Source organism: Bacillus thuringiensis, from assembly GCF_001182785.1.
Classification (GTDB): domain Bacteria; phylum Bacillota; class Bacilli; order Bacillales; family Bacillaceae_G; genus Bacillus_A; species Bacillus_A thuringiensis_S.
The window spans coordinates 173014-403699 of record NZ_CP012100.1; the positions used below are offsets into that span (position 1 = coordinate 173014).

A 230686-nucleotide genomic window follows, 5' to 3' on the forward strand; every position below is an offset into this window, starting at 1 on the left:
AGAATTACAAACAACCGAGCTGAAGATATTTATTACAATGTTAGCCTTGAGAAAAAATATGGAGATAGCTGGGGAGAATTTGAAACTAGTTTCCATTGGCAAAATCAATGGGTTCCAGCTGGCTCAAATGATGAAATTTCAACTTTCACAGGATATGGCCAAAACATTTACGACACTGGAACATACCGCTACAAAGTTGAAGTTGTAAGTGCTGATGATTCTGTAGAGACGATTTATACAGCAGGAATGACGGTAACAGGGCGATAACTCATGACTGAGCTTTATTATTTATGATTGTATTTTCGATAATATCATTGATAATTGCGTTGATATTAATATTCTATTATTGAGTTTTATCCTCTGTTCATAAATTGGTTAAATATCTTTTACCAATTATATTATCAAGATACACCTCCCCTGGTTTAGCAATGGAAATATTTGGATACTTATATTAGTGAAGAGTATGTATGGATCTACAAAACTGAATAACCATTTCTACCATGTTATCATCTTCAACAAAAAAACTCCTGATTAACTAGGAGTTTTTTTTCTTGCTGCTTTATAAAGTACATCTTTAAAGCTGTTAGAAACGCTTCTTCAATTTTTATCGTACCATATATTTCATTGCCTAGTTTAAGTGGAGATGTTTTGGTAGCCATAATCCATCACCTCTTCTACAATATATGAATCACAAGTGATGGGACTACCCTCTTTATCAAGAATATTTACAAACCATTCCAGGACTAATTCATTCTTCTAAATATAATACTGAATCATTTCAATTGTATGATATAGGATCTTTATTACTTAAATTTCAATCCTGAATATTAAACCATCCTGAAGTATTTACAAGCTTATTCCAAAGTGCTTCTGGAATATCTAACTCCTCCTTTTTGCTAACATATAATGCATCAAAAATAGTTTTCTCTTCACTATTTTGAGTCTTTTCCATCCATTCTGGATCCATAATTAAAGCATGTCCTAATGAAACTAATGAAGTTATCGAAAGTGCTTTTTCGACTTGTTCAGGTGTTTGAAGTGCTCCTACACCGATAACAGGTACTTCATTACCAACTGTTTCTTGAATTAATTGTACACGAGAAACTGTATCTTCTGAGTTACGTAAAGATCCGCCGAAGAAATTCCCAACCGATGCATGGATATAATCTAATTCTTTCGTCGCTAATACTTTTACTAGTTTAATTGTATCATCCATTGTGATACCTGGTTGTTCACGCTCTTCTGGACTAAGACGATATCCTACAATAAATGGTTCTTTCGCATGATTTTTAACAGCTTCTTTCACTGACTCCACTACCGCTAAAGGAAATGCCATACGTTCTTCTACACTGCCACCCCATTTATCTGTTCGTCGGTTTGAATGTGGGGAGAAAAATTGTTGGATTAAAAATGTATTTGCACCATGAATTTCTACGCCATCAAATCCAGCTTCTATTGCACGGCGTGTTGCTTCTCCAAACGCTTTTATCGTCGTTTCAATTTCATCGTTACTCATCTCACGTGGTGTTTCAGCATTTTGTCGTAACGATGGAATTGCACTAGCTGATACAGGCTCCTCACCTTTTAATAATGTAGAGTTTGTCATTCGTCCTGCATGGAAAATTTGTAAAATAGCCTTTGCACCATTCTCTTTAATTGTATTCGCTAATTTTGTTAAGCTAGGAATACGGGCATCAGATTCTACTCCCATCGAATTTTCAAATCCTACTCCAAGTAGTTCTACATGTGCACAAGATGTAATTACCGCACCAATCCCGCCTTTCGCACGGCGAGCATAATATATTAATTCTTCTTCTTTCAGGTCACCATGTGGTGTAGATGCTGAAGTTGTCATTGGTGCCATGAGAATACGATTCTTTAATTCTATCCCCGATGGTAATTTGAAAGGTTTAAATATAGATGAATAATTATTATTCATGATGTTGTCTCCTTGTAATTGAAATTCTTTCCGAAGTTCAAAGTTGTTATTTCCGAATTGATAATACAAATATTCCATATCCCCGATAAGCGTTTCTCATTATAATACTTGAAAAAGAATGAATTTAAATAAGGTAAAATGAGTAAGGTTTTTAGTTTGTATTCTTTTCATATAGTTAGCTGCTTATTTAAGAAAATAGTGCCAACCTATTAAAAGTTGTACGTTAACTAAATTTTTAAAGCATATAATTAGTTTCATATTTCGAGTATCATGGAACAATATGAATCCTAACATAAATTATATTGCGTTGCAAATAAAACATTACAATATATGTTTCGAGATTCTCACATACTGCATCCTGCTCATTATAAGAAAATAGAGCAAGGATATATTTTGTAGTATAATACCAATAAGACATTTTCAAAAACAGGAGAATTAAAATGAGAAAATTATTTCATCCAGAAACAAACGATATTCGTTTAACAACCGTTCTAGATGCTCTTAGTGATCAAATCAGAATCCAAATCGTTCGGGAAATTGCAAAGATAGGAGAGCAATCATGCGGGAATGTTAATATTCCTATTCCAAAATCTACTCTTTCACATCATTATAAAGTATTGAGGGAATCAGGAATTACCTATACGAGAGTAGAGGGCACTCAGCGATTCAATTCCCTTCGTATAGATGACTTGAATAAACGTTTTCCAGGTTTATTAGACGCAATATTACAAGCAGCTGAACCGATTTAGTCCTCTATTTTGGCATATTCTCCTTTTTATTATTTTAAAGAAGACGGAGAATGTGCTTTTATTTTCAGATATATTCCTACGCTTTATTTTATACAGTAATCTCCAATGCCTCCAATGTTATCTATAAACTTATAATCAATCGAAAGATTGAAAACAAACTATTGAAATCGCTTCTCCTGTGATCCTGAAATAAAATTACAAATACAAATCCATCTATATGATAAAGAATTATTATCTATTGTTTTATGAGGGACTACAGAAAGGCATCGATGAATTATTAAAAATTTTATTGCGTTTGTTTTACCTGTTAGAAAAAAACGGACGAAAATCTCACCGTTACGAAAAGAAAACAGTCTTTGATATCTTAGGTGTTGTGTATGATTATACGTTGTCACAAAGTTTCCAAGTTGCATAATATTTTTAAAAACACCTATTTAATAGGTTTATTTGTTATGCACATCTTTAGTGTAGTCGTAGAAATTTCAAAAAACACATTCACATATACCCTCTTGTCCCCCTTAGCTTGATGGGGATGTGGCGATACCCCTTCTAGGGCTTTTTACGTTTAAATAAAGAGGTATACCATATTTCTCAATGTACAATATTACTTAACATAGTAAAATAATAATTGAATTGGCGTCTAATACATATCATTAAAATTAAAGTGGTTCAAGTCGGAGGAAGGCACCTTTGGGTGTCTTTTCTTTATTATAAAAACCCTCAAGCATTCTTACACTTGAGGGCTTATCAATTGAAAGGTAGGGCTGTTTGGAGTTCTTTATATTAAGAACAAAGCGGGATTACTCCTAAACCAATTAATAGAGCTGCAGCAAACGCTGGAATTGGTACAGGAATCTCGATACCCTCTACAACTAAGAAGTATTGTCCACTTACTACTTTAAAACAAACTAATTGCATGGTTATTCCTCCCTTCTGCTAGGATTAATACATTATATTACTTAATCTAATTATTGATATAATTCAATAGTTTATTTTTAAGAAAATGTGCAATTTATTTCTATTCAGGTGAAGCGCCCTAAATCATCTTTCCCTTATTTTTAAAAGGACCTGCTCAATTAATCCATAAAAACATAAAGTAATTTGAATCCATTAAAATACATGAGTGACTCCTTATTTTTCTCCTACTATTTAAAGGAGGAATTATTATGGGCTTTGGTGGTAGTTGCGGTGGCGGCTGTGGCTTTGCAGGAGGATTTGCTTTATTAGTTGTATTATTTATTTTATTAATTATTGTTGGAGCTTCTTGCTTCTGCTAAAAACTATGGGAAAAGACACTCTTGTTTGGGTGTCTTTTCTTTTTCTCAATATAAGAGCTATAAAAATATGCTATAGTTTTAATAGAAATTCCCTTTTGTGCAATGAGATAAAAATACCCAACAAAAAACCCACCTATTTCCGTAGGTGGGCCTTATCTTTATTACACAATACCAAATTATACTCTCATTTTTTCATAAACTTTATGCAATTATACAATTTCTCCTTTTTGTGTACTGATTTCATTTTACGGATTTTATTCATTAATACATTTTGCGGTTTTAAAATCTTTATTTATATAAGTAGCTCATACATGGGTTTAAATATTTGTACCAATATTATCTAATGTTTTGGGATTTACTTTTTCTCCATCTATTGTCATCTTTATTTTTTGCTTCGAATTGGCTATTACCACCCAAGCATTCGGTAAATAGCGATCTTCATGAGACAATGTAGAAGGTGAATTTATAACCCTTCCTCCTAAATATAGAGTAGCAGAGGATCCTCCATCCATTGCCATTGCATTTATTGCTCCTTTTTCATATAGAATATCTTGACACTCTTTTAACGTAGCCCCTATACTATGCGTCTGTCTTCCGTCAATAACTAGAAACATAATTGTACCATCTTCTTTTTGTGCCATAATACTTCGCGGTGCAGAGCCCCAACCACCGTCTCCTTCTGTAATCATTTTTTCTCCATTTACAATTAACTGTGGCATAAATCCTGCCGCTGAAACGACTTGTTTATCCAAAAGTTGTTGGGTAGAATAATTTCCTGTTATCATTTGCCCAAACTTTGTTAAACCCGTAATAATTGTAGGGGTATTTCTATCCATATTCGTATCAATAGCTTCCCCATTTTCTATTACTATTCCAGTTGCAACATTTCCTCCACCCCTTCCTGTTTCATCAGCAAATCCACTTGCATTCACAGCAACAAGTGCATGATTACGTTTTGCCATTACACTAATTTTTTCTCCCCTGTTAGCGCCCTGTGTTCCTTGATGGCTAACAAGTTTAACATTGAAGGGATTGCTAATGGTAACTAACCTTCCTTCGAAAAGAAAACGACTATCTTTATTGCTTTTAATTGTTTCTACATCAATTTCTAATGGCTGATTTTTTAATTCTTCTAATCTTTTTCCTGCTATTTTTTTATAAATATGCTCATCACTGTTTGACCATTTCGGATGATTAATTCTATCTTGCAGTTTATCTAGTTCCTTTTGGGTTAGGAATGTATATTTCGCATATTGTGGATGCTGAGAAGTTAGTATACTTCCAGCGATTGTTATACGAAGCTCTCGGCCATAGCTAGTACCAAATAGTATTCCTACGCCAATAAGCATGAAAATAGAAAATAGAAGCAAGATTCTTTTGAAGATTTTTCTTAGATGTTTCATAGTTTTATCCTCCAGCATTCATTACATTCAATAAATCCATTAAAATATTATTTATCTAAAGAAAAAAGTGTTTGGTTTCCTCATGCCTGAATTCCCCATTATATTTTAGCAATCAAGGCAAAATACTTATTCCGCATTTCGCTTTTACTTCAGTGTATATTTACAAATTTAATAACGTTTTTGCAACCATGAAATAAATTACTAATCCTGTTCCGTCAACAAATGTTGTAATAAATGGACCCGAAACAACTGCAGGATCTAGTTTTAATTTTCTTAGAATCAAAGGTAAAACTGCTGCTACAAGAGAGGCCCAAATAACAATAAATAATAAAGTAATTGCTACAACTTGTGCAACTTCTGTTCCAACTCCCAACATATAAGCACGAGTGAGCCCAGCTATTCCAAGTGCAAGTCCGAGAAACATACCTATTGCAAATTCCTTTTTCATTACACGGAAAATGTCTTTAAATTTGACCTCTCCAATACCGATTGCACGAGTAATTGTTGCTACAACCTGTGTTCCTGTATTTCCACCAGTACCTACTAATAACGGAACAAAGAAAGCAAGGGCAACTACAGTTTCAATTTCATCTTCAAAATACTTTAATACTGTACCTGTATATGCCTCAGCAACAAAAAGAAGTAATAACCATGGTAGACGTTTTAGGAAAATGCTCCAAATGCTAGCTTCAAAGTAAGATTGATTCAATGGCTCACTTCCGCCTAACTTTTGAATATCTTCTGTAGCTTCTGCTTCCATAACATTCATTACGTCATCAAAAGTTATAATACCAATCATTTTATTATTTGCTGTTGTCACAGGTATTGCTGCTAAATTATAATTCAGTAGCTTTTTTACAACTTCTTGCTGGTCAACTTCAGCTTGTACTGAAATTACCTCTTGAATCATAATAGTAGATAATATCTCTTCATCTGCTGCTAGTAATAACTCATGTATGGAAACGATTCCCTCAAGATAACCATGACTATCAAGAACATAACTATAAGATATTGATTCTACATTTTCAGAATGTTCCCTAATGTACTTCAATGTCATTTTTACTGACCAATTTCCTCTAACTGCAACAAAATCACTTGTGACAAGACTTCCTGCCGTTTCAGGTTTGAAATTCATCAATTTTTTCACGTTATGTTTTGTGATTTTATCTAGATACGCCATTAATTTAGCCTGTTTTTCCGGATGAACCGCTAGCAGTAAATCTACTAATTCATCAATCGGTTGTAAATTTAGTAACTTTTTAGCTTTGTTTTCAGATAAGTGAATTAAGATATTATATTTTTCTTCTGCACTCATATATTGAAGAATTTTAGAGCTTTTTAATACAGGAATCGTATTTAGCAATATGACTTGATCTTCAATTGAAAACTCTTTTACTTCTTGTGCAATATCATACGATGGATGACGTAAAACTTTCTCTGCATCCAAGTTATTTTTGGTTATAAGTAATTCCTTTAATAATTTCTTCATGTTAACTCCTCCTCATATTGCTAAGGGAGACTCTAGAGTTTCATGAGTGGTTTTGTTTTATTTTATCTGTCTTAAATTTTTTATTAGAGCAATAATAGTTACATTGCAATCAATTCATTAGTTAGAATTACCTCCTTTTTGAATATAGACAAGATAAAAATAAATAAAATTAAACAGAAAAACCTTTACTCAAAAAGGAGTAAAGGTTTTTTCACAATACAAATAAATGAATATTAAGACAGCTCTACCAAAATCACAGAGGTGCCTTTCTATCAAATCGTATACCACTCCCTCGTTGAGTTTTAGCACTGTATAGCATAGGTTTTTATAACCAGCTACATTAAGAAGGGCCTTAATCCGACCGTTCCTGTTGACCCATTGGCGTCTCTCGACATTTTTGGGCAGCAGCGTTTCTCTATACAGGAGCCTCACCTAACAAAGTTTATTGAATTACTTCAAAATTTAAACCAGAATTTAATATTTGTCAACTGACTTTCAATTCCATTCATAAAAAATCTTTTATAGAAAATGAAATTATATTTTATTATAAATTTAAAATTCCCCTTAAAAAACATAAAATTCAAATAGATTTAATTCGAAGAAACGTTATAAAACTTATGAAACTTATTGTTTTTAATCAAATTCCAACTTTATAACAAATGATAAATAATTAGTCATTCTGTATATCAAAAGAACATTCTAAAAAAATCTTCTTTTATAATTAAAATCTTCTTTACTGTTTATCAAATTTATGTGGTTAAACTACTTAATCAAACGATACACTACAAGTCAAAAATATGTACTTATACGGAATGATTACATACATTTTCTCTTATCATTTCTCAAAGGACTATAAAGCAATAAAATAAATAAAATTAGCAATAGGGTTGCTTGACAAGCAAAAAAAATATATTTATGCTTGCTACACGAAACAAACACATAAAATTTATATTGCTGGACCTGTTAGGTGAGGCTCCTATACAAACACAGGCTATTGCCCAAAAATGTCGAAAGACGCCAATGGGTAGAACAGGAATTGTCGGATTAAGGCTCTTCTTAAGATAGCTAAGTATTGAATTTTCATTACTTTACGTTGTATAGTGCCAAAGCTCTACTAGGGGGAGAAAAGCCTTATTTAGTCATGCCATTTTGAATCCTCCTAGTATGTAACTAGGGGGATTTTTGTATAAGAAAACAGTGTGTAAGCGATAAAATCCTCCTAAACAAAAGTCATATTTAGTAATTGACGAGAACAAGATTCTATTCATTAGCAAATGTAATATTATGTTTTGTTTTAAATCAGGAGGATATTAAAATGAAAAAAATATTAAAACTCGATTATCTATTGCTCCTCCCTCTATTCATAACATGTACTTTAGGTATTATCATGATGTATAGTGCGAGCTCCATTGTCGCTGTCCAACATTACGGTTATAACAGTAGACACTTTGTTGATTCTCAATTAACAAAGCTATTTTTAGGAACAATAGGGTTAATAGTTTGTGCTATTCTCCCATATGATATATGGAAAAAACGGATAGTCTCTATTTGTATTATGGTTGGGGGGATTTTTTTATTAATTATGGTTTTATGGAAAGGAAAAGTGGTAAATAATGCTCAATCATGGATTTTTGGAATACAGCCAGCTGAATTTCTAAAATTAGGAACAATACTTGTAACAGCCCGTTTTTTTGCATTACGACAAGAACAAGCTAAAAATAGCTGGAGTGGTATCGGAAAACTTGTATTATTTTTAGCTACAATTTTTTTTCTTATCTTTAAACAACCAAATTTAGGATCAGCACTTTTAATATTAGGTATAGGTTTTAGTATATTTCTTTGCTCAGGAATAAATATAAATCTACTAATCAAAAGAACTACCATCGGTTCTGTTTTATGGTTACCTATTTTATATTTTTTGATTCAATGTAGTTTATCAGAAGTTCAAAAGACACGTATTACTACGATTTTCAATCCCTTTGTTGATGCACAAGGAAATGGATACCAGCTTGTAAATTCTTTTATTGCCATTGGCTCTGGAGGAATCACTGGACGTGGGTTTGGAAATAGTATACAAAAAACAGGCTATCTTCCGGAACCACACACTGATTTTATAATGGCAATAGTTTCTGAAGAACTAGGGTTTATTGGTGTATTTATTCTATTGGCTGGAGTTTTGACTATAGTACTTCGCGCCTTAAAAATTGCACAATTATGTGTAAATCCATTCGGTAGTTTTATAGCAATTGGTATAGGATGTATGATAGGTATGCAATCTATTGTAAATTTAGGTGGTATCACAGGACTATTCCCTCTTACAGGTACTCCATTTCCATTTGTAAGTTTTGGTGGAAGCTCTTTAATGGTCAATTTAATAGCAATGGGAATGTTAATTAATATTTCAATTTTCAATAAAATAAAATAATTAGGATATGTTTTATGTAACTGAATTCAGAGAGGTTTTATCCATCTTGCCTTAAACAAAGGATAAAATGGAGCTTTCTGTTGCAGGTAAAACATCAGCCCTCTTGATTTACTATCGTTATGGAGCTCAATCCCTTCAACCATTTGGCTTTCGGCCCGCCACCTAACTGTCTACGCTTAAAGACTAACGTTACCTTTAGCCCTTCAAGACTCGCTACGAGCGAATCGCTAGTTCTTACTCGACGGGAATCCCACCCGTTATATGATACGACCTAGGCTCGGTCGCACACCTGCCTCGTGAGTTAATATGAAAATGAAACCCAATGTCTTTCAGGCGAAAGTATAATCTTGGTTTGGAAATATACAACTGTTTGGACATAAAAAAGACCATCGAAATGATGGTCTTGCAGACTGTAGACAAATGCATAAAATAACGGATGAACCTTTCTCTGAACACTTACTTTACTTCTTTCATAAATAGTCTAACGTTTTCAGCGATTTCTTTGAATTTGGTATGGTGTAAATAATGTGATCCATCCATGGTTACTACTTTTCCATGTACCGAGTCTTTGATCTGCCCTTCATGCAGAGATATCCACCCTGCTACACCTTCATTATTCGCTTGTACAAAGAGAAGAAGTGGAAGATATTTAGGGAAGGTTAAACCTTGAGCTCCTTTAAAATTAGACGAAATATGGTCCATCTCATTCAAAGTTGTGTCATTATACATGTTTTTATTCGAAATCATTTTCATTTGCTCTACGGTTTTTTCATCAAATGCCAGTCCAGCATAGGGGTCAGCATTGATTTTCATAATCAATCTTAAGAGACCTGATTTTTTGAGATATGCAAACGTTTTTAATGGGAAATTGATATCCATACCCGGTTGTGTTGCAACACTACTATCGATTCCGACAAATGCAGTCACCTCGTTTGGATATTTGTTCACATAATCAATTCCATAAATGCCTGTAATGGAGTGGCCCATGAGCATGTATCTGTTAATATTAAGCTGCTGTAGAGCTTCATGAACTTCACTTACCATATTCTCCGTGGTTCGCTCTTTTACAGTTTCATCACTTAATCCATAACCGAAAGGCTCTACCGCAACAACTTTGTAAAATGGAGACAATTCATCGATAAGAAGCTTAAAATCAAGCCCTGGAGTAGCTGTTCCATAACCAGGCAGGAGCACGATCGTTTCCTCGCCCTCGCCTTGAATTAACACATTCATGTTTTTCCCGTCTACAGATACGTGCTGTCCGTAGGGCACTATTCGTTTTTGCTCCGAATGACTACTCATCACATTTGCGATATAAACAATACCTAAAACAAGTAAGATGACTAGAACGATTGCTCCTATGATTTTAAGTAAGATGTTTCGCACTTTCTTTATTTTCATTCCATTCAGCGTTTTCTTTTCCTCTTGTTGTGTCACTGTCATCTTCTCCTGTCCTGATCCGTTTGTTTGCCTTCCTTCATGTGGCCTGTGATGAAACCTTAACCAATGAAGATGTACGCCACATGACGACAATATGAACTGAATATGAACTGTCAAAAAAAATGCTACGACTCATATGCAAGTAAGCTTGCATATGAGTCGTAGCATAGAGAATGAATCTAACTAATCTGTTGGTGTAGTGATTGGCAAGGTGACAATGAAGGTCGTTCCTTGACCAGGTTCACTTTTCACTCGGATGTCACCTTGATGAAGCGACACGATTTGTTTAACGATAGCGAGTCCCATACCACTTCCGTCATACTTACGACTGTGGGAACGATCGGCCTTAAAAAAACGATCGAATATACGCTTCTGGTCGTCAAGGTGAATACCAATACCAGTGTCGGATATTAGGATTGTCACGTTTTTGATATCTTGTTTGATGCTTACGTTAATCACGCCGTCATCCTCGGAAAATTTGATGCTATTTCTGAGGATATTCGTCCATACCTGATTTAACAGGTCATGATCAGCGGTTACTTTAACTGTCTGTAAATCAAGCTCGAAATGTATATCACGAGCAGACCATTGTGGCTGGAGCGCCACGATTATCCGTCGGATTTGTTCATCGAGGCTGAGCGTGACGAGCCGCAGTTGCTTTGACTGCGATTCAAGCAAACTCAGCTTTAGCAGGCTATCGCTCATTTTGGACATCCTTTTCGCTTCAGCGATGATAATATCAAAATAACGGCTTCGTTCGTATTCTGAAAGGTCAACTTGCTTAAGCGCTAGAGCATAACCGGATATCGAAGTGAGCGGAGACTGAACCTCGTGCGACACGTTCGTTACGAATTCCCTGCGCATCTGCTCAAGTTGCTGCAGATCGTGCATCATTTCTTCGAAGCTGCGAGCCAAAGTACCCAGCTCACTCGTTTGCTTAATATTCAACTTGACGTTGAAATCTCCAGATGCTATCCGCTTGGTCGCTTTTGTCAGCTTTTTAATCGGTCTTACCAGGAATACAGAGGCAACTAGAATCAATAAGCTTCCTGCAATCAACGAACATGTTGCAAAGACCAATGCCCACTTTGTGACAAAAGAGGCTGAAGGAGGGGCGAGCGCTTCCAAAAATATCGCTTTCGTTCCCATTTCCGTTTTCAACGGCAACCCTAAGAGGACCGTGGCAATACCATTAGGAGTGTCCCGAACAACACCTCCATCTAATACTTTCTTTAGTTGCTCCATCGTCACAGGCGCAGGTTTGTGTTCGTGAAGTTTACCGTAAGACTTGAACTGACCCGTTGCTTCGTAAATTCGAATATAATAAGAATCGAGCTGCTTCATTTCACTTACGAACAAGTCCGCTTCATGTAACGGAAGGGTCTTGTAAACCCGGACGATGTCTTGGCCAAAGTTACGTAAGTTGATTTGAGCGTTTTCGTTCAACTTATCTTCGAATATCCAAGTTGACACAAAAAAAGAAATGATCGTGCCCCCGATAATGGAGACTAAAAATGTCAGGACAACACGTATATATAGGGATCTGATCATTCATTAACCTCAAGCCGATACCCAAGCCCGCGCACCGTTTCGATCCGAAAATCAGGTGTTGTCGCGAACCGTTCACGCAGCCGTTTAATATGTACGTCTACCGTTCGATCATCTCCGGCGTAATCGATACCCCAAATCTGATCGATCAACTGCACGCGCGTATAGACTTGTCCGGGTGTTCCAGCGAGCTTATACAACAATTCGAACTCCTTTAGCGGCAACGTAAGCGACTCCGTCCCTTTCATCACCTTATAGGTCTGTCGATCAAGGATGACGTTCCCGAAATGGATCGTCTGCGTGGAGCCAATCTTGTATCGTTTGAGTAGTGCCCTAACACGAACCGTCAACTCTAACGGATCGAATGGTTTGGTTAAATAATCGTCCGCCCCAAGTTCGAAACCTTTCACTTTCTCCCATGTTTCTCCTCTCGCAGTCAGCATAAGTAAAGGTAGATCAGGATTGGCCCTTCGGAGCTCCTTGCTTAACGTCCAACCATCCATAATCGGCATCATAATGTCAAGTACGACAAGATCGACATCCGTTGAGCTGTAGACGGCCAGTGCTTCCTTGCCGTCCGCTGCTTCAGCTGTTGCGAATCCGTCGTTGCGTAGAAATAAACAGACGAGTTCGCGAATGTTCGCATCGTCGTCAGCAACTAGTATAGTAGGCATCGGTTCCCTCTTTTCCCTGTTTTCCACCGCATCATTTCAAGTAATCATTTTACTATAAATTAACACGTATGTTGATTAACCAAAGTAATACAGTTTCTTGATTTATCGACCCGTAGAATTCAAGTGTTTCTTTCAAACTAATTTGCCACTCAATTAACAAGGCTTCACAAAGAAACAGGCGTGTGAAACCTGCAAATGACAAGCCTTTGTTTTGTCTTTTGGACTTGTGCACTAAGAAATTTTAGCAAGGCATAGGCAATTATAGCTGTGAATAACTAATTGAACAACGCATTGGATGTTGTGCCAAACAATACGGGAACGTTCAAATTCAGCTAAATACAGCGAAAAAATGATTCGATTGCCCAGCGCGATTTGTACATGGCGGCGGTTCCTTCGGACAGATAGATTGGTAGAACGTACATTCCCCAAACTACTCCAGTAATTACACCATCTGAAATAACACATCCCATAGCCACTAATTATTTTTCATCAAATGCGTAAATGGCGTATCAACTTTGATTGCACATGCGTTCCAAATCATTAATTGTTAATTTAAGTGAATTCCATCATAAATATTCATATAGGTTTAGTAATTAGTCAAAGTTATTAGGGTGTTCTGTCGTATAATTTATGTATATTACCATATAATAACCTCCTGATTTTTGTATATTATAGTTCTACATTGACACATAATATATAACTTTTTCTCATTGCTTCTTGAACTAATCTGTTCCGATAACCAAATCAAAAAATTCCTTCCGCCCATCTTGGAAGGTGACCTCAACGTTATCACTATTTTGATGGAATAAATGAATTGTAGTATTAAAATTTACATCAATAGAATTTCTTATAGACTCGTAAAGAATCTGATGTAATATAAAACAGTGTATGCTTATTGAACCACTCTGTTGTATATGAAATTTTCTAAAATCAATATTGAGTATTTCTTGCCCCCTAGTATCAACAAATTGTCGCATTTCTACTGTGACGCCGTGTTTTTTCACCTGTTCTAATAATCCTCATTTATCTAAAACAAATATCGCATCTCCTCTTAAGCTAATTACAGATCCAATAGAACGAAATGAGCGAGCTTTTTCAATAATAATTGGGGAATAACCATTAGATAAAAGACAATTTGCTAAAGATAGACCGCAATTCCACCACCAGAAATTAGAACTTTCATAAAAACACCAATTTGATATTGATAATCATTATTATTTATAGATAGAATAATAGAAAAAATTATTTATCACAAGGGGAAACTGCATAATAATGTTGGAGTGAAATAAAATACGATAAAAAAGATGCTGAAAAAATTTAAAACATGATACTTTGGTTTTAGATCCTTCCATATCCCTGTTTAAGACGTTTTTGATAGAATGATGGCGATGTATAGTGACCCCTATAAGGAAATATCATAATTTTGAAGTGTACAAATAGGCAGAGTAACTTCAACTGTTGTTCCTTTATTCACTTCACTATCAATAAATACCTTTCCCTGATGCGTTTCGATAATTTTATAACAGACCATTAATCCTAAACCAATCCCCTCTTCCTTAATACTGTAAAAAGGTTCTCCTAAATATGGTATACGTTCTTTTGGAATACCACATCCTTGATCGATAAAGCGAATCCCTATTTGATTATTATCAAGTTTATCAAATTGAATCAAAATTTCTCCTCCTGTTGGCATGGATTCAATTGCATTTTTTATAATATTAACAAATACTTGTTTTAATTGATTTCCTTCACATGGAATTAGTGGAATACCAGGTGAAAAATCAATTCTAATTTGTATATTATTCATCATTGCTCGAGGTTGCAGTAGCATTAAGACTTGATCCATTAGCACACTAATATCATTAGGTTGTATCTTTACCACCTGTGGTTTGGCTACCGCCATAAATTCATTAGTAATACTTTCTATACGCTTAATCTCTGATGATACTATATTTATATAACCCTGATTATTCTCAGTTTCCATTGATTTTAGTAATTGCATAAACCCTTTCATTGCGGTTAATGGATTATTAATTTCATGAGCCATTGCAGTCGCTAATTGTCCTACAACAGCAAGTTTTTCAGATTTTCGTAGTAATTCTTCTGTTTTTAGCCGTTCAGTGATATCACGAGAAATACTCAGGAAAACTTTTTTACCATTTAAGTTAAAAACACGGACACTAAACTCAGTTGTTATTATTTTTCCTGTTGGAAAAGCATATTCATCTTGCAAAGTGAAGGAAGTTTGTCCCTCTCTAATTTTTTCTAACAACCTTACAATCATTTTAGAATCTTGTGTTACTACATTTGGAAATGGTAACGAGAGCAGTTCTTCTCTACTATATCCAAATCTTTTACAACCAACAGGGTTTACCTCAATGAATCGACTTGGAACATAATTTTCATTCAGCTCTACTACATATACTGCATCAGTTGCTTGTTCGATTAGTGCACGGTACTTCATTTCACTATCTTTTAATTGTTGGTGTAATCGTTGTCGTTCTCTTTCTGCTTGTTTTCTTTCAGAGATGTCTCTACATATTGCAGATAAAGCTATTACATTTCCTCTTACGTCTAGTATAGGAGAAACTGTCAGACTGACATCAAGAAGACTTCCATCGTTACGTCGTCTAACAGTTTCTAATCTAGTAACTACGGATTCTCCTTTTAGAATTTTACGAATATTTTCAAGTGATTCTTCCATTAAGTAATCTGGTACACACGGTAATCTCTTACCTATGATTTCTTGTAATGACCATCCAAATATCTTTTCATAAGCTTTATTTGCTTGTAAAATATGCCCTTCTCGATCAGAAATGGTAATAGCATCTACATTATGCTTTATAAATGATTCTAGTAATTCTTTGGTAGCTCTTAATTCTGATTCTACCTTTTTCCTTTCTGTTATATCGACTGTAGAACCAACAACTTCAATAACTTGTCCATTTCGTTTAATCGGCCTAAGTGCAATAAGAATAATCGTTTTATCATCTGGCCAGGGTAATTCGAATATAATTTCTTTCCCTTCCCATGCCTGAAGATAATACTTCATCAATTGTGAAACTAAATGTGGTGGAACAATAGAAGCATCAATAGTCCGTAAGCTTTTCCCTACCACTTGTTCAGAATAAAATCCTTTTTGATAATAAAACTGTCCATCACATAAAGTGTGTATAAAGTGCTTACCCACTTTTTTAAATTTAAAAATCCCTCCTTGAAGCTCGTGAACGGTATCTGTGAGTTCTTGCTTTGATTTTTTTAATTCCCGATTCATTTTAGATAAGTCCTGTGTTAAATAATATAATCTCTGGTAGGCTTCCATAAGAAATAGCCCAATTAAAAGTCCTAAAGCTATATATAATAATCCTCCAGTGTAAAGTAACGTAGTATTAAAGAATACACCAACTAACCACTTTATTCCGACAAAAACAAAAAAATATAAAGATGCACTTTTGAAAGGATGAAGGTTTTTAAAATATGTTTTAAATGTAAAAAATAGGATACCCAAGCCTAAATAAGCAATCACAGGAGGTTCCCAGTAGCCTCCAATGTAAAAGATACGCATTATAATAATGCTAATTAACGTAATCCAACCAGCAATGCGACCAAAGTAAATGAAAGATAGAATAAGAGGAACAACTCGAAGATCGTAGGAAAATCCCATGTATGGAAAAGAAAAGAGCATCAAAGTAACTGCAATAATTCCTCCATAGAATTTTTCGAAATATCGCCTGGTATGAATCAAAAACACTTGAATAAATATCGCTGCGCTAACTAATAAAGAAAAAATAGAAATATTGATGAAATAGTCTTTAATAATCATGTAATATCCCTCCTTGCATTAAAGATATATTCGACAAAAAGACAGAAAATCCTACAATTGGTATAAACAGTTTAGGTACAAGAAATTTAAATAGAAGTGCATGGAGGCAGATTAAAAAAGGACAAACTCTCCAAGGTGAGAAGTTTGTCCTTTTTTAGTTTAACAATATAAAATTCAATTCCGCTAGCAATCTTTCTTTTTTCATTTCCCACGCGTTTTGCATGCGAACCCAAAATAGTGAATTAGAATAATGACTTAATACTTGCTAAAACAGTAAGTATTCCTATAACAATTACAAATACATTACTCATTTTCCCTCTGTATTTTGCTAGTACTGGTACTTTACGAATCGCATACATCGGTAATAGACATAAGATAGCAGCGACTAACGGACCGCTAAGAGCATCAATGATTCCAAGAATACTTGGATTTGTATAAGCAACATACCAGCATGTTAATACGACAAAAGTAAGAATCATTGTCTTAACTGTTTTCTCTCCTATATCTTTCCCACGTTTTTTACCGGACTTGATAATCATGTCACGCATTACCTCATATGCTCCTATATAATGGCCAAGGAAAGACTTTGTAATAGCCACAAATGCAATGATCGGAGCCGCAATAGTGATTACTGGTGAATTAAGCTCATTAGCAAGATATGATAGGATTGACAAGTTCTGTTCTTTTGCCACCTTAAGATCATCTGGAGTCAAACTTAAAGTACTGCTCCAAACAAAGAACATAACAACAGCGAATGTTATGATATAACAAACTTTTTGTATTTGAGCACACTTGGCATCAGTAGCGTCTATTCCATAACTAGCTCTCTGCTTCACAACAAATGATGAAATCATAGGTGAATGATTAAACGAGAATACAATGATTGGTAGTATCATCCAAATAGCTCCAAAATACCCTGTTCCAGTTGAACCAGTAGAAACACTTGAAAAACTTAGCATTGAAGTATTCCATTGTGGAATTAAAGATATTGCAATAAAAAGTAGAGAAGCAATAAAAGGATATACTAGCATACTCATTATCTTTACAGTAATATCTTGACCAAAATTTAGTATAGTGATAAGACCGAGTACTAAGACAAGGGATAAAATGGCCCTTGGAGGCTCCGGCATGTGCAATTGATGCACGATAAAACTACTAGCGGTATTTGTAAGTGCGACCGAGTACATAAGCACGATCGTATAAATGGAGACGAAATATACAATGTTAAAAATGATACTTGCCTTATTTCCAAAATACTCTCTTATAGTACCTGTAATCCCCTCATCGGCAGAGTTCGAAGCGTAAATCATTTTAGCAAGCGCCCTATGTGAATAATACATAACAGGATAGGCAAGTATGGTAATTAACAGCAATGATAATAAACCACCTGAACCTGCATTAATCGGTAAAAAGAGTACCCCTGCTCCAATTGCTGTTCCAAAAAGGCTCAATGCCCAGGTAGTATCCTGTTTATGCCACTTTTTAGGGTCTAGATAATTCTCATTTTTTACTGCAGTATTATCAGCTTGAAATTCTATGTTTTTTGCAGTATTCCCATTCATATAATAATTCCTCCTTGTGTCCTATTCTCAATTCTCTATTTAAGGTATAGGAATATAGACCGTTCTTGAAAAATGAATTGCTTATATAGTGCACCACAACGAATATCCCTCTTCTAAATTAATCAAAATTAAAAAATTAGCGAAGCATCAACCTGAAGGGTTTTTTACCACTTACAAAATATTTTAATTATATAGTAATATATTTTATTGATAATTCCCCCACCATACAGACATCCTTAGGCGAACTATAGAGTACATATTGTTAAATATTTCACAATATACTCGATAGCTGTTTATTGATTTGATTGTTTCTCCCCAAAGATTTTATTTTTAATGGCAATCCCTGTAGGTGTAGCCGCAATTCCGCCTAAACCTGTCTCTCTTAACTCACGAGGCATCTGTCTTCCAACCCTATACATTGCTTCAATAACTTCGTCAGCATTGATGATATTGTTTACGCCGGCTAATGCGATGTCTGCTGCTGCTAAAGCATTTGTCGCTCCAATAGCGTTTCTCTTTACACAAGGAATTTCTACCAAACCAGCGACCGGATCACAAACTAAACCGAGTAAATTTTGTAATGCGGTCGAAAAAGCTTCAGAAGATTGCTGTGGCGTTCCACCCGCAGCTTCTACCGCAGCTGCAGCCGCCATCGCTGAGGCACTTCCTACTTCAGCTTGACATCCTCCGTACGCTCCTGAAATACAAGCATTGTTTGCGACTATCGTTCCATATAACGCTGAAGTGAATAGAAAATGAATCATATCTTCATGACTTAACTGCAACGTATCTTTAATACTAAATAGGACTCCCGGAATCGTCCCACTCGCACCTGCTGTTGGAGTTGCACAAATAGCTCCTAATGCAGCATTTACTTCATTAACACCGATAGCACTTTGAATCCCTAACACCATCAAATCTCCAGAAAGAGTTTTCCTATTTTCTCGATAGTTTTTAAGTTTTACGGCATCCCCTCCGGTTAACCCGGTTGGAGAAAATACACCGTCGCCTTCGATACTTTTATTTATTGCATGTTGCATAGTCGCTAAATTTCGTTCCATTTTACTCCAAACTTCTTCATAAGAAGTTTTAGTTTGTTTGATTTCCTGTTCGATTGCTAATTCATAAATTGGCTTGTGGCTTTTATTAGCTGCATCCACAATTTCTTTTATGGACATATACATATTTTTCACTCCTTAATATAACTAAAGAATAATAAGATTAGCTATATTGCCTAAATCTCCTAATTCCTTCTGAACATTACCAGGCAATATCGAATCCAAAGCGAATGCATATAAATATTTTGTTTTATCTTCCAAACTATGAAAGCTGTTAATTTCCACATCATATTGTTTAAAGATCCTGCGTAAAACAAATTCAAAGTCAGCTCTTTCCGAAATCGCAATAACAACTGGCAATGGCCCCTGCAGATCTAAGCTAAATCCATCGATTTCAACATGTTTGATTTCAATCAACCCACCACCAACCGAAATACCCATCGTTCTAATACTTCGACTTTCATCCTCTACATATACATCTGCCGTATTTGGATGACCAGCAGGACTATTACCCGATTTTTCAATAAAGGTAATGTCAATTCCCTTAGACTCTGCTATTTTAATAGCATCTGGCACTTTGCTGTCATCGGCAGCAAAGCCTAATATACCAGCAATAATTGCAAAATCAGTTCCGTGACCTTTATGGGTTTCAGCAAATGATTCATAATACTTTACCACAACTTTTTTGGGAAGACCTTTAAATAATCTATTAGCAACTGTTCCAATAGCCAAAGCACCTGCAGTATGTGAACTTGAAGGACCTATCATTATGGGCCCAATCACATCAAAACAACTTTTGTATTTAACAATCTTTTTTTCTTTAATAGATACTACATTCATGTTCATATAAACACCCCCATAATTTATTATTTTTAATTAAAGTTGAATCTAAGTTATTGGAATGACCAATTCAAAATAAAATTTGTTTGATAGCGCTTTCTTTATTAAGTTGAATAAACTTTCCTTCTGATTCACTACACTCCGTATAGTAATCATAGCAGTATGTCCAATTTTTAAAAATCACTGGCAAGTTCTTTAGAATTTTTAACCCAAACGAGGTTTGGTATTTTCTCTAGAGGTATTGATTTATGTCTCGACGCCCTCATTATAACTTGTATATTTATAAGTTTAATCTTTTTTTATTTTTAGAAAGATTGAATAGACAGAATTTTGAATAGGTAATAAATTACACTTAGTATGTAGCAATTGTGTCCTTTGTTTGAAGCTGTATTAGTTAGTAAAAAAGCAAAAATAACACAGAATTCCTTTCATAAACACATTGATTATATTGGAAAATGATTATAAAGATACTTCTAATGTCCTTAGTTAGGATATCTTATTTGGGACGGGAAACCTGTTGCAATAAATGATTAATGTAGATGGAAAGGAATACATGAATGAACCATAAAGTAATTTATGTATATTAATTAATGATTACTCATCAATATTTATTATCAGAAAAGAAGAACTTCTTTTGTAAATCTTTATATAAAGTAATACTATAAAAGATAAGTTCCAAATAACACTAGGGATCCCTAGTGGAATCTATTTTATACTGTTTTTATATGAAAAATCCTCTTCAAAATGCAAAAAAAAGGGCAATTTCAGCCCTTTTTTATTTATAAATCCTCTATATCATATTCAGTATATCCCTCATAATAGTAACTAATATCAATGCCTTTCATGAATACTTCACGGCTATTAATTTTATCTACTAGTGCATTTTTGAGTAAATACTTAATTTCAATATCTTTAATCGGGCTGCGTTCCATTGCCAGTAAATAGTCTTCTTTATCAATCCTATTCCAGTCAACCACCTGTTGAATTTCATTCTTAAAGATTAAATCTAACCATATTCTAGTCGCTCTACCGTTTCCTTCTCTAAAAGGATGGGCAATGTTCATTTCAACATACTTTTCAACGATTTCATCAAAGGTTGTTTGTGGCATAGTGTTTATATGTTCTAGTGAATGGCTTAGATACATAACAGGAGCAAATCGAAAGTTTCCCTTCGCTATGTTAACCTTTCGAATCTTTCCAGCAAAGAAATAAATATCTTCAAATAGATAATTATGAATGTCAGAAAGACCCTTAAATGTGCCAACTTCTATGTGGTTTATTTCTCCTGAATCATATAAATCTTTGGCTTTCATTTTTGATAGTCGTTCTTCCACTCGATTCAATTCCAACTGATTTTTGATACCTAATTTATTTTCTAGCACGGTCATTCTCCTCTTTTTCTGCCATTAATTCTTTTAGCATATCCAAATCTTCTTGTGTGGCTAAATTCTTGATGAAACTTCTAGCCATAGTTTTATAATTAAGGTACTTCGCTTGTACTGGATTACGTTTTTTATAGTTTTTTGTGGCTTCATTTTGCGCCTTGCTGTATGCCATTCTCTCCCTCACTTTCAAGTATATAAGCATATTATATATGACTTAGTAATATATTCAAGCGAAAGAAAAGCTAGTGCCGAAGCCCTAGTCTAACACTATACCAAATATATAATTTTAAATTTTATCATTTCATAATATTTATCTTTTTAGAATAATCTCTCATATTTAATCAAGATTTTTCACTCTCTGTAAAAAGTGATTTATGTTCTACTGGAGAAGAAAGCACTATTAAGGTTGTAGGCTTTCCATACTCTAAGCACAAATTAATATAGTCTTCAAGTGTATGTACTGATTCTGTCACTACCTTTGTTAGATAACTGTATAAACCGGCAATACGATGGCATTCGACTACATCTGGATGTTCCATTGCAAATTTTTTATATTTGTTGCAATCTCTTGGTTCCATTAAAACAAACGCGGTAATATGTTTTTTTAATTCTTTCGGATTAACAATCGTACGATAACTTATAATGACACCCTGTTCTTCTAGTCTTCTGACCCGCTCTGTAACAGAAGGGGAACTCAAACCTACCAGCTTTCCTATTTCAACCATACTTAAACGTGCATTTTCCTGAAGATGTGAAAGAATCTTTAAATCTGTTTGATCCATTAATGTATCTCTCCTTGATTAATTAAGAATACAATTAATAATTCTTAAATTTTTTAAGAAAATTATAATTAATACATAAATTATAGCATGTTATCTTTTTTTAAAACTTTATATAATTGATATCAATTAACGAAAGAGAGGCTGAATATCTTGACACAACAATCATTGAAACGTTCAATTACTTGGGTACAAGGGACTGCATTAACCATAGGAGCTGTGTTGGGTTGTGGAATTCTTATATTACCCTCAATTACTGCAAATAGCGCTGGACCAGCTTCGCTTTTATCTTGGGTTATCATGTCTATATTAGCTTTTCCCATTGTCGCAACTCTGGCGCGTCTTGCTAAAATGATTCCTAGCGCAGGAGGAATTACAGCTTATGTTCAAATGGCATTTAATGCAAATACGAGTGCCATCCTAGGGTGGATTATGTTAGGATCTATTCCTATTGGAGTACCTATTATCGCTTTAACAGGTGCCCAATATATTGGCTATGTTTTTCCAATAAGTAATGCAGGAGTTATTGGCATCTCGGCATTAATTTTAATTACTTCTTTACTCTTGCATATTAAAGGAATTGAGTTATCATCAAAAGTAAGTGTGTTTGTCATTTGTATAATTTCACTTCTAATAATTGTGGCTGTTGTCGTTTCTATCCCCTATGTAAAATTAAGTTCTTTTACACCTTTTGTACCAAACGGATGGTCTTCTGTTGGAGCTTCTTCTGTAATTATCTTTTTCTCATTTGTAGGATGGGAAATGATTACCCCATTAGCTGAAGAGTTTAAAAGACCTGCTAAAGATATTTCCATTAGTCTACTTTTAGGGGCAATTTGCATCTCAATTATGTACATTGCAATATCTTTTGTAACAATAGGGACTCACTCATATGGTGATAAGAACCAGATAGCTTCCCTTAGCATTCTAATATCAAAAGGATTAGGACCAATAGGTACATATATAACCACCATTTTAGCAATTTTCATTTCGTTTAGTGCTGTACATGCTAACATTGCAGGTTTTTCAAGAATGATTTACGCTCAGGCTAGAGAAGGACATTTCCCTTCCTTCTTTGCTAAATTACATTCTAAATTCCAAACTCCAACAAGGGTTTTACTAGTTTTAGTCGGAATTTTTAGTTGTATTTTAATTTTTTATGGTATAGCACGACCAAATTTAGAGATGCTTCTAAAAGGCCCTAGTGTAATTTTTATTACCTCGTATATTTTTACAATGCTAGCTGCTCTTAAGTTATTAAAAGTTCAAGATATAGGTTGGTGGATGGCCTTCCTATCGTTAGTTATATGTATTTTTGTATACTCATTTAGTGGTTGGGCGATTTTCTATCCAGTAATCTTATCATTCATAGGTGGGATCTATATACTTATGAATAAAAAGTCCAGCACTGTAATCAATCAACAATTAGATACACTTAATGAAAAATAGTTTCATAATCTCTATAAACTAATTCTACAAACTATATAATGTTATTAACACTATCAAGATTGGAATAGATATAAATTCTGCTAACTTATAATTAGTTCAAATTAACTTTATGAAATATGAATAATTATGTGTATTTAAGAAAAAATCAGGATAACTTTTTAAAATCATCCTGGTTTTTTCTGTATAAAATGAATTTCGTTATTTTTATTTATTTCCCTAATTTTATATATTTCTTCACAATAACTAAACAAACATATACATTGTTTAATTATGTAAAAAATACATAATTAAACACCCCTATATACTACATAAAATTCAAACCAGCATATCAGCAAAAGTAGATCCAACGTTGTTTTTACGCTTCATATGCTTTTCTAAATATATTTTAGTTGTTTGAATATTTTCATGGCCAAGTGTTTGCATTAAATGATATAAATCTGCATTACCTTGCTCTACTGCCATAATTGCAAAAGCATGACGGAATGTATGCGCCGTTACTGGATTTTCACGATACAGTAGAAACTCTAAGTTTGTCTTTTTTATCATATCTGTTACTTGATTCGATAATGTTTTAGAGTTATAAGTATTTCCTCTTTGATTTATAAATACCGGACTCTCATCCCCTTTATCCAATACCGTCTGGCATCCTCTTCTTAGCCTCATTTCACAAATACATTGATATAAATGTTCCGAAATAAAAAGTTCACGCACTTTATCCCCTTTTCCAGTGACTTTTAACCAGTACTTTCCGTCATAATGTAAATCTTTCACTCTCGCGGTGCACAATTCTTGAATTCTTGCACCAGTACTTGCTAGAGCCAGTAAAATTGTATAGTTTACTAAATGTCCTCTTTCTTTATAAAATCCTAAAATTTTCATAACCTCATCATAGGATAGGTCCCGATTTGGCCGATCCTGCTCATTCACATTTGCGCGCTGTAGTTCTTCATGAAGAGGCTTTTCAATATAAGAAAATACATGTAGATGTTTTAGAAAAGAACGAATGAGCACTGTTTTCTTTGCAAGTGTCGCGACTGCATACGTGTCACCATTCCTACCGTTCTCTACCCGTTTCAACCACGAATTGTATTTACGAATATGCCAAGGTTGCAATGTTTTCAATAAAGAGTCCTTTTGCTTTACCTCTTCCCCATCCAATTCAAATTCTTCTGCATGCTGCACCATGCACTGACAAAATGATAAGATTTCTGAGATATAGCTCTTTTTCGTATCCTCTTTTCTATTCTTCTTCTCATCCATATCTTTTTGTAAATGTACGAAATGATAAATGACTTCTATGTCACTTAAATACGTATATTTACCCTTTCCTTCTTTTTCTGCAACCTCCATCTTATCTTCCACCATATCTACATAACTGTTGTTATATAGATATGGAACGATATCTTTTATAATCTCTACATATGTATCCATATACTCACTTTGATTGTTTATAATAAATAAATTTTCTTTTACATTTTTTTTATTCATATTTCGAATTCACCTCTCCTATAGAAGATTATGAATATAATTCTCTTTATTACCTATAATTATTATTTTATTTTACTTCTATTAATTATACAAATGATAATTCATTTTCTTTCTGTAAGAACGCTATATTCTTCTCTATTTACCTATACTTATATTTTTTTATAATTTATTAGTAAATACATATTATTTACTAGTTAACTTCTTAACTTTCATAGTGATTTTATAATAAAAACAGCTATAAAAATTCATTAATATATAAAATGGATTAAAAATATTTTCAAACTATAAAAATGAATAAGATATTTAATAAAATCTATTTCTTATTTTAAATATAAATCAGATTCTGATATGATATATACATACCTAAAATATTAGTAAACGATAGTTATGGAGGTGTCCTTTCATGACACAAGATTTATTGTTCATTACAAAACCTACTGTAACGACAAAAGAAGCAGCCGACTTATTAGGAGTAACGGTACAAACAATTTTAAAAAAAGAAAAAGATGGATTAATAGAATGTGTATATAAAGATAACTGGAAGCAATTCGGTAGTAAGATTTTCTATTTAGAGGATATTGAACGTTTAAAAAATAAAAATGAGGTTAAAGGCCTTAGCACGAAAGAAGTAGCTGAAATCCTTAATGTTGCACCATCTACTATCTTTACGTACATTAAATCTGGAAAATTACCCGCAACAATGGTAGAAAAAAGAGGAAAACAAGTATATATTATTGATGAGGAAGATCTAGAGATTTTTATGCTTGATTATGAAAAAACTAAAACAAAAGAGCGAAAAACATTTATTACTAAGATTCAAGATGAAGATATATATTTATATCAATTATTAAAGCATCTGCATACCGGAAAAATCGCTAGGGTAATAGAGATTAATGGTGGAGACGGCAAGATTCTTACAGAGGACGAAGAAATTTTCCCTCTATCCACTTATAAGGAGCATGATTACTCCTTTGAACCTTTCCATAAAAAAGCGGTAATTACAAAACGAGGGTATTTATCTTTTTCATTTAAAAAACCTCAACTATTTAATTCTATCACTTATAATCTAATAAATTTATTTTATAAAGAGCTAGGTGTTAAAAATATGCGATTAAGTAATTCATCAGATACTATCAGATTAGAAATTAAACCTTTTGTACTACAAGTAGATCCATTGCAGTTTCAAGAGGAAATTAAATACTTACATTCTCATATGAAATCAGGTACGATCCTTCCACATGTAGAAGGAATTTACTTTAAAAGTAATGTAGAGCCATTAACTTTTCATGTGGATCATCAATTCAAACAAAAAGTAGTTCAGATGGCAGCCGGTGCTGGTATGGGACAAGAAGAATTCTTATTGCAAGCAGTAAAATCTTATATAAGAAATTTAGAAAAACATTAGATTTCTTATAAATCAGAAGAAGCGTAGAAAGTTTTAATTTCTACGCTTCTTAAATTATTCAATTTAATTATTCTATTCTGTGGGGTCGTCATGGTCCGCGACATTCTTGTTTCCTCATTTTGGCTCTTATTATCCAAATTGCCCACGCATTTTTATTCCCAATGGGTGCACCTGTTCTCTTTTCTGTGTATTATACTTCATACCTTACATTTTATCTTCTTGAGCTAATTGGATCTCTGTTTTAATTCATATCATCCAATATCTTCTATATAAATAGGAAGAAACTTGTTATAAATGCTGTTTATAGTACGTCCCTTTGAAAATCTTTTTATATAAATCCATAATAATACAAAAAATTATAACAATTTAGATTGAAGTGGAAAATTTAAGCGCAAAGTATATATTTATATTCCGTAAATAGATAATTCAAATAAAATAAAAACGAATTGATAATTAGCTGGATTCTTCTTTATTTATTTTTACTTGCTAGTCCATTTGGATATAATTGGATAATTAAACTCTCTTCCTTGCAATACATATATAATCCCCTTAAAAGGCCCAAAAACTAATAAAATAACTATGATTATATATAATGGTGCTGTCCACAATATCATTGACAAACTACTCTCATTCATATCGAAATTGAACATAGAAAACATTAAAATCCTTATTATAAAAGTATTCCAGATCAATACAATAATCCATGTGAATAGCTGATAAATACCTGTTTCAATAGCTACTATACGAAGTTCTTTAGATTTGAATATAAAATAAAAAATGAATGGTACAAAGAAAATTGTAATGCCTAAAAAAGTAAGAATCATGAAAGATACTAAAGTAATAGTATGCATCATTAATTTTAATTTTTTTTCTTGAGATAAGTTCAATTAAACGCCTCCTAGATATAGATTCGCTTTTCTTAAAGCTAAGGATATTATTTTTTACATAGCAATTGTGGATATAGCTTGTTTATAAATTAATTGTTGTTTTCCATTAACAATCATTAGAACAGTAAAACGGTCTAATCCAACAATTTGTCCTGGTATTCTAACTCCACTTTTTAAAACCAGAGTAATGTTATTTTTTTCTCTTTTTAATTGTTCATAGTTTTGTTCTTGTAAATCCCTCATTTTACCCATCCCCTTTTATTGTTAATATATATCTTACCACATTAGAATTGAAAAAATGCCTTGGTACATATTTCGCAAGAAGTCTATCCAAAACAAACAATGCATTATCCATTTAATGGATTAATTCAACATAAGATTTAAATGTATACTAATTTTTATTCTGTTGTGTTTTTTATTAATTAATGCGATACGTGAAATTTTAAATATTAGCTTAATTAGCATGGAGTCATCATATAAAAAAGAAAATTGTACATTTCGACAACATTGGGACGCAAATTAATTTGTTACTTGTACGTTAAGTTTCAAAATTAATTATTAAAACCAAGTTTTTAGTAGTGTATATACCCTATAATAAAAAAATCCCCTTCAATTAGCCCTTTTAAAGGAGATTTTTTTCTTTACTCGTTACTTATTTTCACCAATTTTTCTCCTTGTTCTAAAAGCGTGTCATAGTCATTGTTTTCTTTAATTTCTTTAATCTTATTTTCAATTGTAGACGTATTATTTATATTAAAGTACGCATTTAGTACTTGATAGGGTGTCTTCCCTTGTTTGGTTGCACTGTCTTCAATATCTTCTTTCCATGGAATATTGGCTCTGTCCATGCTTAATTCAAGAGCTGAGCCAGTCTCATATCTCATATTCCGCTCTAAAAACCTTGGAGATTCTGCCTGTCCATTAGCAATAAAGTTGAACGCCTCCATAAAAGTAACATGATATGGCTTCTCTTTCTTTGCAAGTACCATAAGATTTCCACCGGTTAAATTACTATAACGATACTCTAAGTATCGTGCTGAACCTTCTATTGCTTCAGTTTTTGTTTCTCCAATCAATTGTGGCCATTTTTTATAGCGATAGTTACGTACAATTGTCCAATCATATAATGCTTGATTAATATTTTCTGGGTTCGTATCAATCATTGCTTTATCTAATAACATAAATTCTAATCCCATTAGCGCGTAATTTTCTTTATTTATCGGATATTCGTGAATAGACTCTCCACCATTTGAATCATATGTCCAATCTTTTTGTTTATAAACATGAAAAGCTTCATGTAATAAAAAAGACGAAAAATCAAAATATAAATCTGGATTAGAAAACATTTTCGGATAATATTTAAAATAAAATACATCCATATCATTAATATTTATTGTCCCAAAGTTCCAAGGCATCCAGGTAGAAACCGTTCTAAAATCAAAACGAGTTAAGCGATAGACTTTAGGTAGATGCAAAGAATTTGGGATTTTTATTTCTTTTGCAAAAATACTATTTTCTAATCCTGTTACATTAACTGCATAAGCTTCTTGCCTAAAGGATCCCCCATCTTTATTACTATGTATTAGAACTAATGGCTTTTTTTCAAAATGATAATTTTCATTCCAAAGTTTATCATTCGATTCTTCGAAACTCTTATAAATAGTAGATAATTCTTTTAACATGTTTTGATCCGTTTCATTTAAAAACTTAAACTCTGTATGATATGTTTTATTTAAAATTATGCTTCCCAACATAATTCCTATAAATATCACCAATAAGATTAGTATTACTTTTAAAGATTTTTTCATTTTACACTCCTTTTCGATAATGATAATCCTTATTCTGAATAAGGTTTAAAAATTTCCGTTTTATTAATACTCTTTTGGTGCAGACCCAATTTTATTGCCATGGGATAGTGCCAGCGTTCCTATAAATAGGGATAAAGTAGTACCTATGTAGGAAAGATGCTACTTTATCTCTTCATATTCATTCATTATTTAATATAGTTTGTGGGTCATCCTCTCGCAAAGGCGGAATAAGAGATTTTGCCGAGGTACATGAGATTTATAGTCTGGAGGAAGTAATTTGGATACATATACATATCCCATTACAAAACATTATCATTTCAATGTTTCCAGTCATTTTCATAACCTTGACAATAAAGATTTTTCTATGGAATACGCTTCAAATGTGTGTATAATATAGGCTAATTTTCATTTTGGGTTACTTTTGAATTCTTAAATCGGTGGGTATGCAGCTATCTACCCTAAAAAAAGAACATTGGACATTTATTCACAAGCAACTTCCTAAACATTGTTCCTCATTGACTAACTTGTTTATGCTTTTTTTAATTTGCAACAGAACCAAAAATCCCCTCATATTACTTATTGTCTATTATTAGCCGGAGCATCTCCTGTATTCCCATCATGACTTGGTGGCGTTGTATTTCCTTGGTCACTACCATTGTTTGGTGGCGTTGTATTTCCTCGATCACTACCATTGTTTGGTGGCGTTGTATTTCCCTGGTCACTACCATTGTTTGGTGGCGTTGTATTTCCCTGGTCACTACCATTGTTTGGTGGCGTTGTATTTCCCTGGTCACTACCATTGTTTGGTGGCGTTGTATTTCCTCGATTACTACCATTGTTTGATGGCGTTGTATTTCCTCGATTACTACCATTGTTTGGTGGCGTTATATTTCCCTGGTCACTACCATTGTTTGATGGCGTTGTATTTCCTCGATCACTACCATTGTTTGGTGGCGTTGTATTTCCCTGGTCACCACCACTTTTTGGCTCACTTTGCTTTTTCTCTTCTGGTTTCTTTTGTTTTTCTTTTTGCTTATTTTCACTCGGCTGTTCAGTTGTATTTGCTGTTTTCGTATTTAGAGAAGAATCACGCTTCTCACCTTTAATACGTAATTCGCTACCTTCTTGAACCACACTGTTTGGCATTTTAAATTGCGACTTATCTGTAGCAAACTTACTCATCATTTCTTTAAAAATCAATTGAGCTATTTTCGCATTTTTACTACTAATATAATCATCTTTACTATCCTTTGTATATCCGGTCCATACTGCCATCGTATATTGTGATGTATAACCAGCAAACCAACTATCACGAGTTGCACTTTCTGGTAGATTATATTGTGCTATTTGTTCTAAAGAATAGTTTGTTGTACCTGTTTTACCCGCTATATCTAAAGAACCTATATTAGCTGTTGTACCTAATCCAGATGAAACAAAAGTACGAAGCATATCAGTAATCATATATGCTGTAGAATCCTTCATAACTCGTTTTGACTTTTGCTCAAAGCTTTTTGATTTACCATCTGAATAAATGACTTTTTTAACAAAATGTGGCCTCGTATACTTACCATCATTACCAAATGCCGCATAAGCACCTGCAATTTCAGTCGGTGACGCTTCATTTGTACCAATCGCTGTTGATTCGGTCGGTGCTACATTAAATGTAATACCTAGCTTTTCAGAGAAACCTTTTGATCTATTAATTCCTACTTCTTTTGCAGTTTTTATTGCCGGGATATTTCGGGAAGTCTTCAATGCATCACGCATTGTAATTAGTCCCAAATGCTTTCTATCAGCATTTCTAACTTCTTGTCCCGTTGAGTACTTATATGGAGAGTCATCAATTTGATGGTAAGTAGCCCATTTTAAATATTCAATTGCAGGAGCGTAATCAAAAATTGGTTTCATCGTTGAACCTGCTGAGCGATTTAATTCAATTGCAATATTATGTCCTTTAAAAACAGCTTTATTTTCACCACGCCCGCTACCAATTGCACGTACTTCTCCTGTTTTCGTATCCATAAATGTGAAAGCCCCTTGAAATTTCTCATTTGGATAATTAATAATGTCTTTATTTAAAAGTTTGTCCGCAAAACCCTGTGCCTTTGGATCTAATGTTGTATAAATTTCTAAACCGTCAGATCCGATATTAACATCTGGCAACTCTTTTTCAACTTCTTTCACAACCGCATCCATAAAAGCAGGATAGGGCATTTCTTTTTGTTCAGTTGCTTTCTTAAGTCCTTCTGTTACTGGAACTTTTGATGCTTCTTCCATTTCTTTTTTTGTAATATAACCATGTCGATTCATTAATTTAAGTACAACATTTCTTCTTTCTGTTGCTTTTTTGATATTTTGTTCTTTCGTTGGATCATAGTTATTAGGAGCTTTCATTAAACCAGCAAGCATTGCAACTTCTGGTAGTGTTAAATCTTTTAATTCCTTACCATAGTAATTTTGGACTGCTGTTGCGATTCCATATGAACGGTTACCTAAGTAAACTTTATTTAAATACATTTCTAAAATTTCATGTTTTGAATACTGTTGTTCTAGCTTATACGCTAAATATATTTCTTGCGCCTTTCTCTTTGACGTTTTTTCCATCGATAAGAAGTAATTCTTAATAACTTGCTGTGTAATCGTACTTCCACCTTGAGAGCCGTAATCCCCTTTTAGGCTGACTAAGGCTGCACGTGCAGTACCTTTATAGTCTACGCCACTGTGCTCGTAAAAACGTGCATCTTCTGTTGCTAAAAACGCATTTTCTACTAACTTAGGAATCTGATCATACATAATATTCGTTCGTTTTTCTTTTCCATATTCATATATCAATTTCCCATCTTTATCATAAATTTTTGAGGATAACGGATTAACAAGTTTTGCTTTCTCAAGTTTTGGAGCATCTTTAATCATAACGAAAAAGGTAGCAACCCCTGCGACTAACCCCACAATACCAAGTAATAAACAACTAACTAAAAACTTACGAAAAAATGATGTTTTACCTTTTGCTTTTTGTTTCTTAGCAGCAGGCTGTTTTTTCTTTTTAACTTGTCGTCGCTCCTCTCGAGAACGATAATTTTCTGACATGCTACTTTCTCCTGCCTTTCAATTCTCCTGTTGATTTGCTTAAAATTATTGAAGCCACTTTAAGAAATATATTCATATTTAAAAAGTGTACTAAATAGACAATTTAAGTAATAAATTTGTTCCACTTTAAGATGAGGAAGAAATTTGAGCTTATCTGATAACGAAACAGAAACGGTAATCGTGGCACAACTAAAAAAATGGATTTTCATAGAAAATCCATTTTTAGCTTGATGGGCATGTGGCGGGCCCCCATCGCTATCAAGCTAAGAAAAAGAAAAGCCCCCTAAAATGAAAAAATGCGTTATTCTTTCTGTAGAATCATAGGTGTATAATTAAAAGAATGTTTTAGACTGATTATCGCTAAATTATTGGGATTTCTCCATTCTTATTCTCCTGTTTTAATAAAATAAGGATTTAGACTGATGAATAGTTTTTATTTAGAGAAACGAGGTTTTATTAAAATAAAGTATTAGACTAGACAGCCAATTTATATAGAAAAAAGGATTCAGAAAGAATTAACTTTACAAATTGACGCTGTACACATTTTTGTATACATTCGTTAGAAGAATTAAGTTTCAATTGTTTCTAGATAATGGGTCTTTCGTCATTTTTGACTTTAGCTCAAAACCTGTTCTTTATTTACTTCCTAGTTAAACAGGTATTTCACTTTTCAAAAACGAATTATAATATTATTGAAATATAGATAAAAAATTAACATAATGAGGGTGAAAATATGAAAAAAGAATTATTGAAAAAAGCCTCCTATCTACATAAATCAGAACTAGAACAATTACATAAAGCTATATACGTCTCCGAGAATGCTCATGAAGGACAATTTCGAGTTTCAGGTGAGCCCTATATTACTCACACCCATTTGCAGTTACAGAGATTCTGCTAGATTGTAAAGCGGATATCATAACTTTAGTCGCAGCATTACTACATGATGTGGTAGAAGATACAGATTACACAATAGAGGATATACGTAGTACGTTTGGCGAAAAAGTGGCCGATATTGTCGAAGGATTAACTAAAGTTGATAAGAAACAAATTCCCAGTAAAGAAGAATATGAAGCAATAAATTTCAAGAAGTTATTGTTAGCTACACAAGCAGATATACGAGTAGCTATTATAAAAGTGATAGATCGTCTCCATAACATGAGAACTTTACAGGTGAAAGCTGTAAAAAAACAAGTTCCTTATGCTAATGAAACACTCAAAATTTTCTCTCCTATATGTAAAAGGTTAGGGTTATTAAACATTCAACACGAGTTAGAAGATTTAAGTTTTTTTCATCTCAATCATTCTAAATATGAGGGTATGAAAATACTCTTACAGAATTACGTTCGGCTATTAGAGGATATGTCTCAAACCATTATTCAAGACATAAATAACTTCCTAGAGCCATCTTTAATGTTTCAGGTGAGTTACGAAGTGAATCCTATTTATACAGCTTATTCTCGTCTTCAAGACATAGCAGCAATATCAAAAATAATTATTACGACCTCAAACAAATTAAATTGTTATAAAATGTTAGGAATTATACATCAACTATATAAACCAATTCCTCATCAATTTGAAGATAACATAGCAATTGAAAACGATGTATTAAACAAATACTTAAAGACCAAGGTGGAAGTCAATAACCATGAGGTAGTGATATGTATTCAAACAAAAATAAATCAAGAGATAAGAGATAAAGGTGTTTTCTATATTCTTACAAAAAGTATAACTGATACGGAGATGCAAGAAATCATTTATAAGTTGATGGACCAGTTTATTTTAACTAATGATTTAGTAACTCAAGACGCTCTCGAATTTTATGATTTAGTATCATTTGAATTATTTCAAGAAACCATAGTTGTATTTACACCTAAATTAGATCCCATTCATTTGCCACAAGGTGCTACGGTAATTGACTTTGCTTTTGCACTAAATCCTGAGATTGCTAAGCATATGTCGGGTGCTAAAATTAATGGGGTAAAGAAACCGATAACAACAAATGTTTCACATCTAGATATTGTGGAACTTTGGGTTACTGATAATAAGTGTAATGTGAGGCATGATTGGTTAAATTTTGCTAATAGCTCAAAAGCTCTACTTGAAATTAATAAAGAGTTACAAGGATAAACTTCTGATAACGGAATCTATGTTAGAAAAAGGTGTTTTCACGTATAGAAGACATCTTTTTTAACAGTCTAATACTTTTTTCTATAGTCTAAAACATTTTTTAAATAAGACAGTAGGAAAGGATGGCATTTTTTATGTCTGTTTCTGTGTCTGACGAATTACAACTATTTGCTCAAGAGATTCAAAGCTTTTTATCTCCAAATATCTTATGGAATCTTGCCAGAGATGTTGGTTTTGTACAACGAACCAGTAAGTACCAAGCAAAAAATTTAGTAGCTTTATGTGTATGGGTGAGCCAAAATGTAGCTATGACTTCTTTAACTCAGTTATCTAGCTGTTTAGAAGCATCAACAGAAGTACTCATCAGTCCTGAAGGACTGAATCAACGATTTAATAAGGCGGCCGTCCAACTTTTACAACACCTACTAGTCAAACTACTAAGCAAAAAATTGGCCGTATCTATGCCGATTTCTTCTCCATACACTTCTGTTTTCAAGCGTATTCGTATTTTAGATTCAACTGCATTTCAACTCCCGGATGTATTTTCATCGGTTTATCCAGGTGCAGGAGGCTGCAGCCATACAGCTGGGATAAAAATTCAACTTGAGTATGATTTGTTAAGTGGACAGTTCCTTCATATTCATACAGGTCCAGGTAAACAACATGATCGCACTTACGGCTCTTTGTGTGCCCCAACTGTGACAGCAAATGATTTATGTATCCGAGATTTAGGTTATTTTCATTTAAAAGACCTTCAATATATACAAGATAAAGAGGCCTACTATATCTCTCGTATCAAGTCGAACACACGTATGTATCAAAAAAATCCTAACCCTGATTTTTTTCAAGATGGAAGAATTAAGAAAGGTACAGAGTATATACAGATAGATATAGAGACGTTAATGAACTCCCTTCAACCAGGACAAACGTGTGAAATAGCTGATGCTTATGTAGGAATGAATGATAAAGTGCCAGCTCGTATAATTGTTCATCGATTAACAAAACAACAGCAACAAAAACGCTTACAAGATCAAGCTGTAAGAGAAACAAAGAAAGGAATGAAGTATTCTCCTCGTAGTAAACGACTCAGTGGTATCAATGTATATATGACAAACACCCCTACAGATATTGTCCCGATGGGACAGGTACATGACTGGTATTCTTTGCGTTGGCAAATCGAAATTTTATTTAAAACGTGGAAGTCATTCTTTCAAATTCATCATTGTAAAAAGATAAAACCAGAACGATTGGAATGCCATTTATATGGTCAATTGATTGCCATTCTACTCTTTTCTTCTATCATGTTTCAAATGCGCCATTTGCTCCTTATAAAGAAAAAACGAGAGCTTAGTGAGTATAAAGCCATATATATGATTAAAGACTATTTTCTTCTTCTATTCCAAACTATACAAAAAAACACCCAAGAGCTATCAAAGGTGTTACTTCGCCTATTCAATCTCCTACAGCAAAACGGGAGAAAATCTCATCGATATGAGAAGAAAACAGTCTTTGATATATTAGGTGTCGTTTACAATTGTACCATGTCTGATAATCAAGCCGCTTAATTCAAAAAAGTGAAACCCGTTAGGGTTTATTTCGTATGCAAATCTTTCAATCACCTACACTTGCCCTTTAGAAAAAGAAACAATCTCGCCTAAAATTGACTTTGCATAAGCTTAGCTTGATAGCGATGTGGCGCTACCCCTTATAACAAGAAACATAAAATGGACATTTTTTCCAACTTATGTTTCTTTTAGTTTACACTCACTTTATGCTTTCACTAAGTTAAGCTCTCTAATACTTTTCTAATGAGATTAAAATATTTCTTTTTACTGTTGCAGTTTCATCTAAAAAATCAATCATTAAATCTATCTAATACTCCTTTTTATAAATCCTTTACTTTTTCCAAAACTGTTCCAGTAGAATGACGATCATGGTACCCACGAGTAATCCATTACTTAAAACATATTGTAAGGAAGAAGGAATTCCGCTAAATGCGCTTTCCGGAAGAAACATTATTCCTAAACTGATTAATAATGTAATTCCTAATATAGTTAATCGGCGTTGATTTAATTCTTCACGTAAAATCGATTGAAATGAAATGCCTATTACTTGGACAAATGTTGCTAAAAGAGCAGCATTAGCAATAGAGCCTGGAAGCAAGGATATAAAGCTTACAATTGAGGGAATAAACGAAATTCCTGCTAATATAAGACTTGCTATACGGAATGAATTCACTTTTCTTTGTCCTGTTAGTTGAATAAATCCCGCTGATGCAGGTAATGGTACAATTCCAATTGTAGAGAATAACGATGAGATAATATGTGATATACCTCCGACCCATATACCACGGTTGAGTGTTTGCTTTTCATTTTCTTTAGATAAGGGAGCTACTTGTTTTACAGCTGAAATAGCCGCAATTGTATTTGCAACTAAAAGAAATGTAAATAAAGTTGCAGTTAGGGTCATTCCAATATCGAATCTAGGTGTCCCCCAAGCGAATATCTGTGGTAACTTAACTAGCTGTGTGTGTGAAGGCATATGAGATGATTTTCCTAAAACAGCATACAAAAGCCAACCAAATGAGATTCCAAGTAACACAGCGTAACTTTTCATCCATCCTTTCCCTTTAATTGATAAGTAAGTAATAAGGGCAAAAACAAAGAGTGCAATAGTTGCTGTTGGATAGTCAGGATGAGTTGCAGATCCTTGTAATCCCATCATTCCTTTTAGTAACACACCACTAAGCTGAAGTGCTAAGGTTAAAAGAAAAGTTCCTGTAACTAAAGGGGTAAATAAACGTAAGATTCGATGAACAAGCCCTGTTATACCAAGAACGAAGAGTAATATACCTGCAATAATTAATCCACCTTCTAAAAGTTGCAACACGTCTTTTGCACTTTGTCCCTGATGCATAGCGACTTGTCCTAGTATGACAAATATACTTATCCATGAACCCGCTGGACCATCCGCAATGGGATAGTTATGTCCAAACAAAGCTTGTATAAATGAACTTACTCCCACGACTAAAAAAGTGCGCTGCATTAATGTTGAAATATCTTCTATTGATAAATGGAATATACCGCCAATAATGATAGGTAATGCAATTGCATTTGCTAATAAAAAAACAAACCACTGTAGAATATTAAAGCTTGTATTAAAGTATTTTTTATTCATATTATTCTCCTTTACCGAAAAAGAATCTCATAGTAAAAATCCATCCTTTCTATACAGTTAAATTAAAAAGGATGGATTTTGTAACTCTATAAAATCATTTTAATTATATAGATAGATTTTTGATTAATTACCATGTACGGAACGGTAAGAATTTCCCGTTAAGTGTAATAACGATACGAGGATCGCCACCTTTTGGATCTTCTTGTGTATCTACACCTAGATTGAAGTTAATTGCACTCATTACACCTTCACCGGCTTTTTCTAAGATTAATTCTCTAAGAGTTGGTGCGTATTGTAACATCATTTCATATAATCGATATAAGATTGGGTCAGTAGGAGGCATTTGCATTACTTGACCTCTAAGTGGAACTACTGTTAATGCCTGAACTACTTCTTCATCTAATTCCAATAGCTTACCGATTTTTTCTGCTTCCGGACGTGTCATTGTAGCTTGTCCTAATAATGCTGTTACAACCCAAGTCTCAGAGTTTTCACTTACTTTTGAAATTTCTTCCCATGTTAAGCCTTTTGCGATTTTTGCTTCCATAATTTTTTGCGTGACTTCTTGTCTATTCATATCTAATAACTTCCCTTCATTTAAGTAATAATTAATTTTTCATACCACTTAATGTTTTATATCCATCAACTACTAAATCTAATTTACCTGTGTGAGGATCAATAACTAAACCATGTACAGGAACATCTTTTGGAATAAGTGGATGATTTCTTACTAAATCAACATTAGCTTGAGTTGAATCGCAGACATCATCGAATCCAAATAACCATTTTTCAAGGTCAACACCAGCATATTCAATAGCTGATAGAATTTCTGGTGAAGCTACTCCACGGTCTAATATCTTTTGAATTGTTCCTTTTGGATTAGTTTGACCCGCCCCACATCTATGGTGTCCGATAAGAAAGATTTCATCTGCATTTAGATCATATACTGATGCTACAACACTTTGCATAACACTATCGAAAGGAGAAGCAATCTTACCACCTGCATTTCTGATAACTTTTGCATCTCCATCGTGTATATCTAAAGCTTTTGGAAGTAGCTCAATTAAACGAGCATCCATGCAAGAAACAACAACCATACGTTTCTTAGGCATTTTTTTTGCTTCACTGGGGGCGTATTCCTTATTTTCTACAAATTTTTCATTGAACGATAAAATATCTTGTAATAACATATTTGTAACCTCCTTTAAATCTAGATGTATTTTTTTGTTGCGTCCTCTGTGTTATAAGTAAATATAACTGATAAACAATGCGATGTAAGAGGATAAACTTAGTATAGTGAATTGTATCGATAAGCTGAATAAGTTGGCGAAACACTTTCTGCTTTTCTACTTTCACGGTGAAAGGATTGGTTTATATTATTGATCAAACAGATTTTGAGATACTGAAATTATTAGGAGAAAACTCAAGAATACAATGGAAAGAATTAGGCCGAAAAATACATATGACGGGGCAGGCTGTAGGAAATCGAATCAGGAGATTAGAGGATTTAGGGATTATTGAACAATATACAATCGCAATAAACCGAATCAAACTAGGACAAACAGTGACTGCATTTGTTACTTTGTTTGTAACATCAGCTAATCATCAAGAGTTTATGAATTTCTTTCAAAAAGAAGAAGAAATTTCTGAGGTACATCGTATAAGTGGTGAAGGATGTTATTTATTAAAAACACATTTTGCTTCTAATGAAGAATTGGATAACTTTCTAGGGAGACTATTAAAGTATGGGAATTATCGTGTTAACCTATCAATAGGAACGTTAAAATAAAGTCTCTTTTCTTCGGAGGGGATACGTTATTTTCTAATCCCTATTCGTATAGAGATTAGAAAATCGTTTAATTTTTATCTTAAATAGTCAGAGCCTTACTACAATTTGTGTGTAGTAAGGCTTTTTAAAGTTGTTTAAAAAATGGGAGTCATTCTATTCAACAATCGTGCTGAATTGTTGGGGGGAAATATGTTACTTTGAAGTTAAGTCATCCTTTGTTTTCTCTAAAGTAAACACATTCGTTTTTCAAGAAACATCTTGTACAACTAAATTCTGTTTTTGTAGATAAACAGCTTTATCTGACTGTTTGGCTACGTCTTGTGAATGAGTTACTACAATAATACATTTATTTTCTTTATGTGCTAACTCTCTAAACAACTCAATAACTTCCATGGACGTTTCTTGATCTAAGTTTCCAGTCGGTTCATCTGCAATTAACAAATCTACATTACAAGATAATGCACGAGCGATTGCGACACGTTGTTGTTGCCCACCGCTAAGCTGTAACACATTTCTTTTTGCTTCTATTTCTGTCAATCCTACTTTTTTTAGTAGCTCCAATGCTCTTATCTTTTTGTCTTTTACATCGACTCCTGTTATTTCCATTGCTGTTATAACATTTTGAAGTGCGGTCATATACGTAATGAGATTATAAGATTGAAAGATAATTGATACATACTGATTTCGATAGTAGTCGAGACCAATTTTACGTATATCCGTTCCTTTATATAAGACATATCCACTTTTTGGAACGTCTAATCCACTGGCTAAACTAAGAGTTGTTGTTTTTCCTGAACCAGATGGCCCTAAGATAGTATAAAAACTTCCGGTTTGAAAAGAAAAATTTACATTTTGTAAGATTGTAGTTCTCTTATTATTACTTTCATAATGATAATTGATATTTTTAAACTGTAAAATTGTCTCCATATAAATTCTCCTTATTCGTCTTTTAATAAAATCTGTTTTGGATTTAAACGAAGAATGGATAATGCCGGAAGAATCGTTCCTAGCATAGCGATTCCTAATCCAATCCCCCCTACTTTTCCTAAATCTTCAGTTGAAATACTTACATCGATATTATCAACCGGGTCTACGTCTGCAACAGGGTTACCACTTAATTTTGCTATAGGATCTTCCGGTTTATCCTCATTCTTTGCTATTTCACTAGATAACAGATTATCACCCACCTTTTGAGAAACTTTCTCACCTGTTGCTAAAGATAAGCCAAAAGCTAATACAGCAATACATAATACCTCAACTAGTAATTGACCCATTAACTTCCACTTCTTCTCGCCTATAGATAACAAAATTCCCATTTCTTTTCTACGTTCCTTAATAGAGAGCATAATTATTAATCCTAAAATCGTTGCACCTGCAATAGACACTATAATTACAATCGTTTTGGAAAAAGATGCAACATTCTCGATTGGACCAATCATCTGTTTATAAACGTTATCTTGTGCATCTAATTCATAGTACGCTGGTAACCCCAATTTTTTTGCTTCTTCTTTAAATGCATCAATATCCTTAGGATCCTTTAATGAATAGATTGCATTTTCCAGTGAATTCATAACAGAATACGGTACATATATTTGATTAGCAGGCTCTAATAAAGCAAAAGATTGTCCTCCAAAAGATGGAGCCTCTTCTTCAGACTCATATATACCTATAATTTCCAAATCTTTCGTGGTAAGTTCCTGATCCATTACTTCACCTATCTGTAATTTATCACCCACTTTTAAATTGTTTTTTTCAGCTAGTTTTTTTTCAATCATAGCAACTTTTTTTCCTACTATTTTTGACGTAATTCCCTCTCCTTCAACAAGTTTTAATTTTTTGTCTTGAGCAGCTTCTAATAAAGAAAAGTCTCTAACACCCTGTAAAGTGAAATTTAAATTATTATTTGGACCAAATGATTGAGCTCCTCCAGATGGTTCGACATTATGAAGCCCTTTCAGCTCAGCAATAGCACTTTTTAGATAATTATAGTGATCTAAATACTTAGAGTTCTTTAATTTATTAGCTTCTTTTTTTTCGATACTTGGTACCTTTCTTGCTTCATTAGCATTTTGATTACTGTTTTGTTCTTCCAAATACTTATTTATATCAATTCTTAAGTTGATATTAGCTCCTAATTGTTGTCTAGCCAAATCTGTTGCTTTACTGGATGCACTTTGAATCGTAAAACCAGCGAATACCAAATTAGTAACAACTAGAAAAATAGCAAGTAATATAAGTGACTTTCCCTTTCTTGATTGTAAACTCAAAAATGATCGTTTGATAAAATTCATGTTTTCTAACCTCCTTGATGCCATAGTAAAGTATCCATCTGGAGTTTAAATGTAGATTGTCTAGAGATATGTGGAGTTTATATGAGGTTCTGGTGCAAAAACTTCTGGATAATTGCAAGTAATCTTTTTAATTTGGACATATAAACTGTGATTTAGACCATAACCTTGCCACTTTGGAAAATTTATGCTTACAACGATAAAATTTTAAATCCATCATAAAATCGCTTAAAATTATAAAGGCATTAAAAATAAAGTTTCACCAAAAACACTTAATATAACTTAATTATAGGAGTGTTATCACACAATATAACTTAAACTAGATTGCATAATAACTTATTTTAACTTAATATATTCTTATGGAGGTTACTTATGAATCAAGAAGAACGATTGATACGAGTCTTTAATTATTTAGAAACAAATAAAACTATGAATATAAAAAAAATGTGTGAAATGTTTCATATCTCAAGAGATACTGCAAGAAGAGATATAGTAAAACTTTCAAAAAACAAAGCAATAGTTAGAACTTATGGCGGAGTGGCTTTAGCTACTTTTCATAAGAAAATTGATACTTATCAAGTGCGGTCACAGACTGCATTAGAAACGAAAAAATTGATTGGAATGAAAGCTGCAAATATAATTGCAAACAATGACATGATTTATTTAGACGTTTCAACAACTGTCAACTTTGTAGCGCAACATTTACAATCAAAGAACGTAACTATAGTGACGAACTCTATTGATACTGCTTATATGTTAGCTCAATCTGAAGATACGACTATTCACCTTTTAGGAGGAACTTTAAATAAGGTTTCTCGACATACTACGGGGACTTCGACCACTGAAAAACTCAAAGATTATCACTTTGACAAGGTAGTCATTGGAACCGCAGGTATTACAGAAGACGGGATATACTATGGTTTTGAAGAAGATATTTATTTCAAGCGTGAATTAATAAAGCATACTGATCAAGTTATTTTAGTGGCAGATCACACTAAATGGAATCAGCGACGAAATTATAAGGGTTTAACGCTTGAATCTATAGACACATTCATTACAAATCAAGTTATGTCTAATGATTTATATAACACTTTGAAAGAAAACGGTATTGAAGTAGTTATTGCAAGTGAAGATTAAAAAATCGGGAGGATTTATTTTGATTACATCTCTTATTTTTGACGTAGACGGCACAATTTTAGACACAGAAAAAGCAATACTAAAATCCTTACAAAAAGTTTTAAAAGAAGAACTAAAGGAAGATTATGCGTTACAGGATTTAAGATTTGCATTAGGGATTCCTGGAAAAGAAACCTTAAAAAAATTAAATGTTAAAAATATAGACGTTGTTCATCCGAAATGGGCCAAATCTGTACTAGATTTTTCTCATGAAGTCTCCGTGTTTGAAGAGTTAGAAAAAATTATTAAAGAGTTATCTTTTAGTAAACTAAAGCTTGGTATTGTTACATCAAAAACTAAGCAAGAATTAATAGATGAGTTCGAGCCATTTAATCTAAGCGGTCATTTTGAACGTATAATTTGTGCGTGTGATACGGATAAACACAAACCACACCCTGAACCATTATTAGCTTGTTTGAAACAATTAGATGTTCCTAATAATGAGTCAGTATACATCGGAGACTCTATATACGATATGCAATGTGCGAAAAGTGCTGGTGTTAAATTCGCACTCGCTTTATGGGGTTCAAAGACAAAAGAAGGTTTTGAAAAGGCTGATTATGTATTAAATTCCCCAAAAGATATTTTGGATTTAATTTAATCAAGTTTCTTACTAATAAAGACATTAAGTTACTCACTAAAACGTCGATTTCTTAACGTACAGGAAATCGACTTTTTATTTATAGGATTAGCGAAAGAAATTCGGTTATTGTTGGTGCTATCTTTCAATGAAGGCTTTATTGATATTCTAGTTTTTTTAGCTAAGAACACGTTAACTCTAGTTGTCTTTATGGTTTATATTAAAATTCCGGCAAGTTTATGGGTTAATAATTAACTTACGGCTAATTAATAGATAAAATGATAATCAAAGTATTAGCTTGATAGGAATAGGGTAACATCACTTGCCTATCAACTTAATATTTTAAACACCCCCATAACAACAAAGTTTTTCTCTCTACAGTTATTTATGTAAACGCCATTGACTAATTTGTTTATAGACAATGCCATTTAACCAAAATAAAAAGGCCTAGATTGATCATATTTTAAGATTGATTTCCATAGTTGAAAGTAAACCTCATTTACAAATTCATTTGTTTCATAACCATTTTTAACTATAGCAAATACGGTGTCATATATTCACTGAATTGTTAAATCAAATATATATTCAAAATCTTCTTCGTCACCGGATAACAGACGGTCTATCCAGTTGCTTATGTTGTCATTACTAGCCAAACAGGCAACCTCCTTAAAATTGATTTCACTATATATATTGGACAGTAATCATGATAAAGTTCCAAGTTTGATAAAAAATATATATTTATCATCTCTTTAGAAATATATAGATTACGTTAAGCAATTAGGCTGGTGTAAATTCCACAAAATCCAATGTTTCCCATTTAAATATGATAGAATAGAAAGATATCTAAAGAGGAGGAAAAACTACTGAACTCAAACACAAAACAGTTTATTTATGATATCCAGAAAAGAAAGAACAATTATATGGAAGATGTATTAACTGCAATACAACACCCTAAAAAAGAGCAATCTGTACAGGTCATTCAAAATATAGTAGAGAAGATGGATATGATGATTAGTTTAGTTACTACCTACATGACTATTGAAACAGAATCTATGAAAGAATTAAAAGAACTTCAGGAAGAAATTATCCATGCTCAAGCTTATATTCAAAAACGAAAATTTGAAGAAACACAGAGATAAAACCCTGTGTTTTTATCCAGCAGTCTATGACGCCAATCTTTTATGAATCAAACTAGATGTAATTTGATTCTCAATTTAACTCGCGTTATGGAGTTTTGAGAATCCCTTAGCGTATAAAAACGTTAAAATGTGCGTGCTCCCCCTTTGTAACCTTAAAATTCATTCCAGCAATTCCTTACAACGTATATTTATATATGCAAACTCTAATTACAGACAAAGGGAGAAGAATGTTTATTATTCTCCTCCCTCGGTCTATTAACAATACTTGATTATAGCTCTGTAACCTTTTTTATTCATCACGTATTATTCTACGAATAGTTTAAGGTATAAGTACTCCTTATTTGATATTTAGTGCTGATTCACTGAAAACATATATTCTTTGTATGTTTTTCGTGTGGATAAAATAAGCCCCATCATTAACATGTTCGAAAATAAAGAGCTTCCTCCATATGATAAAAATGGAAGTGCAATACCTTTGACAGGCATTAATCCAACAATCATACCGATATTTTGAAAAAATTGTAACATTAGAACGCCTACAATTCCTGCACATAGTAAGGTGCCGAATAAATTATCTGCGGAATTACCAATTATAAGTATTCGGGAAAGCATTAAGAAGAATATACATATTATAAAAGTGGCAACTATAAAACCGCCTTCTTCGGCAATTGTGGCAAAAATGAAATCAGTATGTTTTTCTGGAATATAAACATTTCCAGAACCGAGGCCTTTTCCTTCTATCCCCCCACTACCAACAGCTAAAATTGATTGTTGAGTTTGATATCCCTGATCTGTATGCTGAAATGGATCTAACCAGCCTAAAATTCGCGATTGTTGATGGGGCTTTAATAAAGTAACTAACTTATTGAAGAAAATATCTGGATATTTTACGTATATAAATATTAAAGCAGACAATACAGTCATCGGAATTCCTGCACATAGTACGATTAACTTTTTTTGGATTCCTGACATAAATATAATACATGCAATGGCTGCTATATATAGGAACACCATTCCCGTATCGGGTTGACTATATACAAGTAACGCAGGTGGAATAGTTATCAAACATATTTTACCAATCAAAAGTAAATCAGTTTGAAATGTCCGTGCCATATACTGTGCATTATGTTTTACGACTAAACTTGCGGCCAGAAGAATTAAGGCAAGCTTAAAAAATTCAGCTGGTTGAATAGCACCAATAATTGGAAATCTAAACCATCTTTTTGCCCCTAATATTTCAGGTGTAAAACTTGACACTGGTAATACCTTTAAAATGATAATTGAGATGAACCCCACAATATAAATCGGCCAAGCTAATTTTTGTAATTGATCTAAATCGATATTGGCAACAATTAATAATAGAACAAAACCTATGGCGTAATTTACTATTTGTTTCATAGCAAAATTTTGGTTACCATATTGCCCGGTTTGCTGACTGCTGTATATTGCAACAATACTGGTGATACATAATATGAATAAAATGAATATTAGTTTCTTATCTAATTTTTTTAAAAAAACTATTTTCCCCACCATTTCAACCCCCTAGACATTGTGGTATTTACTTCTTATAGGAACTATCCTGTTTTTTATGTGTACATTAACATTTATTAATATAATTTTACAATAATAAGGAGATATTGAACATTCTCAAATTTATCCATACTGATGAGGCTACTTTAAAAGGTGACTGATTAGTGTGGATAAGGAAAGTTTATTTAAATGGAGACATTATGAGCCTAATATTATTTTGTTGAACGTGAAATGGTACCTACGGTAAAACCTAAATTCTCGTGACTTGGTGGAGTGCTTTTTAAGTCCTGTCTACTTTGCATGAGTCACTCCAAACTCATCTGAACCAGGCATGTAGTCAGACCATTTTTAGAATACGGGTATCACTATGACCTGGTTTAATAAATACCTCACACGAATCTTAAAATTCTTACATTATAATTTTTCTGAATTACTCTTTGAATTTTTTCGGAGAAGTTCTTCAATAAGCTTTGCTTTTTCATTCACCCTTGTTGCATATGTGAAATCACCATAACAATATGGATACCTAAAATTTTTTTTATTTCCACCACAAGTGTACATCTCTGGATTTTGATCAACTTTCATCTTAGAAAAATTTTTGGCCGAATCTTCCGAGTGTTGTTTAACTTCTTGACTAGCAATAAAATCAATATACCCTGGTCCCATATTATAGCTTTGAATAATTGTCTCCATGCTAACATCTTTTTCCGTTCCATATTTGTACATTTGAGCAAAGTGTTTGACCCCTTGTTCAATGCTCAAGCTTGTCTCTTGAATTTCATTTGGCTTTAATCCCAGTGATTCAGAAGACTGCATAGGGTCGTTTCCCCCACCTCTACTCTCTTGGTACATAATTCCTAATAAAACTGCTGTTTTACCTTCTAAATTATATTTTTCTAATTCTCTTTTCACGGTTAGCTCATATTGCAATAAACGTTGTTCGGTAGCAATCGCTTTATTTCTTTGAATATTGGTTTTATGCTTAACATAAAATATTACAGACATGGTTCCTAAACCTAAAATACTAATAAAGAATAATATAATAAATCGTTTTTTAATCGTATGCTTCATACATTACTCCTCCTCCTATAAAAAATCCGTACCTCTTTGGACTCAAAATTATTTTTTTAGGTGTAAAGTTTAATATAGGAATTTAAAGAAAAAACAACCGCCTGAATTGGAGGTTTTTTCAAAGCGGGTTATTCTTTGAATCGTTTCCGTACCCCTACAAATGTCACACTTTTTTTTGAACTTTGCTGTTCTTTGTTTTGCTCAATTGATACATTTCTTTTCAATTAAATGATACGATACTATAGAACAAAGTATTGTCATTGTAATACATAAGATAAGAAGGAAAAGGATAGGTATTTTTGTATACAAAAGTTTAAATAGTACCATCATGATTGGAAAATGACATAAATAGATACTATATGAAATTTCTCCTAAGTATACAAATACACTCTTATTTAAAATTTCTTTTACCTTTAGATTATTCATGGCCATTATAATCAGTATACTAACGCCAATTACGACACCCCAATCCTTTAATAGGAAAGCCGTATCACTACGAGAAATCAGCAAAATTCCAGTAGAGTATACATATAGAAAGATTCCTAGTGTGATAAGAAGATTTCTTTTTAAATTTTTCATATTTCTATATAAATGGGTAAGTTTTTCCTGATGCTTAAAAAGTAACATTCCGACCATAAACATAGATGTGAAATGCAGTGTATCGGCATAACCATTATAAAATCCCTCAGCTTTCCCAATATGCAACATATTAAGGAAAATACCAATTAAAGAAAAGCTCATAGCAAACAGTATCGTTTTCTTCCAACTCTGTTTATAAAACAGAAGGAATAACAAGGGAAACACGATAAAGATGCGCATTTCTTGAGCTAATAACAAAAATGTCCGATTACCACTGTAATAGCTGCTAATCCCCGTATAGAATCTAACTCTTTTATTCTCTTACTCATAAAGTCTTCTCCTTGTAAATTGTAGATTTTACTGTTAATAAAGGCCACTATACTAGTGTAGTGGGAGAATTGTACATATATACGTATAGGATAGAAGGAAGTATTAAAATAAAAAGTAGGGTAAACTTTAAATTTTTGAACTCTTTTTTTTAGGTAATCTAACTTTAAATATTGTTCTTATCACATTACTTTTAGCAGAAATCACTCCATTATTACTGTTCGACTATATTTTTAGGATTACAATTAATAGACAATCTAAGTAATAAATTTGTTCCACAGTTACCAAAAATTAAACCATTGTGCCCCAATTGAATATCAAAACACACTAATAACTTAGTCTTTTTCTTTTTGTCTACTAAAAAGGGGTAAGACCCCCTCACAATCAAGCCAAGAAAAGCAAATACACAAAACAAGAAAATTTGCATCTCCAAATTATGTTATCATTAAACAAAAATGTCCAAATATAACTGTTATAGCCGCTAGTCCTCATTTGATTCTAATTCGTTTATTCTCTTACTCATAAGGTGTTCTCCTTGTAAATTATAGCTTTTGTTATTAATATAGATGACTATACTAGTGTAGTGAGTGAAGTAAATATATTTTTGTTTACTTTTCTTTAAACTTCCGATATAAACACTACAGAAAATTGTGGATCTTTTAAAAGCATTTTTCATATTTATGCATAAATTATAGAATAAATATAGAAAGAAAAAAGAAATTTTATCTAAAAATTTTTTAAAGATTTTATTAAATTTATTGACTCATATAAACATATTTACGTATTTTAAAAGTTATTTTGCCGTTAATAAAAATCACCATACTAGCGCAGTTGGAGAATTGTACATATTGTGCTTATGTTTCGTTACATTCCTGATATAAACAGTACATAGTCAATCTGTGTATCTTTTGAAGAAAATTTTCGTATTTAATTAAGCATAAATTATAAAATAATAATCGTTAAAAATTTGTATTGTCTTTTAGAAAGCACTTTAAAACTGTTTTCTAAACCCTTGTTATAGTCTGTCTGACTCATATTAAACTTATAAATAGACTTGTTAGTAACTTTTCATGCTAATTATTCCTTTCTTCATGCTGTAATACTTAATAGAAAACCTAAGTAATAAGGTTGTTCCACATTTACAAAAAAAATAATTAACTATAAGATGAAATAGGCTACATAAGGGAGGGTTATATGTTACATACAAAAAGATGGAGATTTTTTGCGGTTCTTTCCATTGTAGGTTTGATTTTACTAATTTTATTAAAAATCAACTTCATTTCAATTACTATCGCAACTTCTTCAGCTGAAAGAGGAAAGATTTTTGATCAAAATGGTGTAATACTAGCTACAAATAAGAAAGTTAAGTCTCTATATTGCACTTCTAATGATGAAAAGCTATCGAAACAAGATACATCAAACACATTAGCTTTTTTCAATCAATTTTCAAAAGTATTTCAACATGACATTTCGGCAGAGGACATAAAATCACAATTACAGCAATCTTGTAAAAAGCAAACTATGAATGATATACCGTTATACTCTGATATAACTGAGAATGAACTTACATTCATAAACAAAAACAAACCCAATAATGTAATAATTAAAGATGAATGGATTCGATATTATCCTAAACACGAAATTGGTTCACAGGTAGTTGGGTATGTAGAAAATGACCTTAATTCAAAGCATATGCTTGTTGGAAAAAGTGGGATTGAGCTGCAATATGAAAATGATTTAAAAGGAAAATCAGGAAAAACTCTTATTTTTAAGATTGGTAATAAAAACTTCTTCTGGAACATTCAAAACGTACAAAAAGGAAAAGATGTCCGGCTAACCCTAGACTCTAAATTGCAGCAAAAAGCAGAAGAAGCATTAAGATCGCAAATTAAGAAAACACCTGATGCTAAAGCTGGTTATGTTGTAGTCACCGATGTAAAAACTGGCGCAATTTTAACTATGGCCAACTCGGCAGTATTTAATCCAAATACACATGTATCATCTAAAAATGAAAACTTTAAATCACTTTCGCAAAATAAAGCAATTCGAAAATTAAAGTATGGTGAATCTTATGTAAATATGGCTTCGACTATAAAACCACTCACTATTTTGATTGGATTAAACGAAAAGCTTTTTCAACCTGAAGATACTTATTTAGATAAAGGGACTTTTCAGTATGATAATCAAAATAACATTACGAATGCACCTGGAACGCCAACAGGTGAGATTACACCTAGACAAGCTATCATTAATTCATCTAACACATTTATGACAGCAAAAGTAGCTCTGCCCTTATTTAATCAAAATAATGGAAATATAGAAAAAGTGGCACATATATGGACAGATTATTTAATGCAATTTGGCCTGCGTTCTAAAACCGGGATTGATTTGCCCTTTGAAGAAGACGGACAATATGAATTGCATCCATCTAATAAATTTGAAAATGGGATTTCTGCTTTATTAAATGCCTCTTGGGGAGGAAATGAAGTGCATACTCCTCTTCAACTCGCTCAATATGCAGCAACTTTGGCAAGTAAAGGTGATAAATACAAACCTCAAATTGTAGGTGCTACTATTGGTCAAGACGGTAAGGAAACAAAAAAGTTTAAACCAATTTTAGAAAGTTCAAACCGTTATCCTATGGAATTTTGGCGTGTCGTACAAGGTGGAATGAGTCAAAATATAGAAGAGATTAAAAATTTACCTTTTCATGTCGCAGGTAAAACGGGTAGTACAGGTTCCCCCAATGAGCAAGAAAGAATGATAAATCATTCTCTTTTCATTGCTTATGCTCCTACTGAAGATCCACAAATTGCCGTTTCTGTCGTTATTCCTGGTAGTAATTCAGAAAAGAACATTGCCGCTCTCGTTACATCAGAAATTTTAGAGTACTGGAATACTCTTCAAAAAGAGAATAAAAACAAAGAGGAAGGTTCATAAAAGTGAACCTTCCTCTTTTACCATATAGAATCTATATTTATTATTTTCCATATACCTTCATTATTCTTTTCGAACATAAATGAATATTTAATATCAGTTAAAACGTACTTTTTTTGTACATATCCAGTAGTATCACCGTTAATAGTCGATATTTTTATATATCTATCATTTTGCACTTTTTCCGGGATCCAAGCTTTTACCATTTCATTAGATACTTCATATAAAACTTTTGATTCTCGTTTTGGTTCAGCTAAAATTTTCGTTTTGTTTCCAGTAACAGTTGCATGTATATAGTGTTCTTGCTTTGATTGATTACTTTCTGTCATTCCACTTGGCACTTTGTAAACTTTCTTCTTATCATTTACAAATTCTCCCCCCATTGCAAGGGCAACTTGCAACTCATGAAAAATATCTTCATCAAACTTCAATTCATCCTTCTTATAACTCTTCCCTTTAAATAGAACTTCATCATTTAACGCTTTATACAGGTCATTTTCATTTTTTGAATTTGTGCTTTGATATAAATCATTCATAAATTGTTTTAATGATGGATCTTGAGCAGATTCATCTTTTGTTTTAGGGTTAATTTGAGTACTACTTTCTACCGGTGATTTATTATCATCCGGCCAAGGTTGTTGAACAATAAAAAATAACATTGTACAAACCAACACAACTACAACAGGCAATACTTTTTTACGAAATGGTCTCTTATTTGCTACAGAATCCACTTCACTATTTTGATATACCGATTGCTTTATTTTATAAATAAATTCTTCTTCATCTTTCCGATGCTCCATTGGGCCTTTTTTCAATTTACTATACCAGTCAGGATTTTTTTTACTGTTCATCACTACTACCCTCCCCTATTAGTTTTGAAACTTTACTTCTTGCTCGGCTTAATCTAGATTTGACTGTTCCAATTGATACTCCTAATGTTTCAGCCATTTCTTCATATGATAATTCATATTTTGCGTCCAATATAATTATTTCACGGTGCTTTTTAGGTAGTTTTAATACAACCTTCCACACCTCATTCATCTCTTCTTGGTTAAAAAATTCTTGTTCTGCTGACAGGGATTGCTTATCGTCACTAAAAAATCCTATTAAAGATATCCTTTTAAAATAAGAGGATTTCAAATAGTTTATTGCCGTATTTCTTGTGATTTTTAATATCCACGTTTTAATAGATGACTCCTTTCGAAATGAATTCCAATTTTTAAACACCTTTATAAATACATCTTGCGTGATATCATCTGATAAATGTGGATCTTTCGTAATAATAAATGAATAATTCCATACATCTTGCCAATAGTCTTTTATAACATAGTCCAGCTCATCATGATTACACTTTTCAATAAACGTCTGTTCCATTTTCACACCTCAAACTTATTTGAATAAACATAAAAACTGCCCTCACTTTTATTATGGTTTCAATATATAGACAAGATACAAGTTTCATTTGTTCCCTTGTTTATTTTTTATATTACCATTGTAATTAACGCCAATGGACAGTATAAAGTACACACTATGAATAGATATAAAGACAAATTTAATTAAAGACAAGAATATCATTGACATAAGCTGACGCGTTATGATTTTCATTCGTTCTCTTCCCCACTCACTTTTTCGAGATAAATGGTTTATGATTGCATAGAAAGATAAGAAAAAAAACGCTATCATTTCTCATACCATGATTATGCGTTGGTTTCATCAGTATGGACCTAAATTGGACAAACAAATTCGTCATCACCTGCAGCAAAACAATGATCTTTGGAAAGTTGATGAAACATATATAAAAGTTAAAGGACAATGGCTGTACCTGTACCGTGCTGTTGATTCGAAAGGAAGCACAATCGATTTTTGTCTAAGCAAAACAAGAGACCAAAAGGCTGCAAAGCACTTTTTCAAGAAAGCTTTGCGGTCTTTTTATGTTTCAAAGCCACGTGTGATAACAATCGATAAGAATCCAGCTTATCCTATAGCAATTAAACAGTTAAAAAAAGAAAAAAGCATCCGCTACGAATGCTTTCTCTAAAATATAACATAAGGTCTTCTTAACTGTTTTTGTAAATAATTTCGCCTTATAGGCAGAATCTCTTCCGCACCCCTAATAGTCTAAAATGTTTTTTATCAAACAATAATTTCGCCATTTGTTTGAATTATATACTTATACCAATGAAACAAATCTTTTTTGTATCGTTTAATTGATCCATTACTTTCATTATCACGATTAACATAAATCATTCCAATCAATTTTTTCATTTCTAATTCAGTCTGTGAGCGTACTTGGTAAGTATTAAATTTTTTATTATGACTAAAAAATCAGGTCCACTTATTTGTGTCCTTAAAAATAATCATCTTTGAAAAATCAATAAATGATTTTTTCAAAGATGATTATTACGTTCTAAACTTTTTCTACTCTTTTATTTTTCTTTAATATTTACAAATTCAACGGCTCCCTTACCCTCAGTACCTAAAGCCGTATTCAATTTATTTATTTCCTTTATTAATTCTGGTTCTTTCCCCTGATTGACTAAATTAAGATTCCCAAAAGATTTATTAAAAGATAGAAATTGTCTTGTTTTTTCTTTCCCATTTATTTCTTTAAATAAAGTATCATCTACAATTAATAAAATCACATTGGATCCACCACGGTATGGCGCTAGCCATACATCACCTTCGTATTGAGTTCTCACTTTTTTATCATCATATATTATTTCTTTTAAGTCCTTATATTCTTTATTTCCAAATAAGATAGTTTCACCTTTTTTTGATTTTGGTAATGAATCCACAGGATCTGAAGATATGTCCCCCTGATTATTATCTCTTTCAAGTATAAGCCCCTTTTTGACCATTTTTTCAGCAGTTGTTCTACTAATAAATAGTAAATTACTAGTAGCAGTATCCATAGAATCCCCAAATTTAGTCGGTAGCTTTATGTCAAGCTTATTATTATCTATAGTCCCTTCTTTTAATTTATATAAGTCTTGTGAGGTTGTTATATCTTTGTATGAGTCAATTATAGAATTTCTTGTTTGTTCATTTAACTGCTCTACCTCTATTGAAAGACCATTTGCTGGAGAGTCTTTTGTACCAAATAATGAACATGCTCCTAACATGGTAATCGAAATACTAGCTACTATTAATAATCCAATTCTTTTTTTCAATCTATATTCTCCTTCTTTTAATTATATTTAAATTAAAAAATCGTTTTATACATTTTTTTCAAGTATTGAGATCGAACAAAGTAAAAGTATATAATTTGCAAAACTAAGAAACAAATTAATACCATAACTGAACTACCCAAGACTGAAAAATCGGCTAACTCTTGTAAGGCCATAAAAGCTACTGCACTATGTGTAATTGCTGTTACAATGGGTAAAAAGAATAGTAATGCAAGTTGACGTGACACAATTTTCTTTAATTCAGGTTTACTTAAACCAACTTTTGCTATCATTTTATATTGTTGCTGATTTCGTTCTAAGTCTGTGTATAATCGGAAATATAAAAAGCTTGCGGCAAACGTAAAGAAAACAATCCCTATTAATACACTCATAATGGATGCAAGTCCAAAACCTTGTTTCATCATTAACCATGTAGAGATTAAAGAAGAAAAATTATATTGTACGTTATATATTACAGGCTCATGTATACCCTCATTATCTTTCTGAAGAGTAGTCACAATTTTTTCAGCAACATTTTTTGTTTTCTCCCAATCTTTCACAATAAAACCATTAATAGTGGATTCACCACGGTCATTATCTGGATCCACTATCATTTGATCATATTTAGCATCTGGTACAATAATTAACGTTATGATTTTATCTTGTAATTCTTTCGGAGTGATTATTTTATTTATATGAATATTTTGATTTATATTTCTATACAACAATTGAAAGTTATTTTGATTCGATTTTGTATTTGCGAATTTTCTTGCAGGTATGACAAGACTATCATTTTCATCTTTTAAGCTTTCTTTTTCAAAACCAAATACATTAGCTAACTTATTATAATCACTTATTTTTATAACGCTTAATAATACATTACTGTTATAAAGAGTATCTGGAATTTGTTTTATTGAATAAGCTACTTGTTTGAATTTAAACCCACCATTATTCAGTTCGCTTTCAATTATTTTTAGATGTTCTTTTTCTAACTGGTTATTCTTATGAGACTGATAAGAAAATGCAAAAGGGCTATCCGATTCAGCCATGGAAGAATTACCCAACCCCATACAAGTCCCTACTGCCGTGAAAGAAACGGCAGATATAATAGTGACCATAAAAAACATTTTTGCATTATCTTTTAATTGATACACTAAATCTGAGATGGTTAGTATGTTTGTTTTCTTAAAGAAAATATTTTCCCTTTTCTTTAATACACGTAACACATACACACTGAGCTGTGTAAACAAGAAGTACGTCCCAAGTACAACAAAGCTCACCCCTGTCGCCATCATGAATAATACATATTTCATATCCTTGTATTGAATTGCATTAACACTATGGAATACAGCCGTATATCCTAATCCAATACAAATAAGTGCGAATAAAGACAGCCAAAAGGATGATTTGGGTTCAGGCTTTGGCTTTTCTTCTGCTTTTATTAATTCTACTAATTGCTCTACATTTACTAGTCGAGAAGTGAAAAGTGAAATAAATAAAAATAATAAGAAGAAAGCTCCAAATGTTATTCCAATTGCTTTAAAGGGCATGTAAAATGGGAGTCCTTTATCAATCATTAGCAGATTGTTGCTCATAATTAAGATAAACTTAGAGAACGCCATTCCAATTGTAATTCCTGTTAAAATTGAAGCGATACCAATTATTATATTTTCAATGAATACTAATTTGTTCAATTGTGAACGTGACATCCCATGTAGCATTAGAATTCCAAAATCTTTTTTTCTTGTTTTTAAAAATGCACTTACAGAATATAGGATAAAGAAGAATGAGAAGAAAAATATTAACCCCTGCGATATCTGTAATCCTGACTTTGCAAATGTATTGATTGTTACACTGGCAGCAAGATCGCCTTGTAAATTAGGATGAAGTGCAAGTAATGCATAAGTAAAGAAAATCATAATAGCAAACGTACTACTAAAAAAATGAGCCAAATATGTTCTTTTACTACGAATAACGTTATTAAATGCGAACTGTCGAAAAGTCATTTGCATTTCCTCCTAATAATGCTAAAACCTCTAGAATTTTTTGATAGAATACTTTGCGATTATCTCCACAATAAATCTCATTGTATAACTGTCCATCTTTGATAAACACAATTCGATCACAATAACTTGCAGCCATTGCATCATGTGTCACTAACATCATCGTTGTGTTATTTTCTTTATTAAGCTTTGTCAATAATTCCATCACATCACTAGCAGATTTTGAATCCAGATTTCCTGTAGGCTCATCTGCAAGTAATAATTTCGGATTATGAATAGTAGCACGTGCGATTGCAGTTCTTTGTGCCTGCCCACCAGAAATTTCATACGTACGTTTATCTAATATTTCAGTTATCCCTAGTTTTTTAGCAATAGCTTCTACTTTCCCTTCCATTTCTCTAGGACTGACACCATCAAGCGTAAGTGGAAGAACAATATTTTCTTTCACTGTCAATGTATTAAGGAGATTAAATGATTGAAAAACAAACCCTAATTCTCGTCTTCGAAATAAAGACAGCTGATTTGGAGATAACAGATATGGATTTTCTCCATGAATTAATACTTCTCCTGATGTTGGAGCATCTATAGTAGACACCATATTTAATAGCGTTGTTTTACCACTCCCAGATGGTCCCATAATTCCTACAAATTCACCTTTGTTTATTTTTAAATCAATATGGGATAATGCTGTATAAGAAATTTTCCCAGGATAAACCTTCCCTAAATCTGAAACATGTAGTATCTCCACAAGTATTTCACCTTCCATTTCTCTTTTCGATACATGAAGTGTAACCTATATATAGTATGTCTCATATCGATTTCCCTAACAGTTATCTAACAAGTTTGTAAGATTCAAAAGAAAAACCGATGAAAAGTATATCTTTCATCGGTTAACGAGATGCATACGGGAATATGATTCTAACTTTTGTTCCCTTACCTACCTCAGATTCTAGCTCAATCTTATGATTTAATTTTTCACATACTTCTTTAACAAGATATAATCCCATTCCCGTAGACTCTTTATATTTCCTACCATTTTCTCCAGTATAAAATGGATTGAAAACACGTGGTAAATCAGCAGTAGGAATACCAACCCCATAATCTTTTACTTCCAAAATAATTGCTCGTCCTTTTGAACACGCCGATACTATTACTTTTTCTTTCTTACTTGATGAATATTTAATTGCATTTGACAGTACTTGATTGAGTATAAATCGAAACCATTTCTTATCTGTTTCTACAATAAGATTCGGATCTACTTTTACCTCTGGATATACATAACTACGTATAAATAGACGTTTATTTTCATGAATAGCAGAATCAATCATTTCCAATAACTGCAATCTGTCCACATGAAAATCCTGTTCAAATGTTTCTAAACGAGCAACATATAAGACCATTTCTAATCCTTTTTTGATTCTTTCCGTTTCTTCATTAATACTGTCAAATCGAGAGTCATCTGCATCTTGTGTAATTAACTCAATAACAGAAAGAGGTGTTTTCATTTGATGAACCCATTGATTCATAAAAGTCATTTGTTCTTGTTGTTTTCGTTCCCATTTTTTTAATTGGTTTTGATAATATTGATATTGAGTTTGTAGGACTTTATCTAAGGCCATCGATAATGGCGTCAAATCACTATCTTTTATTGACTCATTTAAAGCTTCCATTGGTGTTGATAGACGCTTGTAGAATGAACGGTGACTATAATAACGATATATTAGATAACCCATTAATAAAAAAACACCCAAAAATACAGAATATAATGCTGTCAAAATATGTGGATAACCATCAAACCAATATATAAAAAGGATGATAAGCAATTGGGCAAATGTATAACAAATGAGTGGAATATGTTCTTTTAAAAATAATTTCATTATTCCTTCCCTTCCCTCTTCCAAGTAGCATGCAATCGATATCCTGCACCACGAACTGTCTCTAGTGCGTTTTCAATACCTAAATCTTGCAACTTCCTTCTAATTCTACCTATATTTACACTCAATGTATTCTCGTCTATATATGAACTATCCCATAGTTGTTCTAAAATCACTTCACGTTTTACAAGGAGCGGAGACTTTGTTATCAATATTTCCAATAAAGTTGTTTCCTTTCTAGTAAGTAAAATTTTCTTGTCATTTAGTTGAAGTTCCATTCTTTCTGGGAACAGGAATAATCCTGATTGCTCAACTATTCGTTCTTTTACTTTAGGAGCATATTCACCGTATGCTCTTCTGAGTTGACTACGGATTTTAGACATTACAACCTCATAATAAAAAGGTTTTGTAATGTAATCATCACCACCATTTTCTAAAGCCATAACTTGATCCATCTCTCCACTCCTTGCAGACAAAAATATAATTGGACAAGTAGAAATAGCTCGTATTTGGCGACACCAATAATAACCATCAAAATTAGGTAAATTTACATCTAATAGCACTACATCTGGTTTTACCTCTTGAAATATATCTAAGACATTTTCGAAATCCGCTATAATAACACTTTGGTATCCATATTTTTTAATATGAGTTCCCAATAATTCAGCAATTTTCATATCATCTTCTACAATCATGATTGTATTCATAACATACTCTCCTTTAATTTAAGCGCAGTTTCTAAAGTCCACTTGTTATTTAATATTTTACTTATGTAAAAAAGATGATATCTTACCTACCCTCTTAAATGCAATAAGTATCCAATAAAGCGTATATTTGTTGTTACTTAATTAATAATTTCAATAGGGATTGTTTCCATCTTTTTTCTTTGCTTAAGTAGATTCTTTTTAAAATACACAAAAAGACCATCACAGTATTGTGACGGATAAACAGGAAAATATTAATAACTAATTAATATTATTATTTATTTGTCACTTTTAAAGCTTCTAACACTATCTTTGTTACTTCTGCAATAAGCTTATCATCGTATTTAGCATCCACTTTATCATGTTTAGAAATTATCGCAATTATTTGGTGACCAAACAATTGTGATATCATTTCGGGTTCCATAAGATTCCGAACAAGTCTTATCAGCTACTTCCCACCCTCCTGGAACTCCAGCACGAATTAAGTTGTCTCCCGTAGTATTCCTTTTCATCCAATCTATTAATAAATCCCGTTTCTCAGATGAAAGTGCATCTCCTAGCGTAAAAACCTGAAAACTAGCAGCTAATGCCTTTTGGGTACTAGTATCATGGATGTCTCCTGAATACACTTCGTTTAACTCTGGTTCAAAACGTTCAGTATTTTTAACGGTATCTCCTATTTCTCTCATTGATTTTTGGAATTCAATAGGTCCACCTAATTGTTTAAAAATAAGACTTTGTGCAGTATTATCACTTTACGAAGGGTAGCATCTGCAAGATCTTTCAGAAGCATACCTGTATCAACATACTTCAAAAAAATAAACCCGTTAGGTTTATTTCGTATTCAAAACTTTAAATTCCCTACATGTAGCCTAAAAAAAGAAATAACCTCTACTATAATTGATGTTGTATTTTCTTACCTTGATATCGATGTGGTGTTACCCCATCGATATCAAGCTAACAAAGCAAAATACCCCAAAAACGAAAAAGAGATGAAGAAAATAATAAAAAGCTTATCATTATGTACTAAAAGATAAGCTTTTTTTCTATACTTATTGAATTTTATTGGATTTATTCCATGCTAATATAGTAATAAAATATTGAATACCAAACAAAATCGTAACAAGTAGAATGAACTTTATACATACTAAGATCCATCCAACAATATCTTGAGGTAATTGATTATGATATGTAGTGTAAGCTACACCAGAAAAAGATAAAATAAGGGTATAAGATAATTTATCTTTTAATTTTTGTTTTAGTATGTCCTTGTTATCAATTTCTGGTTCGTAAACACCAGCTAAAATGGATCTAATAAAGAAGAATACCATATAACAGATAATGATACCAAGAGCTGTAGCCCATTCTAAAAACGGTCTTTGTAAGTATACGCCCCTTATTATAAAATCTATGAAGGCTAGCAATAAAGCCACAATTCCAGATTGGGCCCAAATTTTCATTTCAATTTGCTGAATTCTTTCATCTAAATGTGTACTGAGTGAAAACAAATTTTTTAGTTTTTCCATTCTATTTTTCCTCCCAAAATAATTCATCTAAAGTTTTATCGAGTGATTTAACTATATCAATGCAAAGCTTTAAAGATGGATTATATTTATTAAGTTCAATAAGACCAATGGTTTGTCGAGTAACATTTACAAGCACAGCTAATTCTTGTTGAGTTAGCCCCTTTTCTGTTCTTGCAATTTTTATTTTGCTTACTGACATTAAATACACCCCGTTTGTAAAGGTAATCTTTACCTTTTATCTTATATTCTATATATTAAATTATGAACAAAATAAATGAAATATATATTTTACATTAGGGCGTATATAGATTACTTTTATCCTTTCTTTTTCCATTTCTATTATTTTTGTCTCTAAAACTATCTCACAAAGATAAAAAACAAATTATGCTTCTGGTACTGCGCATATTTATGGGAGCTTTGTAACACCTATTACATCAGTTGATAAGCCAGGATTATTTGTAGATGTTATGAAAATTGATAAACATAATTATTATGGTGGCAGCTTTAAAATTAAAAAATAATGAAAGTTAATTTCACTAATGATAATATTTTTGATATGATCAATGTATAATAAAAACATAACTCATGTAATAGTCTAAGCGGTATACTTGACCAACGGCCGCTTAGCTAATGAGTTATACCCCTTAGAAAAGGTACCTTGCAGCAGGGGTACCTTTTCTTTTATTTTTAGTGGTAAATTATTTTAAATTGAAGCTATATAGCTAAAAAGTATAATGATTAAATTGTAATTGAAGTGAAGTATGTATCCCATATGAATATTATTAAATATTAGAAAGAAAATCATTTGAGCGATAGCCGGTATTCCAATGATAGTTAAACATTGTACCCAATTATAGTTATACGTAGAGAGATGGAGTAATCCAAATGAGCTTCCAGACAATATTAAAGAGGCTGTGATAGAAGCTATGGGGCTTATTTTGAAGGAGCGTATGATCTTATGCCAAAAGAACAATATAGATACAAACATAATGTTTTCTCCGATTAATTGAATTGCAATCCCAGGGGTTTTGTGAAGCATATTAGTAATTCCTTCATTCCCAGTAGGATGAGATGTTCCTTTGAATGTTGTAAAAGATATTAGTACGGCTAAAAATAACAACATAATAGTATAAATAATGAAAGCAAAGAAAAAAGAAATTTTCAGCTGCTGGAAAGTGATTTTTTTAGAAAACAAGGATCGTTGATCTCGCATTATAAATAGGAAAAGAAAAATAAAAGGATTTAATTATGTATTGCATTAGTAGATCTAATTCATTTATATAATTAAGCGTAAATGAAGGGAAAGGTATGTAAACTGTAATAATGGAAAATATGACAAGTATTAGAAACTGCAGATACGTTTTAGTTTGCACTAAGCAATCTAAATATGTTTACAATCCCACTGTTTTAGAAATGCATCTTTGTAAATTGAGAGGTAAAGGGGCATACAAAATGACAGAAAATCGGGTTAGATTAAATGGAGGTTTTCATAACGATATTTTTCATAACAAAGAGCACAACAGCGTAGTCAGGATTTCCCCAAAAAGTAAAACGAAAGAGATGGTAATGCAAGAAATAGAGTGGATGGGTTTTCTACATGATAAAGGTGTACCTGTTCCAAAGGTTATACTCCCATTAGCGTATGAAGGAGAACGAGTTAAGACAAATTTTGAATATATTCCAGGCGATTCAATTGATGTTAAAAATAAATCACACTGGAATGAAGTAACTTTTAAACAATTTGGTAAAAGTTTAGGGAGAATGCATGCAATATCAAAAATTCACAAATTTGAAAGCATACACCGTCCTGCTTGGCGTAATGATAACCCTGATGTCTTTAATATTAGAGAAAACCTAATTCCGTGGATTGGAGAAAAATATGATAAGTTACTTAACAATCTCACATCCGATAACATAACGCCTGACAATTTCGGCCTTATCCATAATGACTATCATCAGGGAAACTTAATTATGGACAAGAAAGGATTTATAACCATTATTGATTTTGATGATTGTTCTTACAATTGGTTTGCACAGGATCTTGCAGTAGCTTTCTATCATGCTTATTGGCAGCACAACTCCTTCAATGGCAATACACATACTTTTTGTGATAGTTTTATGCGTAATTTCTTCAAGGGATATAAAACAGAAAATAGCCTACATAAGGATACAATTAAACAAATCCCAACCTTCTTGAAATTAAGAGAGATTTATTTGTATCAACTATTTAATCAATCATGGGATACGAATCATTTAGAAGTATGGCAAGAGTACACCCTGCAAAATCTAGAAACAAAAATTAAACATGAAACTCCCTATGCTGGCATTCATGATTTTTCTATTTATTTATAATGCCTTAACCATATTTCATTTTATCAAAACAAAACATGAAAACGAGTGATAAATCAAATAGATTTTACATTCGTTTTTTATTGATGTATCAGAGTTTATCATGCTTTTATTAAAAAAAGAAGCACGAATGCCTCTTGGTAGATCGTCAACTATTCTCTCTTCACCGTGAGATTATTCTGGTTGTGTATGAAGTAAGTTGCGTGGTTTCTGCGTGATTTGATTGAACTTCCTATCGCTCCGGTGTCATAAAGTCACATTCCTTGCAAAGAGTAAATATGCTACCGGTATCATCCGTATGAGAGACCAAATTAACGAAACATCCAGCAATGAAAATTGCATACATTTCAGAATTAGGATTATCAGATGTTAAAATTGAAATAGAACAATGGGCAGCTAAGTCATAATATAAATACACACTTCATTCCATTTGGAGAGCAGTTAGCTTTTACTAGCTACTTTTATTTATAGGTTGGCTTTAATTATCTTTTTCCTTGTGTTCCTCATTAACCTGGATATATTCCCCAACAATTTAAAGGTGCATCCCCAATCAAATTTAATGATTGAGTATGCACCTTTAATATTTGCCTATCTATTATATGAATACATTTTTGTACGTATGCGTTTTAAATAGTGGTGTCTAATAATAAAGAAGTAAATCATTTGAATGCAAATAAAGCTTACTAATACTACAATTGAGCTTTGTAAAACAGACATTTCTCTGCTTACTGTTTGTCCTAATTGATGAAACGTTAGAAATGCAAAACTACTGTGAATCATCGCCACTACTATCGGCAGGAAAAATAGTAACATCATTTGTCTTGTCACAATTTGCTTTAACTCTCTTTGACTTAAACCTAATTTTGAGATCATTTCATATTGCACTTGATCACGTTCTAAATCAGTAAATAGACGAAAATATAAAAAACTTAGCGTAAATACGAAAAATACAATGCCCACCATTACACTTGAAATAGAAAGTAATCCATTTTGTTGTTTCATTTCAATCCATCTTAAATACAGTGATGAAAACTTATAATAATCTTCTTGATTCGTACCAATGAACTTCTTAAGACTTATGGAAATCGCACTTGTTTCAGACCAATCTTTAACGATAAAACCGTAAATCGTGTAATCTCGGAGTACGCCTTCTTCTTGAACCTGTATGACCTTATTATAAACAGCATCAGAAACAATAACAGGGTTATCAATCATGGCTAACTCTGGGATATACACTGTTTTTTGTACAAAAAGTGGAATCTCGAGTTCACCATGATTTATTTCAAAAAATTTCAGATGCTCTGTACTTTTCTCTTTCTTATTAAGTCGTATAGCAATGCTATCATTTTCATTTGTTAGTTTCTCTATTTCATATCCTAATTTTTTAGCGTATTCATTATACGCAGAAAGATTAATCAAAGCCAATCCGTCTAATGTCCTTTTAAATTCTGTTGCTACAAGGTTATATGAAAATCCAGATTCCTCTAATTGTTTCTTTATTTCTTCAATATGAGCTTTTTCTTCTATATTCCCCTTATCTGAACGATAGGTAAATGCATATGGAGTCTCATGCTTAGCCAATTCAGGATTTGCAATAGCCGTACAAACTCCAATTGCTGTAAAAGATACTGCAGATATAACTGATACGATAAAAAAGGTTCTCGCATTATCTTTCATGCGATACATTAATTCTGAAATAACAAGGAGATTGGTTGTTTTAAAGAATGTAGTTTCTCTATTTTTTAAAGCGGATAACACATATACACACAATTGAGTAAAGAAGAAATAGGTCCCACATACAATGAATACGACTCCTACTCCTACGAGTAAGAATAGTTGTTTTAAAGTCATGTAATCCACCGCAGCGATACTGTGATGAACACAGGAATAACCCGCTCCCAATAAAATAAGTACCAACAAGGATATATAAACAGACACTATTGGCTCAGTTTTTGGTTTTTCATCTGATTTTATGAGTTCTACAAGTTCATTCATTTTCACCATTTTTGATGTAAACAAAGAAATAAGTAGAAATAAAACCAAAAAGGACATTGCTGTTACTACCATTGCCTTGATTGGAAAGTAAAATGCTAACGTTTGCTCTATCCCTAATAAAGACCCACTAATTAATAAAAACAATTTAGAAAAAACCATTCCTAGTCCAATACCTACTATGATTGAAGGGATTCCAATCAACATATTTTCGAAGAAAATTAATCGATGAAGCTGCTTATTAGACATTCCGTGTAACATTAATAATCCAAACTCTTTTTTTCTATTTTTTAAAAATGCACTAACAGAATAGAAAATAAATAAGAAAGAAAAAACAAAGATTAAGTAATAGGATAAATGAAATCCTATTTTTCCAAATGCACTCATGATGGTACTTAGATGAGTCAGCTCACCTTGTAGGTTCGGATGAAAGACAAGTAGCCCATAAGTGAAAAAAATCAATACCGCAAATGTACTACTAAAAAAATGACCAAGATATATTCTTTTATTTCGTAAAACATTATTAAATGCGAGTTGTCGAAAAGTCATGTTTATTCCCCCCTAACATAGAAAGACTATCCATAATTTTTTTATAAAATAATGGACGATTATCTTTGCAAGTAACTTCATTGTATAACTGGCCATCTTTAATAAAAATTATGCGGTCACAGTAACTTGCAGCAACTGGATCGTGCGTTACTAACATCATTGTTGCCTTTTCTTCTTTGTTTAATAGTGTTAATAGTTCCATCACATCTTGAGAGGCTTTAGAATCTAAGTTTCCTGTCGGCTCATCAGCAAGAACCAATTTAGGAGAGTGAATGAGTGCACGGGCAATCGCTGTTCGCTGTGCTTGCCCTCCTGATATTTCATATGTTCGCTTATTTAAAATTTCGTTGATTCCTAATTTTTCCGAAATAGATTCTACTCGTTTATTTATTCTTTTCACATTGATGCCATCTAATACGAGCGGAAGAACTATATTCTCTTTTACTGTTAAAGTATGCAGCAGATTAAAGGATTGAAAAACAAATCCTAATTGTTGTCTGCGAAATAAGGCCAAATCATCGGAGGAGAGTTGATACGGATTTTGATTATGAATACATACACTGCCTGATGTTGGCGAGTCAATAGTAGAAATCATATTCAATAATGTTGTTTTCCCACTTCCCGAAGGTCCCATTATCCCAACAAATTCCCCCTCCGTAATTGTTAAGTCTATATTTGAAAGTGCTGTATGTGGAACCTTTCCTGTATATTCTTTACTAAGATCATATACTTTTACTATTTTCATATGAGAAATTCCCTCCAAATGTACACACTACGAATGAGATTTGATAGAAGATATCTGCCCACATTATGATTTTTTTAATACAAGTCATGTACAATTCACAACTGATCTGTTTCGGCTTCTCCTATTGAAACTGGGATACTTGGTCAAAATTATTAAGTACCAAATTAAATTTCATATCGTAACACATGATTTTTATTCATGTTTCTATTTTTCATTGTAGTAGTAAGGTTGTTTTTCTCATATTGAATTACCTTTCATTTGTCTTACACGCTTGCAATGTTTCTGAAAATACAGTTTATAATGTTCGAAGCAATAATTCTTTTTTGGGGAAGATAGCAAAGAGGGATTTTTCATATGAACTTTACTATACTGAACTAGATTTCCGTATAGTTTTTATTTTCATACTATTGATTTTTTTACCAAACACGTATAAAAATCAATAGTATGAAAGTAAACTACTGGGTAAAAGTTTACTTTCGATTTTATTAGAAAAACAAAGAGAACTTGTTGTAATTACTACTGTAGGTTTCGAATAAAGTTTGATTAAAAATACCTCATAAACCCTTAATTTATGATAAATAAAAAGAAACCATTTTGAAAAAAGTTTGATCCAAATGGTTTCTTTGCTTATTAATTAGTATAGTAATTTTATAAAAAAGTTTGATTATTTTTATTCAACTACAGCTCCCCGATAGTTATTTTTGAATATAGTTCACTATCTAAAGATACTTCACCTACGTACAACAAACTTCTACTATCCCATCGCTGTCAGCAGAACCATAATTCCATTAGTTAGACCATGAATGATAACTGACGGCCAAATTGAATTGGTTCGTTCATACGCCCATGCAAAGACTATACCACTCAAGAAGTTTACAGGCATCGCATTATAAGTTGGAATGTGGACAATTGTAAAGATTAATGAGCTTAGCAAAATAGCCCCTATCATACCAAAACGTGTACGTAGCCATCGATATAAAAAACCACGATAAAATATCTCTTCATATATCGGTGAAATGATCGCCGCAGAAACGAAAGCAATAAGAACAGTGAAGAAATTTACACTTTGCTGTATCGCCTCAGTTTTACTGTTCTCATAAGAATTCCCAATAAAGCTAGTAAGCACCATTACTATTACATCACCAACTAGTAACATAATAGTTAATAAGAGAATAAATTTCCAGCTCTTTATAGAGAACGACCTAATTCCCACTTCGCTCCAAGAAAGTTTCTTTGGACGAAGGACCATAAAATATACACCTAAAACTAAAACAATCGCGATTGTTAATCCTGTTAAAGTTCCTGAATATAACTCATTGTTAAACCACTGAAAATAAATAGGTTTTACTAAGAATTTTATGCATCCTATAACAAATACAAATTCGAGTAGCATCATTAATAGAAATTCTTTTAATCCCCAAGGGTCTTGGTCCTTCCAATTCATGTCCTTTTTCTTCATTTATCATTCTTCCTTCTTTTTATGATATAACCTAAATATAATAGGTGACGTAACGTCACTTACAACCTTTATTTTCAGGGGGAATTAAATAAATCGATGGATTACAGGAGGATATGCATCCAAATGACTTAATTTCAAATCTACATAAACCCTTAGAGATCTCCTCAAAAATAAGAAACTTTTACAATATCACTTTCCCGTATTACCCTTTCTCTGGATAGCCTTCCAATCATTGTGCAAGACTCCCATAACAATAACATCGAATCTTTTTCCGTCCCGATATATTACCGACCTTTTTCCACCTTCATTATACTCAATCACTTCCAAACCAACTCGATCCAAATTTAATTCATGGAAAGCATAACGAAGTATCAGCTTCAAAGCATCTGATCCGTAACCTTTATTTCGATTAGAGGATTCTCCACTCCCTATGGACAAGAGTCCCGTACAGTTTTTCCATTCAATACTATGAATAGCAACAAATCCAATTAAACGATCTTTATCAATTATTTGGACTTTCAGCATAAGATACAATTTCGTTAGGAATCTATGCGCTTTATTCTCTTTTGTTTTATTTTTGCACCAGAACCATAAAAGAAAACAAGCTGTTTTTATACAGGTTGTTTTCTTTTGTAAAAATTTAATTTGTTATTTTTATAACGGTTGGGATTACTCTTTTAAAATTAAGAGGTTCTTTTTTTGATGTTGATTATTTTTGTTCTAAAATACGTTCAACCTCATCTATTCCTAATTTACTGGCTTTAGCAATCGTTTCAAGTGGTACACCAAGTTCATGCATACCTTTAATCATCTGTATTTTTCCTTGCTGAACCCCTTCTTGAATTCCTTCTTTTTTCCCCTCATTACGAGCATGAGCAAACTTTGCAGCCTCATCCATTAAGGCCTTTTCTCTTGCTTCATATGCTTGACGGAAAGAAGAATCTTGACTCATACGTTCCCACTTATTCATTGCTTTTTGTAAAATCGGATCTTGGTTCATGGCAATGTCCTCCAATGTTTGTGTGAGATACTCATCTTCAATCGCTTGTAATAATAATAACCAACGAACAAACGAATCTTCCCACGGATTAACTTTCTCTTCGCGCCATTGCTGTAGTAACTTTGGAATCTCTACAATATGAACTTCTATATCGTCACTTAATAACTTTTGATATTGCTGATTCCAAAGGATTCCTGTTGTATGAAACGCTTCATATTCTGGAAACATCACAAAGTTTAACAAGTTTATGGTAATTGTTTTGTGAAGGGAGCTATAAGGCATTCCTTTTTGCAATTGAGAGGTGTATAACCTTCCCCAATAATACAAGCTGCGTTTGATCATATCGTGATTATTATTCAATTGTATTTCTACATTTACCTTTGTTCCTGTATTTAATGTAGCCGAAATATCTAAAATCGATAATTTATCTTCTTCATATTCTCGAAGCAAATGTGGATCTTCTAATTGTAGGGAAACAATAGGTGATTCTAAAGAATCTTTTAATATGGCATTTAAAAAGGCAACTAAAATATCTTCATTCCCATTTGTGCCAAATAACTGCTTAAATGCAAAATCGATACGTAAATTTACTAATGAATTGGACATGGTTTTCCTTTTCCTGTTTCAGACTATATATTTACCTTTATTGTACATAAAACTAAAGTCCATATGCAAACAATCCCCTATGATTTATATAGTGATATAAGTCTTTCTCTTAAAGGAAGGGGTCTTTTTTACAATGTGAAACTGTTTGTTAAGAAAATCTTAAGAAGCTCCCCCACTTTTTATTAAGAAATGCTCTTTATACTTGGAAATGTGTTAAAGGTCATTCTTATTTAAACGTGAACTACTCGCCACTTAGCAAAGCTTGAAGTGGGAGCTTCTCAGTTCCACTCCTAGATGTCCAACGCTTGGACGCTCTTTTGGTACGGTTGATATTTTACACAGGAACCGAATGGCTTGGTTTTCGCACTCTATTTTCTTCCTGCAACCTCCTATATCAAGTTATCAAAGAACTTCATATAGCTAGTTTATCAAAAGTTTTTGGCAATGCCAAACCGATATTCACCTCCCACCTACCGTTGGGCTACGCCCTTCACACGCTTGAGGAAGGTGAATTCTTTCGGGGAATTCGTTAAAAAATGAATAAAATCACACTTAATCATATAAGAAAAAGAAAGGTGGAAATGAAAGATGAAAAAAGCATTGATTGCAGTTTCAGGATTAGTTGTTGTAGGAGGTGGATTATTAACTTATGCAGGAGGAGATATAGTAGATAGATTTAATCCATTAGTGAAAGAAAAAGATATGTATGTCCTTACAAAAGGGGAAGCACAACCACATGGTGCGTAGCTAAATATCACAATGAAAAGGTAAAGGAAAACATAATATTCATAACCAAATAGCACTACAGGTTAATTATATTTGTATTTTATATATTTTATTATTCAATTAAATTAAAACATATATTGTTATTGTATGGAGGTATTATATGAATTTTATCAATTCTACATTAGGAAGTTTAAGTATTATTAGTATAATAATACTTTTATTGGTTCCCATTTTGTTGAATTTAGGTTATTTTGTTTTGTATAAACGAATATATAAAGGGAAATATTCATTTAAAAAAAAACAAATTGTTTTGATTACACTATTGATAGGATATTACCTTATTGTATTAGCTGGAACTTTATTTGGTCGTGAAAATATTATTCGGCCTGAAGGGATAATTAATTTTGATATTTTACGTGGATATAGAGTTGCTTGGAATAATTTTTCACTTGTTTCTTTTCAAGATATTATTATAAATCTTGCTTTACTTTTTCCAGTAGGATTTTTGTTACCCTTAATTAGTAATTTTTTCAAAAGAGCAGGGTCAGTATTATTAGTCGTATTTAGTACAAGTTTTTTTATTGAAATAATTCAATTTGTAACAGATATTGGACGTATAGATATATCCGATGTATTACATAACACCTTAGGAGGTATGCTTGGATATTGTATAAGTAATTTATTGATTGTTTTTTTAGATAAACAATCAGCACCATTTAAACAAATTGTTAAATATATATCTTTACCAGTAATAGTTTGTTTGTTAACATTGGGAATTATTATTTCCTACAAAATGCAAGAATTTGGTAATTTACGTATTAACCCAGAAACTAAAATGGATATGTCTGATATTACTATGAAAACATCTATATCATTAGATGCAGATTCTAAAAAAATGCCTGTTTATAAAATTAAGGTTAAGGATAATTATCCAGAAAAAATAAAGATTAAAGATATAGAAGTTATCTCTTCAAAAGAAGCATTCCAAAAATTAAAACGTGGAGAATTTTTACCGCTAACACCTTTAAAAAAAGGAGATACAATAACTATTACAAAATGTACATTATCATCTTATTCAGATACAAAAGATTTTCAACAGCCTGTATATCAATTTGAAGGAATAATAAATGGTAAACAAGGGGCTTTATACTATATTGCTGCAAAAAAATAAAAGTGTAAATTATTCTAATACAAAAAAGAGTATTCCTATCTAAAAAAGTAGGGATACTCTTTTTTGTAGAACTTTTCCACCTTCTACAACAAAATGGGCGGAAATCTCATCGGTATGAGAAGAAAACAGTCTTTGATATATTAGGTGTCGTTTACAATTGTACCCTGTCTGATAATCAAACGGCTTAATTCAAAAAAGGAAACCCGTTAGGGTTTATTTCGTATGCAAATCTTTCAATTTTCTACACATAGCCTTTAGAAAACAGAAGCAGCTTCTACTATAATTTACGTTGTATGAGCTTAGCTTGATAGCGATGTGGTACTACCCCACATCCATCAACTTAAGGATTTAGACTATTTTTGAAGCTAAAAGCACGTTACTATTCTCTTATGTTAATGAGAAAGGGTGACGTGCTTTTTATGAATATGCATCAAAAACAAGAGTTATCTTTATTTGTCGAAGAGTTATATCGATATATGTCTCCCGCTACACTTAATCAATTAGCTACAGAAGCAGGCGGAATGAAACGAAAACGTAAGTGCCACGGGCACCACCTCTTATCTTTGTGTGTATGGTTAAATCAACAAATCGCTACTACCTCTCTTACTCAACTTTGTAGTCAATTAGAAACTTCAACAGGAATTTTATTAAGTCCGGAGGGACTTAATCGACGATTTAACTCGGCTTCTGTAGCCTTTTTCCGAACTGTATTTACTACACTTTTACAAGCTAAAATTGGAGGAGAATCTAAGATTTCTCATTCTCTTTCTTCTTATTTTGAGCGGATTCTCGTCCTTGATTCTACAACCTTCCAAGTTCCAGATCGATTCGCAACTACTTATCCTGGTGCCGGAGGATGTAGTCATACAGCTGGTGTGAAAATTCAACTAGAGTATGACTTGTTGAGTGGAAAATTTTCTGATGTGGAAATTGAACCAGGAAAACGAAGTGATCAGGCATATAGTGCAACTCGAACAGGCATGGCACAAAAGAATGAACTATATATTCGTGACTTAGGATATTTTCGTCTACAAGACTTTAAGTCTATTCAAGATAAGCAGGGATATTATTTATCACGTCTTAAGTTACCAACTAAAATATATAGAAAGGAATTTGAAACAGTAGTATTTAAAACAAAACCCGCTCAATTGAAACCGGTATATATACAAATTCATTTGGAAGACATCATGAAACAATTACAACCTGGCCAAGTATATGAATTACATGATGTATATGTAGGGAGTAAAGACAAACTGCCTACTCGCATTGTGGTTTATAGATGTACCGAGGAACAAAAACAGAAACGCCTACACGATCGAGCGATTCGCGAAAAGAAAAAAGGGATTACATATACAGAGCGTACGAAACTTTTACAAGGAATTACGGTATATATGACAAATATTCCTACGGAATGGGTACCAAAAGAGAAAATCTATGATTTATATTCACTACACTGGCAAATTGAGCTGTTATTTAAAGTATGGAAATCTTGGTTTCAAATTCATCGTTGTAAATCTATTAAACAAGAGCGGTTAGAATGTCATCTTTATGGTCAACTCATTAGTATTCTATTATGTTCTTCTACTATGTTTAAAATGAGAGAACTTCTGTTACGTAAGAAACAGAAAGAATTAAGTGAATATAAAGCGATGTACATGATTAAAGATTATTTCTTACTTTTTCATCAAGCATTACACAAAAACACCCAAGAATTATCAAAGGTTCTCCTTCGTCTGTTTAACCTCCTACAGCACAACGGACGAAAATCTCATCGATATGAGAAAAAGACAGTCTTTGATATTTTGGGTGTTGTGTATGAGTATACCACTTCTACTCAACAGATAGCATAGTGAAAAAATTGAAACCCGTCAGGGTTTATTTGATATGCCCACTTTTATAATATCTATAAAAGATAATAAAAAACTATATGGAAGGGCCGCATTTTGTATAAAAATATACCTTAAGTTGATAGATGTGTGGCGGGACCCCATCGCTATCAAGCTAAAATTTTATAGTACCCCCAGAACGAAATTTTGTGCTAACTTGTAACAAAAAAGCCCATTTTTTCGTTTTGAGGTATTTCAAAATATGAGTTGGATAGGCATGTACGGTGATCCCTACTTAATTATTAGAAAAACATTAGTTTTTAAATTGTATACACGCTGATTTTTCGATGCACCCATCATAATGAATCTCTCCTTTTCCTCTTTTTATCAGTATTGGTAGATAAAGAAGGGGCCAGACACAAAAACAGGTTGTGAAGAAGACTTTCTCCACAACCTGAGATTATGTTATATATCCAAATATGACCTGTTCTTTTAACTATTTAGTCTTTTATAATCTGTTATAGTCGATATAACTAGAGTCATAATAAATCCACTGACCTGTTCCAATTCTTAGCCAGCCATTCTTTTCTTCATATACTGTAACTTTTTCTCCTTTACTTGTCTTTCTAACAATAGAATAGTTTGTACCTGATCCGCTTCGAACATTTACCCCAATGCCATTAATTTGAGCCGTTCCAATTATCTTTTCAACACTACCATTTTCAATTACTTGTAGCATATTTAGAATGAATGCTGCTGTTTCACCACGAGTTGTTGTTCCTTTAGGGTCGTATTGATTGTCACCTTTACCTCTTACAATACCTAGGCCATAAAGTCTTTGTACGTCTTCTTTATAAATAATTTGGTCTTTGTCTGAGAATGGTAGGTTTACAACTGGTCCCCATATACCTTTATACTGTAAAGCCTTGTTTACAATAATTGCTGATTCTTCTCTTGTAATAGGTGTGTTTGGGTCAAAATAACCATCACCTCTACCTAGAATGATACCTGCACTTGCAGCACGTTTAATACCATCTCGTAAAGTTGAGTTTGCATCATTTAGGTCTTTAAATGAAGCATCTCCAGCTGGCAGGTTTAGAGATTTAGAGATTAATTGAGCAAATTCGGCTCTTGTTATCGCTCTATTAGGTGAGAAAACTCCGTTTCCTTCCCCTACCATAATACCCCTTCTATTTAACTCTCGTATAGCTTCTTCATACCAACCTCCAGTAATGTCATCTTTTGGTTGATAAAGATTATTATAATACCCACCAACACCATTTACGAATGCATCCCATTGTCCATTATTAATCATATTAGCAGGACATATTTTACCACTCCATCTTTGGTGTTTTACAATGTTATTTAACGGTACACCAGTTTCTTTCATTAAATAAGCTACAAGTTTCTTAGCATTATCTACTGCTTTACTATAGTTACCGTCACTGTTAACTGCGATTTCAATTGCAATAGATTCTCTATTACCTGGACCATCACCGTCTCCTGCGTGCCATCCGTTCTCGTTTAATGGTAGGTGTTGATAAATCTCTTTATCGTCTACTGTAAAGTGCCACGATGCAGCTCGGTCTGTGTTGCCTACTGCTTGGTTATATAGGTATTGGGCGTGGTTTCTAGCACCTGCTCCTACACTTGTATTATCAGTCTCATGAATTGTAATGTACTTTGGACTCATATAGTTTTGAGGACGAATATTATCGTTACCTGCTGGTACAATCCATTCAGTGAATGGAACACCATTTATTGTACTAGAGGTGCTAGGTGATATGGGAGACAGACTACGTTTTGTTCTGTTTGAATTGTTAGGAACAGTTAATGTACCTGTTTCTTCATGAATACCTTCTGAACGTTGAAGACTATCTACTTTCTTATTGTCGACAGTACCTCCACCACGTCCGTCTACCTCTTTAAAACTAGCTTCAATACTTTTTAATGCCTGTTCATCTGATGTTGTTTTACTTTGTTCCTGAACGTTTGTAGGTTGTTTATTGTTTACTAATTGTTGTTCCTCTGCAAACGATACCAATGGTGAAGATAATACCGTTAATCCTGCCGTGAATGCTACTACTTTTTTATTAAATTTAATGTTCATTTCTAATTTGGTATACCTCACTATTTTAATAGATATACCTTCCTCCCTGTACTTCTTTTAGTGTGAATGTTAGTTTAAATAATGGTAGCCTGAATCCTCAAAATAACAGATTGATTTTACATTTCATATGTCAAACCGACATCTATAAGTCCTACATGAAATGTTAGTACTTTAGAAGTATAACACAGCACGGTTACAATACTTCCAAGACTCTTGCAAGTAATCTCCTAATCTTGGATATACTAATAGTATGACTCTAAAAAAGGGCATGATCACATCGCTAGTAACGATATTTTAAATCTAAATTATCGTATCCATCATAATACTTTCTGGCGAAAGCATAATATCTTCTTGAACCATTTTAGTTATTCTGCATTAATATAAAATAAATAACCGGTTCCTTAATTGTACAAGGAATCGGTTATTTTGTGCCAAAAATGGGTCTAAACGTACAATTTTCCTGAAATGATATGGTGACCCCTATTAGTTTAATAGCATTGAGTTTCCATCAAAATTCCCAAAATACCAAAATCATTTTTTAGAGTAATTTGGGGTTTTTGAACCAAAAAGGTATATATTTAACTATAAAAACTATGACAAAATTTATCCGGTTTTCCTTTTTGCCTACTTGCTAAATTCAGCAAGTAAAATATTTTTAAAAGGATCAGGACTATCAGCTTTAAGGCTGTTCAAATTGACGGCCAGCGTATGTCTGCCTCCAAGTGTGCCTGCAGCAAAAGTACTGAACCCTGGAATGCCACCTGAGTGTCCCCATATCGAGACACCGTTTGGAAGAATAATTTTGAAAATTCCAAGCCCGGAATCGCCAAGCTCATCTATTCCTGTAGGGACTGTTGTAAGCATTTGCTTTAGTTGCTGTTCTTTCAGTAATTTGCCCCCAAGTAAATAAGAAAAGAATTTGTTTAAATCATCAGCTGTAGAAATCATATCTCCGGCCGAGCTCCCCATACTTGGGTTATAATAAGTAACATCTTTTGGCTCACTTGCTCCGTCTAATTGGATATATCCACGGGCATGCTTGGTTCCTGGAATGACACTTGAATTTCCAGGTAAGAATGTATTCGCTAATTCAAGTGGTTCAATAATTCGATTTTCAATCTCTTCCGCATAGTTGTTCCCAGTTACTTTTTCAATAAGAATTCCTAGTAATACATATCCTGTATTTGAATACGACCAGCTCTTTCCTGGAGCAAAATCTGGAGGCATGGATATTCCCATCTTTACTAATTCTTCAGTAGTATAAGATTTTTTTGTATCCATGATATTAAAATCCTTTGACATTGTGTAATTAGCGATACCACTTGTGTGGTTCAATAATTGCCGGATAGTAATCTGTTTATCATCATACCCGTTTCCTTGAATGAAACCAGGCAAACATTTTTCAATAGAGTCGTCTAGATTCAAGCGGTTCTCTTCGGCTAATTGAAATACAACTGTTGCGGTGAACGTCTTCGTCACGCTGCCGATGCGAAAGCGGAAATCTGTTTCCATTGGTTTCTTGGTTCTCAGGTCCGCTACTCCGGCCGCATAACTCCACGTTTTCCCATCCTCGGAAGTTTTAGCAAGTATCCCTGGGATTCCAAATTTCAAGATATCACGCATTGCTTGCTTGACGGGATTACGATCTCGTTGAGTGCTTGTTTGTAACGAACTAGATACATTTTGAGTGGGCTCTGCTTTTACAAATGTAATTTGACTACGTGTTTTCATAAGGTATTTCTCTCCTCTATTCATATTGTATGAGTGGTTGCTTGTTGTTTCGTATTAATTACACAGCTATCCTCTCCATCAATGACAAAAGGACAACATGGAATTCGTAATTATCTTCATAATGCTTATTTTTGTCCTAACAAACTGTGAATACCTCTTTTTTTACAAATATGTTAACCCCAAAAATTACTTCTTTTCCTTAGAACACTCTTATGACTAGTTTGTTTTTCACATAAATATATCTTATCTATTCCCCCCCTTTCACTCTTCTTTATATTTTTATCCTACACAATAAAAATTTCTTACGTTCAAAATAGATTCTATAATAGGATAGCAGAAGATACTAATGTAAACAGACATCAACGTAGGAACCATGAATGTACCGACGATAAGAGTCACTCTTGCAATTAGATCCGCACCAATATCTGATAGACCTGCAAAAGCTGAATACGATCCTCTATTATCAGCCAGAATCATATTAGCTTGTTCTGCATTTCTGATTGGAGAGTAGACAAGTTCACCAACAGTGGCAATAAAATTAAAAATAATCAGTACATACCAAGTGTTTGCAAATGTTACTGTCACATAGCCTACACCATAGAACACAAGACCTAAAAGTAACACTTTTTTTCACTTAGATGATCTGTAAATTTATTTATAATAAACGTTAAACATACTACTAAAAGCATATTTTGTATGTTAAGAATACTTAGCATCCTCACTCCTACTATTTCAAAGTTCCCAGTGCTTATTGAATTGAATGTTTCTGAAAGTCGTACACCAATATAACTGTTTAAAGAAAACTCTGCCGCAAATATGCGGGTAGACCCTATCACAACTCTTAAAAATGCTCTATCTCGAATAGCAACTTTATAGTTTTGAATTAGATCAAGTACTATATTTCCCTGCCTTTTTTCTAAGCACTCTTTAACTTCTGCAACTAGCCAAATTTTATAAGCAATCGGTAATGTAGCAGAAACAAAAGTCAGTAATATAAACAACTCTTTTTGGTGATTAATGTATAAAAGACCACCTAATGCTGCACCAATTGCCATAGAAATATTCATAAGCCAATAGTCAATTGTATAAACAGCTTTTCGATTTTCTGGTGTAGTTGAGTCTATGATAATAGCTTGTGGATGGGCGCCCAAGACTGCTAGTTATTATAAAACCTACATAAGCGATTGCAAATAACCAAATCATCTTATCTGTAGGATATAAGCTTAAAGTCATGAATAAAAACATCAAGTACTAGAAAAAGAAGTTAACAATAAGATTTTCTTTTGTTGAAAGCGATCTGAAATGTAACCTCCAATTAAATTTGAAAAAAAACTTAAAATAACCGTTAAGATTAAAAATAACCCAGCCCATACTTTATTTATTTCTTGAGCAAAAAACAATGCCATGAAAGGCATTACTGCTGATGTAACAGCACGATTAAAAAACGATGTAATTAAGCGTACTTTTATATTTTGCTTAAAGTCTTTCCAATTTATCGTATCTCCTCCCTTTGTCTAATGTTATATTAAACTAGACTTATCAAACTAAAAATGGACATATTCAGAAAAATATGTCCATTTTTAAAAGGAGATAGGAAAATGGATAAAAATTTACTGAATCTATGGCAATCATTTTCTTCAGGAAATATAAAAATACAAGACCTAGCAGATTTTTTAAATTTAAGTACAAAGCAAACAGTACGTTACTTACATAAATGGATGGATGAAGGTTGGCTGTCTTTCATTTCTGGAAAAGGTAGAGGAAATTCCTCCTCTCTCCAATGGTTGAAAAATATAGAACAAATCTATGAGTCACAAGTAATGGAAATTATGGATCAACAACCTGTTGAAAAAAGTAGTAAATATTTACTATATAATTGGTCTCCAAACAGTAAACTACGCTTGATGACTAAGTTTCATTCAAAATTTGGCTATATACATAATTCGGATGATAAATTAATTATTCCTAGAATAAAGCCCTTTTTAACAACACACCCGCTCGAGGCTACCGATGTACATAGTGCACATATTGTCGCGAACGTTTTCAATCGACTTGTTTATATGGATGAAAAGGGGAACATATTCCCTGAAATAGCTCACAGTTGGGATTTAACTCAATCTAAGCTTAGACTATATTTAAAAAAGTCTATAAAATTTCATGATGGATCCATCTTAACAGCGGCTGACGTGAAACTATGTCTCTCAAAACTACGTAGTCATAAATACTATAAAGACTTATGGGCACCCATAGAAAAAATAGAGATTGTATCACCATTAATTATTGATATACATTATCCAGATAGTTGTAGTTATTGTTTACAAATGTTATGCATGATAAATACAAGCATTTATAAAGAAAATAACGGCCAAATCATAGGAACCGGTGGTTTTTATATAGGAGAGAATAACCTGGAGAAAACATCATTGATAGCATTTCATAATTATTTTCAAGAAAGACCTTTGCTAGATACAGTAGAATTTATTCAGGTCCCTCTAGAATTTGATACTATTTATCAATCTTCCAAACACCATAAATGTAATTCTACCTTTCAAGTAGAAAGGAATTCAGGTTTCGGTGTTATAATTATGAATGCTTGGCGTAATTCCTCAATTCAACACATAGATGTTCGTAATTACTTACATTCTATTATCGCTAACAATATGAATCATATTCATGGATATGATTCCCGAAAAATCCCAAATATTAAAAGCTGTTTGAAAGACATAGATCATCAAATCAATATTCCAAAAAGAAAACGTCCCGAATTTAAAGAACCACTTATTATAAAAGCTACTCAGTATATAGAAGCGACAACAAAATGGTTAATGAATATCTTAGAAAAAGAAAATATACCTTTTCAAGTTAAATGGGTTCCATTTGAAAACTATCTTAGGGATGAAAAACTTAATGAACAAGTCGATCTCTTTATTCATGGTGAAGTATTCGAGATGAATCAAGAGATATCATTTTATTATTTTTTAACAGCTAGATATTCACCATTGGCTAAGGTTGTAAAAACAAATAAATCACTAAGAAAACACCTTTCTAAATACAAACATACACATTTTGAGGAGTGGGCTTCATTAAATGAGAATCTTGAAAAAGAACTGATAGAATCCTCTATTATGATTCCCTTATACTATGATACACGTCAAATTCCTTTTTCATCAGATTTAACGAATATTAAGATGAAATATTTTGGATATGTGGATTTTTCTCAACTTTGGATAAGACCTTTAATTTAAAATTCACAAGAAACCTAATCCACTTGTAATAATTATCACCCTATTTAATTTCCCTGATGCCAAAGGTGAATTTTTTAGGAGTACGGATACATCGCTATCAGGTCAATTAAACTGGTATCTTAGAGTCATCAACTTAAACAACAAATAACACCATCTCCATTTTTTCAATATTTTGAAGGACTCACAAAACAAAATTATTATCTCTCCACAGTTAACTATGAGAAGTTAGCTCGTTTTTTCGTTTTGGGGAACCATCGGTTTCAAAGCTTGATGACGATGTAGCGAGACTTCTTAATATAACATCAATTTATCAGTAGTCGTATCTAGAAACCTAAAAAAAGTCCATTTAGAAGATCTAAAGGGACTTTTCACTCATATAATCCTATCTATGGTTAAACAAATAAAATTGAATAAATTTAATTTTTCTTGTTTTATCTAATAAATTGTTTAGGCATTTCTTTAACGTGCTTATCATCATCACGCCAATCATAGGTTTCTTTCTGTGAAATATCTAAAGTTTGATCTCCAATTCTAACAATATTCTTATTTACCCATTGGATATATGGATCCGTATCTGGATAGTTCCAATATATATTTTTCTCTGAATCTGTATCAAGGTTAACTAATTCACCCCTAACAGCATCCGCACTTAATGATCCTGCATTATGAAAATAAGTCTTAATGAGATATTTTCCATCTGGAGATTTCACTGTTCGAATTAATTCACCTTTTGGAACACCTTGCAAACTAAAAAATTTCCAATATCCAAATCCAATTATAATTACTAACATAGTAATTATAGTTAGTAATACTTTTCTTTTTGTTTTTTTAATTTTACCTTTTGTATTTATAATACTCACTCATTCAACCCCAGTCCATAGAATATAAACCATATTATACCTTTAAATAAATGGTTTATATATCCAAAAATAAAAATCCTACCTTAATAGTTTTTATAAAAGGGCATATTTCACATAATTCTCGATATAGGAAGTTAATTTTAGAAGTTATTGAATATAATCATAAATATTTTTTGCTAATAATAAACAAGTTACTGTTATGAAAAGGGCACGAACATACCCACTTCCCTTTTTTATAGCAAATTTGGATCCGATAATCCCTCCAGCAATTTGTGCAACTCCCATTATGAAACCATACGCATAGTTTACTTGTCCTACATACATAAACATTAACAATGCACCAATATCGCTTCCTAAATTAAGCAACTTCGCATTACCTGCTGCTTTTAAAAAATCATACCCAATAAATAAAAGCGAAAACATTAAGAATGAACCTGTGCCAGGACCTAGAAATCCATCATAAAAACCAATAACAAAAACAAAAACAGTAAAAATAATGAAGTGTCGACCAGACAATTTCTTATGAGTGGAAATACTACCCCAATCCTTTTTGAATATCGTATAAATAGCAACAGCACCAAGCATGATCAGCATCAATGGCTTCAGTACCTCTGGGTTCATTAAATGAACGGTCCATGCACCTATTATGGAACCTATAAAAGTGAGTGGGAATAATCTAAATCCTGATTTCAAATCCAGGTTACCAGAACGATAAAACACAATATTACTAGTTACACACCCCATTGTCGATGCTAATTTATTCGTGGCTACTGCACTTGCTGGATTCAGCCCTGTAAATAATAAAGCTGGCAAAGCAATTAGTCCACCACCACCTACAACCGAATCAATAAATGAAGCTAAAAATCCAAAAACAATCAAAATAATTAATACTGATGGGTCTAAGTAAAAATCCATATTATCAACCTTCCTTTAGTCACTATCAGAATAGTAACTAATAATTTGCTAAATGTAAACAGTTATTGTAACGTTAAAATATAAAAGTAAACATCGGAGGACGAAAAAAGTGGACTACATAGTGCAACAGCTTAAAAAAATTGGTTTCAATGAATATGAAGCTAAATCTTATGTATCTCTTGTTAAACAAGGGCCTGTCACAGCCTACCAAGTAAGTAAAGATTCAGGTGTCCCAAGAGCGCGAATTTATGAGATTTTAGGTAACCTTGTAGAAAAAGGAATTGTCATGAGGGAAGAAATAAATGACACCACTCGCTATTCACCTCTGCCTGTTGAAATCTTTTTACAGAAGGCGCAATCAGAATGGCAGTCTACTTATGAAGGAATCAGTGATTCATTAAAAACACTAGAAACTTCCGAGGAAAAAACGGATAATCGAGTCATTACTTTAAAAGACAATAAAACAATCATTAGCTATTGTCAGGCATTAATAAAAAAAGCAGAACGACGTATTGTCATTTCAATGTGGGATGAGATGTATGAAGCGTTAAAAGAAGATCTATCTGAAGTAGCTGATAAAGTTACAATACAAGGTATTACCCTGCATGTTGAAAATCCCATTAAAAATCTAGAAGCCCATCGCATAACACCTTATACAGAAACCCTGTCTACAGAACATTGGTTTATTGTATCGATAGATTCTAAAGAGATGATTTATGGACCATCACTTGAAAAGCGTAATATTGCTTTTTATACAGATGACCCCGTTCATATATACTTATTAGAGGATTATGTATGGCATGATGTTTTAGTGAATCGACTTGTCCGACGTAGCCAAGACAATTTGGAGAATTGGATTGCTACAGAGCGAAAAGCATTCTTTACGGAAGAATAAGAAGCATTATTTAAATTAGAGTTCTTTGTTCAACCTGACTGTTGAACAAAGAACCATGTATATTCTATATACATTTGGTTAACATAACGTCTAATTATCGGTAGCGAAGAAACAGGTGTCCCCTTACTCTCAGAAGAGATTCGCCTTTTTCTTTTTCTGTGACTCTATGCACCTTTTTATACATTCCTATTCTAGAGCGACTTTTGGCTTCCCTATGTTTTCCTATTTTTTTTATAAAACTTTGTATACTCTTAGCATGGTTTTTTACCGAAATGCTGGCGTACCTTAGTTGTTTTGCTCAGAGTTTCAGGTACCTGTAAATGTGTTTATTTAAAATGCTCGAACGTGATATCCTTGGGCTACTTATTTTAGAATCGAATCGTGGAGATTGCGTGTTTATATACAAGCTGTTGCTTCCCTTCAAATTCTATTAAAATAGAAAAAGTATCATATCCTCTTATTATTCCTTTTATATGTAATCCTTTGACCAGAATTAATGTGATATCCTTCCTCTTTTGAAATGCTTCTTGTAACAATTGTTCCTGGAAAATTAGCATATTTCTACCTCTGTCCTTTTGAAATGCTTGAAATTTTGTTTCCAACGAGTTCACCCCCTATTCTTCTCATACCGTTACGAGGTTTTCCATGTCTTCTTACGTTCATTGATGCAAACGTTCTATTCCCTTCATGCTCTCAATCACTTTCTCATCACTCACTATATAATATATCTCATTTCCCTTTCGCTCATAGGAAACCATCTTAAACTGTTTTAACTTGGCTAATTATTGTGACATTGTAGATTGTGGAACACGTAGTAACTTCTGTAACTCGGATACATTTAATGGCCCTTTCGAAATTAATTCTCGAACTATCATCAAACGCATAGGATGTCCAAGCATCCGCAATATATCTGTAGGTCTCTCGTAATCACCAATATTTATATAAAAAGCTTCTGACATAATCTCTTCTCCTTTTTTAGTAAGCATTTTCTACATCCTAAAATCCTCTATTTGTTTTGCCAATGTTTTAGATAAACACGGGCTACCTTCAAGTGGTTTTGTTTTCATAACTATGTTATTTCCGAAGAAGCTCCCTATGTCCTCTTTGTATCTTACATTGCTTCGGATGTATCTTACTAAATAACTCATTTAGTTCTCTTTGTTTTATATTTTCTAGTACGTTTAATTCCCGTCCAAACGTTTCCCTCCAAGCAATTTTTACTACTTTAATATGCTACATAGAGGACGGAGTTTTAAGCTATTAAGGATTTCTTTTTGTATCTAAAATCAAAAAAGAAAAAGATAAGATCCGGGAACACGATCTTATCTTTAGCACAAGGAGTAAACCAACTGATAACCATCATATTTATATTATAATTTCTTTTTTGTTAATTTTGAATATTAGAGTCGTAATTTAGTAGTCTATCTATATTGAGAAATTTATTACAAATTTAGTTAAAACCAAAGTGGATGTCACTTTACCTATAAATTGGCCGAAAATTTTAATAAGAAGCATAAAGTTAACAACAGTTGAGGTGTTTTTATGCTAAAAAAACCTAGAATATAAATAAAACCTTCACTAAAAATAACACCAACAATAAGTAAATCTCTTACGCTAATCTAAATTCTATAAATAAAAAGTAGATTTTCTGTACGTTAAAAAATCGACTTTTTAATGAGTAATTTAAAAATTGTATAGTGGTCCTATAACAAAACACTGATTCCGTACTCTAAGGCTAAACTTCTTAATATAGCAGTAAGCATCAAACACTCCCCCTCTTTGATACATTTCATTCGATAGGTTAATAAGCTTTTCAAACGCCATTCCGCGGTTTCCTTGTCTCATCTTTATTCCTCATTTTTGTTAAAAAGATTATTTTGTTCAGTTGTTTTTCATTAATCAGAAAAAATTGTTCCATGCTTCTTACATCCTTCTTATACATTGGCATTACAAATATCTCTTCATTTCTTAATAGTTGGAACTCTACACATCGTTTTTCTTTGTTCCACCCGTAACATGCCATAGATACATTTTTGGTTCCTTTCTTTCTTCTATTTCCCTCTACCCTTTGAATAAAAACTTAATATTCCCTTAATAATATGGACACATGGTTATCTTTCTCCGATTCCCTTATATGAGCAGTTAGCTATTGCTAGCTGCTTTTTTACTTATCCCATGTAATAACCTTGTTCTTTTACCTTTTCCCATTTATCAACATCAAAAATTGGGTCTTCATTGCGTTTCCGAACATAGCAATTGGTAACCAACTTTACCTTTACAAATTTTTTATCAAAATCTTTTGTCCATTCCTCAGTGTACGGTTCCTCACTGATCACTTCTTCAATGTATTGCTCTAATAAATTTATATCCATTCCCCTTTTCTAATAAAATAGCGTTTTCATTAAAAGTTCTTTGGAATTCAATAATTTAAAATGAGTGTATTTAAATTCTCTTTTCCGTTAAAATAAAAAAGATTAAATAAACGTTTTAGAAGGGATTATTAATGACACGAATTATACTTTTTGATGGGGACTGCAACTTATGTAATCAAAGTGTTCAGTTTATTATTAAAAGAGATCCTAAAGAATATTTTAAATTTGCATCACGCCAAAGTAGTATTGGCATTCAGTTATTAAATCAATACAACATTAGCGAAACAATAGATAGTGTGATATTAATTGATAATAATAGGGCTTATACAGAATCCGATGCCATACTGAATATTTGTAAATACTTAAAAGGAAGTTGTAAATTATTATTTATCCTTTTAATAATTCCAAAACCTATTCGAAACTTTTATTACAAAAAAGTTGCAGAAAATAGATACAAATGGTTTGGCAAACAAAACCAATGTCTTATTCCTACTCCGGATATCAAGAAAAGATTTTTAAGGTAGTTGAAAATATAAACATTTTCAAAAGTCTCTCAATGAGAGGCTTTTTTTCATTTTTATAGCTTACTATTCCTCATAGTTGTGTTTTCTTCTATGACTTTTATAAAGTTAAAATGTCCATCAAGATAACAATCATTGATATAACCCCAAAAATATATTTCATTAACTTCACTTAAAGTAAAATTTTCATTTTTTCATTCAACCAAGTTCATAACATATTCTTTTCCCCCGATAAAATAATGATTAGGTGTCCCATGCCCATTTTATCCACTGGAAATAATATCTTTCACGTACTTACATATTAGAAACTTCATTTCTGATTCTTATGCAATAGCAATTTTGTTCATTTTTTTGATACATTTATGAAACATTCACATGGTATCTTCAATATGTTCTATTCTTTTTGAAAAACCATGTGAGAATACCAAAATAAGAAGCCCTAGAGCCCTAACTCTAGGGCTTCTTGTTTTCAAATAAGGTTTTTGTTAAATATTCAATTGAACCTTTTTACACTCTCCCTGTTACTAGGCCACAAGATATTGAGAAACCTTATAAACTTGTAATACTAATATAAGGTTTCTCAATATGAACCAATGATAGATAAAACATTTGAATGTATCAACCATAGAAATAGAGCCCCTTTTAATTAGGACTTTATTTCTATGGTTTCATTATGAACTTTTGCAATTATATCCTGCAAAGTTCAAATAATACTTCTTTTTTTGATGTCTTTAGGATTCATTCCCCATTTTATATCCCGCATAGTTCAGATAAAATCCCTTGTTAACATAAGTTATATCGCTGTAACAATACTTTAAATCCCACTACGTTTAGACAAAACAGGAAACAAATCTACATTGATGGCCTGTTACATAAGTTTATATCCCACACAGTTCAGATAAAACTGGACACTATGACCATGTACATGTAGGCTGGCAAGACTTTATATCTCACATGGTTCAAGTAAAACTCTATCTATACACGAATGGTGTATCTTTTGAAGCGTTAGAATACTAATGAAGAAATAAATAATTCTAATTATAAAAGCGAGTTAATATTATTTTTTGGCGGAATTTTCAATAATTATAAATTCACCTTTTCTATTTTTGGGACGTTTCATTTATAGAAGATAAAAATAACATAATTTTCTCAATAAGGAATTTTATTCTTTTAATATGATTTTTTAACAATTCATGGTATATCTGAATTAAGGGGACCTTTTCGGTTGATTAGGGAGAAAGATTATAAAAATGATATGGGAGGAACAAAAAATGTCATTGAAAAAGAAATTAGGAGTTGGAGTGGTTTCAGCCGCTCTTGGTTTATCTTTAATTGGTGGGGGAACATATGCATATTTTAGCGATCAAGTTGTAACAAATAATACATTTGCTGCAGGTACATTGGATTTAGCTATGCAACCAACTACTTCACTTAACTTAGAAAATTTAAAACCTGGGGACAAAATATTAAAGAAATTCAATTTAAAAAATAGTGGTACATTAGATATTAAAGATTTAATGATGAAAATAGACTATACTGTAAACGACTTAAAACAAAATAATACTACAGAAGATTTCGGTAAACATATTAAAGTACAATTTCTTTGGGATTGGGATCCTGCAAAAAACCCTGCATACGAGACAACTCTTGCAGAACTAAAATCACAAAGTTCAGAGATTGTATCCAAAAAAGTATTTCATTCTAAGTGGACTGAAACAGGGGGATTAAAACCTGGGAAAATGGATTGGTTTTGGATAAAGTTTATATTTGAGGACAACGGAACAGATCAAAACGTTTTCCAAGGGGATAGTATTGCACTAAAAATGGAGTTCCAAGCCAATCAAACAGAGGGAAAAGAAAGATAATCTTACAAAAATATTGTTGTGAAAATGTAAAACTGAGCTTGTAATTTTTTATAATTTGTAAAATTGACCATTAAATATTCATATAAAAAACCAGTGATATTAGTACATGTGTATAATATCGCTGGTTTTTTTGAGTTTAACATTTTGTATATTTAGTAAAACTATTTTTCTTTCGGAAGTACTATTCTTTTATACAATTGAACTGTAATCAAATAGTAAATTAAGTAAATCACTACGAAAATGACAAGCGGCAACCAAATTCGGAAATACGGATCAATCAAAAGCGGACCGAACATGTTCATACCAACTAATATATGAGCAATACCCACAATTGCCGGTACTAAGAATATAAAGAATAACTCTTTATAAATCGATTGTGTTAATAACCCCCGGCGGACACCAATTTTACGAAGCATTTGATAACGTGTGCTGTCTTTCGATGCGCCAGATAGAATTTTAAACATTAGGCAACTTGCCATCATTGCTAAGAACGCAATTCCAACGAAGAAGCCCATAAACATGAATCCACTGGCCAAACCATGACTCAGATTATACATTTGATACGTACTACCTAATTCTTTCGCTTTCACATTTTTATATTTCGCTACCTGTAATTCATCAAGTTTTTTCCATTCTCTTAAGTGTGCTCCAAAATCATCTGTTTTCCCAATAAACACAGTATGTTCTTTTTCCTTCATACTATCGTATATGTTTGAGTCTATAATTTTTATTTGATGATCAGGATACATATAAGTTGGCTGGATTGTGAAGAATGCTTCTTTCCATTGTTTTGTTTTCGTATCATCGTTATACAGTTTATACAGCTGTTTTGGCAATGTAAATGCATCCTTAGGAAATTCCTCTAAAACTTTCATCTTCTTCCCATTTTCACTATCTTGTGCTAATGGACGATTTTTCTCAACATCTTCTTTTATGTAATATACATACTGACCATCTACTTTGTAGCGATATTCAAACTTCTCTTGAAATAAGATGCCACTCAAAATTTTCTTTTCTTCCACTGTTGGATTATGAACGATTGAATCGTAAACTTTTTCTTTATCAGTCGTCTTTAGAACGTTATTTTCAAATGCCATACCACAAGCAATTCCACCAGCGCCAAGAGCCACTAGGATTGCTACCGTTGCAAGCACCCGTGTTAGGCTATTAATTCGGAAATTCAATTGTGCAAAAGTAAAAGCATTCAGTCCTTTTTCACAACGTTTTTTATTACTCTTTATCTTGTTAAGCATAACTGGGAGAAGTGATCCAAATAACATGTACGTACCGATTGTTGCTGTGATTAATCCAATACCCATGAATTTAGGTACGTTTACTAGCTCTTTTTCCTGTAAATGTGCGATATGGATCAATGATGCATACCCAATACCTAGCAAAATCAGACCAAGGAATGCAACTACACCTGTTATTTTTCCTTTTACAGCAATACGATCTGTTTTTGCATCTGCATGTACAAGTTGTAGTACAGAAATACGAGATAATTTCATACTATTCATGATTGCTGATACTATAAATAGTGCAAAGAAAAAGAGGCAAGTAACAGCCATAGATGGTATATAAAATGCTTTATAACCTTCACCAGAAAATTCCAACTGCTTCATTAATAACTGACCAATACTTTGTGCAAGCCCTATACCAACTGCGATTCCAATTGCAAGAGATGCGGCACCAATTACGATTGTTTCGATAAACATAAGTGAGGTAACTTTATACCTTCTTGCCCCTAACATCATGTACATGCCAAATTCTTTTTGGCGAAGAGCTAATAAAAAAGAATTTGCATATAAAATATAGAAAAACGTTACAATCGCTAATAAAACGGAACCGATTTGGAATGCAAATGCAACCGTATCAGCATGCGGATTGGATTCAAGGAACGCTTTATTTAGTGATAACGTTTGAAACATATAAAAAGTTGAAATCGATACAATCAAACCAACAAGTAAGACAATATAGTCTTGTAACTTACTTTTTAGCCCTGACATGGAAAGTTTAAATAACATGATTGAACTTCCTTCCTTACGCTTTTTGTGTGCCAAAGTTTGCAAGCACGTCTAAAATTTCTTTATAGAATTCTTCACGGGTACCACCGCGATGAATTTCTTTATACAACTCACCATCTTGAATGAATAAAATACGCTGACAGTAACTTGCGCTGTAAGGATCATGCGTAACCATCATAATGGATACACCTTGTTCTTTATTTAAGCTTGTCATGGCATTAAGTAAACTCGTTGCATTTTTAGAATCTAGAGCTCCAGTCGGCTCGTCTCCCAAAATAATTGCTGGTTCATGAACTAACGCACGTGCTGCTGCGGACCGTTGCTTTTGTCCCCCAGATACCTCAGAAGGATACTTTTGAAGTATAGCTGTAATGCCTAACATATCAGCTACTTTTTCTACTTTCTTTCCAATATTACGAGATGCAACACCTTGAAGGGAAAGGGGTAGTGCGATATTTTCATATATAGATAAATTCTCTAATAAGTTAAAGTCTTGGAAAATGAATCCTAATTTTTGCGAGCGGAAATCAGAAAGCTCACCTTGCTTCATTTTCGTAATATCCGTTCCAGCAATTTCAACAACGCCACCCGTTGCTGTGTCTAACGTTGAAATTACATTTAATAATGTTGTTTTACCAGAACCAGAAGGGCCCATAATACCAACAAATTCTCCCTCTTGAATTGTGAATGATACACCTTTTAATGCGTGTGATTGATTCTCGCCTTTTTTACCGTACAATTTTTGAATGTTTTTTACATCTACAACTGGTTTTAACATATTTATCCTCCTACGTTTGTTTTTGATTTCGATAAACTAAGGGTTATTCATATTTGCTCCTAACAAAATAATCGTGTTGCAACTAACTTTTTCATGAGGTTGTCACGATGTATCCACTTGGAACCTGTAAAGAAAATTTTCCTTTTAATTTCTCCTCACTCCTCATCGCTTCGAATACATACATGATAAACTATGAAAATTAGGAAACACCCTGTAAAATCCTTAAGAATTCTTAAGTTTTACAAAAAAAGCTTATGGAACCTGTAATTCCATAAGCCGATCTATTGGATTGGATGTTCAACAATAAAGGACATCCAGCCATCTTTATATTCTGCATGTATATTGCCATGATGAAGTTCAACAATTTTTTTTGAGATAGCAAGCCCCAGTCCATTTCCCTGGTCATCTTTTCTTGCCTTGTCCCCTCTGAAAAATCTTTCAAACAATTTATTGGGATTGCTAACAGGCGGTCTCTCGACTTTATTTGATACTTTCAAAATTGCCTTGTTGCCTATTAGTTCAAGACATATAGATAATTCGGATGGTTTCATGCTGTACTTTATCGCATTCATAAAGAGATTTTCATATACACGTACCATTTTTTCTACATCTATGAAGATAGGTATTGTTTCTTCCGCGATAGATCTTTGAACAATTAAACTTTCCTTTTCAAATATAGGTATGTATTCTCCAACTATTTGTTCCAACAAACCTGATAAATCAACTTCATTAAGGTTTAACTTAGCATCTATGCCTGATAAACGAGTATATTCAAACAGCTCATCAATTAAATATTTCAGTCTCTGTGACTTTGAATACGTGGTTTCAAGGTATTCCTGTAATTGTGTGTTACTGTTGTATTGCCCTCTTTTTAATAAATCTATATAGCCAATAATAGATGTTAACGGGGTGCGTAAGTCATGAGATACATTGGTTATAAGTTCATTCTTTGTACGTTCCAATCGCCTTTCTTGTTCAAATGTATGCTCCAATTCCTTAGACATATAATTTATATTTTGAGCAAGTTGGGTCAATTCGTCCTTCCCCTTAATCCCAATTGTCAAACCCAGTTTTCCATTGGCAATATCATTCACATTATCAGAAATGAGCTTCAAATATACTATTTTCTTTCGAACCAATATCAAAAAAAATATTATAAAGTTAACGATTGCGAACGCAAATGAGAACAACAATGCCAAATTGGCTTCAAACATACCAAAATCTTCGTGGTTTCTAAATAATGGATCTATGACGTATTGCACAACAAGGATTGTTAAACAAAACGAAACAAGAAAACTAACTGCAACAGCACCCAGAAGTTTTATAATTATTTTATTTCTAAAGCTAACCCTCTTCATATTTTATACCCAATTCCCCAAACGGTTTTAATATAAATGGGATGTTTAGAATCCTCTTCAATTTTGTCTCTTATTTTTGTAATATGGACCATAACTGTATTATCTGATTTATAAAAAACCTCTTTCCAAACTGCTTCATATATTTTCGCAACGCTCAGGACAACCCCTTTGTTGCGGGCAAGTAGTTCTAGAATAGCAAACTCTTTTGGAGTTAACCTTGTTTCTATTCCCCTTACCCATACTTGACGAGTATCTGTATTCACGGTTAAGTCACCAATTTCTAGAATACTTTTATTATGCTCTATGGACGTATTGTATTTTTTAAATCTTCTTAATTGGGATTTTACCCTAGCGATTAATTCTAGTGGGTTAAACGGCTTTGATAAATAATCGTCTGCACCAGAGGCTAGACCCTGAATTTTGTCTATATCCTCAGATTTTGCAGATAGCATGATGATAGGTATATTGCGGTCTTCCCTAATCTTCATACAAGCTTCAATACCATCCATATTCGGCATCATAATATCTAAAATAATCAAATCAAATTCCTTTTCTTCTAACAATTGTAAAGCTTCCATAGCATCTTCTGCCTTTTGAGTTTTCAGACCTTCATTTTCCAAATAAACAGAGATAAGATTTCTAATCTCTTTATCATCATCGACAATAAGAATTTTTGATTCCATATGATTCCTCCATATTTTTTCTCGTATTAAACAGCTAAAAACATAAGCAGGTGAGATATTTGTATCTTCTTTTTTTCTGAAGACAAGAAATAACATAATGTATATACGTAATAGCGTTCTCCCTAATATTTTGTTCACTATTTACTACTAATCCATATACAATAAATAAGTTCCTTTTCTCTTTAAATTTTTCTTATAGTAAAAAATAAAATTCCTTATTATTTTCCACTAATAAAATAATTGTCTTGAGATTTCTTCTTTTAATTAATTTTTCTGTGAATACACCTGTACTCAGTCCATATTTGACAATGTAATTTACTTTCTTCAAATCAATTCCTTGAATTATTTTGTCTCCAAGAAACCTTGAACTTGGAATGGCTGTACCAATTGATTTTTAGTGCATTATATACAGAAATAAGAAAGCGAATTGTTTTTATACCTAATCATCCCACAGATTTAAACTCATAATTATACTCTAGAGTCCAAACCTTAAAAAAAAGAGGCAAAAATTCTTAAGAATTCTTAAGCTTTCTACAGCATTTTGTCATAAGAATATATGAAGACTCTTAAAATGTTAGCTGTTTCTCCAATAACACTCACTATTTGCCAATCCGAAGAACAAAAAGAACTTGTAGGAATCCCTACAAATCCTTTTTCAGATAATGTATAAAAGATGAATTAAGCTATCTCATTACGCGTAACGGGGAAACCATCAATATGGATTGATTTCATTATATAACAAATTTTACCATATGCACTTTTGATGTTTGAAAATCTAGTTAATTGATAAAAAGGAATAAACAAATATTTTAACCCCCTAAAAATCCTAATCTAATATTTCGTGAAAAATATTTGAAATCAATATAAATTTCATAATATATTAGTAAAAATGTATACATAGGTAAATAGAGAAGAATATAGCGTCCTTACAAAAAATATTTATATTTATGAACATCAAAACTTTTCCCAATATTCAGAACCACTTTTTGTAATCCAATCCACATTTTGTTGATACTAATATAGTTACAGATATGCTAAAATTCATTTGAACATTGCTTTTGGGAATACAATTTATCATAATCGCGATTTATTTTCTACAAACTGATTGGGTTCCAACCCAAATTGCGGTGTTATTCCGCAGTCCTTAATAAATTGTTAAGGACCTTTTTTATTTGTCCTTTAGCTGCGAAAATATAAAATTTTCATAATGGGAATACTTCATAATTTTAGATTAATAACAATCTGGCGAGAGTCCTTATTTAACATAAATATGACAATAACATAGTTAGTTTTTATAAAAAGAAATAATTAAGATATAAGATGATATAATAAAAATGAAATGAACACCCCTACTTATTTTTAAGGCAAGTAAGTAGATTTTATTTCATTAGTTTAAAGCTATGTACAAAAAAATAACCCCTAGGGGTTATTTTTTTGTACATAGCTTTATTTTTCAAATTCTTTAAAAGTATCTTTTAAATCTTTATCTGTTATTTTTATATCTGCTTTCTTGAATAAATCTTTAAAGAATTGTTGTTGCCATTGTTGATCTTGTAAACGCTTCTGTTCTAATTCCTTACGAATATTATCTTTTTCTTGATCAAAAGGTTTTAACTCTTTTTTCTCTGTTAATTTAATAATATGGTAACCATGAGAAGATTTTATTGGATCACTTACTTGTCCAGCTTCTAATTTATAAGCAGCTTCTTCAAATTTAGAATCCATTTCACCTGGACCAAACTCAGGTAATTCTCCACCTTTTTCTTTTGAACCAGGATCTTCTGAATATTGTTTTGCTAATGCTACAAAATCTTCTCCATTATTTAATTTTTCTTTTATTTCTTTCGCTGTTTTTTCATCTTTTACTAAAATATGACTTGCCTTTAATTTTGGTTTATAGTAATCTTTCATTTCCTTTTCCGTAACTGAAGCTTTAACAGCTTTTTCAAAGGCTATTTGCGTTTTTATTTTTGTTTTAAGATCATCTTCATCTTTAGCACCAGCTTGTGTTAAATAGGATTTAAAATTATCGCCCATTTGTTTTTTTAATTCTTCAACTTTTTTCTTTGCTTCATCATCTGAAACTTTATATTTATCTAATAAAATCTTGTCTAACATTACTTGTTGTAAAACAGGTTTTCCTGCTGTTTCTTTTAACTTTTTATTAAATTCTTCTTGTGTCAAATTTCCTGATTTCGATGTAACAAGATTATCAGAATTACCACATGCAGATAATAATAAAATACTGCTCATTGCAGCACCTATAAAAATATGTCGTTTATTCAATGTATTATACCTCATTCTATAAATTGATTTATAGTCTAGTATATTTTATTTCCTTAATAAAACAAAATTTTTATAAGAAAAAGTTTTTGTTTATTTCCATTAAAAATGTAATATAGATTCACTAAAAACAAAGGTATTCACCTACTTTTAAGTATAAGCTAATAGCTGAATTAAGGTCTAACAAAGGGATTATGCCTTTGCCGTAGACTTAAAACTACAAAGTAAACTTTTGGGTAAAAGTTTACTCCTTATTTATTGACTATGAAGTAACCACATAGTTTATAGTATGAATATTATTCCTTATAGGAGGCAATATAATTAGATGGATAGCTATAAGTTAACTAAAAGTGATGTAATTAAGATATTTAATACAACGAAAGAAACACTTCGATTCTATGAAGAAAAAGGACTAGTTCAGCCAAAGGTAGGTAAAAATAACTATAGACTTTATAGTAATGAAGACCTACAGAAAATTAGCCAAATCTTTTTTTGTAAGGATATAGGTTTTTCAATTGAAGAAATTGATTTAGTAATAAATAAGAAAAATATAATAAACAATATAAATATCTTAAAGAACAAAAAAAATGATATTGAAGCTGAAATTTATCGATTTATGGAAATGCAAGAGAAAATTACTAGGATCCTCGATCTCCTTCAAAATAGAAGTAGAAAATTCAATGAAATTCAGAGTGTCTATTTTGAGGAAAGAAAATATTATCATATCAAAGGAGAAAATTTTAATAGTGTAAAATCCTTTTTTGATAAATTCCGTTCTATTTTTAAGCAAGGTGAATTTTTTCAAGAACAATTTATAACAATGTGTCCTATTAAAAATTTATTCAATGATGATCTGGGACTATCAGTTTATTATCCTGTTTTGAATGATACAAAAATAGAGCATGTTAATATTCTTAGTATACCTGCAGGTGATTATCTTTGTGTTGATTACCTATGTACAGAAGAGCATATGGATGAAGTACGACGTCAAATATATACAAATATTACAGATTATATAGAGAGAAATGGTTTACAGTTTAGATCATGTAATGTAATTGAAACAGATTTACATGAATTAAATCTATTTTATCCCGAAGGACAGATAATTATGAATATACAAATTCCTGTTGAAGAAAAATCAAAATACCAAAAGAAATGAGCATTTATTTATGCAACACAATTTATAAGGAAGGTATACAAATCGGCCCTTTTATCAAAATGTGCTTAGTATGATTTTTTTACGAAGTGCTGGTAGTCCACTTATTATAAAATCATAGAATCTCTTTAAGTTAATACAAACTAAAGCCAATTTCCTTAACTTTGAAGTGAACCCGAATAGTGGTACATGAAAAAACACCTCCTGAATTCGCATACTAAGTATGCAAATTCAATGGAGGTGTTTTCGGTTTGAAAACAAGAGTTCATTACCCAAAAGAAGTAAAGTGGAAAGTCATTAAAATGAAAAAGGATGGGTATTCCAATCGGACCATTATGGAGAAGCTTAGATCTGAAAATGTCTCCCAAATTAAGACATGGATGAAATGGTATCGCACCAATCAAACGTACCGTTTTCAACAACTTGTAGAAAAACAATATTCTTATGGAAAAGGGCCAAAAGAGTTAAATGAATTGGAACGGCTACAGTTAGAAAATAAACAGTAAAAAACAAAATTACTTATATGGGGAAAGTATCTGGAAATCGAAAGGAGTTGAACCCGGAAACTCTAGTTCATTTATGGAATAACTTCAAAACAAAAATAACGGTTAAAGAATTTTGGAATGTATTAGAATTACCTCGTTCCACATTTTATTGTTGGTTACAACGAACAGAGGACCTTAGAAATGATATAGAAGAGAAAATAAAGGACGTTTGCCTTAGGCATAAATTACCTGCAAATACAAATTCACAATAGATTTCCCATTTTAATATCTCTGCATTTTATCTTTACATCTACATGTTATTCTCCTCATGTAAGTATCTTACATTTATTAATAATGGAAATAGTGAAAGACTTTTAATTGGTTAAACTAGAAAAAAATATTTTTTCGAGAAAATAAATCGTGGGGAAGATAGAATATGGAAAGAACAATTTTAATTGTGGAAGACGAAGATATTTTACGTGAAATTATGAAGGATTATTTACTAAATGAAGGATATAAGGTCTTAGAAGCGATTGATGGGAAAGAAGCATTGTCTACATTTGAAGAACATGAAGTACATTTAATTATTCTAGACATTATGTTACCAGAATTAGATGGTTGGACGGTGTGTCGACGAATTCGTAAAACATCTAATGTGCCTATTATTATGTTAACGGCTCGGGTTGATGAAGATGATACTTTACTTGGATTTGAACTAGGAGCAGATGATTATGTTACAAAACCATACAGTCCCCCTATTTTATTAGCGAGAGCCAAACGATTAATTGAAAGTCGACATTCTTCTAAAGTTAATATATCAATTAAGGACACATTAACTAGAAGTAGCATCCATGTACATTATCCCTCCCGTACAGTAACTGTCGATGAAAAAGATATAAGTTTGACGCACACAGAATTTGAAATATTAACATATTTAATGCAAAATCAAGGGATTATTATTTCTAGAGAACAATTAATCACTAAAATATGGGGGTACGAATTTACAGGGGATGATCGTACAGTCAACAGTCATATCCGTAATTTGCGTCATAAATTAGGAAATAGAGCAACTTGTATTGTAACAGTTTTCCGAGCTGGTTATAAATTTGAGGATCAGATATGAAAAAAGGAATTGTATTAAAATTATTTATATTAACAACGGCATTATGCACACTTATTTTAGTAACTATTTTTATTGGACAAACCATATTTTTCAAGCAATACTATGCAAGTCGAAAAGTTAATGATATTAAAAAGAGTATTCAATCTTTTGAAAAAGCATATGTAAAATCTGGAGATGACGCGAAAGCAATTCAAGAATTGGAACAAGATTTCTATCAAGAGAATGCGACATGGATTACAACGCTAGACAGTGTAGGGAATATAAAATATGCAAATGGGTTCTCTTTAGAAATTCAATTAGATCCTAATAAAAATAAATTTTTTTCTAATCATGTAATTCATATTCCAATGTATAGTTTTATCGATTTAGAGGATATGCAAAGGCTGCAGTTTCGTTTAGCACAGGGGAATCGTATTATTATTGATGGGATACAACAAGGTGATACAGTAATACCGGCGATTTTAACAGTAGAAAATGAGAATTTGGTATTGGAGAATAAGCACCTTTCAGAAAGGTTATATGGAAGAAAAGACACAACGGATCTGTCACCAAAAGAAAGCTCAAAGTTATACTTATCAGGAAACATTAAGCAAGTACAAATTCCAGAGGTAACGATAGGGCCAAGCTTTATTTATACAAACCGTGTATTAATAGACAGGATAAAACAATTTCAGGTAAATTTAATATTAAATGAAAAAGATAAAAAATTAAATTCTATGGAAATAATGGATTATGAGCAAAATGATATTAAATATAAAATATTAATTAAACCAATAAAGGATGTAAATGGCAAGACAAATTATTTTTTTGCTATGACATCATTACAACCAGTGGACGAAGCTGTACAAATGATAAAAGATTATTATATTTATTTAGTTATATTAGTCCTAATTCTTATTGTTTTAGTCTCGTTCTATTACTCAAAAAAAATTGCGAAACCATTGTTACAAATAAATGATACTACAAAAAAAGTTGCGGATTTGGATTTTTCAGAGAAGATACCTATTACTACAAAAGATGAAATAGGTGATTTATCAAACAGTATTAATACACTTTCTATGACTTTGCATTCGTATATTAACCAACTGCAGCAAGACATAGAGAAAGAAAAGCAATTAGAAAATACACGTAAAGAATTTATTTCTGGTGTTTCACATGAGTTAAAGACGCCTTTAAGTATAATGAAGAGCTGTATTTCAATTTTGGAAGACGGTGTTGCTAGTAATAAAAAAGAGTATTACTTTAAAGCAATGTCAAAAGAAGTGGATAAAATGGATATGCTCATTATTGATATGCTGGAGTTAGCAAAATTCGAGTCTGGTACGTATAAAATGGAGATGGATGCTTTCCATATTGATGAGATGATTGATTATATATGCGAGCAATTAACCTTGGATATAACAACTAAGCGATTACATGTCCATAAGCACCTTTCTAAAATTGAAGTTATTGCAAACCAACATCGAATAGAACAAGTTATTACTAACTTTATTACCAATGCCATTCGTTACACGCCAGAAAATGAAAATATTATCATGTCAGTTATAGAAGAAAAGGAACGTGCGAAAGTATGTGTAGAAAATAAAGGAGCTCATATCGCACCAGAACATTTAGAGAAAATATGGGATCGTTTTTATCGAGGAGATACGTCTCGTCAACGCTCCAAAGGTGGAACGGGACTGGGACTTGCTATTTCAAAGAATATTTTAGAATTGCATAATGCACAATATGGTGTATCAAATACTGAAGATGGTGTATTATTTTTCTTCTATTTAAATAAAAGCGTGTAGAATTTGAGTTCTACACGCTTTTATTATTTTCAAACAAAACTGACCTCACCTGCACTTTATCTTTATCAGCGTTCATTAATTATTTTACTATCTAACAAAATTAATAAATAAATCTAACAATTTTAATATAATAAAAAACAATTTACCGACAATTGAACAGTTTGTTTGCTGCTTCGCTAGTATATAAACAGCTTCCGAACTGGGGAATAGCGTAATTTTATTAAAAAGTGAGGACAATGGAGTATTCTTTAACTGATTTCGACATTATCTGCATTTTATCTTTATCCCTCTCTATTAATCTATTTATGGTAAGAACCGGTTGAAAATACTGATTCAACCAAATAAAGGTTCGGATTTATAAATAATTAATAATTAATATAAAAATCAATAGAGAAAGGATAGATAAATAATGAAAAAAACAAAAAATAAGAACAAAACAAGTGTAATAACTACGGTAATTATATCGCTAGGGGCTGTTCTAGCAACAGCTTGTTTCATGTTCTTTTTAATTGGAAAATTTAATTCCACTCCTGCCAAAGGAGTAGCTCAAGAAAGTATTAAGCAAGTTAACAAGCAGCAACAAGAAAAGAAAAGTGAAACACCACCGACAAAACAAAAAAGGCCGGATGGAAAACCTGTAGGAAAAGTAGTTTACTTAACATTTGATGACGGTCCAAGCACATTAACTGGTCAATTTTTGGATGTATTAAAAGAGAACAATGTTAAATCAACATTTTTCATGCAAGGAAGTAATTTGCAAAATACCAGTCTTCAGGAAAATGTAAAACGAGCAATAAAAGAGGGGCATTATATTGGTGCACATAGTATGACGCATAATAGCAATAAGTTATATAAAAATGGGCAATTTGTACCAGAGATGAAAGAAACTCTAGCTCTTATACATGAAATTACAGGTACAAGCCCTAAATTAGTTCGCCCGCCATATGGTTCCGCACCAGGTCTAAAAAGCGAAGAAATTCGTAACCAAATTGTAGAATCTGGAATAAAAGTCTGGGATTGGACGATTGATTCTCATGACTGGGAATTAAAAGATAATCCAACTCAGATTGCAGAAAATGTAAAAAAACAAACAACAGAAGATATAGAAGTTGTTTTGATGCATGAAAAACCACAGACATTACAAGCTCTTCCTGAAATTATTAAATTTTATAAAGAGAAAGGATATGAATTTGGTGTATACAATGATGCAGAACATTTCCACCTGAATTTCCAGAAAGATCAACGTTTATAGTATGTAATTATCTTTGAAAATTGGTTTTTATCAGTAAAAACGTTACCTGATTTTATCGATAAAAACACTGTAAGAAAAGAAATTGTATATGATTTTTAAAAAAATTACAATCTCATTGATAAGTATCATTTCCTTAGCAGCTTGCGGGGATCCAGATAGTAAGAAAGACATTACTAGTTCAGTCAATAAAATAGACTCTTCTTCTATCACCCTAAAAAAAGAGTCCCCCTCTTCGTCTAACATAGATACTTCTACATTTAAATCTATTTTTAAAACAAGTGTATTTTTAGGGGATTCCATTACAGATGGACTTCATGATCTTGATGTATTAGACGAAGAAAATATTATAAGTGGTATAGGGAAATCAATTGGAGATGCTCAAGAAAATGTAGAGCAAGTAGCCAATCAAAAACCAGAAAATATATTTATTCTACTTGGGTTATGTAATCTTACTGACACAAAAGAATCTGCAGTAACCCAATACTCTCAATTGATTCAAAAAATAAAAGAAAAATTACCTAATACAAGAATAAATATCCTGTCAATTACACCAGTTACACCAGAACGTATACAAAAAGAAGAGCGTTATAAAAATATTAAGGATTTTAACGAAGGATTTAAAATGATAGCAAAAAAAGAACAAGTGAATTTTATCGATTTATCCCCGATATTTAAAGATAATCCAGAACTCTATATTAAGGACGGCATACATTTTAAGCCTGAATTCTATCCAATTTGGTTGGAATATTTAAAAAATCAATTAAAATAAACAAAAACATGTTTGTATTATTAAATTACTACTTTTAATGTGTGTAATGTTTATATAAAACTAATGTAAAAAGGAAGTGAACTATTGCAACTAGCAAGAATTCGCTTCCTTTTTATTTACCCCCACTTATACTCAATCTCAGAAATATAAGTATCAAATTATTCTTCTGTTAAGTTATTCAGTAACTAATTTTCAAACTTTACATTCTTTGAATTATCTCTATCTTATCTGCACCTTATCTTTACTTGTAAAGATTAATCTATATATTGTAAACGAAAGGTTCGCATTGAAAATAAAAATAGTATCGCTATATACACCATCGCTTACGAAATAATGACTTGAGAGGAAGATAAAAATGTTAAAGAAAGTATGTGTTTGTCTAGTTATGGGGACCATTGCATTATCCTCCGCAGCCTGTGTAAATAAAGGAACTGAAAAAACATCAAATAAGGTCACTCAAGAGGCTGTGCATGAAAAAAAATCGAAAAATAGTGCTGTTAAACCTATTTTTAAAAACAGTGTATTCTTTGGTGATTCCATTACTGAAGGGATGATTGATCAAGAATTAATCGATGATCAAAATATTATTGCTGACAAAGGTAAAGTTACAGCAATGGCTATAGAGGAAGATGTTAACAAAGTAGTAGAAAAAAAACCTGAACATATTTTTATGAGCTTTGGAACAAATGATTTACTGATGCCTATGGATCTTGAAGGAAAACCTATCGAAAATCCAGTCAAGTTTTCAATAGATAACTATTCAAAATTAATACAAAAAATAAAAGAAAAACTTCCAAATGTAAGCATACACCTTTTATCTGTTACACCAGTTATAGATAAGGTATTACAGGAATACCCACAATATAAACATATTGATGAATATAACGTGAAACTTAAAGAATTAGCAAAAGCTGAGAAAGCAGAGTACATCGATTTATCTCCAATCTTTGAAAAAAACAAAGATTTACATGATCAAGATGGTGTACATTTTAAAGCAGATTATTACGAGCTACTACTTGAACAATTGAGAAGTTCCGTTAAGTAATGCTTACACCTAAAATTTACAGTTCTTCTGTAAGAACTGTAAATTTTAAATAAAAAACACAGACAAAACTATTGTAGGAGGTGAAAGAACAATGGTGTTCAGTAGTTTAATTTTTCTTTTCTTATTTTTACCATTAGCACTTGTTATTTATTACGTATCACCTAAAGTTCTTCGAAATTTTATATTATTTATCGTCAGTCTCATTTTTTATGCATGGGGTGAGCCTGTGTATATAGTCATTATGATATTCTCCACCATATTTGACTATGCTAATGGTGTACTTATAGATAAATATAGAGATCGCAAGGGTATTACAAAAGCAATATTTATTAACTCTATAATAATAAATTTAGGAATACTTGGCTTCTTCAAATATTATGGTTTCGTGGTGGATAATATCAATACGATTTTCAACTTAAATATTGAGGTTGATACCCTTCCCCTTCCAGTAGGAATTTCTTTTTATACTTTCCAAACTATGTCTTATGTAATTGATGTTTATTTAGGGAAAGTACAAGCACAAAAAAACATTATTTCTTTTGGAACTTATGTTACGATGTTCCCTCAACTTGTTGCAGGCCCTATTGTAAAGTACAGTTATATCGATAAGCAATTACAGGAAAGAAAAGTAACATTCGATCGTTTTGGTCAAGGGATGGAATTATTTATTAAAGGGCTTGCGTTAAAGGTACTTTTAGCTAACAATATAGGACTTCTTTGGACAAGTGTAAAAACAACTTCTATATCAGAACTTACCATCCTGACAGCATGGATCGGGATTATTGCTTTTGCTTTCCAAATTTATTTTGACTTTAGAGGATATTCAGCTATGGCTCAAGGGTTAGGTAAAATGTTTGGGTTTGATTTTCCAGAAAACTTTAACTATCCCTATATCTCAAAAAGTGTAACTGAATTTTGGCGTAGATGGCACATATCATTAGGTTCATGGTTTAGAGAGTATGTGTATATTCCTCTCGGTGGAAATCGGACCGGATTAATCAAACAACTTAGAAATTTATTGATAGTTTGGTTCTTAACAGGATTGTGGCATGGAGCGAATTGGAATTTTATTGTTTGGGGATTGTATTTTGGATTATTTGTAACACTAGAAAAACTATTTCTTTTAAAATGGCTTAAAAATAGAATGAGCTTTATTGGACATGTGTATACACTTATCATTGTTTTAATTGGATGGGTATTTTTTGAATTTGAAAACTTAGCAGTAGCAATGAATTTCTTGGGAACAATGTTTGGGTTTAATCAATCTGTTTTCTTGGATAATGAAACGCTATATTATCTAACAACTAATTTTATGTTATTTATTGTCCTAGCAATTTGTTCAACACCATTTCCCCAAAAAGCGTTTGGATATATTAAAGAAAAGTTGAAGCTTCCAGGTGCAGTTGGCATTCCCGTTTTCTATATAGTACTAGTAGTTCTTTCAACTGCTTATTTAGTGAATGACACATATAATCCATTCTTATATTTTAGGTTTTAATGAAAACCTTTAGAACAATGAGTTTGTATTTAGTTTGAAAGAGGTGAGTTACTTGAATCAGTATGAAAAAATATACAAATACACAATGGCAGGGTTATTGTCACTATTTATAGGGGGAATGTTTAGTATAAATTTACTAACTCCCAATAAAACATTTTCAGATGCAGAGAATAGAAAGCTAGAACAGTTCCCAACTTTCTCTTTCCATAATCTAATAGAAAAAAAGTTTACTTCTAACTACGAAAAATATATTTCTGATCAGTTTGCATTCAGGGATTTTTGGATAAATGTGAAATCTGATATAGATTACACACTAGGAAAGAAAGAAAATAATGGTGTGTATATCGGTAAAGATGGTTTTTTACTTCAAAAGTTTAGTAAGCCTGAAGAACAAGATGTAAAAAACAAAATAGAAGCAATAAATGATTTTCATATTGCTAATCCTAATGTGAAAATGCAAGTCATGTTAGTACCTACAGCAATTAGTATTTTGGAAAATAAACTCCCAAATTATGTTTCTCATGGTGACGAGCTTACGTATATTAATAAAGTAAAAAAATCCTTAGATAAGGATATAAATTTTATAGATGTATATCCTGTATTGAGCTCAAAAAAGGATGAATATATATATTATAAAACCGATCATCATTGGACCACCAAAGGGGCATATTATGCCTATCAAGAGCTGGGTAAAAATATGAAATTTACTCCTAATGAAAATGTGGCATTCAACATTAAACAAATTACACATAGTTTTTATGGATCCCTATATTCAAAAGCAGGTTTTAGAAATATAGATCCTGATAGCATTGAATTATATGAGCCTAAGAAAGCGAAAAAATATAAAGTGGAATATCTTGATGAGAATAAAACATCTACCTCTCTTTATGAAATGGAGAACATCAAGAAAAAAGATAAATACACGATATTTTTCAACGGAAATCATCCATTAGTGAAAATATCAACTGATAATACGAATGGAAAAAAATTATTAGTTGTCAAAGATTCTTATGCAAATTCTTTACTCCCTTTTTTACTACCACATTTTAGTGAAATCCATATAGTCGACCTTAGATACTATACAGATAGTCTAAATATGTTGGTACAGAAAAATAAAATCAATGATATGTTAGTGCTTTATAATGGAAATACCTTCTTTGAAGATGCATCTATTAATAATCTATCCGAATAAATAGATTTATCCACCCCTTTAATAAATTTATGTTCATGGCTGTATTCATTAAATATAAAGCGTTAAAATCCTTGTTCAAATTAAATATTTAAAACAACTAAATAAAAGGAGAATTTAAACTAATGACACATTTGTTGAAATTTTTTAATATAAAATTCGTTATTACTATTATAGTTTGTACGATTACTTTAGGATCTTTAAGTGGTTGTTTTGGAAAAAAAGATAACGTTAATAACCTTTCAGCTACAGAAATAGGTGAGAAAATTAAACATGTTACTAACCTAGAAGAAATGAAAGAAGGAGATAGTAAAAAGCTTCAAAAGCTATATAACATAAATACGGATGAAGTCGAAAGCTTTGTGTTATATACCGCTCCTACAAATATCAAAGCTGATGAAATCGCTGTAATAAAAGTAAAAGATGTGAAAAATGTAGAAGACATTAAAAAGAACATTTCAAATAAGGTCGAAAAGCAATCAAAAAGCTTTAAAGACTATCTTCCAGACGAATATTTCTTAATAGAAAAACATGTCTTAAAAACAAAAGATAACTATATCCTGTTTGCAATATCAAAGGATGCTGATAAAGTTGAAAAAACATTTGATAAACTTTTAAAGTAATCAACCTCTAAATTAATAACTACGCCCAAAGCTGATTTTTTTATGATAAGGAAATCAGCTTTTTCTTTGTAAAATATTTTTTAATATAGGAAAACCGGATTTTATTTTTCATAAAATTTATTAACGTGGGTTTTATGTCATTTGGTTGGTGGGACCCCATTGCTATCAAGCTAAGATTTTAAAGTCCCCCCTAAACGGAAATTTTCTTTCTCTACAGGTAGTTACTTTGAGAAGGTAGCTCATCTTTTTCGTTTTGGGGGCGTTTATTTTTTAGTTGATGGTGAGTAGTTCAATAAATGCTTATTTTAATTTAAAGAATCAAAGATTAAATAGATAAACTGCAAAAGTGAATGATTCAAAATATGAGTAGAACACGCAAAACGCCTCTAGCATTTAAATGAGCTAGAGACGCTTTTATGTGTTTTATTCATATTAATTTCAATGACTAAAATTTGATATTTCTATATCGTCTTTTTGCCAAATGTCAACTTTAAATTCTACTGAAAATTAAACAGCCAGATGAACCTTATGTTTATCTCCACCTCTGCAACAGAACTATTTCAATTTTTAAGATGCATCTTCAAACTGACTATTGTATAGATCCGCATAGAATCCTTTCTTTGCAATCAATTCTTCATGATTACCACTTTCAATAATGTCTCCATCTTTCATAACCAAAATCAAATCGGCATTTCTAATTGTTGAAAGTCTGTGTGCAATCACAAATGATGTTTTACCCACCATCAATTTATCCATTGCTTCTTGAATAAGCGCTTCAGTACGAGTGTCAACCGAACTAGTAGCCTCATCTAAAATAAGTAACGGAGCTTTTTTTACCATGGCCCTTGCAATAGTAAGAAGCTGTTTTTGCCCTACAGATAAGCTCGCTTTATCATTTAATGCTGTATCGTAACCTTTAGGCAAAGTTCTAATAAAATGGTCCAAACCTACTGCTTTACAAGCCGCAACTACTTCTTCATCAGTTACATCTACTTTGTTATAAATTATATTTTCCTTAATCGTACCTTCAAATAACCAAGTATCTTGTAACACCATACAAAATAGATCATGAACATTTTTACGAGTAATTGAATTAGTCGGTACATCCTCAATTTTTATTTCACCGCTATCAACTTCATAGAAACGCATAAGGAGGTTCACAAGCGTTGTTTTTCCAGCACCGGTAGGTCCAACAATTGCAACTTTTTGGCCGGCTTTTATATGAGCAGAGAAATCTTTAATAATAAGATTCTCTTTCGTATATCCAAATTTAACATTTTTAAATTCCACATTACCTTTGACATCATTGGCATGTAATATAGATTCTTTGTCACTTTCGTCTTCAAGCTCAGCTTCGTCTAAGAATTCAAATACACGTTCGCTTGCTGCAGCAGTTGACTGCAAACTTGTTGCCGCTTGTGCTAACTGAGACAATGGCTGCGTAAATAAGCGAATATAAACCATAAATGAAACAATAACACCAAATGTAATGGTACCTTTCATCGCTAGTGTAGCACCTACTACACAAACAACAACATATCCCAAATTTCCAATAAAGATCATAAGGGGCATCATCATTCCTGACATAAACTGTGATCTCCACGCACTTTTAAACAAGCTTTCATTGATTTCATTAAATTGTTGCTTTGCTTCTTTATCACCATTATAAACCTTAACTATATCATGCCCTGAATAGATTTCTTCAATATGACCATTCATTCTACCAAGTTCTTTCTGCTGGCGTATGAAATATTTTTGAGATTTAGATATGATGAAAATCATTAATACAAACCCAACGGCTGTTGCAGCAATAGCCGAAAGTGTCATCGTAACATTTATAGAGAACATCATAATTAAAGACCCTAGGAACATAACGACCGCTGTCACTAACGAACCAATACTTTGATTTAGCGTCTGACCAATCATATCCACATCATTCGTTACACGACTTAGCACATCTCCATAGGTTGTAGAGTCAAAGTATTTTAATGGTAATTTATCGATTTTGTCAGCAATATCCGTACGTAATCGCTTGGATACTCGCTGAGTCATAGTAGCCATAATAAACGACTGAATATAGCTGAAGATAAAACTCAGTCCGTACAAAATAGCAAGAAGTAGAGCAATATTTCCTATAGCGGTAATATCAATCTTACCTGCAATACCCTCTGTAATTAAATCGGTTATCTCACTAAGCATATTTGGTCCAATGATAGTGAAAATGGTTCCTACAGCTGCCAATACAAGCGCAAAGATAATCGCTGGTAAATACGGTTTACAATAGGCAATTAACTTTCCCCACGGCTTTTTAAAGTTCTTTGGCTTTTCTCCAGGAGCTGCCATTCCTCCTGGGCCACCTGTACCTTTTCGAGGACTATTTGTTTGATTATTACGCATTTCCCAGCTCCTCCTTCGATAGTTGTGAATAGGCAATTTCCTGATAAGTCTTACAAGTTTCCAACAATTCACCATGTGTACCCATACCAACGATTTTCCCTTCGTCAAGTACGATGATTCTATCAGCATCTTTAATTGTTCCAATTCGCTGTGCTACAATCAAAGTGGTTGTACCTTTCGTTTCTTTTTTCAAGGTAGAACGAAGCTCACGGTCTGTTTTATAATCTAGTGCAGAAAACGAGTCATCAAAAATTAGGATTTCTGGATTTCTGCTCACTGCTCTTGCAATAGAAAGGCGTTGTTTTTGTCCTCCAGAAAGGTTTGTACCGCCTTGGGCAATATCAGCATTATATTCGCCATCCATTTTCTCTACAAATTCTTTTCCTTGAGCAATTTCCACCGCTTTTTTGATATCCTCATCTGTTGACGAGATCTGGCCATTATCCCCGTAGGCAACATTTGACTTTACTGTGCCTGAAAATAATACGGCTTTTTGAGAAACGTAACCAAACTTATTATGAAGAGCTTCTTGTGAATATTCTTTTATATTGATTCCGTCGACTATAACCTCTCCCTCAGTAGCGTCGTAAAACCTTGGAATCAAATTAATTAGCGTACTTTTACCACTACCAGTAGAACCAATAAAAGCGACAGTTTCACCTTTATGTGCTGTAAAGCTAATATCTTTTAAAACATATTCTCCTGCATCAGGATATTTAAAGCTAACATTACGCAGTTCGATTTCGCCTTCTATTCCCTTAGGTGACGATTGTACTTCTCCATCGGTAATTGTCTGAGGCGTATCTAGTACTTCATTAATACGTGCTGCAGATACAGATGCTCGCGGCAGCATAATAAACGTCATCGCTAATAACATAAATGCCATAACCACCTGCATTGCGTAAGAAGAAAATACTACCATATCACTGAACAAACCGATTCGATCCATTCCTCCTGCGTTCATAATCAAATGAGCCCCAATCCAGTAGATAGAAAGAGTTAAACCTGACATAATTAGACCCATGCCCGGCTGCATAATGGCCATCAGGCGGTTCACTAGAAGATTTGTATCTGTTAAATCTTTATTTGCTTTCTCAAATTTTGCTTCTTGATACTCTTGTGCGTTATAGGCATGAACAACACGAATACCAGTTAAACCTTCTCTTGTTACTAGGTTCAGATTATCTGTCATTTTTTGAACTACTCTAAACTTTGGTAATACAAAAATGATGATGCTGCCTATCATAACAAGCAAAGCAACGACAGCTACTCCTGTTGCTGCTGACCATCCCCAACTTTTCCCTGTTATTTTTAAAATGGCCCAAACCGCAAGGATAGGTGCTTTAATCATAACTTGAAGACCCATTGCAACAGTTTGCTGTATTTGCGTTATATCATTAGTAGAACGAGTAATAAGACTTGCCGTTGAAAAACCATTAATTTCTTCCATAGAGAAAGATAACGTTTTATTAAATACCCCTTTTCTCAATTCTTTTGAAAGAGAAGTTGCTACTCTTGCCGCAAAATAACCAACAACAACTGACAAAATCATACTACCGAGAGCACATAAAAGCATCTTTCCTCCTGCTAGCCATATCTCGCTCGTTTCGCTACCCTTTGTCTGTACGAGGGTCGTAATTTCAGACATAAAATCTGGTAGCTTCAAATCTAACCAAACTTGACCTACAATGAACACAATACTAGCAACAATAAGTATCCATTCTTTTTGTTTTAAGTATTTAAATATTTTCAACATATTTACATTTCTCCTCATTTTTCGTTAATATGCCAATGATATAGTGAGTAAATAATTAAAAATAGAGTCATCTTGACGTCGGTTAATAATTAAAAAATCACCTTATACTTTTTTATGGACACTATTTATTTATCCGCCCTTTTATAGAGCCCTTTTTTAAGCAACGAAAGCTCTAAAGTATAGTTGTTCACTGACTCATCGAATGGTATTTCCTTTGCGAAATTTTGAATAAGATTGTGAAACGTCACCGCCGTGATTATTTTCATGACATGGAATATTTCTCGTTCATCTGTAATGTTTAGTTTTTCTTTATTTATTAAGGTCATGATTTCAGACAATCGATTTTTATGCTCATCCTCATTCATGTTTCGAGTAAATGTATTTTCAACTTTATAATTCATATTCAAAAAAGCATTTCTAAAAAAGTTTTGATTTTCTAAGTTTTGGAATTTACTCAGTGTATATTGGTACAATTCAATATATGAGTCAAATAAATCACCCTCATTTTCTTTTATTATTAAAATAAATTTATCATTGTATCTTTTAGAGTGTTCATTTAATAAAAAGAAGAAAACATCTTCTTTATCCTCAAAGTATTGATAAAAGCTTCCTCTCGGTATTCCAGCATCTTTAATAATATTGGAAATCGATGCTTCGAATAACGGAACTCTTGAAAATTCTTTCATTGCTGCCTGAATTAATACTTCTTTTTTTTTCCTTTCTAAATTAAAAAATGTTTGTTTAGGCATTTTTCTCCCTCCGATCAAATAAGTGACAACGTGTCACAATTAGGTGTAATCCAATACTATATGACAACGTGTCATACGTCAACGGAAAAATATGACACATTGTCACAATCATTTAACTAGGATTTAGCGGGGAGCGACTCCAAACCCATCAAGCTACTATTTTAAAATGAACTCAAACCGAAAATTATATTTCTTCATAATTTCCCATGGAAATTCGACTCATTTTTTGTTTTGGGGAACAAAGTATTTCTTAAGTTGATGGCTGTTGGGTTCTGCCACATGCCCATCAACCTAAGCTTTTAAATTCCCCTAAAAATGAAAAATTTGTGTTTTTATAGCATAAAAGTTTATTTTTATCCTATTTGGGATGACTTGTTTTCTTAAGTTTACGGACAATTCCTTCCTTTACTTATTCTCACTTATCGCTTTATTCACCATTTCTATCAGCTGCATTGGAATGTTAAAATGATTTTGTGCGAGATGAAGTTCGGTTAGCCCCTCTTCTTCACTTGATTTTAATTCGCGTACTTCGTGGTGAAGAGCTTCCATTTTCAAATCTAATTCAGTCGCAACTATAGCGGCTTCTTTTAATTCTGACGTGAGTCTTTCGGGAACTGCATGGTTATATTTATAGTAGATTTTGTGTTCCAAACTTGCCCAAAAGTCCATGGCAATCGTCCTGATTTGTATCTCTACACAAACTCTCTCTTCTCTGTCTGACATATATACTGGTACTTTCACAATTAAGTGTAGGCTTTGATAACCGTTTGATTTTGGCTCTTTTATATAATCTTTACATTCAATGACCTCAACATCCTTTTGATTGCAAAGCATCTCACTTAGACGGTAAATATCCGATCTAAATGAACACGTAATTCGAATACCCGCAATATCTTTCACTTGTTCCTTTATTGCTAAAAAAGATAACTGGATGTTTTTTCTTAATACTTTTTTAAAAATACCTTCGGGCGATTTTAAGCGTGAAGTCGTATGTTCGATTGGGTTGTAATCGTGAATATGCTGAAACTCCTCTTTTAAAATATTTATTTTCGTATTCATTTCATCCAAAGCAAATTTATAGACCAGCATAAACCTTCTCAATTCCTCTTTTATTGCATTCAATTTGTTCATCTGGATGGGCTTATTCATAGTTATACTCATTCCTTTCGTTCATGGCACAAACGAAAGAAGGTTCGTTCGCCTTGAGCGTTTTTTATATTCCTGCATTACAGAGATACCACCAAACTGCAAATCATGTTGAGGTGAGTGAGCCACCCTGTCGCAGGATGATCGATAGTTATTATGTGTAAATTACTTTCCCATGCACAAATAACTCGCTTAGAGCACTGCAAATTTATCTTTGATAAACAACTCGTTTGTAGCTGGGCAATCAGCCTCTGCTGACTACCTCAGTACATCATACTAACAATTATCTTTATCTCAAATACGTGAGATTATTCTATTAATGGGGTAAAGCCGAAATACGAGTAAAAACAGGTCATATTCTTACTTTTATTCTAATTTATTCATCTGTTCGATAATCATAGCCAAGATTTGAATGTGCAAATCTTGAGGGCTGTGTAGCGATGGAAGCATATCCCGCAATAAGCATTTTAAACGGACTATAATAAAAAGCGGACATTTAATTGATTGTACAACCATTTTATTTACTACCAATGTGTTATACATTTTTAACTATCAGTAGTATTGGTTTTGTTGTATCTAAATAAAAGGTCATTAACAATAAAAAGACACTAATCTTACATAAGATTAGTGTCTTTTTATTGTATTTTCCCCTTGTTTTTGGGTATGAGTGCTGGCTAATCTTGTGGGGCCAAACGCCACGAATTTAGCGTAACTTTATATAGCGTAAATGAATTTTTCATTCGATAGATCCAGACAATTGTACCTTCGTGATTTATATAAGTGATCTTAAATCCACACCAACTCAAACTTCTTTATTACTCGATTTAAAAAGTATATACAACTTCTTGGCAAGAAATTGTGGTGTATACGGCATGTCCCTATGTAACCACTTTACAATTGTTCCAATTAAAGCTGAAGAACCGTACCAAATAACGATATCTTTTGGAATGTCTTTCGTAACGAGAAAGGGCTGACTTTCTGTTCTCTCTGTTATTTTGTCTGAAAGTGTATTTAACAAGCGTTCTGTAAAAATCGGTGTTCGCCTAGAGCCAAGAACTACTTTATAGAATTTAGCATTGTCAGCAATGTACTCAAGTAGGTCTACGAGTTTTAACCATTCTATATCCTCAGAGGAATCTGAGAGGTTTTCCGTGCTTATCATTATCTTTTCAATATCCTCGACCATTTCCTGTGCCATTTTCTCCAACATGTCATGAATATCACGATAATGGAGATAGAACGTAACACGATTAATGGTCGCACGTTCTGCAATTTTATTAACTGTTATTTTGCTAATTTCCATCTCTTGTAGAAGATCTATTAAAGCCGCTTTTATTAACTGGCGTGTACGAATGATTCGAGGGTCTACACGGGACTTTGGATGGTTTGTCATATCTAATCACCTTTCCTATTAAATAGAAATTTACAATATTCTAAGTTCTGTCTATTATCTTAGACTTTATTAACAGAAAGCATAAGAATTGATAACTAATAGACAGTTATTAAGAAATTGTCTGTTGTCATAATGATCTATAATAATGTAATTTATATAGTGTAAATTATTCAACACTTTGTAAAAAAAGTCCACGTTAAAATTAGAAAGGATATGAAATAATTGCATAATCAGACTAAAACAGTCCCCAATTCGATAAAAAAAGGACCTATTATGTTCATTATGATTTTAGGTGCTTTTCTTGCAACATTAAACCAAACACTCATGAGTGTCGCTACTCCTGAACTTATGGTTGAATTTAAGATTTCGGCTACAACAGCCCAGTGGTTAACAACCGGTTACATGCTAGTAAACGGCGTCTTGATTCCTATTACCGCATATTTAATGCAACGGTTTACCACACGCGAACTCTTTCAAACTTCCATGCTTATATTTCTAGTTGGAACCATTGTTTCGGCTGTAGCAACAGGATTTCCTGTCTTGTTAACTGGACGTATGATTCAGGCAGCCGGTGCAGGAATCATTATGCCATTGCTTACGCATGTAATTTTAACCATCTTCCCTCGCGAAAAGAGAGGAGCAGCTATGGGAATGGTGGGGCTTGCCGTCATTTTTGCACCAGCAATTGGTCCTACAATTGCCGGATACATTATTGATAACTATAAATGGGAGACGATGTTTTACGGAATGATTCCATTTACTATCCTTGTTATTGTGCTGGGATTCATTTATCTCCGAAATGTATCCGACCGAATCAAGACAAAACTTAATATCCTAAGCGTTATTCTCTCTACCATTGGTTTCGGTGCATTAATTTATGGTTTCAGCCAGGCCGGAAGCCTTGGTTGGTCAGATATAGAGGTAGCAGGTACGATTACTGTAGGTATCCTAGCCCTTGTCCTCTTTTCATGGAAGGAATTAAGATCACAAAATCCATTGCTTGACTTACGTGTATTTAAATACAATATGTTTTCTTTAACAACAATCATTAATATCGCAATTACTATGGTTATGTATGCAGATATGATGTTACTTCCGTTATACCTCCAAAATATGCGTGGTTTCACAGCCATTGAGTCGGGTCTTCTGCTTCTTCCTGGTGCGCTGGTTATGGGGTTCCTTATGCCAGTTACCGGTAAGCTATTCGATCGCTTTGGTGCGAAATGGTTAGCTATTACTGGAATGACAATTACCATTATTACAACAATGGGTTTTATCAACTTGACGGATTCCACTAGTTATATCTATTTGATTCTCATGTCAACAGGGCGTCGCATTGGTATGGCCTTAATGATGATGCCGATTCAGACTGCTGGTCTAAATCAATTGCCACAACGGTTAAATGCACACGGAACAGCAATAAGCAATACGATTCGTCAAGTTGCCGGTGCTGTCGGTACTTCGCTTCTCGTGACAGTGATGACGAGCCGTACGAAATCACATCTGCAGGATATGGTTCCTACCGCAGCAGCTAAAGGATTGAGTCAAAAAGAGCTTGTTACAGAAGCCTCTATACAGGGGATTAATGACGCCTACCTTGTCATCATTGGAATTGGTATCATTGGATTAATACTTTCTTTCTTCATAAAGAAAGTTAAACAGGCTTCCGAATCAGAATCTGACATTACTGCAGAGATGGTAACTACAGAGAAATTAAAAATAAATTAAAATCATTTGAATTCACGAATCAAAAAGAAGAAATTTATACCAACTGTTAGTCACCATATTTGGAGTAAATCGCTTCTATCTTATGCTGGCTAGGAATGAGATGTACTCCAAATATGACTATTTATAAATTGATTTATACAATTTTTATTTTTAAGGAGGAATATCAGTGAAAAAAGAGGTTATTGCAATTCAAGAAATCCCTAATTTCCAGACGCGTACTGAAGAATTTTTCCCTTTAAAGTGGTATAAAGAAATGCTTTACAATCATTCTGTTTATTTTCACGAGGAAACAAATACATGGAATGCGTTTAAGTATGAAGACGTTAAGCAGGTGTTAACCAATTATGAATTCTTTTCAAGTCAAGGGCCTAGGAGCGGTATTTTTGTTGGTGATAATAAAAATCAAAAAAACACTTCACCTATAACAATGATTACGTTCCTTGATCCACCTGACCATCGAAAAGTACGGTCCTTATTGGCAGCGGCTTTCACTCCTCGCAGTTTAAAAGAGTGGGAACCCCGTATTCAACAAATTGCAACGGAGCTTGTAGAAAACATACAAGAAAATTCTACGATTAATATTGTGGACGCTTTGGCATCCCCTTTACCTGCTCTAGTAATAGGCGATTTATTTGGCGTACCTGCACAAGGTCAAGGTCAGTTTAAAGAATGGGTTGATATTTTGTTCCAACCATACGACAAAGAAAGGTTAGAAGACCTTGAACTACAAAAACAAAAGGCAGCGAAAGAATATTTTGAATATCTTTATCCTATTGTAGTTCAAAAACGTTCGAACCTTTGTGATGATATTATCTCTGATTTGATTCGAGCTGAAGTGGATGGGGAAAAACTTACAGATAATGAGATTGTACAAACAACTATGTTACTTTTAGGGGCAGGTATTGAAACAACTAGTCACGCAATAGCCAATACATTCTATTCATTGCTTTATGATGACAAATCATTATATGAAACACTAAGAAAGGATATAGGTCTAGTCCCTAAAGTCGTTGAAGAAATGCTTCGATATCGCTTTCATATTTCAAGAAGGGATCGTACGGTCATAAAGGATAATAATCTATTAGGGATTGATTTAAAAAAAGGTGACGTAGTCATTGCTTGGATGAGTGCATCCAATATGGATGAAAACATGTATAGCGATCCTTTTTCTATAGACATTCATCGCTCAAATAATAAAAAGCACCTAACTTTCGGAAGTGGTCCACATTTTTGTTTAGGTGCACCCCTTGCACGGTTAGAAATAAAAATTGTATTAGAGGTATTCTTACAAAAATTTTCTTGTATCGAACCAGTTGAAGGATTTGAATTAGAAAAAAACTTAACTGCTTCTGCTACGGGACAGTCCTTGACTTATCTACCAATGAAGGTTTATGGGATTCAGCCCATACCCATTAACTTAAGAAACTAATTGTTCACCAAAACGAAAAAACGAGCTAAAATTTTATATATCACCAGCCCGATAAGAAATGCAAAAAGAACTTGTAGGCATCCCTGCAAGTTCTTTTTTAGATAATGTAAAAAAGTATTATTCCGGTCCATCAGCCTCACCATATCAAACTTCCAGCCTTATAATATGTGCTGCTACTTCCTTTAAAACCACATTCATAAATAATATGATAGGTGCCACGTTATGTTCTGGATCTCTGTAGTTCTTTAGATTGGCTATAAATGACCATTCATTATCTTTTAAATTTGTATAATAATCATTCTCTTCTTCCCAGGTTCCTATGTACCACCTCATATATAGAAAATCAGCTTCTGCAAATGCTTCATTTATCTGTTTCTTTATAAATGGAATATCTTTACTATGATTAACTTTTATATATTCTTTAACGAATGGAAACTTTAAAGCAGCTTCTTCCCAGCTTCCTGTATTTATTAATTCCACCAATCCTTTATATTCATCTTTTATAATTACTTTATCTCGAAAGGCTGTATACATTTCAAAAGAAATTTTTTTCACCCTCTTAAATTCATTATGAATTTAATTAACATATATACTTAACTACACAATAGAAGGTTTTAGAAATCGTATTACGTTTCCCTTTTCACTAAATTCACTCTCATTGTTACAATTCTTTGAGGCAAGATCCACTATATAACTCTCTGAAATTTTAAAAGTTCTTTCCTCATTAAACATCGTCAAAGGAACTGATACTCCAACATTATTATCTAAATGACTTAGTACCATTACAGGGATAGTTTCTCCTTTTAATAAATCAACATATGAGGTCTTAACTTTATAATAATGCCCTTCTAAAAAATGCATTTTTCCGTTTATTAAATCCACTGCAACTCCATTATTACAATACGCTAAGTTTTGATTTAAAAAATGAATATCGCCTGATACTTTAATAAATTTCATCGTTTTATTATCAAATATATAGTAACCATCTCTTACTACAAAAAGATTATGTGGATTGATAAACTCTAGCAGATAATGTGTAATTTCAAAACTAGTATCTCCCTCAATCATTTCTCTGTATTCTACATAAAGTTTTTCTAACTTTTTAAATGTACTTAGTTTGATCCCCTGATTTGGTCTTGATGCAAGCGTTAAGTCATCTAATACCCATTTAGCCACATATGTTGACGTTGGAATCATTTACAATTTACCCCCTTCAAAATTCTATATATGAACATATAAACTATTTAAATTTAATAAATTGGGCTCTACTTAAAGTATAGGCAGAATCTATTTAATAACTAAGATAATTCTCTAACTTTTTCATATTTACTTCTTATAAATTATAATTATCAAACTCCTACTATGAAATTTTCAAGAATCAAAAAACTAATACAATTTGATGTAGCTATTTGGCTGTATAAAAATAAATTAACTACCGATTAACTAGATTTACACTTTAAAAAATGTACAAATCGTTCCTATCATTTCGAGATAATTTAAACATTTTAAATATTAGAAAAGAAAACCCTATATATGAAATCATATATTCATATATATCGATTATGATTATATTTTATGTAATTACGTGTGAGATTTTAAACGATATTTACTTCCTTTCAGAGACAGTATTCCCTGATTATCTGGTGTATAAAAATATATTAAACATATAGTACGTGAAATTTTTAAAGAACACTTTAGGAGGTTTTAAGTACATGGCAAATGTTGTTTTAATTATACGGAATTCAGATTTATTAAAATCTATGGATAAGATATTAGCTAATTTTAAACCACAGAAAAATCACATTAATTAATAATTAAGTAAAAAATAGGAATTTATTGTTTTGTCTAATTCAATAAGCACGAATATCATCACATTCAGTATCTATATAGTTTAACTCTACAAATTGCACATCTTTAGTGTAGTCGTAGAAATTTCAAAAAACACATTCACATATACCCTCTTGTCCCCCTTAGCTTGATGGGGATGGGATAGCACCAACATTTCCCGAATTTTGTACGCTAAGCAAAATTTCATAAAGAAAAAGCCGATTTCCTATACGCTAGGAACTCGACTTTTTTAGATTGATATATTTTGACTAAAACTCCCTCAAATAACTAAAGGAGTTTTATAGAAGTGATCTTTCTTCATTGATAATTCATTGTAAATAAAGCTGTCTTTCGACTTATCCGCATTTAAGTACTTCCTCTTGATAATCTCAGCTTCGTCATAGTCTAAAACGTACTGTAAAGCCTTATCGATCTGCTTGAACTTAATATTGCTAATATGTCTTGTGTCCCTAATCTCTGGAAACAAACTGATTCATTCATGTTTTAACTCCACTTCATTTTCAAAACGAGTTTTCAATGCGCGGTATTCCTTTAGTATTTTCACTACTTCTTTCTGAACCTGTTTTTCTGTCTCTCTATCAATAACCGGTAATAAAGTTAATTGTCTCTCCATGAAGAAATCCCCCTATTTCTAAATTTGTTTTTTTAACACCACATAAAGTACGTGAAATTTTACCATCTCTTTGTTGAATAAGGGAACCATGCTTAGTAAAGTAGCCCCCACCTCCACTCTGCATGGTTCCGTTATCCATTAAGCCTTTAATAATTTACGTTTCTTGTTGGCCATCTTCTCTGCATTCTCCAGGTAATCCAATTGATGCTGTGCAATGTTCTTTAAATCAAAACGTACGTGTATCTTTCTCTGTAGACTTCGCTTCAAATGCGATAGCTCGTCCCTTATACACACCGTCATAGTCAACTGTACTTTTAGCTTCATAGAATCCATTTAGTACACGGCCGCCTTTACTTTTTAACACATTTACAGGAGTCTGACACTTGTTCATAAGCGCCAGTCCCCCTCTTTGATACATTTCATTCGCTAGATTAATAAGCATTTCAAATGCCATACCTCTGTTTCCTAGTCCCATTGTTATTCCTCACTTTCTATCAAAAGGATTATTTTGCAAAAAAATTGATTCTAATTTATAACTGCTACCATTTCCCTTTATTTTCTATTAAAATTGAGTAAAACTATTTTGATAACATAGGAGAAAGCTATGAAGCATAACATCAATCTATGGTCCTTTATTTGTTCTTTGGTTTGCGTTGGTCTATTCCGTTTATATTTTGAAATTCCACTTGAACTATTCAAATTTTTCACGGATTCATTACACATTCACCCTTTATTTATATTACTAGTTTTAGCAATAGGAACTTTTTTCTCTGGCATTATAGGGTTTTCTAAGATGAATAATTGGATTGCGATGCTTAGAAGTGTAGCAACAGTCTTAATAACATTGGTATTATCAGTGTTTTTAACACTAACTTTGATCGTTGGCTATGCATTAAGTTAAACGTAATTCTTCACGAATAAAAACCAATATCCCGTCAATACTGTAGACAACCCATTTCGAACCATATTCCATTACCTGAGCAGCTAGCTTTTGCTAGCTGCTCTTTATTTGTACAAGGTACTCAATTGACTGGCGCACATATAATATTCTGAGTTCCTTTCTTTATAAAATAGTCGTTATAAAATGAGAATCGTCACGAGAGCACTTTACTAAGTGCTCTTTTTATATCCCAACTTAATTCAAAATGAAATTTATATTCTAATCTTCTCTAACATGGTTCTTAATTAAAAAAGACTCACATTCCTTACAGTAATATTGTTTTATGTATGGCAAGTAATACATTTCATCATTTGGATGGTCACCATGATCATGATTACGATCGCGTTCATGATCACGCCTACGACGACACTCAACACAATCGCAGTCACGTCTACAATGACAGTTGTTAAAATCGTTTCTTCTGCGCCTACGGCCGCATCCGCAAAATACTAAATCATCCCAAAATCTATTACAATCTCGAGAATGCCCAAAATTATTATCCCATCCCATAGATATGATTCCCTCCTCTAAAAATAGAATTCATCATATTCTATGATTAAAAGGTAGAAATAGTTTGTTTACTAGTCTATGTTTCAGACTAATAATATTTCAATTTGCAAGTCTATCTCACCCCTTATCTTTCCTTAACAACAAACAAGACGCTAACCAGATTCCGGCAGCGCCTACGATACTTACCATACACTTAATCAAAATCATTTATCCTCACATTATTTATTCCTTTGTTTCCAAACCCCATTCTCTTTACGATAAGTATTCTTCCCATCCATGAAGTCAGCTGTATTACCCGGAATGCTATATTTCTTATTGTTTTTCTTAGCCTTCTTCTTCAGTCTTTTCTCTTCTTGAATAGCTTGTAAATCCGCCTTCCATTGTTTCAACAAATCCTTTTCACGTCGCATCGAATTTGTACCCCTTGAATTAAAGTGTGAACTAAATAATTAGATTCTACCTATTTATATAGAATCCTTTAATCTAAATTTCCATTTTATTCAACCCCTCGTTTAACATATACCAATTTATGTTTTTCCTTTTATATAGACCAACGATATATTATAATTCTTTATATACCCAAGGAGGTTTACCATGCTTAATTTCCTTAAAATATTCCCCATCTTAGGATTCTTTTGGTTTTTATACGGTTTTATTGGTCTCATCTTTTTATTACTATTCCTTAACGTGTCGTAACAGCGCGTATACATATATGCTTAATGTGTAATTTCTATATAACAAAGAAAAAAGTATCCGTTATGGATGCTTTTGATTACTTATACGCTTAATTTTTCAGTAATCTCTTCTTCTGTTAAATCGTATTGTGATTCCTCGCTGTCTATAAAAATAATTATTTCGTTAAGTTTCAATATGTAATATTGCATATTCTTTACTTTCAATTTCCATACATGTAATAATTTATTTATAAAAATACAAAATATTAGTAAAGATGATTTATATGAACAAATTCCTGAAGAAGGTAATTAAATCCTTACAAACTTTTTGGGGATGCTTAGCATTTGGTGTATTAATGTTTGCTATCTTCTTAATTATGGATCTAACAAATACACCTTTAAATACATTGAGTTGGAGAGATTGGCTAGGTTCTGCAGTAGGTGCAGCCATTGTATCTGTAGGGATATTCACTTTAAGTAACTTGGATGTGAAATTAAGTTCGTCACTTGAATTATAAAAATGGGATTAAACCCTATAACCTTTTCAAGAATCAGCCATATTTTATTCCTGAAAAAGTGCTTTATTTTACTGAAAGGTGGTTGCGGAAACAACTGCCTTTTTGTTTATGACAAAAGGATTATTTTTTCAAATGTTTACTACTAATGATCAATAAATATCTTATAATTGTTATATACGAAATATTTTGTTTAGGAGCAGATAAAATGCCAGTTACACTAGAACTTATTCTTTTTATTCTTATAGCAATTAGTGCTGTTGGCTATTTGATAAAAGAATCTCAAAAAACTAAGAAAAGAACCCTTGGAATTTCACTAGAACTTTTAGTTCTTTTCTGGTCAATATGGAGAATATCGACTATCATAATCCAAATTTCGGAATATAATCTCTTGTGAATAAAACTAAATATTCTGTCAATACTTTATATTACATTAGATTTTCTCCTTATTCCCCCTTGGAGAACCGAGCAGTTAGCTATTATAGCTTGCTGCCTTGTTATGTAAAATAAAGCATGTATAAAAAGCTTTCTCAACACCCAATTAATGGAATTTAATTACCTTTTATGGTAATATATTGGTAATATAGTAAAAATCTATCGTTCCATTAACAGGACCCGTCCCCCTAATCGGGTCCTGCTAAATGTTCTCTATTAAAATGGTGTTTTGGTTCGACTATCGTCTTTACTTCCCCACGTCCTACAATTCAATATGTAATATTACATATTTGGTATATTTGGTATATTTGGTATATTTGGTATATTTGGTATATTTGGTATATAAAATTTATAAACATGTAATAATTGCTCTATACAATGTTTATAATTATTATCGAAAGGAGAATACTACATGTCTTTCTTTTCGTGGTCTCCTCTTATTTTCTTAACAGTTGTTGCAATCATCATTTCTATTAAAAAGAATAAGAAACAATAGCTTTAAATAGTTACAATTAGTTATTCTTAGGGGGTGTAGTTATGTCATTTGCAGCATGGAGTGCAATTTTTATGACTTTAATCGGAGCAATGTCAGGAGTAATATTTGGTACTATTTCTTCTAAAAGAAGTAAAAATATCAACTAAAAACCTACTAATAAAAATAAATTTTTATTTTAGTGACAGCTGATACAATCTTAATATTCCAGCTATCATTTTCTATTCAAATAACTATTTTTTCACTTTTTTGATACATTTATGAAACATTTATATGTTATCTTCAGTATGTTCTTTTCTTCTCATAACTTGTGTGAATTATACCCACACAAGAAGCTCTAGATCCCTAAATCTAGGGCTCCTTCGTTTAAATAAATATTTTTTCAATTCGATGTATAGACAACTATATATTAAAATGTTAAAATATTGTTGTGATTCCCGTTTGGTTTCACATACGACTTTTTTCTTCGGTTATGGGGTTCTTACGTAATAGTAAGAGCCATTTTTTTATTCCAGCAAGTTTTTTGTTAAAAATTTACACACACGTACTTTTCGATATATAATTAAATTATCAATATATTAGGATTGTTAAGTATGTCAGGAACAATAATGTTTTTGTTATACATTTGTTTCGGAATGAGTGTCGTTTTTAGCTTAATAAGGGAATTTCGAAAACCACAGAAAAACCAGTTCTTAATTTTAGTTGATTCTTTAATTTTGCTAGGAGCTCTATCCCTAGTAAGCAGTATCTTCATCTAAATCAATAACCACGTAACTCGGTACTATTAAGATTTCTTTAACGCATACATTACATTTAGGATTTCCATGTGCAGAAATCCCTTTAATAATTTCAATTTCTAATAAATCTATTTCTGTGTTATCAAATATTTCAATCACATGTAAAAGTTACGTAAAGATTGCTATGATTTAATTCTTCCACCCCAGAAACGTTATATAATGAAATTGCAAACATTAGGTTTTTACCTTTCTATACGACATAATTCTTTGCTAGGAGCAAATCCTAGCCTTTTTTATTTCACCCTCCGTTGATCCGAAGTCCAGATTCCCTCTTTCAATTACATTAGCTTGCATGCTAGCCTCTTTAGGGAATTCAATGTAATCAACAAGTACACTAACCTTCCCTCTAAAACCACTATCCTCAGTTCCAAGAATCACGCGTCATACCACTACGCGGACGTACCTGCAATTCATATCCTGGTGGAATCTCCAAAGCTAATCCCATTTGTACAACCTTTGTTTGGCCCGGCCATATAATCGTGTCCTCTGCTGCTACAAGATCAAAACCAGCATCACCAGACTTTGCATATCTTGGTAACTCCAAATCTTTTATAGATTTTCCGAACGGGAAAGCCCACTACGGTGCGATAGCACCCACTTTAGGAGTGGGATGAGAGTGAGGTCAAATGCTGTACACAAATCAAACACCGCAGGTACGTTCTGTACATCAAGAATTTGAAATGGTATCATTTTCATAATAGACATGTAAAAGTCTCTAAAATAATCTTGTTCTCTGAAAACAGAATACATATGAGGTTGGAGTAAAAAATTCTTCTACTCCGTAAAATGTATTGAGTCGTCAAGCACAAGACGCTAAAACACATTTGAGAACTCACAATCTGACTCGTTTGGTAATAGAATGAGTGCCGTATCTGCTATATGCACTGGATACGGCGTGGTGATGGCACACCGCAATCTTGCACGTCAGCGATACTAGAAATAGACTTCGCCTTTGGTAGTAAGAATCCCACTGACGTTAGCTAGCTTGTGGCTTTAGCCGTGGGAGTGTCAATTACCTCCCTTTGCTTTGATTAATAATTGAGTCACTTCGTAAACACCATGTTGTATTTCCATCATTCTTAATACACTCCTTTAATTAGATTCCACAACTCTTGTTCAGTCATCTCATAAAGTTGTCGACCTGTCTTTTCCTCTTTATAAATTCCTTTTTGTAGTAAAACATCGATATAGATTTGTTTCCTGTCCATGTTGCCTCCTAGCCGCTTTTCTTCTTAGGTCTCCTTATAGGTGTAGTTGCTGCCCTTTGTGGACTCCATCCTCCTTTTAATACTCTTTTACTAAATGTGCTATATGAAATACCGTTCTCTTCAGCTAAATTGACCATATCTTCCATTGTTGCTCTTAATTTCTTTACAGGCTTTTTTGCTGCTTCCTCTGGTGACATCCCTTTATAAACACGAGTTAAAAATGTCTTCTTTTTAACCCCATTTTCTAATGCTATCCTTAACCACTTTTGTTCCCTAAATTGATATTTCCGAGGCGGTGTATTAATTGCCTTACTAACATCCCATCCCATTTGATACACCCTACGATATAACATGTTATAGCCAATGCCGTTCTTCTCGGCTGCTTGATAATCTTCCTTTTCTAGCCATTTATTTATCATCATGGCGCTATGCCTCCTAATCCAAATTCATAATCTCCTCTAAAGTTCTATCTGAAATATGGGTGGTAATGATTTGTATATTCCCGTATTTCTTTTTAGCCATTTCTATAGCTGCGCCCCCGGACTTCGCGTCAAACCAACGGAGCTTCCATTTCTCGTCTTTATCGTAAAACTCTACTGAATACGTCATAATGCTATTACGTTTCAAAAACTTATCCGCTGTACTTGTTGCGGTATAATCAAAACTTCCGACTACATCCTCTAGTGTTAGTTGTTTCATGCTCCTAACCCCATTGGGCGCGATTTGATTTTGTTCTTATCTACCTGATCCATGATTAATGCGGCGATTTCTAGTTGATGCCTTCCTAGCTCTTTTGCTATTTCGAGAATACCTTTATCCTCATCCCACATTTTTCTTAATTGAATCACTTCACTTTCATCAAACACTAAGTCTAATTCTTCTAAAGCGATATATAAGTTACGACGCAATTTCTTCATGTAACTTTCCTGTTGCAACGCCATTATGTAATTCTCCTTTTCCAAATCCGTTCCAATTCGTGGCATCCCATTTCCCCTCCAGTTGTAATTGATGAATTTCCCTTAGCTCCGCCATAACGGCATGACGTCTTCTATCCACTTCTTCAGGACTGAGATTCCCTGCTTCGCAAATACAAGGTGCAAATTGAAAGCATCCATTACCCATATCGTTTTTAATTACTCCCGTTCCGTTACATGCACACATTTTAATTCCCCCTTTAAAAATGATAATGTCTTTCTTCTGTAATACTTTGTTTCTTTGAAAGTAATCGTTCTGAAGTTATTGAGAATCCGCGATACAATCCGTTCATAATACGCACCCTCTAAACACACTCCTGTAAGGCTTGTTGTAAATATAGTAGATTGAACCTTACTATTTTGTTTGATCTATTTTTAACTTGTTGTAATTCCTTTTTATAAGTAACCCTTACTTCTCAAGTTTGTTTATTATCCTTCGTAATGTAGCAGAAGACCATAAAGGATAAAGGAAATTACTTAAGCCATTCATCGTAACTGTTATAGCCTTCATTGAAATACTTTAATATATTTACCAATAATGAACTTGTTGTAAAAATATCGCTTCATTTAATCCAATCGTTTTATTAATCCTAATAAAACGATTGACGGTTGTTAATGTATAAGTATTTTGCTCATTTAGTTCACTTTCTTCATCCAACACTCATAACTCACATTGTCCTCCATGCCAGTAAACCGAACCTTTTCTCTCCCTCTGAACTTACCTTCATGATAAAAGGTTCTTTCTGCCCTATATATTCGTTTAATTGGCGTTACATAGTCATAACCTCGTTTTTCTAAATCACGAACTGCTATTAACATCTCCTTCATAGACCCACGCCTTACAGGTATCTTAAACATCACGCATTCGCCCTTTCGCATACTGCTATGTTGCCTTTAACCCACTTTGTTGATTTCTTAAGTACTTCTTCTGCTTGTTTTAATGTCAATTCGCCAATTTCTTTAATACTTAATTGTCCTTTAATCCTGTCTTCATCTACTTTTCGACGAGTAGCTAATTTTTTTATGTTTAATTTAATTGCACTAACTTGTTGAGCATTAATTATTTCCTCTTGGATTTCTAGTAAATCTTCACCCGCATAAATTTATAAACCTAATCCGTGAATTGCAATTGCTTTTACTAAGCACCGCTGGATACTCGTGTTAATGTCAAAGCTGTTACGCTCTGCAATTGGCTTATTTTGATTGTTTAGTAGTGGGTGACTTTGACTTAGTGATTTTCTTGTACAGTTAATTCCCCCCCTACAAAGTAACCACAATCTGTTTTGAGGTAAGGCCCTCCATTAAATCGTTTTACTTCCCATATTGCTGTTGGATCTACTTTTTAACTGCCCATGATAAGTAGTTAAAACGCCCTTTCTTTTCAACATGTTCCGTGCAATCTATTTAAACTAATTTAGAAAAGTAGTTTTCAGTTGTCATATGAATTTCCCCTTTTTAAAATGGTGCTATTTCCGTTTGTTTACTAGCTTCATAGACTTGCATAAGTGCTTGTAATCCATATTCGTAAGCTACAACCATTGATGCAGCGTTAGGCTCTTTGCTTTGCTTATATCGTTCAACCAAATTCATTAAAATTTGAATTTCAGCTTCAATTTTGGTTTGTAGTCCCACCTTATTCACCTGCCACTTTCTCTGTAGAATGAGACATTACATATTGCGTAATGCACTCTGTTTCTGCGTGTAAGTAATCACCACCAAAATCTAAGTAACTTTCACCGAAGTATATTTCTCCATTGCAACCTTCACATTCTTCAATAAAGTCTCTTGCTGATGAGTCATGATAATTACCGTAAGTAATTGGATTTTCAATCATATTTCATTCCTCCTTATTTACTGAGAGAAAACGTATGTTATAATACATGTAGCTAATTTTAGGGAATATTTTCTCTACAACGCTCGTTGCCATCGAGCGTTTTTTCATTTTTAATAGATAACTACCTAACAATCTGTTAAAATTTAGTTACCGATATGTGTAACAACTGGCCTGTGCTTCTGTACGGGCTTTTTTGATGCTTTCAGGCATCATAATACTCAGGAACCAGTCTATTAGGTAGGGCACCCTATTAGATTACCGAATATTACGAAAAGCAAGAGCTTGTCGTATTCACTCTATAAAAACGCTATTACAAACATAATCCCTTTTGGCTCCTATGGATTATCAACTTTTTTCATAATTTTTATCTTTGTTTTTTTATATTCATAATTTCGTAACATCTTTATATAATGTTTTAATAGATTTTATGTTAGACTTATAACATTCCAAGAAGTCCTTTACTTTTAGAATCGACAATTCTTCAATACCCTTAGTCTTGCCCTACATCCCCTGTAGGGCTTTTATCATTAGCTAGGGTGGTTATACCTCAACCTTATCTGTTCTGTTATGCACAACTCTAGTTCTTAAATTCCTTATGATCCACAAGATTTTCTTTTGTTCATATTCATCACGCTGCTGCTTATTCTTCATCTTGTTACCATCCCATTTTTTGTCCCAGACATCTATTCATTCGGTGTACCAGGTATTCCAATAAACATATTACTGACGATACTATTACCAGTGATAATGTGCTTTCCTCCATCATTTACATCGCTGCCCTATCGATTTCTGGAATAATTCCGCGTTTCGTTAGTATTTCATGAATAAATCTGTACTCATTGTAAACACTCCTCATAATTTTTTTAATAACAAAGCAAATCAACCATCTTCTCTGTTTTCTTAGAAATTTTTTTATAATAAAGAAAAGCTGATGGATAAAACCTCCATCAGCTTTTCTATTTCTTGCTATTCAATTAGAAGCTAACTGTCGCTGCTTCCTCTCCTGAATTAATCATTCGTTGTTCAATCTTTCCTAGCAGTTCCTTTATCTTACTTGAATAAAGTTTAACTGCTTTCGTAGATTGAGCATTCTTAAGCTCTTCTGTCCATTCTGCTAAATCTTCCTTTTCTTGATCATCTAGATAATCAAAAACTTCCTTTCGAGACATGGGGCTCACCTCAACTTAACTCTTTGTATTTGGCCGTTACATAACCAAATCTCCTCATCTCTCTATTTCTATTTATAACAGATTACTCCTCTTTTATTCCTTATTCTTTTTTTCGAGTTCGGTCAATTTCTTTGAAATAGACTGAAGCTCGTCAGTTTTTACTTGTTCCGTCGCCAAACGATTGTGCAGCAGAAAAGCTTGCCCTGAAATCCCAGCAAGAATACTCACCTTAAGAATATCCATCATTGTTTCAGGGTTAAACATTGCAACACCAACGAGTGAAGCAATACTGCCTACAAACATCTCTCCCAAGAAACCCGGGTGAAATGCAAGCTTGCTCTTACGAGGCAACAAAAACTTTTTGTTTGTGATGTAATGACTAGCCAATCCTGAGACCATACCAGCCACAACTGACACAATTACTGTAACCAACATAATATGCACCCCTTTTCGAAAAACTTTTGACATTGCAGCAGCAGTTTCTATTTAATAATTAATTCCTATGACATAGCATCACCCCTTTCAGGCAAAAACAAATAACCTTCCAGGAAAATGAATTGTTTACACAATGAAATAAAGTAACATAAAGTTCCTTTTTGTGTAATTTCATTAACCCGAAAGGCTATAAGTAGTTAGTGATATAAAAAAGAAAAATAAAAAAATGCAACTAAATTATATCACAATGAAGTTCGTTTTATCTTTAAATTCAGAAAATTTATTCTGTTATTTAACTTTCTCAAGTTAACAAATCAAATTCTTTGATACCTTTACACTAATAATTCGAAAGCCTGATTATTATTTATTTTTTCAATCTGCCATCAATTATGCTATAGATTACACTACAATTTTGATAAATATAGAATTCCAGTATTTCAAATGCTACCTGTTTTTCTTCAACGTTTTCATAATTGCATAAATTTATTATTCTCGTTCCTGTCTCTCGTACTAACCACAATACCTTTCGCTCAAATAAGAAATAATAATATATATCAAAGAAATAAAAATCTTCTTGATATCCTATTAACTTATTTCGTATTATATTTTCCATCTTTATCAGCTCTGGATAATTTCCCAAATCTATTTCTGACGGTGCAATACAGGTATTCCCTCCTAAATTTTTTTCAAGAATTAGTAATGTCTTCAGTACTTCGTTAAAACTGTTGTTTTTTGTTTCTTTTCCTTCTTTCCATTCTTTATTTTCGCGATTATAAATAGACACATTCATCAATATACACTCCTCTTTTTATCGTTTTTATTAAAATAAAGTTCTATTACGAATGTTACTAGTTACCATCTTATTGTAACTATCTTCAATTACATGTTGTTCTTTTTGATACTGATCCCATTCAGCGGCTGTGATATACGAGATAACATCTCCTACATGAATATAAACCGTATCACCTACTTTAACGCCTTCGAGTTCTGTATCGATGCTTAAATCGATATTTTCAATTCTAATTAATCTTTTGTTAATTAGTTTCCCTTTAGTTATTTTCCATCGATAAGCATTTAAGGTAACAGGATGTATTGTTTCTGAAATTCTCAATAAATGATTCAAATTATCACTCCTTTTTTAAGCAAAATAAAAAAGCAACCTAAAAGGAGAAGACATAACACATTAAAAATGCGTACTCTTCAACCCGATAGGTTGCTTTAATTACAGAAAGGAAAAAGAAAAAAGATTATATACTTATTATACCATACCAATAACCAAAATCATCCAATTCATATATAAAATTAATGTAGCCACTTTATAATTTTTATGAACATATAATTCTTAATCCTCAAAATAAAAAACCAATATTTTTATCTTTTCATTACAATACATGTAAATTTTATTTACATTTTTTCTAGTGAGAACCCAATACCAATCAAACAATGATTTTAAAGCATCATCCACCAAACGCTTTCACTCTCCTCAATTATTAACTTTAAGAAGTTAGTTAATTATTACAGAAAGAAAATATTAAGATTTTATGTTACAATAATTATTTGTTTCGTATATTAGAAAGGAGAAATTTATGAATCTAATTAAAATTAAGATGACTGCATTATGCTTTATATTATTTTTATCAGCATGTTCATCAGCTCAAAATGACTATGATTATAAGAACGACAAGGATGGTTATCTAGAAGCTATCGCAAAAAAGGAATATGAAATTGATAAAGAGTTGGAAGAAGTTGAAGACACATCAATTTCAGTTGATGAAAGAAAAAAATATGTCGATAAAGCAATTTCTATTATGAAAGAAGCAAAAAAGATTTCTCCACCTTCTGAATTTAAAACTGCAGATAAAGAATATGAAGAATATCTAGATTTATTTGCTAAGTTGGTGGATGAAGCAAAAGGAAGCCTTAAAAATGTAACTGCTGTACATGAAAGTTTTAGTGAAAAGGATTTAGAAAAGTTAGTGAAGCAGATTGAAGCTTATGAAAAATCCTTAGGTAGTGATGCGAAAGAGAGCCTGATTAAAAAAAAGCGGGAACATAGACGAGTAACACAAGAGGAATATCTCAAGATAGTTAGCGTAGAAATTAGGAAATTTTATGATTGTTTTGGAGATGGAAACCTATCTGGTCGAAGCTCATATGAAATAGAAACTCTTGTAAAAGATGCTAGAGAACACTTACATAAAATATCTGGTACTGCTCCACCTAAAAAGTTTGATAATGCTGAGAAAAAATATAGGGAAGCAGCAGAAAAATTCTACGAACTATTAAGCTTACTTAGTATTGATCCAGAGATGAAAGAAAATAATACATCTGAAAAAGTACCTGTTTTATTTGATGAAGGCGTTAAATTAAATAGTGAGTTTATGGATATGTTAAAAGAGGATAAATAATAGAGTAAATTCAATTAGATTTATTAGTTTTAAACAATTTATTTTAAAAACTAATGAAGTGTATGGACTTAAAAGTCCATACACTTCTACTTTTGCGATTGCACTCCCTAATGTAACGTTTTAAACTTTTAATTTTCTTGCCCCGATAGAATTTCTTCTTCGCAATCTGTGCAACATGTTAATATTTGATAACCACCTACGATTTTAGTATCATGAAAATCTGATTCTCTTCCACAAAATGTACACTTATTCATTATTCATTCTCCTTTCAATATTCCGTTTGATTCTCAAAATCAAATTACATGTGATTTGAACCATCAGTTTGCCGGCAAGTTTATGGTTCTTTTTGTTTGCGTCAAACTTATGCTTCCGGGATTTGAAGAATATTTTTAATGTCGTTTTTGTAACTTTTGAATAAAGTTTGATTATTTCTAATTAAAATAGAAAAATTTATCGTTTGATTTTTTTGAAATTTAAGGTTCGATTTATTTTTCATATGGGAATGCTATTCGTTTTAAAAATATAACCTTTTCACTCATAAGATAGAGTCTCATTTAATAAAATTCATCATACTCTGAACAAAAACTTTCTACTTGCTTATCATATAGTTTAAAGAAAGTATTCTGTGATACTTCTAAGACTAATGCTTGATCTTTTGTTATCCCCTGATATACTCCTCTTATTATTCTTCCAGTAAGTCCATGTGACATTACTATTACTTTTTCTTTATTCTGTATAGAACGTAGCCATTCAGATACTCTCTCTACAACTGAATCATAGCTTTCTCCACTAGGAGAATTAAAATACCAATTGTGATTATTAGTATTTTCCATAAGTTCTGGCCAAGATTTTTCAATTTCTTTTGTAGTTAAACCAGCCCATTTACCGACAGTGACTTCTTTTAATCGATCGTCCAGTTTAACTTTGTTTCTATCGTAACCTATAACCTCACATACTATTTCAGTACTTTGTTGCGCCCTTCCTAATGTACTGGAAATAAAATCCCAATCTTTAGAGTTATCTATTAGTACTTTTAGTAACTTTGCATTATTTTTGACTTGTTCAATGCCATCAGACGTTAGTGGTGAATCAAGTTCTCCCTGATACCGGCCTTTTACATTTAATTCAGTTTCTCCATGTCTAAGTAAATATATAATTTGTTTCAAACTCATACCCCCAAAATATTTAAAATCTAATACCTATTCTTTATAAAATTAAACAATCCCCTAATTTAATTTTAAACCAACCGACCAACTTAGCAAATTAAAATTATCTCAATCCCCCGTTTTTATGAAGAGCGAATGTTCAACGGATTACCCATAATGTAGAAAAATAACTAGAATTTACTTGGTTCAAAATCTAATTACTTTAAGCTATTAAACCAAACTTTCGCAATATAAAAGAATAAGGCTCTTGTCATCACAGGTTTTTTATCAAACTTTATTACAAAGTAACAGCATTCACGGCAAGCTTATGGGTTAATAATTAAACCATAGCAAAGTTATGCTTCCTTTTTCCTCGATTAATCCACTCCCTTTTTTCAAAAAGATGTGATTTCCGGCAAAGTTATACTTCCTTTAGTGGTAACTTTATGGGTAAAGTCACATTACATATTTTAAATAATTATTCTTTAATACCCTTATTTGTTAGATTAAACAGCTGTCTTTGTTCCTCAGTTACAGGAAATGCCCTGCTATATCCCTTTTTCGCATGAAATACCATATGATGATTTACAATCAAATATTGATTAACAATAAAATTCAACATATTATTAACCGCCAAAGCCGAGTATTGATTTGTAATACGTCTTTGTGGCTGCGATACTATTACTTGATCACACGAAATATCACTGGGTGCTATTGTATCCTCATCTGTTAAAACATCTGGATACAATTCAGCAACAGGTGCTAAAATTGTTTCACCTTTCACTCTTAACCCTGTTACTGTTTGCCCTGTATAACCGCTCTCTTCTTGTTGTTTAATAGTTTCCTCACTTGGATTTCCTTTTATTAAATCTACTGCATCATTACCTGTGTCTATATAAACAATATTTTCTTGTTCATTGAAAAATTGATGAAATTGTTGTCTTGAAAAATTATTATCGACGCAGCTGATAAGAATTTTTATTGATTCCTTTTTATTATTTACTTTCAATGAATCAAATAATTTCATTAAAAGATCAGTAGTTTCTATATACTCTTCAGAATATGACCGCAAATCAATTCCAAACGGATTAGAATATCTATTTGCTAATACGTCTGCTTTTTTCTTACCTATCTCATTTTTAATGAAATACTGATTTCTTAAGTTTTTCTCTTCAATACTATCTGCATCTGCTAAAATCCCCTTGATTTCCGTAATTCTAGAAGTAACCATTTGCTGCGCTACATACTGAGCCACTAATGATCCCGTACCACCAGTACCAACTTGAACAATATGAATAGGAATATCTACATTAAATGGATATAATTGAATCATATTTCGTCCACCTCATGAATTGCAGACTCTACAACCTCCACTTGTTCCAGTGGTCCATTAACATTAAAAGGTGATGCAAATACCTTTGTAAGGTCTACTTGTTGATGTAACCCATCTTTATAAATCCTTGCATGTATTGAAGGAAAATATCGATGTAATCTACCTACAATTACATAAATAATATTTGGAACAACCTCATTTTGATTATCCAATACACTTGGTATTTCACTCATATTATGATGTGAATGTATTTGAAGCACTAATCTCTTCTCCATTTGCATTAAAATATCAGTCTCAGGTTTAACCCAATATTTATTTACTTTTTGCTTAGGAAAGACTATTTCATAACACCCATTTTGATCAAGATATACTTCTGCATGTAATTCTAACTCTTTAGTAGCGTAGAATTTTGCATGCTCTATAAAAGTTTGAAGTATATACTGTGGTATTGGAAAGAAAGGTGTAATTTTAGTACTATTCCCTTTTTTCTTCATGTCAATGGATACTGTGATAATATTTTTATCTTTGATATAACCCATTATTACATGACCTTTTACCAATTCATCGTATCCTGAGTTCTCCATTCTTTCTCTCAATTTTTCTCCACTAATTTCCATGAAGTCTGGTTTTCCGTTATTAAGAATCTCTTCTTCACTAAAGTACTCTATTAAAGCATGTGTGTTACCCCAATACTTCACTACAGTTTCATTATTAAGCTTCCACAATTTATAATCTCTAATTATTGCATCGTTATTGGGTTTCTGTTTATTATCTTTTTGCTCTTTCTTAGATGCCTGCTGCTGTTTATTTCTATTAGGTTCTTTTAATCTTGATGCTCTATTTTCTTCGCTGGCCCTTTTTTGTTCCTCCATCTTTTGTATTGCCAAAATCGTTCCTTCATCTAAGCTATTTATTGTTTCGGCTCCATTTTTTTCACTTTGTTCATTTTCCTCTAATAAATAATCAAAAATATCAAGTTCTTTTTTACTCATAATAACTTCCTCCTTATTATTTTGAATTCTTAAATTCATTAACCAATTGCTTATATGTTTTCTTATATGAAACTAACCAATTATCATTAAATTCTTTTCCATCTAAAAAACTAAAAAGTTGGAAAACATCAGATTTATTTTTTAATTCTAGATCCTTCGAAATTCTATCCGGCGTATACATATCTGCACCGAATGGTAATTGGTGAAACCATCGTTCAAAAGCTGTTAAATTTTCTATTGTTGGAGGTTTATTCCCACCCATGCATATATTCCCACTATAGTAGACATTCGGAAATGGATATACATATAGTGGAGAATCTAATTTAATAGGTTCATCTTTCATCGCATATGCAAATGCACTCTGAAAAGATTTAACCCCTTTTGGATTTTGTAATACCGCGAGTACTAATAAGACCTTTGGAAAACCCACAATATTAAAAGTTAATTTTTCTTTATGATTACCTCTCCATAACTCAACTTTTCTACTTGCTTTCTCTAATTCCAAAAAATAAAAGTGCTTAATTCCATCTTTTGTACCAACAGAAAGATGCTGCTTTAAATTCTTAGGAATAAAACCTGAATCATAATTAAATTCAAAGTCTAATTCTTCCTTTGCTAGTGAAATAGACCTAGCAATAGATTTTCCAAGCTCCACCGCAGGAAATTTAAAATCCTTTTTTATTACTCCTAAATCATCCACAATCTTTGCTTCTACTATTGGAGAATGTTCCTCAATTTTTAAATAAATTGTCAAAGTAAGTCCTCCCAACAATTTCTTCTTTATATAGGCTAAAATTAAAATTTTCTTTTTCTTCTTGAACTTTTTTTATGAAATACACCACTTCAAATAGTTCAATCCAAGTAAATACGTCAAAATATTCAAATTGACTACACATAACAAAAGCAAATTCATTATCGAATTCGTTATCCACATCTTCTTTAAAATGGATTACCTTATCCTTAAATACATTCTTAATATCATTCATTTCATATCCAGAAGGTAGGGGAATGAAAACTAATATAATAGGTTCATCAAAATCTCCTTCAAATAGTTCATTCGCTTCACATTCTAGATACTCTCTAACAGTAGCTTCTTCTAAATATCCAATACAGTTAAGTATTCCTTCTACAAGCTCTGTATATGGATTGAAGCCATTATAGGAATAGAATTCTGCATTCCAATCTAATTTCTGGATTACAACCTCTTCAAATAATTCCGCTGGTACCCCTTCATTCTTCATTGAGATAAATAAAGAAATAAGATTTATTATTGTTAGATTAGAATTTTCTTCATGTTCATCCATCTCTAAACCTTCCCATATATCTATCATGATCAGGACTCCTTACTCTTTAATTAATATCAATAAATCTATATATCGATTCAATTTCTTTGTATCTAACACATCATGAATGTCTTCATGGATTACATAAAATACATCTTCATTAGCATAGTCACTTATTAAAACTAAATCCGGAAATATATCCTTTATATTTTTTAAATCGATGTTACTTTTAATTTGTAATAAACACGTATCATTTAAAAATAGCTTTTTATTGTATTCTCGAAATACTGAGTCTTCTAATTGAAATAAATATACTTCTTCCTCATCCATTAAAAATGCTGCTTGAAACTTACATTCATCATTTATCGATTGCAGTAACGCATTAACAAAATTAATATGGGCGCATTCACTATTAGACTCAATATCATGATCTTGAATAGCAATTTCGTAATCATCCATATTAGCTTTTGCTAGCAAGTCTTTAGAACTACAAATAAAATAGATTAATTGAAAAAAAGAATTGTACATGTCGTATATACCAGTAGTATCATTTCCAACAAAAAACTCTTCAATATCATTCCACATATAATCCCCTCTTTTTCTACCATTAAAAAAATGGGAAGTCTTCATCTGTTGTATCTGCATATTCAACATTTCCTGTGATTTCATCTAAAATAGTTTGATTTTCGAATAATTCAGGTCTCATGTAATCTGCAGCTGCTACTATTAATTCAAGTTGAAAGTTCTGATCCAATAACTCTTTAACCGAGAATGAATCTTTACGTATAAACTTTAGAACTTTCGCTAAATCAATAGGTACCATTAAATCATCCACATCTAATTCACGATTATTCATCTCTAACAAAGAATTCTCAAATTCTTTGTAATTAAAGACGGCCACTTTTTTTATTATTTTCATAGTCAATTTATCCACCCTTCTTAGAAAATAAAAAAGACAAGGAATTGATCCTCGTCTTTTTCATAACTGCAGTTAATTTTTCTCTTCATATTCGATTACCATAACCAAAAGCGGTTGGCCTTGTTCACGTTCCATGAACCCGCTCGGTGTTATTTTTTTAACTATTTTTCCATGATTATCACAATACTTTAAAAAACCATTCACTTCATCATCAATTCTTAACGCATCAGCAATAACAGTTCTAATTTGTAATAACATAATAAATTCCTCCTAATATTTTTTATTTTAAATATGTAATTTCAGAAATTCGAAATCCATCTATTTCTGGTACATATTTAAATTCCAGAATTAAGTCGTTTTGTTTTACCAAAAACAATCCTTTTTTTACTTTTGTAACAGTTCTTGGTTCTTCATAATTAAATAGACTTGGTTTACTTTTATAAGTAACTTTGTAATTCTTATTTGTACTAAAATAGTCTGATGTAAATTCATCAGCTAATTCTGCAGTTGTTACATGATTTCCTAAAAACATTTCTATTTCTTTTTTGTTTTGATAAATAGTTAAGTGACCGTTCTTATCAATATCATCAAATATTAATTTGAATTGCCCACCTAAGTCATTAATCACATTTTGTGATAATTCATCTTCAAACAAATAATCGTATTGAATCTTTTGTTTCAAATCTTCTACTTTGATTGGAGTTAAAGCATCAGTTTGAGGTTCATCCTTTATAAAGGTGTTATAAAAAACAAACATCATAGCTAAAACGCCTAACACTAAAAATAATCTTTTGATCTTCATAAAATCTTCATCCTTTCACAATGTGATGTTCTCCAAAAAAACGCAAAAAAGCCCTTTTCGGAGTTATATTTAAAAAGAAAGTAAAAGTAAAAAACTTAAACTATCTTTGAAAATCGAAACCCCGAAAGGGCTATAGTAGTTATGGATATAAAAAATTGAAATTAAAAAAAGGTATACTTAATTTTAACAAATTACACCTTTAAAAACAACAATCTTCAGAATATTTAATCCGTTAAATTTATGTTATGATGAATATTATAAACCCTCAGAATGGAGTTTGATTTACAATTGAAAAAACGTCTAATTTCTGTTTTTCCAATATTAATATTTATAATTGGCGTTACCTTACTTTTACTAAGACAGTTCGTTTTTTTTCCATATAAGGTTTCTGGAGTCTCTATGGAAAATACCTTATTTAATAATGACAAGGTTTTAATCAATCATCTCACCCATTCAATAGACGATCTGCAAAGATTTGATATAGTTGTTGTTAATTCCCCCCTAGAAAACACTTCTAATAAAAAAACAATTATAAAAAGAGTAGTTGGTTTACCTGGAGATAGAATAGAATATAAATCACAGATGCTTTATATAAATGGACTTCAGGTAAAAGATGCATACTCAAAAGGTAAAACAGCTGATTTTTCATTGAAAAATATTTATGGTTTCGAAAGGGTTCCAAATAATACAATTTTTGTATTAGGGGATAATCGTGAAGAAAGCTTAGACAGTAGATTTAAAGAAATAGGATTTATATCTTTGAATGATATTGAAGGTAAGGTAATTTTACGCTATAAACCATTAAATAAATTTATGAAATTTTAATACAATTAATTAAACATATAAAAAAGGTCCAACTGTAGGAAAGTCGGACCTTTTTAAAATATGATTTTGATTAGTTAAGTTCGACTGATAAAAAACTTATAGATGAACCTTCTAAAATCTTCGCTATTATAGATTTCTGCTAAAATCTTATTTAGCTACACCATTAAAATTTGATGCAAGTAATCCATTATCCTGCTCTTTAGAAGTTGTTCCTGCAGTTTTCTGTTCTGGTTTTTGTTCGGGTTTCTGCTCTGGCTTTTCTTTCTCAAGAACTATAACATTTACTGTTTCAGTTGAGCTATTTCCTACCTTATCGGTTGCCGTTACTTGAACTGATATTGTGCCTGGCTTACTTGTATCATACGCTCCTACTGTTATTACTGGATTTGGATCTTTATTATCTTTTACACTCACTAAACTTTCTGGACTTAATTTATCTCCCACATGTACGGTTACACCTTGTTTCGCTGTTATTACTGGTGCTTCCGTATCCTTCTCCTCTTCCTTTTCTACTACTTTTACTGTTACCGTTACAGTTGAGCTGTTACCCGTATTATCAGTTGCCGTTACTTGAACTGATATTGTACCCGGTTTACTTGTATCGTACACTCCCACTGTTACTACTGGGTTTGGATCTTTATTATCTTTTACACTCACTAAACTTTCTGGACTTAATTTATCTCCTACATGTACGGTTACACCTTGTTTCACTGTTATTACTGGTGCTTCTGTATCCTTTTCCTCTTCTTTTTCTACTACTTTAACGATTAGTGTTGTACTTGAGCTATTTCCTGATGCATCTGTTGCCGTTACTGTTACTTGAATTTCTCCTGCCTTACTTGTATCGTACGCTCCTACTATTACTACTGGGTTTAGATCTTTATTATCTCTTACGTCTACTAAATCTCCTGCATTTAAGCTATCTCCTACATAAACAGTTACACCTTGTTTCGCTGTAATTACTGGTGCTACTGTATCCTTTTCTTCTTCTTTTCCGACTACGTTGACGGTTACTGTTGTACTTGAGCTATTTCCTGATGCATCTGTTGCCGTTACTGTTACTTGAATTTCCCCTACCTTACCTGTATCGTACGCTCCCACTATTACCACTGGGTTTGGATCTTTATTATCTTTTACTTCTACTAAATCGCCTGCACTTAAACTATCTCCTACATGTATAGTTACACCTTGCTTTGCTGTAATTACTGGTGCCACTGTATCTTTTTCAGGTTTCTCCGGTTTTGTTGTACCACCATCATTACCATCTCCGCCTGTTGGTGGTTTTGTACCGCCTCCACCATCATTACCATCTCCACCTGTTGGTGGTTTTGTACCACCTCCACCATCATTACCGTCTCCGCCTGTTGGTGGTTTTGTATTTCCTCCACCATTATTACCTTCACCACCTGTTGGTGGTTTTATATCTCCCCCGCCACTATTACCTTCACCACCTGTTGGTGGTTTTGCATCTCCTACGTTACTAGAATCTCCAGAAGCTGGCGGTTTTTTATCATGATTAACTGGAGGCATTGAATTATCTGCAATAGCAACCCCATCATTGATATTTAAATCGCCACCAAATACAAAGTTCTTACTATCCTTATTATCCGAAACAGAAGGATTGTTTGTTGCTGATGCTATTGAAGTATTTAAATCTGAAAAACGATTATTTGATTTATCACCGTCAATAACTGATGCTAGATTTCTATCTGAATTTATAGCCGCGGTAGCAATTGAATCAGTTAAATCATCAAATTTCTTTTTAGTTTTGTTATTTTCAATGATTCCGGCTAAATTTTGATTAGAGCTACGTTTTGCATTATCAATGATTTCATCAAAATCGTTAGTATTTAAATTTTCATTCTTACTTTCATCTTTTTTCTCATCTTTCTTCTTTTCTTTTTCAGTATCTTTTTTCTTTTTAGATACTGATGCTGTTTTGGTGCTCTTTTTTTCCGAAGAAAACAGCGAGCAGCCTGAAACTACCCCAACACTTAAGGTAGTAGCAGTAGTTGCAAGTAAAACTTTCTTGAAGATTTTTGAATAATCTAAAGGCACAATCAATTCCTCCCCATTACTTAACCTGCACTTATAGTTGCAACAGATGTAGCAGAACTATTAGGTGTAGAATTACTAATTTTTTCGAGTAAATCTTTATTTCCAACCTTTTGAGCAAACTTTTTAGCTTCCTCAGATTTATTTAATTTCAAATAACTATTAACAATAATTCCTTCTCTTCTACCATCTAGTGGCACTTGATCTATTAATTTGATAACTTCTTCATGTTTGTTATCTAACGCAGCAATTTCAAAATTAATTAGTGAATTTTTAGTTTTAAGTTCTTTTACCTTTTTCAAGTTATCAACAGCTATATAATATGAAACTACTGATTCTGCAAAATCTTGCTCTAAGTCAATAGCCTTTTGTGCTTTACCGCTTAAAAGATAAGTAAATAAAACTGCCTTTTTATCTTCTTTTCCTAATTTTTTATAATCAACTTTATCAAATTCCAAGGCAGCATCTTGATATTTTTGAACTGCAGATAGCCTTAATCCATTTATTAAATTCGCATTAACTTCTAAACTATTTACATTATTTGCAGATGCAGCCTGTGAATTCTTCAAATTACTAAAGGCAAAACCTGCTACTACTAATAAAACAATTGATGCGACTCCTATAATAGCGTACTTATATTTTTTCATATTATTTAAGATTCCTTTTTTATCGATTACTACTTTCTCTTTTTGTTCAAATTTAGTTTCATTTGGTAGATCTCTTTCCTTATTTAAATTAATCTCATCACTTTCTGGTTCACTTTTAGCTACAACTATTTTTTGTCTCTGTTGTGCTTCTTTTATTTTCTTTTCTTCCTCTAATCTTCTTTTTCTTACTTCTTCAAGTTTTCTCTCTTCTTCCTTCCGTCGAGCTTCTACCTCTTTTCTTGCTTCTTCTTCGGCCCTTCTATGCGCTTCTGCTTCTGCTCGTTTTCTTGCTTCTTCCTCTGCTTTTCTACGCGCTTCCGCTTCTTCCTGGTTTCTTGCTTCTTCTTCGGCTCTTCTACGCGCTTCTGCTTCTGCTCGTTTTCTTGCTTCTTCCTCTGCTTTTCTACGCGCTTCCTCTTCTTCCTGGTTTCTTGCTTCTTCTTCGGCTCTTCTACGCGCTTCTGCTTCTGCTCGTTTTCTTGCTTCTTCCTCTGCTTTTCTACGCGCTTCCGCTTCTGCCTGGTTTCTCGCTTCTTCCTCTGCTTTTCTACGCGCTTCCGCTTCTGCCTGGTTTCTCGCTTCTTCCTCTGCTTTTCTACGCGCTTCCGCTTCTTCCTGGTTTCTTGCTTCTTCCTCTGCTTTTCTACGCGCTTCCGCTTCTTCACGTTTCCTTGCTTCTTCTTCTGCCTTTCTACGTGCTTCCGCTTCTGCTCGTTTTCTTTCTTCTTCTTCTGCCTTTCTACGTGCTTCTACTTCTTCACGTTCCCTTGCTTCTTCTATTTTTAAATCATTTTCAGAAGTGCCTGCCTGTTTTTGAATTGTAGTGATCCAATCAAGAGCTGGGTTACTATTTGAAGATTCATTTTTAGGTGAATTTACATTTACACTTTCTTCACGTTGGTTCCGCGGTTGTTCTGAATGCTCTTGTGGTATTTGCTCACTTATTGTATCTTTATAGACATCCTCATATTGTTCTTCTTCCTCTGCTAGTAATCGCTCACGTCGTTCTTTTTCTTGTCTAATCCTTTCTTTAATTACGTTTCTTTTTCTATTATTATGCATATAACAACAATGGCCTCCTTTCTATTGGTACCTCATAAATGAGAGTAATTAAATTATTTATCCTTCATAATTAATCATGAGATATTTCTATAGAAAAACTAAGGAAAAATAAAGATAATATTATTTTTTTAAGCATGATAAATAAAAAAGGATAAACAGGTAGCACCCATTTATCCTTCTTTTTATTTTACATCTATTGAGTTTTTAGTACATGTTATCCCCTTAACACACCCCTTTTTTAAAATTTTCAGACAGAAAAAGGATACAACACGCTCGTTATACTGTATATTCTGATGAATACAAAAATATATTTTCACACCATATTAAGTTCATCCATTACTTTCAACTTTTCATGTAATAGATTAAAAATTTCTTCTTTATAGTCACATTTCTTCAATTTTTTAATTGCTTCATCCTTTATTTGTGACACTCTTTCAGTTGTTATCATAAGTGCTTTTGCAATTTCTTTATGCAAATATACTTTACCATCTAGAAGACCAAAACATAGATTTAGTACCATCTTTTGCTTTGGGTTTAATACTTCATCAAATATTAACCATATCTCGTAATTTAAGTCTTCAATTACCATCTCATTTGTTGACGGAATTGCTGAACTATCATCATAGAATGGATTTAATATACCTATATCTTCATTTATTGTATCTACATCCAAAGTAATAGTAGTAGCTCGCTTATAATATACGTTGTGCTTAATGACTGTTTCGCTAGTTACATTTAACTCTTTTGCTACTTCTTCCACTGAAGGGGTTCTGTTGTACATTTGTAGATATTTATCTTCTAACTCGACAAATCTTAAATTAAATTGATTCACATAATTAGGGATTTTAAAAGATCCGGACTTTTTTTTACATATAATTCCTAACATACTTTTTTGTATCCACCAAAAAGCGTACGTGGAAAAGCAATACCCTAATGCCGGATTAAAATCTTCCATTGCCCGTAACATTCCCTCATTACCTTCTTGGACCAGATCATCAAACTCTATATCAGGGTGCTTGTTTTTGTACTTTCTTGCAATAGATAATACTAGTCCTACATTCACATGAAACAAATAATCACGTAGATCCTTTTCACCATGTTTGTACCGCTGAAATAATTTTAAACTTTCTTGTTTTGATAGTACCTTATAATTCCCAATTTCCTTAATTTCAAAAGTGTTTTCTTCTAGATTTGCCATTGGCTTAATACTTCTTGCAGTAGAACCTTGTGTAATAGTTTTATTTAATGAATCATCGCGATTCAAGCTGCTATATGATTGATTCATACCTATTCCTCCCTTCTCATTTTTAACGAATTGTTTCTAAAAACATTTTTGTCTCCTTTTGTACGTTACTAATCAACTTACAATTCCTTGCGCATGTATTGGCAACTTCTTTATGTGCTTTCGTTTTTCTCAATTCTATATAAATATCGCATCCTTTGCAGATGCTACTAATACCTTCCATTATTTCTAATTGTCTTCTTCTTTCATATAAAAACTGCTCTTTTGTTTTCTTCTCGCTTACTCGTCTCCCCATTTGTTTCACCTCGTATACATGAATAGTATTATTTATTAATTAAAAACTACTATCGGTATTACATAGATACGAAACTTCGTCTTCAAAACTCTTCCAAATTTCTCCTGTATGTATATGATATAGGATTATAACAAAATGTAAAATAAATTATTCTAAAAATTTCAAAAAATGCCGGGATATTAAAATATCCATCATTTACTTATGATTAAACTAATTATATTTATATAAATCTTGATAATCATCAAGGTTTATATATACAATTTAAACCCTGATGACTATCAAGAACACGTATAAAACAATGGATGTATTGTATTTTTCTATACAATACATCCCTCGATTTTATAAAACCCACTCATTCTAGTTATAGTATAGAAAAGTACTTAATCATTTCTACCCCTTATTAATATATATATCTAAATTTATTTCAATTAAAATAGCGTTTATCTCACTTTCTCTATTGCTGGAATATAATCGTTTAACAGTAAATCATCTAGACCCTTTCCAAGATTAATATCCCAACTCGCATAATTAATACTTATCCCTTCTTGATAAAGCGCTTGCGCACATTCTAATAATGACCGCTGAACATCTGAATTTGTAATCATATCCATATCTAAAGCGAACGTCGCCTGTTTAACTCCCATTTTTTTTAATGGTTCAATTAAAATTCTCCATACTTTAACCCCAGGTATTGATACAACTGTGGTACCATACATTACTTTTTCCTCATTTGTTAGAAGCTCCTCTAAGTTTTCAGCAGAAATATCACACTTTAGACTCCCTTCTGAAATCCATACATTATCCTTTTTTATTAGTTCTCCACGTCCCAAACTTTTCAACTCTCGACTAGGTACTGCTACATGTATTGGCAATGGGTTCCCAGCTCCTGTTCCATGGAATTTCCCACCTGAGCTGATCCAAATATATTTACTTTCTAACTTTAATTGTACTTCACCTAATTTTTCACCTTCATAATTAATTTCATACCATTCTTTAACATCGATTTTACCTTTAAATATAGACTCTATCTTCCCATTGATTTTATAGGTCACCTCTATAACATTGGGTTGCTCAATAACTTCTGCCTTAAAGCTTGGTTTATGATTTTTTACAACTGTCATATATTCAGGATTATCAATTCTACATTGAAAACCGCATATCTGATTATATATATTTCTCTGCGGTATTAATAAAGAATCTCTCCTTCCTACAAACGTAAAATATCTTCCATCCTTTGTTTCTTTTGCATAAAATCCTGGAATTCCAACAATATAGCTTGTTTTCCCCCCTACTTTTTTTATTAGCTCTTTCGTAGTATCCCAAGGTTTAATAGGAAAACTTTTGTAATTTCTAACATTTATTACTTCTCTTGTAATCCTACGTTTTGATCCCATTAACATTTTAATATGTTCATCTCGCACATCTAAAAATTCTAGGAATAAAGTGTAAATAATATCAAGGTTGTAATCATTTTTCTTCTTATGTTCCTTAATCATCTGATTTTGAGAAAAGTCATATCCCCTTTTTTGATCTTCAGCTATTATATGTAAATAGCCTGCTTCCCCGAATACTGTTTCTGATGAAATTCGTCCACATATTATTTTAGTTTCAGAATCATTAACCATACACCATCCTTGCTTACCACATATAGGGCACGTTGTTCTATAAAATTCAAACCATCTCTCATTATTCCCCTTATTCATGCTTCTCACTGGCCTTAACATTCTACTTGCTACTAACTTTTCAATTGACATCACATATCCCCTTTTCCCTTGAGAAAATAAAAAAGCCCTTTGGAATACGGAGGTTAAATACCACACAAACGTGTAATTTAATCCGTAACCCGAAGGGCTTTATGTAATCACTAGAAAATAAAAAAATCAACAAGTTATAATAAGAATATACTAAAAATTCTTTATTTAATCTAGAGGTTAATTATAATATTATTAAACTCCACACTATAATTATACATGGGCATCTCACTGCTCAACCCCTTTTGGATCTTTTGAAGCGAGAACTTCTTCGGAATTAGATACTATTTTAGCAATCTATATTTACTAAGCTATAAGGGTCCTCCTTATTAACCGTTCACTAATGTTTTTCTGCTTACTTTTTTTGATACAGTATACTCTCTACTAACCAATTAATTGCGCTATTAAGCGCAATCTTGTTAACCATAATCCATTTCTTGTAAACAATCATCATAACATTATATTTTGTTCAAAATTAATTAATTCTACCCAAAACCACTTTAGAATAAGGACTATAAATCAGTCATATAATTATCAATCTCATGTTGATACCAACAGAAAATCAATACATCTCACCTATATTTGACATTGATATATCAACTGAGATTAACATATCAAATGAAGCGCACCAACTTTATCACTAGTATCCACCGGTCAACATCAACATAACATTAACAAGCGATTACTTATCAAAAACGTTTGTACCTATCTAAACTTCAAGATCTATATTAGTTGAACATTAGTCCATTGCAACAGATTGCACGGAAATAAGTTAATTAATAAACTACCTATAAAAATGTTTCAATGCTAGTAAGACATAAAAAAGAAACACCCTGAAACTATCAATCTCATGTTGATACCGACGGAAAGATAACTGGTTTTTAACCTTTCATTTGTTATTAACATGTCAACTGAGATTAACATGTTAACTGACTGTTTTCTTTTGTTATCGATATCGTTTCGAATAAGATTGACATAACATTAACAATAAGGTGTCAAAAAAGAAGAATCGTTTATAGCTTTCAAGATTTCAAAATCTATATCGGTTGAAATTTTTCTGCTGCGGCAGTTTTCTCGAAGTGAATCTGGTGACGATCTATCCTAGAAAATGACTCGACACCATCAAAACATAGCTAAAAATTTAATCGGGATAATAAATAATGACAGCATTTTACCCTTTATTTATCATTAACATATAGTCTAAAAACAACACATAGAAAGGAATGCTATCTATATTGTTAATGTCATATCAATAATTTTCAGTTAACATTAATATGACATTAACAATTAAGTAGTTCAAATACGCATTAATACAGATCTTGGGTCTTGGCGATCTGTATTAATTATAAATTTATTTACTACAACAGGTTTCTAATGAAAAATCAAAAATACTCTAATAGAACTATAATTGCACTTAGAAACCAACAAGAACTCCATACAATTGATAGTTTCTTATTAGTGACACCGAAAAATTAACAGTTTTTCCTTTGTCTATCATTGATATATAACCTGAAATTAACATGTTAAGCGATTGTTTTCTTTTGTTATCGATATTATTCTGATTGATATTGATATAACATTAACAATAAGGTGTCAAAAAGGAGAAGTGTTTATAACTTTCAAGATTTCAAAAACTATATTGGTGATTTTTTTCTTCTGTGGCGGTTTGCTCGAAGCGAATCTAGTGATGATCTATCGTAGAAGTTGTTTTCACACTATCAAAAAATAGTTAAAATTTAATTACAATAACAAATGACGACGGTAATTCAATGCTTTTCAGCCTTTGTTTATCATTGATATATGGTCTAAAGGCGATACGTAGTGAGCAATACTGTCTATATTGTTAATGTCATATCAACAATTTTCGTTAAACATTGTTATAACATTAACAATTATGTAGTTGTAATACGCATAGATGCAGATCTTGGATCTTCGAAATTTGCATTAGTTAAAAATTTATCTACCACAACAGGTTTCTATTGAAAAATTAAAAAAGAAAACATCCTAAAAGAACAAATCATTTGTAATTGATATGTAACCTGAGATTAACATGTTAATAGAGCTAGTTATCTATTAATGGTAGTGTCATATCAACTATCACTCATACGTATTGACATGACATTAACAATCATTGATTCTAAAGTTGAAAATATACATACAAATAGAGTTTTAGATTCTACATCTATTAAAAGGCTTTTTTCTATAGCAAAATTCACTGGATAAATCGGAGAAGATATCATTCTTGAAAGTATTTTGATAGTAACCAAAAACAATAAATCACTTTTTATTAATTCCGATTTAAAAGTGGCAATTGTATGAATCAATTTTGATTATATAGAGATCACTTGTAAGGGGTGATACCCCCTAGAAAAAGTGAGTTTATATTAAACCGCATAAAAGTACTTCAACAACCTATAATAGCCTTCACGTGCATTCTAAAGACCTACTGAAACCAATTAACTATACCGTTCATGGTTTTCTAATATCGAGTATCATAAATTACAATAAATATAGGCCTTTATTTACTATTAGTATGGGCTTTTCGCTTTAGATTTATACATACTTTTTAGTTTTTAAGTCTTTAAGTTTAATGCTATATCCTTATAATTTATTTACAAATCACTAATATTTTCTTATCATTAATATATTGTAGACTAATTTGTTAATTTCATAGCAACAATAATCATTAATAACTAACGGATTATTAACTGGACATTAGCAATAGTTAATTCCAAATCCTTATTTATCAACTTCATGTTAACAAGTGATACTTTATATATCAACGACACATTTCATGTGAATGTCAATCGATAAAGGTATTGAGGTTTATATCGTCGAAAGACACTTAACATGTCAATCTCACTTTATATGTTAATTCCATTTTGCTATGGCCATTATATTTCAAGGAGGTACAACGATGATTGAACAAGATAACAAAAATACAACTGAACATATGGAGTCAAATAATACAAACTCTAGTCATGAAGATACTTTTGAAAAAGCTTGGCGAATAACAGAGTTTTCAAAACTAGTAGGCCGACATCATAACACTGTATACAATTGGTTCAATATCCTAGAGGAAAAGGGGTTACACGGAACATTAAGAACCAATAATACAAATGAAAAGCTATATAACACACTGGATTTAGACATAGCTTTATTTATCAAGCTAAAAAGGGATGAAAAGTGGTCGCTAGATGCAATTATTGAGCTTTTACCACATCAATTTGAACTAAGACCAGTTTCTCCAGAAAATCAAACCAGTGAAGTCTCAACCCAATTAAACATGCAGGAAGCTGCAGCGACTATTGAAAAAATAGTAGAGCAAAAGATTCAAATGCATTTACAAAACATTGAATTAGAGTATCAAGGAAAGTTTGAAGATGCTATACGTGCAGTGCTCCCTGAACCAGAAGACCCTGAAATGTTAAAAGAGCGCCAAAGACAAGAAAGACTAGATAATATGATAATTCAACATAGAGCGCGTACAGAATTAAGAAAACAAGCTGAAAGAGAGTGGAGTTCACAACCAGAAGAAACTCGTATTAAAAAAGTTGGTTGGTTTAAAAAAGAGGAAGATCTTGCGAGAAAACAACTTTTCATAGAAAACTATATTGATGAGAACATGATTGAATACATGAAAAATGTAATGAAAACAGAAAAATAAGCCTGGAAAACTCCAGGCTTATTTTTTATTTTGTTCCGAACATCTTATCGGGATCCATAAATGCAGCTAATTCTTCATCATTTTGCGTTTGTGGTTCTTCATCTTTAACTGGTTCTAATTCAAAGTAATCACCAAAGTTAATATTGAAGTCATCGTCCGAGTCCTGCGCTTCAATAGTATTAATTTGTGACTTTGTATATTGAATTTGACTTTGTTTTTCTTTAAATTCATTATATTCTTCAACTAATCCTTTAGATAAACGTGATGGTAGTGCATCTGTCTTATAGAAAGTATACACGCTGCCCATAAAGTCATTTTTACTCACTAAATAACCATTAAAAACAGTTCCATTGATTGGTAGTTTATTTGTCACTTCTACTTTTGCATCATCCATAAATGAGTCATCAATGTTCTTCTGTTCATCTAAAATTGCTAACATACCAAAATGATGTACCTTCGATGCCTCTAAATCTCCATTTTCATTTGTCTTCATTAGGTCAATAGGGTGATGGAATGAGCTTCCTTTCAATGATTCTGAGAACATATCTACAATTTCTTCACTGTTTTCAATTTGATTCATATTACGTGAAACCTTATTAATTACTAAACAGCCTGTTCTTTCTAGTAAAATTCGTTTAAAGTCCTGAGAATCTAGAATTACTGATGTTCCTGAACCATTTGCAGCTGTATTTAACTCATGAATAATATCTCCAATGCGTTGGTTTGCATAGTCTCGTGAGTTTCCAATGCCTTTTTTCTCATTTTCGTTTAATCCCTTAAACTCATCATAGAAGTGTTGGTTATCTGCAAATACAACAAATGCAACGCCTTTCGCTGGATCATTAGCTAAGTTCCAAATTTCTTGTGAAAATTTATTCACCTGTCTTAGTACATCAGGCCCATCAGCTCTAACTGGAAGTGTAACTACAATACCCATTTTAATAAAATCTTTACGCTCAATAGCATTATTGAAAGCAATTCTTGCATACTTTTGTTGATTTTTTATTAATTCTTCTCTAGGAATTTTCATTGCCATACTTTTAAGTTCTTCAGCAATTACAGGTTTATTATGAAAAGCGGAGAATTCTTCAATTGCTTGAATAATTGTAGATGTACCTGTACCACCGCCTAAACCTGCAAAAAATAGTACTAATTCATCAGTTGGTCTAACACGTTCCGTTATGAATTCTTTTAATTTATCTTTAGCTTCTTCATTAGATTCTAAAACCTTTACAGCACGCTCAGGATTCTTACCCAAACCACCTAATTTTAGTGAAACTTGGTTACTTTTCGGCACATTTTTCAGTTCAGCTAAATCACCATCATTACTATTCAATGCTAGGCAATTATAAACTGCTGTACCGTCTGTATGCTTATACTCAGCAAACTTATCTACCATTCTAGTTCCAGCTTGACCAAAACCAACCATAGTCATTTTCACAGCTACTTCGTTTTTCAGAAAGTTTTTTGCCATTATTTTATCTCTCCCTTATTCTCATTACTTTTTTTACGTTTCCCTAATTCAACTAATACTTGTTGTCCCCTAATAGTTGAAATTAAAAACTTATACGGATGCATAATTTTTTCTGTTATTAATGACATTGAAGCTAAAGTAGCAACACTACCTTCTGCCGATCTTCTTGAAATGTTAGTTCTTTCAATTTCTAATGAATAGGATTTACCCTTAGGTTTCTTTACTCTCCTATCAATAACAACACTTTCTACTATTTCATTTATTGAGATTCCTCTCATATACTTTGTCTCTTGGTATTGTTTGTTTACTTGAGATCCTATGTAATGAAATACATTGTAGAGTATTTCGTCTCCTTCAATAATGTCTGCAAACATTTCCACAACTTCTTCAGTGAATTTGTTTTGTTTATATTTTTCACTTAATACCTCGTTCAAGTTGTCCCCCCCTTAAAACGTTGGTTAATTATTCCTAAAAATATATTACATCATTGTAAGACGTATATCAAGTCATTATATATAAGCCTTATATTAAGTTGTTATATATAAGACTTATATAACATTTACAAAATGTAAAATTGAAACAATGTCCTATATATCAACGTCAAATATATAAGACGTATATGAAAGTCGTTCATATACGCAGTAAATAAAACATGTTAATATCAGGTTTCATATAACTAACAATAACCATTAAACAATAAATATGAGTGCAGTATTTATGTATATTTTGATCTAGAATTATAATTCCAATATATAATACTCCTAAAATAACGTACTATTATCATGGTCATTTGATTTATACACCTTATATATACGAACTACATATAAGACGTATGTATAAACACTTATTATTAAAGGTTTTATATGCTTTTATATTAATTTCATGTCAATAGAATATTACCACGGATTATTACACGACTCATTTAAAGGTCTTATATGAAAGACTTATAAATAAAACGTGTATATAACCCTATAAAAAAAGAGTAATACTTCTTAAGTATTACTCTTTTAACTATATAGTTTTATATAAAACACTTAGTTTATTGAAAAGAACTTCATGATCTTGCTTCTTATTTACCAACTCATTTCTCCCTTTGTTGTCAACAGAAAGGAAAGGGGATGTTAATGTCATATTATATTTAGTTATTTCTTTTATTAATTCTGTAGTAATTTCAGAGATTTGCAGGAATAATACATAAAATTGTGATTCATTTTCATTCAATTGGCTAGTTTTATAGTTAAGTTCTACAAACTTGTCAGTATAACTTGTCAATTTGATATCAATATAATCTCTATAACTAACATGTGAAGTCATAATGCTGTTAAACTCAGCTAAATTAAATAATTTCTTTGTTAGACATAGGTTTACTAAATAAATCCTGTATAAAGCTTTAAATGAAATAACATATTTAGCTCTTTTTTTTATTAATTGGATGTATTCACCGTATTTGTTAATTAAATATCTTAACTGATTTGATTTTATCCTCAAAATTCTACTAACCTGTGAGGTATTATACGTTTTATAAGGATCTAGTGCTGCAAACTGTAATGGAATTATCTCATACTCATTATTTAATGTGTTGATTACTTTAGTATAAAGAAAGTCTGTTTCAAATTCACTTTGTATTATCCTTGTTATTAACCCATATTCTGTGTTCCAATTCCGCATTTTTTCACCCCTTAAATCAGATTGTAACATGCAAAATATGAAATATACACAATTTTCATTTACTTTATTATGTTTATTTACTTATTTCTTTTATGATGTAATTTTTCCTTCTGACAAACGGATACCTCTACAGAATTAAATACAATTCTGTTTAATACTTAATTTTATCCATGCAAAAGTATATTCACTGTACATTTTAACTATTTTTGATACTCTACACCTACATGACGAAGTACATATGACGAATCCTTTTTTTATCATTAGAGTTCGTCATATGTTCTCTTATCTATGTCGAAGAACATATGACGAACTCTAATAGAAATTTTCTACTTGATATCATTAGATTTAATTACCCACACCTGACGAAATGATATATGTTTTTAAACTGATAGTTCATAGGGGATAATGGGTTACTTTTTTGTAAATTTCAGTTAAAATATACTTTAATCATTTTTATGTACTGAACTGCTTAATTTATCTAGCATTAATTACTTTCATTTGTTGACAATTGCACTCAATTTTATGCAAGTTTCCGTATATTATTTTCATATCAAGGGAGTGTTTAAAATTGAAAAAATCATTTGATTATACCGTTAAATATATCGTCGGGGAAAATGATCGTGGAGTTTATTTTAATCGTTCTGACATTTTTACAGTTTTATTTTTATATGAACAACGAACAGTATCTCAAATTCAATTACGCAAATTTTATGAATTGATAAGTGGAGAACCTATAAGTCGAACTACATTTTCATCAAAGCTAACCAAGTGGGCTAAAATGAAATTAATAAAAAAAGAAAACATAAGTGTGAGAAAAAAGCGCGGATTTACATTGGATTTTGTTTCTATCTCTTCAAAAGGGGTTAAAATATTATACCGATTGAAATTAATTTCTGATTGTAGTACCTCATTTGTTACCAAAAGGCAGTATGAACACAATATAGCTATTACACAATTTGTATTAAATTTACTTGAAGCAGAATCCCAAAATGAACATACTGGTGCAATTGTAGGTGGTAAGGGAGATTATCTTTTTCCGCTAAACTCGATTGTGAAGCAAAACTTACATTTGCCAAACCTAATGTACTCCAATTCAAATGATGCTTACTTTTTATACGAAGATGAAGAGTATCGCGAAATGTTTCAACCAGAACTTCAACCCGTTTCTTTCCTACCAGATTTACCTCAACTTGTATATTCATTTCGTCCATCTAAAGAATTTTATCCTGACTCAAAGGGAAACCCATTAATCATTCCTGATTGGGTTATTACTTGTAACAATTCTATTATCAACATTGAAGTTGATACAGGATCGGAAAACATTCCGTTTTTAGAAAATAAGTTAAAAAAATATCTCGATATCGCTGCCGCTAGCCCATCTAAGCAGTATTACGTGTTATTTTCTGTTATCGATGACTCCTACCATACCATTTCTACTTACAAAAAACGGACCACACGTGTAACAAATTTGAAAAAATCCTTTAGCAATATACCACGTTTATGTGTAGTGGATAACCTCAATGTTTACGTATGCAATATGGGTGGGGCGGCACTTGTAGTAAATAATATTCTTCAAGAAATTCGCAAAACTAATAGTTTAAGTAAAAATCACCTACTCAAAAAAATCACTGAACGTTTAAACATAAATTCTTCTTTCCCTTATTCGGTAGAGTGGATATCTAATAAAAATGAAATGCAAACGAAAGGAATTCAGCATTCTAAACTACTTGAGCTAACAGATGACATTTTGGTATTACGAAAAAAATCATCTGATGAAGAAAAAAATTCTTTAGATTACTTAGAAATATTATGTATATCAACAATACTTAAGGTAGGGGAGGTTAACGCACACTTTAAATTACAACAATTATCAGGATTGTTGGCCATGCAAAATCAACACCGAACACTAAACCCAATTAAGATCTTGGGGATATATGAAGCGGATGAATTAGAGCGTGGGCAGCAAGCCATTTTTACTGATTTGTTTCACAATTCCATAGCACCAGAGAATATAGTATTGGCTACTTCTGCTGAATTGCTTAATTTCACCGCTTCTTTTTATTCGTTAAAAGAGAGGGTGAAACAAGAATTTGGAGAATGCAGTTCAAAAGAATACTGAACTCAATAATACACCTGGTAATGGGGAGGATCCAAAAGCCGGAAAGAGCAAGAAAAATTCCTATACAGTTACAATCGACATTACAAAAAGCTGGAAATATCGTTTAGTGGCTCGCTCTTCTTACTATGTTGTGACATTACTACTGCTGCTAGCTTGGTATTTTGCTTTCAGGGGAATATATAAATACGCTTCTTTCTGGTCAATACAAATGGGCGTTCCATTACCTACCTTAAGTATCTTCGGTAATCCGTTCGAAACTAATTATTACATTGAAACCTTTTTTAGCTTTTGGATTTTAATTTATACTTGGCAGCTTTCAACCAAGGTTAAGACTTATCAGGAGATAAAACGTAGATGGTTTATTTTCTCGATGATGTTAATCGGTATAGTTGCCCAGTTCTTATGGGCGTTTAGTGCTCCATTAGCTAAGATATTTATTCCATTCTTAAACTCGAAAGCTGGAGAGGTTTCACTAAATGACAAAGGATTAGAAGATACTATCCTTTCAAATTTCAGTAATACCATGCACCTTGTATTTGCTATACCTGTAATTATTATTATTCTCGTACTCTTATGGCTCTTTAAGATTTTTTATGAACATAAAAAAGAGCTTTTAGATGCATTCGGAAAATGGGAATACGTATTTAAAATACCTGGTTGGATGCTTTCCTTTTTGAATGATGATCGTCAACGAAAACTTGCTACTTCATTACACAGATTTTTCACTGAAAAAAATCCATCAAAATTGCCAGAACCCGATATCTTTCTTGGTCCTAACAGTGCTACACGGGAAATGGCAGTAATACAAGGCAAGTCTTTAACACTTAATATAATGATCATCGGTAACATTGGTACAGGTAAATCAGCTGCACTAGGTTTACCAATTGCTAATCAAATTCTTGACTATATGGCTTCAATGATTAATAACTTTAAAACCTTATATGCAAGAAAAGATTATCATTCAGAGGATGTAAAAGGAACGCAGGTAAATGGTCTTACAGTTATCGAGCCATCTAATGACTTCTGCGAAAAGGTATATAACTTGGTATTGGCACACAAGATTCCCGATAGTGTTATTTTTTATTTAGATCCAACAAATCCTGATACCCCTTCAATAAATTTCGTACGTGGTCCAGTTGATAAAGTTGCTGAGATGTTATGTTCAGTATTAACGGGGCTCTCTGATAATGGAGCAGGAAATCCTTTCTTCGTTCAATCTGAGCGTTCCCATCTTAAACAACATATTTACTTGTTAAAACTCCATGATTCAAAATTTGAAGCTAGATTTGAACATTTAATTGATATGTATAATGATGCTAATCTCGTTTTTGAGATGCATCTCAAGTTAAAAGGGCGACTTCCAAATGATATTGAATCTATACCTGATAGAGATGAGAGAAATCATTGGCGCATAATGAAGCAAGTTGATGAATGGTTTGATTTAAATTATGTGCCTGAAATTTCTGGCGGTCGTGGGGGAGGGGAAGTTGTTTATCATACTGAAGGGAAATACTATGGGCAGCCAAAGATTATCGATAAACAAGAAACCTTCGTTCGTGGTTTACGAAACACATTAAATGATATTTCAGCTCAACCTCTGCTCCGTCGTGTATTATGTGGTCCATCAGATTTTGACTTTGAAAAGCATTTGGAATTTGGAGGTATCCTTTTAATCAATACAGCGAAAGGGGAACTTTCTGACCTATCTGATGTATTCGGCAAATTATGTTTATATGCAGTGCAAAATGCTGTTTTCCGTCGTAAACCTAACGTATCTCCATACCATCCCGTTTTAGTTGATGAGTTTGCTGATTACATTTATAAAGCATTTAAAAGTTTTCCTGCTCAATCACGTAAATATAAAGCTCCTTTAATTGTTATTGCACAAACAATTAGTCAATTAGCAATTGAACATGGCCCAAGATTCATGGATATCCTGTTAGGTACATTTCGTAATAAACTTGTTTATGGTGATGTTACTAATGAAGATGCTAAATTGTTTAGTAAGCTTATGGGTACGAAAACAATTTATGAAGCACGTGAAGGTGATCAAGAAATTGATATGGTAACAGCTGAAACGAAAACTCAAAGTACACGTAGAACATCCTACTCTTATTCGAAAACAGAGGTACCCATTCTTTCTGAAAATGATATATTAATTCAAAAAGCATTCCAGTGTGCTGCTAAAATTGTAAAAGATAATGCTCCTCAAGGAGGAATACAAGTAAATGCAAACTTTGTTCCTGCCACTGAGTTTAAAACAGCTAAGATTCAAGTTGATGCAGAAGCAGCTGTTTATTGGCTAAAAATTCGTGAAGAATCATTGAATACAGAAATTAAATATGATGATTATGTCACAGATACAGATGTTGATAGTGAAGAAAATGTAATTGAAGAATTGAGTACACCTACAACAGTGCCGACTGCAATAGAAGGTTGGTTACAGAAGTTAAGTCCTGATACTTATGATTATTACAATAACGAAGATGATACTGACAATGAAGATGAATTAACAAATAATCAACCTGTGCAAGATAACTCAAGAAAATCTGCTCCAAGACTTGAAAAAGGGGAAACTATAGCATCAATTCCTACTTCTAATACAACGGAACACGCAAAAATTAATGAAGTGATTAATGTGCAAAAAGAGAATGTACCAGATACCAGTAAACATAGAGAACCTATTGAACTTATCAAGAAAGCACCAGTTATTACTGAAACTCCAATAGAAGTGCCAAGAGCGAAGCATACACCACAATATAGAGAGCCTGCTTACACATCGACTGTTACCCATAATCAGCAGGAACAGGAAATTCAACGAACTGCAGAAATCAATGGTAAAAATACAACATCTAACTTAACAATGCAATGGTTACAGCAACAAATGGCTGCTACTGTTTCTCAAGATGATAAAAACACATTACCTATAGATGAAATGCAAGGCGGCTCTCGTCTTCACAATCGTAAAGTAGCAGAAGTAACCTCAGAAAGTGCGGCAATTAAGGATAAACTCAGTCAATATATCGAAGGTGACATTGATCATGAGTGATAAGCTATGCATATAACGAATTTTTCTACCAGTAAGAAGGTGTGGGCTGTAAGCTCATACCTTCTTACTTTTTAAGATGATATTTCCGAAAAAAAGACTTTTTATGAAACAAAACCAGACTTATGGCCTTATAGCAAAACTTGATTAGAATCCTGTGTTAATGTGCAGGATTTTTTCCTATTAAGCAATCGGGCCAGATTACGGAATAACTCATTACTGAATAAGATTTTAAAGAAGAAAATTAAAACTCAGTAAGGAGGGGTTTCTTAATCTCGCATTGCCCCAGCTTCTCGGGAAGTCATTGCTCCTTGTCCTGCTCTTACATCATTTTGAATTTCTTGTTTTACTTTTTGCGCATCAGTTTCTGCAAAATTTGGTTTCATAATAGAACCAGACTTCTCTATAGCTTTTTTATAATTTTGCATACAAACCCTCCTCAATTTAACGTTTAACAATCTTATTTTGTACAAAAGTACACTCGGTATACCCCGGGTAGTTGAACGAATTTCACGTAAAGTAAAGGAGAGGAAATTAAATACGTGGTTTCTGTTTTTAGGAATAGCAAATAGAAATTATTCCAATGTCAAGTGCGATTATGGAGCCATACATATAGAAAATGAACAAACTAAAAAGAAGCAGGTACCTCTGTAAAGGTATCTGCTTCTTTTTACATAGATTCTATAATCATTTGTCTTTCATACCACTTGTTAAGTTTTTCATTAACACTTTTTGAAATGCGTTTCATTTTTTTATTACAAAATCTTGAGAGTGTAGCAGGGGATAGACCTATTTCATCTGCTATCTCACGCATTGTTTTATTTTGATGCATATGCTGATGCATAATTTTCTCTCGAACCATATCCTCTGATCCTACAGTAGGTTGTTTTACTGTATCTACAATATAACGCTCCTCTTGCTTCTCTTGCGTATCTATTGATTTTTTCTTCACCATACTATCTATATTATTCATCAATTCTTTTGGAGGTAAAATAATGATTCCCAACTTTTCAAAGTAATTCTTAAACCAATTGCGTTCTCCTATCTTTGTTTCATCCAATTCTTCTGCATATGCCCAATGTGAAATGACATTTTCTTTTTCTAAATCATTTAAAACATTTTCTAGTTGTTCACGAATTCGAGTTGGGCGCCCCTTTGTAGTTGTAATACCCATTACAGACAGTAAACCTTTTTCTCCACCAATAGAGTATGGTCTTTTTAAAGTACTGTATTGTTGACGGATTCGCCACTGCCAGGATAAATAACGTATTAAACGTTTATGAAACTTGTGTCTATAGCTATTATACTCTAATGCTTTTTTCGATAATAAAGCAGTTGTGCTATTAGATCCATACAAATAGCCCGATAAAAAACTACCTGGTTTAATCTTACAGGATTCTATCCCCATATATTCATTAGTATTCTTATCTCTCCATAACACTACAGAGTCCAGTACGAATAGCCTTTTGATTACTTCACGTTTTACTTCAAATTTTTCCCCTGTTTCAGCTTGATCGTTCAATACTACAACTTCATTATCATCATTCAAATAAATAAAGATACTCGCTAACGCTGCAATACGTTGCGCTACTTTTATCTTATCTTCTGCACGATAATACTCTACACCGTTTGCTGATGCTTTTGGCATATTACATAATTCCAACACATTTTCATAACTAAAATCTATGAATTCATCTGGAGATTTAGCTTGATTTAACCATTGTATTGTAATGGTATCCAAACAGTCTGCTGTAAGATCATCCATATTACTAATTACTCCATCAACCAATATAGACCATCTTTCTGCTTCGTTTGTATTCACTAATCTCAAATCCTCATCCTTATGTGAAGATAGTTGTGCAACTCCGCTTGAATTTTTTGTTTCTAATGGCAGTACCGGTTTTGCTACTGCTTCATCTTCCTCAAAATGATTTTTTGCTATTCCATCACGTAATTGATAGTACATTGCGTCATTGGTTACAGGATAGTAATCATCCGATATATCTTCTATATGTTCTGTTACCTGACTATCTTCAAAAATTGAAATTTGAGTTGGTTCAACTGCTTCAACTTTTTCTCCGAATTCTTGTTCAATGATCTTATCTAGTACATTTTGAATCTCAACTTTATATTTATTCAGATTGGCATAAATGTTTAACAACGATATTCCTTGCTCTTGTTTCTGACCTAACCAAGAAACAAGTGTCGAAAAGGAAGGGGACATATTAGCTGATGTTACTAATTTATCATGATTCTCTTGTACTTCTTTATAATATTTATTCCATTTGGCCCATAACTGCTTGTTTTCTTCATAAATTGGAGCAGCAAGTAGGAGGGCGTCACTGAACAATGCTAACACTTTCTCCATATTTAAATACCTCCTAACAATATTAATTACAAATATAATTTGAATCTTAAAAATGTGAAACGTCATAGCTATATGATGGCTATATAACCTTTAAATTGAAATATTATCAGAATAATCCGCACAATTATTGATTTTTACTCGTTCTATTGTGGATTATTTAAATTCTCTTTACTTGTCTTTAATTATATAAAACTGCTTCTATTTGTAAAATCATTACTTTACAATACAATTTCAATTTTTAAAAGTGTTTAATGCTCAAATTCAGTTACTGTTACATTTTTAACATCTATATTTTTGATTCAAAAAGTTGTAAACCCGAGTGGTAAATATGTTGATGTAAGTCCTTGAATATCGTATTCTTCATTTTTCCATTCCCTAAATCTTCTTCATCAACAATAATAGTTTTTGGGGCGACTCGATTTGTTAGCTTGATAATTATGGGGCTTCCTCTAAAAGAACCAAAGCAAACAATAAAAGCGCTTGCATAATTAAAAATCCGAGTTATAATACTTGTATACAAGTATACTTGATTAACATGAGGTGAATTTATGGCGAAATCAATGGAATTTTTTTATCCTGAAAAATGGCTTTCAAAAGCTTCTACAGGGGATCGTGTTGCGAGCGAACTGAGAATGCGCATTATTGCAGGAGAAATTGAAAGCGGTACCATCCTGTCGGAAAATAAATTAGCTGCCGATTTTTCTGTAAGTCGGTCACCCGTTCGTGAAGCATTAAAAGTACTAGCTTCTGAAAATATTATTCGCTTAGAAAGAATGGGCGCAGTTGTCATTGGTTTAACCGAGAAAGAAATCGAAGAAATATATGATGTTCGTTTACTTATAGAAAAGTTTATCTTTGAGCGACTTGTAAAGATGGACACAAATGATTTAGTAAGAGAACTAAATAAAATAATGGAAATGATGAAAATCGCCATTAAATATCATGATTCTGATGAGTTTTCTTATCAAGATCTTTTATTCCATGAAACGATTATTCGAACCATTGAGCATTCCTACATCCTGATGATTTGGAATAATTTAAAGCCTGTTATGGAAAGCTTAATCCTTTTATCAATGCGTACTCGTTTCAAGGAAAAGTACGAAGACTTTGAACGGATTATAAAAAATCATGAGCTTTATATAAAAGCAATCGAATCAAAAGATCGAGCCCTCATGATTGAAGCCTTACATCAAAATTTTGATGATGTTCAAGGGAAAGTTGAAGATTTTTGGATGTCACAACAAATGTTATCTAAAGGAGTAGAGCAGGGACATGAGTAGCTATATGTTAGGTATAGATATCGGTACAACAAGTACGAAAGCAGTTTTATTTACTGAAAAAGGCGAAGTCATCCAAACCGAGAATATTGGTTATCCACTTCGCACACCGGATATATCCACAGCGGAACAAAATCCAGAAGAGCTTTTCCAAGCTGTTTTACAAGCGATATCAAATATAACGAGACAGCATTCAGATAAAAAACCATCGTTTATTTCATTTAGCAGTGCTATGCATAGTGTCATAGCTATGGATGAAAATGATCATCCGCTGACACCTTGTATCACTTGGGCAGATAATCGTAGTGAGGCATGGGCACATAAAATCAAAGATGAACTGAATGGCCATGAAGTTTATAGACGAACAGGAACACCTATTCACCCAATGTCACCATTAAGTAAAATTACATGGATTGTGAATGATCATCCGGAAATTGCTATTAGAACGAAAAAATATATTGGAATCAAAGAATATATCTTCAAACAATTCTTTGATCAATATGTTGTTGATCATTCCATCGCCTCGTGCATGGGTATGATGAACTTAAAAACACTAGATTGGGATGAGGAAGCTTTAAAAATTGCTGGTATAACACCAGCTCAATTATCTGAACTCGTACCAACCACCCAAATATTTAGCAACTGCAATCCAGATTTAGCTCAAAAGATTGGTATCGATTCACAAACACTGTTTGTCATTGGTGCCAGTGATGGGGTGCTTTCTAATCTAGGTGTGAATGCAATTCGAAAAGGTGAGATTGCTGTCACAATTGGAACAAGTGGTGCTATTCGGACCATCATTGACAAGCCACAAACAGATAAAAAAGGAAGAATATTTTGTTATGCCTTAACTGAAAAGCATTGGGTAATTGGTGGACCTGTAAACAATGGAGGAATGGTCCTTCGTTGGATTCGTGATGAACTTGCTTCATCAGAAGTAGAAACTGCGAAAAGACTAGGAATTGATCCATACGATGTATTAACTAAAATAGCTGAACGCGTGAGACCTGGTGCAGACGGATTATTATTCCATCCATACCTCGCTGGTGAACGTGCACCATTATGGAATCCAGATGTACGTGGCTCCTTCTTCGGTTTAACGATGTCACATAAGAAGGAACATATGATTCGTGCAGCTTTAGAAGGCGTTATATATAATTTATACACTGTATTCTTAGCGTTAACCGAATGCATGGATGGTCCTGTAACCCGTATTCAAGCAACAGGCGGCTTCGCAAGGTCTGATGTTTGGCGACAGATGATGTCCGATATTTTCGCATCTGAAGTCGTTGTTCCAAAGAGCTACGAAAGCTCTTGTCTAGGTGCATGTATATTAGGTCTCTATGCCACAGGAAAAATTGATTCTTTTGAAATCGTTTCCGAAATGGTTGGCAGTACCTACAAACATACACCGAAAGAAGAAGCAACAAAAGAATACAGACAATTACTGCCGATATTTATTAACCTATCAAGGGCGCTAGAAGATGATTATACACGAATTGCAAATTATCAAAGAAATTTAATAAAGTAAAACTTTCATGAGTAATCCCCCAAGCCTCGCTTCTATCTAAATCTCGAGGTGGGGGGCCTTACTGCCCACGAATAGTGGGATAAATATAAATACAAATACAGCTAAGATTAGGGGGGAACTACGATGCCATTAGTCATTGTAGCAATTGGGATTTTAGCATTACTTTTACTGATTATGCGCTTTAAATTAAATACCTTCATTTCATTAATCATTGTATCAGTCGGGGTTGCTTTAGCACTTGGAATGCCACCAGAAAAAATTTTTAAAACCATTGAAGCGGGATTAGGCGGAACACTTGGTCATTTAGCACTCGTTTTTGGACTTGGTGCGATGTTAGGTAAGCTGCTTTCAGATTCTGGGGGCGCACAACGCATTGCCATGACCCTTGTGAAAAAATTCGGTGAAAAGAACATTCAATGGGCTGTTGTGACTGCCTCATTTATTATCGGGATTGCATTATTTTTTGAAGTAGGATTAGTATTATTAATTCCGATTGTATTTGCGATTTCAAGAGAATTAAAAGTTTCTATCTTATATCTCGGTATTTCGATGGCAGCAGCTTTATCTGTAACACACGGATTTTTACCGCCACACCCGGGACCAACTGCTATCGCTGGTGAATTGCATGCAAACATCGGTGAAGTATTACTTTACGGTTTTATGATAGCGGTTCCAACAGTTGTGTTAGCTGGACCTGTATTTACTAAACTTGCAAAAAAACTAGTACCTGAGGCGTTCACAAAAACCGGTAATATCAAATCTTTAGGTGAGCAGAAAGTATTTAAACTTGAAGAAACTCCTGGCTTTGGAATCAGTGTTTTTACCGCTTTACTGCCTGTTCTTTTAATGGCAGTCGCTACAATTATTACTTTGCTGCAAAAAACAATGGGATTCAAAGATAATAGTTTACTAGCAACGATCGAGTTTATTGGGAATGCGGATACTGCCATGTTGATATCCTTACTAGTTGCGATCTATACAATGGGATTGGCAAGAAATATTCCAATCAAAAACGTGATGGAATCTTGTACAACAGCGATCTCGAATATTGGGATGATGCTCTTAATTATTGGTGGAGGCGGCGCTTTCAAACAAGTATTAATTGATGGCGGCGTTGGTAACTATGTAGCCGAATTATTCAAAGGTACTTCATTATCACCGATCTTGCTCGCATGGATTATCGCTGCCATTTTACGTATTTCATTGGGGTCTGCTACGGTTGCTGCATTAACAACTGTCGGTTTAGTGATTCCGATGTTAGGTCAATCTGATGTTAACCTTGCTTTAGTTGTCCTTGCAACAGGGGCTGGTAGTTTAATTGCTTCACACGTGAACGATGCTGGTTTCTGGATGTTCAAAGAGTACTTTGGTTTAAGCATGAAAGAAACATTTGCAACATGGACGTTACTTGAGACTATCGTTTCTGTAGCCGGATTAGGGTTTACTTTATTACTAAGTTTATTTGTATAGATCTTTCTAAACAGTAAAAGGGATACGGAAGCTGTTTAATGTGATTTTTCATAATTAACCGGTTATTTTTCATGATTGATTAATAAGGATGACAATTTCTCTTTATTTTTTAACTTGATAGTGATGTGCCGTGTCCCTATAACCTTTTGTACGAATACTGGCGGAGCCTATTGAAATGAAAAAGATTAATTATTTGATTAAAGTGATGTTTTAGGTATATATACTATAATACAGAGTAACATACATGGAAAGGAACGATGGAATATGGAAAAGTTACAAATTGGAGTTGTTGGTGTGGGCGTTATGGGAAAAAGCCTCGCACTTAACTTTGAAAGCAAAGGGTATTCTGTTGCCCTATATGATATTTCTAAGGAAAAAGTTGATGAAATCATTGAGGAAAACCGTGGTAAAAACTTAGTTGGTACTCATATAGTTGAAGAGTTTGTTAACTCACTTGAATCACCTAGAAAGATTTTATTAATGGTTAATGCAGGGGAAATTACAGATAAGGCGATTGATTCTCTAGTCCCTCACCTTGATAAAGGTGATATTTTAATTGACGGTGGTAATACATACTTTGTCGATACAATTCGCCGAAACAAACGTCTTGCCGAAGAAGGAATCAATTTCATCGGGGCAGGTGTGTCAGGCGGCGAAGAGGGTGCATTGAAGGGACCATCTATTATGCCAGGCGGACAGAAGGATGCATACGAAAAAGTAAAGGATATGCTTGAAAACATCTCTGCAAAAGTGAATAACGAGCCTTGCTGTTCTTATATCGGACCTAATGGGGCAGGCCACTATGTAAAGATGGTTCACAACGGTATTGAGTATGGAGATATGCAATTAATTTGTGAAGCATATTTCTTCTTGAAACAAACACTTGATTTGACTGCAGAAGAGTTCCATGAAATATTTGCTGAATGGAATAAAGGTGAACTGAACAGCTATCTAATTGAGATTACAGCCGATATCTTCAAGAAGAAAGATGAAGAAACTGGTAAGCCATTAGTGGATGTTATTCTTGATACTGCAGGACAAAAGGGTACAGGGAAATGGACCAGCCAAAGCGCACTTGATTTAGGTATCTCTTTGCCTATTATCACAGAATCTGTATTTGCACGTTGCATTTCTGCTTTAAAAGAAGAGCGCGTGAACGCAAGCAAAGTTTTATCTGGCCCTAAAGATAAAACAGCAATTGGAGTTGAAAAAGCTGAATTAATTGAAGCAGTGCGCCAAGCTTTATATATGAGTAAAATTTGTTCTTATGCACAAGGATTCACGCAATTGAAGGCAGCTTCTGAGGAATATGATTGGAACCTTGATTTTGGCAGTATTTCTATGCTTTGGAGAGGTGGATGTATTATCCGTGCTGCCTTTTTGCAGAACATTAAAGAGGCTTATGAGACAAACACTGACCTACCGAACCTTTTACTTGATCCATACTTTAAAGAAATTGTAGAGTCATATCAAGGCGGATTACGCCAAATTATCTCAATGGCTGTACAACAGGGCATTCCGATACCTGCATTTTCAGCAGCAATTTCTTATTATGACAGCTATCGTACTGCCAAACTACCTGCAAACTTATTACAAGCGCAGCGCGATTATTTTGGAGCGCATACGTATAAACGAGTAGATAAAGAAGGTACATTCCATACAAAATGGATATAAAATAAGAAATGGACTAAGATTAAATTCTTAGTCCATTTTTCATCCCACAATTCGCAGGCTATAAGACTCCCACTGATGGAAGTTCACTTTAAACGAATGACTGAATCAAAATGCGTTTATTTTTCCCATTTAGATGAAAAACCACATAACCTCTAAGGTGAAGTATTATCTGAATAATCCGCACAATCGTTGATTTTACTCGTTTTATCGTAGATCATTTAAATTCTATTTACTTGTCTTTAATTATATAAAACTGCTTCTATTTGTAAAATCACTACTTTACAATACAATTTCAATTTTTAAAAGTAAATTAGTTAAACACACTGATTTTTTGCTTAACGCCTAGATAACTTGTTACTCTAAGTCAAAAGTTAAATCCCCCAGCTGCTTCTTATTTAAAACTACATAGCCTTATCTTGGCTATAAACTCTTATTTAAAACTGCATAGCTTCATCGGGGCTATAAACTCTTATTTGAAACTACATAGCCTTATCTTGGCTATAAACTCTTATTTGAAACTATATAGCCTTATCACGGCTATAAGCTCTTACTTGAAACTACATAGCCTTATCTTGGCTATAAACTCTTATTTGAAACTATATAGCTTTATCGGGGCTATACTCTTATTTAAAACTGCATAGCTTCATCGGGGCTATAAACTCTTATTTGAAACTATATAGCCTTATCTTGGCTATAAACTCTTATTTGAAACTACATAGCCTTATCTTGGCTATAAACTCTTATTTGAAACTATATAGCTTTATCTTGGCTATAAACTCTTATTTGAAACTATATAGCTTTATCGGGGCTATACTCTTATTTAAAACTGCATAGCTTCATCGGGGCTATAAACTCTTATTTGAAACTATATAGCCTTATCTTGGCTATAAACTCTTATTTGAAACTACATAGCCTTATCTTGGCTATAAACTCTTATTTGAAACTATATAGCTTTATCGGGGCTATACTCTTATTTAAAACTGCATAGCTTCATCGGGGCTATAAACTCTTATTTGAAACTGCATAGCTTTATCTTGGCTATTACTTCTTATTTAAAACTACATAGCCTTATCTTGGCTATAAACTCTTATTTGAAACTATATAGCCTTATAACAGCTATTACTTCTTACTTGAAACTATGTAGCCTTATCATGGCTATAAGCTCTTATTTGAAACTATATAGCCTTATCACGGCTATTACTTCTTACTTGAAACTATATAGCCTTATCACGGCTATAAGCTCTTACTTGAAACTATGTAGCCTTATCTTGGTTATAAACTCTTATTTGAAACTATGTAGCCTTATCACGGCTATTACTCCTTACTTGAAACTATGTAGTCTTATCATGGCTATAAACTCTTATTTGAAACTGCATAGCTTTATCTTGGCTATTACTTCTTATTTGAAACTATATAGCCTTATCACGGCTATTACTTCTTACTTGAAACTATGTAGCCTTATCTCGGCTATTACTTCTTACTTGAAACTATGTAGCCTTATCTTGGCTATTACTTCTTACTTGAAACTATGTGGCTATAAGCTCTTATTTGAAACTATATAGCCTTATCACGGCTATTATTTCTTACTTGAAACTATATAGCCTTATCACGGCTATTACTCCTTACTTGAAACTATGTAGCCTTATCATGGCTATTACTTCTTACTTATAATAATGAATAGCTATATTGTGGTTATAATTTCGTAATTTATGAAACGTTATAGCTATATGATGGCTACAACTTTAAAAAAATGAAACGAGAATATCCTGAAAATCATTCGACTAAAAAAAATTTTATTCTATGCAATTTACTAATAAACGTTGATATAAAGCCATTTCATTAAATATGAAAGAAAAAACAATAAAATCATTATAGCTATATGATGGCTACAACTTTCACTTTTAAACTTCAAAAAACCTATATATACCAAGGGTTACAGCAGCTTTCAATAAAATATAACTTGTTTTAAAAACATGAAACGTTATAGCTATATGACGGCAGGAAACATGAAACGAAATGAAACGTTTATAGCGGTATGATGGCCACAACTTTTCATTTAATAACAGTTATAACTCCCTATATATCAGCGTTTATACGAACTCTATGGAAATTTCTCATCCTACAAAAAACATGAAACGTTATAGCTATATGATGGCTACAGCTTTGAAGCAGAATTAGCTTAAAATCCTATGAAATCAATGGTTTAGAAAAATTTATCCTACTGCATACCACGTTTCATATTCAAAAAACTTCATAGCCCTATGGTGGCAACAAACTTTTTTTCATGAAACGTCAAATCCCTTGTCCCCCAAGGGATTTGGGCACGTTTCATTTTTTTATTTTTCCTCTTAAAGGGACAGATTTCACCAGAATTCGATTTGATATAATCAAAAATGAAATTCTATATCTAATTGTGGGGAAAACTGCAACTTAAAATAAAAGGAGGTGAAAAAGATGGCGAAACCTTTCGTTATAAAGAACAAACGTAGTTTGAATGGTGAAACAACAACACCAGTAATTGTAACAATTAAATCATGGCAAAGGTTAGTAGAAGCTTTAGAAGGTAAGTATTACAGTTTTAAAGATACTTATCTAGAAGACATTGTGGATTCAATGTCCTATGAAGAACGAATTGCAGATGAAGAGGGATTTGTTGAACAAGCAAAGCCATCTTTTTCACTGAAAATGAAAAAGATTGTAGATAAAGTAAGTGGATTTGATAAAAATGAGGGCAGAAAACATAAGCTATATGGTATTACAAATGCTGATGTAGAAGTATTTCTATTTCTTCATAAAAAATGTAATACATATGGTGAGCTTTCGCATGTATCGATCCACATGCTTTGGGAAGATTATAAAAATTATAAAGAAGCATTTGCACATATTCACCACTCACAATTTTATGTAGCTTTGAAGAAGTTAAGTTTCCATAACATCATTACAATCGAAAATGAGTACAGTGGTAAATATAAAATCACCTTAACTGATTTCATGAATAAAGAAACGAATAAAGCAAATGCATATACATTTATTAGCCCGATAGTATTTACCAAAGAATTCTTTGAGTTATCCATTGCAGCTAAGAAACTATTCATGGATGTAGCAATGCAGCAGAAACGCGAAACTACCCTGAAACGTTCTTTATTCAAAGTTGATGAACAAGGAAACTCAACACACTTTGGTGGTATGTATCGTTACTTACATAAGAAATACCCACATCAGATTCGTGCTGTACTTGAGGAATTAGAAACAAAACTTTCTGCTACTGGATCTCCTTTATTTAAAATTTGCAAGTTAGAAAAAGGGAAGAAGAATAAAAAGCAATACACAACATTGCATTTATCTGTACATCCTGATTTCTTATGCGCAAAAGAAGAAGGAGCAGAATACCGTGATCCATTTACACCACGAGATACATATAAGCGTAAAGCTAAATTCATAGAAAACTTGTTAGTTGAAATGAATATTGCTGAATTTGCAAAGGATATGAACCAATTCATTAACGTTTTAAAACACTCCTGTCATCGTCAAATTCGCCAAGTAGTTCGTGGCTTACGGGAAATGATTGATCGACAAGAAGGATATCCGAAAAAGCTTGTTTATACACTAAGTAAATTATTAAAGCAATCTTCTCAATATCGTGTATTAGACACAGCTGCTAAAACTGGTATTTATCCTTTAATTACACACAATGTACCTAAACATGAACAAGAAGAGACCATTTTTAAATTTGGTACTCATTTTGCTATATACTCTTTACGCAATGTTCAAAAGCTATTCCGTAAAGCGCATGACCTGCTTCATGCGAAATATGCTGTACCTGTAACTATAGATGCATATCATCGTAATTACATGCAGTATCAAGAGGAATCACTATTTAGAAAATATGCTTATGAACAAGGGGTAAATATTAACGCATATACAGCATTAGAAATTGAAATTCGCGAACTCTTAAAGGCTAGTGGACATAAAGGAAATCAAATCCCTAGTGATATTCGTGAACTGTTCATTGAAAAAATTGATAAATTGCCGAAGGAAAAGATTCGTGTAATTGAGGTCCCTGAAGACTTTGATTTAATTCCGTTTCTACAATCTTTAGAAGCATATTACCGTTCAACAAATGAAATACCACATACGGTTGATCAGCTGCTTCCAGCAATGTAATGATACAGCTCTCTATTTTTGAAAAAAGCAAAAGTGGAGGGCTATTCGTGTTGGAGATAGCATGTGAAGAGTATTATTTCAAACAAAACAGAGAGTAAGTTTTCAATTTTAATGATTACGGCTCTCTATTTTTTATGCAATTACATACAGTGCATGTGAAACAAAATGAGATATTCACAATTTCTAAGTTGTTTATTCTGAATTATCAATCTAATCATGTCATTTCATCTACAAAAAAGCAGAAATATTTTTTAGTATTCTGTTGATATCTTAATAATTTTGACCTGATGTGTATAAAATACAGCCTTAAGTACTGTTCTTATCATGTTTTACTTCTAAATCTACTTAAAATCAGAAAAACATCTGTTAATTCCGTTTAAAAAGTGGATTCTGTTTCTAACTTTCAACCATTTGTTAATAAATTGTGTGTATTTTTTTACGAACTGTGGAAAATTTGTTCGTAAGTCAGCAAAATTTGCATTTATTATTTATTCAGTCACTCGCATCAAATTAACGATGATTATATGTAGTTTTTATATACCTACTTTACGATATTTTGTAGTTTTAAATCCTCATCCAGCTCATTAAGCACGTTCCCAGTATTTACTTTTTATGATTTTTTACGGCTAGAGTAATTATGAACCCTTAGCACAGCAATGTTAGAACACGATTTTTTCTCTGTATAAAAGTTTTATCTTTTTTCTTTATATATATTAAAGATATATATTATATTAGGTTTTAATATTGTGTAGTACTTACTATAGAGAATAGTTCCTGTGTATAGCCAATTTCATTTTTTAATGGAATTGGTTTTTTTATGGACTTTAATAAATATAATGTTTATTTTTAATTACTCTCAAAAACTTTGATATAAAAACATAAATTTTTTTATTTCTCTTAGATTTCCGAAAAAAATAAATCATACTTAAAGTAGATAGTTGATTAGTGGAAATTACAATGAACTTTGTAATCTTCTAACCATTTAAAAAGAGAGGTGAAGACATGGTAAAAAAGAAATCCCAGGAGAACGCCGAAAAAAAGAAATTTACATTCTTTAAAAAAGCAAAGGATACAACAACCCAAATATTAGATATGCAACAAGAAAATTCAGAAGCGCTTAAAGAAAAGAAGAAACGTAAAACAAGGGAGAAAGTTCCAGCGATAACAGGAAGAAAAGTAGGTAAGGTTACATTTTGGTGTGTGATGGGATTCGTGTTTGCAGGAAGCTCCCTTTCATTTATCCAACTTGCCGGTCCTCCTAGAGCAGTAGCTGTTCAGGAAAAGAAAAAGGAACCCGTAAAAATTAAAATGTCAGAAGCAGAATTAATTGCATATGCAAATAGTTTTGCCGCTAATTATTTTAATTGGAAAGTTGATATGAATGTAGCTGAAGAGCGGAAAAAACGATTAGAGAAATTTCTAGTTGAAGGATCCGATGAGCAAGGTGGATTAAATAAGGATACTTTAAAAAACGCTTCTAGTACTTTAGTCAAATCGGAAGCAGTAGAAGTCCGGCAAAAAGGAAATGAAGCAGAAGTTACATTGAAAATCATTCAGAAACTAGAACCTGTAAATAATCCTGCACCTGGAACAACACAAGCCCCTGACATACCTAAAGAGCCAAAAGAAGTTACAAGGTACTTCTCTATTCCAATTTTAATGGAGAAAGGGAAGATGGTAGTCCCTAACAATCCTACAATCGTTCATGGAGAGAGAGAAAAGGCACCTTATAAAATAGCCACTTTCAAATCAGAAGGACGAGAAATTAATACAGAAGCAGAAATTAAAAAAGTAGAACAATTTTTACAATCTGTATTTAAAGTGTATACAGAAGGAACACCTGAAGAAATTGCTTACTACTTTGAAAAAAGTAATATAACAAATGGACTAAAAGGTATTATGACATTTAGCAAATTAGAAAACCTACGAATTTATGAAGATAAGGATAAAGGATACAGAGTCTTAGTTGATGCTAAATTAAAAGACAATGATAGCAGCTTAGAGTACACATACACATATGATTTAAATCTTGTAAATAAAGATAACAAGTTTTCAATTAGCTCTATGAAGAAATTTGAAAACACATTAGAGAGAGTGGAGGGTAAATAATTATGGAGCTTTTGGGATTAGATATGGTTGCTCAGCAATTACCTGCTATAACAGATGCAGCGGTTCTAGGGAACATTAATTTTGGGGTAAATATTAAAAATTGGTTAGTAGCTCAGTTAGGTCCAATCTTTTTAGTTTGTGCAATCATCGGTGTAATTGTTCTACTTGTAAAACGACAAATGGCAGCTTTAATTGGTTGGCTGGTACTTTGTGCAATTGTTTCAGTATTTGTATTCTCACCAGACGTATTTAAGGACCTTGGAACAAAATTATATAACTTAGTTTTCAAATGATAACTAATAAATTTTTAAGGAGTTGGTATAAGTGACTCAGAAACCGACTCGTAAGGAAGTAAGGACTTATAACTCTATTTGGGATATTCCAAAGAGTTTATATGGGATAAGGGACATAACACTCCCTTTCCCAGTCCCTTACAGACAACTGGGAATCTTTGTTGGGACACTTTTAGTAATTATATTTCTAAATCAGTTTTTACCCTTAGGAGAGAATGTCTTTTTCAAATATTTAATATTACCTGGTGGTATAGCGTACTTCTTTGGAAATGTTGAATTAGATGGAAAGAGCCCACACAAATTTATATATCGATTCTTTGCATTCACATTTGAAAGAAAGAAGTTGAGTCGTTATAAGGATACAACTGGTAATATTGGAAGCTATCAATATAAGACGGTAGTCCGGTTTAAGGATGATTCAATTAAGAAAAAGTAATTAATTAATCTATACAGAAGAATTATTTTAGTCTCATATTCTTCTCTAAGGAGGCACAAATGAATCAGGTTGAATTTCCAGTCAAATATTTTCATGATAATTTGATTTTTAACCAAGATGGTTCTTGCTGGGCGTATTATGAGGCATACGGGATTCCTTACGAATTTAAAGGAGACGATGATAAAAATACGTTGTTTATGCGACAACTCGGTTTATTTTGGAATTATGAAGAAGAGAAACATCTACTAATGATTCCTGTTTATCAGAATTTCAAAGAAAAAGCCGATGAGTTTAAAGAAACAGTAAGTGGTGAACTAAAAGAGCTGGCAATAGATCATACTGATGACGTTGTCCATGAGTTAGAAAGAAAATTTGGTAAAAACGCTGTAGAATATCGTTATTTTATAGGTGTGAAATTAAAAGTAAGACACATACAAGAAGGACTTAAGGAAATGCTTTATACAGCATTTCATACCTTTAAAAATACTGCAGAACAGTTTGGATTACTTGGTGATACCAAAATATTAAAAACTGATTTAGAGATGTTTAAACGGGAATCTAGCGCTTTTAAAAACAAAATAAGAAAACATTTAGCAGTAAGAAGTCTAGAAACAAATGAAACTCAATGGATTGTGTTACGAAACTTCTATCGTACATTAGAGGCACCTGTTACAGCAGGATGGACGCCCCCAGTAGTTGATGACGATTCTGCAATCTTTCCAAACCAAGAGAGTTTATTGCGCTTAACAGAATCAGAAATAGACGTTAAAGGAAGACATATAGAAATGTCTCAAATCGGTTCTGATGGTTTAGAGTATCCAGCATATATGAGCTTTTTATCAGCATCGAAGATTCCATATACAATGGAATTTCCAGACCAAGAGTGGATGTATATGATCCAAAATATAGATTTCCCAATTGAACTGAGTGTTCGCACTGAAAATATTAACCATCGTAAAGCCCTATCCAAACTAAATAAAAAGAAAAAAGATTTAGAAGACCAAGAAGCACATGCAAGAGAAAATGCACAAACTGTTGGGCTAAACGTGTATGAAGGCGTTCAAGAAGCTACTGAATTACAAGCACTTATACAAAAGACACGTATGCCATTAGTTAAAACATCGGTATCTTTCTGTATATGTGCTGAAGATTTAGATACAATGCGTCGAAATACCAATTCACTTATTTCTATTTATAGAGAGATGATGATTGAACTAGTAAGGCCGTATGGAGATCAGTTCCTGCTGTTTAATGAATTTATCCCTGGTGCTAGAAGGTATGTAAATGATTATATACACTTTATGGAGCCTGGAGTGCTTGCAGCCGGTATGTTTGGTGCAACACAAGATTTAGGTGATAATATCGGATTTTATATAGGTACAACTGGTATTTTAAACAAAGCAGTTTATATGACACCTTCTCTCGCAGCGACAAATACCGTTGCAAATCAAAAAACGAGCGCACTTTCAGTTGCAGTAACAGGAAGTACTGGTTCTGGTAAATCATTTGGAACAAACTTAATTGTTTACCTAGCGGTACTAGGAGGAGCCCAAACACTGATTGTCGATCCAAAAGGTGAGAGGGGGAACTGGACAGAAGATTTACACGGCTTAGAAGGTAAGGTAAATGTAATTACACTAGGGACTGATAGACGAGATGAAGGGAAACTAGACCCATTTATCATTTATAAACATAGTCGGAAAGATGCAATTGAGTTAGCAATGACAATTCTTACTTTCATTACAGGTATTAAACCAGATAACTCGGAAAAATTCCCGCGCTTAGCTTCAGCTGTAGAATTCGTAGCAGGAATGGAAGAACCGTGCTTAACAGCTGTATCCCAATACCTTGAAGATAGTGAGGATAAAGTGGATCAACAATTAGCCGCTCATATTCAAGCTTTTGAGAATTTATCCTTTGCACACTTAATCTTTGGTGATGGAACAAATAGAGATATTGAACTTGATACGGCAGTAAATATCATACAAATTCAGCATCTTGACATGCCAGACATTCAAAAAGATCCGAAAGATTATACCCTACAAGAAAATTTATCAGTTAGTATGTTGATGTCTCTATCTTCTTTTGCAAGAAAATTCTTTCAAAAGGATCCTACTAAATTCAAAATTGTTCTATTAGATGAAGCATGGGCAATCATGGGGACTTCTCAAGGGCGAGAGTTAGCTCGTAAGCTAGTTCGTGAAGGTCGTGCCTTAAACTCTGCAGTATACTTTGCTACTCAAAGTGCAAGTGACCTTGGAGATGAGACATTTAAGAATAATATCGGTATGAAGTTCTCATTCCGTAATACCGACAGTAAAGAGATTTCTTCAATCTTAGATTTCTTTGGATTACCTGATAATGAAGAAAATCATGCGATTATTACTAATTTAGAAACAGGACAATGTTTATTCCAAGATATCCAAGGAAGAACAGGTGTTGTCACAATGGATGTAGTGTTTAAGGATTTATACGATGCATTCGATACAAGACCAAATGCAAGAAAGAATTATAGAAAGTCAAATGATGATGAAAAGCAGGAAGTTAATGCAACCTTTGTCGAAGAAGGGGGAGAAAAAATAAACGTAGGAGTGAGTTAACATGGTAAAAACTAAACTAAAAAAATTAATGCTATCTAGTCTATGTGCTGGCGCTCTAATTCTGAGTGCTGCATGTGGAAATAGCGAAACAAATGTAGGGGAAGAAAAAGATAAACAGGGGCACACTCCTAGAGGAATAATGCTAGATTTTGTAAAAGCAGATTTACAACGGGATCATAAAACAATACTTAAGCTTGTAGTAGATGGAGAAAAAGATACTATATTAGATAAAAATCAAGGTCCTAAAAATAATTTGTCTTACAAAGATTATAAAGTAAAAGAGTATATAGTCGATAAGGATACGATTATGTATAACTTTATATCAAAAAAACCCCCTAAAAATATTGATAAAGAAATAAAGTGGATAAGGGTGGTTCGAACAGATAAAGGTTTTAAAGTACGTAGTTATGCTGCCCCTTATCGAAATGAAATCGATGAAGTAGCAAATACTAAACCGACAAATGAGTTTAGTTCGAAAGATTAATAGGTTTCCCATAAAAGGGGGAGTAACATGTAATGAAAAAGTTTATTACCCTATTGTTATTAATTTGTACTTTGCTTTTAGCATTTAATTTAATTTTTAAAGCTGCTCCAGTATATGCAGAGGAAGAACCCAGACCTTCTCTTATAGACGATATTATTCCAAAGAATAAGGAAAAATTAAAATATGAAGAATACCCTCCAAGTAGCTATGGGATTGATATTTATACACCAGAAGGTGGATTTGGTGAATCCCTTAAGTTTTGGAAATGGGGGGATAAAGTTAAAGAACAAATGGTTGCTGTATTATTTAGTCTTATAAGTATTGGATGGACCATTAATCTTGGAATTAGTACTTTTGTTACAAGTATGGTCGGCCAATCTATGAGTCTCAATATTGTAGCTGATGTAGGAGATAAATTAGGCGATGTAATATCTAAAGCAGCAGGGTTCAATGGTTCTTGGGGTAATGGAATATATAGTGAATTAATTGGACTTATGTTAGCTTTATTAGCCTGCTGGGTTATCTGGGTAGGTTTTGTACAACGACGTCAGTCAGAGATGCTAGGAGGATTGTTAAAAGCATTAGGGATCTTAGTTTTTACTTTAGGTTTTTTCGCAAACTCAAGTTATATTATCAAAGGACTAAACACTTTCTCCGAACAAGTAAATAAAACTGTTCTTGATTCCACTCAAAGTATTAGTGGAGCAAGTGAAGGATATTCAAGCGGTGTAGATTCCATTACTGATTTAACACACACTCTATTAATAAAACAACCTTATACATTACTGCAGTTTGGTACAACAGATATGAAAAAAATCGGTGATGAGAGAATTAAGAAAATGTTAACAACAACTAATGCGGATGAAAGGCAAAAACTCCTAGAACATGAGGTAAAAGATGAAAATAATAAAATTCTGGTGTTAGATGCTACTTTTGAACGTGGCGCTTTAGTATTACTACTTTTCTTAATCAATGGACCTTTATGGGTTGTCTTAGGCTTATGTAGTATGGCGATGTTATTTTATCAATTAATGTTTATCATCGTAGCGCTAATGTCACCAGTAATGTTATTGATGGCTTTAGTACCTGCATGGACTGGGACAGCAAAGAGATTTTTATCTGAATTGTTCCGAACGTTGCTTATGAAAGTTGCAATTGGCTTTCTTATAACTTTAATGTTTTGGGTTTCTTCAATCTTATTTAGCGCAACTGATAAGTATGGTTATTTAGTAGTTGCTGCATTACAAGTACTTTCGTTCTTAGGTGTTTGGTTATATCGTAAAACGATTTTTGATGCTATTACTACGGTACCAGCAAGTGCAGGAGCTGCACGCGCATCAGATGCTATGAGTAATATTAGGCAGAAATATCGTGATGTTAGACGTGGATCTAAGACAGTTGGAAGAGGTGTAGCAGTAGCTGGAGCCGCGGGTGTTGCAAGTGCGGCAATGGCCGGAAAAGTGGGTAAATCAGGCTATAGTAAGTTTAAACAGTTGAAAGAAAACTATGCTGATAGAAAAGAGAAGGTAGCAGATGGTAAACGCAAGGAAAAAGAACAAATGCAAGCAGAAAAAGAAAAAAATATTAGTCAAATGAAAAAAGAAGAAAATTTAGGTGTTCGTGATAGAAAAGGACATCAGGAGCAAGAAATGGTTCAGGAAGAAGTAGCCGCAACTAAAGAAAATCCAGAATTAGCAGTACGAGAGAAACCTCAAGATAATAATATTGAAGTACAACAAGCAGAATTAAAAGATAAAGAAGAAGATGTAAAGGCGAATGTTAAACCAGTAGCACCATTAAATGAGGAACTAGGTAATAAAGAAGAAGATGTAAAATCTCAAATCAGACCAGCTGCGCCTCAAAATAATGGTGGTCTTGATAATAAGCAAGAAGATGTAAAATCGGAAGTAAAACCATTAGCGGCAATTAAAACACCAACAGGTCAAACAAAGCCAGTTACAACACCACAGTCAGGAACGACACCATTACAATCGAATCCGATGGAAAGCAAACCAATCACAATACCACAGTCAGGAACGACACCATTACAATCGAATCCGATGGAAAGCAAACCAATCACAACACCACAGTCAGGAACGACACCATTACAATCGAATCCGATGGAAAGCAAACCAATCACAACACCACAGTCAGGAACGACACCATTACAATCGAATCCGATGGAAAGCAAACCAATCACAATACCACAGTCAGGAACGACACCATTACAATCGAATCCGATGGAAAGCAAACCAATCACAACACCACAGTCAGGAACGACACCATTACAATCGAATCCGATGGAAAGCAAACCAATCACAACACCACAGTCAGGAACGACACCATTACAATCGAATCCGATGGAAAGCAAACCAATCACAACACCACAGTCAGGAACGACACCATTACAATCGAATCCGATGGAAAGCAAACCAATCACAATACCACAGTCAGGAACAACACCGATACCAGCGAATCCGATGGAAAGCAAACCAATCACAACACCACAGTCGGGGACGACACCATCACAACCGAACCTGATAGAGAGTAAGTCAGTCACTACTTCCCAGGTGAGTACACCACAAAAACAAGTAGAGGTAAAACAAATTAATCAACAACAAACTAAAAATGTTCCTAAAGTGAATAATCAACAACATGTAAAAGAAGGAGCAGATATTAAGAAAGTTAACGAAAAAGCACAAACACAACAAGAAGCTGTAAAAAATGTAAAAGCAAAAGAAACGATAAAACCAAAATAATTCAGCTCGTGAGGGAGGGTTTATACATTGAGTGCGGAACCAAATCGCGACTTTGAAAATGAACATCATCCTGAAGCTGAGCTAGGGAATGCTAAGCCTGCCTTGAAAAAGGCAGGCCATTCTTTAGGGAAGACGGCTGGTAAAGGGTCAAAATTAGCGGGTAAAGCAGTTGCACAAGTAGGGAAGAAAGTAGCAGTTAAAGTAGCTCACAAGGCAGCTACAGTTGCTGTTGCAAAGCCATTATTAATAATAGCCGGTGTTATTCTGGCTGTTGTTGCAGGTTTAGGTATAGTGATATTTTTATTAACTGCTAGTATGAGTGAAGATGAAGTCAGTCCTGGAGGAATTGGTGGTCCTTTTGCCCCAGGTACAGCAAGTGTTAGTCCTGAAGTAATGAGATGGGGGCCGTTGGTAAGGAAATATGCGGCACAGCATGGTATTGAAGCAATGACGCCTTTAATTCTTGCTCTTATCCAACAAGAAAGTTCTGGAACACAATTAGATGTAATGCAAAGCTCGGAATCACAAGGGCATCCTCCAGGGTATTTTACTGATCCAGAGGAAAGTATAAAATATGGTTTAATGCATTTTGCTGATTGTCATAAAAAATCAAATGGTGATCAAAATACTACATTACAATGTTATAACTGTGCGACACGTTCCTAACTGAAAAGGTTAGGCGCTGATTCAATATTCAGCAGAACTATTATTTCGAGAAGTCAAATGATAGGGTAACGCCTTGAAGGGCTTCCTCTGATACTCCGACATGCAGCATACAAAAGATAAGCCTGTAGTTGTGTGAAGCTCGGTGAAGTCGGCTGAGAGCTACCGTTAAAGTATCTCGATACTACGAAAACTGTCCAGCGGTGGATGGTGTAGCCTATAGGCCGGGAGTCTAAAAAGCACTCATGGGTAGAATGGATTCAACAAAACCAACGGGTAGGCAGAATCTGACGAATCTTCGAATGTACGGGTCTAGAACGATGACACATAGAAATGTGTGTGCCACGAGCGTGGTGCTGATGTGGATGAGTAAAAATAGTTGTTATGAAAGTCCATATGTCGTTATAGGCGGCATCAAGTCAGTAGGCTTAAAGGAGAACCCTAAAAGTGTTATGCATAGATAGAAATAATGGAACGTGGAAAGCCACCAACATGGAGAACTTATCTTCGAGGAAGTGTTTGAAGGGAAGGTGTTTGTGAGATTAGCAAACGTATAACCTTCATTTATGGTGGTGAGAGTGATGGCATAGTACCGGTGAAGCAATGGAAACATTGCAGAGGGATAGCCATTAGTCTGATGAAAGATTGACCAACCGTTTCAAAAAGCTACGCAGTCGAATTATAAGGTTCTTGTGAGACTAAAAAAGGTAAACTCTGAAAGGAGATCCGACTTATAAAGAAAACTGAAAAGCTTAGACACGCTGAATATTATGATATGCAGTCTACACTAGATGACTTGTATCAGCAAAGTCAAAACGGTAACAACTTTTATAAATTAATAGAGCTTATGAAGATGGATGAAAACATACGTTTAGCATATCGAAATATAAAAAGAAATATGGGAAGTCTGACAGCTGGAACAGATGGAATGACAATTAATGATATTAAAATGCTTTCAACGGATGAAGTGATAGAAAAAGTAAGAACGATGTTTGGTTGGTATGAACCACAATCTGTAAGACGCGTATTTATACCAAAACCAAATGGAGACCGTAGACCTTTAGGGATACCAACCATATGGGACAGATTATTTCAGCAATGTGTATTGCAAATATTGGAACCAATATGTGAAGCGAAATTTCATAACCATAGTTACGGTTTTCGCCCTAACCGAAGTACACATCATGCACTAGCGAGAATGAAATCTTTAGTGAATAGAAAAGGAAACGGATTTCACTACTGTGTGGATATAGACATTAAAGGTTTCTTTGACAATGTGCATCATGGAAAACTTCTAAAGCAATTGTGGACGATAGGTATACGAGATAAGAAATTACTTTCTATCATTTCAAGACTACTGAAAGCAGAAATTGTAAATGAGGGTGTTCCTCAAAAAGGTACTCCGCAAGGAGGAATACTAAGTCCGCTTCTATCTAATATCGTACTCAACGAATTAGATTGGTGGGTAAGTAACCAATGGGAAACGATAAAGACCTCACATCCATATAAGGGAAATAGTGAAAAATATCGAGCACTAAAGAAAAGCAAATTAAAGGAATGTTTCTTAATTCGATATGCAGACGATGCAAAAATATTATGTCGTGATTATGTAACGGCTTTAAAAATGTTTGAAGCAACAAAAGACTTTCTTAAAACACGCCTACATCTGGATATTAGCCTTGAAAAATCAAAGATTATAAATTTGAGGAAAAAAGCGAGTCACTTTTTAGGCTTTACAGTTAAGGCAAATAAGAAAGGAAACAAACATGTGGCTCATAGCAGAATGTGTGTAAAATCCAGAAAACATGCGTATAGCAAGCTGAAAAAGGCTGTTAAAGATATAAGCAGAGAACAAACACCAGAATCAGTATGGCGATTTAACACGACTGTAATGGGAATACAAAATTATTATTCAGCCGCCACACATATTAATCACGATCTAGATCACATGAGTTGCCATCTCATAAGAACTCTCTATAATCGACTGAGGCGAGATTGGAAAAAAGCCACTAAGAGTGACATGTCAACTGTATTAAGGAAAAGATATAAACGATACAATCCTAAATTGTATAAAATCAAAGACATCGTATTACTACCTATCCATGCGCAGAAGCACAAACCGGCTAGAAATTTTACTCAGTCTATCTCAAATTATACAAAAGAAGGTAGAGAGAAAATACATGATACGCTAAAAGCCGTAGATAGGGAGACACTCCGACATGTACAGCGTTTTTATATGAAGCATCGAACAGTAGAATACAACGATAACAGAATTGCAAAGTTTATTGCACAGTATGGAAAATGTGCAATTACGAAACAAGAAGTTGGATTAGTAGGTTGGCACTGTCATCATAAAATTCCGTTGGAATTTGGGGGACAGGACAATTATGAGAATCTGGTAATTGTACTAGAAGACATACACTTAGCAATTCATAGCGATGATTCAGATAAGGCAAAATCAATCTTAAATAAGTACGACATTATTGAAGATAAGAAAGTGATGTTTGACAAGCTGAGAATATCAGCGCGTCGACATCCTATCTTTGCTTCAATACAAAAGTTGGTCAATTGAATTAGATGGAGCGCCGTATGAGGTGAAAGTCTCACGTACGGTGTGAAGTGGGGGAAAAGGTGGAGATGATGTCAAAACCTTACCTATCACTATACGGAACCGGATACGCTAACTATGCAGTTTCGAAAGGTGGATATACACACGAGAATGCAAGAGCATTTTCTGCAGAGCAATCAGCTAAAAATGGGTATAAATGTGGTTCGTGGCGAAGTGCAGAGGCTGTAGCTAATAATTGGTGCTATGGTGATCCCGATTATGTCCCACATATTATGAGATACTATCAACCTGGACAAACTCCTGGTGGTTCTGGTGGAATTGCTGGTGGTAGTGTTTTAGGTGATGATGTATTCCAAGCAATTATGGCAGAAGCACTAAAGTATCAAGGATGGCCATATGTTTTTGGAGGGCGAACGCCAAATACATCATTTGACTGTAGTGGAATTATTGAGTATACGTATTCAAGGGTTGGTATTAATTTATTTGGTACTGCACAAACCCAATGGGATAAAACCCAACGTGTAACAGATCCTAAGCCAGGAGATTTAGTATTTTTCCATAGCACTTATGCTACAAGTAACTACATTACGCATGTTGGCATTTATGTAGGAAATAATACAATGTATCATGCTGGCGATCCAATTGGCTATGCTGATTTAAGTAAACCATATTTTCAACAGCATTTTGCGGGATATGGTCGTGTATTTAGATAATAATGCATGTAACATTTAGCAACTTATGAAACTGCGAAAAGGAGGTAAATCATGAAGAAAATCACCATTATAATAGCAATTTTATTAATAGCTAGTGTAGGGTTTTTAATAAAATATCAATCTGATAACGAAAAACTTAAAACTGATAATATAAAATTAACGAAAAAAGTGGAAAAGGTGGAGGCACAATACAACGATACGAAAAAGGAATTGTTAGCTCTAAAGAGTAATAATCAACAACAAGTAAAAGAAGCTGCAGAACGATTTCTTAAAGCTTTCCGTACTTATGATACAGGTAAAGGCGAATCTTACCTTGCTAATATCGATGCATATATAACACCAAATGCAAAGAAAGAATTAACACCACCAGGTGGACCAACGCAATCTGCTCCTGGAACTGGAGATGAGAAAGAAAAGAAGAAAGTTTCATTTCAATCTGAATACACAGGTGGCGAGTTGTATTATGCATTTTTGGATACTACAAAAGCAAATGTATTGGCAAAAGTGAAAAGTAAAATTACAGTTAATGGTGTTTCAGCTGATAATATGTCATTAATGCAAATAAATCTTATCTATGATGGAAATAAGAAATTATGGCTTGTCGACAAGCTTATACCTTTAGCAGATTTAAAAGATCGTATGCCTTAGGATTTGTACACACTAAACATGTAGATTAATAAAAAAAAGAGCCTCTTTTTATTTTTAATGAGAGGGGCCTTTTTGGAATTTTGTAAACTTAAAATAGGTTCGTGAAGTAATTACTAATGTATGGGTGTTTTATCACTTCAATTATGTAGATAACATCTGATGTTAAGGGGGTAAGTTGAAGAAAGGCACCTTAGGGTGTCTTTTTTATGATTAGCAATAAGTTTTAAATTTTGCAATAACATCCAACGAGCTTATGAGGAGCTAGACGGACGTCAGCAAGGGCATTTCGCTAAACAATTAGCGTTGTATGTCAAAATGTTGCAAAACAACAAGGATATACTATGATTTGATTTCATCATAAAAGAAATCATTTCCAATATCTACAGGTATAATTTTACCGAATGTGGTAAGAGAGCAAATTGCTCTCTTTTTTTTGTCTTTTAGATGTTCCCCCAATTCTAAAGGGACAATTATCCATAATGTTCCCAATTAGATATAATACATCAAATAAATATCAAATTTATGTTAGGGGGAACGAACTTGAATGGATATTTTTATAGACAGACTCCTATGTTAACCACTATACCTAAACCTTGGACACATGAAATACCATGGTGGTGGTGGCATAATCATATTCCACTACCAGATCCACCACCAGATCCATATGCTCATCCTTATAGTATACCGGCACAACATTTTCAATCATATCAACAGTATCACCAATATCAACATCAACCATATAGGTGACTATTTTTTACTAATAGATAAAAAGGAGAGACTGGTACTCTCTTTTTTATTTCCCTTCGACAAAATATGACAATATTCGAATTAATTGTTTGTTATGATAAGCTCGGAAATCTTACATTTTACATAATTGGAGGAAATAAAATGAAAAAACCGTTCTACAAAAAATGGTGGTTCTGGCTTATCGTTGTTATCATAGTGCTTGGAGCTTACGGTAATAGCAGTAAGGATAAAGAAGAAACTAAACCAGCTTCTACTGAACCAAAACAAGAGGCTAAACAGGAAACGAAGAAAGATGAGCCTAAGAAGGAAGAAACTAAACCTGAGCCTAAAAAAGAAGAACCTAAAAAGGAACTTTCTAAAGAGGGCGAATCTTCTAAAGTTAAAATTGCGGTAGGTTCTGTTGAATCAAAAGATTCAGTAGGTGGCGAATACTTAAACGAAAAAGCGCAAGGCGTGTTTAAAGTAGTTGAAATTACAATTACAAATAATCAAAAAGACGCTATCACTGTTGATGCTAACAGCTTCAAATTAGTTGATAATAAAGATCGTGAATTTACATACTCTACACAAGCTCAAACTGCTTTCGATGTAGGCAACGGTGGTAAATCTGATTTCTTCTTAAAACAACTTAATCCTGGCTTATCTCAAACAGGGAAAATTATCTTTGATGTTCCCGCTGACGCACAAGGCTTAGTTTTAAAAGCTCGTGGCGGTATGATGGGTAAAGAAATTAAATTAAAAGTAGAATAGTCGAAGGCACTCGAAAGAGTGCTTTTATTATTTCAAATTAAGAGGACATGTATTCTTGAGTATTCGGGTGAATCCGTAACGAAGTGGAAGAATTGCACGAAATGGAAAGGTAAAAAAATAATGGATATGTTAGGGAGGAAATAACAACATGACAAGCAACAAGAAAAACATCAAACAAAAAGCACTATATGGAACATTGGCGGCTTCTCTGCTATTCTCTGGATTTATGGTTTATACCTGGGATAAGGTAGCAAATGACTATAACAATTTAGTAGACGAGTACAACAAGTTAAAGAAAAGGGAAGGGGGTACGGCCACTACTAAATGGGACAGTAAGAATATTAATAAGTTCTTATATCATGCGGAAAAAATGGTAAACGAGGCTAAAAATCCTCTTTATGATGAAATGACAGCGGATATCATTTTAATGGAGATAAAAAACGCCTTTTTGGAGGTAAAACAATTGAAGTTACCGAGAGAGTATGAGGATGCTATTTTCTGGGTTTATTCTTCAGCTGATACTTTACAAAGTGTATATACTAACGATTCTTTTAGTAGCCAAACGAGGGAAACACAAAGAAAAACGTTAGAGAAGCAAATTGAAATTGTAAAGGAACTTACTGACAAATACAAGGCCTAGAATACATAAAAAAAGATTTTTATTAACATATGGACTTGGAGTAACCTCCTTAGACATCCCAAGAGATTTTTTACAATAATATAATTACTAGGAGGAAGCATATTGAAGAGAGTTATTTTAACAGTAGGATTATTTACAATACTATTAACAGGCTGTAAATCAGGAGAACCAACAACAGAAAATTATAAAGTAACAGAGGTAGGACGTGACTATGTTTATGCTAAATGCATCGAACATAATGGAAAACACGATCTTGAATTTGATACATCAGATGAACGCTTTTGGGATAATAAAGAATACGGTTATATAGCCAAAGGAGATGTGTTTGAGATAGTTTCCTATGAAGAATCAGACGAGGTAATTTCACATCGTAAACTTGATGTAGAAGAAGCTATGAAGGTTGAAGGGCTTATTGACTAATAACCCCCTAATAAAGTAAGGAAAAGGCACCTTAGGGTGTCTTTTTTTCATTTCGACATAATACGACAAAATAGTTATGATTATATTTGTTATGATAGTTCAGGTGAATCTTACATTTTAAACGCTGGGGGATACATACTATGAACAAAAAACTATTAACAACACTTACTTGTTTAGCTTTATTCATGGGATTAGCAGCATGTTCATCTAACGAGACAGCAAGTACTTCCAAAGAATCTAAAGCTGAGCAAGAAGCACAAAAGGAAGCTGAGAAAGCGAAGAAAGCTGAAGAAAAAGGGACTGTGAAAAAGGAGAAAGCTGAACAAGAGACGGCTGAAAAGCAACGCAAACAGCAAGAAGAGGCTACAAAAAAGGAACAACCAACAACTACTTCTGGTAACACTATTAAAGGCTTAAAAGACGAACTATCCATTGGTATGCCATTTAAAGATTATCTTGTTAAAAAAAAATCATTAAATGTAGAGAATCCCTTCAGTATTTCACTCGGAAAAGGTAATGTAGGTAGTGTTCTTCAAGCTCAAGATGGAGTATTAGTTGTATGTATTGATGGAGAAAAGATATTCGATTTAAAAACATTTAAAAATGTTGAAGAAGCTAAAGAATACGAAAAGAGCTTAAAAGTAAAATAATAGATTCAATTCATATTTCTCAATCACCAATATAACTTAATATGGTAAAATATTATTTGGATGAAAGTCCAAATACATATTATTAAAATTAAAGTGGTTCAAGTCGTAGGAAGGCACCTTAGGGTGTCTTTTTTTCTACCTATAAATGATTAATTGTTATATAATAATATTATTGTATTTTAGGAGGAACATAAATGAATAAAAAATTAATCATTGGAATTATCGCTGTACTAGTAGCTATCATTGCTTCCGTAGCTATTTTTAAAGATTCCAAATCAGAAGATATGAAACCTAAGTATTCACAAAAAGATATGGATAAACTTATCGATCAACACTTTAATGAACAGCAAGAATTAAAAACACAAATCAAAGAGTTGAAATCTAAAGTAGACTCCTATGAAAAAGAGCAAACTAGGTCACTTCAAAAAACTACACAGCCGAGTCAAGAAACACCTAAACCGCAAGAACAAGAACAGCCTAAAAAAGAAGACGTAAAGCCGGAGTCTCAACCGGAAAAGAAAGAAGTACCTAAACCAGAACAAACTACTGGAACATTAGCGAACCCAGTAAAGAACATCGACAAAACAGAAGCTATGAATAAGGTTAAAGAAAAAGCTAAGAAAGACTTCCCAGATGATTATTCTACTCAAAATTATGTTGCAAATAAACAATCCAAAGCATTTGACTATTTAAATAACATTGAAATTAAATCGCAAGAAGAATTAAATATTATAAATAAGGCACTACGTGATTTTCCTACTGATTTTTCAACAGCAAAATATGTATATGAAAAACAAATGAAAGCTAAAGGTGAGCAAGAGGCCCAGTAATAATTTAATAAAATAGATAATAAATATGGTAAAATAATATTTGGATGGGAGTCCAATACATATTATTAAAATTAAAGTGGTTCAATTCGGAAGGCACCTTTGGGTGTCTTTTTTATAAAAAAGGACTCATAAAACACCTTGAATTATTTAATTTAAATATTTATATTATATTAATACATTATAACTAAATATATTAATATAAAACACTGAAAATTTGTTATAATTAGTAAAGAATTCTATTAATTAGATAGAGAGGATACAATATTATGGGTTATAAATTTCGTAGAATTATCCAGTTTTCCCCGGGTGTGAAAATTAACTTTACATACACAGGTATGGGAGGGAACTCTATTTTATCTGAATCAAGAACAACAACTTATGTACCTGGAACTGGAATCTCGTATACACCACGAATAGCTGAGTCAAACAACTATTATATACAACGAGGGTATCAAGGACCAAACACTTCCTATCCCACTATGGATGAACAAGATTACAATACGGTAAATGCATTTGAGCCAATAAAAGAAACCCAAACTTACCTTGTTACTGCTTTTCGTAAAAAGGATAATCAAGTAAACTCCGTAGGTAGAAAACTAATGAAACCACTTTCCATAATTACAGGCTTGTTTGCGGGCCTATTCTTAATTATGATGCTTATTATACCTGCTCTAATCATGGCATTCTTTTCTTTCCTATGCTATAAAAATATAAAAACACCATTTGCAGTTGTATGCCCAGAATGTGATGCTGAAAATCTATTCATTTTTGAAGAAGAGAAGATTGCTTGTCGTAAATGTGAGAGTACTCTTATAATTCAAAAATAAATGGTTCTCAAATTAACAGCTCTTTAGTAGTCAAAACAATACAAATCTAATTATAAGTATAAATAGATACAAAGAGGGGTAAGTGAATATCATTATTAACTTTGAATCGTTTAATCCAACTATAAACGACTTAGCTATCAAACTTGCTATGGTACTGTTTATACCGTTATTTTTAGCATTGATTGTCAAAGTGATACTTATGAAATTTATAAAAGAATCAATTGCTAGCAGATTAGCAAGTCTATCTTTGTTATTTTTTATGTACTATGTATTTAAATTTGTTACAGCGTAAAAGGCACCTTAGGGTGTCTTTCTTTATGTATTAAAAAGCCCACCTATTTCCGTAGGTAGGCCTTTTTTGATTTTGCATTCGCGCGCGATGATATTATAACAAAAATCCTTTATCTTCAAACTCTCCGATTGTTTTTTTTCAATATACTTAAGATGACTTAAGATGGTTCTATGTATACTAGTCTAAAGTACGAGCAGCTGCATAGAATGATCCAGAACCACCATTTCTGTGAGTAACTTTAAGCTTATATTTACCTTTTGAAAGAGTATTGTATGTATTTGTAAAACCCTTTCCTGCTGCTAACGATCCAGAACCAATAACATTACCTTTTGAGTCTTTTAAAGACCAGTCAAGTGTACCTTTAGTATTGTTTGTCATATGAACTCTCATATCTGCTTTTTTTACATGCTCGAACGATACTTCTCTTTCACCATTTATCAGACTGAAATCATCTTTAAGTATTTGGGTACGTTGGACAATTAGTGCTGAATTTTTAGTATTATCTACACCTTCTGTACTTGCTGATGCTGCTCCAATCCCTCCAGTTAATGCGATACCAGTTGCTAATGTTCCTACTACTAATTTCTTAAACATAATAAATCCCCCTTAAATATTTTTTATAACTTGCACCTTAAATGTATCACTTCTGTATTTTTTGTAAATATTTTCAATTTATATAAATATTTATTTAATTATTAACAATATTGGGATTTTATTTTATCAAATGGAAAATAGAGGGATTTGAAAAGGTATGTAAAAATGCATAATAAATCAAGCAAATATCATGATATACTCTCAAAGAACTGATACAAAATTTCTTTAGATTGGAAAACTAAAGTCTTATCTACCTAAAAGGAAGGCGCCTTATGGCGTCTTTTCCCTATTTTCAAAAGGACCTGCTCAATTAATTCTTAAAAACATAAGGTAAAGTGAACCCATTAAAATCCATGGAATGAACCCTAGTTTTACCCTCTAATCTAAAGGAGGCACTATTGTTATGGGATATGGTGGTAGTTGTGGCGAAGGCTGCGGTTTCGCTGGAGGATTCGCTTTATTAGTTGTATTATTTATTCTATTAATTATTATCGGATGCAGTTGTTTCTGCTAAAAACTATTGGAAAAGGCACCCTTATATGGGCGCCTTTTTGTATATTAAAAACCTACCTATTTTCATAGGCGGGCTAAATATAATTTTGCACAATTGAATTATAGCAAAATCATTTATATTGAAAGTAATTCAAATTAACTTAGTAACCCTAATACCTTAATAATCTCAATTGTTTTATTATCTTTTATTTTAAAATAAAGCCTTTTCCCTATACGTTCACTAATTACAATATTTCCAAAGGCTAATTTACGCAAATGTTGTACAATCAAATCCTCTGTAATTCTTGTTTGCTTACTTAAATCAGAAACTGACAACGATCCATATGTAATCAATTTACAAACAATTGATAATCGAGTAGAATTCCCTAATAACGCTAAAACTTTTATATTTTCTGTATAGAAACTAAAATCCATATGAAAAGCATGTAACAGATCTTCCAACCTCCTAAAATAAGATGAATATCAACCAAAATATCTTAACATAAAAATAGTGAAAAAACCCTAAAATATACCAATTGTTCATTGAGAAAAATGATACTTGAATGGGAGTCCAATACATATTCTTAGAATTAAAGTGATTCAAATCGGAGGAAGGCACCTTTGGCGTGCCTTTTTATTTGTGGATTTTTTTAGGAAAAATTTGAAATATAATACAGTAGATTATATTATTGTGTGTATGATTTCTGGTTTTAAAAATTACAAAAATTAATAGGGGGAAACAATAATGAAGTTAGGAAAATTAGCATTAATTGGGGCGTTAACTTTTAGCGGTTTTACTGCAATAGAAATGAGTAAGCCTACCTCACAAGCAGCTGCAGCTTACTCAGATCCACTTAATGATGATTGGGGATTTAAAACCATTGTGGATTTACAAAATTCAGAGGAAAGTACATATCAACCAGATTGGAAGATTGGGAATTTAATAACTGGTGATACATTTTATTTAACACAGTACTTTGGTAGAGAACATTTTGGTGCGCAAATGAAAATTTTTAAAATCCACACAAATGGTACCCTAGAACGATGCCAAACAATAGAACCAGAATTTATTCCTGGAACAGAAATTTGGCAAACCCCTATCACAGATAGCTATACAAGCGGTACTTATGTCGCTGCAATTAAATATCGTGGTGAATTCACGTATTCAAATCAATTTACAATCAATTAGGGATGTAATAAATTGAAAAAAGGCACCCTTGGGTTTCTTTTCTTCTGTACGTTATATCTATTACGTGCTCATTGATTTTTTATGTACGTTTGAATTACTGTAGTAGTATTACAGTAATAGCTTGTGTATATAATAAAAGAAGAGATGCGCTAACATCTCTTCTAATAACTGCTACCGTCAGGGTGGTGGTTATATCATTAATTTTTTACGAAACCCACCCTTTTGCTTTGGACGGCGACGAGGAGTGGGTCTTTGTTATCTTTTTCTAAAATTTGTTTCCTAAAAACATACCCAGAAACTTCACGTACAATGGCTTTTACAAATTCTTTTAGAAGCTCCAACAAAAACTCCATAGGTATATCACCTCACAATATACAGTTAAATCTACCCTATTATACTAGTACAATCTTACCAATATAAAAAAGACCACCAATACTGGCAGTCCTTTTTAGGTAGTTTTAGAAATTAAATTATAACATATTAATATATGAATTATAAATATATTTTTCCAAAAGATACTATAAGTTTTTTATAATTCTTGATTTCTCAATCTTCATTGCATGATAAATTTTCCTAAAAGGATTAACAAATAACATTAAAATTATCAATCCACTAGATTATTAGAAAAAACTGGTTATCTATATAATTATTTGGTAAAATATAGATATAATTTAAGAGAGTAAAGTTAATATAGCTCAACTAAGTAATGGAATGAAAATGTTTTATTGCATAAAAAAAGGCTCCATTGCTGGAGCACTCAAAATAAATAAACGAATTAAAACAAGAAACAGACAATTTAATTATATAGATAAAATATAAATTAATCTATATATATGTAAAATTGCATATAAAAATTCTATTTATTAATGCTATAATAGACTTACTCGATGATTGTTATATTTTTTTATGGTTTTTAAGCAATACAATACCTTCTTAACACCAAGTGTACAAGTAAAAGGAGACATCTTAATCGATGTCTTCTTTTCTTATATAATAACAACACAATAAAATTAAGATGGTTCAAATCGGAGAAAGGTACCTTTGGGTGTCTTTTTTTATATCTTTCGACAGAATATGACAAATTAAGAAGGTGTAATTTGCTATTATCATCTTATTATCAATATAAGCTGTTATAAAAGGAGATATACATGCTAGAATTTAAAGGGCAACTAAGTACACTAGTAGTCACACCAACTAAAATTACTATTAACTACTCTCGTTGGATCGGTAAGGGATCTAAAGAAATCCAAATCAAAAGTCTTACGGGTATACAATTCAAACCACCAGGCTTCCTTTCACATGGTTATATCCAATTCGTTTTCCCTGGAAGCTCTGAAGTAAAAACTAGATCCACCTCTGACTTGGCAAAAGATGAAAATACTGTCATGTTTAATAAACACGAATATAACAATTTCTTAAAAGCAAAAGAGTTAATAGAAGGGTATATGAACGAACAAGAAAAAAATACTTTTGCTTCTAATGACCAACCTTCTACAGCAACTCCTGTAAATAACTATTCGGTCGCTGACGAAATCACTAAACTAGCTGCGTTGAAAGATCAAGGAATTCTAACAGAAGAAGAGTTTACAGCAAAAAAGAAACAACTATTAGGAATATAATAGGGGGGCATCCGCTCTCTTTTTTTATCCCTGTTAGACATAATATAACAATATATAGATGTTTTTTTGATAAGATTGTCCAGAAATATTACATTTTATATACCTTGGAGGAATTAAATTATGAGTAAAAAATTATTAATGGCTTTAGCATGCAGCGTGTTACTTATGGGATTGGCTGCTTGTGGTTCAAATAATAAAGCAAGTACATTAGAAGAACCAAAACAAGAAACTAAAAAAGAAGATGAACAAAAGAAGTTAGATGAGCAAAAACAAGAAGAGGAACAAAAGAAGTTAGATGAGCAAAAACAAGAAGAGGAACAAAAGAAAATAGAAGAACAGAAAAAAGCCGAAGAGCAAAAGCAAGCTGAGGAACAAAAAAAGGCTGAAGAGCAAAAGCGATTAGATGAGCAACGCAAACAAGAAGAGGCTCAAAGGCAACAGGAAGAACAAAAGAAACAACAAGAAGCAGCTCGAGCAAAAGAACAGGAGCAACAAAAAGCTGCACCTAAACAAGAGAAAGTTCACTTTGCAAACTGTACAGATGCAAATAATGCCGGTTACTATGATATAACTCCAGATAGCCCAGCTTATGCTTCGCATTTAGACCGTGATGGCGATGGTGTAGCTTGTGAACGAAATAAAGGACATAAAAAATCTAGTAAAAAACATTAGATTTATGGAAAAGCACTCTTATGAGTGCTTTTTTCTTTTCGTTCGACATAATATGACAATATTCAGATTGATTGTTTGCTATGATAGGCTCGGAAATCTTACATTTCATTCAAAAAATACCAAAAAAGGCGGATTGCATATGGAAACACTAGCGGTATTAATTTTTCTAGCTTCAATAGTGCTGTTTGTATTATTTATCATTGCTCTGTTCAAAAGAAAACCTAAGGCGAAACTTTTTATTAGTTCGATTGTATGCCTTGTGTTAGCTATGATATTAATACCAACAAAAGATAAAGAAGAGAAACCTAAAGCTAAAGAAACAACTCAACAAGCTTCTACAGAGGTAAAAAAAGAGCCTAAAAAAGAAGAAGTGAAAAAGGAAGAACCTAAAAAGAAGGATGAGCCAAAGGAAGAGGAACCTAAAAAAGAAGAGCCTAAAAAGGAACTTTCTAAAGAGGGAGAATCCTCTAAAGTGAAAATTACTGTAGGATCTGTTGAATCAGTAGACTCTGTTGGTGGAGAATATTTAAATGAAAAGGCAAAAGGTATATATAAAGTAGTTGAAATTTCAATTACTAATAACCAAAAAGATGCTATCACTGTAGACGCAAATAGCTTTAAATTAATGGATAATCAGGACCGTGAATTTAAGTATTCTACACAAGCTCAAACAGCTTATGATATTGGAAATAGTGGTAAATCAGATTTCTTCTTAAAACAACTTAACCCCGGTTTAACTCAAACAGGTAAAATTATTTTCGATGTTCCTGCTGACGCACAAGGCTTAGTTTTAAAAGCTCGCGGCGGAATGATGGGTAAAGAAATTAAATTAAAAGTAGAATAGTTGAAGGCACTCGAAAGAGTGCTTTTATTTTACTCTCTGACATAAATAAAATTAGGGGTGATGTGGTTGAAAAAACTATTACTTATTATTTCTGTTCTTGGAATACTAACGGTGGGTTGCGAAAATAAAACTGTTGAAAAAGAAGAAAAACCAAGTTCAAGTGAAACAACCTCTAGTAATACAAACGATAAGAAAGAAACCTTAACCGATTCTGAATATAGAGCCAAACTCGATCAATCGTTTAACGATATTGATCCATATACAACAGCATACTTAAAAAGTGTAAACTCAGGATCTATACAGATGGATAATGAAGACTGGAGAAAAGAAGTAATTACTATTTTAAGAGGATTTGAAACAGTATCAAATGATATGCTATCAATTAGCGCATCTAATAAGTACAGCAAGCTACATAGTACGATGGTAGAAGCAATGCAAGGATTCTCAGATGCATCTTTTATTATGAAAAACGCATTAACAGCTAAAGATGTAAATGAATTTCAAAAAGGTCATGATTTGATGCAAAAATCAGCTAGAAAATATACAGAAATTTTCCCTTTGTTACGCGAAATCGACGGAAAACAAACTACTACACCAAATATCCCTAATCCAACACCAAAAACAACATCAGTACCTAAAACAGAAGAGCCTGCTGTTCCTAAAGAACAAGTTCCACCATCTACTTATGACCCTAAGAAAGATTCGGCCAACTATGATAAACACGGAAATTATAAACCAGTTGACCAACTGACTCCAGAAGAGATAAAAAAAGAAGCCGAAGAATTCATGACAGATTATTTAAATCGATAAAATATAGATTTTGTTCACTTTTACGATACATTTATGAAACATTCGTATGTTATGTTATATAAGTCCTTTTTTAAAATCATTTTCATTCTGTCAAAAAGTCCTAGCCCCTCTAGGACTTTTTACATTTAGATAAAGAGGTATAACAAATTTCTCAATGTACAACATTACTTAATGTGGTAAAATAACAATTGGATTGGCGTCCAATACATATTATTAAAATTAAGATGGTTCAAGTCGGAGGAAGGCACCTTAGGGTGTCTTTTTTTATAAAAAAATCCCCACACATTGTGAAGGGATTATCATGCTACGAATATATATAACTAATTATTTAATATATAACGAAGTGCGCCACGTATCTCTTGGATAGTTTATTGAAGTCTTTTGATATTCAAAAGTCCCTTCTTGATGATTTGATGCGTCCCATTTATATTCCCAACCTACAATAGGATTACCACCAATTATTTGTGAACCAATACTTTTTACATCAAATCCATTCATTTTGGCAAAAGGAAACTGTCCATACCCTATTTCTTTTGTGTAAACATATAAGTAACTTCCCCCATGATCTTTAGTTGTACTAAAACTATTAGGGGTAATGTATTCAACTCCACCCAATTGTGATTCTACTTTTACTACACTTAAAGAAGTTAGAGGTGCTGCTGGCCCTGCTGCTGGCCCTGCTGATGCCTCCGATGCCATTCCTAACCCAACTACTGTTGCCACAGCTAATGATGATATCCCCAATGTAACTTTTTTAAACATATAAACATCCCCTTGTTTTATAATAAGTACAAGTTTGATATTAACAGAAATTTATAAGAATATTCCTTATTTTGAAAACGTTAACAAATTCTACTTTTTTAGATATGCAATTTAGCATATTGATTGACATGCAGGATAATTAATCCTCTACTTTCGATATACAAACTATTTTCAAAAGGACCTGCTCAATTAATCCATAAAAACATAAAGTAATTTGAATCCATTAAAATACATGAGTGACTCCTTATTTTTCTCCTACTATTTAAAGGAGGAATTATTATGGGCTTTGGTGGTAGCTGCGGTGGCGGCTGTGGCTTTGCAGGAGGATTTGCTTTATTAGTTGTATTATTTATTTTATTAATTATTGTTGGAGCTTCTTGCTTCTGCTAAAAACTATGGGAAAAGACACTCTTATTTGGGTGTCTTTTCTTTTTTCTCAATATAAGAGCTATAAAAATATGCTATGGTTTTAATAGAAATTCCCTTTTGTGCAATGAGATAGAAATACCCAACAAAAAACCCACCTATTTCCGTAGGTGGGCCTTATCTTTATTACACAATACCAAATTATCCTCTCATTTTTTCATAAACTTTATGCAATTATACATATTCATAAAAATTACACCAAATAAATATTACATATAGTAAAATATAAATTGTGGATACATTCTATAAAGCAGATTCTTTTGAAAGGCGTAACATATCAATAATTATAAAAGGTGTGGCGTCACTCTAATACTGATCTCAAATCTCTTGTACTTTGTGAACTAACAATCTGGTGTATATAGACGATTCTGTTTTATAGGATGTGTTTACACGTATAACAAAGGGGTAATACGTGTATATTTATATAAAATTAAAGTGGTTCAAGTCGGAGGAAGGCACCTTAGGGTGTCTTTTCTTTTGTAGATTAAAAAGCCTCATCACCCTATAGAAAAGATAAGGCCTTTATATACTATTTTTTATCCGATTCGTCATTTTTATTATAAACACATTTAGCTTTTCAAAAAAGACCACCAGTATCCCATTCTCCAACATAATGAGCGCCTCCTAAAGGTTCACAATCGTCTCGCATACTTGGATGTGTATTTGGTTCATAGCCATTATTTACAATATTACCAACAATAAATATTCCTCACATTACAAATACCACAGCAACGATTAATAGTGTCTTCCCATTAAGACCAGTAACAATGTCGTTTATAACTTCTTTTGCTTCTTGCTGAGTTTTCCCTTTTGAAAATAATGAAAAAATAATAGAGATTATAAATATGAAAAATAGCACAATTATAAATTTCAGAAAATATTTCTAAAAAGCTTAGTTTCTTAGCTAAAAGTAACAATAATTCAAGTAGAAGTATTATTTTTGAACTTTATAAATATTGAACGAGGGAGAGGAGATATTTTTATGGATTCAAAAACTTATGAAAAGCTACAGGGACTACGTAGATATAAAGAGCCAATTCAAGCAGTATTGAGAACGGTTAAAAGACATGATAAAGACGATCCAGATACTGAATATGCTGAGTTCGCCCTTGAAAACGGAAAGATTATAGGTATTTGTAAAAAAGAGAACTTTTCAGATTATTCTTTTAGAAGTATTACACAATTCACAGGTAATATTTTTAACGTAGTAATTACTCAAATATCTGATGAACTGGATGTAAATAAAGTTCAGGTTTCAGTAAAAGAAGCAAGTAGGAGATCTGCAGATGCGTTAATTCATGAGTTAATAGAATTGGAGCAAGATGAAAGACTGCAAGAGCCAACCTACGAAGCAGAAGTAACTGGATACAATATGAATGCTCAGGTTCCTACTATATTCTTACGCATTAATGGTGCGGAATGCTTCATGAAATTACATGAACTAAACTATGGAAGAGTGTATAAAAACGCTGTGGATCGTTATGCACCTATTGGTGAACGCATCCCAGTTAAGGTTCTACAATTTAATCCAGAGCAACGACTAATCCACGTTTCTAGAAAAGCAGCCGTGGAAAACCCTTATCAGTTATTATCTGAATTAGCTGAAGGGGATACAATTGTAGGAAGGGTTGTAAATGTTGACCCGCGTTTTGGAGTTTTTGTTGAATTGGACCAAGGCTGCACAATTAAAGGAATTGTCCCTAAAACAATCGAACAGCCAGTATTGGATGAAATAGTTAGTATGAGAATTGTGAATGTGGATGTAGAAAAAGAGAGAGGGTCGGGGGTTATCTTTAAGTTTCCATTTGGACGCAAAAAAGTTAACGATCCAACGGCGTTTTTATATAACTAATGAGCGCGCCGCAGGTTTCCGTACAAGAGAATGGAAAGGCGGTTCAATATTGGCTTAATAGGGACGAATCGTTATCACTTTGGGATGATCCCTCTTTACAGGGGGGACCAATTCTTCCAGATAAATTTAAACCACTCACAGATTTACGTAGTATATATGACAGAATTAATTCAGGTTTTATAAATGAAAAGGACAATTTAATACTAAAGCTTATTTGGGATTCATTAGCGATTACTGAAGCTCAAATTAAAAATTTTGTGGAATCTAAAATTAGTAGGTCACAGGTTTCAGAATCGCTGAAAAAACTGGTACTGTATGGATTTGTTAGTAGGTGGGAGATAAAATCGGGACTATTTCCGGATCAATCCAAAACCTCTGCTCCAATCACATTAAATACTGCTGGTCATTTAATGATGTGGGCTTACCATAATCGCAACACAAACTATTCTTTGAAGCCAGAACAGTGGTTAAAACTTGGAGTAGCGGGGGTACAAAGATTTGTCACTATGAATCAAATAAAATATGAGTTTGCAGTAGGCCAACAGCTATTAAAAAACTGGTGCTGGTATCCAAAGCTAAAAGGTACTGGTAATGGCTATAATCCAATTGCTGTAGGAGAAATTAAAACTCCAATTGGAAATCAAAACTTCATATTTGAAAGGGTACAACAAGGTCAGCGATATGCACAACATTTAAAATCGCGATTGAAAATTTGGGAAGATCAGATTCAAAATGGACCAAATAATTTATTGAACTTCGAAAATACGAAGAGTTTACCAGGTATTTTTATTTTATCTATATCAAATCTCGCTTTAGCAGAACATGTTAGAAAGGAGCTAATGTTAGACTTACGAAAGATTCCTATAATGCTCGTAATAGACGAATGTATTCACAGTGAGGGATTCGCAAAATCTTTTTATATTTCAACTCAAAACGGAATTCAGCAAGCACCATTACCATTTTTGAGATAACAAGAGCCGCTTCAGGTAAATACGCTGAAGCGGCTCTCTGTTGTTTTAACGATGAATTGATATTCACAACTCAACTTTTGTTTGAAATATATCTAATTAAAGCTCCAACAGATGTACCTGAAACAGCACAAATATTGTCACTAATACCGTATTCATTGAATGCTTTCCATACAACTATGTGATAGGCTTCTTTACCACCACCAGCTAGAACAAGATCAACTTCTGTCATCAAATACACTTCTTTCTATACTAGAATTTCCTAATAGTATTATAATAAAAAAATATAATGTGAAAAAATAACTTGGTAGTTATAGTAACAAAGTAAATATGTTTATAAATCATAAAAACATTTCTTTTATTATGATTTATTGTTTTTATCGATTAGGAGAACTAACTATTATATATTGAAAATTAAGACAACTAAGGGTATTATATAGATAAGACTTTTTTTACTTTTCATAATCAATTACTAATATAACCCTTTCGGGGCTATGATTTTGTAGAGCAAAACTGCTTGCAATTATTCATATACCTGAAAGGTTTTTTTATTTTTAAAAACAATTAAGCTGGTCCCATTATTTAGAGATTTTCTATAAAGAGAGTGCGATGAGTTGTTAATTTGTAATGTGAAAACACTACGAGTTATTAAAATTAAAACATTAAGGGAGGAAATTATAATGATAGGTGAAACTTTTAAAAATTTGCTAATAAGTCTGGCTGGTTTAATAGTGGGGTTAAGTACTATATATTTAATAATTAAATATAGCTTCAAATTAACAGTAGAAAAAGCTATACCTAACTTAATAGCCTATGCCAGCTTATATTTACCAGGAGTTATAACGTTTGGCTTAGTTGGATATTTTTCGAATTCATGGTTTTTTGGAATTGTAATGGGCGTCATAGTTGAAGCAATTCGTTTCTATGGGTTAGGAAGAATACTAAATCAAATATCCTCTTCTTTAAGAGCGATGAAAGTTAAAAATGCTATAGCAAAAGAAAATAAAAAAGTAAATGTTAAAAATAAACCTTTAGAGGTCATTGAAGCTTCTAAAGTTAACATAGAAAAAGAGAAAATTATAAAAACAGAAAAGCTAGAAATAATTGATGATGCAGATGAAGTTAAAGAGTCAGAAGGAATGGAAGGATTAGAACGTATTGCGGTACTTGAACACCTGGAAATGGTCGCAGAAACTAAAGATGATGTAATAGTGGAAAATGGTATGACGATAAAACGTAAGCGTAAACAAGCTGAAAGTACACCAGATACACAGAAAATCTATGAACAACTAAAACTAGTTATATTAAGTAGGAATTCAGAAAGGAAAAATGATGAAATGAGTTTTTAATTTCTCTTTAATGGGTTTCCTAAATGCAATTTTAGAGGAATCTTTAGATGCACCTATTACTTCGCTACAATTAGATGATCCACATCTCCATAAATCTTATGAAGATGATAAGTTATCGATTTTAGACCTATTAGCAACACTGGATAATGGGACGCAAGTAAATATTGAAATTCAGCTTCGAAATACACATGATATGGTGAAGCGCTCCTTATATTACTGGAGTAAACTTTATACTTCCCAAATGCAAGAAGGGATGCCATATCGTTCACTGCGGAAAACAATTACAGCTCTTCCCGAACGAGAAAGTCCTCGCCTTTAGGCATGGGATGAAAGTGAGGTTGGATAAGGAGTGCTACTAAAAACCGCAAGGTTTGTGGCACTCTAAGTATCCAAAATGTTGGTATCTATTATTTTTTCATCTTTCGCGTTGCAGTTTTATAATCCAACTGATACAACGCAAACATGATGAATGATTATAGAAGAACCAAAACAACCGTGTCATTAATTAACTATCATTTTGTGTTTTGCCCACGATACAGAAGAAAGATTTTTCTTAATACAAAAGTAGAAGAACGTTTCAAAGAGTTGGTTCAAGAAATATGCGGAGAATTGGATGTTTCTATTGTTGCAATGGAATGCGACAAAGACCACGTTCACTTGTTCTTAAATACACCACCAACACTTAGTCCTGCTGATACAATGGCAAAAATTAAAGGAGTGACATCAAAACGTTTGAGAGAAGAGTTTCCTCATCTTCAACACTTGCCGAGCCTATGGACGCGTTCTTATTTTGTTTCTACTGCTGGAAATGTATCAAGTGAGACAATAAAACATTATGTTGAAAATCAAAAAACGAGGGGGTGAAACTTGTGCCACAAACCATCACAGTTAAAGTTAAATTGCTTCCAACAAAACATCAAATCATGCTATTGGAACAAAGTAGCCACGAGTATATAAAAGTCATTAATGCCCTTGTATCTGAAATGGTTGAATCAAAGAAAAGCACGAAGAAAAGTACAAAGGATATTGAAGCCAATATCCCAAGTGCGGTGAAAAATCAAGCAATTAAAGATGCGAAAAGTGTGTTTTCTACAAAGGTGAAAAAGAGTAAATACAAAATCGTTCCGATTCTAAAAAGACCTGTTTGTGTATGGAATAACCAAAACTATTCATTTGACTTCACGCACATTTCAATTCCGTTTATGGTAAACGGAAAGTCAACTCGTTTAAAGGTTCGCGCTTTATTAATAGACAAATATAATCGCAATTTCGAATTGTTGAAGCACAAGTTAGGTACACTCCGTATCACGAAGAAATCTGCTAAATGGATTGCTCAAATATCTGTCACGATTCCTACAAACGAAAAAACGGGAACAAAGATTTTAGGAGTAGACTTAGGTCTTAAAGTTCCTGCGGTAGCCATCACAGATGATGATAAAGTTCATTTCTTCGGGAACGGTAGGCAAAACAAATTTATGAAACGTAAGTTTCGCAGTGTTCGCAAGAAGTTAGGAGAAGCTAAGAAACTGAATGCCCTTCGTCAACTTGATGATAAAGAACAAAGATGGATGCAAGACCAAGACCACAAAGTAAGTCGTGTAATCGTTGATTTTGCAACGGATAATAATATTTCTGTCATTCGATTAGAGCAACTAACGAACATTCGACAGACGGCACGAACAAGCCGTAAAAACGAAAAAAATCTACACACTTGGTCATTCCATCGTTTAGCACAATTCATCGAGTACAAAGCGACATTAGTTGGCATAAAGGTCGAATATGTGGACCCTTCTTATACAAGTCAAACATGTCCGAAATGTTCTGAAAAGAACAAGGCGCAAGACAGAAAATACAAGTGCCAATGTGGATTTGAGAAACATCGTGATATCGTTGGGGCGATGAATATTCGCTACGCAACTGTGGTTGGCGGTAATAGTCAATCAGCCTAAGAACCTATATGGTCTGTCTTAGGAGGGGTGATGGCACACCCTCATCTTGAAGGCTGTTCAAAACAGAAATGGACTGCGAATGCTTAGTCATTCAAGAATCCCATCCGTTACACCGTAAGGTGTAGGACTTGCGGCTTTAGCCGTGGGAGTGTCAAAAAAGGCAATAAATAAATGGGAAAATATGAGCCATGATTCTTCTTTTAGAACAGCGTACGAAGCTCGAGAGAAATTGCTTTTAGATGAACAAGCTAAGTTAGCGCATGCAGAACAAGAGGGCATGGAAAAAGGGATTGAGCAAGGTAAGATGCAGATGATCCGAGGAATGCATGAAATTGGTGTACCACTTGAAACTATTGCAAAAGCAAGTAAGTTGAGTGTGAAGGAAATAGAACGTATCTTAAATCTAAAATAAATATATGTGAGTATATAGAACTCATGAGTAGAAAGATTAGACGTTCATTAGCATAGTACGTTTAATGGGAAAGCATTGCTGAAGATTTTGGCAGTGCTTTTTCTTAATCAATTTTTTGATGTTTTTCATGCTGTTCACAATTATATAGAAAAGTTGAAAGAAGAATGTGAAATGTATTCACGATTAATAAGGTTGTTAAAAAATAATAAAGGTACATAAAACTATATGTTAATTAGTTCAGCCCCTTGAAGGGCGCTCCAAGGGGCTAAGATTCGAGAATTTTTAAACTCTTGCTAATTTAGATGAGAACTCCCTAAAGAGAACATATGCTATTTTAACACTTAACTATTTATTTTTACAACTATATATATATATGTAAATGTTTTATGGGTTATCATGTTGTGTAACCATAATCGGTTAGCGAAGGCGATGGGACAACAGAAGTACTGACTGGACTTATGGAGTATAAATGAGAAGATTCTTAGTCTTCTCTCAACCACTAAATGTAAAGCGAATAGCTCTAAAGAAAGATAGAAAGTTATATGATGCGGTTGCTTTTTTCTTAGTTATATAGAAATTACACATTAAACATATTTAAGGAGTCATTTAGGTATAAAGATAATTGAATCATACATGGAAGGGTCTATTCGAACATGCTAGTTACCTCAAATTATATGTATCATTTGGCACCTGTGCGAGGTTGCTTTTTAAATGCACATTATAATAGGGACAAGCATATTATGTAATAGGACGAGTTCTTCATGTCCTATTCAATGCTCAGGATAACCCCAATTCACACTGATAGCACCAGTAGCGAGGGTGCTATCTTTTTATTGAAAAATATATTTAAATGTATATAATATGATTATTGAATTAACATTTCAATATAAGGGGTACAAATTCGATGCGACGTAAAGAGGATTTGCTGAAACAATGGAAGGTGGATCTGCAAACTGTTCAAGAAGAAAAGAGGATGAAGAAGAAAGCTAAAAATAAGAAATATAAAATTCCTGGTAATACAGCGGGATTCATGAATGGAAAGAATACTTATCGTAAAGAAAATGGGGTATGGAAACAAAGAAATAAATGACGTGAAGGTAAATAAGTTTGGTTAAGTTTATAGCAAGTATTGTAGGCGCTTCCGTGATCTGGGTGGCGTCTTGTTTGTTGTTAAGGAAAGATAACAAAATAAACGAATATAAGCACGAAATTAGAAGAAAAAAATAATAGTCTTGTCGTTTGCTATAACCTACTAGGAAAAAGCTCATTTATAGAAAAAGAGAATGAGGAAAGTGAAGTGGATTATTAGCGAAACCCAACCATAATCATTTCTTCATTTTTTATTTCAATTATAAATTTATTTTCTTTATCCAATAACCAAAAATAAAAACTGACTGCATCAATATCAACTAGTGATTGGAATACTTTATCAAGATTTGTGCTTATTACAGGGATTTCATAGTTATCCCATAGTATAAAAATTTGTTCATCAAAACCTGGTTTGTTTTCTTTAATAAGGGAAATTAGTTGCTCTTTATTTAAAGCTATTAATTGATTATTTATCTGTCCCCAATCTATTCTTCCAGAGACAGTTATAGGAAATGAATTTATGAAAGTATTTGCAATTTGTTGGCTTTTATTTTGAGAGAAAATGAGAGTTTCCTCTCCGAGAGATTCAATACATTCATTAAACAAAGGGTTTGTATCATTGCTATTTTTTGTTTTCAGTGCCCGTAACTTTTGTTGCATTTTCCATCGTCTTGAGGATCTATCACTCATTTTTATCATTCCTTCTACAATTAATTAGGAGTCAGTATAGCATATAGTAACAGTTCTTAGTAAAGAAACTATTAGGCAATTGAAATAAGCCTCTACTTTCACCATATTTAGTTTAAGAATTAGATTGTCCGATTCTTTTGAAACATAACTATAATAATTCAATTTCAATATCATAAGCAACCCAATTATTATATAGAAATACAAATTCAATGACTTGAATTCAATGTTTTGTTACGCTATAAATAGCTTGATTTGTTTTTAACTTAAATATATTAAGAGTACTTAATAATTTTTAGGAGGCTTTTTTGAATGAATTTATGTAAGGCGAAAACCTGGTTACCATTATCTGCTGCAATGATTACAGTCGTATCAAATCCAGTGGGGACTGCGGCTTCAACGGTTTATACGGTTCAAAAAAATGATATCCTAGAAGCAATAAGTAAACAATATGAGGTATCCGTACAATCACTTAAACAAGAAAATAATAAGGCAAATGATCAAATTTATATTGGAGAACGTTTAACAATTCCGGTATCGTCAACTGCAAACAAATATGTTCAAAAAAATAATTCACCCTTTTCAACTAATACATATCAAGCAATTTACCAAGTGAAAAGTGGGGATACATTAAGTTCTATATCACAACAATATAAGGTTTCAATACAGTCAATAAAACAAAACAATAACGTAGACGAAAATCATATTTTTGTCGGTCAGCACTTAAAGATTGATACTGGTATTTCATTACAAGAAGTGGATTTAATGGCTCGATTAGTAAATGCAGAAGCAGGGGGAGAACCGCATGCAGGAAAGGTTGCAGTTGCAAAGGTAGTATTAAATCGTGCTAACGCAAATGGTTTTCCAAATACAATTACAGACGTAATTTATGAACCCATTAAAAATGGTTATGCATTTACTCCTGTTACAGACGGTAGAATTAATCAGCCTGCTACACAGGAAGCAAAAATGGCAGTAGAAGAGGCTCTCACTTCAAAAGGAACAAATTCTGATTGGCTTTATTTCTACAATCCAAAAACCTCAACTGATAAATGGATTACAACACGTCAAACCGGTGTACAAATTGGAAACCATCTGTTTGCTAAATAAAATAACAGTACATTAATAGGTTTCCAATGAGATAAGGAGAGGTTATTTTTGCGTGTAGTTCATTCACTATTAGCAATATTAGCAGTTATATTTTTAATTTGTGGTGTTATTATTCACGAGTATGTATTGGTGTTTTTGGTAGGGATTTGTTGCATGGTGATAGTAAGTTTTATAATTTCCAGTATACGTAATTGGAAAGAGAATAGAAAGCGTATTTCTATCGTGTATTTTACTTGTGTATTAATATTATTGCTATTGACAATATATCTTTTGTTTGTCACTTTTTATACACGTTCTTTGGAATTTTAGCACTTTTATATAAGCTAACGCGGCACATAAATCAAAAAGAATGATGAATTCTTCAAAAAATAATCAGCTCGGTTTAACGAGCTGATTATTACATCCAGAAATCCTCAAAGTCTACGCTGTAACCTTTTCTTTTTAAGGCCCTAATTAATTTTTGGCCATTACCTAATGAAGGTTTGTATGTATTTGAACGAGAAATACGACTAATTGTATTTTGATTTACTCCGCTCCATTCCTTTAATTCGGTTTGAGTAATACTATTTCTTTTTAAAAATTTACCAAACCTTGATAATGGTTTCCCCAAGCCAAACATTGTGAACACTCCTATTCATAAATTCTCTATTAATCACATCTTTACCAAAGCATGATTTTTTTAAACAAAAGTGTTAATAATGTACAAGCCCTACGCAATATGATGTATCAAGGTAGCTACTATCGTATCTAGCAAACTTATTACCAAATTAGATACCAAATCAACTAGCATTTGTACTAGCAAAGTATCTACCAAGTTAACAATCAAGATAATGCTATCAAGGTAATAGGCGTATAAACCCTATATTTTATCTAGTTTGTTCATTTTGTTTATAGAGGAGGGCATTTAAATGCGTGGTAGGAAGGAAACAATTTCTTTTCGTGAGTGTATGAATCGATCTTACGAAGAGAAAGAAAAGAAAATACGTAAATACAATTCAGTTAGTCCTTTCGCATTCCTTCATATGTCGGATCAGGTACTACATACTTACATTGCATTAGGAGTAATGGGAACGGTTTTAATAGGGGCAGTCATATTAGAAAAATATTTAGTGCGACATGACCATATATCGGCAGCTAAATTTATAAGTGAAGGTATTTATTACGGCATGCGAATAGGTGGAGTTTGTTTGATTGGATATGTATTTATTCGCATCCTAATCATGTTTTAGGGGGAAGTATATGAGAATGATAAAGAAGTGGCTTCATACAAAAAGGTTAAGGAATCAACTTATAGAGGTATTTGGAAAAGCAGGTCTATATACGGAACATCAAACACGCGGGGGGAAAGTGCCTATTTATCCAAAGATATATAATATATCTTCTTCAGCGGAAAGCGTGAGATATGTATTTACCATACCAAACGGATTAGATCCACAGAAGATTGAAAAGAAGTGGTTTTGTTTTCAGCAAATATTAGGACGGAATATTACGATTGAAGGGGATGTGAAAAAGTTTGTCCTACATGTATTTCATTCAAATGCTGGGCTAAAGCCGTATACTTATTGTTATAGAGAATGGCAGCTACAATTAAAAGGTTACGGTTTACCTGTTGTGGTCGGCAGGGACCAATACGGAAAAATGATTGCGTACGACATGATTGGTTCCAATTCACCGCACTTATTAATCGCAGGAGAAACGGGAAGTGGGAAAAGTAGTATGGTACGTGTTGTGCTATCCACACTTATTCAATATATGTCCCCTAATACGTTGCATTTGTATCTTGGTGATTTAAAAAATTCTGAATTTCATTTTTTACGTAGAGTGAAGCATGTAAAAGAAGTTTGTATGGAAGAAATTGAGATGAAAATAATGCTGCAAAAGTTATGGAAGGAAATCATGGAACGAAGAAAACTTATGGAAGGATATGAAGTTGATCATATTGATGCGTACAACAAATTAAATCCAAATCATCAAAAGCCATATATCCTACTTGCTATTGATGAAGTGGCTATGCTTAAAGATGAAAAAGAGTGTATGGCTACGATTGAAAAGATTTCAGCAGTCGGGCGATCACTTGGAGTTTTTCTTTTGCTTAGTATGCAGAGGCCAGATGCCAAGGTGTTAGATGGTAAGTTAAAACTTAATATGACTGTAAGAATGGGCTTTAAATGTGATAGTGTAATTAATAGTAATATTATGGGTACTCCTGGTTCAGAGTATTTAGAGAAATCTGGCCAAATGATTTTTAAACGAAATGGATTAAAGAAAGTGCAAGCTCCTTATTTGGAATTAAGTAAGGCGAAACAAATTGTTGAACCGTATCGCATGTCTAAAGAGGAGAAGATACTCAAGAATTCATCGCAAGAAGAAATTCCGTTATTTGGGGTGTTAGATGATGAAGAGTAGAGATAAAGGAATTCTGAATGATTTGAAGCAATTTAGATGCATGTCCCGAGACGATATTATTGACTTGCATTTTCAAGGTTTAAAGAATGCGATAACCTGCTGTAATACGGTTATGAAACGATTAAGAAGAGACGGCCATGTTGATGCTAATGTATTGCAGCACCCATACATTTATTTTCCGCAACCCAGTTCTATCAGAAAAACCAGTCAAAAAATTCCTCATTTCCTTGGTATTGTGGACGTATACAAACAACTTGTTCATTATGAAAATCCTAAGTTATTTAAAGTGGAACCAAAATATGGGAAGGGATATATGGAGCCGGATGCTTTTACTATATGGCGTAGGTCGCCATTCTTTATTGAACTTCAAAAGTCAGTGTACAGTAAAAAGATAATGCAAGATAAGATAAGTAGATATGAGTTATACTTCCATAGCCAAGAATGGCATAATGAATCTTGGCAACCGAAAACTTCTAAATTTTTTCCTTCAATTCTTATCATTACCGATAAATATTACGACGTTCAATCTCCTTATTTCCTTATATTCCAGGCAAATTCTATAGAGAGTTTTATGAATAATTTAATAGTGAAATCATAAAGAAAGCCTGCCTAGTGCAGAGCTTTTTTCCTTTCAATAATGTATTAAGTCATGTGTGATGATCGTTAGACGGCAATAAATGCGAAGAGTGAATTTGAAGCAAGTTATGAAATAGTAAAAAAATGAAGAAAGTAATCGTTTAAATAATTTTTAATGGTTACGCGAATATCTCATTTATAAACATTGATATAGGTAACTTTATTATCTTTCGAAAATGTAATGTTGACGTAAGGTTTTTGAATTTCTCTTCAACCGAAAACAGATTAAGATTACAGTAGCATAGAAAATCAATGAGGTGAACAATATGAAAAAATATATGGCACTTTTTAGCCTTTTAGTTGTATTTGCAAGTCTACTAGTTGGATGTGATATTAATCGTATGGGTAAAGATGAATATTACGTCCAAATTACAATGGATGGAAAAGAGGGAGTTTCAAAATCTATGGATGGGAAAGTGATGGGAAAGGAGTATGAATATACATTATCGAGTTTTGATAAGGAAGGTAAAGAAAAAGAGTTACAATTTATGGCACAAAAGAATCTTCGTAAAGAAGCATTCCTACGTGTATATCATTCAGATAAAAAAGGTGTAACAGCTTGGGAGGAAGTGCAGGAAGACGAGCTTCCTAAGAAAGCAAAAGAAAAACTAGGTGTGAAATAATCAGTTATTTGTGATGGTGGATTCTCCTACATGGAGGGTTCGCCGTTTTTTTATTATATGTTATGTTGTAGTTTTTTATATAAAGCATATTGAAAAAATAAGGTAAATCTTCCGGAATGAGATCTCCATAATTAATAATTTGTACGTTAACCTTTCCGTTATTACTAAATCCATTTATATCAACGATTTGTCCCACATATCCCGTTGTACCAATATCTTTTAAAGTACGTATAAAAAATGCCCTTTATCTTATCTTTATCTTATCTTTACCTTATCTTTAAACTTTTATATTAAACTTAAAACCTTAAAGTATTGATGTTTGAGTCTAAAAAGGGCGGGAGATAGATGTCCATTACATAGTTTGTAAATAACCAATTACCTTTGAAAAATTGAATTTTTTATACGAGGAGGAATATATGAAGGATACAAGTAAAAAACAAATTATAAAAGTGTTCCTTATTAGTATTTTGGGCTTAGGAATTATACTTGGAATGCTATATATTAATCATAAAACCAATATTCAACAAAATAAAGCGCTAGCCACCGAAAAACGTGTATTGCAATATGAATCTACCTTGAAAAAAGAATTAGAAAAATATAATTTAGGAGAGAAAACAGCAGTTTTATTAGGAATTATGTACCAAGAGAGTAGAGGTGAGGGAAACGATCCTATGCAGTCATCCGAATCACTTGGATTAAAGCCAAATGAAATTCAAGAGACAAGCTTGAGCATTGAACAAGGGGTAAAACACTTTGTTAAAATGTACAAATATGGAACGGACAAGGATGTTAGCATGGATACAATTATTCAAAGCTATAATATGGGGCCAGGGTATATTGATTTTGTTGCTAGTCAAGAATTTAAACAACACTCAGAGGATTCAGCCAAAAAGTTTTCTAAGATGAAAGTTGATCAAAATCCAGCGATGTATACTTGTGGTGGAAATAAAAATAATTTTAGGTATCCATATTGTTATGGTGATTTCACATATGCCACAAAGGTAAATGAAAAAACAAAACTTATTGAAGAACTTCTTCGAAATGTACATGCCCCTTCTAAATAAGCTGTAAAATGATACTGTCAGTCATCAACAATAAAATATTAGAATGTAACTTATACTTTAAATAATTCTTTTTTGCTTATATTTTTGTTATGCTCTGATGCAGGATTCTTATAATAGGGGTCACGCAATATAGCTATCAGGCTAACAATACAAAATATCCCCTAAAATAAAAAAAGACGTTATTCTTTCTGAGAAATCATTGGAAAAAATAACGTCTTTTTATCGATGTGACGGTATCCTATATAAAAAATTTCAATCTTATTTTAATAAGGTGAAAAAAGATTGAGACTCTTTTGTTATTTACTTTATGGATAATGGAATGGTAACTAAAAATTCTACGCCTTGTTTGGTATTATTTATAGAATACGTGATAAAAAGGGATTCAAAAATTTGTTTTACAATATATAATCCTAAGCCACTCCCTCCCGTATTTCGATTTCTTGACTTTTCGATTCGATAAAATGGTTTGAAAATATGTTGTATATCTTCTTCTTTTATTTTGACACCTGTATTGATAACTCGCATTTGGATGTTGTTTTGTTTAGAATCCTTTGTTAACTTTATATAGACTTTTTCGTTATACGGTGAATACATAATCGCATTATGAATGATGTTTTTACAAGCTTTTTCTAAAAGAACATAATCCGTATAAACAAAAATGTCAGAATCGACTTCTTTTATTATTTGAATGCCTTTTTGAGAAGCAAAAAATTCGAGGTTTTTTATGATTGTATCTATTGATTTCGAAAGATTTACTTCTTCCATTTGAAGTTTAAAGGTATGTTGTTCTAATTTTGACATGCTTAAAATTTCGCGAACTAGTTGTTCCAGACTTTCAATTATTTGATAATTTTTCTTTAAATATTGGTCACGATTTTGATAAGGGCCGATATTATATATCATCCCTTCTAAGTATCCTTTCATAACAGTAAGAGGAGTTTTTAATTCATGTGCTACAATAGCAAAGAATTCCCTTCGCTTTGTTTCTATTTCTCTTTCTTTTTCAATATCACTTTTTAATTGCTGATTCGCTTTTTGTAAATCAAAAATTGCCTGTTGTAAATTTATGGACATATCATTCAAGCTATTGGACAATTCCCCTAATTCATCCATAGAACGAACCTCAATTTTTTCAGAGAAATCCAAGTTTGCCATCTTTTGTGCACCTTTATTAATATAAATAAGTGGTTTAGTAATAAACCTTGAATAGAGATAAGCACTTCCTAAACCAATAACCAGTACAATGATACTAATATAGGGTAGAAAACGTACCAAGACCTGTGAAGCTTCATCGATTGGTTGAAATGTTGCGAACACCACAAGCGTTAAATTAACATCTTGGAATTGTATTGGCTTGGTAGCCTCATATGAATTACGAGTTTGAGCCAAACCCTTTATTGGTACTGTAGTAACAAAACCTTTTGCCGGAGTACCCCCCTGAACAGTACTCCCCCGAACAGTACCCTCTTGAATAGTACTTTGAAGAAAAGGATAATAAATAATCCTTCCCTCATTATCTTGAAGATATATCACTGCATTATTTTTTTGTGCGTATTCATTAACAAGTGTTGTTGCATTTTGAAGCGTAAGATTTTTAGATTTATCAATTATTTCTTCGATTCCCGTTTGAAGCTGATCTGTTTTGTATTTCTCATAAAATTTAGGGAGAAAGAAGTATAAAGTTACATAAATTAAGGTTGCAAAGGCTAACAAAATGAGGGATGTAGTCATAAAGAGTTTATAGGTAATTCTCTTCATCTTCATGATTTTTACAATTTTATTCATCGATTTTATAACCAATGCCCTTTACGGTTTTAATATAGGGTATATCTAATTTTTTTCGTATGTTTTTCATATGTGTATCAATCATTCGTGTGTCTCCGGCATACTCATATCCCCAAATTTTTTCTACGATATTTTCTCTTGTGAGTACCTTTTTTTCATTTTGAAGTAGTAGTTGCAAAATTTCAAATTCTTTTGTCGTTAGGGGAACCTCGACTTTATTTACATATACTTTATATGCATCGCCATCGACATGTAGTTCTCTAAATATAAAATGATTATCCGTACTTTGATTATTACTTCTTCTCAGTACCGCTTCGACGCGTCTCATCAAAACATGAAAAGAAAAGGGTTTCGTAATATAATCATCGATTCCAAGATCAAATCCTTTCATTTGATCTTGTTCTTCTTCTAGCGCAGTTAGCATAATAATTGGTATATTTGACTGACTTCGAATCATTTTGGCAACTTCAAATCCATTCAGGTTTGGCATCATCACATCTAGAAGAATTAAATCGAAGAATTGCTTATTAAATTGTTTCATGCCTTCTAATCCATCTGATGCAACTATAACTTTATACTGTTGTGTCATTAAAAATTGTTTGATTAATTCTTGTATTTCTTGATCATCTTCTACCACCAGAATGTGATAGTTCTTCATAATATCACCTCTTGTATTCATTATAACCTTCTAATCTGTAGTTGATGTGGAGACGTATTAGAAACACTATAAAAACTTCACAAGAAAACTACATGTATTTCAAATTAGCTCCAGATGCATGAGATAGGTTATATACATAACAAGACACAGGGAGGTAATTAAGATGTCACTAGAAGCAAACATCATTTTTTCTTTATTAGATGTACAATTGTGGATAGCTCCTCATTCGAATAATAGACGCATAAAAGAGAAAAAACAAAAATTGAAACCAGCATCGTGCTTAAACAAATACACAAGTGTAAATAAAAGAAAGCTATATAAGTCTAGTGAATAAAAATAGGGAGGATCAAATTGATTCTCTCTATTTTTGTATTCCATAATTAGGTACTGAAAGTCTTTACTATAACTCTAGATTAACTCCATATAGAATACAGATTAAGTTTGTATGATACATGTACCAAATAGAAAGGAATGATACATGATGTTGACGACTTGCACAATCTATCAAATTTTATCCCTTCCTTCTTATTTACACACAAACCTATTACCATCCATTCTCACGAGAATGCTAGGATCTATGTTTATAACAAAAGAATAAATAGGCTAATGGATGTTTATTGTCCCTTGTTTCCACTTTTTGTAAAACACCTGTATAAACACGCATGCTACTTTGTACATTGAATACACTATTTGTTGAGAGCCGAATAGGCTCTTTTTTTAGAAACAAGTTTGAAGTGGGTTTGAATATCGTCATACATATATTCATAGGAAAATTCAAATATAATGTTACCCCTACGAAAAAACAGTTGATTTATGTTTAAACCATGCCCAAAGGTAAAATTTTCTTTTTTTGAAATGATGATTCTTAAATATTACATTCATACATCGTATTTCAAATATCAAGATAAAAATATTCAATTGTAAATTAAAGGAGAAAGGGATGTTCACAATGGGACACTATGATACAAATCAAACAGAAAGCAATAGGAATAAAGCCTATAAAAAAACAGGGTATTTTTTCACAGGAATAATTGGTGCAGTGATTGGTGCAATTACCATTGGATTGACCACGCCTTATATAAATGAAAGCAAAGGAAGTGCAGGTCAATCTCCTAAGCATAACGAAGTAAATCAGGCTAAGCCGATCTCTTACAAACCAGAAGATGTGAGCAATCCTCAAAATATGATTGAATCTGCAAAAGAAGTTGTCGTAGGTGTCATTAACTATAAACAAAATGCAGATTCATTTAATACGCAAGATCAATCAGAAGAAGCTGGTTCGGGATCGGGGGTCATATATAAAAAAAACGGCAATAAGGCTTTCATTGTTACAAATAATCATGTGATAGACGGTGCGAATAAAGTAGAAGTGAAATTGAATAATGGTAAAAAGGTTACCGCTAAAGTAGTAGGGACAGATCCATTATTAGATTTAGCGGTATTAGAAATTGACGGGGCAGATGTAAAAAGAGTCGCAACACTTGGAGACTCTGAAAAAATTCGTACAGGGGAAACGGTAATAGCCATTGGAAATCCATTGGGGCTAGAAGGTAGTGTAACAAAGGGGATTATTAGTAGCAAGGAACGAGAAATACCTGTTAGTACCCTCGGAAATCAACAAGTTGATTGGCAAGCACAGGTAATTCAAACAGATGCCGCTATTAATCCTGGGAATAGTGGAGGAGCTTTGTTTAATGAACAGGGTGAAGTCATTGGAATTAATTCGAGTAAAATTGCACAACAAGCAGTGGAAGGAATTGGATTTGCAATCCCGATTCATATAGCCAAAACGATCCTAGAGTCTCTTGAGAAAGATGGAACAGTTAAACGTCCGATGATGGGTGTACAGTTATTAGATGTGGAGAAAATGACAGATTCTGCACGCCATCAATTAAAATTACCAAAAGAGATATCGAATGGTGCAGTATTGAGGAATATCTTAAACCAATCACCAGCAGAAAAAGGTGGATTACAACAATATGATGTTGTGATTGCATTAGATGGACAAAAAATAGAAAATGTCGTTCAATTCCGTAAATATTTATATGAAAAGAAAAAATTGGGGGATACAATTAAAGTAACAGTTTATCGAAATGGTGAAAAACTAACAAAAAACGTGAAATTAGTGGATTAAACAAGTACCGCTTAAAAATAAAGCCACCTTTGGGTGGTTTTTTTATATGTGCTTTTTGTGTGGGTACTAGATATATCAGGGGTGGTAAATGTGATGAAGCAAAAAGAGTGCCCACATTTTTATTCCATGCAGGAGGCTAATTTTCCAGCTATAGTATCTCATCCTGTACTGTAGGGGTCATAAATAAAGGGAGTTATCCCGTGTTTGTATTCCTTCCTCAAGTTAATCGGTTGGTGACTGATATTTTATACCTTTTTATTATTCCGTTTGTCCTCATTCCACATTAAATGGACTGACCCTTTACCAATGTTCAAAATCGATTACATATTTTAATTTGTGTTCCAGTTTTTCTTGATTATATTAACGAATCACTACATATGCACTCCAGATAAGACCTAATATCTTTAGATAATCTACTGAATATCTTCATATAAACTCCAGATAGTGTATTTAGAATAACAACTATCAAGGAGGTTAGGAAAAATGAATTTTATAAAACGTGCAATTCTCAGTATGAAAAAAAGAATAGGAACATCATTAATTTTGATGGCGGTCTTTCTGATTGTTACAAACTTAGTGCTGGCAGGATTCGCAATCCAAAATGCATCAAAAAAAGCTGCTGATTCAGCAAGAAAAAAACTGGGTGCTGATGTTACTTTAGGTCTTGATTTTGATAAATTAGGAAAACAAGCAAGGGAAACTGGAGAAGCGCCTAATCCGCCGCAGCTCAATACAAAAGAAACAGATCAATTAGCGAAGTCCAGATATGTTAAAGACTATAATTATATAACCCATAATTTCGGAATTGCGGATGGATTTAAATTAGTAGGAGCTTCAGAAGGAGAAGATGAAGGAAAAGGAAAAGGTAGAGCTGCAATGGTTGGAGGATCAGGTTCAGGTTCAGAAATAGATATGAATTCTTCTCTTATGATAGAAGGAGTTCGCAAGACTTTATTACAAGAAAGTTTTAAAAATGGAAAGAGTAAAATCATTGATGGGAAACCAATTACAGAAAAGATGCAAGATCAGAATGTAACTTTAATGGAAAAACGATTAGCAGAACAAAATAATTTGAAAGTGGGAGATAAGCTTAAAATTCAATCAGGAGATAAGAAGGAAACTCTTGAAGTTGAAATTATTGGTATTTATGAAACGAATGAGCAACCAATGGGTCAAAACCCCCCTCCTATGATGAATCCAGCTAATAAACTATATATGCCTCACTCTACTTTAAAGAAATTAGAAACAGATGAAGGTATGAGTAGCATTCAGGTCGTGTACTTATTGAACGATCCACAGTATATTGATGCATTTAAAAAAGAAGCAAAAAAATCTGATATTGATTTTAATTATTTTAAGTTAGATGCACATGATTCATTGTACAAGCAAATGATTGGTCCTATAGAAAATATCGCTTCTACGTCTCAAATGATTATCTATATGGTATCTATTGCAGGTGCGATTATTTTAGGATTAATCATTATGTTATCGATTAAAGCACGTCGTAAGGAAATGGGGATTTTATTATCTATTGGAGAGAAAAAATGGAAACTGATGGCGCAGTTCGTAGTAGAAGTAGCATGTATTGCTATTTTAGCATTTGGATTATCCCTAACAACAGGAGCTAAAGTTTCTCAATTCGTAGGGGATAACTTACTTTCGAGTGAAATTGCTACAGCAAGCGAAGAAAAAGATAATTCACAAAATGGTAGTGTAATGATGGTTGGGGCTGGTGGTACTCCACAAAACCAAAATGAAGATCCAATTGATAAAATTGATGTAAGTGTAACAGGAGAGGATTTAGGGAAAATGGGGGGAATCGGACTGACTATTGCTATATTAGCAACGCTTCTTCCAGCATTATCTATTCTACGCTTAAATCCAAAACAAATTCTTTTAAAAGATGAATAGGGAGGCTCGATATGGAGACGATTTTACAATTTAAAAACTTAGATTATTATTACGAAAGTAACGGAAAAAAAGTAACGATACTAGATAATGTGAATTTTTCTTTTCAAAAAGGGCATTTCTACACGATTTTAGGGCCATCTGGATCTGGTAAAACTACAACTCTTAGCTTAGGTTGTGGGCTGGATATACCTAAAAATGGTTATGTACTGTATAACGGCAAGGATATTAGAAAAATTGGCTTGGATCGATACCGTAATCAACATGTATCTGTAATTTTCCAATCTTATAATTTGATTACCTATATGACTGCTCTTCAGAATGTATTAACGGCAATGGAAATTACAGGTGTGAAGGTACAAAATAAAAAAGCAAGAGCATTAGAATTATTAGAGAAGGTAGGGCTCACAGAAGTAGAAGCGAAACGAAATGTCTTGCAATTAAGTGGCGGGCAACAACAACGTGTAGCAATTGCTCGAGCGCTATCTTGTAATGTCGATTTACTAATCGCTGATGAACCAACAGGAAACCTTGATGGAGAAACAGCGAAAGAGATTATTGAGCTGTTTCAGGAGCTCGCCCATCAAGAGAATAAATGTGTAATTGTTGTTACGCATTCACAAGAAGTTGCAAAAATATCAGATCGAGCGGTTTATTTAAGTAAAAAGAAGTTAGTAGTAAATGAAATTAATAATAGTTAAGAAATAAGTTACTATTGTTCTTAATTCACGTAATTTTCAAAATTAAAATCTGTGGATGTTAATATTTGTTATATAATGTATTTGTCAAAGTATTACCCTTGTAGTTTCTATGATGAATCTGTAAGATAGTTTGTTTGCCCCGTATATTCATCTGAAACTAAAAAGAACTTGTAGAGATTCCTACAAGTTCTTTTTGTTTTAACGAATTTCCCGAAAGAATTCTCCTTCCTCAAGCGTGTGAAGGGCGTAGCCCAACGGTAGGTGGGAGATGAATTTCGGTTTGGCGTAGCCCAAAGGTTTTCCTTTTTATTTTGCCTCTGATATAATCAGTCTTATAAATTATAAAGGCTGGTATATAAATGAAATTAGATAGTAATAACCATTCAGTATTCTTGTTGTATTATCACCTTGTGTTGGTCGTGAAATACAGAAGAAATGTGTTTGATGATGATATGTCAGACTATGCAAAAGATATGTTTGTTCGACTATCTGAAAACTATAACATCACATTAGTTGAATGGAATCATGATGTAGATCATGTTCATATTTTGTTCAAGGCACACCCTAATACAGAAATGACAAAATTCATCAATGCTTATAAAAGTGCAAGTTCTCGACTTATTAAAAGAGACTTTCCACAAGTGAAAAAGAAACTTTGGAAAGAGATGTTTTGGTCAAGAAGTTTTTGCTTGCTAACTACTGGTGGTTCGCCAATAGACGTAGTAAAAACATATATTGAAAATCAAAGTGAAAAGTGAGGTGAAATGATATGACAAAGCAGAATAAAGCATATAAATTCCGTTTGCATCCAACAGGAGACCAAGCACATCTTATATGTAAAACCTTCGGTTGTGTACGTTTCGTGTATAACAGAATGTTAGCTGAACGGAAAGAAGCGTATGAAAAACATAAAGATGATAAGGATCAACTAAAGAAACAAAAGCTTCCCACGCCTGCAAAATACAAAGCAGAATTTGAGTGGTTAAAAGAAGTGGATTCATTAGCTTTGGCAAATGCTCAACTAAACTTGCAAACTGCCTATAAAAATTTCTTTAGTGGTCAAAATGACTTCCCAACATTCAAAAGCAAAAAAGACAGAAAGTCTTATACAACGAATGTAGTGAACGGAAATATTATGTTGCTTAACGGTCATATCAAATTGCCAAAACTGAAAATGGTACGTATCAAACAGCATAGAGAAATACCACAAGACCATATAATCAAGTCATGTACGATTTCTATGACACCTACTGGTAAATACTATGTGTCCATTTTGACTGAATACGAAAAAGAGATCGTACAAAAAGAAGTAGAAACAGTTGTTGGATTAGACTTTGCGATGGATCAATTATACGTCAGTTCTGAGGATGAGAGAGCCAATTATCCTAAGTTCTATCGTGAAATGTTAGACCGATTAGCAAAGGCGCAACGAGTATTATCAAGACGTACAAAAGGTTCAGGGCGTTGGGATAAACAACGTATCCGTGTAGCTAAGCTGCATGAAAAAGTAGCAAACCAACGTAAGAATTTCCTTCATCATAAGTCTAAAGAGTTAGCTACTCATTTTGATGTTGTAGCTATTGAAGATCTAAATATGAAGGGAATATCGCAAGCACTTCATTTTGGAAAAAGCGTCGCTGATAATGCTTGGGGTATGTTCACTTCTTTCTTAGCTTATAAACTAAATGAACAAGGCAAACAGCTCGTGAAAATAGACAAATGGTTTCCTTCCACAAAAACATGTAGCAGTTGTGGAAATGTGAAAAATATGTCATTGTCTGAGCGAGTCTATTCTTGTATATGCGGTGTAAATCTCGATAGAGATTATAACGCAGCTATCAATATCAAAAATGAAGCAATACGCCTATTGGCGTTAGCATAGAAAGCAATAAAATAACCCTTGGAACAAGGGAGTTAGCTCGGCTGTCTTAGGACGAATTCGTTAGCTACCAAAAGTAACGACTAACCGAGAAGCCCCCACTTCAAACAGTCCGCTAGGACGTTAAGTGGCGGGTAGTTCACGATCTAAACCTACTTCCGCTTCAAGTGGGAAACCGTTAAGTAAAAATACGAACTTGATTATTCAAGGAAACGCTGCATATGATGAATCTGTAGATAGTAGCAATCAGTTTGTATGGTATCCAGTTAAAACTGCAGATCAAAAACTAGTAGGTTATATTTCTTCTGCATATATTATGAAAAAATTATAATTTAAAATCAAACGGTGAAGATAATCACTGATAAAGATATGGTAGTGATGGGAACGGTTGAACCAAATATAATTGTGGGTTCTGGTACAAAAAAATATTAAACTTGAACATACCGATACTGATACTCTACAAAGGATTGTAACCGACATGGAACAAAATGGTTGTTCAAGTGGAAGCATTTTGTTCCTAACTGTATTTTGTAAACAGTGAAATGATACAAGCGGTACAACTTGAATTTTCGTAAAGAAGCACCCCTGCGTGTATATTACTTAGGAAAGTTTGGTTGGGAGGAAGTGAAGAGAGACGAGCTCCCAGCGAAAGTAAAAGAAAGAATAGATATGAAATAATTAGTTACTTATGATGGCGGATTCTCTTACATGGAGGATTCGCTGTTTTTTTATTTACAATGAGAAACGCATGTTAGGGTGAATATTGAGGTTAATTGGAATGCCAGACTGATCGATACAGTGAACGTATCAATTATTGATTTATATAAGTACCTATACATACCAGGTTATCGAAATTTTGTTCATTTGTTTCCATTAGAGGTGCATCTTGGGGGAAGAAGAAAGTGTGCAAAAGAAGTGTTAGAAAGCCGTAGCGTGATTGAGAGAATTAAATTCGTAAGATGTCTCGTAATAGATAGCATAATAGAGAATTAAATCGTTGTATATTTTAATATATTGTTATAATATTACGAAAGGGAATAAGGTAATATAAGGTAAATACGCTAATGTTATTGTATAAATATAGCGCAAACAGGGAGAATGAACATGAAAAAGTATCTAGTAGCAGGATTATTGTTGTCAAGTTTATTAGTGGGGTGTGGTCAGGAGAACGCCTCTACCAAGAAAGACACGCCTAAGAGTGAGCAGGAAGTGAAGAAGGACGCGCAAGCCGATAAGAAGGTAGATGAAACAAAGCATGATGAATTAAAGGACACGGAAAAGTTGGATGATAACGTGCCAAAGGATAACGAAAACAATGCGCTTGATACGAAAAATAGAGAAGATAAAGTTGATATTGTGCAGTATCAGCTTCCATCAGATGAAAGTAGTTCTACGATGCCTGTCGATTACTTTGAAGCACTTGAACATGGTATGCCATATGAAGAAGTAGCTAAGGTGTTACACCGTAATGCGACAAGTGCAATTAAAACTAAGAAATTTGATACTGAATTAATTGAATATACTTATGAGGCACCAGAAGCGGTGATACAAGTTCAATTTAAGGATGGTAATTTATTTGGTGCGGAATATGTTGGTCAAGATAAGGAAATGTATTCAGTCATTCCTGTTGGATGGGATGTAAAAAATAATCGTTGGGAGGAAGAAAAAAACGTAGGCGTACGATCTAGTGAGAGTAAGTCAAACAACCACACGTCTCAAAGGAACGAAGGCAAGAATGTTGAAGCCAACGATAAACCCGCATCTAGTACAGCAGGTGTAGAGGCAGATAATAAGTCCGAAGAAGCTACTACCAATCATAAACCTAATAATAAAGAAGTTGAACAACATCATAATAAGGAACAGCAACGTAAGGAAGTAGAAGAATTTAAGCCGAGTGATGCAGACATGGAACGCATTAAACGACAAGAAGACCGTTGGAATACGCCATCAGGTGGTTTTGGTGCTACATGGCAAGAAGAAATGGAAGAGATGAAAAAACAGAAATAAAATAACATATATACCTATTATAAGGATTAAGCGAATTTAAAGTGGGAAATTTATAGTTTTTATCATATTTTATTAGATTCATTCTATAAAATTCAAAAGGATTTCTCATTACTCTGTCTATTATAAAATGTTAATATTGTTGTTGATATTGTCTTATAAGAAGGAATTCATTTAAGATATTAATTGAAAATATTAATTGGGAGGATGTTAGAAATGGAATTAAATAATGGGGATGGAATTAATATAGAAAAAAGTACAAGTATTAACATGGAAGAAATGGAGTTATTATTGCTAGCCGATCCCTCAACAGAAGTAGTTAATGGGTATCTTAAAAAGGGAGATTGTTTTGTTTTAAAAAAAGATGCTGTTACTGTAGGTATTATGATTTTAATTCCTACCCGAACTGAAACAATTGAGATTATTAATATAGCAGTTTCCGAAAAAGAGCAAGGAAAAGGATATGGGAAATACCTGCTTAAATTTGCTATAGATTATGCTAAAAAAGAAAAATATAAAACTATAGAAATAGGCACAGGAAATTCTAGTTTAATGCAATTAGGCCTTTATCAAAAATGTGGTTTTAGAATAACTAGTGTGGATAAGGACTTTTTCTTACGAAATTATAATGAAGAAATATATGAAAATGGTATTCAATGTATGGATATGATTAGGTTAACGCAAAATTTATAAAAATTATTTACATCAAAAAAATCGCAAATCCCATTAAATGTAGAGGGTTGCGATTTTTTTTGATGTAAAGCGTCATTATGATTTGCGGGTAGCATTAAGGAGTTTATGTATTTGAGAATTATTACAAAATCAACAAGTGTTAATAAATTCATCTGTTATGTCAACAATTTGAATATATTTCAAATTGTTTTTTATAATTCAGATAGTTCTTTTTCCATTAATTTTAATAAAAAGTAAAAATATGAAATTCATCCATTTTAGTTATGGTAAATGTTCATTTAAACAACCAACTGATGGGACTTATTGGATAATTATTGGCGTGATTTTTTTATTTATTCAAGGATGAAAATCGTACTAAATGTAGATATAACAACTATTATATTGTTTTAATGATATAAAAATATTTGGTTTTTTAAAAAAGAATTTTCTGAATTATAAATATTATTATATATTGAGAAAGTAAAAAAATAGAAAAATATCAATTGAATACCAAAAAATAACGTGTGAATATTATAGATATAAATTACACCTTGATATTTCACATGAATTTCTACAAATTTAGATGTTTATTAAATTAGGAGGATTGATAGTGCTAGAATGTAGTTTGTTGCTAATTCAGTATTTTATATGCATCCATGGGATTTTAGAACGCACAGTTATTATTTGCTAGTTGGCATTTTAATATCAAATCTTTTGGGGAAGTGATAAGTAATGGTCACAGTATTAAATAATGAAACTAAAAGTTTATTAGTTGAAAAAATTGCAAATAAAAATGCGTGTATTGGATATGTAGGCCTAGGTTATGTTGGACTACCATCAGCTCTTAAATGTTTAGAAGTAGGTTATGCGGTAAGAGGTTTTGATAAAAACTCAGCAAAAATAAGAAAACTAGAACGTGGAATAAGTTATATCAGCGATATTCAAGATACTGAAATCCAAGATGCTTTACATACAAATAGATTTTTTGTTAGTACAGAAATGAATTATATAAACGAATGTGATGTTGTAGTTATATGTGTTCCTACACCATTAGAAAGAACTAGTAAACAACCAGATTTAACATATATTCATTCAGCAGTTGATGAAATAGTTAAATACATTAAAAAAGGTACATTAATTATCCTAGAAAGTACTACTTATCCAGGTACTACAAGAGAAGAAGTTTTATACAAATTAGAACAGAAAACTAATTTTAAAATTGGTGTAGATATATTTGTAGCATACTCTCCAGAGCGAATCGATCCTGCAAATCAATCGTTTTCAATTCAAGATATTATAAAAATCGTAGGTGGAGTTACATCTAATTGTACCGATTGTGCAGCAGCCTTCTATAGTAATTTAATTAAGGATATTCATAAGGTAAGCAGTCCAGAAGTAGCAGAGACAGCTAAGTTATTAGAAAATACGTATCGTTTTATAAATATCGCTTTTATTAATGAAATGACCCAAATTTGTAATGAGTTAAATATAAATATTTGGGAAGTAATTGATGCCTCAGGAACTAAGCCATTTGGATTTCAAAAATTCTATCCTGGTCCTGGCGTAGGAGGACACTGCATTCCGATTGATCCTATTTATTTTAAGTGGATTGCAAATAATAAGGACTTAGCAACAAAAATGATTGATGTGGCAAGAGAAATTAATGAAAACATGCCTAAGTATGTTCTTAATAGAGCACTACAGTTACTACATGATAAAGATGGTAAGAATATTCTTATGGTTGGGGTAGCATATAAAAAGAATGTTAATGATGCTAGGGAATCGCCAGCTTTGGATATTATGAATGATTTAATGATAGAAGACTATAACGTGGATTATTACGATCCGTTTATAGAGGAACTCATTGTGGGCGATAACACATTGAAAAAATCTATAGATTTAAACCTAAGTCAATTAGACAAATACACTTTAATTATTGTTCATACAGATCATGATTGCATTAATTTTAAATTGCTTAATGAGGTGAATTGTTTAATTTTAGACACAAGAAACATATTTAAAGATGAATCAGTATATAAAAAAAATATTATAAGTTTGTAGGTGATTACATGGTAGAGTTTATTCCTTTTTATCGACCGGAAATCAATGATGAAGATATAGAGAGGGTAGTTTCTGCCCTTAAATCTGGATGGCTTTCAAAGGGGCCAAAAGTGATAGAGTTTGAAGAGAATTTAAAAGAATATCTGAATACTGAACATGTAGTAAGTTGTAATTCAGGGACTGCCGCATTACATTTAGCATTACTGTCTCTGGGAGTTGGATTAGAAGACGAAGTAATAGTTCCAAGTTTTACTTTTTGTTCAAGTGTAAACGTTATTATGCATGTAGGTGCAAAACCTGTATTTGTAGACATAGATGAAGAAGATTTATGTCTTGATCTTCAAGATGTTAAAAGAAAAATCACTAAAAAAACGAAAGCAATTATTGCAGTTCACTTTGCTGGATACCCGGCTAAATTAAAAGAACTTCAAAAATTATGTAAAGAATACGGATTGTTTTTGATAGAGGATGCAGCGCATGCATTAGGAACAAAATATGATAATACTTTAATTGGTACACATGGAGATGTCATTTGTTTTAGTTTTTATGCAACAAAAAATATAACAACAGGTGAAGGCGGAGCGTTAGTCACTAAAAATGAATCGATTGCCGAAAAAGCTAGATTATATGGTTGGCATGGAATCACGAAAAATGCATGGAATCGTTATGGTGAAGAAGGAAGCTGGCGTTATGATGTTCTATTACCTGGGTTTAAATATAACATGATGGATCTACAAGCTAGTTTGGGTATTAGTCAGTTAAAAAGAGCTGATGAAATGATTGAAAAACGCAAGAGAATAGCTGAAAGGTACCAAGAGGAATTAAAGGAGGTTCAAGAGTATATAACGTTACCTAATTATACTAACGATCCAAGTGTAAAACACGCATGGCATTTATTTGTTATAAAAATTAATTCTAATTCCCCTGTTAGTAGAGATCAGGTAATTCAGGAAATGAAAAAGAGAAATATTGGACTTAGTGTTCACTTTATTCCTGTTCATATGCATCCGTATTATGAAGAGAGATTTAACGTATATTTACCTAAAACGGAAGAAATATTTAATCAAATTATTTCATTACCTCTGTACAGTGCTCTTACAGACAATGAAGTTGAACATATTATAACGTCTTTAAAAAGTCTATATCAATTAAAAATAGGGAGGTAAATATTTATGAAAATCGGGGTTATTGGTGGCAGCGGATTTATTGGTAAGCATGTTACAAAGGAGTTATTAGCAAGGGGGTATGAAGTAGTTATATTTGATAAATTTAAACCTAGTATTGATGTTCCTTTTAAGGAAATTGATATTTTAGATATTGCAACATTAAGAGAAAATCTTATTAATGTCGATGGGGTAATCCATTTAGCTGCATTAGTGGGTGTTGATAATTGCCGTTTAAATGAAGAAGATGTAGTGAGGGTGAACTTTGAAGGCACGAAAAATATTGTACAGATTTGTAACGAAAATGGTATAGGAAAATTATTGTTTTCTTCCAGTTCAGAGGTATATGGGGATGGCGTGAGTGTTCCGTTTAAAGAAAATGATATTAAAATTCCAAAATCAGCTTATGGAAAAGCTAAATTAATGTCCGAAGACTATTTGAAAGAATATGCTAGTGATAGTTTGAAAGTCAGAGTGGTACGTTATTTTAATGTATACGGTTCACAACAAAATGATAACTTTGTAATTTCTAAGTTTTTAAAACAAGCTCATAGTGGTGAAGATATTACTATTTATGGAGATGGACAGCAAATTAGATGTTTTAGTTATATAAGTGATATTGTTAACGGAACTATACTAGCCTTTGAATATGAAGGAGAGAAATTTGCAGATTTTAATGTTGGCAATAACAAACCTATATCTATGGAAGAACTAGCAATAAAAATTAATGAATTAATGGGAAATAAAAGTAAAATTAAATTTCTTGATTTAGGTGAAGAGGGAGTCAGAAATTCTAGCATTGAAATCTTTAGAAGAATCCCTTCAATAGAGAAAGCTAAATTATTTTTAAACTATCAACCAATTATTTCATTAGATAAAGGACTAGAGCTAATAATAGGGGAGAAGTATGGAAACACAGTATCTATATCCTAAGAATCCAAAGAAAATTAAGTATCCCATATATTCTTCTATTTTGAGTATATCTGATCATGTATTTTTTTTGAAAAGTGTATATAGACCTAATGATTCTAAACTTAAAAAAAGTCTTCAAGCTCTTTATCCGGATGCAGAAATTGTATTAACTAATAGCGGTACATCTGCATTAGTGGTTGGTTTAAAGTACTTAAAAGTAGCAAAGGGAGATGAAGTGATTCTATCAAACTTTAATTGTCCTAATGTGATAGAAGCAATATTAACGGTGGGAGCAAAACCTGTATTAATTGATTTAAACACTAATCATTCAATTTCTCTTAATAAAATAAAAAAACATTTGAATGCTAATACAAAGGCAATTATTCTTACGCACTTGTATGGATGTCATGATGATTTAGAAATTATTGACTGGGCTAGAGAAAATAATATTTATATCATCGATGATGCTGCACAAGCAATGTTTTCTTATCAAAATGGAAAGCCAGTTGGTAGTTTAGGCGACATTGGTATTTTAAGTTTTGGGGGAACGAAACCAATCCCAAGTATTGGGGGAGGAGCGTTACTTCTTAATCGTACAATAAGTGAATTGTGTGACATGGATGAAGAAAAGAAGGAAGAAGTGATTTTAGATTATAAGAATCATTTAAAAACACAATTAGGTATAAGAATAAAAAAGAGTAGAGTACTGAGCTTATTTACTAATTATTGGAGGAAATTAGAGATTCTGCCCTCCTATAATAATAGTAAATTAGATTCTTTACCGGAGAAAACGGAAGTTATAAACCCAAAAAGAATGTCTATAGTACGTTCATTGTTAATTGATAAACACCTACAGAAAACAAAGAAGATTTTAGAAATGAATATATGTAACGCTAGTCTGTGTTATACAATGCTGCAGGAAATTGAAGAAAAGTATGGCGTTAAGATTATATTTTCAACTCAGAACGTTTATTTGAACTATTTTACCATTATATTCAAAGAACCATCTGATAGGTATGAGTGTTCTGCACATTTAGCGGAAAAAGGTATACAAACTTGTTGGAACTATTTACCTCTGAGTGAAATCCCTATTTTTTCGAAGTACGCAACCAAGTCAGAAAATATAGATTTTTTATGGCCAAGGGTATTATCAATACCTTTTAAATATCCTTTAGTAGACAAGGACCTTAAGTATATATGTAGTCAAATTCTAAAATATTTAGAGAATAAGAATTAAAAGGTGATTATATGGAAATCGAAATATGTACTGACGCCCAATACTGGGATACTTGTATGGAAGAATATAATGGTTCTGTATTTCATAGTTTCGAATGGGGAAAGTTAATGGAATTATTACCTGGTGTTCAATTTTTCCCAGTACTAATAGAAACACGAGATACAGTAGTTTTATCTCCTATGTATGTACAAGATGGTAGGCTATTGGGAAGTTTAATTGGTTATGGTGGCCCAATAATAATCGGCCAAGATAAATTAGATTTTTCAGTTTATGAATCCATAATAAATAAGAAGTTTGAAAATAAAATTCAAAAGCTTTTATTACCTATAACGATAAATCCTTTTCAAAGTTATAGTAAGGAAAAGTGGGATTATAAAGAAACTTATATGTTAGATCTACCAAATAAGTTTGAGGATTTATGGACATCGTGTTCTGGGAAAGCTAGGACAAGTGTTAGGTATGCACGTAAACAGAATGTTGAAATTCGTCCTATAACTGTAGCGGAATTAGATGAGTTTTACCAATTATATCAAGAACATAATAACAGTATAGGAGCGAGTTATTCATTTAGTAGAGAGTTTTTTTATCATTTAGTTCTTAATTTACAAGAAAAAATCCTTTTCTTAGGGGCATTCTTAGAAGAAGAACTAATTAGTTCCAGCATTTTTATAATGGATAAACAGGTTTTATATTATTGGATTAATATTAATAATACCAAAGGGAAAAATTCGCAATCCTCATATTTACTACTAAATGATGCGTTTGAATTAGCAATTCATAATCAATTAAAGTATGCGGATTTAGGATATTCACATAATAAAGGGATTGCTAGACCTAAGATATACTGGGGGGCAACTTTGAAAAAATGTTTTTGTTTAAAAGAGAGGATTTAAACTATGATTATTAGTGGCCACCAACCAAGCTATTTACCTTGGTATGGTTTTTTTGAAAAAATTCATAAATCAGATGTGTTTGTATTTCATGATATAGCACAATTTGAAAAAAAAGGTTTTTTAAACAGGAACCGTATTAAAACTTCACAAGGAGCGTCTTGGCTAACGGTTCCAATACAAATGAAGAATTATAAAGAAATTCCATTTAATAAGTTAAAGATAGACAAGACTCAAGACTGGGAACGGAAGCATTGGAAAACGATAAGAATTAATTATTCTAATGCACCTTATTTTAATGTATATAAGGATTATTTAGAAAGTTTTTATTCAGAAGATTGGCTTAATTTAAATGAGATGAATATGAATTTTATTCATTTTATTATCCGTGAATTAAACATTAATACGGAGCTATATTATGTATCAGACCTAGAAGGAATTACAGGTAAGAAAAGTGATTTTGTATTAGAGTTGTGTCAGAAATTTAATGCCAGTACTTATTATTCTGGAAGTTTAGGGCAAGATTATTTAGATGAAAATGATTTTGAGAATGAGAATATAGAAATTATCTACCAAAGAATAAGGGATTATTCCTACAAGCAATTATTTGGAGAATTTATACCACATTTATCTATTTTAGATATTTTACTAAATTGTGGGCCAAAGGAAACAGAAAAAATAATTAAAGGAGTCTAAAATTTTATGAATGTACTTGTATTTGCTGCTCATCCGGATGATGAAATAATTGGTGTTGGTGGAACAATAGCGAAACATGTGAAACAGGGTGATGATGTACATGTTGTAATACTTGCAGAGGGAAAATCTTCTAGAGCTAAAGAATATAAAGAGCTAGATTTAGAGGTTAAGAACTTATCTTATAAAGAAACAGAGGGGGCATGTACTACGCTTGGTGTAAAGAGTTTTGCAAGACTAGATTTCCCTGATAATCGTCTTGATACATTACCTTTACTTGATGTAGTGAAAGAGATTGAAAATCACATTGAAAAAATAAATCCTACAATTATTTATACTCAATATGGTGGAGATATAAATATTGATCATACTGTTGTTTACAGAGCAGTAATGACAGCGACACGCCCTCTGCCAGATACTAATATCAAATGGGTATTTGCATATGAAACTTTATCTTCTACAGAGTGGAATTATAATGAAAAAGATAAGTTTCTTCCTAATTATTTTGTGAATATTGAAGATCATTTGGATGAGAAATTAAGTGCGATGAGACATTATGAATCTGAGTTAAGGGAATTTCCTCATCCACGCTCTATAGAAGCAATGAGACATAACGCAATGGTATGGGGTGCCAAATCTGGATACCAGGCGGCTGAGGCATTTATGTTAGTAAGGGGGACATGGTAGGTGAAGAGAATATGTTAATACCACAGGTCCCGTTCTTTGGTTTAGATAGTAAACAGATTGACTTAAAATGGGTTGAAAAAGGCTATGGATTAGAAGCAAATATTTTTGATGGAAAATCTTTATTTGATAACTCATATACAAAAAGGTTTTCAGAGGTCCTTTCTTTTGTTCAAACCCTTAATCCATCCTTGTTAACGCTGCATTTTCCTACTGATAATGCAGACTATCTCAATGATGAATTTATTAAAAAGCAACTATATGAATTTATTGACCTTGCTATAAAGTATAATGCATCAGGTATAACAGTGCATGCTAATCAATTTATGAATGTCGCGGAATTTCAAAACTATAATCTTCTTGATAATAGAAAAAGGATTATAGAGTTCTTTAACATGCTAGATGAAGAAATAAAAGGAACTGATATATGGATTGGCGTTGAAAACCTACCCATTATTGGAAACTTGGGCGATGATTTTGATCCTATATTTATATATCCCGAAGATTTTACTGATTTGGTTAATTTGGAGTTATCTAACGTTGGAATAACATGGGATATATGTCATTGGTCTATAACCTATCTTACGCGTTTAGGTATTTCTAAATTATTAAGGCAAGAGGAAATTGAATATAAGGATTTTCATAAGTATTTAAGCTTAATCGAACATATTAAACATTTTCATTTTAGTTCTTTTAAACATTTAACGATTCCTTATAGTGAGGTGCGTTGCTTTGAGGGAGAGAATCCGGTTAATGGATCTATTAATGAAAGTTTATTATATGAAACTTTATTAAAAGTGAAGAACCTTACTTTGGATAAAAACATAGGAATTGTATTTGAGGTTCAGGAAACGGATTATACGAATAGACAGAGGTCATGGGAGACTCTTAATTGGTTTCAAAAGAATATTGTTGGTATGCAAACAAAAATGAATTTTTTGGAGATATAAAAAGCAATATCGGTTTATTTATTTTTACATGCAATTTGAGTTAGAGATTATTTTAATGAACCTTTTCTTCTAAGTAAGTGTGTTAGGAGGGAAGGTTTTACTATTAATCTTTTTTAATTATAGGGAGGACAAATGAAGAAACTAATTCTGACAAAGAAGTTTATTGTAACTTTTGGGGTTTTATTGCTTTTCCTTTTTAGTAATTTATCTGGAAAAGCAATACCAGTACACGCTATGACTAAGAACGATCAGCGTTCTCTCATGGCAGATAAGGTTCGTGCTAGTCGAGCTATTGAACATATACGTTTTCTGTCTGAGAAAATTGGTCCACGTCCAAGTGGGACTAAGGAAGAACATAAAGCAGCTACATACATTGGAGACACATTGAAAAAATTAGGGTATGAAGTGGAGTATCAGGCATTTCCTGTACCAGATCAATATATTGGGAGTATCTCTTTTAGTATGTATGGAGAAAAAGACTGGCAAGTTGGGGCAGCATCTAATGCATCTATACCTAAAGATCCTGTCGTGGGGCAGGTAGTTTCTATAGGAAAAGAGAATGATATTAAAAATTCACCTGAGCCAATTCATGGGAAAATAGTATTATTG

Annotated in this window: 201 protein-coding genes, 27 pseudogenes and 2 riboswitches (2 of these 230 running past the window's edge); of the genes and pseudogenes, 109 read left to right on the forward strand and 119 right to left on the reverse strand. The window is 32.7% G+C overall.

The genetic code is table 11. The features are described from left to right. On the forward strand, positions 1–267 hold the 3' portion of the coding sequence (locus tag AC241_RS28000; RefSeq protein ID WP_050845074.1) for a hypothetical protein. 201 nt of this gene lie to the left of the window's left edge; only the last 267 of its 468 coding nucleotides appear in the window; the start codon falls outside the window, past its left edge; its stop codon occupies positions 265–267. A 245-nt stretch (positions 268–512) separates the two neighbouring features. Here the strand turns inward: AC241_RS28000 and AC241_RS34945 are convergent, their stop codons facing one another. Together AC241_RS34945 and AC241_RS28005 are read right to left on the reverse strand one after the other, a co-directional pair. Then, entirely contained in the window at positions 513–659 is a 147-nt protein-coding gene (locus AC241_RS34945) for a hypothetical protein (protein WP_016083917.1), read from the reverse strand. A gap of 155 nt (positions 660–814) precedes the next feature. Next, positions 815–1939: an NADH-dependent flavin oxidoreductase gene (locus tag AC241_RS28005; RefSeq protein ID WP_050845075.1), complete on the reverse strand. Its 1125-nt coding sequence runs from the start codon at positions 1937–1939 to the stop codon at positions 815–817. 440 nt (positions 1940–2379) lie between these two features. On the opposite strand from AC241_RS28005, the gene AC241_RS28010 reads away from it, so the two are divergent. Both AC241_RS28010 and AC241_RS33585 read left to right on the forward strand, forming a co-directional pair. Beyond that, entirely contained in the window at positions 2380–2688 is a 309-nt protein-coding gene (locus AC241_RS28010; protein ID WP_050845077.1) for an ArsR/SmtB family transcription factor, read from the forward strand. A gap of 199 nt (positions 2689–2887) precedes the next feature. Then, positions 2888–3103, forward strand: a pseudogene (locus AC241_RS33585) (IS4 family transposase); the annotation flags it as partial. A gap of 368 nt (positions 3104–3471) precedes the next feature. On the opposite strand, the gene AC241_RS35755 reads toward AC241_RS33585, so the two are convergent. Then, positions 3472–3606, reverse strand: coding sequence for a hypothetical protein (locus AC241_RS35755; RefSeq protein ID WP_255290326.1), 135 nt, complete (start codon positions 3604–3606; stop codon positions 3472–3474). A 248-nt stretch (positions 3607–3854) separates the two neighbouring features. On the opposite strand from AC241_RS35755, the gene AC241_RS33590 reads away from it, so the two are divergent. Beyond that, the gene (locus tag AC241_RS33590) at positions 3855–3965 is read left to right on the forward strand and encodes a YjcZ family sporulation protein (protein ID WP_000505681.1); all 111 of its coding nucleotides are present in this window, start codon (positions 3855–3857) and stop codon (positions 3963–3965) included. A 317-nt stretch (positions 3966–4282) separates the two neighbouring features. On the opposite strand, the gene AC241_RS28015 is transcribed toward AC241_RS33590, so the two are convergent. Both AC241_RS28015 and mgtE read right to left on the reverse strand, forming a co-directional pair. Beyond that, the gene (locus AC241_RS28015; protein ID WP_050845078.1) at positions 4283–5368 is read right to left on the reverse strand and encodes a phosphodiester glycosidase family protein; all 1086 of its coding nucleotides are present in this window, start codon (positions 5366–5368) and stop codon (positions 4283–4285) included. Positions 5369–5528: 160 nt separating this feature from the next. Continuing rightward, on the reverse strand, positions 5529–6857 hold the full coding sequence (gene mgtE, locus AC241_RS28020) for a magnesium transporter (protein WP_050845080.1): 1329 nt from the start codon (positions 6855–6857) through the stop codon (positions 5529–5531). Positions 6858–7138: 281 nt separating this feature from the next. Next, positions 7139–7304, reverse strand: a riboswitch (M-box (ykoK) riboswitch). Between the two features lie 505 nt (positions 7305–7809). Beyond that, positions 7810–7986: riboswitch (M-box (ykoK) riboswitch) on the forward strand. 186 nt (positions 7987–8172) lie between these two features. On the opposite strand from mgtE, the gene AC241_RS28025 reads away from it, so the two are divergent. Continuing rightward, on the forward strand, positions 8173–9282 hold the full coding sequence (locus AC241_RS28025; RefSeq protein ID WP_050845082.1) for an FtsW/RodA/SpoVE family cell cycle protein: 1110 nt from the start codon (positions 8173–8175) through the stop codon (positions 9280–9282). A 456-nt stretch (positions 9283–9738) separates the two neighbouring features. On the opposite strand, the gene AC241_RS28030 is transcribed toward AC241_RS28025, so the two are convergent. The 11 genes and pseudogenes from AC241_RS28030 to AC241_RS28080 all read right to left on the reverse strand — a co-directional run bounded on the left by AC241_RS28030 (position 9739) and on the right by AC241_RS28080 (position 22394). Next, positions 9739–10719: an alpha/beta hydrolase gene (locus tag AC241_RS28030; RefSeq protein ID WP_050845083.1), complete on the reverse strand. Its 981-nt coding sequence runs from the start codon at positions 10717–10719 to the stop codon at positions 9739–9741. A 186-nt stretch (positions 10720–10905) separates the two neighbouring features. Continuing rightward, entirely contained in the window at positions 10906–12273 is a 1368-nt protein-coding gene (locus AC241_RS28035; RefSeq protein WP_050845085.1) for a sensor histidine kinase, read from the reverse strand. Continuing rightward, positions 12270–12944 (reverse strand): response regulator transcription factor, encoded by a 675-nt coding sequence (locus AC241_RS28040; RefSeq protein ID WP_048565621.1) that lies wholly within the window; start codon positions 12942–12944, stop codon positions 12270–12272. Before AC241_RS28040 ends, AC241_RS28035 begins: the two co-directional genes overlap by 4 nt. A 389-nt stretch (positions 12945–13333) precedes the next feature. After that, positions 13334–13588, reverse strand: a pseudogene (locus AC241_RS35315) (GNAT family N-acetyltransferase); the annotation flags it as partial. A 758-nt stretch (positions 13589–14346) separates the two neighbouring features. Next, on the reverse strand, positions 14347–16767 hold the full coding sequence (locus AC241_RS28050) for a PAS domain S-box protein (RefSeq protein WP_050845087.1): 2421 nt from the start codon (positions 16765–16767) through the stop codon (positions 14347–14349). Positions 16768–17009: 242 nt separating this feature from the next. After that, on the reverse strand, positions 17010–18329 hold the full coding sequence (locus AC241_RS28055; protein ID WP_048565623.1) for an aromatic amino acid transport family protein: 1320 nt from the start codon (positions 18327–18329) through the stop codon (positions 17010–17012). A 293-nt stretch (positions 18330–18622) separates the two neighbouring features. Beyond that, positions 18623–19513 (reverse strand): L-serine ammonia-lyase, iron-sulfur-dependent, subunit alpha, encoded by an 891-nt coding sequence (sdaAA, locus tag AC241_RS28060; RefSeq protein WP_048565624.1) that lies wholly within the window; start codon positions 19511–19513, stop codon positions 18623–18625. Between the two features lie 21 nt (positions 19514–19534). Next, positions 19535–20233, reverse strand: coding sequence for an L-serine ammonia-lyase, iron-sulfur-dependent subunit beta (gene sdaAB, locus AC241_RS28065; protein WP_050845088.1), 699 nt, complete (start codon positions 20231–20233; stop codon positions 19535–19537). A gap of 773 nt (positions 20234–21006) precedes the next feature. After that, positions 21007–21615: a protein adenylyltransferase Fic gene (gene fic / locus AC241_RS28070; protein WP_033690372.1), complete on the reverse strand. Its 609-nt coding sequence runs from the start codon at positions 21613–21615 to the stop codon at positions 21007–21009. After that, positions 21596–21784, reverse strand: coding sequence for a hypothetical protein (locus AC241_RS28075; RefSeq protein ID WP_016082849.1), 189 nt, complete (start codon positions 21782–21784; stop codon positions 21596–21598). The genes fic and AC241_RS28075 overlap by 20 nt, the downstream gene beginning before the upstream one ends. 169 nt (positions 21785–21953) lie before the next feature. Next, positions 21954–22394 carry an Lrp/AsnC family transcriptional regulator gene (locus tag AC241_RS28080; RefSeq protein ID WP_000372880.1) on the reverse strand — a complete coding sequence of 147 codons (441 nt, stop codon included), beginning with the start codon at positions 22392–22394 and terminating at the stop codon, positions 21954–21956. Positions 22395–22544: 150 nt separating this feature from the next. Here AC241_RS28080 and AC241_RS28085 point away from each other — a divergent pair, with 150 nt between their 5' ends. Beyond that, positions 22545–23840 carry an APC family permease gene (locus AC241_RS28085; RefSeq protein ID WP_050845090.1) on the forward strand — a complete coding sequence of 432 codons (1296 nt, stop codon included), beginning with the start codon at positions 22545–22547 and terminating at the stop codon, positions 23838–23840. A 315-nt stretch (positions 23841–24155) separates the two neighbouring features. On the opposite strand, the gene AC241_RS28090 is transcribed toward AC241_RS28085, so the two are convergent. Next, positions 24156–25328 carry a tyrosine-type recombinase/integrase gene (locus AC241_RS28090; RefSeq protein WP_050845091.1) on the reverse strand — a complete coding sequence of 391 codons (1173 nt, stop codon included), beginning with the start codon at positions 25326–25328 and terminating at the stop codon, positions 24156–24158. A gap of 403 nt (positions 25329–25731) precedes the next feature. Here AC241_RS28090 and AC241_RS28095 point away from each other — a divergent pair, with 403 nt between their 5' ends. After that, a complete protein-coding gene (locus tag AC241_RS28095) occupies positions 25732–26733 on the forward strand; it encodes a helix-turn-helix domain-containing protein (protein WP_050845093.1) in 1002 nt (333 codons plus the stop codon). A gap of 479 nt (positions 26734–27212) precedes the next feature. Here AC241_RS28095 and AC241_RS28100 read toward each other — a convergent pair whose 3' ends face one another. From AC241_RS28100 to AC241_RS28115, 4 genes are all read right to left on the reverse strand, one after another. Continuing rightward, positions 27213–27620: a hypothetical protein gene (locus AC241_RS28100; protein WP_050845094.1), complete on the reverse strand. Its 408-nt coding sequence runs from the start codon at positions 27618–27620 to the stop codon at positions 27213–27215. A 54-nt stretch (positions 27621–27674) separates the two neighbouring features. After that, on the reverse strand, positions 27675–27863 hold the full coding sequence (gene hfq, locus AC241_RS28105) for an RNA chaperone Hfq (RefSeq protein ID WP_050845096.1): 189 nt from the start codon (positions 27861–27863) through the stop codon (positions 27675–27677). A 398-nt stretch (positions 27864–28261) separates the two neighbouring features. Beyond that, positions 28262–29428 (reverse strand): hypothetical protein, encoded by a 1167-nt coding sequence (locus tag AC241_RS28110; RefSeq protein WP_043938817.1) that lies wholly within the window; start codon positions 29426–29428, stop codon positions 28262–28264. Between the two features lie 576 nt (positions 29429–30004). Next, on the reverse strand, positions 30005–32515 hold the full coding sequence (locus tag AC241_RS28115; protein ID WP_050845098.1) for a transglycosylase domain-containing protein: 2511 nt from the start codon (positions 32513–32515) through the stop codon (positions 30005–30007). 733 nt (positions 32516–33248) lie between these two features. Here AC241_RS28115 and AC241_RS28120 point away from each other — a divergent pair. Together AC241_RS28120 and AC241_RS28125 are read left to right on the forward strand one after the other, a co-directional pair. Beyond that, positions 33249–34642: pseudogene (locus AC241_RS28120) on the forward strand (HD domain-containing protein). A 134-nt stretch (positions 34643–34776) separates the two neighbouring features. Then, a complete protein-coding gene (locus tag AC241_RS28125; RefSeq protein ID WP_050845100.1) occupies positions 34777–36207 on the forward strand; it encodes an IS4 family transposase in 1431 nt (476 codons plus the stop codon). A 331-nt stretch (positions 36208–36538) separates the two neighbouring features. On the opposite strand, the gene AC241_RS28130 is transcribed toward AC241_RS28125, so the two are convergent. From AC241_RS28130 to AC241_RS28140, 3 genes are all read right to left on the reverse strand, one after another. After that, positions 36539–37819, reverse strand: a complete 1281-nt coding sequence (locus tag AC241_RS28130; protein WP_050845103.1) for a purine/pyrimidine permease — start codon at positions 37817–37819, stop codon at positions 36539–36541. Between the two features lie 127 nt (positions 37820–37946). Beyond that, positions 37947–38396, reverse strand: a complete 450-nt coding sequence (gene cynS / locus AC241_RS28135) for a cyanase (protein WP_048564973.1) — start codon at positions 38394–38396, stop codon at positions 37947–37949. Positions 38397–38427: 31 nt separating this feature from the next. Beyond that, positions 38428–39009, reverse strand: coding sequence for a beta-class carbonic anhydrase (locus tag AC241_RS28140; RefSeq protein WP_048564972.1), 582 nt, complete (start codon positions 39007–39009; stop codon positions 38428–38430). 167 nt (positions 39010–39176) lie between these two features. Between AC241_RS28140 and AC241_RS28145 the strand changes: the two genes are divergently transcribed. Further along, positions 39177–39608: an Lrp/AsnC family transcriptional regulator gene (locus AC241_RS28145; protein WP_050845105.1), complete on the forward strand. Its 432-nt coding sequence runs from the start codon at positions 39177–39179 to the stop codon at positions 39606–39608. Positions 39609–39854: 246 nt separating this feature from the next. On the opposite strand, the gene AC241_RS28150 is transcribed toward AC241_RS28145, so the two are convergent. Beyond that, entirely contained in the window at positions 39855–40535 is a 681-nt protein-coding gene (locus AC241_RS28150) for an ABC transporter ATP-binding protein (RefSeq protein ID WP_048564970.1), read from the reverse strand. Between the two features lie 11 nt (positions 40536–40546). Next, complete coding sequence (locus AC241_RS28155) at positions 40547–41899, reverse strand: ABC transporter permease (protein WP_050845106.1); 1353 nt, start codon at positions 41897–41899, stop codon at positions 40547–40549. 369 nt (positions 41900–42268) lie between these two features. On the opposite strand from AC241_RS28155, the gene AC241_RS28160 reads away from it, so the two are divergent. After that, positions 42269–43033: a DeoR/GlpR family DNA-binding transcription regulator gene (locus tag AC241_RS28160; RefSeq protein ID WP_050845107.1), complete on the forward strand. Its 765-nt coding sequence runs from the start codon at positions 42269–42271 to the stop codon at positions 43031–43033. A 19-nt stretch (positions 43034–43052) separates the two neighbouring features. After that, a complete protein-coding gene (locus tag AC241_RS28165) occupies positions 43053–43673 on the forward strand; it encodes an HAD family hydrolase (RefSeq protein ID WP_050845108.1) in 621 nt (206 codons plus the stop codon). A 372-nt stretch (positions 43674–44045) separates the two neighbouring features. Here AC241_RS28165 and AC241_RS28170 read toward each other — a convergent pair. Next, positions 44046–44305 (reverse strand): annotated as a pseudogene (locus AC241_RS28170) (sigma-70 family RNA polymerase sigma factor); the annotation flags it as partial. Positions 44306–44515: 210 nt separating this feature from the next. Between AC241_RS28170 and AC241_RS28175 the strand changes: the two are divergent. After that, complete coding sequence (locus tag AC241_RS28175) at positions 44516–44791, forward strand: hypothetical protein (RefSeq protein ID WP_050845109.1); 276 nt, start codon at positions 44516–44518, stop codon at positions 44789–44791. Between the two features lie 348 nt (positions 44792–45139). Here the strand turns inward: AC241_RS28175 and AC241_RS28180 are convergent, their stop codons facing one another. Next, positions 45140–46324, reverse strand: a complete 1185-nt coding sequence (locus tag AC241_RS28180) for an FtsW/RodA/SpoVE family cell cycle protein (RefSeq protein ID WP_050845110.1) — start codon at positions 46322–46324, stop codon at positions 45140–45142. Between the two features lie 163 nt (positions 46325–46487). On the opposite strand from AC241_RS28180, the pseudogene AC241_RS34420 reads away from it, so the two are divergent. Continuing rightward, positions 46488–46565 (forward strand): annotated as a pseudogene (locus tag AC241_RS34420) (IS6 family transposase); the annotation flags it as partial. A 170-nt stretch (positions 46566–46735) separates the two neighbouring features. On the opposite strand, the gene AC241_RS28185 reads toward AC241_RS34420, so the two are convergent. Both AC241_RS28185 and AC241_RS28190 read right to left on the reverse strand, forming a co-directional pair. Then, positions 46736–47392 (reverse strand): lysozyme family protein, encoded by a 657-nt coding sequence (locus AC241_RS28185; RefSeq protein ID WP_050845111.1) that lies wholly within the window; start codon positions 47390–47392, stop codon positions 46736–46738. A 201-nt stretch (positions 47393–47593) separates the two neighbouring features. After that, positions 47594–48223 (reverse strand): annotated as a pseudogene (locus AC241_RS28190) (acyltransferase family protein); the annotation flags it as partial. A 1269-nt stretch (positions 48224–49492) separates the two neighbouring features. Between AC241_RS28190 and AC241_RS28195 the strand changes: the two are divergent. Further along, entirely contained in the window at positions 49493–51238 is a 1746-nt protein-coding gene (locus AC241_RS28195) for a peptidoglycan D,D-transpeptidase FtsI family protein (protein ID WP_050845112.1), read from the forward strand. 17 nt (positions 51239–51255) lie between these two features. On the opposite strand, the gene AC241_RS28200 is transcribed toward AC241_RS28195, so the two are convergent. Together AC241_RS28200 and AC241_RS28205 are read right to left on the reverse strand one after the other, a co-directional pair. Beyond that, a complete protein-coding gene (locus tag AC241_RS28200; RefSeq protein WP_050845113.1) occupies positions 51256–52086 on the reverse strand; it encodes a hypothetical protein in 831 nt (276 codons plus the stop codon). Beyond that, positions 52076–52609 (reverse strand): RNA polymerase sigma factor, encoded by a 534-nt coding sequence (locus AC241_RS28205; protein ID WP_000438330.1) that lies wholly within the window; start codon positions 52607–52609, stop codon positions 52076–52078. Before AC241_RS28205 ends, AC241_RS28200 begins: the two co-directional genes overlap by 11 nt. Before the next feature lie 307 nt (positions 52610–52916). Here AC241_RS28205 and AC241_RS28210 point away from each other — a divergent pair. After that, positions 52917–53252 (forward strand): annotated as a pseudogene (locus AC241_RS28210) (IS6 family transposase); the annotation flags it as partial. 116 nt (positions 53253–53368) lie between these two features. On the opposite strand, the pseudogene AC241_RS35325 reads toward AC241_RS28210, so the two are convergent. From AC241_RS35325 to AC241_RS35330, 9 genes and pseudogenes are all read right to left on the reverse strand, one after another. Beyond that, a pseudogene (locus AC241_RS35325) lies at positions 53369–53518 on the reverse strand (6-phospho-beta-glucosidase); the annotation flags it as partial. A gap of 143 nt (positions 53519–53661) precedes the next feature. Further along, complete coding sequence (locus AC241_RS28215) at positions 53662–54405, reverse strand: lipoprotein BA_5634 family protein (RefSeq protein ID WP_050845114.1); 744 nt, start codon at positions 54403–54405, stop codon at positions 53662–53664. A 32-nt stretch (positions 54406–54437) separates the two neighbouring features. Then, on the reverse strand, positions 54438–56408 hold the full coding sequence (locus AC241_RS28220) for an FtsX-like permease family protein (RefSeq protein ID WP_050845115.1): 1971 nt from the start codon (positions 56406–56408) through the stop codon (positions 54438–54440). Next, positions 56383–57153, reverse strand: a complete 771-nt coding sequence (locus tag AC241_RS28225; protein WP_050845116.1) for an ABC transporter ATP-binding protein — start codon at positions 57151–57153, stop codon at positions 56383–56385. Before AC241_RS28225 ends, AC241_RS28220 begins: the two co-directional genes overlap by 26 nt. Before the next feature lie 142 nt (positions 57154–57295). Continuing rightward, a complete protein-coding gene (locus AC241_RS28230) occupies positions 57296–58282 on the reverse strand; it encodes a sensor histidine kinase (protein ID WP_050845117.1) in 987 nt (328 codons plus the stop codon). After that, entirely contained in the window at positions 58282–58986 is a 705-nt protein-coding gene (locus AC241_RS28235) for a response regulator transcription factor (RefSeq protein WP_050845118.1), read from the reverse strand. The genes AC241_RS28230 and AC241_RS28235 overlap by 1 nt, the downstream gene beginning before the upstream one ends. 271 nt (positions 58987–59257) lie before the next feature. Continuing rightward, positions 59258–59794 (reverse strand): annotated as a pseudogene (locus AC241_RS33595) (serine hydrolase); the annotation flags it as partial. Between the two features lie 241 nt (positions 59795–60035). Beyond that, positions 60036–60509 (reverse strand): DUF6773 family protein, encoded by a 474-nt coding sequence (locus AC241_RS28245; RefSeq protein ID WP_050845120.1) that lies wholly within the window; start codon positions 60507–60509, stop codon positions 60036–60038. Between the two features lies 1 nt (position 60510). Beyond that, entirely contained in the window at positions 60511–60708 is a 198-nt protein-coding gene (locus AC241_RS35330; RefSeq protein ID WP_050845121.1) for a helix-turn-helix transcriptional regulator, read from the reverse strand. A gap of 229 nt (positions 60709–60937) precedes the next feature. On the opposite strand from AC241_RS35330, the gene AC241_RS36075 reads away from it, so the two are divergent. Next, positions 60938–61030: a hypothetical protein gene (locus AC241_RS36075; protein WP_413541771.1), complete on the forward strand. Its 93-nt coding sequence runs from the start codon at positions 60938–60940 to the stop codon at positions 61028–61030. A gap of 182 nt (positions 61031–61212) precedes the next feature. Here AC241_RS36075 and AC241_RS35920 read toward each other — a convergent pair. After that, positions 61213–61768 (reverse strand): annotated as a pseudogene (locus AC241_RS35920) (hypothetical protein). 193 nt (positions 61769–61961) lie between these two features. Here AC241_RS35920 and AC241_RS28255 point away from each other — a divergent pair. Next, entirely contained in the window at positions 61962–62861 is a 900-nt protein-coding gene (locus tag AC241_RS28255) for a phosphotransferase enzyme family protein (protein WP_050845122.1), read from the forward strand. A 585-nt stretch (positions 62862–63446) separates the two neighbouring features. Here AC241_RS28255 and AC241_RS28260 read toward each other — a convergent pair. The 5 genes from AC241_RS28260 to AC241_RS28280 all read right to left on the reverse strand — a co-directional run bounded on the left by AC241_RS28260 (position 63447) and on the right by AC241_RS28280 (position 69209). Beyond that, the gene (locus AC241_RS28260; RefSeq protein WP_050845123.1) at positions 63447–65399 is read right to left on the reverse strand and encodes an FtsX-like permease family protein; all 1953 of its coding nucleotides are present in this window, start codon (positions 65397–65399) and stop codon (positions 63447–63449) included. Continuing rightward, a complete protein-coding gene (locus AC241_RS28265) occupies positions 65374–66144 on the reverse strand; it encodes an ABC transporter ATP-binding protein (RefSeq protein ID WP_050845124.1) in 771 nt (256 codons plus the stop codon). The genes AC241_RS28260 and AC241_RS28265 overlap by 26 nt, the downstream gene beginning before the upstream one ends. Before the next feature lie 754 nt (positions 66145–66898). Beyond that, a complete protein-coding gene (locus tag AC241_RS28270; protein WP_050845125.1) occupies positions 66899–67603 on the reverse strand; it encodes a CPBP family intramembrane glutamic endopeptidase in 705 nt (234 codons plus the stop codon). A gap of 189 nt (positions 67604–67792) precedes the next feature. Then, positions 67793–68128, reverse strand: a complete 336-nt coding sequence (locus AC241_RS28275) for a GNAT family N-acetyltransferase (RefSeq protein WP_327906758.1) — start codon at positions 68126–68128, stop codon at positions 67793–67795. 184 nt (positions 68129–68312) lie between these two features. After that, positions 68313–69209, reverse strand: coding sequence for an Rpn family recombination-promoting nuclease/putative transposase (locus AC241_RS28280; protein WP_050845126.1), 897 nt, complete (start codon positions 69207–69209; stop codon positions 68313–68315). Positions 69210–69797: 588 nt separating this feature from the next. Between AC241_RS28280 and AC241_RS34950 the strand changes: the two genes are divergently transcribed. The 3 genes from AC241_RS34950 (at position 69798) to AC241_RS28295 (ending at position 72956) form a co-directional block, all read left to right on the forward strand. Next, complete coding sequence (locus tag AC241_RS34950; protein ID WP_196303440.1) at positions 69798–69956, forward strand: hypothetical protein; 159 nt, start codon at positions 69798–69800, stop codon at positions 69954–69956. A gap of 139 nt (positions 69957–70095) precedes the next feature. Beyond that, positions 70096–71106, forward strand: a complete 1011-nt coding sequence (locus tag AC241_RS28290; protein ID WP_050845128.1) for a VanZ family protein — start codon at positions 70096–70098, stop codon at positions 71104–71106. 419 nt (positions 71107–71525) lie between these two features. Further along, positions 71526–72956, forward strand: coding sequence for an IS4 family transposase (locus tag AC241_RS28295; RefSeq protein ID WP_050845129.1), 1431 nt, complete (start codon positions 71526–71528; stop codon positions 72954–72956). Positions 72957–73440: 484 nt separating this feature from the next. On the opposite strand, the gene AC241_RS28300 is transcribed toward AC241_RS28295, so the two are convergent. The 3 genes and pseudogenes from AC241_RS28300 to AC241_RS28310 form a co-directional block, all read right to left on the reverse strand. Continuing rightward, entirely contained in the window at positions 73441–75042 is a 1602-nt protein-coding gene (locus AC241_RS28300; RefSeq protein WP_050845383.1) for an S-layer homology domain-containing protein, read from the reverse strand. A gap of 624 nt (positions 75043–75666) precedes the next feature. Further along, entirely contained in the window at positions 75667–76773 is a 1107-nt protein-coding gene (locus AC241_RS28305; protein ID WP_230690630.1) for a serine hydrolase domain-containing protein, read from the reverse strand. A gap of 339 nt (positions 76774–77112) precedes the next feature. Continuing rightward, positions 77113–78269, reverse strand: a pseudogene (locus tag AC241_RS28310) (MDR family MFS transporter); the annotation flags it as partial. 102 nt (positions 78270–78371) lie between these two features. Between AC241_RS28310 and AC241_RS28315 the strand changes: the two are divergent. Then, positions 78372–80018, forward strand: a complete 1647-nt coding sequence (locus AC241_RS28315; RefSeq protein ID WP_050845131.1) for an ABC transporter substrate-binding protein — start codon at positions 78372–78374, stop codon at positions 80016–80018. A 431-nt stretch (positions 80019–80449) separates the two neighbouring features. Here the strand turns inward: AC241_RS28315 and AC241_RS28320 are convergent, their stop codons facing one another. Both AC241_RS28320 and AC241_RS28325 read right to left on the reverse strand, forming a co-directional pair. Continuing rightward, the gene (locus AC241_RS28320; protein WP_050845132.1) at positions 80450–80878 is read right to left on the reverse strand and encodes a DUF5412 domain-containing protein; all 429 of its coding nucleotides are present in this window, start codon (positions 80876–80878) and stop codon (positions 80450–80452) included. A gap of 147 nt (positions 80879–81025) precedes the next feature. Then, positions 81026–81793: a TSUP family transporter gene (locus tag AC241_RS28325; RefSeq protein ID WP_050845133.1), complete on the reverse strand. Its 768-nt coding sequence runs from the start codon at positions 81791–81793 to the stop codon at positions 81026–81028. 109 nt (positions 81794–81902) lie between these two features. Here AC241_RS28325 and AC241_RS28330 point away from each other — a divergent pair, with 109 nt between their 5' ends. Beyond that, entirely contained in the window at positions 81903–82688 is a 786-nt protein-coding gene (locus AC241_RS28330) for a TrmB family transcriptional regulator (RefSeq protein ID WP_050845134.1), read from the forward strand. 368 nt (positions 82689–83056) lie between these two features. On the opposite strand, the gene hfq (AC241_RS28335) is transcribed toward AC241_RS28330, so the two are convergent. The 4 genes and pseudogenes from hfq (AC241_RS28335) to AC241_RS28350 all read right to left on the reverse strand — a co-directional run bounded on the left by hfq (AC241_RS28335) (position 83057) and on the right by AC241_RS28350 (position 85060). Further along, a complete protein-coding gene (gene hfq / locus AC241_RS28335; protein ID WP_050845135.1) occupies positions 83057–83290 on the reverse strand; it encodes an RNA chaperone Hfq in 234 nt (77 codons plus the stop codon). A gap of 57 nt (positions 83291–83347) precedes the next feature. Next, positions 83348–83647, reverse strand: a pseudogene (locus tag AC241_RS28340) (ArsR/SmtB family transcription factor). Between the two features lie 808 nt (positions 83648–84455). After that, positions 84456–84533, reverse strand: a pseudogene (locus AC241_RS34430) (Holliday junction resolvase RecU); the annotation flags it as partial. A gap of 323 nt (positions 84534–84856) precedes the next feature. Continuing rightward, positions 84857–85060, reverse strand: coding sequence for a hypothetical protein (locus AC241_RS28350; RefSeq protein ID WP_000354041.1), 204 nt, complete (start codon positions 85058–85060; stop codon positions 84857–84859). Between the two features lie 131 nt (positions 85061–85191). On the opposite strand from AC241_RS28350, the gene AC241_RS28355 reads away from it, so the two are divergent. Together AC241_RS28355 and AC241_RS28360 are read left to right on the forward strand one after the other, a co-directional pair. Next, positions 85192–85584 (forward strand): thiol-disulfide oxidoreductase DCC family protein, encoded by a 393-nt coding sequence (locus AC241_RS28355; RefSeq protein ID WP_050845137.1) that lies wholly within the window; start codon positions 85192–85194, stop codon positions 85582–85584. A 1268-nt stretch (positions 85585–86852) separates the two neighbouring features. Continuing rightward, complete coding sequence (locus tag AC241_RS28360) at positions 86853–87446, forward strand: TasA family protein (RefSeq protein ID WP_050845138.1); 594 nt, start codon at positions 86853–86855, stop codon at positions 87444–87446. Between the two features lie 161 nt (positions 87447–87607). Here AC241_RS28360 and AC241_RS28365 read toward each other — a convergent pair whose 3' ends face one another. The 5 genes from AC241_RS28365 to AC241_RS28385 all read right to left on the reverse strand — a co-directional run bounded on the left by AC241_RS28365 (position 87608) and on the right by AC241_RS28385 (position 94575). After that, positions 87608–89470 carry an FtsX-like permease family protein gene (locus AC241_RS28365; RefSeq protein ID WP_050845139.1) on the reverse strand — a complete coding sequence of 621 codons (1863 nt, stop codon included), beginning with the start codon at positions 89468–89470 and terminating at the stop codon, positions 87608–87610. A 16-nt stretch (positions 89471–89486) separates the two neighbouring features. After that, positions 89487–90248 carry an ABC transporter ATP-binding protein gene (locus AC241_RS28370; protein ID WP_050845140.1) on the reverse strand — a complete coding sequence of 254 codons (762 nt, stop codon included), beginning with the start codon at positions 90246–90248 and terminating at the stop codon, positions 89487–89489. A 281-nt stretch (positions 90249–90529) separates the two neighbouring features. Beyond that, positions 90530–91606 (reverse strand): sensor histidine kinase, encoded by a 1077-nt coding sequence (locus AC241_RS28375; protein WP_050845141.1) that lies wholly within the window; start codon positions 91604–91606, stop codon positions 90530–90532. Beyond that, positions 91603–92289, reverse strand: a complete 687-nt coding sequence (locus AC241_RS28380) for a response regulator transcription factor (RefSeq protein ID WP_050845142.1) — start codon at positions 92287–92289, stop codon at positions 91603–91605. The genes AC241_RS28375 and AC241_RS28380 overlap by 4 nt, the downstream gene beginning before the upstream one ends. 1446 nt (positions 92290–93735) lie before the next feature. Further along, a complete protein-coding gene (locus AC241_RS28385) occupies positions 93736–94575 on the reverse strand; it encodes a peptidylprolyl isomerase (RefSeq protein ID WP_050845143.1) in 840 nt (279 codons plus the stop codon). A 322-nt stretch (positions 94576–94897) separates the two neighbouring features. Between AC241_RS28385 and AC241_RS28390 the strand changes: the two genes are divergently transcribed. From AC241_RS28390 to AC241_RS28435, 10 genes and pseudogenes are all read left to right on the forward strand, one after another. After that, positions 94898–95731 (forward strand): MerR family transcriptional regulator, encoded by an 834-nt coding sequence (locus AC241_RS28390; RefSeq protein WP_050845144.1) that lies wholly within the window; start codon positions 94898–94900, stop codon positions 95729–95731. 248 nt (positions 95732–95979) lie between these two features. Then, positions 95980–96458 (forward strand): annotated as a pseudogene (locus tag AC241_RS33620) (IS3-like element ISBt2 family transposase); the annotation flags it as partial. Between the two features lie 191 nt (positions 96459–96649). Beyond that, positions 96650–97336 carry a response regulator transcription factor gene (locus AC241_RS28400; RefSeq protein ID WP_050845146.1) on the forward strand — a complete coding sequence of 229 codons (687 nt, stop codon included), beginning with the start codon at positions 96650–96652 and terminating at the stop codon, positions 97334–97336. Further along, the gene (locus AC241_RS28405) at positions 97333–99126 is read left to right on the forward strand and encodes a HAMP domain-containing sensor histidine kinase (RefSeq protein WP_050845147.1); all 1794 of its coding nucleotides are present in this window, start codon (positions 97333–97335) and stop codon (positions 99124–99126) included. The genes AC241_RS28400 and AC241_RS28405 overlap by 4 nt, the downstream gene beginning before the upstream one ends. Positions 99127–99535: 409 nt before the next feature. Next, a complete protein-coding gene (locus tag AC241_RS28410) occupies positions 99536–100378 on the forward strand; it encodes a polysaccharide deacetylase family protein (RefSeq protein ID WP_050845148.1) in 843 nt (280 codons plus the stop codon). A gap of 88 nt (positions 100379–100466) precedes the next feature. Next, on the forward strand, positions 100467–101147 hold the full coding sequence (locus AC241_RS28415) for a GDSL-type esterase/lipase family protein (protein ID WP_050845149.1): 681 nt from the start codon (positions 100467–100469) through the stop codon (positions 101145–101147). A gap of 355 nt (positions 101148–101502) precedes the next feature. Next, entirely contained in the window at positions 101503–102192 is a 690-nt protein-coding gene (locus AC241_RS28420) for a GDSL-type esterase/lipase family protein (RefSeq protein ID WP_050845150.1), read from the forward strand. Positions 102193–102283: 91 nt separating this feature from the next. Next, positions 102284–103690 carry an MBOAT family O-acyltransferase gene (locus tag AC241_RS28425; protein WP_050845151.1) on the forward strand — a complete coding sequence of 469 codons (1407 nt, stop codon included), beginning with the start codon at positions 102284–102286 and terminating at the stop codon, positions 103688–103690. A 52-nt stretch (positions 103691–103742) separates the two neighbouring features. Then, positions 103743–104882, forward strand: coding sequence for a DHHW family protein (locus tag AC241_RS28430; protein ID WP_050845152.1), 1140 nt, complete (start codon positions 103743–103745; stop codon positions 104880–104882). Positions 104883–105004: 122 nt separating this feature from the next. After that, the gene (locus tag AC241_RS28435) at positions 105005–105502 is read left to right on the forward strand and encodes a DUF4358 domain-containing protein (protein WP_050845153.1); all 498 of its coding nucleotides are present in this window, start codon (positions 105005–105007) and stop codon (positions 105500–105502) included. Positions 105503–106069: 567 nt separating this feature from the next. On the opposite strand, the gene AC241_RS28440 is transcribed toward AC241_RS28435, so the two are convergent. From AC241_RS28440 to AC241_RS28460, 5 genes are all read right to left on the reverse strand, one after another. Next, entirely contained in the window at positions 106070–107899 is a 1830-nt protein-coding gene (locus tag AC241_RS28440; protein ID WP_050845154.1) for an ABC transporter ATP-binding protein, read from the reverse strand. Next, positions 107892–109655 (reverse strand): ABC transporter ATP-binding protein, encoded by a 1764-nt coding sequence (locus AC241_RS28445; protein WP_050845155.1) that lies wholly within the window; start codon positions 109653–109655, stop codon positions 107892–107894. Before AC241_RS28445 ends, AC241_RS28440 begins: the two co-directional genes overlap by 8 nt. 125 nt (positions 109656–109780) lie before the next feature. After that, positions 109781–110404, reverse strand: a complete 624-nt coding sequence (locus tag AC241_RS28450) for a TetR/AcrR family transcriptional regulator (protein WP_050845156.1) — start codon at positions 110402–110404, stop codon at positions 109781–109783. Positions 110405–110809: 405 nt separating this feature from the next. Continuing rightward, positions 110810–111493: a GTP pyrophosphokinase gene (locus tag AC241_RS28455; RefSeq protein WP_050845384.1), complete on the reverse strand. Its 684-nt coding sequence runs from the start codon at positions 111491–111493 to the stop codon at positions 110810–110812. 859 nt (positions 111494–112352) lie between these two features. Continuing rightward, positions 112353–112943 (reverse strand): TetR/AcrR family transcriptional regulator, encoded by a 591-nt coding sequence (locus AC241_RS28460; protein WP_050845157.1) that lies wholly within the window; start codon positions 112941–112943, stop codon positions 112353–112355. Positions 112944–113225: 282 nt separating this feature from the next. Between AC241_RS28460 and AC241_RS28465 the strand changes: the two genes are divergently transcribed. Then, positions 113226–114671 (forward strand): DHA2 family efflux MFS transporter permease subunit, encoded by a 1446-nt coding sequence (locus AC241_RS28465; protein ID WP_230690618.1) that lies wholly within the window; start codon positions 113226–113228, stop codon positions 114669–114671. A gap of 166 nt (positions 114672–114837) precedes the next feature. Beyond that, positions 114838–116100, forward strand: coding sequence for a cytochrome P450 (locus AC241_RS28470; protein WP_050845158.1), 1263 nt, complete (start codon positions 114838–114840; stop codon positions 116098–116100). 144 nt (positions 116101–116244) lie between these two features. Here the strand turns inward: AC241_RS28470 and AC241_RS28475 are convergent, their stop codons facing one another. The 5 genes and pseudogenes from AC241_RS28475 to AC241_RS28490 all read right to left on the reverse strand — a co-directional run. Continuing rightward, positions 116245–116634, reverse strand: coding sequence for a hypothetical protein (locus tag AC241_RS28475; protein ID WP_050845386.1), 390 nt, complete (start codon positions 116632–116634; stop codon positions 116245–116247). A 63-nt stretch (positions 116635–116697) separates the two neighbouring features. Further along, positions 116698–117297, reverse strand: coding sequence for a hypothetical protein (locus AC241_RS28480; RefSeq protein ID WP_000613332.1), 600 nt, complete (start codon positions 117295–117297; stop codon positions 116698–116700). A gap of 910 nt (positions 117298–118207) precedes the next feature. Beyond that, a pseudogene (locus tag AC241_RS28485) lies at positions 118208–118561 on the reverse strand (ArpU family phage packaging/lysis transcriptional regulator). Then, on the reverse strand, positions 118527–118700 hold the full coding sequence (locus AC241_RS34955) for a hypothetical protein (protein ID WP_196303432.1): 174 nt from the start codon (positions 118698–118700) through the stop codon (positions 118527–118529). Before AC241_RS34955 ends, AC241_RS28485 begins: the two are co-directional and overlap by 35 nt. Positions 118701–118732: 32 nt before the next feature. Next, a pseudogene (locus AC241_RS28490) lies at positions 118733–119036 on the reverse strand (Holliday junction resolvase RecU); the annotation flags it as partial. Positions 119037–119165: 129 nt separating this feature from the next. Between AC241_RS28490 and AC241_RS35335 the strand changes: the two are divergent. Continuing rightward, the gene (locus AC241_RS35335; RefSeq protein ID WP_050845159.1) at positions 119166–119462 is read left to right on the forward strand and encodes a hypothetical protein; all 297 of its coding nucleotides are present in this window, start codon (positions 119166–119168) and stop codon (positions 119460–119462) included. A 354-nt stretch (positions 119463–119816) separates the two neighbouring features. On the opposite strand, the pseudogene AC241_RS35340 reads toward AC241_RS35335, so the two are convergent. Both AC241_RS35340 and AC241_RS28505 read right to left on the reverse strand, forming a co-directional pair. Continuing rightward, positions 119817–120011 (reverse strand): annotated as a pseudogene (locus tag AC241_RS35340) (hypothetical protein); the annotation flags it as partial. A gap of 218 nt (positions 120012–120229) precedes the next feature. Next, entirely contained in the window at positions 120230–120421 is a 192-nt protein-coding gene (locus tag AC241_RS28505) for a hypothetical protein (RefSeq protein WP_050845160.1), read from the reverse strand. 548 nt (positions 120422–120969) lie between these two features. On the opposite strand from AC241_RS28505, the gene AC241_RS28510 reads away from it, so the two are divergent. After that, a complete protein-coding gene (locus tag AC241_RS28510) occupies positions 120970–121203 on the forward strand; it encodes a hypothetical protein (protein WP_050845161.1) in 234 nt (77 codons plus the stop codon). A 205-nt stretch (positions 121204–121408) separates the two neighbouring features. Next, a complete protein-coding gene (locus tag AC241_RS28515; protein WP_001145517.1) occupies positions 121409–121597 on the forward strand; it encodes a hypothetical protein in 189 nt (62 codons plus the stop codon). Between the two features lie 1595 nt (positions 121598–123192). Here the strand turns inward: AC241_RS28515 and AC241_RS28525 are convergent. From AC241_RS28525 to AC241_RS28575, 16 genes and pseudogenes are all read right to left on the reverse strand, one after another. Then, positions 123193–123469, reverse strand: a pseudogene (locus AC241_RS28525) (dUTP diphosphatase); the annotation flags it as partial. 535 nt (positions 123470–124004) lie between these two features. Further along, a complete protein-coding gene (locus AC241_RS33635; protein ID WP_080990921.1) occupies positions 124005–124133 on the reverse strand; it encodes a Fur-regulated basic protein FbpA in 129 nt (42 codons plus the stop codon). 8 nt (positions 124134–124141) lie between these two features. Next, positions 124142–124555 carry a hypothetical protein gene (locus AC241_RS28530; protein ID WP_050845163.1) on the reverse strand — a complete coding sequence of 138 codons (414 nt, stop codon included), beginning with the start codon at positions 124553–124555 and terminating at the stop codon, positions 124142–124144. Between the two features lie 13 nt (positions 124556–124568). Further along, a complete protein-coding gene (locus AC241_RS28535) occupies positions 124569–124832 on the reverse strand; it encodes a hypothetical protein (protein ID WP_000811969.1) in 264 nt (87 codons plus the stop codon). Next, positions 124829–125116 (reverse strand): helix-turn-helix domain-containing protein, encoded by a 288-nt coding sequence (locus tag AC241_RS28540; protein ID WP_413541766.1) that lies wholly within the window; start codon positions 125114–125116, stop codon positions 124829–124831. Before AC241_RS28540 ends, AC241_RS28535 begins: the two co-directional genes overlap by 4 nt. Then, on the reverse strand, positions 125031–125294 hold the full coding sequence (locus tag AC241_RS28545) for a hypothetical protein (RefSeq protein ID WP_050845165.1): 264 nt from the start codon (positions 125292–125294) through the stop codon (positions 125031–125033). Before AC241_RS28545 ends, AC241_RS28540 begins: the two co-directional genes overlap by 86 nt. Further along, positions 125267–125455: pseudogene (locus AC241_RS35345) on the reverse strand (hypothetical protein); the annotation flags it as partial. The pseudogene AC241_RS35345 and the gene AC241_RS28545, both read right to left, overlap by 28 nt. A 181-nt stretch (positions 125456–125636) precedes the next feature. Then, positions 125637–125765 carry a hypothetical protein gene (locus AC241_RS35760; protein WP_268998440.1) on the reverse strand — a complete coding sequence of 43 codons (129 nt, stop codon included), beginning with the start codon at positions 125763–125765 and terminating at the stop codon, positions 125637–125639. After that, positions 125744–125965 carry a hypothetical protein gene (locus AC241_RS28550; RefSeq protein ID WP_000472844.1) on the reverse strand — a complete coding sequence of 74 codons (222 nt, stop codon included), beginning with the start codon at positions 125963–125965 and terminating at the stop codon, positions 125744–125746. Before AC241_RS28550 ends, AC241_RS35760 begins: the two co-directional genes overlap by 22 nt. Then, positions 125965–126511 (reverse strand): annotated as a pseudogene (locus AC241_RS33645) (Sak single strand annealing protein). The gene AC241_RS28550 and the pseudogene AC241_RS33645 overlap by 1 nt, the downstream one beginning before the upstream one ends. 51 nt (positions 126512–126562) lie before the next feature. Further along, positions 126563–126739, reverse strand: coding sequence for a hypothetical protein (locus AC241_RS34960; protein WP_000524193.1), 177 nt, complete (start codon positions 126737–126739; stop codon positions 126563–126565). A gap of 1 nt (position 126740) precedes the next feature. After that, positions 126741–126941, reverse strand: a complete 201-nt coding sequence (locus tag AC241_RS28555; RefSeq protein ID WP_000572102.1) for a hypothetical protein — start codon at positions 126939–126941, stop codon at positions 126741–126743. 974 nt (positions 126942–127915) lie between these two features. Continuing rightward, on the reverse strand, positions 127916–128110 hold the full coding sequence (locus tag AC241_RS28560; protein ID WP_000087400.1) for a hypothetical protein: 195 nt from the start codon (positions 128108–128110) through the stop codon (positions 127916–127918). A 93-nt stretch (positions 128111–128203) separates the two neighbouring features. Beyond that, a complete protein-coding gene (locus AC241_RS28565) occupies positions 128204–128545 on the reverse strand; it encodes a DUF4257 domain-containing protein (RefSeq protein ID WP_025118342.1) in 342 nt (113 codons plus the stop codon). A gap of 364 nt (positions 128546–128909) precedes the next feature. Then, on the reverse strand, positions 128910–129335 hold the full coding sequence (locus tag AC241_RS34435) for a hypothetical protein (protein WP_230690619.1): 426 nt from the start codon (positions 129333–129335) through the stop codon (positions 128910–128912). A gap of 30 nt (positions 129336–129365) precedes the next feature. Next, on the reverse strand, positions 129366–129668 hold the full coding sequence (locus AC241_RS28575) for a hypothetical protein (RefSeq protein WP_196303433.1): 303 nt from the start codon (positions 129666–129668) through the stop codon (positions 129366–129368). A gap of 463 nt (positions 129669–130131) precedes the next feature. Here AC241_RS28575 and AC241_RS28580 point away from each other — a divergent pair, with 463 nt between their 5' ends. Continuing rightward, entirely contained in the window at positions 130132–130953 is an 822-nt protein-coding gene (locus AC241_RS28580) for a hypothetical protein (RefSeq protein WP_050845166.1), read from the forward strand. Between the two features lie 128 nt (positions 130954–131081). Here AC241_RS28580 and AC241_RS35765 read toward each other — a convergent pair whose 3' ends face one another. The 10 genes from AC241_RS35765 to AC241_RS28630 all read right to left on the reverse strand — a co-directional run bounded on the left by AC241_RS35765 (position 131082) and on the right by AC241_RS28630 (position 137427). Continuing rightward, positions 131082–131207 carry a hypothetical protein gene (locus AC241_RS35765; protein WP_264194180.1) on the reverse strand — a complete coding sequence of 42 codons (126 nt, stop codon included), beginning with the start codon at positions 131205–131207 and terminating at the stop codon, positions 131082–131084. Between the two features lie 300 nt (positions 131208–131507). Then, positions 131508–132125, reverse strand: coding sequence for a histidine phosphatase family protein (locus AC241_RS28585; RefSeq protein WP_413541767.1), 618 nt, complete (start codon positions 132123–132125; stop codon positions 131508–131510). Positions 132126–132576: 451 nt separating this feature from the next. Further along, entirely contained in the window at positions 132577–133431 is an 855-nt protein-coding gene (locus tag AC241_RS33650) for a ThiF family adenylyltransferase (RefSeq protein ID WP_080990922.1), read from the reverse strand. Further along, positions 133428–134423: a hypothetical protein gene (locus AC241_RS28600; RefSeq protein WP_050845168.1), complete on the reverse strand. Its 996-nt coding sequence runs from the start codon at positions 134421–134423 to the stop codon at positions 133428–133430. Before AC241_RS28600 ends, AC241_RS33650 begins: the two co-directional genes overlap by 4 nt. A 16-nt stretch (positions 134424–134439) precedes the next feature. Beyond that, on the reverse strand, positions 134440–135177 hold the full coding sequence (locus AC241_RS28605; RefSeq protein WP_196303434.1) for a hypothetical protein: 738 nt from the start codon (positions 135175–135177) through the stop codon (positions 134440–134442). After that, positions 135155–135754, reverse strand: a complete 600-nt coding sequence (locus AC241_RS28610; RefSeq protein ID WP_000565596.1) for a hypothetical protein — start codon at positions 135752–135754, stop codon at positions 135155–135157. The genes AC241_RS28605 and AC241_RS28610 overlap by 23 nt, the downstream gene beginning before the upstream one ends. 12 nt (positions 135755–135766) lie before the next feature. After that, positions 135767–136291, reverse strand: coding sequence for a hypothetical protein (locus AC241_RS28615; protein WP_050845169.1), 525 nt, complete (start codon positions 136289–136291; stop codon positions 135767–135769). A gap of 22 nt (positions 136292–136313) precedes the next feature. After that, on the reverse strand, positions 136314–136625 hold the full coding sequence (locus AC241_RS28620; RefSeq protein WP_000691501.1) for a hypothetical protein: 312 nt from the start codon (positions 136623–136625) through the stop codon (positions 136314–136316). A gap of 72 nt (positions 136626–136697) precedes the next feature. After that, positions 136698–136883 carry a hypothetical protein gene (locus tag AC241_RS28625; protein ID WP_000926534.1) on the reverse strand — a complete coding sequence of 62 codons (186 nt, stop codon included), beginning with the start codon at positions 136881–136883 and terminating at the stop codon, positions 136698–136700. A 22-nt stretch (positions 136884–136905) separates the two neighbouring features. Further along, positions 136906–137427 (reverse strand): hypothetical protein, encoded by a 522-nt coding sequence (locus AC241_RS28630; RefSeq protein ID WP_050845170.1) that lies wholly within the window; start codon positions 137425–137427, stop codon positions 136906–136908. A gap of 270 nt (positions 137428–137697) precedes the next feature. On the opposite strand from AC241_RS28630, the gene lepB reads away from it, so the two are divergent. After that, positions 137698–138252, forward strand: coding sequence for a signal peptidase I (gene lepB / locus AC241_RS28635; protein ID WP_071715085.1), 555 nt, complete (start codon positions 137698–137700; stop codon positions 138250–138252). A 147-nt stretch (positions 138253–138399) separates the two neighbouring features. Here the strand turns inward: lepB and AC241_RS28640 are convergent, their stop codons facing one another. The 5 genes from AC241_RS28640 to AC241_RS28660 all read right to left on the reverse strand — a co-directional run bounded on the left by AC241_RS28640 (position 138400) and on the right by AC241_RS28660 (position 145308). After that, positions 138400–140310 carry a hypothetical protein gene (locus tag AC241_RS28640; protein ID WP_050845171.1) on the reverse strand — a complete coding sequence of 637 codons (1911 nt, stop codon included), beginning with the start codon at positions 140308–140310 and terminating at the stop codon, positions 138400–138402. 20 nt (positions 140311–140330) lie between these two features. Beyond that, the gene (locus AC241_RS28645; protein ID WP_050845172.1) at positions 140331–142016 is read right to left on the reverse strand and encodes a hypothetical protein; all 1686 of its coding nucleotides are present in this window, start codon (positions 142014–142016) and stop codon (positions 140331–140333) included. Between the two features lie 313 nt (positions 142017–142329). Beyond that, the gene (locus tag AC241_RS28650) at positions 142330–143301 is read right to left on the reverse strand and encodes a sigma-70 family RNA polymerase sigma factor (RefSeq protein WP_050845173.1); all 972 of its coding nucleotides are present in this window, start codon (positions 143299–143301) and stop codon (positions 142330–142332) included. A 22-nt stretch (positions 143302–143323) separates the two neighbouring features. Next, positions 143324–143554, reverse strand: a complete 231-nt coding sequence (locus AC241_RS28655) for a hypothetical protein (protein ID WP_000533697.1) — start codon at positions 143552–143554, stop codon at positions 143324–143326. Positions 143555–143994: 440 nt separating this feature from the next. Further along, a complete protein-coding gene (locus AC241_RS28660; RefSeq protein ID WP_050845174.1) occupies positions 143995–145308 on the reverse strand; it encodes a DUF3854 domain-containing protein in 1314 nt (437 codons plus the stop codon). 2914 nt (positions 145309–148222) lie between these two features. Between AC241_RS28660 and AC241_RS28665 the strand changes: the two genes are divergently transcribed. Further along, on the forward strand, positions 148223–148972 hold the full coding sequence (locus AC241_RS28665) for a MerR family transcriptional regulator (protein WP_000572417.1): 750 nt from the start codon (positions 148223–148225) through the stop codon (positions 148970–148972). A gap of 25 nt (positions 148973–148997) precedes the next feature. Here the strand turns inward: AC241_RS28665 and AC241_RS28670 are convergent, their stop codons facing one another. The 3 genes from AC241_RS28670 to AC241_RS28680 all read right to left on the reverse strand — a co-directional run bounded on the left by AC241_RS28670 (position 148998) and on the right by AC241_RS28680 (position 152144). Next, positions 148998–150446, reverse strand: a complete 1449-nt coding sequence (locus AC241_RS28670; RefSeq protein ID WP_050845175.1) for an FtsZ/tubulin family protein — start codon at positions 150444–150446, stop codon at positions 148998–149000. After that, complete coding sequence (locus AC241_RS28675) at positions 150446–150880, reverse strand: hypothetical protein (RefSeq protein WP_046960421.1); 435 nt, start codon at positions 150878–150880, stop codon at positions 150446–150448. Before AC241_RS28675 ends, AC241_RS28670 begins: the two co-directional genes overlap by 1 nt. Before the next feature lie 577 nt (positions 150881–151457). Continuing rightward, complete coding sequence (locus tag AC241_RS28680) at positions 151458–152144, reverse strand: hypothetical protein (RefSeq protein WP_050845176.1); 687 nt, start codon at positions 152142–152144, stop codon at positions 151458–151460. A 538-nt stretch (positions 152145–152682) separates the two neighbouring features. Here AC241_RS28680 and AC241_RS28685 point away from each other — a divergent pair. Together AC241_RS28685 and AC241_RS28690 are read left to right on the forward strand one after the other, a co-directional pair. Further along, entirely contained in the window at positions 152683–154233 is a 1551-nt protein-coding gene (locus AC241_RS28685; RefSeq protein WP_050845177.1) for a replication-relaxation family protein, read from the forward strand. Then, positions 154205–157282 carry a type IV secretory system conjugative DNA transfer family protein gene (locus AC241_RS28690; protein ID WP_050845178.1) on the forward strand — a complete coding sequence of 1026 codons (3078 nt, stop codon included), beginning with the start codon at positions 154205–154207 and terminating at the stop codon, positions 157280–157282. Before AC241_RS28685 ends, AC241_RS28690 begins: the two co-directional genes overlap by 29 nt. A gap of 266 nt (positions 157283–157548) precedes the next feature. On the opposite strand, the gene AC241_RS34965 is transcribed toward AC241_RS28690, so the two are convergent. After that, entirely contained in the window at positions 157549–157707 is a 159-nt protein-coding gene (locus tag AC241_RS34965) for a hypothetical protein (RefSeq protein WP_196303435.1), read from the reverse strand. Between the two features lie 242 nt (positions 157708–157949). Next, on the reverse strand, positions 157950–159647 hold the full coding sequence (locus AC241_RS28695; protein WP_050845179.1) for a helix-turn-helix domain-containing protein: 1698 nt from the start codon (positions 159645–159647) through the stop codon (positions 157950–157952). Between the two features lie 548 nt (positions 159648–160195). Here AC241_RS28695 and gntR point away from each other — a divergent pair. From gntR to AC241_RS35355, 24 genes and pseudogenes are all read left to right on the forward strand, one after another. Further along, positions 160196–160927 (forward strand): gluconate operon transcriptional repressor GntR, encoded by a 732-nt coding sequence (gntR, locus tag AC241_RS28700; RefSeq protein WP_050845180.1) that lies wholly within the window; start codon positions 160196–160198, stop codon positions 160925–160927. Beyond that, on the forward strand, positions 160920–162455 hold the full coding sequence (gene gntK / locus AC241_RS28705; protein ID WP_050845181.1) for a gluconokinase: 1536 nt from the start codon (positions 160920–160922) through the stop codon (positions 162453–162455). Before gntR ends, gntK begins: the two co-directional genes overlap by 8 nt. 123 nt (positions 162456–162578) lie before the next feature. Continuing rightward, positions 162579–163925 carry a gluconate permease GntP gene (gntP, locus tag AC241_RS28710; RefSeq protein ID WP_001131719.1) on the forward strand — a complete coding sequence of 449 codons (1347 nt, stop codon included), beginning with the start codon at positions 162579–162581 and terminating at the stop codon, positions 163923–163925. 264 nt (positions 163926–164189) lie between these two features. Further along, the gene (gene gndA, locus AC241_RS28715) at positions 164190–165599 is read left to right on the forward strand and encodes an NADP-dependent phosphogluconate dehydrogenase (protein WP_000413550.1); all 1410 of its coding nucleotides are present in this window, start codon (positions 164190–164192) and stop codon (positions 165597–165599) included. Between the two features lie 2454 nt (positions 165600–168053). Further along, on the forward strand, positions 168054–169763 hold the full coding sequence (locus AC241_RS28720; RefSeq protein ID WP_050845182.1) for a hypothetical protein: 1710 nt from the start codon (positions 168054–168056) through the stop codon (positions 169761–169763). A 1002-nt stretch (positions 169764–170765) separates the two neighbouring features. Beyond that, positions 170766–171872 (forward strand): conjugal transfer protein, encoded by a 1107-nt coding sequence (locus tag AC241_RS28725; protein WP_050845183.1) that lies wholly within the window; start codon positions 170766–170768, stop codon positions 171870–171872. Between the two features lie 2 nt (positions 171873–171874). Next, positions 171875–172165 carry a hypothetical protein gene (locus AC241_RS28730; protein ID WP_050845184.1) on the forward strand — a complete coding sequence of 97 codons (291 nt, stop codon included), beginning with the start codon at positions 171875–171877 and terminating at the stop codon, positions 172163–172165. 31 nt (positions 172166–172196) lie between these two features. After that, a complete protein-coding gene (locus AC241_RS28735) occupies positions 172197–172601 on the forward strand; it encodes a TcpE family conjugal transfer membrane protein (RefSeq protein WP_050845185.1) in 405 nt (134 codons plus the stop codon). A 59-nt stretch (positions 172602–172660) separates the two neighbouring features. Next, positions 172661–175201 (forward strand): ATP-binding protein, encoded by a 2541-nt coding sequence (locus AC241_RS28740; protein WP_050845186.1) that lies wholly within the window; start codon positions 172661–172663, stop codon positions 175199–175201. A gap of 1 nt (position 175202) precedes the next feature. Beyond that, positions 175203–175685 (forward strand): hypothetical protein, encoded by a 483-nt coding sequence (locus tag AC241_RS28745; RefSeq protein ID WP_050845187.1) that lies wholly within the window; start codon positions 175203–175205, stop codon positions 175683–175685. Between the two features lie 32 nt (positions 175686–175717). Next, a complete protein-coding gene (locus tag AC241_RS28750) occupies positions 175718–178444 on the forward strand; it encodes an MFS transporter (protein ID WP_050845188.1) in 2727 nt (908 codons plus the stop codon). Positions 178445–178471: 27 nt separating this feature from the next. Next, positions 178472–179101, forward strand: a pseudogene (locus AC241_RS28755) (lysozyme family protein); the annotation flags it as partial. Between the two features lie 781 nt (positions 179102–179882). After that, positions 179883–181679 (forward strand): group II intron reverse transcriptase/maturase, encoded by a 1797-nt coding sequence (gene ltrA, locus AC241_RS28760; protein WP_050845189.1) that lies wholly within the window; start codon positions 179883–179885, stop codon positions 181677–181679. 92 nt (positions 181680–181771) lie between these two features. Beyond that, a pseudogene (locus tag AC241_RS28765) lies at positions 181772–182389 on the forward strand (C40 family peptidase); the annotation flags it as partial. A 51-nt stretch (positions 182390–182440) separates the two neighbouring features. Continuing rightward, positions 182441–183037, forward strand: coding sequence for a hypothetical protein (locus tag AC241_RS28770; RefSeq protein WP_050845190.1), 597 nt, complete (start codon positions 182441–182443; stop codon positions 183035–183037). 234 nt (positions 183038–183271) lie between these two features. Then, positions 183272–183382, forward strand: a pseudogene (locus AC241_RS35350) (XRE family transcriptional regulator); the annotation flags it as partial. Between the two features lie 195 nt (positions 183383–183577). Beyond that, positions 183578–183784, forward strand: coding sequence for a hypothetical protein (locus AC241_RS28775; RefSeq protein ID WP_001014800.1), 207 nt, complete (start codon positions 183578–183580; stop codon positions 183782–183784). A gap of 141 nt (positions 183785–183925) precedes the next feature. After that, positions 183926–184534, forward strand: coding sequence for a DUF4352 domain-containing protein (locus AC241_RS28780; protein WP_000742851.1), 609 nt, complete (start codon positions 183926–183928; stop codon positions 184532–184534). 148 nt (positions 184535–184682) lie between these two features. Next, on the forward strand, positions 184683–185174 hold the full coding sequence (locus AC241_RS28785) for a hypothetical protein (RefSeq protein WP_050845191.1): 492 nt from the start codon (positions 184683–184685) through the stop codon (positions 185172–185174). A 102-nt stretch (positions 185175–185276) separates the two neighbouring features. Further along, positions 185277–185594 (forward strand): hypothetical protein, encoded by a 318-nt coding sequence (locus AC241_RS28790; protein WP_000832199.1) that lies wholly within the window; start codon positions 185277–185279, stop codon positions 185592–185594. A gap of 140 nt (positions 185595–185734) precedes the next feature. Then, entirely contained in the window at positions 185735–186244 is a 510-nt protein-coding gene (locus AC241_RS28795; protein ID WP_050845192.1) for a hypothetical protein, read from the forward strand. Between the two features lie 194 nt (positions 186245–186438). Continuing rightward, positions 186439–187074 carry a hypothetical protein gene (locus AC241_RS28800; RefSeq protein WP_001035532.1) on the forward strand — a complete coding sequence of 212 codons (636 nt, stop codon included), beginning with the start codon at positions 186439–186441 and terminating at the stop codon, positions 187072–187074. A gap of 266 nt (positions 187075–187340) precedes the next feature. After that, positions 187341–187901, forward strand: coding sequence for a DUF4236 domain-containing protein (locus AC241_RS28805; protein ID WP_050845193.1), 561 nt, complete (start codon positions 187341–187343; stop codon positions 187899–187901). An 82-nt stretch (positions 187902–187983) separates the two neighbouring features. Next, positions 187984–188193, forward strand: coding sequence for a hypothetical protein (locus AC241_RS35355; protein WP_050845194.1), 210 nt, complete (start codon positions 187984–187986; stop codon positions 188191–188193). Between the two features lie 177 nt (positions 188194–188370). Here AC241_RS35355 and AC241_RS28815 read toward each other — a convergent pair whose 3' ends face one another. Next, complete coding sequence (locus AC241_RS28815) at positions 188371–188787, reverse strand: hypothetical protein (RefSeq protein WP_050845195.1); 417 nt, start codon at positions 188785–188787, stop codon at positions 188371–188373. Positions 188788–189190: 403 nt separating this feature from the next. Between AC241_RS28815 and AC241_RS33690 the strand changes: the two genes are divergently transcribed. Beyond that, the gene (locus AC241_RS33690) at positions 189191–189301 is read left to right on the forward strand and encodes a YjcZ family sporulation protein (RefSeq protein ID WP_000540371.1); all 111 of its coding nucleotides are present in this window, start codon (positions 189191–189193) and stop codon (positions 189299–189301) included. A gap of 134 nt (positions 189302–189435) precedes the next feature. On the opposite strand, the gene AC241_RS28820 is transcribed toward AC241_RS33690, so the two are convergent. Next, positions 189436–189714 (reverse strand): ArsR/SmtB family transcription factor, encoded by a 279-nt coding sequence (locus tag AC241_RS28820; RefSeq protein ID WP_050845196.1) that lies wholly within the window; start codon positions 189712–189714, stop codon positions 189436–189438. Between the two features lie 310 nt (positions 189715–190024). On the opposite strand from AC241_RS28820, the gene AC241_RS28825 reads away from it, so the two are divergent. After that, the gene (locus AC241_RS28825; RefSeq protein ID WP_050845197.1) at positions 190025–190468 is read left to right on the forward strand and encodes a DUF5065 family protein; all 444 of its coding nucleotides are present in this window, start codon (positions 190025–190027) and stop codon (positions 190466–190468) included. A gap of 197 nt (positions 190469–190665) precedes the next feature. Here AC241_RS28825 and AC241_RS34970 read toward each other — a convergent pair whose 3' ends face one another. After that, positions 190666–190821 carry a hypothetical protein gene (locus AC241_RS34970; protein ID WP_180229700.1) on the reverse strand — a complete coding sequence of 52 codons (156 nt, stop codon included), beginning with the start codon at positions 190819–190821 and terminating at the stop codon, positions 190666–190668. A 795-nt stretch (positions 190822–191616) separates the two neighbouring features. Between AC241_RS34970 and AC241_RS28830 the strand changes: the two genes are divergently transcribed. The 4 genes from AC241_RS28830 to AC241_RS28845 all read left to right on the forward strand — a co-directional run bounded on the left by AC241_RS28830 (position 191617) and on the right by AC241_RS28845 (position 194413). Continuing rightward, the gene (locus AC241_RS28830; RefSeq protein ID WP_050845198.1) at positions 191617–192087 is read left to right on the forward strand and encodes a DUF4429 domain-containing protein; all 471 of its coding nucleotides are present in this window, start codon (positions 191617–191619) and stop codon (positions 192085–192087) included. Positions 192088–192207: 120 nt separating this feature from the next. Further along, complete coding sequence (locus tag AC241_RS28835) at positions 192208–192759, forward strand: excalibur calcium-binding domain-containing protein (RefSeq protein ID WP_050845199.1); 552 nt, start codon at positions 192208–192210, stop codon at positions 192757–192759. A 139-nt stretch (positions 192760–192898) separates the two neighbouring features. Beyond that, complete coding sequence (locus AC241_RS28840) at positions 192899–193603, forward strand: DUF4352 domain-containing protein (RefSeq protein ID WP_050845200.1); 705 nt, start codon at positions 192899–192901, stop codon at positions 193601–193603. A 60-nt stretch (positions 193604–193663) separates the two neighbouring features. Beyond that, positions 193664–194413 (forward strand): hypothetical protein, encoded by a 750-nt coding sequence (locus tag AC241_RS28845; protein WP_413541772.1) that lies wholly within the window; start codon positions 193664–193666, stop codon positions 194411–194413. Between the two features lie 324 nt (positions 194414–194737). On the opposite strand, the gene AC241_RS28850 is transcribed toward AC241_RS28845, so the two are convergent. Next, positions 194738–195175 (reverse strand): DUF4879 domain-containing protein, encoded by a 438-nt coding sequence (locus tag AC241_RS28850; RefSeq protein WP_050845202.1) that lies wholly within the window; start codon positions 195173–195175, stop codon positions 194738–194740. A gap of 279 nt (positions 195176–195454) precedes the next feature. Between AC241_RS28850 and AC241_RS33700 the strand changes: the two genes are divergently transcribed. Continuing rightward, positions 195455–195565 (forward strand): YjcZ family sporulation protein, encoded by a 111-nt coding sequence (locus AC241_RS33700; RefSeq protein WP_000505681.1) that lies wholly within the window; start codon positions 195455–195457, stop codon positions 195563–195565. A gap of 613 nt (positions 195566–196178) precedes the next feature. Here AC241_RS33700 and AC241_RS35360 read toward each other — a convergent pair. After that, positions 196179–196475: pseudogene (locus tag AC241_RS35360) on the reverse strand (hypothetical protein). A gap of 108 nt (positions 196476–196583) precedes the next feature. Between AC241_RS35360 and AC241_RS28855 the strand changes: the two are divergent. Next, positions 196584–197453: an RNA-binding protein gene (locus AC241_RS28855; protein ID WP_050845204.1), complete on the forward strand. Its 870-nt coding sequence runs from the start codon at positions 196584–196586 to the stop codon at positions 197451–197453. Beyond that, a complete protein-coding gene (locus AC241_RS28860) occupies positions 197453–198424 on the forward strand; it encodes a hypothetical protein (protein ID WP_050845206.1) in 972 nt (323 codons plus the stop codon). Before AC241_RS28855 ends, AC241_RS28860 begins: the two co-directional genes overlap by 1 nt. 70 nt (positions 198425–198494) lie before the next feature. Here AC241_RS28860 and AC241_RS34975 read toward each other — a convergent pair whose 3' ends face one another. Further along, positions 198495–198653, reverse strand: a complete 159-nt coding sequence (locus AC241_RS34975; RefSeq protein WP_176539471.1) for a hypothetical protein — start codon at positions 198651–198653, stop codon at positions 198495–198497. Positions 198654–199101: 448 nt separating this feature from the next. On the opposite strand from AC241_RS34975, the gene AC241_RS28865 reads away from it, so the two are divergent. From AC241_RS28865 to AC241_RS28890, 6 genes and pseudogenes are all read left to right on the forward strand, one after another. Next, a complete protein-coding gene (locus tag AC241_RS28865) occupies positions 199102–199770 on the forward strand; it encodes a hypothetical protein (protein ID WP_050845208.1) in 669 nt (222 codons plus the stop codon). Positions 199771–199777: 7 nt separating this feature from the next. Continuing rightward, positions 199778–200056, forward strand: a pseudogene (locus AC241_RS28870) (Rpn family recombination-promoting nuclease/putative transposase); the annotation flags it as partial. A 176-nt stretch (positions 200057–200232) separates the two neighbouring features. Beyond that, on the forward strand, positions 200233–200634 hold the full coding sequence (gene tnpA / locus AC241_RS28875) for an IS200/IS605 family transposase (protein WP_033681089.1): 402 nt from the start codon (positions 200233–200235) through the stop codon (positions 200632–200634). A 5-nt stretch (positions 200635–200639) separates the two neighbouring features. Further along, the gene (locus AC241_RS28880; protein ID WP_050845212.1) at positions 200640–201719 is read left to right on the forward strand and encodes an RNA-guided endonuclease InsQ/TnpB family protein; all 1080 of its coding nucleotides are present in this window, start codon (positions 200640–200642) and stop codon (positions 201717–201719) included. Between the two features lie 148 nt (positions 201720–201867). After that, a pseudogene (locus AC241_RS28885) lies at positions 201868–202131 on the forward strand (Rpn family recombination-promoting nuclease/putative transposase); the annotation flags it as partial. Between the two features lie 904 nt (positions 202132–203035). Next, positions 203036–203221, forward strand: a complete 186-nt coding sequence (locus AC241_RS28890) for a hypothetical protein (protein ID WP_050845215.1) — start codon at positions 203036–203038, stop codon at positions 203219–203221. Between the two features lie 215 nt (positions 203222–203436). On the opposite strand, the gene AC241_RS28895 is transcribed toward AC241_RS28890, so the two are convergent. Further along, the gene (locus AC241_RS28895) at positions 203437–203910 is read right to left on the reverse strand and encodes a CDI toxin immunity protein (protein WP_050845217.1); all 474 of its coding nucleotides are present in this window, start codon (positions 203908–203910) and stop codon (positions 203437–203439) included. 309 nt (positions 203911–204219) lie between these two features. Here AC241_RS28895 and AC241_RS28900 point away from each other — a divergent pair, with 309 nt between their 5' ends. Next, the gene (locus AC241_RS28900) at positions 204220–205017 is read left to right on the forward strand and encodes a LysM peptidoglycan-binding domain-containing protein (protein WP_050845219.1); all 798 of its coding nucleotides are present in this window, start codon (positions 204220–204222) and stop codon (positions 205015–205017) included. Between the two features lie 397 nt (positions 205018–205414). Here AC241_RS28900 and AC241_RS28905 read toward each other — a convergent pair whose 3' ends face one another. Beyond that, entirely contained in the window at positions 205415–205636 is a 222-nt protein-coding gene (locus AC241_RS28905; RefSeq protein ID WP_000467343.1) for a helix-turn-helix domain-containing protein, read from the reverse strand. A gap of 289 nt (positions 205637–205925) precedes the next feature. On the opposite strand from AC241_RS28905, the gene AC241_RS28910 reads away from it, so the two are divergent. From AC241_RS28910 to AC241_RS28930, 5 genes are all read left to right on the forward strand, one after another. Continuing rightward, positions 205926–206246, forward strand: a complete 321-nt coding sequence (locus AC241_RS28910) for a hypothetical protein (RefSeq protein ID WP_001214903.1) — start codon at positions 205926–205928, stop codon at positions 206244–206246. Positions 206247–206256: 10 nt separating this feature from the next. Further along, complete coding sequence (locus tag AC241_RS28915) at positions 206257–207423, forward strand: FtsK/SpoIIIE domain-containing protein (protein ID WP_050845220.1); 1167 nt, start codon at positions 206257–206259, stop codon at positions 207421–207423. Positions 207424–207445: 22 nt separating this feature from the next. Beyond that, positions 207446–208021, forward strand: coding sequence for a replication-relaxation family protein (locus AC241_RS28920; RefSeq protein ID WP_050845392.1), 576 nt, complete (start codon positions 207446–207448; stop codon positions 208019–208021). Between the two features lie 304 nt (positions 208022–208325). Next, positions 208326–208682, forward strand: a complete 357-nt coding sequence (locus AC241_RS28925) for a YxeA family protein (protein WP_050845222.1) — start codon at positions 208326–208328, stop codon at positions 208680–208682. A gap of 416 nt (positions 208683–209098) precedes the next feature. Continuing rightward, positions 209099–209746 (forward strand): lysozyme family protein, encoded by a 648-nt coding sequence (locus tag AC241_RS28930; RefSeq protein WP_050845224.1) that lies wholly within the window; start codon positions 209099–209101, stop codon positions 209744–209746. A 300-nt stretch (positions 209747–210046) separates the two neighbouring features. On the opposite strand, the gene AC241_RS28935 is transcribed toward AC241_RS28930, so the two are convergent. Together AC241_RS28935 and AC241_RS28940 are read right to left on the reverse strand one after the other, a co-directional pair. Beyond that, positions 210047–211510, reverse strand: a complete 1464-nt coding sequence (locus AC241_RS28935) for a sensor histidine kinase (protein WP_050845393.1) — start codon at positions 211508–211510, stop codon at positions 210047–210049. Positions 211511–211523: 13 nt separating this feature from the next. After that, positions 211524–212189, reverse strand: a complete 666-nt coding sequence (locus AC241_RS28940) for a response regulator transcription factor (RefSeq protein ID WP_050845226.1) — start codon at positions 212187–212189, stop codon at positions 211524–211526. A 163-nt stretch (positions 212190–212352) separates the two neighbouring features. Between AC241_RS28940 and AC241_RS34980 the strand changes: the two genes are divergently transcribed. The 19 genes and pseudogenes from AC241_RS34980 to AC241_RS29030 form a co-directional block, all read left to right on the forward strand. Beyond that, the gene (locus AC241_RS34980; RefSeq protein WP_180230309.1) at positions 212353–212523 is read left to right on the forward strand and encodes a hypothetical protein; all 171 of its coding nucleotides are present in this window, start codon (positions 212353–212355) and stop codon (positions 212521–212523) included. 606 nt (positions 212524–213129) lie between these two features. Beyond that, positions 213130–214323: a S1C family serine protease gene (locus AC241_RS28945; RefSeq protein ID WP_050845229.1), complete on the forward strand. Its 1194-nt coding sequence runs from the start codon at positions 213130–213132 to the stop codon at positions 214321–214323. A gap of 483 nt (positions 214324–214806) precedes the next feature. Continuing rightward, the gene (locus AC241_RS28950) at positions 214807–216234 is read left to right on the forward strand and encodes an ABC transporter permease (protein WP_050845230.1); all 1428 of its coding nucleotides are present in this window, start codon (positions 214807–214809) and stop codon (positions 216232–216234) included. An 11-nt stretch (positions 216235–216245) separates the two neighbouring features. Beyond that, on the forward strand, positions 216246–216932 hold the full coding sequence (locus AC241_RS28955) for an ABC transporter ATP-binding protein (protein ID WP_000447838.1): 687 nt from the start codon (positions 216246–216248) through the stop codon (positions 216930–216932). Between the two features lie 359 nt (positions 216933–217291). Then, positions 217292–217690, forward strand: coding sequence for an IS200/IS605-like element ISBth16 family transposase (tnpA, locus tag AC241_RS28965; RefSeq protein WP_000762752.1), 399 nt, complete (start codon positions 217292–217294; stop codon positions 217688–217690). Positions 217691–217701: 11 nt separating this feature from the next. Further along, positions 217702–218814 (forward strand): RNA-guided endonuclease TnpB family protein, encoded by a 1113-nt coding sequence (locus AC241_RS28970; RefSeq protein ID WP_050844945.1) that lies wholly within the window; start codon positions 217702–217704, stop codon positions 218812–218814. 124 nt (positions 218815–218938) lie between these two features. Beyond that, positions 218939–219142, forward strand: coding sequence for a hypothetical protein (locus AC241_RS28975; RefSeq protein WP_050845232.1), 204 nt, complete (start codon positions 218939–218941; stop codon positions 219140–219142). 233 nt (positions 219143–219375) lie between these two features. After that, positions 219376–219489, forward strand: a pseudogene (locus AC241_RS36120) (YxeA family protein); the annotation flags it as partial. A gap of 426 nt (positions 219490–219915) precedes the next feature. Further along, positions 219916–220818: a hypothetical protein gene (locus AC241_RS28980; RefSeq protein ID WP_050845234.1), complete on the forward strand. Its 903-nt coding sequence runs from the start codon at positions 219916–219918 to the stop codon at positions 220816–220818. 213 nt (positions 220819–221031) lie between these two features. Then, the gene (locus AC241_RS28985; RefSeq protein ID WP_016513574.1) at positions 221032–221508 is read left to right on the forward strand and encodes a GNAT family N-acetyltransferase; all 477 of its coding nucleotides are present in this window, start codon (positions 221032–221034) and stop codon (positions 221506–221508) included. A gap of 711 nt (positions 221509–222219) precedes the next feature. Then, the gene (locus tag AC241_RS28990) at positions 222220–223548 is read left to right on the forward strand and encodes a nucleotide sugar dehydrogenase (protein ID WP_050845236.1); all 1329 of its coding nucleotides are present in this window, start codon (positions 222220–222222) and stop codon (positions 223546–223548) included. Between the two features lie 8 nt (positions 223549–223556). After that, entirely contained in the window at positions 223557–224714 is a 1158-nt protein-coding gene (locus AC241_RS28995; RefSeq protein WP_050845238.1) for a DegT/DnrJ/EryC1/StrS family aminotransferase, read from the forward strand. Positions 224715–224720: 6 nt separating this feature from the next. Beyond that, positions 224721–225644: an NAD-dependent epimerase/dehydratase family protein gene (locus AC241_RS29000; protein ID WP_050845240.1), complete on the forward strand. Its 924-nt coding sequence runs from the start codon at positions 224721–224723 to the stop codon at positions 225642–225644. After that, complete coding sequence (locus AC241_RS29005; protein WP_050845243.1) at positions 225619–226860, forward strand: DegT/DnrJ/EryC1/StrS family aminotransferase; 1242 nt, start codon at positions 225619–225621, stop codon at positions 226858–226860. The genes AC241_RS29000 and AC241_RS29005 overlap by 26 nt, the downstream gene beginning before the upstream one ends. A gap of 11 nt (positions 226861–226871) precedes the next feature. Continuing rightward, complete coding sequence (locus AC241_RS29010) at positions 226872–227753, forward strand: GNAT family N-acetyltransferase (RefSeq protein ID WP_050845244.1); 882 nt, start codon at positions 226872–226874, stop codon at positions 227751–227753. 3 nt (positions 227754–227756) lie between these two features. After that, a complete protein-coding gene (locus AC241_RS29015) occupies positions 227757–228446 on the forward strand; it encodes a WbqC family protein (protein WP_050845245.1) in 690 nt (229 codons plus the stop codon). A 6-nt stretch (positions 228447–228452) separates the two neighbouring features. Then, entirely contained in the window at positions 228453–229130 is a 678-nt protein-coding gene (locus AC241_RS29020) for a PIG-L deacetylase family protein (RefSeq protein WP_025118686.1), read from the forward strand. An 11-nt stretch (positions 229131–229141) separates the two neighbouring features. Then, positions 229142–230077: a TIM barrel protein gene (locus tag AC241_RS29025; RefSeq protein WP_050845394.1), complete on the forward strand. Its 936-nt coding sequence runs from the start codon at positions 229142–229144 to the stop codon at positions 230075–230077. Between the two features lie 132 nt (positions 230078–230209). After that, positions 230210–230686 carry the 5' end (the start) of a M28 family peptidase gene (locus AC241_RS29030; RefSeq protein ID WP_050845246.1) on the forward strand. It continues 897 nt past the right edge of the window, so only the first 477 of its 1374 coding nucleotides appear in the window; its start codon is at positions 230210–230212; the stop codon falls past the right edge of the window.

Excerpts from the sequence above, each read along its gene's own strand:
- AC241_RS34945 (WP_016083917.1), bottom strand. The coding sequence starts at position 659 with ATGGCTACCAAAACATCTCCACTTAAACTAGGCAATGAAATATATGGT.
- AC241_RS28005 (WP_050845075.1), bottom strand. The coding sequence starts at position 1,939 with ATGAATAATAATTATTCATCTATATTTAAACCTTTCAAATTACCATCG.
- AC241_RS28010 (WP_050845077.1), top strand. The coding sequence starts at position 2,380 with ATGAGAAAATTATTTCATCCAGAAACAAACGATATTCGTTTAACAACC.
- AC241_RS35755 (WP_255290326.1), bottom strand. The coding sequence starts at position 3,606 with ATGCAATTAGTTTGTTTTAAAGTAGTAAGTGGACAATACTTCTTAGTT.
- AC241_RS33590 (WP_000505681.1), top strand. The coding sequence starts at position 3,855 with ATGGGCTTTGGTGGTAGTTGCGGTGGCGGCTGTGGCTTTGCAGGAGGA.
- AC241_RS28015 (WP_050845078.1), bottom strand. The coding sequence starts at position 5,368 with ATGAAACATCTAAGAAAAATCTTCAAAAGAATCTTGCTTCTATTTTCT.
- mgtE (WP_050845080.1), bottom strand. The coding sequence starts at position 6,857 with ATGAAGAAATTATTAAAGGAATTACTTATAACCAAAAATAACTTGGAT.
- AC241_RS28025 (WP_050845082.1), top strand. The coding sequence starts at position 8,173 with ATGAAAAAAATATTAAAACTCGATTATCTATTGCTCCTCCCTCTATTC.
- AC241_RS28035 (WP_050845085.1), bottom strand. The coding sequence starts at position 12,273 with ATGATCAGATCCCTATATATACGTGTTGTCCTGACATTTTTAGTCTCC.
- AC241_RS28040 (WP_048565621.1), bottom strand. The coding sequence starts at position 12,944 with ATGCCTACTATACTAGTTGCTGACGACGATGCGAACATTCGCGAACTC.
- AC241_RS28050 (WP_050845087.1), bottom strand. The coding sequence starts at position 16,767 with ATGATTATTAAAGACTATTTCATCAATATTTCTATTTTTTCTTTATTA.
- AC241_RS28055 (WP_048565623.1), bottom strand. The coding sequence starts at position 18,329 with ATGAATGGGAATACTGCAAAAAACATAGAATTTCAAGCTGATAATACT.
- sdaAA (WP_048565624.1), bottom strand. The coding sequence starts at position 19,513 with ATGTATATGTCCATAAAAGAAATTGTGGATGCAGCTAATAAAAGCCAC.
- sdaAB (WP_050845088.1), bottom strand. The coding sequence starts at position 20,233 with ATGAACATGAATGTAGTATCTATTAAAGAAAAAAAGATTGTTAAATAC.
- fic (WP_033690372.1), bottom strand. The coding sequence starts at position 21,615 with ATGACCGTGCTAGAAAATAAATTAGGTATCAAAAATCAGTTGGAATTG.
- AC241_RS28075 (WP_016082849.1), bottom strand. The coding sequence starts at position 21,784 with ATGGCATACAGCAAGGCGCAAAATGAAGCCACAAAAAACTATAAAAAA.
- AC241_RS28080 (WP_000372880.1), bottom strand. The coding sequence starts at position 22,394 with ATGGATCAAACAGATTTAAAGATTCTTTCACATCTTCAGGAAAATGCA.
- AC241_RS28090 (WP_050845091.1), bottom strand. The coding sequence starts at position 25,328 with ATGAATAAAAAAAATGTAAAAGAAAATTTATTTATTATAAACAATCAA.
- AC241_RS28095 (WP_050845093.1), top strand. The coding sequence starts at position 25,732 with ATGACACAAGATTTATTGTTCATTACAAAACCTACTGTAACGACAAAA.
- hfq (WP_050845096.1), bottom strand. The coding sequence starts at position 27,863 with ATGAGGGATTTACAAGAACAAAACTATGAACAATTAAAAAGAGAAAAA.
- AC241_RS28110 (WP_043938817.1), bottom strand. The coding sequence starts at position 29,428 with ATGAAAAAATCTTTAAAAGTAATACTAATCTTATTGGTGATATTTATA.
- AC241_RS28115 (WP_050845098.1), bottom strand. The coding sequence starts at position 32,515 with ATGTCAGAAAATTATCGTTCTCGAGAGGAGCGACGACAAGTTAAAAAG.
- AC241_RS28125 (WP_050845100.1), top strand. The coding sequence starts at position 34,777 with ATGTCTGTTTCTGTGTCTGACGAATTACAACTATTTGCTCAAGAGATT.
- AC241_RS28130 (WP_050845103.1), bottom strand. The coding sequence starts at position 37,819 with ATGAATAAAAAATACTTTAATACAAGCTTTAATATTCTACAGTGGTTT.
- cynS (WP_048564973.1), bottom strand. The coding sequence starts at position 38,396 with ATGAATAGACAAGAAGTCACGCAAAAAATTATGGAAGCAAAAATCGCA.
- AC241_RS28140 (WP_048564972.1), bottom strand. The coding sequence starts at position 39,009 with ATGTTATTACAAGATATTTTATCGTTCAATGAAAAATTTGTAGAAAAT.
- AC241_RS28150 (WP_048564970.1), bottom strand. The coding sequence starts at position 40,535 with ATGGAGACAATTTTACAGTTTAAAAATATCAATTATCATTATGAAAGT.
- AC241_RS28155 (WP_050845106.1), bottom strand. The coding sequence starts at position 41,899 with ATGAATTTTATCAAACGATCATTTTTGAGTTTACAATCAAGAAAGGGA.
- AC241_RS28160 (WP_050845107.1), top strand. The coding sequence starts at position 42,269 with ATGAATCAAGAAGAACGATTGATACGAGTCTTTAATTATTTAGAAACA.
- AC241_RS28180 (WP_050845110.1), bottom strand. The coding sequence starts at position 46,324 with ATGGTGGGGAAAATAGTTTTTTTAAAAAAATTAGATAAGAAACTAATA.
- AC241_RS28185 (WP_050845111.1), bottom strand. The coding sequence starts at position 47,392 with ATGAAGCATACGATTAAAAAACGATTTATTATATTATTCTTTATTAGT.
- AC241_RS28195 (WP_050845112.1), top strand. The coding sequence starts at position 49,493 with ATGTTACATACAAAAAGATGGAGATTTTTTGCGGTTCTTTCCATTGTA.
- AC241_RS28200 (WP_050845113.1), bottom strand. The coding sequence starts at position 52,086 with ATGAACAGTAAAAAAAATCCTGACTGGTATAGTAAATTGAAAAAAGGC.
- AC241_RS28205 (WP_000438330.1), bottom strand. The coding sequence starts at position 52,609 with ATGGAACAGACGTTTATTGAAAAGTGTAATCATGATGAGCTGGACTAT.
- AC241_RS28220 (WP_050845115.1), bottom strand. The coding sequence starts at position 56,408 with ATGACTTTTCGACAGTTCGCATTTAATAACGTTATTCGTAGTAAAAGA.
- AC241_RS28230 (WP_050845117.1), bottom strand. The coding sequence starts at position 58,282 with ATGAAATTATTTTTAAAAGAACATATTCCACTCATTTGTTATACATTT.
- AC241_RS28235 (WP_050845118.1), bottom strand. The coding sequence starts at position 58,986 with ATGAATACAATCATGATTGTAGAAGATGATATGAAAATTGCTGAATTA.
- AC241_RS28245 (WP_050845120.1), bottom strand. The coding sequence starts at position 60,509 with ATGGAAAAACTAAAAAATTTGTTTTCACTCAGTACACATTTAGATGAA.
- AC241_RS35330 (WP_050845121.1), bottom strand. The coding sequence starts at position 60,708 with ATGTCAGTAAGCAAAATAAAAATTGCAAGAACAGAAAAGGGGCTAACT.
- AC241_RS28255 (WP_050845122.1), top strand. The coding sequence starts at position 61,962 with ATGACAGAAAATCGGGTTAGATTAAATGGAGGTTTTCATAACGATATT.
- AC241_RS28260 (WP_050845123.1), bottom strand. The coding sequence starts at position 65,399 with ATGACTTTTCGACAACTCGCATTTAATAATGTTTTACGAAATAAAAGA.
- AC241_RS28265 (WP_050845124.1), bottom strand. The coding sequence starts at position 66,144 with ATGAAAATAGTAAAAGTATATGATCTTAGTAAAGAATATACAGGAAAG.
- AC241_RS28270 (WP_050845125.1), bottom strand. The coding sequence starts at position 67,603 with ATGAAGAAAAAGGACATGAATTGGAAGGACCAAGACCCTTGGGGATTA.
- AC241_RS28275 (WP_327906758.1), bottom strand. The coding sequence starts at position 68,128 with ATGCTGAAAGTCCAAATAATTGATAAAGATCGTTTAATTGGATTTGTT.
- AC241_RS28280 (WP_050845126.1), bottom strand. The coding sequence starts at position 69,209 with ATGTCCAATTCATTAGTAAATTTACGTATCGATTTTGCATTTAAGCAG.
- AC241_RS34950 (WP_196303440.1), top strand. The coding sequence starts at position 69,798 with ATGAAAAAAGCATTGATTGCAGTTTCAGGATTAGTTGTTGTAGGAGGT.
- AC241_RS28290 (WP_050845128.1), top strand. The coding sequence starts at position 70,096 with ATGAATTTTATCAATTCTACATTAGGAAGTTTAAGTATTATTAGTATA.
- AC241_RS28295 (WP_050845129.1), top strand. The coding sequence starts at position 71,526 with ATGAATATGCATCAAAAACAAGAGTTATCTTTATTTGTCGAAGAGTTA.
- AC241_RS28300 (WP_050845383.1), bottom strand. The coding sequence starts at position 75,042 with ATGAACATTAAATTTAATAAAAAAGTAGTAGCATTCACGGCAGGATTA.
- AC241_RS28305 (WP_230690630.1), bottom strand. The coding sequence starts at position 76,773 with ATGAAAACACGTAGTCAAATTACATTTGTAAAAGCAGAGCCCACTCAA.
- AC241_RS28315 (WP_050845131.1), top strand. The coding sequence starts at position 78,372 with ATGGATAAAAATTTACTGAATCTATGGCAATCATTTTCTTCAGGAAAT.
- AC241_RS28325 (WP_050845133.1), bottom strand. The coding sequence starts at position 81,793 with ATGGATTTTTACTTAGACCCATCAGTATTAATTATTTTGATTGTTTTT.
- AC241_RS28350 (WP_000354041.1), bottom strand. The coding sequence starts at position 85,060 with ATGGATATAAATTTATTAGAGCAATACATTGAAGAAGTGATCAGTGAG.
- AC241_RS28355 (WP_050845137.1), top strand. The coding sequence starts at position 85,192 with ATGACACGAATTATACTTTTTGATGGGGACTGCAACTTATGTAATCAA.
- AC241_RS28360 (WP_050845138.1), top strand. The coding sequence starts at position 86,853 with ATGTCATTGAAAAAGAAATTAGGAGTTGGAGTGGTTTCAGCCGCTCTT.
- AC241_RS28365 (WP_050845139.1), bottom strand. The coding sequence starts at position 89,470 with ATGTTATTTAAACTTTCCATGTCAGGGCTAAAAAGTAAGTTACAAGAC.
- AC241_RS28370 (WP_050845140.1), bottom strand. The coding sequence starts at position 90,248 with ATGTTAAAACCAGTTGTAGATGTAAAAAACATTCAAAAATTGTACGGT.
- AC241_RS28375 (WP_050845141.1), bottom strand. The coding sequence starts at position 91,606 with ATGAAGAGGGTTAGCTTTAGAAATAAAATAATTATAAAACTTCTGGGT.
- AC241_RS28380 (WP_050845142.1), bottom strand. The coding sequence starts at position 92,289 with ATGGAATCAAAAATTCTTATTGTCGATGATGATAAAGAGATTAGAAAT.
- AC241_RS28390 (WP_050845144.1), top strand. The coding sequence starts at position 94,898 with ATGGATAGCTATAAGTTAACTAAAAGTGATGTAATTAAGATATTTAAT.
- AC241_RS28400 (WP_050845146.1), top strand. The coding sequence starts at position 96,650 with ATGGAAAGAACAATTTTAATTGTGGAAGACGAAGATATTTTACGTGAA.
- AC241_RS28405 (WP_050845147.1), top strand. The coding sequence starts at position 97,333 with ATGAAAAAAGGAATTGTATTAAAATTATTTATATTAACAACGGCATTA.
- AC241_RS28410 (WP_050845148.1), top strand. The coding sequence starts at position 99,536 with ATGAAAAAAACAAAAAATAAGAACAAAACAAGTGTAATAACTACGGTA.
- AC241_RS28415 (WP_050845149.1), top strand. The coding sequence starts at position 100,467 with ATGATTTTTAAAAAAATTACAATCTCATTGATAAGTATCATTTCCTTA.
- AC241_RS28420 (WP_050845150.1), top strand. The coding sequence starts at position 101,503 with ATGTTAAAGAAAGTATGTGTTTGTCTAGTTATGGGGACCATTGCATTA.
- AC241_RS28425 (WP_050845151.1), top strand. The coding sequence starts at position 102,284 with ATGGTGTTCAGTAGTTTAATTTTTCTTTTCTTATTTTTACCATTAGCA.
- AC241_RS28435 (WP_050845153.1), top strand. The coding sequence starts at position 105,005 with ATGACACATTTGTTGAAATTTTTTAATATAAAATTCGTTATTACTATT.
- AC241_RS28440 (WP_050845154.1), bottom strand. The coding sequence starts at position 107,899 with ATGCGTAATAATCAAACAAATAGTCCTCGAAAAGGTACAGGTGGCCCA.
- AC241_RS28445 (WP_050845155.1), bottom strand. The coding sequence starts at position 109,655 with ATGTTGAAAATATTTAAATACTTAAAACAAAAAGAATGGATACTTATT.
- AC241_RS28450 (WP_050845156.1), bottom strand. The coding sequence starts at position 110,404 with ATGCCTAAACAAACATTTTTTAATTTAGAAAGGAAAAAAAAAGAAGTA.
- AC241_RS28455 (WP_050845384.1), bottom strand. The coding sequence starts at position 111,493 with ATGCTGGTCTATAAATTTGCTTTGGATGAAATGAATACGAAAATAAAT.
- AC241_RS28460 (WP_050845157.1), bottom strand. The coding sequence starts at position 112,943 with ATGACAAACCATCCAAAGTCCCGTGTAGACCCTCGAATCATTCGTACA.
- AC241_RS28465 (WP_230690618.1), top strand. The coding sequence starts at position 113,226 with ATGATTTTAGGTGCTTTTCTTGCAACATTAAACCAAACACTCATGAGT.
- AC241_RS28475 (WP_050845386.1), bottom strand. The coding sequence starts at position 116,634 with ATGTATACAGCCTTTCGAGATAAAGTAATTATAAAAGATGAATATAAA.
- AC241_RS28480 (WP_000613332.1), bottom strand. The coding sequence starts at position 117,297 with ATGATTCCAACGTCAACATATGTGGCTAAATGGGTATTAGATGACTTA.
- AC241_RS34955 (WP_196303432.1), bottom strand. The coding sequence starts at position 118,700 with ATGGATAACGGAACCATGCAGAGTGGAGGTGGGGGCTACTTTACTAAG.
- AC241_RS35335 (WP_050845159.1), top strand. The coding sequence starts at position 119,166 with ATGAAGCATAACATCAATCTATGGTCCTTTATTTGTTCTTTGGTTTGC.
- AC241_RS28505 (WP_050845160.1), bottom strand. The coding sequence starts at position 120,421 with ATGCGACGTGAAAAGGATTTGTTGAAACAATGGAAGGCGGATTTACAA.
- AC241_RS28510 (WP_050845161.1), top strand. The coding sequence starts at position 120,970 with ATGAACAAATTCCTGAAGAAGGTAATTAAATCCTTACAAACTTTTTGG.
- AC241_RS28515 (WP_001145517.1), top strand. The coding sequence starts at position 121,409 with ATGCCAGTTACACTAGAACTTATTCTTTTTATTCTTATAGCAATTAGT.
- AC241_RS33635 (WP_080990921.1), bottom strand. The coding sequence starts at position 124,133 with ATGGACAGGAAACAAATCTATATCGATGTTTTACTACAAAAAGGAATT.
- AC241_RS28530 (WP_050845163.1), bottom strand. The coding sequence starts at position 124,555 with ATGATGATAAATAAATGGCTAGAAAAGGAAGATTATCAAGCAGCCGAG.
- AC241_RS28535 (WP_000811969.1), bottom strand. The coding sequence starts at position 124,832 with ATGAAACAACTAACACTAGAGGATGTAGTCGGAAGTTTTGATTATACC.
- AC241_RS28540 (WP_413541766.1), bottom strand. The coding sequence starts at position 125,116 with ATGCCACGAATTGGAACGGATTTGGAAAAGGAGAATTACATAATGGCG.
- AC241_RS28545 (WP_050845165.1), bottom strand. The coding sequence starts at position 125,294 with ATGTGTGCATGTAACGGAACGGGAGTAATTAAAAACGATATGGGTAAT.
- AC241_RS28550 (WP_000472844.1), bottom strand. The coding sequence starts at position 125,965 with ATGTTTAAGATACCTGTAAGGCGTGGGTCTATGAAGGAGATGTTAATA.
- AC241_RS28555 (WP_000572102.1), bottom strand. The coding sequence starts at position 126,941 with ATGATTGAAAATCCAATTACTTACGGTAATTATCATGACTCATCAGCA.
- AC241_RS28560 (WP_000087400.1), bottom strand. The coding sequence starts at position 128,110 with ATGTCTCGAAAGGAAGTTTTTGATTATCTAGATGATCAAGAAAAGGAA.
- AC241_RS28565 (WP_025118342.1), bottom strand. The coding sequence starts at position 128,545 with ATGTTGGTTACAGTAATTGTGTCAGTTGTGGCTGGTATGGTCTCAGGA.
- AC241_RS34435 (WP_230690619.1), bottom strand. The coding sequence starts at position 129,335 with ATGAATGTGTCTATTTATAATCGCGAAAATAAAGAATGGAAAGAAGGA.
- AC241_RS28580 (WP_050845166.1), top strand. The coding sequence starts at position 130,132 with ATGAATCTAATTAAAATTAAGATGACTGCATTATGCTTTATATTATTT.
- AC241_RS35765 (WP_264194180.1), bottom strand. The coding sequence starts at position 131,207 with ATGAATAAGTGTACATTTTGTGGAAGAGAATCAGATTTTCATGATACT.
- AC241_RS28585 (WP_413541767.1), bottom strand. The coding sequence starts at position 132,125 with ATGAGTTTGAAACAAATTATATATTTACTTAGACATGGAGAAACTGAA.
- AC241_RS33650 (WP_080990922.1), bottom strand. The coding sequence starts at position 133,431 with ATGATTCAATTATATCCATTTAATGTAGATATTCCTATTCATATTGTT.
- AC241_RS28600 (WP_050845168.1), bottom strand. The coding sequence starts at position 134,423 with ATGAGTAAAAAAGAACTTGATATTTTTGATTATTTATTAGAGGAAAAT.
- AC241_RS28610 (WP_000565596.1), bottom strand. The coding sequence starts at position 135,754 with ATGATAGATATATGGGAAGGTTTAGAGATGGATGAACATGAAGAAAAT.
- AC241_RS28615 (WP_050845169.1), bottom strand. The coding sequence starts at position 136,291 with ATGTGGAATGATATTGAAGAGTTTTTTGTTGGAAATGATACTACTGGT.
- AC241_RS28620 (WP_000691501.1), bottom strand. The coding sequence starts at position 136,625 with ATGAAAATAATAAAAAAAGTGGCCGTCTTTAATTACAAAGAATTTGAG.
- AC241_RS28625 (WP_000926534.1), bottom strand. The coding sequence starts at position 136,883 with ATGTTATTACAAATTAGAACTGTTATTGCTGATGCGTTAAGAATTGAT.
- AC241_RS28630 (WP_050845170.1), bottom strand. The coding sequence starts at position 137,427 with ATGAAGATCAAAAGATTATTTTTAGTGTTAGGCGTTTTAGCTATGATG.
- lepB (WP_071715085.1), top strand. The coding sequence starts at position 137,698 with ATGGAGTTTGATTTACAATTGAAAAAACGTCTAATTTCTGTTTTTCCA.
- AC241_RS28645 (WP_050845172.1), bottom strand. The coding sequence starts at position 142,016 with ATGCATAATAATAGAAAAAGAAACGTAATTAAAGAAAGGATTAGACAA.
- AC241_RS28650 (WP_050845173.1), bottom strand. The coding sequence starts at position 143,301 with ATGAATCAATCATATAGCAGCTTGAATCGCGATGATTCATTAAATAAA.
- AC241_RS28655 (WP_000533697.1), bottom strand. The coding sequence starts at position 143,554 with ATGGGGAGACGAGTAAGCGAGAAGAAAACAAAAGAGCAGTTTTTATAT.
- AC241_RS28660 (WP_050845174.1), bottom strand. The coding sequence starts at position 145,308 with ATGTCAATTGAAAAGTTAGTAGCAAGTAGAATGTTAAGGCCAGTGAGA.
- AC241_RS28665 (WP_000572417.1), top strand. The coding sequence starts at position 148,223 with ATGATTGAACAAGATAACAAAAATACAACTGAACATATGGAGTCAAAT.
- AC241_RS28670 (WP_050845175.1), bottom strand. The coding sequence starts at position 150,446 with ATGGCAAAAAACTTTCTGAAAAACGAAGTAGCTGTGAAAATGACTATG.
- AC241_RS28680 (WP_050845176.1), bottom strand. The coding sequence starts at position 152,144 with ATGTTACAATCTGATTTAAGGGGTGAAAAAATGCGGAATTGGAACACA.
- AC241_RS34965 (WP_196303435.1), bottom strand. The coding sequence starts at position 157,707 with ATGCAAAATTATAAAAAAGCTATAGAGAAGTCTGGTTCTATTATGAAA.
- AC241_RS28695 (WP_050845179.1), bottom strand. The coding sequence starts at position 159,647 with ATGGAGAAAGTGTTAGCATTGTTCAGTGACGCCCTCCTACTTGCTGCT.
- gntR (WP_050845180.1), top strand. The coding sequence starts at position 160,196 with ATGGCGAAATCAATGGAATTTTTTTATCCTGAAAAATGGCTTTCAAAA.
- gntK (WP_050845181.1), top strand. The coding sequence starts at position 160,920 with ATGAGTAGCTATATGTTAGGTATAGATATCGGTACAACAAGTACGAAA.
- gntP (WP_001131719.1), top strand. The coding sequence starts at position 162,579 with ATGCCATTAGTCATTGTAGCAATTGGGATTTTAGCATTACTTTTACTG.
- gndA (WP_000413550.1), top strand. The coding sequence starts at position 164,190 with ATGGAAAAGTTACAAATTGGAGTTGTTGGTGTGGGCGTTATGGGAAAA.
- AC241_RS28720 (WP_050845182.1), top strand. The coding sequence starts at position 168,054 with ATGGCGAAACCTTTCGTTATAAAGAACAAACGTAGTTTGAATGGTGAA.
- AC241_RS28725 (WP_050845183.1), top strand. The coding sequence starts at position 170,766 with ATGGTAAAAAAGAAATCCCAGGAGAACGCCGAAAAAAAGAAATTTACA.
- AC241_RS28730 (WP_050845184.1), top strand. The coding sequence starts at position 171,875 with ATGGAGCTTTTGGGATTAGATATGGTTGCTCAGCAATTACCTGCTATA.
- AC241_RS28740 (WP_050845186.1), top strand. The coding sequence starts at position 172,661 with ATGAATCAGGTTGAATTTCCAGTCAAATATTTTCATGATAATTTGATT.
- AC241_RS28745 (WP_050845187.1), top strand. The coding sequence starts at position 175,203 with ATGGTAAAAACTAAACTAAAAAAATTAATGCTATCTAGTCTATGTGCT.
- AC241_RS28750 (WP_050845188.1), top strand. The coding sequence starts at position 175,718 with ATGAAAAAGTTTATTACCCTATTGTTATTAATTTGTACTTTGCTTTTA.
- ltrA (WP_050845189.1), top strand. The coding sequence starts at position 179,883 with ATGCAGTCTACACTAGATGACTTGTATCAGCAAAGTCAAAACGGTAAC.
- AC241_RS28770 (WP_050845190.1), top strand. The coding sequence starts at position 182,441 with ATGAAGAAAATCACCATTATAATAGCAATTTTATTAATAGCTAGTGTA.
- AC241_RS28780 (WP_000742851.1), top strand. The coding sequence starts at position 183,926 with ATGAAAAAACCGTTCTACAAAAAATGGTGGTTCTGGCTTATCGTTGTT.
- AC241_RS28785 (WP_050845191.1), top strand. The coding sequence starts at position 184,683 with ATGACAAGCAACAAGAAAAACATCAAACAAAAAGCACTATATGGAACA.
- AC241_RS28795 (WP_050845192.1), top strand. The coding sequence starts at position 185,735 with ATGAACAAAAAACTATTAACAACACTTACTTGTTTAGCTTTATTCATG.
- AC241_RS28800 (WP_001035532.1), top strand. The coding sequence starts at position 186,439 with ATGAATAAAAAATTAATCATTGGAATTATCGCTGTACTAGTAGCTATC.
- AC241_RS28805 (WP_050845193.1), top strand. The coding sequence starts at position 187,341 with ATGGGTTATAAATTTCGTAGAATTATCCAGTTTTCCCCGGGTGTGAAA.
- AC241_RS28815 (WP_050845195.1), bottom strand. The coding sequence starts at position 188,787 with ATGTTTAAGAAATTAGTAGTAGGAACATTAGCAACTGGTATCGCATTA.
- AC241_RS33690 (WP_000540371.1), top strand. The coding sequence starts at position 189,191 with ATGGGATATGGTGGTAGTTGTGGCGAAGGCTGCGGTTTCGCTGGAGGA.
- AC241_RS28820 (WP_050845196.1), bottom strand. The coding sequence starts at position 189,714 with ATGGATTTTAGTTTCTATACAGAAAATATAAAAGTTTTAGCGTTATTA.
- AC241_RS28825 (WP_050845197.1), top strand. The coding sequence starts at position 190,025 with ATGAAGTTAGGAAAATTAGCATTAATTGGGGCGTTAACTTTTAGCGGT.
- AC241_RS34970 (WP_180229700.1), bottom strand. The coding sequence starts at position 190,821 with ATGGAGTTTTTGTTGGAGCTTCTAAAAGAATTTGTAAAAGCCATTGTA.
- AC241_RS28830 (WP_050845198.1), top strand. The coding sequence starts at position 191,617 with ATGCTAGAATTTAAAGGGCAACTAAGTACACTAGTAGTCACACCAACT.
- AC241_RS28835 (WP_050845199.1), top strand. The coding sequence starts at position 192,208 with ATGAGTAAAAAATTATTAATGGCTTTAGCATGCAGCGTGTTACTTATG.
- AC241_RS28840 (WP_050845200.1), top strand. The coding sequence starts at position 192,899 with ATGGAAACACTAGCGGTATTAATTTTTCTAGCTTCAATAGTGCTGTTT.
- AC241_RS28845 (WP_413541772.1), top strand. The coding sequence starts at position 193,664 with ATGTGGTTGAAAAAACTATTACTTATTATTTCTGTTCTTGGAATACTA.
- AC241_RS28850 (WP_050845202.1), bottom strand. The coding sequence starts at position 195,175 with ATGTTTAAAAAAGTTACATTGGGGATATCATCATTAGCTGTGGCAACA.
- AC241_RS33700 (WP_000505681.1), top strand. The coding sequence starts at position 195,455 with ATGGGCTTTGGTGGTAGCTGCGGTGGCGGCTGTGGCTTTGCAGGAGGA.
- AC241_RS28855 (WP_050845204.1), top strand. The coding sequence starts at position 196,584 with ATGGATTCAAAAACTTATGAAAAGCTACAGGGACTACGTAGATATAAA.
- AC241_RS28860 (WP_050845206.1), top strand. The coding sequence starts at position 197,453 with ATGAGCGCGCCGCAGGTTTCCGTACAAGAGAATGGAAAGGCGGTTCAA.
- AC241_RS34975 (WP_176539471.1), bottom strand. The coding sequence starts at position 198,653 with ATGACAGAAGTTGATCTTGTTCTAGCTGGTGGTGGTAAAGAAGCCTAT.
- AC241_RS28865 (WP_050845208.1), top strand. The coding sequence starts at position 199,102 with ATGATAGGTGAAACTTTTAAAAATTTGCTAATAAGTCTGGCTGGTTTA.
- tnpA (WP_033681089.1), top strand. The coding sequence starts at position 200,233 with ATGATGAATGATTATAGAAGAACCAAAACAACCGTGTCATTAATTAAC.
- AC241_RS28890 (WP_050845215.1), top strand. The coding sequence starts at position 203,036 with ATGCGACGTAAAGAGGATTTGCTGAAACAATGGAAGGTGGATCTGCAA.
- AC241_RS28895 (WP_050845217.1), bottom strand. The coding sequence starts at position 203,910 with ATGAGTGATAGATCCTCAAGACGATGGAAAATGCAACAAAAGTTACGG.
- AC241_RS28900 (WP_050845219.1), top strand. The coding sequence starts at position 204,220 with ATGAATTTATGTAAGGCGAAAACCTGGTTACCATTATCTGCTGCAATG.
- AC241_RS28905 (WP_000467343.1), bottom strand. The coding sequence starts at position 205,636 with ATGTTTGGCTTGGGGAAACCATTATCAAGGTTTGGTAAATTTTTAAAA.
- AC241_RS28910 (WP_001214903.1), top strand. The coding sequence starts at position 205,926 with ATGCGTGGTAGGAAGGAAACAATTTCTTTTCGTGAGTGTATGAATCGA.
- AC241_RS28915 (WP_050845220.1), top strand. The coding sequence starts at position 206,257 with ATGAGAATGATAAAGAAGTGGCTTCATACAAAAAGGTTAAGGAATCAA.
- AC241_RS28925 (WP_050845222.1), top strand. The coding sequence starts at position 208,326 with ATGAAAAAATATATGGCACTTTTTAGCCTTTTAGTTGTATTTGCAAGT.
- AC241_RS28930 (WP_050845224.1), top strand. The coding sequence starts at position 209,099 with ATGAAGGATACAAGTAAAAAACAAATTATAAAAGTGTTCCTTATTAGT.
- AC241_RS28935 (WP_050845393.1), bottom strand. The coding sequence starts at position 211,510 with ATGAAGATGAAGAGAATTACCTATAAACTCTTTATGACTACATCCCTC.
- AC241_RS28940 (WP_050845226.1), bottom strand. The coding sequence starts at position 212,189 with ATGAAGAACTATCACATTCTGGTGGTAGAAGATGATCAAGAAATACAA.
- AC241_RS34980 (WP_180230309.1), top strand. The coding sequence starts at position 212,353 with ATGTCACTAGAAGCAAACATCATTTTTTCTTTATTAGATGTACAATTG.
- AC241_RS28945 (WP_050845229.1), top strand. The coding sequence starts at position 213,130 with ATGTTCACAATGGGACACTATGATACAAATCAAACAGAAAGCAATAGG.
- AC241_RS28950 (WP_050845230.1), top strand. The coding sequence starts at position 214,807 with ATGAATTTTATAAAACGTGCAATTCTCAGTATGAAAAAAAGAATAGGA.
- AC241_RS28955 (WP_000447838.1), top strand. The coding sequence starts at position 216,246 with ATGGAGACGATTTTACAATTTAAAAACTTAGATTATTATTACGAAAGT.
- tnpA (WP_000762752.1), top strand. The coding sequence starts at position 217,292 with ATGAAATTAGATAGTAATAACCATTCAGTATTCTTGTTGTATTATCAC.
- AC241_RS28970 (WP_050844945.1), top strand. The coding sequence starts at position 217,702 with ATGACAAAGCAGAATAAAGCATATAAATTCCGTTTGCATCCAACAGGA.
- AC241_RS28980 (WP_050845234.1), top strand. The coding sequence starts at position 219,916 with ATGAAAAAGTATCTAGTAGCAGGATTATTGTTGTCAAGTTTATTAGTG.
- AC241_RS28985 (WP_016513574.1), top strand. The coding sequence starts at position 221,032 with ATGGAATTAAATAATGGGGATGGAATTAATATAGAAAAAAGTACAAGT.
- AC241_RS28990 (WP_050845236.1), top strand. The coding sequence starts at position 222,220 with ATGGTCACAGTATTAAATAATGAAACTAAAAGTTTATTAGTTGAAAAA.
- AC241_RS28995 (WP_050845238.1), top strand. The coding sequence starts at position 223,557 with ATGGTAGAGTTTATTCCTTTTTATCGACCGGAAATCAATGATGAAGAT.
- AC241_RS29000 (WP_050845240.1), top strand. The coding sequence starts at position 224,721 with ATGAAAATCGGGGTTATTGGTGGCAGCGGATTTATTGGTAAGCATGTT.
- AC241_RS29005 (WP_050845243.1), top strand. The coding sequence starts at position 225,619 with ATGGAAACACAGTATCTATATCCTAAGAATCCAAAGAAAATTAAGTAT.
- AC241_RS29010 (WP_050845244.1), top strand. The coding sequence starts at position 226,872 with ATGGAAATCGAAATATGTACTGACGCCCAATACTGGGATACTTGTATG.
- AC241_RS29015 (WP_050845245.1), top strand. The coding sequence starts at position 227,757 with ATGATTATTAGTGGCCACCAACCAAGCTATTTACCTTGGTATGGTTTT.
- AC241_RS29020 (WP_025118686.1), top strand. The coding sequence starts at position 228,453 with ATGAATGTACTTGTATTTGCTGCTCATCCGGATGATGAAATAATTGGT.
- AC241_RS29025 (WP_050845394.1), top strand. The coding sequence starts at position 229,142 with ATGTTAATACCACAGGTCCCGTTCTTTGGTTTAGATAGTAAACAGATT.